Annotated in this window: 208 protein-coding genes, 1 other RNA gene and 4 pseudogenes (2 of these 213 cut by a window edge); 111 read left to right on the top strand and 102 right to left on the bottom strand. The window is 60.5% G+C overall.

Annotated features, from left to right (window positions below):
• Positions 1–735, top strand: partial view of an undecaprenyl-diphosphate phosphatase gene (locus ACWPW0_RS11855; protein ID WP_447591543.1) — the 3' portion only. It extends 99 nt beyond the left edge of the window; 735 of the gene's 834 nt are visible here — the last part of the coding sequence; its start codon lies off the left edge, out of view; the stop codon is at positions 733–735.
• Between the two features lie 13 nt (positions 736–748).
• Complete coding sequence (locus ACWPW0_RS11850; protein ID WP_454255429.1) at positions 749–1,447, top strand: DUF1294 domain-containing protein; 699 nt, start codon at positions 749–751, stop codon at positions 1,445–1,447.
• A 1-nt stretch (position 1,448) separates the two neighbouring features.
• Here the strand turns inward: ACWPW0_RS11850 and ACWPW0_RS11845 are convergent, their stop codons facing one another.
• Positions 1,449–2,357: a LysR substrate-binding domain-containing protein gene (locus ACWPW0_RS11845; protein ID WP_454255428.1), complete on the bottom strand. Its 909-nt coding sequence runs from the start codon at positions 2,355–2,357 to the stop codon at positions 1,449–1,451.
• Positions 2,358–2,479: 122 nt separating this feature from the next.
• Here ACWPW0_RS11845 and ACWPW0_RS11840 point away from each other — a divergent pair, with 122 nt between their 5' ends.
• Both ACWPW0_RS11840 and ACWPW0_RS11835 read left to right on the top strand, forming a co-directional pair.
• Positions 2,480–2,986, top strand: coding sequence for a DUF1993 domain-containing protein (locus ACWPW0_RS11840; RefSeq protein WP_454255427.1), 507 nt, complete (start codon positions 2,480–2,482; stop codon positions 2,984–2,986).
• Positions 2,987–3,137: 151 nt separating this feature from the next.
• Positions 3,138–3,743: an FMN-dependent NADH-azoreductase gene (locus tag ACWPW0_RS11835; protein WP_447591548.1), complete on the top strand. Its 606-nt coding sequence runs from the start codon at positions 3,138–3,140 to the stop codon at positions 3,741–3,743.
• Between the two features lie 57 nt (positions 3,744–3,800).
• On the opposite strand, the gene ACWPW0_RS11830 is transcribed toward ACWPW0_RS11835, so the two are convergent.
• The 4 genes from ACWPW0_RS11830 to ACWPW0_RS11815 all read right to left on the bottom strand — a co-directional run bounded on the left by ACWPW0_RS11830 (position 3,801) and on the right by ACWPW0_RS11815 (position 6,763).
• On the bottom strand, positions 3,801–5,387 hold the full coding sequence (locus ACWPW0_RS11830; protein ID WP_454255426.1) for an ABC-F family ATPase: 1,587 nt from the start codon (positions 5,385–5,387) through the stop codon (positions 3,801–3,803).
• Positions 5,388–5,583: 196 nt separating this feature from the next.
• Positions 5,584–6,072 carry a cysteine hydrolase family protein gene (locus ACWPW0_RS11825; protein ID WP_454255425.1) on the bottom strand — a complete coding sequence of 163 codons (489 nt, stop codon included), beginning with the start codon at positions 6,070–6,072 and terminating at the stop codon, positions 5,584–5,586.
• A 62-nt stretch (positions 6,073–6,134) separates the two neighbouring features.
• Positions 6,135–6,482 (bottom strand): MmcQ/YjbR family DNA-binding protein, encoded by a 348-nt coding sequence (locus ACWPW0_RS11820; protein WP_447591554.1) that lies wholly within the window; start codon positions 6,480–6,482, stop codon positions 6,135–6,137.
• A gap of 2 nt (positions 6,483–6,484) precedes the next feature.
• Positions 6,485–6,763, bottom strand: coding sequence for a peptidylprolyl isomerase (locus ACWPW0_RS11815; protein ID WP_447591556.1), 279 nt, complete (start codon positions 6,761–6,763; stop codon positions 6,485–6,487).
• A gap of 136 nt (positions 6,764–6,899) precedes the next feature.
• Here ACWPW0_RS11815 and ACWPW0_RS11810 point away from each other — a divergent pair, with 136 nt between their 5' ends.
• A complete protein-coding gene (locus ACWPW0_RS11810) occupies positions 6,900–8,117 on the top strand; it encodes a PilT/PilU family type 4a pilus ATPase (protein ID WP_447591557.1) in 1,218 nt (405 codons plus the stop codon).
• 23 nt (positions 8,118–8,140) lie between these two features.
• Here the strand turns inward: ACWPW0_RS11810 and ACWPW0_RS11805 are convergent, their stop codons facing one another.
• The 4 genes from ACWPW0_RS11805 to ACWPW0_RS11790 form a co-directional block, all read right to left on the bottom strand.
• Complete coding sequence (locus ACWPW0_RS11805; protein ID WP_454255424.1) at positions 8,141–8,785, bottom strand: DUF4431 domain-containing protein; 645 nt, start codon at positions 8,783–8,785, stop codon at positions 8,141–8,143.
• A gap of 91 nt (positions 8,786–8,876) precedes the next feature.
• Positions 8,877–9,275 (bottom strand): lysozyme inhibitor LprI family protein, encoded by a 399-nt coding sequence (locus tag ACWPW0_RS11800; RefSeq protein WP_447591561.1) that lies wholly within the window; start codon positions 9,273–9,275, stop codon positions 8,877–8,879.
• 147 nt (positions 9,276–9,422) lie between these two features.
• Complete coding sequence (locus ACWPW0_RS11795) at positions 9,423–11,378, bottom strand: acetoacetate--CoA ligase (protein ID WP_454255423.1); 1,956 nt, start codon at positions 11,376–11,378, stop codon at positions 9,423–9,425.
• A gap of 41 nt (positions 11,379–11,419) precedes the next feature.
• A complete protein-coding gene (locus tag ACWPW0_RS11790; RefSeq protein WP_454255422.1) occupies positions 11,420–12,190 on the bottom strand; it encodes a 3-hydroxybutyrate dehydrogenase in 771 nt (256 codons plus the stop codon).
• Positions 12,191–12,521: 331 nt separating this feature from the next.
• Here ACWPW0_RS11790 and ACWPW0_RS11785 point away from each other — a divergent pair, with 331 nt between their 5' ends.
• Positions 12,522–14,420 (top strand): sigma-54-dependent Fis family transcriptional regulator, encoded by a 1,899-nt coding sequence (locus ACWPW0_RS11785; protein WP_454255421.1) that lies wholly within the window; start codon positions 12,522–12,524, stop codon positions 14,418–14,420.
• 41 nt (positions 14,421–14,461) lie between these two features.
• Here the strand turns inward: ACWPW0_RS11785 and ACWPW0_RS11780 are convergent, their stop codons facing one another.
• Positions 14,462–15,955: an aldehyde dehydrogenase family protein gene (locus tag ACWPW0_RS11780; protein ID WP_447591568.1), complete on the bottom strand. Its 1,494-nt coding sequence runs from the start codon at positions 15,953–15,955 to the stop codon at positions 14,462–14,464.
• A 414-nt stretch (positions 15,956–16,369) separates the two neighbouring features.
• On the opposite strand from ACWPW0_RS11780, the gene ACWPW0_RS11775 reads away from it, so the two are divergent.
• The 3 genes from ACWPW0_RS11775 (at position 16,370) to ACWPW0_RS11765 (ending at position 21,331) form a co-directional block, all read left to right on the top strand.
• On the top strand, positions 16,370–17,269 hold the full coding sequence (locus tag ACWPW0_RS11775) for a transporter (RefSeq protein ID WP_447591570.1): 900 nt from the start codon (positions 16,370–16,372) through the stop codon (positions 17,267–17,269).
• Between the two features lie 122 nt (positions 17,270–17,391).
• On the top strand, positions 17,392–19,431 hold the full coding sequence (locus ACWPW0_RS11770; protein WP_447595640.1) for a PQQ-dependent dehydrogenase, methanol/ethanol family: 2,040 nt from the start codon (positions 17,392–17,394) through the stop codon (positions 19,429–19,431).
• A gap of 199 nt (positions 19,432–19,630) precedes the next feature.
• Entirely contained in the window at positions 19,631–21,331 is a 1,701-nt protein-coding gene (locus tag ACWPW0_RS11765) for an AMP-binding protein (protein WP_454255420.1), read from the top strand.
• Positions 21,332–21,397: 66 nt separating this feature from the next.
• On the opposite strand, the gene ACWPW0_RS11760 is transcribed toward ACWPW0_RS11765, so the two are convergent.
• Positions 21,398–22,330: a LysR family transcriptional regulator gene (locus tag ACWPW0_RS11760; protein ID WP_447591574.1), complete on the bottom strand. Its 933-nt coding sequence runs from the start codon at positions 22,328–22,330 to the stop codon at positions 21,398–21,400.
• 163 nt (positions 22,331–22,493) lie between these two features.
• Here ACWPW0_RS11760 and ACWPW0_RS11755 point away from each other — a divergent pair, with 163 nt between their 5' ends.
• Positions 22,494–23,723 (top strand): acyl-CoA dehydrogenase, encoded by a 1,230-nt coding sequence (locus tag ACWPW0_RS11755; RefSeq protein ID WP_447591575.1) that lies wholly within the window; start codon positions 22,494–22,496, stop codon positions 23,721–23,723.
• A gap of 226 nt (positions 23,724–23,949) precedes the next feature.
• On the opposite strand, the gene gltA is transcribed toward ACWPW0_RS11755, so the two are convergent.
• A complete protein-coding gene (gene gltA / locus ACWPW0_RS11750) occupies positions 23,950–25,239 on the bottom strand; it encodes a citrate synthase (RefSeq protein ID WP_447591577.1) in 1,290 nt (429 codons plus the stop codon).
• A 347-nt stretch (positions 25,240–25,586) separates the two neighbouring features.
• Between gltA and sdhC the strand changes: the two genes are divergently transcribed.
• The 23 genes and pseudogenes from sdhC (at position 25,587) to ACWPW0_RS11635 (ending at position 53,535) form a co-directional block, all read left to right on the top strand.
• Positions 25,587–25,973 carry a succinate dehydrogenase, cytochrome b556 subunit gene (gene sdhC / locus ACWPW0_RS11745; RefSeq protein ID WP_447591579.1) on the top strand — a complete coding sequence of 129 codons (387 nt, stop codon included), beginning with the start codon at positions 25,587–25,589 and terminating at the stop codon, positions 25,971–25,973.
• Entirely contained in the window at positions 25,967–26,335 is a 369-nt protein-coding gene (gene sdhD / locus ACWPW0_RS11740) for a succinate dehydrogenase, hydrophobic membrane anchor protein (RefSeq protein ID WP_447591580.1), read from the top strand. The genes sdhC and sdhD overlap by 7 nt, the downstream gene beginning before the upstream one ends.
• Positions 26,336–26,338: 3 nt before the next feature.
• Positions 26,339–28,114 carry a succinate dehydrogenase flavoprotein subunit gene (gene sdhA, locus ACWPW0_RS11735; protein WP_447591582.1) on the top strand — a complete coding sequence of 592 codons (1,776 nt, stop codon included), beginning with the start codon at positions 26,339–26,341 and terminating at the stop codon, positions 28,112–28,114.
• An 11-nt stretch (positions 28,115–28,125) separates the two neighbouring features.
• Positions 28,126–28,845: a succinate dehydrogenase iron-sulfur subunit gene (locus ACWPW0_RS11730; RefSeq protein ID WP_447591584.1), complete on the top strand. Its 720-nt coding sequence runs from the start codon at positions 28,126–28,128 to the stop codon at positions 28,843–28,845.
• A 243-nt stretch (positions 28,846–29,088) separates the two neighbouring features.
• Positions 29,089–31,920, top strand: coding sequence for a 2-oxoglutarate dehydrogenase E1 component (locus tag ACWPW0_RS11725; protein WP_447591586.1), 2,832 nt, complete (start codon positions 29,089–29,091; stop codon positions 31,918–31,920).
• A gap of 42 nt (positions 31,921–31,962) precedes the next feature.
• On the top strand, positions 31,963–33,186 hold the full coding sequence (gene odhB / locus ACWPW0_RS11720; protein WP_454255419.1) for a 2-oxoglutarate dehydrogenase complex dihydrolipoyllysine-residue succinyltransferase: 1,224 nt from the start codon (positions 31,963–31,965) through the stop codon (positions 33,184–33,186).
• 66 nt (positions 33,187–33,252) lie between these two features.
• Complete coding sequence (lpdA, locus tag ACWPW0_RS11715; RefSeq protein ID WP_454255418.1) at positions 33,253–34,689, top strand: dihydrolipoyl dehydrogenase; 1,437 nt, start codon at positions 33,253–33,255, stop codon at positions 34,687–34,689.
• Positions 34,690–34,883: 194 nt separating this feature from the next.
• Positions 34,884–36,050: an ADP-forming succinate--CoA ligase subunit beta gene (sucC, locus tag ACWPW0_RS11710; protein WP_022643107.1), complete on the top strand. Its 1,167-nt coding sequence runs from the start codon at positions 34,884–34,886 to the stop codon at positions 36,048–36,050.
• Positions 36,050–36,937, top strand: a complete 888-nt coding sequence (gene sucD, locus ACWPW0_RS11705) for a succinate--CoA ligase subunit alpha (protein ID WP_454255417.1) — start codon at positions 36,050–36,052, stop codon at positions 36,935–36,937. Before sucC ends, sucD begins: the two co-directional genes overlap by 1 nt.
• Before the next feature lie 102 nt (positions 36,938–37,039).
• Positions 37,040–38,197: pseudogene (locus ACWPW0_RS11700) on the top strand (HAMP domain-containing protein); the annotation flags it as partial.
• A 132-nt stretch (positions 38,198–38,329) separates the two neighbouring features.
• Positions 38,330–39,055, top strand: a complete 726-nt coding sequence (locus ACWPW0_RS11695; protein WP_454256731.1) for a methyl-accepting chemotaxis protein — start codon at positions 38,330–38,332, stop codon at positions 39,053–39,055.
• 162 nt (positions 39,056–39,217) lie between these two features.
• Positions 39,218–40,024 (top strand): alpha/beta fold hydrolase, encoded by an 807-nt coding sequence (locus ACWPW0_RS11690; protein ID WP_454255416.1) that lies wholly within the window; start codon positions 39,218–39,220, stop codon positions 40,022–40,024.
• On the top strand, positions 40,021–40,884 hold the full coding sequence (locus tag ACWPW0_RS11685) for an alpha/beta fold hydrolase (protein ID WP_454255415.1): 864 nt from the start codon (positions 40,021–40,023) through the stop codon (positions 40,882–40,884). Before ACWPW0_RS11690 ends, ACWPW0_RS11685 begins: the two co-directional genes overlap by 4 nt.
• A 102-nt stretch (positions 40,885–40,986) precedes the next feature.
• A complete protein-coding gene (locus ACWPW0_RS11680) occupies positions 40,987–41,646 on the top strand; it encodes a glutathione S-transferase family protein (RefSeq protein WP_454255414.1) in 660 nt (219 codons plus the stop codon).
• Positions 41,647–41,654: 8 nt separating this feature from the next.
• Positions 41,655–42,446 (top strand): DUF4892 domain-containing protein, encoded by a 792-nt coding sequence (locus ACWPW0_RS11675; RefSeq protein WP_454255413.1) that lies wholly within the window; start codon positions 41,655–41,657, stop codon positions 42,444–42,446.
• A gap of 235 nt (positions 42,447–42,681) precedes the next feature.
• Positions 42,682–43,761, top strand: a complete 1,080-nt coding sequence (locus ACWPW0_RS11670) for an AI-2E family transporter (RefSeq protein WP_454255412.1) — start codon at positions 42,682–42,684, stop codon at positions 43,759–43,761.
• Between the two features lie 205 nt (positions 43,762–43,966).
• On the top strand, positions 43,967–45,466 hold the full coding sequence (locus tag ACWPW0_RS11665; protein WP_454255411.1) for a YdgA family protein: 1,500 nt from the start codon (positions 43,967–43,969) through the stop codon (positions 45,464–45,466).
• Between the two features lie 232 nt (positions 45,467–45,698).
• Entirely contained in the window at positions 45,699–45,788 is a 90-nt protein-coding gene (locus ACWPW0_RS11660) for a K(+)-transporting ATPase subunit F (protein WP_447591605.1), read from the top strand.
• 8 nt (positions 45,789–45,796) lie between these two features.
• Positions 45,797–47,497, top strand: a complete 1,701-nt coding sequence (gene kdpA, locus ACWPW0_RS11655) for a potassium-transporting ATPase subunit KdpA (RefSeq protein ID WP_454255410.1) — start codon at positions 45,797–45,799, stop codon at positions 47,495–47,497.
• A gap of 11 nt (positions 47,498–47,508) precedes the next feature.
• Positions 47,509–49,566, top strand: coding sequence for a potassium-transporting ATPase subunit KdpB (gene kdpB / locus ACWPW0_RS11650; protein ID WP_454255409.1), 2,058 nt, complete (start codon positions 47,509–47,511; stop codon positions 49,564–49,566).
• Positions 49,567–49,617: 51 nt separating this feature from the next.
• Positions 49,618–50,169 carry a potassium-transporting ATPase subunit KdpC gene (kdpC, locus tag ACWPW0_RS11645; RefSeq protein ID WP_454255408.1) on the top strand — a complete coding sequence of 184 codons (552 nt, stop codon included), beginning with the start codon at positions 49,618–49,620 and terminating at the stop codon, positions 50,167–50,169.
• Positions 50,166–52,814, top strand: a complete 2,649-nt coding sequence (locus ACWPW0_RS11640; protein ID WP_454255407.1) for a DUF4118 domain-containing protein — start codon at positions 50,166–50,168, stop codon at positions 52,812–52,814. The genes kdpC and ACWPW0_RS11640 overlap by 4 nt, the downstream gene beginning before the upstream one ends.
• Before the next feature lie 28 nt (positions 52,815–52,842).
• Positions 52,843–53,535 (top strand): response regulator, encoded by a 693-nt coding sequence (locus ACWPW0_RS11635; RefSeq protein ID WP_454255406.1) that lies wholly within the window; start codon positions 52,843–52,845, stop codon positions 53,533–53,535.
• A gap of 84 nt (positions 53,536–53,619) precedes the next feature.
• Here ACWPW0_RS11635 and ACWPW0_RS11630 read toward each other — a convergent pair whose 3' ends face one another.
• Positions 53,620–54,630 carry a patatin-like phospholipase family protein gene (locus ACWPW0_RS11630; protein WP_454255405.1) on the bottom strand — a complete coding sequence of 337 codons (1,011 nt, stop codon included), beginning with the start codon at positions 54,628–54,630 and terminating at the stop codon, positions 53,620–53,622.
• A 184-nt stretch (positions 54,631–54,814) separates the two neighbouring features.
• Here ACWPW0_RS11630 and ACWPW0_RS11625 point away from each other — a divergent pair, with 184 nt between their 5' ends.
• The 7 genes from ACWPW0_RS11625 to ACWPW0_RS11595 all read left to right on the top strand — a co-directional run bounded on the left by ACWPW0_RS11625 (position 54,815) and on the right by ACWPW0_RS11595 (position 61,361).
• Positions 54,815–55,093 carry a hypothetical protein gene (locus ACWPW0_RS11625; RefSeq protein ID WP_454255404.1) on the top strand — a complete coding sequence of 93 codons (279 nt, stop codon included), beginning with the start codon at positions 54,815–54,817 and terminating at the stop codon, positions 55,091–55,093.
• A gap of 24 nt (positions 55,094–55,117) precedes the next feature.
• Complete coding sequence (locus ACWPW0_RS11620; RefSeq protein WP_454255403.1) at positions 55,118–55,726, top strand: flavin reductase family protein; 609 nt, start codon at positions 55,118–55,120, stop codon at positions 55,724–55,726.
• A 107-nt stretch (positions 55,727–55,833) separates the two neighbouring features.
• On the top strand, positions 55,834–56,751 hold the full coding sequence (locus ACWPW0_RS11615; RefSeq protein ID WP_447591623.1) for an AAA family ATPase: 918 nt from the start codon (positions 55,834–55,836) through the stop codon (positions 56,749–56,751).
• Between the two features lie 8 nt (positions 56,752–56,759).
• Positions 56,760–57,707, top strand: coding sequence for a DUF58 domain-containing protein (locus ACWPW0_RS11610; RefSeq protein WP_454255402.1), 948 nt, complete (start codon positions 56,760–56,762; stop codon positions 57,705–57,707).
• A complete protein-coding gene (locus ACWPW0_RS11605; protein WP_454255401.1) occupies positions 57,704–59,707 on the top strand; it encodes a transglutaminase TgpA family protein in 2,004 nt (667 codons plus the stop codon). Before ACWPW0_RS11610 ends, ACWPW0_RS11605 begins: the two co-directional genes overlap by 4 nt.
• Positions 59,708–59,710: 3 nt before the next feature.
• Complete coding sequence (locus ACWPW0_RS11600; RefSeq protein ID WP_454255400.1) at positions 59,711–60,490, top strand: CHAD domain-containing protein; 780 nt, start codon at positions 59,711–59,713, stop codon at positions 60,488–60,490.
• Positions 60,491–60,563: 73 nt separating this feature from the next.
• Positions 60,564–61,361 carry an acyl-CoA thioesterase gene (locus ACWPW0_RS11595; RefSeq protein WP_454255399.1) on the top strand — a complete coding sequence of 266 codons (798 nt, stop codon included), beginning with the start codon at positions 60,564–60,566 and terminating at the stop codon, positions 61,359–61,361.
• Here the strand turns inward: ACWPW0_RS11595 and ACWPW0_RS11590 are convergent, their stop codons facing one another.
• Positions 61,362–62,174 (bottom strand): TatD family hydrolase, encoded by an 813-nt coding sequence (locus ACWPW0_RS11590; protein ID WP_454255398.1) that lies wholly within the window; start codon positions 62,172–62,174, stop codon positions 61,362–61,364.
• A 187-nt stretch (positions 62,175–62,361) separates the two neighbouring features.
• Here ACWPW0_RS11590 and ACWPW0_RS11585 point away from each other — a divergent pair, with 187 nt between their 5' ends.
• A complete protein-coding gene (locus ACWPW0_RS11585; protein WP_454255397.1) occupies positions 62,362–63,777 on the top strand; it encodes a transglycosylase SLT domain-containing protein in 1,416 nt (471 codons plus the stop codon).
• Positions 63,778–63,886: 109 nt separating this feature from the next.
• Positions 63,887–64,321 (top strand): DoxX family protein, encoded by a 435-nt coding sequence (locus tag ACWPW0_RS11580; protein WP_454255396.1) that lies wholly within the window; start codon positions 63,887–63,889, stop codon positions 64,319–64,321.
• 42 nt (positions 64,322–64,363) lie between these two features.
• Here ACWPW0_RS11580 and ACWPW0_RS11575 read toward each other — a convergent pair whose 3' ends face one another.
• Complete coding sequence (locus ACWPW0_RS11575; RefSeq protein WP_447591639.1) at positions 64,364–65,467, bottom strand: lipase secretion chaperone; 1,104 nt, start codon at positions 65,465–65,467, stop codon at positions 64,364–64,366.
• A 27-nt stretch (positions 65,468–65,494) separates the two neighbouring features.
• Positions 65,495–66,436, bottom strand: a complete 942-nt coding sequence (locus ACWPW0_RS11570; RefSeq protein WP_447591641.1) for an alpha/beta fold hydrolase — start codon at positions 66,434–66,436, stop codon at positions 65,495–65,497.
• 423 nt (positions 66,437–66,859) lie between these two features.
• Between ACWPW0_RS11570 and ACWPW0_RS11565 the strand changes: the two genes are divergently transcribed.
• Positions 66,860–67,168 carry a class I SAM-dependent methyltransferase gene (locus ACWPW0_RS11565; protein WP_447591643.1) on the top strand — a complete coding sequence of 103 codons (309 nt, stop codon included), beginning with the start codon at positions 66,860–66,862 and terminating at the stop codon, positions 67,166–67,168.
• Between the two features lie 15 nt (positions 67,169–67,183).
• Here ACWPW0_RS11565 and ACWPW0_RS11560 read toward each other — a convergent pair whose 3' ends face one another.
• Both ACWPW0_RS11560 and ACWPW0_RS11555 read right to left on the bottom strand, forming a co-directional pair.
• On the bottom strand, positions 67,184–67,513 hold the full coding sequence (locus ACWPW0_RS11560) for a DMT family transporter (protein WP_454256730.1): 330 nt from the start codon (positions 67,511–67,513) through the stop codon (positions 67,184–67,186).
• Between the two features lie 11 nt (positions 67,514–67,524).
• Positions 67,525–68,094: a TetR/AcrR family transcriptional regulator gene (locus ACWPW0_RS11555; protein ID WP_454255395.1), complete on the bottom strand. Its 570-nt coding sequence runs from the start codon at positions 68,092–68,094 to the stop codon at positions 67,525–67,527.
• Positions 68,095–68,250: 156 nt separating this feature from the next.
• On the opposite strand from ACWPW0_RS11555, the gene greB reads away from it, so the two are divergent.
• Positions 68,251–68,724 carry a transcription elongation factor GreB gene (gene greB, locus ACWPW0_RS11550; protein WP_454255394.1) on the top strand — a complete coding sequence of 158 codons (474 nt, stop codon included), beginning with the start codon at positions 68,251–68,253 and terminating at the stop codon, positions 68,722–68,724.
• A 43-nt stretch (positions 68,725–68,767) separates the two neighbouring features.
• Here the strand turns inward: greB and ACWPW0_RS11545 are convergent, their stop codons facing one another.
• Both ACWPW0_RS11545 and ACWPW0_RS11540 read right to left on the bottom strand, forming a co-directional pair.
• Entirely contained in the window at positions 68,768–71,272 is a 2,505-nt protein-coding gene (locus ACWPW0_RS11545; RefSeq protein ID WP_454255393.1) for an ABC transporter permease, read from the bottom strand.
• Complete coding sequence (locus tag ACWPW0_RS11540) at positions 71,272–71,955, bottom strand: ABC transporter ATP-binding protein (RefSeq protein WP_454255392.1); 684 nt, start codon at positions 71,953–71,955, stop codon at positions 71,272–71,274. Before ACWPW0_RS11540 ends, ACWPW0_RS11545 begins: the two co-directional genes overlap by 1 nt.
• A gap of 11 nt (positions 71,956–71,966) precedes the next feature.
• On the opposite strand from ACWPW0_RS11540, the gene ACWPW0_RS11535 reads away from it, so the two are divergent.
• The 3 genes from ACWPW0_RS11535 (at position 71,967) to ACWPW0_RS11525 (ending at position 73,945) form a co-directional block, all read left to right on the top strand.
• Positions 71,967–72,572: an arylesterase gene (locus ACWPW0_RS11535; RefSeq protein ID WP_454255391.1), complete on the top strand. Its 606-nt coding sequence runs from the start codon at positions 71,967–71,969 to the stop codon at positions 72,570–72,572.
• 56 nt (positions 72,573–72,628) lie between these two features.
• Positions 72,629–72,910 (top strand): hypothetical protein, encoded by a 282-nt coding sequence (locus tag ACWPW0_RS11530; protein ID WP_447591655.1) that lies wholly within the window; start codon positions 72,629–72,631, stop codon positions 72,908–72,910.
• A 72-nt stretch (positions 72,911–72,982) separates the two neighbouring features.
• Complete coding sequence (locus ACWPW0_RS11525; protein ID WP_447591657.1) at positions 72,983–73,945, top strand: L,D-transpeptidase family protein; 963 nt, start codon at positions 72,983–72,985, stop codon at positions 73,943–73,945.
• Between the two features lie 132 nt (positions 73,946–74,077).
• Here ACWPW0_RS11525 and oprI read toward each other — a convergent pair whose 3' ends face one another.
• Positions 74,078–74,329 carry an outer membrane lipoprotei OprI gene (oprI, locus tag ACWPW0_RS11520; protein ID WP_313513640.1) on the bottom strand — a complete coding sequence of 84 codons (252 nt, stop codon included), beginning with the start codon at positions 74,327–74,329 and terminating at the stop codon, positions 74,078–74,080.
• Between the two features lie 287 nt (positions 74,330–74,616).
• Between oprI and ACWPW0_RS11515 the strand changes: the two genes are divergently transcribed.
• Both ACWPW0_RS11515 and ACWPW0_RS11510 read left to right on the top strand, forming a co-directional pair.
• Positions 74,617–75,879 (top strand): hypothetical protein, encoded by a 1,263-nt coding sequence (locus ACWPW0_RS11515; RefSeq protein ID WP_454255390.1) that lies wholly within the window; start codon positions 74,617–74,619, stop codon positions 75,877–75,879.
• A gap of 19 nt (positions 75,880–75,898) precedes the next feature.
• Complete coding sequence (locus ACWPW0_RS11510) at positions 75,899–76,171, top strand: GNAT family N-acetyltransferase (protein WP_454255389.1); 273 nt, start codon at positions 75,899–75,901, stop codon at positions 76,169–76,171.
• Positions 76,172–76,231: 60 nt separating this feature from the next.
• On the opposite strand, the gene ACWPW0_RS11505 is transcribed toward ACWPW0_RS11510, so the two are convergent.
• Complete coding sequence (locus ACWPW0_RS11505) at positions 76,232–77,308, bottom strand: 3-deoxy-7-phosphoheptulonate synthase (protein WP_447591663.1); 1,077 nt, start codon at positions 77,306–77,308, stop codon at positions 76,232–76,234.
• Between the two features lie 240 nt (positions 77,309–77,548).
• Here ACWPW0_RS11505 and ACWPW0_RS11500 point away from each other — a divergent pair, with 240 nt between their 5' ends.
• The 3 genes from ACWPW0_RS11500 (at position 77,549) to cysB (ending at position 79,629) form a co-directional block, all read left to right on the top strand.
• Positions 77,549–77,935 carry a thioredoxin gene (locus ACWPW0_RS11500; RefSeq protein ID WP_454255388.1) on the top strand — a complete coding sequence of 129 codons (387 nt, stop codon included), beginning with the start codon at positions 77,549–77,551 and terminating at the stop codon, positions 77,933–77,935.
• 95 nt (positions 77,936–78,030) lie between these two features.
• On the top strand, positions 78,031–78,519 hold the full coding sequence (locus tag ACWPW0_RS11495; protein WP_454255387.1) for a universal stress protein: 489 nt from the start codon (positions 78,031–78,033) through the stop codon (positions 78,517–78,519).
• Between the two features lie 135 nt (positions 78,520–78,654).
• Positions 78,655–79,629 carry an HTH-type transcriptional regulator CysB gene (gene cysB / locus ACWPW0_RS11490; protein ID WP_447591669.1) on the top strand — a complete coding sequence of 325 codons (975 nt, stop codon included), beginning with the start codon at positions 78,655–78,657 and terminating at the stop codon, positions 79,627–79,629.
• Positions 79,630–79,730: 101 nt separating this feature from the next.
• Here cysB and ACWPW0_RS11485 read toward each other — a convergent pair whose 3' ends face one another.
• Positions 79,731–80,447, bottom strand: a complete 717-nt coding sequence (locus ACWPW0_RS11485) for an SDR family NAD(P)-dependent oxidoreductase (RefSeq protein WP_447591671.1) — start codon at positions 80,445–80,447, stop codon at positions 79,731–79,733.
• Positions 80,448–80,572: 125 nt separating this feature from the next.
• Positions 80,573–81,193 (bottom strand): phosphoadenosine phosphosulfate reductase domain-containing protein, encoded by a 621-nt coding sequence (locus ACWPW0_RS11480; RefSeq protein ID WP_447591673.1) that lies wholly within the window; start codon positions 81,191–81,193, stop codon positions 80,573–80,575.
• A 157-nt stretch (positions 81,194–81,350) separates the two neighbouring features.
• Between ACWPW0_RS11480 and thrH the strand changes: the two genes are divergently transcribed.
• A complete protein-coding gene (gene thrH, locus ACWPW0_RS11475) occupies positions 81,351–81,968 on the top strand; it encodes a bifunctional phosphoserine phosphatase/homoserine phosphotransferase ThrH (RefSeq protein WP_447591675.1) in 618 nt (205 codons plus the stop codon).
• A gap of 48 nt (positions 81,969–82,016) precedes the next feature.
• Here the strand turns inward: thrH and pabB are convergent, their stop codons facing one another.
• The 4 genes from pabB to rloA form a co-directional block, all read right to left on the bottom strand.
• On the bottom strand, positions 82,017–83,360 hold the full coding sequence (pabB, locus tag ACWPW0_RS11470) for an aminodeoxychorismate synthase component I (protein WP_454255386.1): 1,344 nt from the start codon (positions 83,358–83,360) through the stop codon (positions 82,017–82,019).
• 100 nt (positions 83,361–83,460) lie between these two features.
• Positions 83,461–84,444 carry an alpha-L-glutamate ligase-like protein gene (locus ACWPW0_RS11465; RefSeq protein WP_454256729.1) on the bottom strand — a complete coding sequence of 328 codons (984 nt, stop codon included), beginning with the start codon at positions 84,442–84,444 and terminating at the stop codon, positions 83,461–83,463.
• 6 nt (positions 84,445–84,450) lie between these two features.
• On the bottom strand, positions 84,451–85,977 hold the full coding sequence (gene rloB, locus ACWPW0_RS11460; protein WP_447591681.1) for an osmotic stress tolerance membrane protein RloB: 1,527 nt from the start codon (positions 85,975–85,977) through the stop codon (positions 84,451–84,453).
• Between the two features lie 5 nt (positions 85,978–85,982).
• Positions 85,983–86,519: a retropepsin-like aspartic peptidase RloA gene (rloA, locus tag ACWPW0_RS11455; RefSeq protein WP_447591683.1), complete on the bottom strand. Its 537-nt coding sequence runs from the start codon at positions 86,517–86,519 to the stop codon at positions 85,983–85,985.
• Positions 86,520–86,791: 272 nt separating this feature from the next.
• Between rloA and ACWPW0_RS11450 the strand changes: the two genes are divergently transcribed.
• The 5 genes from ACWPW0_RS11450 to prpF all read left to right on the top strand — a co-directional run bounded on the left by ACWPW0_RS11450 (position 86,792) and on the right by prpF (position 93,636).
• The gene (locus tag ACWPW0_RS11450) at positions 86,792–87,520 is read left to right on the top strand and encodes a GntR family transcriptional regulator (RefSeq protein ID WP_454255385.1); all 729 of its coding nucleotides are present in this window, start codon (positions 86,792–86,794) and stop codon (positions 87,518–87,520) included.
• A complete protein-coding gene (prpB, locus tag ACWPW0_RS11445) occupies positions 87,517–88,401 on the top strand; it encodes a methylisocitrate lyase (protein ID WP_447591686.1) in 885 nt (294 codons plus the stop codon). The genes ACWPW0_RS11450 and prpB overlap by 4 nt, the downstream gene beginning before the upstream one ends.
• A gap of 110 nt (positions 88,402–88,511) precedes the next feature.
• Entirely contained in the window at positions 88,512–89,672 is a 1,161-nt protein-coding gene (prpC, locus tag ACWPW0_RS11440) for a bifunctional 2-methylcitrate synthase/citrate synthase (protein ID WP_447591688.1), read from the top strand.
• Between the two features lie 14 nt (positions 89,673–89,686).
• Positions 89,687–92,296 carry a Fe/S-dependent 2-methylisocitrate dehydratase AcnD gene (acnD, locus tag ACWPW0_RS11435; RefSeq protein WP_454256728.1) on the top strand — a complete coding sequence of 870 codons (2,610 nt, stop codon included), beginning with the start codon at positions 89,687–89,689 and terminating at the stop codon, positions 92,294–92,296.
• Between the two features lie 152 nt (positions 92,297–92,448).
• Positions 92,449–93,636, top strand: a complete 1,188-nt coding sequence (gene prpF, locus ACWPW0_RS11430; RefSeq protein ID WP_454255384.1) for a 2-methylaconitate cis-trans isomerase PrpF — start codon at positions 92,449–92,451, stop codon at positions 93,634–93,636.
• A 67-nt stretch (positions 93,637–93,703) separates the two neighbouring features.
• Here prpF and ppsR read toward each other — a convergent pair whose 3' ends face one another.
• The gene (ppsR, locus tag ACWPW0_RS11425) at positions 93,704–94,522 is read right to left on the bottom strand and encodes a posphoenolpyruvate synthetase regulatory kinase/phosphorylase PpsR (RefSeq protein WP_447591691.1); all 819 of its coding nucleotides are present in this window, start codon (positions 94,520–94,522) and stop codon (positions 93,704–93,706) included.
• A gap of 155 nt (positions 94,523–94,677) precedes the next feature.
• Between ppsR and ppsA the strand changes: the two genes are divergently transcribed.
• The 10 genes from ppsA to galU all read left to right on the top strand — a co-directional run bounded on the left by ppsA (position 94,678) and on the right by galU (position 105,047).
• Positions 94,678–97,050 (top strand): phosphoenolpyruvate synthase, encoded by a 2,373-nt coding sequence (ppsA, locus tag ACWPW0_RS11420; RefSeq protein WP_447591693.1) that lies wholly within the window; start codon positions 94,678–94,680, stop codon positions 97,048–97,050.
• Between the two features lie 62 nt (positions 97,051–97,112).
• The gene (locus tag ACWPW0_RS11415; protein WP_454255383.1) at positions 97,113–98,108 is read left to right on the top strand and encodes an alpha/beta fold hydrolase; all 996 of its coding nucleotides are present in this window, start codon (positions 97,113–97,115) and stop codon (positions 98,106–98,108) included.
• A 123-nt stretch (positions 98,109–98,231) separates the two neighbouring features.
• The gene (gene rraA, locus ACWPW0_RS11410) at positions 98,232–98,720 is read left to right on the top strand and encodes a ribonuclease E activity regulator RraA (protein ID WP_454255382.1); all 489 of its coding nucleotides are present in this window, start codon (positions 98,232–98,234) and stop codon (positions 98,718–98,720) included.
• Positions 98,721–98,777: 57 nt separating this feature from the next.
• Positions 98,778–99,773: a CorA family divalent cation transporter gene (locus tag ACWPW0_RS11405; protein ID WP_454255381.1), complete on the top strand. Its 996-nt coding sequence runs from the start codon at positions 98,778–98,780 to the stop codon at positions 99,771–99,773.
• A gap of 55 nt (positions 99,774–99,828) precedes the next feature.
• Positions 99,829–100,071 (top strand): CrfX protein, encoded by a 243-nt coding sequence (locus ACWPW0_RS11400; RefSeq protein ID WP_454255380.1) that lies wholly within the window; start codon positions 99,829–99,831, stop codon positions 100,069–100,071.
• Position 100,072: 1 nt separating this feature from the next.
• Positions 100,073–100,897, top strand: coding sequence for a mechanosensitive ion channel family protein (locus tag ACWPW0_RS11395; RefSeq protein WP_447591701.1), 825 nt, complete (start codon positions 100,073–100,075; stop codon positions 100,895–100,897).
• An 85-nt stretch (positions 100,898–100,982) separates the two neighbouring features.
• A complete protein-coding gene (sigX, locus tag ACWPW0_RS11390) occupies positions 100,983–101,573 on the top strand; it encodes an RNA polymerase sigma factor SigX (RefSeq protein ID WP_447591703.1) in 591 nt (196 codons plus the stop codon).
• A gap of 115 nt (positions 101,574–101,688) precedes the next feature.
• Positions 101,689–102,654 carry an OmpA family protein gene (locus ACWPW0_RS11385; RefSeq protein ID WP_447591705.1) on the top strand — a complete coding sequence of 322 codons (966 nt, stop codon included), beginning with the start codon at positions 101,689–101,691 and terminating at the stop codon, positions 102,652–102,654.
• A 147-nt stretch (positions 102,655–102,801) separates the two neighbouring features.
• Positions 102,802–104,163, top strand: coding sequence for a UDP-glucose dehydrogenase family protein (locus tag ACWPW0_RS11380; RefSeq protein ID WP_454255379.1), 1,362 nt, complete (start codon positions 102,802–102,804; stop codon positions 104,161–104,163).
• A gap of 44 nt (positions 104,164–104,207) precedes the next feature.
• Positions 104,208–105,047 (top strand): UTP--glucose-1-phosphate uridylyltransferase GalU, encoded by an 840-nt coding sequence (galU, locus tag ACWPW0_RS11375; protein ID WP_447591709.1) that lies wholly within the window; start codon positions 104,208–104,210, stop codon positions 105,045–105,047.
• A 48-nt stretch (positions 105,048–105,095) separates the two neighbouring features.
• Here galU and ACWPW0_RS11370 read toward each other — a convergent pair whose 3' ends face one another.
• Entirely contained in the window at positions 105,096–105,518 is a 423-nt protein-coding gene (locus ACWPW0_RS11370; RefSeq protein WP_454255378.1) for a VOC family protein, read from the bottom strand.
• A 73-nt stretch (positions 105,519–105,591) separates the two neighbouring features.
• Here ACWPW0_RS11370 and gorA point away from each other — a divergent pair, with 73 nt between their 5' ends.
• The 4 genes from gorA (at position 105,592) to ACWPW0_RS11350 (ending at position 109,315) form a co-directional block, all read left to right on the top strand.
• Positions 105,592–106,950: a glutathione-disulfide reductase gene (gene gorA / locus ACWPW0_RS11365; protein ID WP_454255377.1), complete on the top strand. Its 1,359-nt coding sequence runs from the start codon at positions 105,592–105,594 to the stop codon at positions 106,948–106,950.
• A gap of 51 nt (positions 106,951–107,001) precedes the next feature.
• Positions 107,002–107,679, top strand: coding sequence for a paraquat-inducible protein A (locus tag ACWPW0_RS11360; RefSeq protein WP_447591713.1), 678 nt, complete (start codon positions 107,002–107,004; stop codon positions 107,677–107,679).
• Positions 107,666–108,289, top strand: a complete 624-nt coding sequence (locus ACWPW0_RS11355) for a paraquat-inducible protein A (protein WP_454255376.1) — start codon at positions 107,666–107,668, stop codon at positions 108,287–108,289. The genes ACWPW0_RS11360 and ACWPW0_RS11355 overlap by 14 nt, the downstream gene beginning before the upstream one ends.
• A 63-nt stretch (positions 108,290–108,352) precedes the next feature.
• A complete protein-coding gene (locus ACWPW0_RS11350; protein ID WP_454255375.1) occupies positions 108,353–109,315 on the top strand; it encodes a GNAT family N-acetyltransferase in 963 nt (320 codons plus the stop codon).
• Between the two features lie 244 nt (positions 109,316–109,559).
• On the opposite strand, the gene ACWPW0_RS11345 is transcribed toward ACWPW0_RS11350, so the two are convergent.
• Complete coding sequence (locus ACWPW0_RS11345; protein WP_447591719.1) at positions 109,560–110,573, bottom strand: zinc-dependent alcohol dehydrogenase family protein; 1,014 nt, start codon at positions 110,571–110,573, stop codon at positions 109,560–109,562.
• Positions 110,574–110,790: 217 nt separating this feature from the next.
• Here ACWPW0_RS11345 and ACWPW0_RS11340 point away from each other — a divergent pair, with 217 nt between their 5' ends.
• The 6 genes from ACWPW0_RS11340 to ACWPW0_RS11315 all read left to right on the top strand — a co-directional run bounded on the left by ACWPW0_RS11340 (position 110,791) and on the right by ACWPW0_RS11315 (position 120,000).
• Positions 110,791–111,708: a LysR family transcriptional regulator gene (locus tag ACWPW0_RS11340; protein WP_447591721.1), complete on the top strand. Its 918-nt coding sequence runs from the start codon at positions 110,791–110,793 to the stop codon at positions 111,706–111,708.
• Between the two features lie 141 nt (positions 111,709–111,849).
• On the top strand, positions 111,850–113,091 hold the full coding sequence (gene mexE / locus ACWPW0_RS11335) for a multidrug efflux RND transporter periplasmic adaptor subunit MexE (RefSeq protein ID WP_454255374.1): 1,242 nt from the start codon (positions 111,850–111,852) through the stop codon (positions 113,089–113,091).
• A gap of 11 nt (positions 113,092–113,102) precedes the next feature.
• Positions 113,103–116,291: an efflux RND transporter permease subunit gene (locus tag ACWPW0_RS11330; RefSeq protein WP_447591724.1), complete on the top strand. Its 3,189-nt coding sequence runs from the start codon at positions 113,103–113,105 to the stop codon at positions 116,289–116,291.
• Positions 116,288–117,682 carry an efflux transporter outer membrane subunit gene (locus ACWPW0_RS11325; RefSeq protein ID WP_454255373.1) on the top strand — a complete coding sequence of 465 codons (1,395 nt, stop codon included), beginning with the start codon at positions 116,288–116,290 and terminating at the stop codon, positions 117,680–117,682. The genes ACWPW0_RS11330 and ACWPW0_RS11325 overlap by 4 nt, the downstream gene beginning before the upstream one ends.
• 409 nt (positions 117,683–118,091) lie before the next feature.
• The gene (locus ACWPW0_RS11320; RefSeq protein ID WP_454255372.1) at positions 118,092–118,601 is read left to right on the top strand and encodes a disulfide bond formation protein B; all 510 of its coding nucleotides are present in this window, start codon (positions 118,092–118,094) and stop codon (positions 118,599–118,601) included.
• Between the two features lie 100 nt (positions 118,602–118,701).
• Complete coding sequence (locus tag ACWPW0_RS11315; RefSeq protein ID WP_454255371.1) at positions 118,702–120,000, top strand: glycosyltransferase; 1,299 nt, start codon at positions 118,702–118,704, stop codon at positions 119,998–120,000.
• A 15-nt stretch (positions 120,001–120,015) separates the two neighbouring features.
• On the opposite strand, the gene ACWPW0_RS11310 is transcribed toward ACWPW0_RS11315, so the two are convergent.
• Positions 120,016–120,459 (bottom strand): PACE efflux transporter, encoded by a 444-nt coding sequence (locus ACWPW0_RS11310; RefSeq protein WP_454255370.1) that lies wholly within the window; start codon positions 120,457–120,459, stop codon positions 120,016–120,018.
• A gap of 106 nt (positions 120,460–120,565) precedes the next feature.
• Here ACWPW0_RS11310 and ACWPW0_RS11305 point away from each other — a divergent pair, with 106 nt between their 5' ends.
• The 3 genes and pseudogenes from ACWPW0_RS11305 to ACWPW0_RS11295 all read left to right on the top strand — a co-directional run bounded on the left by ACWPW0_RS11305 (position 120,566) and on the right by ACWPW0_RS11295 (position 123,053).
• The gene (locus ACWPW0_RS11305) at positions 120,566–121,459 is read left to right on the top strand and encodes a LysR substrate-binding domain-containing protein (RefSeq protein WP_454255369.1); all 894 of its coding nucleotides are present in this window, start codon (positions 120,566–120,568) and stop codon (positions 121,457–121,459) included.
• A gap of 119 nt (positions 121,460–121,578) precedes the next feature.
• Positions 121,579–121,821: a helix-turn-helix domain-containing protein gene (locus tag ACWPW0_RS11300; RefSeq protein WP_447591734.1), complete on the top strand. Its 243-nt coding sequence runs from the start codon at positions 121,579–121,581 to the stop codon at positions 121,819–121,821.
• Positions 121,818–123,053, top strand: a pseudogene (locus ACWPW0_RS11295) (HipA domain-containing protein). Before ACWPW0_RS11300 ends, ACWPW0_RS11295 begins: the two are co-directional and overlap by 4 nt.
• 8 nt (positions 123,054–123,061) lie before the next feature.
• Here ACWPW0_RS11295 and ACWPW0_RS11290 read toward each other — a convergent pair.
• The 8 genes from ACWPW0_RS11290 to ACWPW0_RS11255 all read right to left on the bottom strand — a co-directional run bounded on the left by ACWPW0_RS11290 (position 123,062) and on the right by ACWPW0_RS11255 (position 138,961).
• A complete protein-coding gene (locus ACWPW0_RS11290) occupies positions 123,062–124,564 on the bottom strand; it encodes an efflux transporter outer membrane subunit (protein WP_454255368.1) in 1,503 nt (500 codons plus the stop codon).
• Positions 124,561–127,665 (bottom strand): efflux RND transporter permease subunit, encoded by a 3,105-nt coding sequence (locus ACWPW0_RS11285; RefSeq protein ID WP_447591739.1) that lies wholly within the window; start codon positions 127,663–127,665, stop codon positions 124,561–124,563. The genes ACWPW0_RS11290 and ACWPW0_RS11285 overlap by 4 nt, the downstream gene beginning before the upstream one ends.
• A gap of 85 nt (positions 127,666–127,750) precedes the next feature.
• On the bottom strand, positions 127,751–130,843 hold the full coding sequence (locus ACWPW0_RS11280) for an MdtB/MuxB family multidrug efflux RND transporter permease subunit (RefSeq protein ID WP_454255367.1): 3,093 nt from the start codon (positions 130,841–130,843) through the stop codon (positions 127,751–127,753).
• The gene (locus tag ACWPW0_RS11275) at positions 130,840–132,042 is read right to left on the bottom strand and encodes an MdtA/MuxA family multidrug efflux RND transporter periplasmic adaptor subunit (protein WP_454255366.1); all 1,203 of its coding nucleotides are present in this window, start codon (positions 132,040–132,042) and stop codon (positions 130,840–130,842) included. Before ACWPW0_RS11275 ends, ACWPW0_RS11280 begins: the two co-directional genes overlap by 4 nt.
• 213 nt (positions 132,043–132,255) lie before the next feature.
• A complete protein-coding gene (tpx, locus tag ACWPW0_RS11270) occupies positions 132,256–132,756 on the bottom strand; it encodes a thiol peroxidase (protein ID WP_454255365.1) in 501 nt (166 codons plus the stop codon).
• Between the two features lie 117 nt (positions 132,757–132,873).
• Positions 132,874–136,524, bottom strand: a complete 3,651-nt coding sequence (locus ACWPW0_RS11265) for a translocation/assembly module TamB domain-containing protein (protein WP_454255364.1) — start codon at positions 136,522–136,524, stop codon at positions 132,874–132,876.
• Positions 136,521–138,251, bottom strand: coding sequence for an autotransporter assembly complex protein TamA (locus ACWPW0_RS11260; RefSeq protein WP_454255363.1), 1,731 nt, complete (start codon positions 138,249–138,251; stop codon positions 136,521–136,523). Before ACWPW0_RS11260 ends, ACWPW0_RS11265 begins: the two co-directional genes overlap by 4 nt.
• 68 nt (positions 138,252–138,319) lie before the next feature.
• Entirely contained in the window at positions 138,320–138,961 is a 642-nt protein-coding gene (locus tag ACWPW0_RS11255; protein WP_447591750.1) for a GNAT family N-acetyltransferase, read from the bottom strand.
• Positions 138,962–139,238: 277 nt separating this feature from the next.
• Here ACWPW0_RS11255 and xthA point away from each other — a divergent pair, with 277 nt between their 5' ends.
• The 4 genes from xthA to ACWPW0_RS11235 all read left to right on the top strand — a co-directional run bounded on the left by xthA (position 139,239) and on the right by ACWPW0_RS11235 (position 142,947).
• The gene (gene xthA / locus ACWPW0_RS11250; protein ID WP_454255362.1) at positions 139,239–140,051 is read left to right on the top strand and encodes an exodeoxyribonuclease III; all 813 of its coding nucleotides are present in this window, start codon (positions 139,239–139,241) and stop codon (positions 140,049–140,051) included.
• 121 nt (positions 140,052–140,172) lie between these two features.
• Positions 140,173–141,549, top strand: a complete 1,377-nt coding sequence (locus tag ACWPW0_RS11245; protein WP_447591754.1) for a substrate-binding domain-containing protein — start codon at positions 140,173–140,175, stop codon at positions 141,547–141,549.
• Positions 141,550–141,789: 240 nt separating this feature from the next.
• Positions 141,790–142,788, top strand: a complete 999-nt coding sequence (locus tag ACWPW0_RS11240) for a TerC family protein (RefSeq protein ID WP_447591756.1) — start codon at positions 141,790–141,792, stop codon at positions 142,786–142,788.
• Positions 142,789–142,947 carry a hypothetical protein gene (locus tag ACWPW0_RS11235; protein WP_447591758.1) on the top strand — a complete coding sequence of 53 codons (159 nt, stop codon included), beginning with the start codon at positions 142,789–142,791 and terminating at the stop codon, positions 142,945–142,947. It abuts the gene before it with no gap.
• 226 nt (positions 142,948–143,173) lie between these two features.
• On the opposite strand, the gene ACWPW0_RS11230 is transcribed toward ACWPW0_RS11235, so the two are convergent.
• Both ACWPW0_RS11230 and ACWPW0_RS11225 read right to left on the bottom strand, forming a co-directional pair.
• A complete protein-coding gene (locus ACWPW0_RS11230; protein WP_447591760.1) occupies positions 143,174–143,785 on the bottom strand; it encodes an START domain-containing protein in 612 nt (203 codons plus the stop codon).
• A gap of 59 nt (positions 143,786–143,844) precedes the next feature.
• Positions 143,845–144,099, bottom strand: coding sequence for a YkgJ family cysteine cluster protein (locus ACWPW0_RS11225; protein ID WP_447591762.1), 255 nt, complete (start codon positions 144,097–144,099; stop codon positions 143,845–143,847).
• A gap of 259 nt (positions 144,100–144,358) precedes the next feature.
• Here ACWPW0_RS11225 and ACWPW0_RS11220 point away from each other — a divergent pair.
• Positions 144,359–144,436: pseudogene (locus tag ACWPW0_RS11220) on the top strand (DMT family protein); the annotation flags it as partial.
• A 12-nt stretch (positions 144,437–144,448) separates the two neighbouring features.
• On the opposite strand, the gene ACWPW0_RS11215 reads toward ACWPW0_RS11220, so the two are convergent.
• Positions 144,449–145,327, bottom strand: a complete 879-nt coding sequence (locus tag ACWPW0_RS11215; RefSeq protein ID WP_447591764.1) for an NAD(P)-dependent oxidoreductase — start codon at positions 145,325–145,327, stop codon at positions 144,449–144,451.
• A 97-nt stretch (positions 145,328–145,424) separates the two neighbouring features.
• On the opposite strand from ACWPW0_RS11215, the gene ACWPW0_RS11210 reads away from it, so the two are divergent.
• The 3 genes from ACWPW0_RS11210 to rhtA all read left to right on the top strand — a co-directional run bounded on the left by ACWPW0_RS11210 (position 145,425) and on the right by rhtA (position 147,329).
• Entirely contained in the window at positions 145,425–145,967 is a 543-nt protein-coding gene (locus tag ACWPW0_RS11210; RefSeq protein WP_454255361.1) for an exonuclease domain-containing protein, read from the top strand.
• A 123-nt stretch (positions 145,968–146,090) separates the two neighbouring features.
• Positions 146,091–146,372: a pyrimidine/purine nucleoside phosphorylase gene (gene ppnP / locus ACWPW0_RS11205; protein ID WP_447591768.1), complete on the top strand. Its 282-nt coding sequence runs from the start codon at positions 146,091–146,093 to the stop codon at positions 146,370–146,372.
• Positions 146,373–146,456: 84 nt separating this feature from the next.
• Positions 146,457–147,329, top strand: a complete 873-nt coding sequence (gene rhtA, locus ACWPW0_RS11200; protein ID WP_454255360.1) for a threonine/homoserine exporter RhtA — start codon at positions 146,457–146,459, stop codon at positions 147,327–147,329.
• Between the two features lie 2 nt (positions 147,330–147,331).
• On the opposite strand, the gene ACWPW0_RS11195 is transcribed toward rhtA, so the two are convergent.
• Together ACWPW0_RS11195 and ACWPW0_RS11190 are read right to left on the bottom strand one after the other, a co-directional pair.
• Entirely contained in the window at positions 147,332–148,435 is a 1,104-nt protein-coding gene (locus ACWPW0_RS11195; RefSeq protein ID WP_454255359.1) for a saccharopine dehydrogenase family protein, read from the bottom strand.
• Positions 148,432–150,210, bottom strand: coding sequence for an ABC transporter transmembrane domain-containing protein (locus tag ACWPW0_RS11190; protein ID WP_454255358.1), 1,779 nt, complete (start codon positions 150,208–150,210; stop codon positions 148,432–148,434). Before ACWPW0_RS11190 ends, ACWPW0_RS11195 begins: the two co-directional genes overlap by 4 nt.
• 187 nt (positions 150,211–150,397) lie before the next feature.
• On the opposite strand from ACWPW0_RS11190, the gene ACWPW0_RS11185 reads away from it, so the two are divergent.
• The gene (locus ACWPW0_RS11185) at positions 150,398–150,790 is read left to right on the top strand and encodes a GFA family protein (protein WP_454255357.1); all 393 of its coding nucleotides are present in this window, start codon (positions 150,398–150,400) and stop codon (positions 150,788–150,790) included.
• A 276-nt stretch (positions 150,791–151,066) separates the two neighbouring features.
• On the opposite strand, the gene ACWPW0_RS11180 is transcribed toward ACWPW0_RS11185, so the two are convergent.
• The 3 genes from ACWPW0_RS11180 to pdxB all read right to left on the bottom strand — a co-directional run bounded on the left by ACWPW0_RS11180 (position 151,067) and on the right by pdxB (position 154,016).
• Positions 151,067–151,633 carry a DUF1287 domain-containing protein gene (locus ACWPW0_RS11180; RefSeq protein ID WP_454255356.1) on the bottom strand — a complete coding sequence of 189 codons (567 nt, stop codon included), beginning with the start codon at positions 151,631–151,633 and terminating at the stop codon, positions 151,067–151,069.
• A gap of 102 nt (positions 151,634–151,735) precedes the next feature.
• Positions 151,736–152,857 carry an ATP-NAD kinase family protein gene (locus ACWPW0_RS11175; protein ID WP_454255355.1) on the bottom strand — a complete coding sequence of 374 codons (1,122 nt, stop codon included), beginning with the start codon at positions 152,855–152,857 and terminating at the stop codon, positions 151,736–151,738.
• Between the two features lie 28 nt (positions 152,858–152,885).
• On the bottom strand, positions 152,886–154,016 hold the full coding sequence (pdxB, locus tag ACWPW0_RS11170) for a 4-phosphoerythronate dehydrogenase PdxB (protein WP_454255354.1): 1,131 nt from the start codon (positions 154,014–154,016) through the stop codon (positions 152,886–152,888).
• Positions 154,017–154,148: 132 nt separating this feature from the next.
• On the opposite strand from pdxB, the gene ACWPW0_RS11165 reads away from it, so the two are divergent.
• Positions 154,149–155,525, top strand: a complete 1,377-nt coding sequence (locus tag ACWPW0_RS11165; protein WP_454255353.1) for an MATE family efflux transporter — start codon at positions 154,149–154,151, stop codon at positions 155,523–155,525.
• A gap of 113 nt (positions 155,526–155,638) precedes the next feature.
• Here ACWPW0_RS11165 and tusA read toward each other — a convergent pair whose 3' ends face one another.
• Both tusA and rlmM read right to left on the bottom strand, forming a co-directional pair.
• On the bottom strand, positions 155,639–155,878 hold the full coding sequence (tusA, locus tag ACWPW0_RS11160; protein WP_447591786.1) for a sulfurtransferase TusA: 240 nt from the start codon (positions 155,876–155,878) through the stop codon (positions 155,639–155,641).
• A gap of 47 nt (positions 155,879–155,925) precedes the next feature.
• Positions 155,926–156,978: a 23S rRNA (cytidine(2498)-2'-O)-methyltransferase RlmM gene (gene rlmM, locus ACWPW0_RS11155; RefSeq protein WP_454255352.1), complete on the bottom strand. Its 1,053-nt coding sequence runs from the start codon at positions 156,976–156,978 to the stop codon at positions 155,926–155,928.
• 143 nt (positions 156,979–157,121) lie between these two features.
• Here rlmM and acnA point away from each other — a divergent pair, with 143 nt between their 5' ends.
• The gene (acnA, locus tag ACWPW0_RS11150) at positions 157,122–159,863 is read left to right on the top strand and encodes an aconitate hydratase AcnA (RefSeq protein ID WP_454255351.1); all 2,742 of its coding nucleotides are present in this window, start codon (positions 157,122–157,124) and stop codon (positions 159,861–159,863) included.
• A gap of 531 nt (positions 159,864–160,394) precedes the next feature.
• Positions 160,395–161,960 (top strand): methyl-accepting chemotaxis protein, encoded by a 1,566-nt coding sequence (locus ACWPW0_RS11145; RefSeq protein WP_447591791.1) that lies wholly within the window; start codon positions 160,395–160,397, stop codon positions 161,958–161,960.
• 300 nt (positions 161,961–162,260) lie between these two features.
• Here ACWPW0_RS11145 and ACWPW0_RS11140 read toward each other — a convergent pair whose 3' ends face one another.
• Complete coding sequence (locus ACWPW0_RS11140; protein WP_454255350.1) at positions 162,261–162,932, bottom strand: alpha/beta fold hydrolase; 672 nt, start codon at positions 162,930–162,932, stop codon at positions 162,261–162,263.
• Between the two features lie 42 nt (positions 162,933–162,974).
• On the opposite strand from ACWPW0_RS11140, the gene ccoN (ACWPW0_RS11135) reads away from it, so the two are divergent.
• The 13 genes from ccoN (ACWPW0_RS11135) (at position 162,975) to hemN (ending at position 176,552) form a co-directional block, all read left to right on the top strand.
• On the top strand, positions 162,975–164,411 hold the full coding sequence (ccoN, locus tag ACWPW0_RS11135) for a cytochrome-c oxidase, cbb3-type subunit I (protein ID WP_447591793.1): 1,437 nt from the start codon (positions 162,975–162,977) through the stop codon (positions 164,409–164,411).
• On the top strand, positions 164,411–165,025 hold the full coding sequence (gene ccoO / locus ACWPW0_RS11130; protein WP_454255349.1) for a cytochrome-c oxidase, cbb3-type subunit II: 615 nt from the start codon (positions 164,411–164,413) through the stop codon (positions 165,023–165,025). The genes ccoN (ACWPW0_RS11135) and ccoO (ACWPW0_RS11130) overlap by 1 nt, the downstream gene beginning before the upstream one ends.
• A 50-nt stretch (positions 165,026–165,075) precedes the next feature.
• Positions 165,076–166,014, top strand: a complete 939-nt coding sequence (gene ccoP / locus ACWPW0_RS11125) for a cytochrome-c oxidase, cbb3-type subunit III (protein WP_454255348.1) — start codon at positions 165,076–165,078, stop codon at positions 166,012–166,014.
• Positions 166,015–166,376: 362 nt separating this feature from the next.
• A complete protein-coding gene (ccoN, locus tag ACWPW0_RS11120; RefSeq protein WP_447591799.1) occupies positions 166,377–167,819 on the top strand; it encodes a cytochrome-c oxidase, cbb3-type subunit I in 1,443 nt (480 codons plus the stop codon).
• On the top strand, positions 167,819–168,430 hold the full coding sequence (gene ccoO / locus ACWPW0_RS11115; RefSeq protein WP_447591801.1) for a cytochrome-c oxidase, cbb3-type subunit II: 612 nt from the start codon (positions 167,819–167,821) through the stop codon (positions 168,428–168,430). Before ccoN (ACWPW0_RS11120) ends, ccoO (ACWPW0_RS11115) begins: the two co-directional genes overlap by 1 nt.
• A 6-nt stretch (positions 168,431–168,436) precedes the next feature.
• Complete coding sequence (locus ACWPW0_RS11110; RefSeq protein ID WP_447591803.1) at positions 168,437–168,622, top strand: cbb3-type cytochrome oxidase subunit 3; 186 nt, start codon at positions 168,437–168,439, stop codon at positions 168,620–168,622.
• On the top strand, positions 168,619–169,584 hold the full coding sequence (gene ccoP / locus ACWPW0_RS11105; RefSeq protein ID WP_447591804.1) for a cytochrome-c oxidase, cbb3-type subunit III: 966 nt from the start codon (positions 168,619–168,621) through the stop codon (positions 169,582–169,584). The genes ACWPW0_RS11110 and ccoP (ACWPW0_RS11105) overlap by 4 nt, the downstream gene beginning before the upstream one ends.
• A gap of 136 nt (positions 169,585–169,720) precedes the next feature.
• Complete coding sequence (ccoG, locus tag ACWPW0_RS11100) at positions 169,721–171,133, top strand: cytochrome c oxidase accessory protein CcoG (RefSeq protein ID WP_447591806.1); 1,413 nt, start codon at positions 169,721–169,723, stop codon at positions 171,131–171,133.
• A gap of 14 nt (positions 171,134–171,147) precedes the next feature.
• Positions 171,148–171,648 carry a FixH family protein gene (locus ACWPW0_RS11095; RefSeq protein WP_454255347.1) on the top strand — a complete coding sequence of 167 codons (501 nt, stop codon included), beginning with the start codon at positions 171,148–171,150 and terminating at the stop codon, positions 171,646–171,648.
• A gap of 12 nt (positions 171,649–171,660) precedes the next feature.
• Entirely contained in the window at positions 171,661–174,060 is a 2,400-nt protein-coding gene (locus ACWPW0_RS11090) for a heavy metal translocating P-type ATPase (RefSeq protein ID WP_454255346.1), read from the top strand.
• Between the two features lie 102 nt (positions 174,061–174,162).
• Complete coding sequence (gene ccoS, locus ACWPW0_RS11085) at positions 174,163–174,369, top strand: cbb3-type cytochrome oxidase assembly protein CcoS (RefSeq protein WP_447591811.1); 207 nt, start codon at positions 174,163–174,165, stop codon at positions 174,367–174,369.
• A complete protein-coding gene (locus ACWPW0_RS11080) occupies positions 174,362–175,045 on the top strand; it encodes a sulfite exporter TauE/SafE family protein (protein ID WP_447591813.1) in 684 nt (227 codons plus the stop codon). Before ccoS ends, ACWPW0_RS11080 begins: the two co-directional genes overlap by 8 nt.
• A gap of 124 nt (positions 175,046–175,169) precedes the next feature.
• Positions 175,170–176,552, top strand: a complete 1,383-nt coding sequence (gene hemN, locus ACWPW0_RS11075; protein WP_454255345.1) for an oxygen-independent coproporphyrinogen III oxidase — start codon at positions 175,170–175,172, stop codon at positions 176,550–176,552.
• 10 nt (positions 176,553–176,562) lie between these two features.
• Here the strand turns inward: hemN and ACWPW0_RS11070 are convergent, their stop codons facing one another.
• A complete protein-coding gene (locus ACWPW0_RS11070) occupies positions 176,563–176,994 on the bottom strand; it encodes a hypothetical protein (protein ID WP_447591817.1) in 432 nt (143 codons plus the stop codon).
• Between the two features lie 173 nt (positions 176,995–177,167).
• Between ACWPW0_RS11070 and fnr the strand changes: the two genes are divergently transcribed.
• Positions 177,168–177,902 (top strand): fumarate/nitrate reduction transcriptional regulator Fnr, encoded by a 735-nt coding sequence (gene fnr, locus ACWPW0_RS11065; protein WP_447591818.1) that lies wholly within the window; start codon positions 177,168–177,170, stop codon positions 177,900–177,902.
• Positions 177,903–177,935: 33 nt separating this feature from the next.
• Positions 177,936–178,481 (top strand): adenine phosphoribosyltransferase, encoded by a 546-nt coding sequence (locus ACWPW0_RS11060; protein ID WP_447591820.1) that lies wholly within the window; start codon positions 177,936–177,938, stop codon positions 178,479–178,481.
• Positions 178,482–178,489: 8 nt separating this feature from the next.
• Here ACWPW0_RS11060 and ACWPW0_RS11055 read toward each other — a convergent pair whose 3' ends face one another.
• From ACWPW0_RS11055 to ACWPW0_RS11025, 7 genes and pseudogenes are all read right to left on the bottom strand, one after another.
• Positions 178,490–179,638, bottom strand: a complete 1,149-nt coding sequence (locus ACWPW0_RS11055) for an acyl-CoA dehydrogenase family protein (protein WP_447591821.1) — start codon at positions 179,636–179,638, stop codon at positions 178,490–178,492.
• A 131-nt stretch (positions 179,639–179,769) separates the two neighbouring features.
• On the bottom strand, positions 179,770–180,369 hold the full coding sequence (gene recR / locus ACWPW0_RS11050; protein ID WP_454255344.1) for a recombination mediator RecR: 600 nt from the start codon (positions 180,367–180,369) through the stop codon (positions 179,770–179,772).
• Between the two features lie 176 nt (positions 180,370–180,545).
• Positions 180,546–180,872 (bottom strand): YbaB/EbfC family nucleoid-associated protein, encoded by a 327-nt coding sequence (locus ACWPW0_RS11045; protein ID WP_074940389.1) that lies wholly within the window; start codon positions 180,870–180,872, stop codon positions 180,546–180,548.
• 10 nt (positions 180,873–180,882) lie between these two features.
• Complete coding sequence (gene dnaX, locus ACWPW0_RS11040) at positions 180,883–182,991, bottom strand: DNA polymerase III subunit gamma/tau (RefSeq protein ID WP_454255343.1); 2,109 nt, start codon at positions 182,989–182,991, stop codon at positions 180,883–180,885.
• A gap of 191 nt (positions 182,992–183,182) precedes the next feature.
• Positions 183,183–183,279: signal recognition particle sRNA small type (gene ffs / locus ACWPW0_RS11035), an RNA gene on the bottom strand.
• Positions 183,280–183,370: 91 nt separating this feature from the next.
• Entirely contained in the window at positions 183,371–184,150 is a 780-nt protein-coding gene (locus ACWPW0_RS11030; RefSeq protein WP_454256727.1) for a methyl-accepting chemotaxis protein, read from the bottom strand.
• A 78-nt stretch (positions 184,151–184,228) separates the two neighbouring features.
• Positions 184,229–185,005: pseudogene (locus ACWPW0_RS11025) on the bottom strand (MCP four helix bundle domain-containing protein); the annotation flags it as partial.
• Positions 185,006–185,346: 341 nt separating this feature from the next.
• On the opposite strand from ACWPW0_RS11025, the gene ACWPW0_RS11020 reads away from it, so the two are divergent.
• Positions 185,347–185,625 (top strand): HU family DNA-binding protein, encoded by a 279-nt coding sequence (locus tag ACWPW0_RS11020; protein WP_447591830.1) that lies wholly within the window; start codon positions 185,347–185,349, stop codon positions 185,623–185,625.
• 104 nt (positions 185,626–185,729) lie between these two features.
• Here ACWPW0_RS11020 and ligA read toward each other — a convergent pair whose 3' ends face one another.
• The 13 genes from ligA to ccmA form a co-directional block, all read right to left on the bottom strand.
• The gene (gene ligA / locus ACWPW0_RS11015) at positions 185,730–188,096 is read right to left on the bottom strand and encodes an NAD-dependent DNA ligase LigA (protein ID WP_454255342.1); all 2,367 of its coding nucleotides are present in this window, start codon (positions 188,094–188,096) and stop codon (positions 185,730–185,732) included.
• Between the two features lie 241 nt (positions 188,097–188,337).
• Positions 188,338–189,153 carry a cell division protein ZipA gene (zipA, locus tag ACWPW0_RS11010; protein ID WP_447591834.1) on the bottom strand — a complete coding sequence of 272 codons (816 nt, stop codon included), beginning with the start codon at positions 189,151–189,153 and terminating at the stop codon, positions 188,338–188,340.
• A gap of 226 nt (positions 189,154–189,379) precedes the next feature.
• On the bottom strand, positions 189,380–192,868 hold the full coding sequence (smc, locus tag ACWPW0_RS11005) for a chromosome segregation protein SMC (protein ID WP_454255341.1): 3,489 nt from the start codon (positions 192,866–192,868) through the stop codon (positions 189,380–189,382).
• 267 nt (positions 192,869–193,135) lie between these two features.
• Entirely contained in the window at positions 193,136–193,525 is a 390-nt protein-coding gene (locus ACWPW0_RS11000; protein WP_454255340.1) for a hypothetical protein, read from the bottom strand.
• Entirely contained in the window at positions 193,522–194,724 is a 1,203-nt protein-coding gene (ccmI, locus tag ACWPW0_RS10995; protein WP_454255339.1) for a c-type cytochrome biogenesis protein CcmI, read from the bottom strand. The genes ACWPW0_RS11000 and ccmI overlap by 4 nt, the downstream gene beginning before the upstream one ends.
• Complete coding sequence (locus ACWPW0_RS10990) at positions 194,721–195,209, bottom strand: cytochrome c-type biogenesis protein (RefSeq protein ID WP_454255338.1); 489 nt, start codon at positions 195,207–195,209, stop codon at positions 194,721–194,723. Before ACWPW0_RS10990 ends, ccmI begins: the two co-directional genes overlap by 4 nt.
• A complete protein-coding gene (locus tag ACWPW0_RS10985; protein ID WP_447591844.1) occupies positions 195,206–195,739 on the bottom strand; it encodes a DsbE family thiol:disulfide interchange protein in 534 nt (177 codons plus the stop codon). Before ACWPW0_RS10985 ends, ACWPW0_RS10990 begins: the two co-directional genes overlap by 4 nt.
• Complete coding sequence (locus ACWPW0_RS10980; RefSeq protein WP_454256726.1) at positions 195,736–197,709, bottom strand: heme lyase CcmF/NrfE family subunit; 1,974 nt, start codon at positions 197,707–197,709, stop codon at positions 195,736–195,738. The genes ACWPW0_RS10985 and ACWPW0_RS10980 overlap by 4 nt, the downstream gene beginning before the upstream one ends.
• A gap of 17 nt (positions 197,710–197,726) precedes the next feature.
• On the bottom strand, positions 197,727–198,182 hold the full coding sequence (ccmE, locus tag ACWPW0_RS10975) for a cytochrome c maturation protein CcmE (RefSeq protein ID WP_454255337.1): 456 nt from the start codon (positions 198,180–198,182) through the stop codon (positions 197,727–197,729).
• The gene (gene ccmD, locus ACWPW0_RS10970) at positions 198,179–198,355 is read right to left on the bottom strand and encodes a heme exporter protein CcmD (RefSeq protein WP_447591848.1); all 177 of its coding nucleotides are present in this window, start codon (positions 198,353–198,355) and stop codon (positions 198,179–198,181) included. Before ccmD ends, ccmE begins: the two co-directional genes overlap by 4 nt.
• Complete coding sequence (locus ACWPW0_RS10965; RefSeq protein WP_447591850.1) at positions 198,352–199,107, bottom strand: heme ABC transporter permease; 756 nt, start codon at positions 199,105–199,107, stop codon at positions 198,352–198,354. Before ACWPW0_RS10965 ends, ccmD begins: the two co-directional genes overlap by 4 nt.
• Before the next feature lie 27 nt (positions 199,108–199,134).
• Positions 199,135–199,806, bottom strand: a complete 672-nt coding sequence (gene ccmB, locus ACWPW0_RS10960; RefSeq protein ID WP_447591852.1) for a heme exporter protein CcmB — start codon at positions 199,804–199,806, stop codon at positions 199,135–199,137.
• Positions 199,803–200,453, bottom strand: a complete 651-nt coding sequence (ccmA, locus tag ACWPW0_RS10955; protein ID WP_454255336.1) for a cytochrome c biogenesis heme-transporting ATPase CcmA — start codon at positions 200,451–200,453, stop codon at positions 199,803–199,805. Before ccmA ends, ccmB begins: the two co-directional genes overlap by 4 nt.
• Positions 200,454–200,577: 124 nt before the next feature.
• Here ccmA and fliK point away from each other — a divergent pair, with 124 nt between their 5' ends.
• Positions 200,578–202,116, top strand: coding sequence for a flagellar hook-length control protein FliK (gene fliK, locus ACWPW0_RS10950; protein ID WP_454255335.1), 1,539 nt, complete (start codon positions 200,578–200,580; stop codon positions 202,114–202,116).
• Complete coding sequence (locus ACWPW0_RS10945; protein WP_447591856.1) at positions 202,113–202,439, top strand: EscU/YscU/HrcU family type III secretion system export apparatus switch protein; 327 nt, start codon at positions 202,113–202,115, stop codon at positions 202,437–202,439. Before fliK ends, ACWPW0_RS10945 begins: the two co-directional genes overlap by 4 nt.
• 19 nt (positions 202,440–202,458) lie before the next feature.
• On the opposite strand, the gene ACWPW0_RS10940 is transcribed toward ACWPW0_RS10945, so the two are convergent.
• The 30 genes from ACWPW0_RS10940 to fliG all read right to left on the bottom strand — a co-directional run.
• A complete protein-coding gene (locus tag ACWPW0_RS10940) occupies positions 202,459–202,860 on the bottom strand; it encodes a DUF2802 domain-containing protein (RefSeq protein ID WP_447591858.1) in 402 nt (133 codons plus the stop codon).
• A gap of 3 nt (positions 202,861–202,863) precedes the next feature.
• Positions 202,864–203,343, bottom strand: a complete 480-nt coding sequence (locus ACWPW0_RS10935) for a chemotaxis protein CheW (protein ID WP_447591860.1) — start codon at positions 203,341–203,343, stop codon at positions 202,864–202,866.
• A gap of 90 nt (positions 203,344–203,433) precedes the next feature.
• Complete coding sequence (locus tag ACWPW0_RS10930) at positions 203,434–204,282, bottom strand: CheW domain-containing protein (protein WP_454255334.1); 849 nt, start codon at positions 204,280–204,282, stop codon at positions 203,434–203,436.
• A gap of 87 nt (positions 204,283–204,369) precedes the next feature.
• A complete protein-coding gene (locus tag ACWPW0_RS10925; RefSeq protein ID WP_454255333.1) occupies positions 204,370–205,158 on the bottom strand; it encodes a ParA family protein in 789 nt (262 codons plus the stop codon).
• Positions 205,159–205,210: 52 nt separating this feature from the next.
• The gene (gene motD, locus ACWPW0_RS10920) at positions 205,211–206,098 is read right to left on the bottom strand and encodes a flagellar motor protein MotD (RefSeq protein WP_447591865.1); all 888 of its coding nucleotides are present in this window, start codon (positions 206,096–206,098) and stop codon (positions 205,211–205,213) included.
• A gap of 18 nt (positions 206,099–206,116) precedes the next feature.
• Positions 206,117–206,857 (bottom strand): flagellar motor protein, encoded by a 741-nt coding sequence (locus tag ACWPW0_RS10915; RefSeq protein WP_447595651.1) that lies wholly within the window; start codon positions 206,855–206,857, stop codon positions 206,117–206,119.
• The gene (locus tag ACWPW0_RS10910; RefSeq protein WP_454255332.1) at positions 206,857–207,957 is read right to left on the bottom strand and encodes a protein-glutamate methylesterase/protein-glutamine glutaminase; all 1,101 of its coding nucleotides are present in this window, start codon (positions 207,955–207,957) and stop codon (positions 206,857–206,859) included. Before ACWPW0_RS10910 ends, ACWPW0_RS10915 begins: the two co-directional genes overlap by 1 nt.
• Positions 207,958–207,997: 40 nt before the next feature.
• Positions 207,998–210,190, bottom strand: a complete 2,193-nt coding sequence (locus ACWPW0_RS10905) for a chemotaxis protein CheA (protein WP_454255331.1) — start codon at positions 210,188–210,190, stop codon at positions 207,998–208,000.
• A 30-nt stretch (positions 210,191–210,220) separates the two neighbouring features.
• Positions 210,221–211,009 (bottom strand): protein phosphatase CheZ, encoded by a 789-nt coding sequence (locus ACWPW0_RS10900; protein ID WP_447591871.1) that lies wholly within the window; start codon positions 211,007–211,009, stop codon positions 210,221–210,223.
• Positions 211,010–211,028: 19 nt separating this feature from the next.
• Positions 211,029–211,403, bottom strand: coding sequence for a chemotaxis response regulator CheY (locus tag ACWPW0_RS10895; RefSeq protein ID WP_447591872.1), 375 nt, complete (start codon positions 211,401–211,403; stop codon positions 211,029–211,031).
• Positions 211,404–211,484: 81 nt separating this feature from the next.
• The gene (gene fliA, locus ACWPW0_RS10890) at positions 211,485–212,234 is read right to left on the bottom strand and encodes an RNA polymerase sigma factor FliA (RefSeq protein WP_447591874.1); all 750 of its coding nucleotides are present in this window, start codon (positions 212,232–212,234) and stop codon (positions 211,485–211,487) included.
• Positions 212,231–213,073, bottom strand: a complete 843-nt coding sequence (gene fleN / locus ACWPW0_RS10885; RefSeq protein WP_447595653.1) for a flagellar synthesis regulator FleN — start codon at positions 213,071–213,073, stop codon at positions 212,231–212,233. Before fleN ends, fliA begins: the two co-directional genes overlap by 4 nt.
• A gap of 84 nt (positions 213,074–213,157) precedes the next feature.
• Positions 213,158–214,483, bottom strand: a complete 1,326-nt coding sequence (gene flhF, locus ACWPW0_RS10880; protein ID WP_447591876.1) for a flagellar biosynthesis protein FlhF — start codon at positions 214,481–214,483, stop codon at positions 213,158–213,160.
• Positions 214,484–214,495: 12 nt separating this feature from the next.
• Entirely contained in the window at positions 214,496–216,580 is a 2,085-nt protein-coding gene (gene flhA, locus ACWPW0_RS10875; protein ID WP_447595654.1) for a flagellar biosynthesis protein FlhA, read from the bottom strand.
• Between the two features lie 140 nt (positions 216,581–216,720).
• Positions 216,721–217,857, bottom strand: coding sequence for a flagellar biosynthesis protein FlhB (gene flhB, locus ACWPW0_RS10870; protein WP_454255330.1), 1,137 nt, complete (start codon positions 217,855–217,857; stop codon positions 216,721–216,723).
• 9 nt (positions 217,858–217,866) lie between these two features.
• Positions 217,867–218,643, bottom strand: coding sequence for a flagellar biosynthetic protein FliR (gene fliR / locus ACWPW0_RS10865; RefSeq protein WP_447591880.1), 777 nt, complete (start codon positions 218,641–218,643; stop codon positions 217,867–217,869).
• Positions 218,643–218,912 carry a flagellar biosynthesis protein FliQ gene (gene fliQ, locus ACWPW0_RS10860; RefSeq protein WP_447591882.1) on the bottom strand — a complete coding sequence of 90 codons (270 nt, stop codon included), beginning with the start codon at positions 218,910–218,912 and terminating at the stop codon, positions 218,643–218,645. Before fliQ ends, fliR begins: the two co-directional genes overlap by 1 nt.
• A 10-nt stretch (positions 218,913–218,922) precedes the next feature.
• Positions 218,923–219,678 carry a flagellar type III secretion system pore protein FliP gene (gene fliP / locus ACWPW0_RS10855; protein ID WP_447591884.1) on the bottom strand — a complete coding sequence of 252 codons (756 nt, stop codon included), beginning with the start codon at positions 219,676–219,678 and terminating at the stop codon, positions 218,923–218,925.
• Entirely contained in the window at positions 219,675–220,106 is a 432-nt protein-coding gene (gene fliO, locus ACWPW0_RS10850) for a flagellar biosynthetic protein FliO (RefSeq protein WP_454255329.1), read from the bottom strand. Before fliO ends, fliP begins: the two co-directional genes overlap by 4 nt.
• A 7-nt stretch (positions 220,107–220,113) precedes the next feature.
• Positions 220,114–220,587: a flagellar motor switch protein FliN gene (fliN, locus tag ACWPW0_RS10845; protein ID WP_447591887.1), complete on the bottom strand. Its 474-nt coding sequence runs from the start codon at positions 220,585–220,587 to the stop codon at positions 220,114–220,116.
• Between the two features lie 42 nt (positions 220,588–220,629).
• A complete protein-coding gene (gene fliM, locus ACWPW0_RS10840) occupies positions 220,630–221,601 on the bottom strand; it encodes a flagellar motor switch protein FliM (RefSeq protein ID WP_454255328.1) in 972 nt (323 codons plus the stop codon).
• A gap of 14 nt (positions 221,602–221,615) precedes the next feature.
• Positions 221,616–222,158, bottom strand: a complete 543-nt coding sequence (fliL, locus tag ACWPW0_RS10835) for a flagellar basal body-associated protein FliL (RefSeq protein ID WP_447591890.1) — start codon at positions 222,156–222,158, stop codon at positions 221,616–221,618.
• A gap of 211 nt (positions 222,159–222,369) precedes the next feature.
• Positions 222,370–223,653 (bottom strand): flagellar hook-length control protein FliK, encoded by a 1,284-nt coding sequence (locus ACWPW0_RS10830; protein WP_454255327.1) that lies wholly within the window; start codon positions 223,651–223,653, stop codon positions 222,370–222,372.
• Between the two features lie 98 nt (positions 223,654–223,751).
• Entirely contained in the window at positions 223,752–224,102 is a 351-nt protein-coding gene (locus tag ACWPW0_RS10825; RefSeq protein WP_447591894.1) for an Hpt domain-containing protein, read from the bottom strand.
• Between the two features lie 29 nt (positions 224,103–224,131).
• Entirely contained in the window at positions 224,132–225,826 is a 1,695-nt protein-coding gene (locus tag ACWPW0_RS10820) for a fused response regulator/phosphatase (protein ID WP_454255326.1), read from the bottom strand.
• 5 nt (positions 225,827–225,831) lie between these two features.
• Complete coding sequence (locus ACWPW0_RS10815) at positions 225,832–226,137, bottom strand: STAS domain-containing protein (RefSeq protein ID WP_447591898.1); 306 nt, start codon at positions 226,135–226,137, stop codon at positions 225,832–225,834.
• 76 nt (positions 226,138–226,213) lie between these two features.
• The gene (gene fliJ, locus ACWPW0_RS10810) at positions 226,214–226,666 is read right to left on the bottom strand and encodes a flagellar export protein FliJ (RefSeq protein WP_447591900.1); all 453 of its coding nucleotides are present in this window, start codon (positions 226,664–226,666) and stop codon (positions 226,214–226,216) included.
• A gap of 6 nt (positions 226,667–226,672) precedes the next feature.
• Positions 226,673–228,034: a flagellar protein export ATPase FliI gene (gene fliI / locus ACWPW0_RS10805; RefSeq protein WP_454255325.1), complete on the bottom strand. Its 1,362-nt coding sequence runs from the start codon at positions 228,032–228,034 to the stop codon at positions 226,673–226,675.
• On the bottom strand, positions 228,024–228,812 hold the full coding sequence (gene fliH / locus ACWPW0_RS10800) for a flagellar assembly protein FliH (protein ID WP_447591904.1): 789 nt from the start codon (positions 228,810–228,812) through the stop codon (positions 228,024–228,026). The genes fliI and fliH overlap by 11 nt, the downstream gene beginning before the upstream one ends.
• Positions 228,813–228,828: 16 nt before the next feature.
• Positions 228,829–229,139 carry the end of a flagellar motor switch protein FliG gene (fliG, locus tag ACWPW0_RS10795; protein ID WP_447591906.1) on the bottom strand. Its footprint extends 706 nt past the window's final position, so the window shows 311 of its 1,017 coding nt (coding positions 707–1,017); its start codon lies beyond the right edge, outside the window; its stop codon occupies positions 228,829–228,831.

Raw genomic sequence — 229,139 nt, 5'->3', positions numbered from 1 at the left:
GCCGACTTGATGGGGTTCGGTGGGCAACGGGCCATTGTGTTCAACATCATTATTCAGTTGGGTGCCATTCTCGCCGTCGTCTGGGAGTTTCGGCGCAAGATCATCGATGTAGTGATCAATGTGCCGCATCAGCCTCAAGCTCAGCGTTTCACCTTCAACCTGATCATCGCTGTATTGCCTGCCGTCGTGCTGGGCGTGTTGTTCTCCGAACAGATCCACCATTACCTGTTTAACGCCTTCACCGTAGCGACGGCATTGATCGTGGGTGGCGTCATCATGCTCTGGGCCGAACGACGTGAGCATGAAATCCGGGTCGAGGAGGTCGATGACATGACCTGGAAGGACGCTCTGAAGATCGGTTGCGCACAGTGCCTGGCAATGATTCCAGGCACCTCACGTTCTGGCTCGACCATCATTGGCGGTTTGCTCTTCGGATTGTCACGTCGTGCTGCCACCGAGTTCTCGTTCTTCCTGGCGATGCCGACGATGGTCGGTGCGGCCCTCTATTCGGGCTATGAGTACCGTGATTTTTTCCTGCCGGAAGATTTGCCGATATTTGCCATTGGCTTCGTGGTGTCATTCATTTTCGCGATGATCGCTGTGCGCGCTTTGCTCGCGTTCATTTCTCGCCATAGCTATGCGGTGTTCGCCTGGTATCGCATCGCCTTCGGCTTGCTGATCCTGGCCACCTGGCAATTCGGTCTGATTGATTGGACCACGGTACAGATTGACTGAGGTATTTACGCAAATGGAATTGCGGGGTGTTTTGCGCAGTTGGAATGACGACAAAGGCTTCGGGTTTATCCGCCCGGAGCGGGGCGGTGACGATGTGTTCGTGCATATCTCTGCCATGCGTGGGGATCGACGGCCCGAGGTTGGCCAGGCTGTGTTGTATGTCGCCGGCAAGGATGAGCGAGGTCGACCGCGTGCCGAGCACATGCGTGGTGAAGCCCTGAGCCTGGATCGCCCGGCCATCCGCCGTAAACCTCAGCCCGCACGACCGGTGAAATCGGCGAAGCGTACAGTCGAGCGACGTTCAGTGGATGGCTCGATTAAGGCGCTGCCCATGAAGCTCATCCTGTTCATCGCCTTGTGTGCCTTGCCAGTGGTGGGAGCGTTGAAGATGTTGCTTGGCGCTGGTTTCATCTGGCCGGCTGCCATTTACCCCGTGCTCAGCGTTGTCAGCTTTCTGCAGTACTGGGGCGACAAGAACAGTGCTCAGAGTGGTCGTTGGCGCACGCCTGAAAATACCCTGCATGCCACCGAGTTGCTGGGTGGCTGGCCAGGTGCGCTGGTGGCGCAGCAGGTATTTCGACACAAGACGCGCAAGGTCGAATTCCAGTTGGTGTTCTGGTTCATCGTTTTGCTGCACCAGGGGTTCTGGTTCGACTGGTTGTCCGGTGGACGCCTGTTGGGCGGGGTCCTGCGCGGCGTAATTCCTTACTAGCTCACAACGGGCGAAAGTCGCTGCTGTTGATCGCCTCAGTCATGTGTTCGATCCAGGCCCGTACAGCCGGGAGCATGCCGCGTCGATGCGTGTACACCATCTGCAAGTGCCCGCCAGGTAATTCCCAGCCCGGTAGCAGGCGCACCAGGCGACCGTCATCCAGCTCATCCTGGCAGATAGTCTGTGGCAGCATGGTAATGCCCAGCCCTTGCAGGGCGGCCTGCTTGCGTACATCGAAGTCCTCGATGCTCAGGCGTGCTTCCAGGGCGATATCCCGTTTGTTGCCATGTGCATCACGTAGCAGAAAGTGCACGCGGCGGTCATGTTCCACTGCGCCGAGCACGGGCAGCTTGCCGAGATCATCTGGCGTTGCGATGAGCGCATCCTCGAGCAGGGCGGGCGCGGCAACCAGATAAGCCCTGGCGGGCGTCAACTGACGGCAGATCAGGGACGGGTCTTCATCATCGTGCTCACGCACGCGCAAGGCCACATCGATACCTTCATCACGCAGGTCGATACGGCGGTTGCTGAGGATGATCTCCAGCTGCACCTTGGGATAACGCGCGATGAAACCGGGAATGGCCTGACTGATGCTGGTGCGAGTGAAGCCGGTGGGGCAGGAGACGCGTAGCCGACCGCGGGGTTCGCTGGTCAGACTGGCAACGGTTTCATCGGCCTGTTCGGCCTCGAGCAGCATCGCCTGGCAGTGGCGAAGGTAGCGTTCCCCAACATCGGTCAATACCAGTTTACGGGTGGTGCGCTGCAGCAGGCGTACGCCTAGTCGTTCCTCCAACTGCACGACTCGGCGTGAAAGTCGGGATTTGGGAATGCCCAGCAGGCGGCTGGCGGCAGCAAAACTGCCTTGCTCGACCACTTTGGCGAAGTAGAACAGGTCGTTGAGGTCTTGCATGGGGCCATCCTCGATAGGGCGCGAGCCAAGTATGTGCCATCGCTTTGCGGCGTTGCTGCGGTGTATTGTGGCGCGCGATAGCGCACCTGCGCATCGAACCCATCCCCGCCTGGAGTCGCACTATGTCTCTGTCCATGTACGAGGCTTCCATTCCTGTTTTTACCCGCATGTTGAACAACCTGTCCGCCATTCTCGACAAGGCCCAGGCACATGCCGACGCTAACGCGATTGATCCGGCCAGTCTGGTGGAGGCGCGCCTGGCGCCGGACATGTTCCCGCTGGCGAAGCAGATCCAGATTGCCAGTGATGCGGTCAAAGGTGGTGCAGCACGCCTGGCGCAGGTTGATATTCCTGGCTTCGCCGATACCGAGAGCAGCTTTGCCGAACTGAAAGCGCGCATCGAAAGAACGCTGGCATTCATCAGCACTATCAGCGCCGATCAGGTCAATGGCAGTGAGGAGCGGATCGTCAGCATCAAACTGCCAAGCGGCGAGTTGCGCCTTGCCGGGCAGACGTTCTTGCTCAATTTCGTGCTGCCAAACCTGTATTTCCATATCACCACCACCTACGCCATCCTTCGGCATAACGGTGTGGCATTGGGCAAACTGGACTATCTCGGCGGTTATTGAAGCGCGTGAAGTGTACGGCGAACGCCTAATTGGATCCATCAGCAGGACGATCAATCGCATTCGTGCTGGCTAATCGACGTTTGGCTTCATGGGTAGTCTGTCTCTCATTCGATCTTCAGTCAGGAAGGTCGCCATTTGAGGGGGATTACCCATGAAACTGTTGCACCTCGATTCGAGCATCCTTGGTGATGCTTCCGCCTCCCGGCAATTGACCGCTCGCGTGGTGGCGGCCTGGAAGAACGTCGATCCTTCTCTCCAGGTTACCTACCGTGATCTGGCCGATGGCGTGGGTCATTTCTCTTCGGCCACCCTGGCAGCTGGTGCTACCCCAGCCGAGCAGCGTAATGCATCACAGCAGCAGGAAGTTCAGCTCGCCGAAGCGATACTCGGGGAGTTTCTGACGGCTGATGCCATTGTGATTGGCGCACCGATGTACAACTTCACCCTGTCATCGCAACTCAAGGCCTGGATCGACCGGGTTTGCGTGGCTGGCAAGACATTCGCCTACGACGAAAACGGCCCCAAAGGCCTGGCGGGTGGCAAGAAGGTGGTGATCGTCTCGACTGCGGGTGGTATCCACGCAGGCCAGGCAAGCGGCCAGGCGCATGAGGATTATCTGGTGCGCGTGTTGAATTTCCTCGGCATCACGGACATCGAGATCGTACGGGCCGAAGGCCTGGCTTACGGTGAAGAGCCGCGTGCCAATGCCATCCAGGGCGCGAATGTTCAGATTGGCGAGCTATTCGCCGTAGCTTGATTCTCGATCCATGAAAAAGCCCGCTGAGTGCGGGCTTTTTCATGGGGGACTATCGACTCAGACGATTACGCCCTGGCTACGCAGGTAGTCGTCGTAAGTACCGCTGAAGTCGGTCACGCCGTTATCCGACAGCTCGATGATGCGAGTAGCCAGAGAGCCGACGAACTCGCGGTCATGGCTGACGAAAATCAGCGTGCCCGGGTAGTTCTCCAGCGCCAGGTTGAGCGCCTCGATGGACTCCATGTCCAGGTGGTTGGTCGGTTCGTCCATTACCAGCACGTTGGGCTTTTGCAGGATCAGCTTGCCGAACAACATGCGGCCTTGCTCACCACCGGAGATGACCTTCACCGACTTGAGGATCTCGTCGTTGGAGAACAGCATGCGCCCGAGGGTCCCGCGAATCATCTGCTCGCCCTGTGTCCACTGGCCCATCCAGTCGAACAGGCTGACGTCGTCTTCGAAGTCATGGGCATGATCCTGGGCGTAGTAACCCAGCTCGGCGCTTTCGGTCCATTTCACCGCGCCGGCATCTGGAGCAAGTTCGCCGACCAGGGTGCGCAGCAGCGTGGTCTTGCCAATGCCGTTGGGGCCGATGATCGCGACGCGCTCGCCGGCTTCGACGGTGAAGCTGAAGTTCTTGAACAGCACTTTGTCGTCGAAGGCCTTGGACAGTTTCTCGATGGTCACGGCCTGGCGGTGCAGCTTCTTGGTCTGCTCGAAACGGATGAACGGGCTGATCCGGCTCGATGGCTTGACCTCGGCCAGCTGGATCTTGTCGATCTGCTTGGCGCGGCTGGTGGCCTGTTTGGCTTTCGAGGCGTTGGCCGAGAAGCGGCTGACGAAGCTTTGCAGTTCGGAAATCTGCGCCTTCTTCTTGGCGTTGTCCGACAGCAACTGCTCGCGCGACTGGGTCGCGGCGGTCATGTACTCGTCGTAGTTGCCGGGGAACAGGCGCAGTTCGCCGTAGTCCAGGTCAGCCATATGGGTGCAGACCGAGTTCAGGAAGTGACGGTCGTGGGAAATGATGATCATGGTGCTGTTGCGCGCCGTGAGGATGGTTTCCAGCCAGCGGATGGTGTTGATATCCAGGTGGTTGGTCGGCTCGTCGAGCAGTAGCACGTCCGGGTCGGAGAACAGCGCCTGGGCCAGCAGTACGCGCAGCTTCCAGCCGGGGGCGACTTCGCTCATCGGGCCGAAGTGCTGTTCCAGCGGAATACCCAGGCCAAGCAGCAGCTCACCTGCACGGGATTCGGCGGTGTAGCCATCCATCTCGGCAAACTCACCTTCGAGCTCGCCGACCTTCATGCCGTCTTCTTCGCTCATTTCCGGCAGCGAGTAGATACGGTCACGTTCGGCCTTGACCTTCCACAGCTCTTCGTGGCCCATGATCACGGTGTCGATCACGTTGAATTCTTCGTAGGCGAACTGATCCTGGCGCAGCTTGCCCAGGCGTACGTTCGGCTCGAGCATCACCTGGCCACCGGAGGGCTCCAGGTCGCCACCGAGGATTTTCATGAAGGTCGACTTGCCGCAGCCATTGGCGCCGATCAGACCGTAGCGGTTGCCGTTGTTGAACTTAACGGACACGTTCTCGAACAGCGGCTTGGCGCCGAACTGCATGGTGATATTGGCGGTGGAGATCAAGGGACTTACCTGTGAATTGAGTGGTTGCTGGCCTAGCAGGGGCAATGCCGTAGCATTTCAGGGCAAGCAGGGTTGAACGAGTCTGCGCGCAGACAGGCGCTGGACGTAGTGCGACTGGAGTATCGGGGCGCGATCATGTCGAAAATCGCGCGCATTGTCGCATAGGCACGGCTATAGGGGGTATGCAGGCTCTTATCTACTTATCAAGCAGCTTCAAGGTCCCCAGAAGCTCATCGGCTGTGGTGGTATGCCTGAAATGATGTTTCCACAGCTGCACCCCGAGTTGACCCGTGCGGTCTAGTGAAGAGCCTACACTAAGGTCGGTAATCAGTGTGGGGGTCAGGCCCGCATCAAAAAGCATGAACCCTGCGGCCAGAACGCAGGTGTCGGTCTGAATACCGCAAACCAGTACACGGTCTGGATTGAACTGTTTCAGGTGTTCAATTGTTTCCGCTGATGGGCTGTAACCGTGTTTGATGAAGACCATATCGGCATCAACCAGGCACTGATCGGTCGTTGCAGGTTTCCAGCCGAGTTGGCGGGAGAAAGGCGTACGCTGTTCATCGTGCAGCTCAACGGTCGCAACCGATGGCAGCAGACTCAGCAGCGGACGTATGCCAGCAACTAGCCAGTCTGGTGGGTTGAAGGTTGTTTGGACATCCACGATCAGAAGGACCTGATGCATTTTTTCGGATACCTGATCGGTTTTTTTGGTCTGAGCGTTCGCGCCAGCTTTAATGCTTGGCGCTAGAGCAACAGGCCAGGCTGCAAGCGTTTGGGCAGTCTTTTGACCACCAACTGGTGGGAGCGGGTGAGCAGTTCCTGCAGTTCGGCAGTGCCGAGGCTGGTAGAGTGTTCCAGGCTGACCCAGTGGGCGCGGGCGAGGTAGGGCGCCGGGCGGATGCCGGGGCGGTCGCAGAAACCGAGGAACAGATCGTCATCGACCTTGAAGGCCAGCCCATCACGGCTGGCCAGGTGGAGCAGGGCGAACATCTTGGTCTGGGCCACAGAGAACACGCGCACACCACCCCATTTGATGTCCTCACGGGCACCGGGGAGGCTCAGGCAGAAGGTAGCGACTTGTTCGGGTGTCATGGTCAGTCCCGGTAGAAAACCTGCACCAGATGGTAGCCGAACTGGCTTTTTATCGGGCCGTGGACGGTACGCAATTCCTTCTTGAAGATCACCTGGTCGATGGCGCGCACCATCTGGCCAGGACGGACCTCGCCCAAGTCACCGCCTTTCTTGCCGGACGGGCAGGTGGAATGCTTGCGGGCCAGCACATCGAAGGCCTCGCCAGCTGCGATGCGTTTTTTCAGGGCGGCCGCTTCCGCTTCGGTCTTGACCAGGATGTGGCGGGCCATTGCCTTTGCCATGACGGGCTCCTCATTTTTTCTGGGGCGCTATTGTGCCAGCATTTGCTGCGCCATCAGAATGGCGCCAGCTTTCAGGCTGGATGCGTGCCGCAATCATGCTGCTCCAGGCCTGTTCCTTGACGCTCTGGAGTGCTCGATGGACCTCTCTGCAATGCTGAAAATCCTGGCCAGCCAGGACGGCTCGGACCTGTACCTGTCCACCGGCGCACCGCCTTGTGCCAAGTTCAACGGGGTGCTCAAGCCGCTTAGTGCAGAGCCACTTCGGGCTGGCGATGTCGCAGCTATCGCCGCCGGGATCATGGATAACCAGCAGAAGGCCGAGTTCGACAACGAGCTGGAAATGAACCTGGCGATCTCGCTGCCCAACATCGGCCGTTTCCGCATCAACATCTTCAAGCAGCGTAACGAGGTGTCCATCGTTGCGCGCAACATCAAGATGGAAATCCCCAGGTTCGAAGACCTCAAATTGCCTGAGGTTCTGCTCAAGACGGTGATGGAGAAACGTGGCCTGGTGTTGTTCGTCGGCGGCACCGGCTCCGGTAAGTCCACGTCACTGGCGGCGCTGATCGATTACCGCAACCGTAACAGCGGCGGACACATCATCACCATCGAGGACCCGGTGGAATACGTGCATCGGCACAAGAAGTCGATCATCAACCAGCGCGAAGTGGGCGTGGACACCCGCAGTTTTCACGCAGCGCTGAAGAACACCCTGCGCCAGGCGCCGGACGTGATTCTGATCGGTGAGATCCGCGACCGCGAGACCATGGAGCATGCCCTGGCCTTTGCCGATACCGGTCACCTGGCCATCTCTACATTGCATGCCAACAACGCCAACCAGGCGCTGGATCGCATCATCAACTTCTTCCCGGAAGAGCGTCGTCCGCAACTGCTCAACGACCTGGGCAACAACCTCAAGGCCTTCGTGTCCCAGCGGCTGGTCAAGACGCAAGATGGCAAGCGCCGTGCGGCGGTGGAGGTGCTGCTGGGTACGCCCACCATTCGTGACCTGATCAAGCGCAACGAGTTTTCCGAGATCAAGGAGATCATGGAGAAGTCGAAGAACCTTGGCATGCAGACGTTCGACCAGGCCTTGATCGACCTGGTGCATGAAGGTGTGATCGATGAAGAGGAAGCGGTGAAGAACGCCGATTCGGCGAACAACGTGCGACTCAAGCTCAAACTCTACAAGGACACGCCGGCCGCCGCGCAGGCTGCACCGGTGGCTGCGCCCGTGCCCGTCGCTGCAGCGCCGGCTCCCGCCGCCGAGCCGGCCAGTTGGAGCATGGAATTGAAGCTGGAAGAGATCGAGGTCGAGGCGCCGTCGGAGGACCCGGGGCGCCACGGGATCTGAATAGCGGCGGCAGGTACTTCCAGTTATTCCAGGGTGTCGAACTCGCGTAGCACTTCGCGCAGGGCCGGATCTTCTGCATAGCGTGTGCGCAGGTCGTGCAACTGCTGGTCGATTCCTGTGCAGGTTTCGCTCACTGCTTCGTTGAGGAATGCTCGGCGTTCCTCGTCGTAGGGTTCTTCGCCGATGAAGTGCTCGCAGGATTCGTGGCGCGCCTTGAATGTGCGGATATCTTCCGGCAACGCCGCTTCGTTCTTTTCCTCGCCGTCAGGGCCTGCTTGCAGAGTGCCAGCGTCGAGCGTCTCGACCTGGGCCAGCAGCAGGGGCGCAAAGTGGTACGCGGAATGCGCGGACATCAACTGGCCCGTAAGCGCTACCTGTTGTTCCAGTCGGGATTCCAACCGTCGCGAGCCGTCCTGGTCCAATGCCAACTGCACCAGGCTGACGTCGGCAACCGGGTCATCGTCTTCCGTGCCTTCGATACAGATGGACTTGTTCAGCTGCAGATAAAAACCTGTGCTGGGTTTTTCGTTCGGCCCAATGTGGGTCTGGGATACCAGGCGTCCTTCGAGCTGTGCAGCATGCGGCGCGAATGACAAACAGGCATCGGCCAGGGCAACACTCGGCACGCTAAGGGACAGACAGAGCAGGGTGCGGGTAAACAGGGTCATTGAAGTTTCCGTGAATGGCGTCGAACTTGAGGGACGATGGCTGATAACGGTGGCAAAGATCGCTCGCTCCATGCCTGGGGCGCGTTAAATGCTAAAGATCCAGTTGCGCCAAGGAATCGAGTTGATCTGCGCGCGTCTTGGTCATTTCCAGGAAACAGGACGCTCTGTTGATGCCGTCCATGCTGCCACCGGTCAGGCTACCTTGCAGGCCGCACTCGGCGTCGCGGTACTGGATCCACAGACGTTGTGCGCCGCGCAGTTGGGGCAGCAGCCTTTTCAAGGTCTGAGTGGCCGCCCGATAGTTCTGGTTCAAGCGTGCGTCTTGCAGCTTCGTCTCACTGGCAATGCAATCGAGCATCTCCACCGTGATACCGCCGCTGGCCTTCATGCACTGGCTGTAGGTGCTGCTGTAGCCTTGCTCGTCGGCCTGGGCAAGCAGGGCGAAGCTGCTCAGCGTGAGAAGGGCGAGGCATTGTCGAACGGGGTGCATACAGGAGCTTCCTCTGCTGGGAGATCAAAAGACGCTGCATGATTCGACATTTCGCGCGCGTGGGCCAGCCCTGCGGTGCGTAATGGGTTGCTGTGTCACGCGGGCAGGCTATTCGATTCGAAATTGAAGCGAATAGCCTGCGTCGCATCAGCTCTTCAGCTCTGGTAGATCTCTGAAAAGCTCCAGTGCTTGGGGGTTGGCCAGGGCGTCGGTGTTCTTCACTGGTTTACCGTGCACCATGTTGCGGACCGCCAGTTCGACGATCTTGCCGCTGATGGTGCGGGGGATGTCGTTGACGGCAATGATCTTGGTCGGCACGTGGCGCGGAGTGGTATTGGCGCGGATCACCTGGCGGATCTGTGTTTGCAGCGCGTCATCCAGCGTCACGCCCTCACGCAGGCGCACGAACAGCACGACGCGCACATCGCTGTCCCAGTCCTGGCCAATGGCAATGGACTCCAGCACCTGCTCGACCTTTTCCACCTGGCGGTAGATTTCTGCGGTGCCAATGCGTACGCCGCCGGGGTTGAGCACGGCATCCGAGCGGCCATGGATGATCAAGCTACCCTGCTCGGTCTCCTCGGCGTAATCGCCATGGGCCCAGACACCAGGGAAGGTGTCGAAGTAGGCCGCATGGAATTTGGCACCGTCGGCATCGTTCCAGAATCCGACAGGCATGGCCGTGAAGTGCTGGGCACAGACCAGTTCGCCTTTCTCGCCGATGACGGCCTGGCCAGCGTCGTTCCATACCTGAACATCCATGCCCAGACCCTTGCATTGCAGTTCCCCGCGGCGCACTGGCAATACAGGGTTGCCCAGCGCGAAGCAGGAGACGATATCGGTGCCGCCCGAAATGGAGGACAGGCAGACATCGGTCTTGATGTCGCGGTAGACGTAGTCGAAGCTCTCGTGGGCCAGCGGCGAGCCGGTCGAGAGAATCGCTTTGAGCTGGCCCAGCTTGTGGCTTTCACGAGGTTTGGCGCCAGCCTTTTCCAGAGCAGCGATGAACTTGGCGCTGGTACCGAAGATGCTGATGTTTTCTGCATCGATCAGGTCGATCAGTCGCTCTGCACCTGGGTGGAACGGCGAGCCGTCGAACAGTACCAGGGTCGCGCCGAGAGCCAGGCCGGAGACCAGCCAGTTCCACATCATCCAGCCGCAGGTAGTGTAGTAGAACAGTGTGTCATCAGCCGATAGATCGCTGTGCAGGCCGAGTTCCTTTACGTGCTGCAGCAATGTGCCGCCGACACCATGGACGATGCATTTGGGCACGCCGGTGGTGCCGCTGGAATAGAGGATGTACAGCGGTTGCTCGAATGGTACGGCGGTGAATTGCGGCTCGCCGCCGGGCTGGTAGAAATCCTGCCAGAGCGTGATTGCAGCCACTGACGTGTAATCAGTGGGTTTGGCCTCTGCCCGCGAATAGGGCACCACCACCAACTGCTTCAAGGTCGGCAGATGACCGAGGATCTCGTTGAGCTTGTCGGTCAGGTCGAGGTTCTTGCCGGCATAGCGGTAGCCGGCGCAGGCGATCAGCACGGTCGGTTCGATCTGGCCGAAGCGGTCGATCACGCCCTGGGTGCCGAAGTCCGGCGAGCAGCTCGACCAGGTGGCGCCGAGGCTGGCGGTGGCGAGCATGCCGACCAGGGTTTGCCAGGTGTTGGGCATGAACGCGGCGACGCGATCACCAATACCAATGCCTGCTTCACGCAGGCTGCGCTGCAGGCCGGCGACATGGGTAGCCAGCTCGGCGTAACTCAGTTGCTCGCGGCTACCGTCTTCGCCGATGGCCACGATGGCTGGGTGATCATCACGGCGGCGCAGCAGGTGCTCGGCGAAGTTCAGCGTTGCGCCTGGGAACCAGTGTGCACTGGGCATGGCTGGGCCTTCTTCCAGCACGCTGCCGGGCTGCTGGTCGAAGCGCACTTCGAAGAAGTCGACAATCGCCTGCCAGAACGCTTCACGCGCGCCCACGCTCCACTGGTGCAGCGCCGGGTAGTCGCTGAGTTGCAAGCCGTGGCGCTGGTTGATGAAGCGGCGGAATGCATCCATGCGGGTCGCTGCGATGCGTTCACTGGAGGGGGACCAGAGTGGTGGGTTCATGGGCAAATCCTGAACATCATGATGAGAGTGGAGGAGGGCGTTCACTGCGCCAGCCAGCCGCCGTCCACGTTCCAGGCGGCACCCCGGACCTGGTTTGCGGCATCGCTACAAAGAAACAGAACCAGCTCGCCAAGCTGCTCGGGGGTGACAAAATCTTGCGAGGGCTGTTTCTCGGCGAGTAGCTCGCGGCGCGCGCGGTCGAGGTCGCCGTCGAGTTGGGCGCGGGTATCTATCTGTTGCTGCACCAGCGGTGTCAGTACCCAACCCGGGCAGAGGGCATTGCAGGTGATGGCGCTTTGTGCGGTTTCCAGTGCCACGACCTTGGTCAGGCCGATGACGCCATGCTTGGCCGCGACATACGCGGCCTTGTTCACCGAACCGACCAGCCCGTGCACCGAGGCGATGTTGACGATGCGTCCCCAGCCACGTTCACGCATCCCTGGCAGTGCCAGGCGCGTGGCATGGAAGACTGAGGAAAGATTGGTCGCGAGGATGGCGTCCCAGCGTTCGGCCGGGAATACCTCCAGCGGCGCCACGTGTTGAATGCCAGCGTTATTGACCAGAATATCGAGTGCGCCGAATTCACTCTGGGTGTAGGCAATCATCACCTCGATATCTTCAGCCCTGGAAACATCTGCCGGGTGATGACGAGCCTGGGCACCTGCAGCCTCGACAGCGGCTATGGCTGCTGCCACATCACCGAAACCATTCAACACCACATTGGCGCCGGCCTTGGCGAGCGTTAGGGCGATGCCCAGTCCGATACCGCTGGTCGAGCCAGTGACGAGAGCGGTCTTGCCTTTGAGGTCCATGTCTTCTCCAGCGGTTGCAGCGGGTTGTTCATCTTGCTCAGTTGCGCGGTGAGCGTCGAGGCATTGGTGCAGTGAGCTGATTGGCTGCAGTGAGCCGATTGAATGTGAAACGTTTGCGCTTTCGGGTGGTTTCAATTTGCACGGTATATTACCTTTACGTTAACGTAAAGATGCCCGTGCGATGTATCAATTATCTTGTGGTGGATTGAGCACGCTCATCGAACGCCTCTTTACGGAAGCAGAGCTGCGGTGTAGACATTTGCGTTGTGATGCCATTTCTCCAGCGCCGAGCGATTCGGTCGGTGCTGGCAGTAATCCGCTGGAGTGACAGATGGCCCAGATAACAACAAGAAACCCCGATGTATTTCACGAGACTCAGCAGATCCGCCGCCAACTCCTGGTAGAGGGTTGCCTGCCTCAGGGCGTGCTGCGTGAGGAAATCGATGCGTCCTGGCGGCGTAGCCTCGAGCACGGCCTGGACTGCCAGGGCGAAGAGGGCATGGCGGGTAGCCAGGAGGCGGACCTCGAGCTGCTGTTTGCCAACAACCGGTTGCTGATCGATGCGGCGACGCCTGAGCTGGACTATCTGATCAGGCAGCAAGGCAAGGAGCGGCTGATCATCCTCGGCAACGCACATGCCCAGGTTCTGGCAGTCGAAGGGCTCACCGACGCGCTGAAAAGCACAGGATTGCGTGACCTTCGGCCGGGCAGTTGCTGGAGCGAATCACTGCGCGGCACCAACGCTATCGGCACTGCGCTGATCGAGGCGCGCCCGACGCTGATCAACCATGGCGAGCATTATCTGGATCGGCTCAGCCATTTTTCCTGCACCTCGGTGCCGATCAAGGACCCGCAGGGCCAGGTCGCAGGCGTGCTCGACCTGACCCGTGAAGGTGTGCTCAGCGAGCCACGCGACAGTTTCGCCACGCTGATGCTGGCTGCCAGCAATATCGAGAGCCGGCTGTTCACCGGAACCTATCCGGACGAGCTGGTGCTGGCCTTTCATACCCGCCGCCAATACCTCGGTTCCTCCTGGCATGGCCTGCTGGCGCTGAGCCTGGACGGCGAGGTGCTCGCCGCCAATGACCAGGCCTGCAGCCTGTTGCAGATCCCGCGGCATATGCTGTTGGGGTGCAAGAGCAGCCATCTGCTGGGGAGTGGTTCGCCGGCATTCATCGAGCGTCTGCTGCAAGGCGGCGTGAACAACATACAGACCATCAAGGGCGAGTTTTTCGTACGCACGTTGCAGGTGCCACGCCATGCCCGGCACGGGAAGGTGGTGTCGGTCAGGCGTGAGCCGGTCGCCAAACGACAGGAGCTGGAGGCGTTGGCCGCCGGTGACGCACGTTTTGCTCGTGCCCTACGCATGGCCCACCAGGGGCTTGGCAACGGCTTGCCCGTGTTGCTGGCGGGCGAAACCGGTACGGGCAAAGAGGTCGTAGCGCGTGCGCTGCATCAATCCAGTGCGCGGGCCGGGAAGGCTTTCGTTGCGGTCAACTGCGCGGCAATTCCTGAAGGCCTCATCGAGTCCGAACTGTTCGGTTATCGCGAGGGCGCGTTCACCGGTTCGCGCAAGGGCGGCATGGTCGGGCGCCTCATGCAGGCCCATGGCGGTACTCTGTTCCTCGATGAAATCGGCGACATGCCGTTGAGCCTGCAGGCGCGTCTGCTTCGGGTATTGCAGGAGCGCAAGGTGGCGCCGCTTGGGGCTGCCGAGGAGCAGGATATCGACGTGGCGGTCATCTGCGCGACCCACCGCGATCTCAAGCAGGAGGTGCAGGAAAAGCGCTTTCGCGAGGACCTCTACTACCGCATCAATGGCATCTGCCTGCGTTTACCGGCCCTGCGTGAACGCGAGGATATGGCCGGCATGATCAGGCATATCCTCGTCCGCCTTGGCGGCGAGGCCGTGACCCTCGACAGGCACTTGAACGAATTGCTGCTCGCCTATGACTGGCCAGGCAATATTCGTCAGCTGGAAATGGTGCTGCGCGCGGCATTGGCGATGCGCGAGGAGGGCGAGATGGAGTTAGGACTCGATCACCTGACCGATAGCTTGCTCGATGAGTTGACGGCATCTGTCAGGCAACCCGCCAGCATTCGCGAGAATGAACTCGAACTGATGCGCAATGCGCTGGAGCGTCACCAGGGCAATGTGTCAGCCGCGGCCGATTCGCTGGGTGTGAGCCGCGCGACCCTGTACCGCAAGATCAAGCAGTTGCGGACATGAGAGCACTCGCCCGGTAGCGGGGTACCGGGCGAGGCCGTTGCTCAGAGCTTGATCATTACCGACTTGAGCTCGGTGTAATGCTCGATGGCCGCCGCGCCCATCTCGCGACCAACGCCCGACAGCTTGTAGCCGCCGAAGGGCAGGCTCGGGTCCAGCGCACTGTGGCAGTTGACCCATACCGAGCCCGACTTGATCCGCGGAATGGCCTTGTGCACCGCCGCCATGTCATTGGACCAGAGGCTGGCGCCCAGGCCATAAGGGTTGTCGTTGGCCATGCGGATGACCTCGTCGATGTCGTCGAACGGCATGGCGACCAGCACCGGGCCGAAGATTTCCTCCTGCACCAGCGGGTGTTTCTGGTCGACATCGACAATCACCGTCGGCTTGACGAAGTAGCCCGGGCCAAAGCTCTCGCCACCGCAGGCGATGGTCGCACCACGCTCGCGGCCGAGTTCGATATAGCCTGCGACGCGCGCCTGTTGCTTGGCGGAAATCAGCGGGCCCATGTCGATACTTGGGTCCAGCCCGTTGCCCAGTTTCATGCCATTGGCGATGCCGGCGATATCGGCGACCACGTTGTCGAAGTGTTTGCGTTGCACGTACAGGCGCGAACCGGCGCTGCAGACCTGGCCATGGTTGAAGAAGATCGCGCTGGCGGCGCCGGCAGCGGCCTGTTGCAGGTCGGCGTCACCGAGGACGATGGTGGGCGACTTGCCGCCCAGTTCCAGGGTCACACGGGTCATGTTGTCCATGGCGGTCTTGCCGATCACCTTGCCCACCTCGGTGGAGCCGGTAAAGGTCAGCTTGTCCACGCCTGGGTGAGCCGTCAGCGCGCTGCCAGCTTGCAAACCAGTACCGGTGACGACGTTGAGCACGCCGGCCGGGTAGCCGGCTTCGAGGGCCAGTTCGCCCAGGCGCAGGGCGCTCAGCGGGGTTTCATCGGCGGGCTTGAGTACCACTGTACAGCCGGTGGCCAGCGCCGGGCCGATTTTCCAGCAGGCCAGCAGCAGCGGGAAGTTCCAGGCGACGATGGCGCCGACTACACCGACCGCTTCGCGGCGCACGAAGGCATGGAAGTGTTCGTCGGGCATCAATGGCAGGGAGGGCTCCACGGTCTGCCCGGTGATTTTGGTCGCCCAGCCGGCCATGTAGCGCAGGAAGTCGATAGCCAGTTGTACGTCCATGGCTTGGGCCACGACAGCGCTCTTGCCGTTATTCACGCATTCCAGTTCGGCCAGGTGGCGGGCGTCACGCTCCAGCAGGTCGGCGAAGCGCCACAGCAGGTTCTGCCTGTCGCGAGGGCGCATCCGGCTCCAGGCCGAATCATCGAATGCCTGGCGAGCAGCGCTCACGGCGCGGTCGATATCTTCCTTGCCGGCAGCCGGGACGTTGCCGAGAATTTCGCCGGTGGCCGGATTGCGAATGCTCATGGTCTCGCCACTGACGGCGTCCTGCCATTGCCCATTGATGAGCATTTGCTGGCGGCGCTCCAGGAAGCGCTGGGTCTGGGGGAGGAGGGAGAATGCGCTGGTCATGGTGCAACTCTTTTTATTGGAGTGGAAACCCCTCTACGCAACGCCTGTGCCAATCCAGTGTTTCGATATAAATCCTAATTAATTCAATTATTTATGATAATTAACGACTGTTTGGGTTGGTTGTGTTCGTGTCTCATTTTGAGATTGAGATGCGTCGCATGAGACGACAGGTGTGTCATCCCCGCAAAGCCCGTGAAATCAGGCCTTGCAGGGTGCCGCGACCTGTTTGGCGATTTCCATGAGCTGCCTTTTGCTTTTTCATCTTATTGAATTTAAAGGATATTTTTGTTGGTACGCGATTTGCTATGAGCCATCTGCCGGTTGTCATGTGTCTGCGTGCTGGATACCGATGGCCGAGGGATTCATCCCGACAATAAAAACAATTCAGGTGAGACCATGATGAAAGAACATGTAATGCGCACAGGGAATTCGCGACCGTCCTACGCTGGCATGGCCAGCGGCCTTGCCATGGCCCTTTGTCTGGGGCTGGCTTCGCAGGCACAGGCGGTCGATGTCGATGCCGGTGACTACACCGCTCTGCCTGAAGGCACCAGCCTGGGCATGGTGTACCTGCAGCATGCCGAGCGCCGTTCGCTGTATAGCGATGGCCACAAGCAACCCGTGCGTGCGGGGCTCAATTCCGATATCGGCATTCTGCGCGGCGTGCATTTCATGAAGCTCGGCCGCTTCACCATCGACCCGCAATTCCTCCTGCCTTTCGGGCGCCTGGAGGGCAAGCGCGATACTTCCGGCCTCGGCAAGAGCGATGGCATCGGTGACCTGATCCTGGCCTCGACCATCTGGCTGGTGGAGGAGCCCGAGCAGCGTCGCTACTTCGGCATCACGCCGTTCCTCTATGTCCCGACCGGGGAATACGACCGTAAGGACGCACTCAATATCGGCGAGAACCGCTGGAAAGCCGCCCTGCAGGCGGGCTATATCCAGGGGCTGGGTGATCGCTGGTGGCTGGACCTGGTTGCCGATGCCACCTGGTTCGGCAAGAACGACGACGCCACTGCGGCTGGTCTGACCTTGCGTCAGTCCGTGCTGTACCAGGGCCAGGCCTTCCTGCGCTACCAGGTGACGCCGACGCTTGACCTGCGTGTGGGTTACTCGCAATTGTGGGGCGGTGAAACCCGTCTGGACGGCACCCGCCAGGACGACGAGGCGAAGACCCGCAAGTTCACCGCCGGGGCGGCCTGGTTCGTCGCGCCCAAGACCCAGCTGATGGTCAATTACGGGCGCGACCTCTCGGTGGAAAACGGCTTTCGCGAGGGCGACCGGATCAACTTGCGCGTGATGCAAGTGTTCTAGCTCGTGCCATGGCCAGCCTGGCTGGCCTATCGCCTGACCCGTATTCACCGAGGAAGTTGACGATGATGAAATCTCTGTCGTGGCCTGCGCACAGCCTGCGCACGCCCTTGTTGTTCCTGTGCATGTCGCTGTCGGCGCATGCGCTTTGCGCTCCTGTCGATGGCGCTGCCATCCGCGCCACCGAGAAGGCTGGCGAGTCATGGCTCAGCCATGGCCGCACGTATGCCGAGCAGCGCTTCAGCCCGCTCGAGCAGATCAATGACGGCAACGTCGCCAAGCTCGGCCTGTCCTGGTTCATCGATCTGGACAACACCCGTGGCCTGGAATCCACGCCCCTGGTGCACGAGGGCGTGCTGTATACCTCGCTGTCGTGGAGCCGGGTCATTGCGGTGGACGCGGTCACGGGCAAGCAGCTCTGGAGTTTCGACCCTGTTGTGCCGCGTGATTACGCCCGTAACGCCTGTTGCGACGCGGTGAACCGCGGTGTTGCCCTGTGGGGCGACAAGGTGTTCGTCGGTACGCTCGATGGTCGTCTGATCGCCCTCGATGCGAAGTCCGGTAAGGAAGTCTGGAGCCGGCAGACCACCGACCCCGAGAAACCCTACAGCATCACTGGCGCACCGCGCGTGGTGAAGGGCAAGGTGCTGATCGGTAATGGTGGTGCCGAGTACGGCGTGCGCGGCTTCGTCTCCGCCTATGATGCCGAGACCGGCGACATGGCCTGGCGCTTCTATACCGTGCCGGGTGATCCGGCCAAGCCTTACGAGCATCCGGAACTGGCCGAGGCGGCCAAGACCTGGAAAGGCGACCAGTACTGGAAACTGGGCGGCGGCGGGACCGTATGGGACAGCATGGCCTATGACCCGGAGCTGGACCTGCTCTATGTCGGCACCGGTAATGGTTCGCCGTGGAACCGCGAGCTGCGCAGTCCGGGCGGTGGTGACAACCTGTACCTGTCTTCGATCCTGGCGATCCGTCCGGACACCGGACGGCTGGTGTGGCACTACCAGGTGACGCCGGGCGACAGCTGGGACTTCACCGCGACCCAGCAGATCACCCTGGCCGAGCTGGAAATCGGCGGCAAGCCACGCAAGGTATTGATGCAGGCGCCGAAGAACGGCTTCTTCTATGTGCTCGACCGGGAAACCGGCAAGCTGATCTCGGCGGAAAAATTCGGCAAGGTCACCTGGGCTGAGCGTATCGACATGACCACCGGGCGTCCGGTCGAGGCGCCTGGCGTGCGCTACGAGAAGGAGCCCATCGTTATGTGGCCGAGCCCGTTCGGCGCGCATAACTGGCACTCGATGTCGTTCAACCCGAAAACCGGCCTCGTCTACATTCCCTACCAGGAAGTGCCGGGTGTGTACCGCAACGAAGGCAAGGACTTCGCGCCGATCAAGGCCTTCAACACCGGTGCCGGTTTCTCCGACACCACCGACGTACCCAGCGAAGTGGTCAGCGGCGCATTGCTCGCCTGGGACCCGGTGCGTCAGCGTGAGGCCTGGCGTGTGCCATACCCGACTCACTGGAATGGCGGCACGCTGAGCACGGGTGGCAATCTGGTGTTCCAGGGCACGGCGACCGGTGAAATGCGCGCCTACAGCGCCGACAAGGGCAAGCTGCTGTGGCAGTACACCACCCAGAGCGGCATCGTGGCCGCGCCGATGACCTACTCGGTAGGTGGCAAGCAGTACGTGGCCATCATGGCCGGCTGGGGCGGCGTAGCCGTGTTGGTTGGCGGGCAGGCGGTCAATGCGCCGGGCATGGTCAACCGCAGCCGCTTGCTGGTGTTTGCCCTCGATGGGCAGCAGCAACTGCCGGCGCCTGCGGCCAAGGCTGCGGCGGTGACGCGCACGCCAGTGGCGGTCGATGCGCCTGAGGCCGATGTCGCCGTGGGTAAGCAACTGTATGCCCAGTACTGCAGCGTCTGCCACGGTGTCGGGGTTATCAGCGGTGGGCTGACGCCGGATCTGCGCTACTCCAATGAGGGCAAGCGTGAGCACTTCAGCGCCATCGTGCTCGACGGCATTCTGAGGCCGCTGGGCATGCCGGCATTCAGCGATTCGTTGAGTGCGCAGGAGGTGGAGAAGATCAAGCTCTATGTGTTGTCGCGCGAATACGAGAGCCATGTCGCGGAACAGGGTGCTGCCAAGGCGCCTTGAACATACGCATGCCCAGGCAGGCCGATACCGCTTTCCGGTGTCGGCCTGCCATTCGGGCGGCTTTCGTGCGGTTTCCTGAACAGGCTGCTGGCTGCATGGCGATTACCGCCATGTGGCGGGTGGCACGTGCGCCGGAACGGGGCACCCTCAGGTTGGCTGCGAATCAACTGTTGCAGACATATAGCAAAGGGCTGCTGTTATGACTCATTCCTACACCACAGGCGGGCAGGGCAAGAGCCTGCTGGCCATGACCCTGGGCCAGGCCTTCGATGACACGGTGGCGCGCTTTGCGTCACGCGAAGCGCTGGTGGTTCGCCACCAGGGGCTGCGCTACACCTGGGCCGAGTTGGCGGCTGCGGTCGACCAACAGGCGCGCGCCTTGATGGCGCTGGGTATCAAGGCCGGCGATCGCCTGGGGATCTGGGCACCCAATTGCGCACAGTGGTGCATCACCCAGTTTGCCAGCGCGAAGATCGGCGCCATTCTGGTCAACATCAACCCGGCCTATCGCACCAGCGAGCTGGAGTACGCCCTGAGGCAGTCCGGCTGCCGCTGGGTGATCTGCGCCGACGCCTTCAAGACGTCGGACTACCACGCCATGCTGTTCGAGTTGATCCCCGACCTGGCGCAGAGTCGGCCGGGCGGGCTGAACAGCACCGTGCTGCCAGATCTGAAAGGCGTAATCAGCCTGTGCTCCTCACCACCTCAGGGGCTGCTGGGCTGGGATGCTTTGCAGGGCAAGGCGGCAACGATCACGGGCGATGCGCTGCGGGCGCGCCAGGCTAGCCTGCAGTTCGATGATCCGATCAACATTCAGTACACCTCGGGCACCACGGGTTTCCCCAAGGGCGCGACCCTCAGCCATTACAACATTCTCAACAACGGCTACATGGTCGGCGAAAGCCTGGGCCTGACCGAGCATGACCGGGTGATGATCCCGGTGCCGCTGTATCACTGCTTCGGCATGGTCATGGGCAACTTGGGCTGCCTAACCCACGGCTCGACCATGATCTACCCGAGCGACGCCTTCGATCCGCTGACCACGCTGACGGCGGTGGCAGAAGAAAAGGCAACGATTCTCTACGGCGTGCCGACCATGTTCATTGCCGAACTGGATCACCCGCTGCGCGAGACGTTCGACCTGTCCAGCTTGCGCAGCGGCATCATGGCGGGCGCCACCTGTCCGATCGAGGTGATGCGCCAGGTCATCCGGGACATGCACATGAGTGAGGTGCAGATCGCCTACGGCATGACCGAGACCAGTCCTGTATCCCTGCAGACGGGTGCCGATGATGAACTGGAGCTACGGGTTACCACCGTTGGCCGCACCCAGCCGCACCTGGAAAGCAAGATCGTCGACAGCGAAGGCCGCATCGTGCCGCGTGGGCAGATCGGCGAGCTGTGTACGCGTGGGTACAGCGTGATGCTGGGCTACTGGCAGAACCCCCAAGCCACCCGCGAGGCCATCGATGCCGGGCGTTGGATGCACACCGGCGACCTGGCCAGCATGGATGAGAACGGCTACGTCAGCATCGTCGGGCGCAGCAAGGACATGATCATTCGCGGCGGGGAAAACATCTATCCGCGTGAGCTGGAGGAGTTCTTCTTCACCCATTCGGCGGTTTCCGACATTCAGGTGATCGGGATTCCGGACAGCAAGTACGGCGAAGAGATCGCGGCCTGGATCAAGCTGCATCCTGGCCACCAGGTTACCGAGGACGAACTGCGCAGTTGGGCCAAGGCGCGGATCGCTCACTTCAAGGTGCCCCGTTACATGCGCTTCGTCGATGATTTCCCGATGACGGTGACGGGCAAGATCCAGAAGTTCCGCATGCGGGAAATCTGTATCGAGGATCTGGCCGCACAACGCGCGGAGCAAGCAAGGACCGCTGCCCGCTAGGCCCCCTTGCCGTGGGTTGTATGCCAGACGGCTCCGCCTGAGTCATCTGGCACAACCATGAGCGGCTCAGGCGGAGGCCTTCTCCGCCTTTTTTTCCTGCGCGCTAACTTGCTGCGCAATCTCGATGATCTGTTCACGCATCCAGCGGTTGGCCGGGTCCTGGTCGGTGCTTTCGTGCCAATAAAGGTGGGTTTCCAGCGAAGGCACATCATTGACCGGCAGCTGCACGTAATGCAGGCCATGGCGCTTGGCGAAGCGCTCGGGGACGGTCATCACCATGTCGGTGTTCTGCAGCACGGTGGACGCCATCAGGTAATGCTGCGAGCGCAGGGCGACCTTGCGTTGCAGGCCCATTTTGCCCAATGCCAGATCGACATAACCCAAGCCGCTGCGACGACTGGAGATCTGGATGTGGGTCAGCGACAGGTATTCATCCAGGTTGATCTTGTCCTTGGCCATCGGGTGCGCAGTGCGCATGGCGCAGACGTAGCGGTCCTCCATCAGTTTGACGTGGCGCACTTGAGGGTCAGTATTGAGGGGCGCATCGACGGCGAAGTCCAGGCGACCGGCTGCCAATTCCTTGGTGGTTTCGCGGCGTTTGGAGAGAAAGCTCTCGATCTGCACCGCCGGTGCCATGCGGCGCAGGCGCTGGAACAGCGGCGACAGAATTACCGTTTCGGTGAGGTCGGTCATGCTGATGCGGTACGTCTTGTTCGCCTGCAGCGGATTGAAGCTGCGGCTTTCCTGTACCGATACGCGCAGCAACTGCAATGCATTGCGCACCGGGCCGATGATGTTCTGCGCCATGGGGGTGGGCACCATGCCCTGGGCGGTACGTACGAACAGTGGATCGTTGAAGGTTTCGCGCAGGCGGGCGAGGGCGTTGGAAACGGCGGGTTGGGTGATACCGACGATCTGCCCCGCACGGGTCAGGTTGGCTTCGGTATAGATCGCGTCGAAGACGATGAAGAGATTGAGGTCGACCTTGGTCAGATTCATGCTGTGCTCCCGTCGTGGCGACCCGAAAAACCCGCGGATCACATATCGGTGATGAATGTTTATAAGCCATGAAAATAGGCTAGGTAAATCCAGGTCGCTGTTCTAGCATCATTTTCAGATTGAAACCACACCCATGCCATATGTACTCAAAAGGTAGCCGCCCATGGATTTCGCCTACTCCCCCAAAGTCCAGGAATTGCGTGAACGCGTCACAGCATTCATGGAGAAGCATGTTTACCCGGCTGAAGCCGTTTTCCATGAGCAAGTAAGCCAAGGCGACCGCTGGCAGCCGACTGCCATCATCGAAGAACTCAAGACCAAGGCCAAGGCCGAAGGCTTGTGGAACCTGTTCCTGCCGGACTCCGAGCTGGGCGCCGGGCTGACCAACACCGAATATGCGCCGCTGGCGGAAATCATGGGTCGCTCGCTGATCGGCCCGGAGCCGTTCAACTGCGCCGCGCCGGACACCGGCAACATGGAAGTCCTGGTGCGCTACGCCAACGAAGCGCAGAAGGAACAATGGCTCAAGCCTCTGCTGGCTGGCGACATTCGCTCCGCGTTCGCCATGACCGAGCCTGGCGTGGCCTCCTCGGACGCCACCAATATGGAAGCCAATGCCCGTCGTGAAGGTGACGAGTGGGTCATCAACGGCCGCAAATGGTGGACATCGGGCGCTTGCGACCCGCGTTGCAAGATCATGATCTTCATGGGCCTGACCAACCCGGATGCGCCGCGCCACCAGCAACACTCGATGATTCTGGTGCCGATGGACGCCCCGGGCGTCAAGGTACTGCGCCCGCTGCCGGTCTTCGGCTACGACGATGCGCCGCATGGCCATGCCGAGGTGCTGTTCGAGAACGTACGCGTTCCTTACGAAAACGTGTTGCTGGGTGAGGGTCGTGGTTTCGAGATCGCTCAAGGTCGTCTCGGCCCAGGCCGTATCCACCACTGCATGCGTTCGATCGGCATGGCTGAGCGCGCGCTGGAACTGATGTGCAAGCGTGCTGCGACCCGTACCGCCTTCGGCAAGCCGCTGGCGCGTCTGGGCGGCAACATCGACCACATTGCCGATTCGCGTATCGAGATCAATCAGGCTCGCCTGTTGACCCTGAACGCGGCCTACATGATGGACACCGTGGGCAACAAGGTCGCCGCCAGCGAGATCGCCCAGATCAAGGTTGTGGCGCCAAACGTGGCGCTGCGGGTCATCGACCGTGCCATCCAGATCCATGGTGGCGCAGGCGTGTCCAACGACTTCCCGCTGGCCTACTGGTACGCCATGCAGCGCACCCTGCGCCTGGCTGACGGTCCGGACGAAGTACACCGCATGGCCATCGGCAAGTTCGAGATCGGCAAGTACGTGCCCAGAGAGATGCTGAAAAGCGGTCACTGATCCCGCGTAATACCGAAAAAGGCCCGCATGAGCGGGCCTTTTTCATTTCCGGGGCTTGGTGTCACGGCTGGTGTGCTGGACTGTGATTTTTGCGAGCAAAGCTAGGCGTGCGGTCTTGCCTGATCTAGGTATATACGCGCCCTGAAATGCAAAACGCCCGATGCAGTGCACCGGGCGTTTTGATATCCGCTGCCTGGCGCGCAGACCAGGGCAGGGGAGGTGTTGCTTACTTGCGTGATTCCAGCGGAGAGATATCGCGCTGGGTGTAGCCGGTGTACAGCTGACGTGGGCGGCCAATCTTGTACGGGCTGGAGAGCATTTCCTTCCAGTGGGAGATCCAGCCGACGGTGCGTGCCAGGGCGAAGATCACCGTGAACATGCTGGTCGGGATGCCGATCGCCTTGAGGATGATGCCCGAATAGAAGTCGACGTTCGGGTACAGGTTACGCTCTTTGAAGTACGGATCGGTCAGGGCGATCTCTTCCAGGCGCATGGCCAGTTCCAGCTGCGGATCGTTGGTGATGCCCAGCTCGCTCAGGACTTCATCGCAAGTCTGCTTCATCACGGTGGCGCGCGGGTCGCGGTTCTTGTAAACGCGGTGACCGAAGCCCATCAGCTTGAACGGATCGTTCTTGTCCTTGGCCTTGGCGATGAAGGTGTCGATGTTATCGACGCTGCCAATCTCGTCCAGCATGCTCAGTACAGCTTCGTTGGCGCCGCCGTGAGCCGGGCCCCACAGCGCGGCGATGCCGGCGGCGATACAGGCGAACGGGTTGGCACCGGACGAACCGGCCAGGCGCACGGTAGAAGTAGAGGCGTTCTGTTCATGGTCGGCGTGCAGGACGAAGATACGGTCCATTGCCTTGGCCAGCACAGGGCTGATCGGTTTGACCTCTGCAGGGGTGTTGAACATCATGTGCAGGAAGTTTTCTGCATAGTTCAGGTCATTGCGCGGGTACATCATGGGCTGGCCCATGGAGTACTTGTAGGTCATGGCGGCGATGGTTGGCATCTTGGCAACCAGGCGCATGGCTGAAATTTCACGATGGCGCGGGTTATTGATGTCCAGCGAGTCGTGGTAGAAGGCGGAGAGGGCGCCGACTACGCCACACATGATGGCCATCGGGTGGGCATCACGGCGGAAGCCGTTGAAGAAGCTCTTCAACTGCTCGTGAACCATGGTGTGGTTCTTGATGGTGCTGACGAAAGTGGCTTTTTGTTCGACGGTAGGCAGTTCGCCATTGAGCAGCAGGTAGCAGGTTTCCAGGTAGTCGGATTTCTCTGCCAGTTGCTCGATCGGGTAGCCGCGGTGCAGCAGGATGCCCTTATCGCCGTCGATATAGGTGATTTTCGACTCGCAAGAGGCGGTCGACATAAAGCCAGGATCAAAGGTGAAGTGCCCTGTGGCGGTAAGGCTCCGCACGTCAACTACATCGGGACCCAGTGTGCCGGTCAGAACGGGCAGCTCTACGGGGGCATTGCCCTCGATGATCAACTGCGCTTTTTTGTCAGCCATGTTCGGCCTCCTGTTTATGCTTGAAATCATCAGAAGCCCCCCACGCAGGGCCCGCAACACTATAGAGACATAAATGCGAAAGTCAATTTGCGCGAACCCAGATGGCAGAGGGGTTTCAGCCCTTTTTCAGGGCATTTTGCCGCAGCTAATACGTGATTTTGTCAAGGCGCGCAATCCGCTTTTAGCGAGGGTCTTTGCGTTGTCATTAGTTACCTAACTGTCTATACTCTGCGCCCGGCCGCCAGGGGCTTTAGGGCCTGCGTTTTGGCGGTTGGCACTCCCTTGGTGAGGGGTACCTGACCAGTGCACTTCCCGACAACTTGCCCTGCTTGTTAGGGGCCTCTAGTGTGAAAAAAGCCGTGAATAGCCAACGACCTGTAAACCTAGATCTCAGGACTATCAAACTCCCGATCACTGCTTATACGTCCATTCTGCACCGTATTTCCGGTGTCATTCTCTTTGTCGGCCTTGTCCTCGTGCTCTTCGCACTCGACAAGTCGCTGAGCTCGGAGGAAGGCTTCGCAGAAGTGAAGGCGTGTCTGACCAGCCCGCTGGCCAAGCTGATTATCTGGGGTCTGTTGTCCGCCCTGCTGTATCACCTGGTGGCAGGTATTCGCCACCTCATCATGGACACGGGTGTCGGTGAGTCGCTGGAAGGCGGCAAGCTGGGCTCGAAAATCGTCATCGTCGTTTCCGTGGTGGTGATCGTGCTTGCGGGGGTGTGGATATGGTAACCAACGTTACGAACTTCTCGCGTTCGGGCCTCTATGACTGGATGGCACAGCGTGTTTCTGCGGTCGTTCTCGCGGCTTATTTCCTGTTTCTGATCGGTTTTGTAGTGAGCCATCCAGGCCTCACTTATGCCGACTGGCATGGATTGTTCTCCCACACAGCGATGCGCATCTTCAGCCTGCTGGCGCTGGTTGCGCTCATCGTTCACGCCTGGGTCGGCATGTGGACCATCACTACCGACTATCTGACGCCCATGGCCATCGGCCGCTGGGCAACGGGTGTGCGTTTCCTCGTCCAGGCTGTTTGCGGCGTGCTTCAGTTCGTCGTCTTCGTCTGGGGTGTGCAGATTCTGTGGGGTTTCTGATTCATGGCTAGCATCCGTACTCTTTCTTATGACGCCATCATCGTTGGTGGTGGTGGTGCAGGCATGCGTGCCGCGCTGCAACTGGCTCAGGGTGGTCACAAGACTGCCGTGGTGACCAAGGTCTTCCCGACCCGTTCGCACACCGTTTCCGCCCAGGGCGGCATTACTTGCGCCATCGCTTCGGCCGACCCGAACGACGATTGGCGCTGGCACATGTACGACACTGTCAAGGGCTCCGACTATATCGGTGACCAGGACGCGATCGAATACATGTGTTCCGTCGGCCCCGAGGCCGTGTTCGAACTCGAGCACATGGGCCTGCCGTTCTCCCGTACCGAGCAAGGCCGCATCTATCAGCGTCCGTTCGGTGGTCAATCCAAGGGCCCGGATAATCCATCTGTCCAGGCTGCCCGCACCTGCGCCGCTGCTGACCGTACTGGTCACGCGCTGCTGCACACCCTGTACCAGGGCAACCTCAAGGCCGGCACCTCGTTCCTCAACGAATGGTATGCCGTGGACTTGGTGAAGAACCAGGACGGCGCAGTGGTCGGCATCATTGCCATCTGCATCGAAACCGGTGAAACCGTCTATATCCGTTCCAAAGCCGTGGTTCTGGCCACTGGCGGTGCTGGCCGTATCTACTCGTCCACCACCAATGCCCTGATCAATACCGGTGACGGCGTGGGCATGGCCCTGCGTGCTGGCGTACCGGTCCAGGACATCGAAATGTGGCAGTTCCACCCGACCGGCATCGCTGGCGCGGGCGTACTGGTCACCGAAGGTTGCCGTGGTGAAGGTGGTTACCTGATCAACGCCCACGGTGAGCGCTTCATGGAGCGTTACGCGCCGAACGCCAAAGACCTGGCGGGCCGCGACGTGGTTGCGCGCTCCATGGTCAAGGAAGTCATCGCCGGTAATGGCTGTGGCCCGGACAAGGATCACGTACTGCTGAAGCTCGACCACCTGGGCGAGGAAGTGCTGCACAGCCGCCTGCCAGGTATCTGCGAACTGTCGAAGACCTTCGCTCACGTCGACCCGGTCGTTGCGCCAGTTCCGGTTATCCCGACCTGCCACTACATGATGGGCGGCGTTGCCACCAACATTCATGGCCAGGCCATCACTCAGGACGCCAACGGCAACGACAGGATCATCGACGGTCTGTTTGCCGTAGGTGAAGTTGCCTGCGTATCGGTACACGGTGCCAACCGTCTGGGCGGCAACTCGCTGCTCGACCTGGTGGTCTTCGGCCGTGCCGCTGGTCTGCACCTGGAAAAAGCGCTGAAAGAAGGCGTGGAAGTCCGTGGCGCCAGCGAGACTGATATCGAGCAATCGCTCAAGCGTCTGTCCGGCGTCAATGAGCGCAGCACGGGCGAAGACGTGGCACCGCTGCGTAAAGAGCTGCAGGCCTGCATGCAGAATTACTTCGGTGTATTCCGTACCGGCGAATACATGAAGAAAGGTATCGCCCAACTGGCCGATCTGCGCGAGCGTATCGCCACCGTCAAGATCGCCGACAAGAGCCAGGCCTTCAACACCGCGCGTATCGAAGCGCTTGAGTTGCAGAACCTGCTCGAAGTGGCCGAGGCTACTGCGATTGCCGCTGACACCCGTACCGAGTCCCGTGGCGCTCACGCCCGCGAAGACTTCGAGGATCGCGACGACACCAACTGGCTGTGCCACTCCCTGTACTTCCCGGGTGAGAAACGTGTTTCCAAGCGCGCTGTCAACTTCGCGCCGAAGACCGTTCCTGCTTTTGAACCCAAAGTACGTACTTATTAAGGGTAGCCATCATGTCTCTTGGCAAAACTTTGCAAGTCAGCGTTTATCGCTACAACCCGGAAAAGGACGCCACACCGTTCATGCAGGACTTCGACGTCACTATCGACGGCAAAGACCTGATGGTGCTGGACGTACTGGCCCTGATCAAGGAACAGGACGAAGGCTTCTCCTATCGTCGTTCCTGCCGTGAGGGTGTTTGCGGCTCCGATGGCATGAACATCAGTGGCAAGAACGGCCTGGCGTGCATCACCCCGATCTCCACGGTGGTGAAGGGCAACAAACTGGTGATCCGTCCGCTGCCCGGTCTGCCGGTCATTCGTGACTTGGTCGTCGATATGAGCATCTTCTACAAGCAATACGAGAAGGTGCAGCCTTTCCTGCAGAACGACACGCCTGCCCCGGCGATCGAGCGTCTGCAGACTCCGGAAGAGCGTGAAAAGCTGGACGGTCTGTACGAGTGCATCCTGTGCGCATGCTGCTCGACGTCCTGCCCATCCTTCTGGTGGAACCCAGACAAGTTCCTCGGTCCGGCCGCACTGCTGCAAGCCTATCGTTTCCTGGCTGACAGCCGTGATACCAAGACCGCAGAACGCCTGGCTTCGCTTGATGATCCGTTCAGCGTGTTCCGCTGCCGTGGCATCATGAACTGCGTGAACGTTTGCCCGAAAGGTCTTAACCCGACCAAGGCAATCGGCCACGTACGTAACATGTTGCTGCAAAGCGGTACCTGATTCAGCGTTTGCTTTGCCCGTAACACCTGTGACATCGGCACGAAGCTGGTGTCACAGTAAACCAGGACCGCAGCTCACAAAGCCGTGGTCCTTACTGAAAGAAATGACGACCAGCAGGGGCATCCGGGCTGGTGCCCGGACTATCTGCGGGACCCGTAGTGGCTATCAGGTCGCTGCTTCAGGACTTGATCCACAACTACGGCCTCCACGCCGGTGGTGTCCCCTTACCGAGGGTGACCAAGCATGCAAGAAAGCGTGATGCAGCGCATGTGGGACAGTGCCCACCTATCCGGTGGTAATGCTGCCTATGTGGAAGAGCTCTATGAGCTCTACCTGCACGATCCCAACGCTGTGCCCGAAGAGTGGCGCACCTATTTTCAGAAATTGCCGGCTGACGGCAATGCCGCCACCGACGTTTCGCACTCGACCATCCGCGATCATTTCGTGCTGCTGGCGCAGAATCAGCGCCGTGCGCAACCGGTTTCCGCCGGTAGCGTAAGCAGCGAGCACGAGAAGAAGCAGGTTGAAGTCCTGCGTTTGATCCAGGCTTATCGCATGCGTGGCCATCAGGCCGCTACGCTGGACCCGCTCGGGCTCTGGCAGCGTCCTGCGCCTGCTGATCTGTCGATCAACCACTATGGTCTGACCGACGCCGATCTCGATACCACCTTCCGTACCGGTGAGCTGTACCTCGGTAAAGAGGAGGCGACCCTACGTGAAATTCATGCCGCGTTGCAGCAGACATATTGCCGCACCATTGGCGCAGAGTTCACGCACATCGTCGATTCCGAGCAACGCAAGTGGTTCCAGCAGCGCCTGGAAAGCGTGCGCGGCCGTCCGGCATTTTCCGCTGAAGTGCAAGGGCACCTGCTCGAGCGCCTGACTGCAGCCGAGGGCCTGGAGAAGTACCTGGGCACCAAGTACCCGGGCACCAAGCGTTTCGGTCTGGAAGGCGGCGAGAGCCTGATTCCGTTGCTGGACGAGATCATCCAGCGTTCCGGCGCCTACGGCACCCAGGAAATCGTCATCGGCATGGCCCACCGTGGCCGTCTGAACGTACTGGTCAACACCTTCGGCAAGAACCCGCGCGACCTGTTCGACGAGTTCGAGGGCAAGAAGGTCGAGGGGCTGAGTTCCGGTGACGTGAAATACCACCAGGGCTTCTCGTCCAACGTGATGACTGCTGGCGGCGAAGTGCACCTGGCGTTGGCTTTCAACCCGTCTCACCTGGAAATCGTCTCTCCGGTAGTGGAAGGTTCCGTACGTGCCCGTCAGGACCGCCGCAACGATGCGAGCGGTGACAAGGTACTGCCAATTTCCATGCACGGCGACGCGGCTTTCGCGGGCCAGGGCGTGGTCATGGAAACCTTCCAGATGTCGCAGACCCGTGGCTACAAGACGGGCGGCACCATCCACATCGTCATCAACAACCAGGTGGGCTTCACCACCAGTCGTCCGGAAGACTCGCGTTCCACCGAGTACTGCACCGACGTGGCGAAGATGATCCAGGCACCGATCCTCCATGTGAATGGCGATGATCCGGAAGCCGTGCTGTTCGTCACTCAGCTGGCTGTCGATTACCGCATGCAGTTCAAGCGTGACGTGGTCATCGACCTGGTCTGCTATCGCCGTCGCGGCCACAACGAGGCCGACGAGCCAAGTGGTACTCAGCCGCTGATGTATCAGCAGATCGCCAAGCAGCGCACCACCCGTGAGCTGTATGCCGACAACCTGACCCAGTCCGGTCGTTTCGACGCCGAACGCATCCAGGCCAAGGTCGACGAGTACCGCAGCGCGCTGGACAATGGCCAGCACGTGGTCAAGAGCCTGGTGAAGGAGCCGAACAAGGAACTGTTCGTCGACTGGCGTCCGTATCTGGGCCATGCCTGGACCGCCCGTCACGACACCCGCTTCGAGCTGAAAACCCTTCAGGAACTGGCCAACAAGCTGTTGGAAACTCCGGACGGCTTCGTTCTGCAGCGTCAGGTCGCCAAAGTGATGGAAGACCGCGCCAAGATGACCGCCGGCGGCATGCCGATCAACTGGGGCTATGCCGAGAACCTGGCCTACGCGACCCTGTTGTTCGAAGGCCACCCGGTACGCATGACCGGTCAGGACGTTGGCCGCGGGACCTTCTCGCACCGCCACGCGCAACTGCACAACCAGAAGGACTCCGGTACCTATCTGCCACTGCAGCACCTTTATGCCGGTCAACCAGCCTTCTCGCTATACGACTCGTTCCTGTCGGAAGAAGCGGTCCTGGCGTTCGAATACGGCTACTCGACCACCATGCCCAACAGCCTGGTGATCTGGGAGGCCCAGTTCGGCGACTTCGCCAACGGCGCACAAGTGGTCTTCGACCAGTTCATTTCCAGTGGTGAGCACAAGTGGGGTCGCCTGTGTGGTCTGACCATGCTGCTGCCGCACGGTTATGAAGGGCAGGGCCCGGAGCACAGTTCGGCGCGTCTGGAGCGTTACCTGCAACTGTGTGCCGAGCACAACATGCAGGTTGCGGTACCGACCACGCCGGCGCAGATCTACCATCTGCTGCGCCGTCAGGTGATTCGCCCGCTGCGCAAGCCTTTGGTCGTACTGACGCCCAAGTCGCTGCTGCGTCATCCTCTGGCCATCTCGACCCTGGAAGATCTGGCAGAAGGTTCGTTCCAGACCGTCATTGGCGAAATCGATCCAATCGAGCCGAAGAAGGTCGAACGCCTGGTGCTGTGCAGCGGCAAGGTCTACTACGACCTGCTGGCCAAGCGCCGTGCCGAGGGTCGCGAGGACATAGCCATCGTACGTCTCGAACAGCTCTATCCGTTCCCGGAAGACGATCTGGCCGAAGCGCTGGCGCCGTACAAGAACCTCAAGCACATCGTCTGGTGTCAGGAAGAGCCGATGAACCAGGGCGCCTGGTATTGCAGTCAGCACCACATGCGTCGTGTTGCCAGCGCACACAAGAAGACCCTGGTCCTCGAGTACGCCGGTCGTGAAGCGTCTGCGGCGCCTGCATGTGGCTATGCCTCGTTGCACGCCGAACAGCAGGAAAAACTCCTGCAAGACGCCTTTACTGTTTAACGCCTTCGCCCAGAAGAAACCGAATTTAAGGAACAACACACAATGGCTATCGAGATCAAAGCCCCGACTTTCCCCGAATCGGTTGCCGACGGTACCGTCGCAACCTGGCACAAAAAGCCGGGTGACGCTGTCAAGCGCGATGAGCTGATCGTCGACATCGAAACCGACAAGGTAGTACTGGAAGTTCTTGCCGAGGCTGACGGCGTGCTCGCCGAAATCGTCAAGAACGAAGGCGACACCGTGCTCAGCGGCGAACTGCTGGGCAAACTGGGCGCGCCAGGCGCCGCCGCTGCAGCACCTGCCGCTGCCGCCGCTCCGGCTGCTGCCCCGGCCTCTGCACCTGCCGCCTCGGCTGGTGACGACGCCATCCTGTCGCCTGCTGCGCGCAAGATCGCCGAAGAAAACGGCATCGATCCGAACAGCGTCGCCGGTACTGGCAAAGGCGGTCGCGTGACCAAGGAAGACGTGGTCGCTGCCGTTGAAGCGAAGAAATCCGCTCCAGCAGCCCCGGCTGCCAAACCAGCAGCTCCTGCTGCTGAAACACCAGTTTTTGCTGCTGGCGATCGCGTCGAGAAGCGCGTACCGATGACCCGCCTGCGTGCCAAGGTTGCCGAGCGTCTGGTTGAAGCCCAGTCGAACATGGCGATGCTGACCACCTTCAACGAAGTCGACATGACCGAAGTCATGGCCCTGCGTTCGAAGTACAAGGACCTGTTCGAGAAGAGCCACAACGGCGTGCGCCTGGGCTTCATGTCGTTCTTCGTCAAAGCATCCGTAGAGGCGCTGAAACGCTTCCCGGCGGTCAATGCCTCGATCGACGGCACCGACATCGTCTACCACGGCTACCAGGACATCGGTGTCGCCGTGTCCAGCGACCGCGGCCTGGTGGTTCCGGTTCTGCGCAATGCCGAGTTCATGAGTCTGGCTGAAATCGAAGGCGGCATCGCCACCTTCGGCAAGAAGGCCCGTGACGGCAAACTGTCGATCGAAGAGATGACTGGTGGCACCTTCACCATCACCAACGGCGGTACCTTCGGCTCGATGATGTCGACCCCGATCGTCAACCCGCCGCAAGCCGCCATCCTGGGCATGCACAACATCCTTCAGCGTCCGATGGCCATCAACGGGCAGGTGGTCATTCGTCCGATGATGTACCTGGCACTGTCCTACGACCACCGTCTGATCGACGGCAAGGAAGCGGTCAGTTTCCTGGTGACCATCAAGAATCTGCTGGAAGACCCGGCTCGTCTGCTGCTGGACATCTGATTCCGCAGCTGTACACGCGGCAGCCCTCACGAGGGGCTGCCCGGTTTACCCGAAAAGGAACGACTTATGACCCAGAAATTCGATGTGGTAGTGATTGGCGCCGGCCCAGGGGGCTATGTGGCCGCCATCAAGGCCGCTCAGCTTGGTCTGAAGACCGCCTGTATCGAGAAGTATCAGGACAAGGACGGCAAGGTCGCCCTCGGCGGTACCTGCCTGAACGTGGGTTGCATCCCGTCCAAGGCGCTGCTGGACAGCTCCTACAAGTACCATGAGGCCCACGAAGGCTTCAAAATCCATGGCATCGAAGCCAAGGGCGTCACCATCGACGTGCCAGCCATGGTTGCGCGCAAGAACACCATCATCAAGAACCTGACCGGCGGCGTTGCTGGCCTGTTCAAGTCCAACGGTGTGACCCTGCTGGAAGGCCACGGCAAGCTGCTGGCTGGCAAGAAGGTCGAAGTCACTGGTCTGGACGGCAAGACTCAGATCGTCGAAGCCAGCAACGTGATCTTGGCTTCGGGCTCGCGTCCGGTCGACATCCCGCCGGCTCCGGTCGACCAGGATGTGATCGTCGATTCCACTGGTGCCCTGGAATTCCAGAGCGTACCGAAGAAGCTGGGCGTCATCGGTGCTGGTGTAATCGGCCTCGAACTGGGTTCCGTCTGGGCCCGCCTGGGCGCTGAAGTCACCGTACTGGAAGCCCTGGACAAGTTCCTCCCGGCTGCCGACGATCAGGTTTCCAAGGAAGCCATGAAGATCCTCACCAAGCAGGGTCTGAACATTCGTCTCGGCGCGCGCGTCACTGGTAGCGAAGTGAAGAAGAAACAGGTCACTGTGACTTTCACTGACGCTCAGGGCGAGCAGAAGCAAGTATTCGACAAGCTGATCGTGGCTGTTGGCCGTCGCCCGGTGACCACCGAGCTGCTGGCTGCCGATAGCGGTGTGAACCTGGACGAGCGTGGCTTCATCTTCGTCGACGATTACTGCGAAACCAGCGTCCCGGGCGTATACGCCATCGGTGACGTGGTGCGTGGCGCCATGCTGGCTCACAAAGCCTCGGAAGAGGGCATTGTGGTTGCCGAGCGTATCGCCGGGCACAAGGCGCAGATGAACTACGACCTGATCCCGTCCGTGATCTACACCCATCCGGAAATCGCGTGGGTCGGCAAGACCGAGCAGGCGCTGAAAGGCGAGGGCGTTGAAATCAACGTCGGCACCTTCCCGTTCGCGGCCAGCGGCCGTGCCATGGCTGCCAACGATACCGCTGGTTTCGTCAAGGTCATCGCCGATGCCAAGACCGATCGCGTACTGGGCGTTCATGTGATTGGCCCAAGCGCTGCGGAACTGGTCCAGCAGGGTGCCATTGGCATGGAGTTCGGCACCAGTGCCGAAGACCTGGGCATGATGGTGTTCTCGCACCCGACCCTGTCCGAAGCGTTGCATGAAGCAGCACTGGCAGTGAATGGCCACGCCATCCACATTGCCAACCGCAAGAAACGTTAAGCCGCGATAAGAATGGGGGCTTGCTTCGGTAAGCCCTCCCTCCGCAGGAATAACCACGACGAACGGCCCGCGAAGCCTTCTGGGCGATCGCAGGAATGTGCGTCGGGACTGCTAACCAGAGCAGTCAAAGGTGGTGCGGCGCCTGGAGCGCAGCATCGTATGCGCAATACCTAAACGAAGAACGGTAGATAAGCATGAATCTTCACGAGTATCAGGGTAAGCAGCTGTTCGCTGAGTACGGCCTGCCCGTATCCAAAGGCTACGCGGTAGACACCCCGGAAGAAGCGGCAGAAGCCTGCGACAAGATCGGTGGTTCGGAGTGGGTGGTCAAAGCCCAGGTCCACGCCGGTGGTCGCGGTAAAGCGGGCGGCGTAAAGCTGGTTCGCAACAAAGAAGACGCTAAAGCATTCGCTCAGCAGTGGTTGGGCAAGCGTCTGGTGACGTATCAGACTGATGCCAATGGCCAGCCTGTCACCAAGATCCTGGTTGAATCGTGCACTGATATCGCTAAAGAGCTGTACCTGGGCGCTGTTGTTGACCGTTCGAGCCGCCGCATCGTGTTCATGGCGTCCACCGAAGGTGGCGTGGACATCGAGAAAATCGCTCACGACACGCCTGAGAAAATCCTCAAGGCCACTATCGATCCGCTGGTCGGCGCTCAGCCGTTCCAGGGTCGCGAGCTGGCTTTCCAGTTGGGTCTGGAAGGCAAGCAAGTTGCTCAGTTCGCCAAGATCTTCGTGGGTCTGGCCAAGCTGTTCCAGGATCACGATCTGGCCCTGCTGGAAGTGAACCCGCTGGTGATCAAGGCTGATGGCGATCTGCACTGCCTGGACGCCAAGATCAACATCGACGCCAACGCCATGTACCGTCAACCCAAGCTGAAAACCTTCCACGATCCGTCGCAAGACGATCCGCGCGAAGCCCACGCTGCCAAGTTCGAACTGAACTACGTAGCGCTGGACGGCAACATCGGCTGCATGGTCAACGGTGCCGGCCTGGCCATGGGCACCATGGACATCGTCAACCTGCACGGTGGCAAGCCAGCCAACTTCCTCGACGTGGGTGGCGGCGCGACCAAAGAGCGCGTGACCGAAGCCTTCAAGATCATCCTGTCCGACGCCAATGTCGCTGCAGTTCTGGTCAACATCTTCGGCGGCATCGTTCGTTGCGACATGATTGCCGAAGGCATCATCGGCGCGGTGAAAGAAGTCGGCGTGAAAATCCCGGTTGTTGTGCGCCTGGAAGGTAACAACGCTGAACTGGGCGCTAAAGTACTGGCAGAAAGCGGCCTGAACATCATCGCTGCTACCAGCCTGACCGACGCTGCTCAACAAGTTGTCAAAGCTGCGGAGGGCAAATAATGAGCGTCCTGATCAACAAAGACACCAAAGTTATCTGCCAGGGTATTACCGGTTCGCAAGGTAGTTTCCACACCCAGCAGGCCATCGAGTACGGCACTCAGATGGTTGGCGGCGTAACACCGGGCAAAGGCGGCACCGAGCACCTGGGCCTGCCAGTGTTCAACACCGTTAAAGACGCTGTAGCTGCTACTGGCGCAACTGCCAGCGTGATCTACGTTCCGGCTCCTTTCTGCAAAGACTCGATCCTGGAAGCGGCTTTCGGCGGCATCAAACTGATCGTCTGCATCACCGAAGGCATTCCTACCCTGGACATGCTGGACGCCAAAGTTAAGTGCGACGAGCTGGGTGTTACCCTGATCGGCCCGAACTGCCCAGGCGTGATCACCCCCGGCGAGTGCAAGATCGGCATCATGCCCGGTCACATTCACCTGCCAGGCAAGGTTGGTATCGTGTCGCGCTCCGGCACCCTGACCTACGAAGCCGTCAAGCAGACCACTGACGCCGGTTTCGGTCAGTCCACCTGTGTCGGCATCGGTGGTGACCCGATCCCGGGCTCCAACTTCATCGACATCCTGAAACTGTTCCAGGAAGACCCGAAGACCGAAGCGATCGTCATGATCGGTGAGATCGGCGGTTCCGCTGAAGAAGAAGCTGCTGCCTTCATCAAGGCCAACGTGACCAAGCCAGTGGTGTCCTACATTGCTGGTGTGACTGCCCCTCCGGGCAAGCGCATGGGCCACGCCGGCGCCATCATCTCTGGTGGTAAAGGTACTGCGGACGAGAAGTTCGCCGCCCTGCAGGACGCGGGTGTGAAAACCGTGCGTTCGCTGGCTGACATCGGCAAGGCCCTGGCCGAGCTGACCGGCTGGGAAGTCAAGAAAGCCTGAGGCTGACTTGATTTGAAAAGGCCACCTTCGGGTGGCCTTTTTATTGCAATACGTTCAAGCATCGCGGCCGGGCAGCCGATAAGGGTTGTACTTCCTGCCAGGATGGCGGGCCCGTTCCATGCAGCCGCCGACGCTTGCCTGAACAGGAAACACACGATGCAGTGGTTTGCCGATCTACGTATTGCCTACAAAGTCTCTATCGTTCCCGTCGTGCTCTGCACCTTGCTGGTGGTGCTGGGCGTAGTGTCCAGCCTGTCCCTGCGTGGCATTGCCAGTGGCGTGCAAGTGGTGACCCAGGACCTGGGGCCGAGCATGGACCATCTCGCCCAGCTCACGGACGGTATGGCGCGCTTGCAACTGGTGGTGCGCCACTATGCACGCACCGGCGATGCTTCAGCCGAAGAACAGTTCGCCAACCTTGATCAGAATCTCTCGCGCCTACAGGCGCAGACCGCGGCTCGCCTGCATGACCCGGACCGGCAGCGCCTGCTGGGCGAGATCGAACGCCTGCACCGCGAATACAGTGGCCTGTTTCGTGAGCAACTGGTTCCCCTCAGCCGGCAATTGCAGGACGTTACCGGCAAGGAATTGAGCGAGCATGGTCCTGCGATTGAAAAAGCCCTGAGCACGGTTCTGGAAAACGCGCAGCAAGACTTCAACCTCGATGCAGTGTTCTATTCCAGTGCAGCCATGCGCCACCTGCTGCTTGGCAGCCAATACCTCTACCAATACCTTCAGGAGAACAAGCCCGAGCAGGCCAAGGCTTTTCAGCGCGAGCTGGGTTTCGCCCAGAGCAGCATGACCGTGCTGCGCGATCGCAGCAGCAGTGAAAGCACGAAGAATCGCTTGAATGCGGCCCTCGGGAGCCTGGAACTGTACAAGTCGTCTGCCGAGAAAGTGGTTGGGCTGGTCGAGCAGCGTAATGCCAGCCTGCAGGCAATGGACCGCATCGATCCACAGATTGCCGACCTCGCCAGCCAGTTGCAGCAGAGCATCATGGCGGCCATGGATGAAGCGGCCAGTGCGGCGGATGACACCGTCATACAGGTCAACCAACTGCTGTGGGGGCTGGTGCTGGCCGCGCTGCTGTTCGGTGGTCTGGTGGCGGTGGGAGTGGGCAGGGCGCTGGTGGGCTCGCTTGGGCGAATCAACCGCATGCTCAAGGACATCGCCGAAGGCGAGGGTGACCTAACCCGACGCCTGCCGGTGCAAGGGCGCGATGAGCTTGGGCGGCTGGCATCCAGCTTCAATACCTTTGTCGAGAAGATCCGCCTGACTGTCAGTGAAGTGGCCCGCGCGTCTCATACCCTGGAGCAATCAGCCAATGGCCTGCAGGCCTCGGCCGAATCGGCACGTCGCGATGTCGAGCAGCAGCGTGATGAAAGTGGCCAGATGGCCTCGGCCATGACCGAGATGGCAGCCAGTGCCCAGGAAATGGCCCGCAGCGCGGGGCAGGGCGAGCAGCTATCGCGCCAGACGTTGGCCACGGCACAACGTGGCCAGGCCCGGGTTGAAAGCAACCTCACTGCCATGCAGAACCTGGCGAACAAGGTTGATCGCCTGGCGGGTGTGATTACCTCATTGCGCAGTGACAGCGAACAGATTGGCTCGGTATTGGAGGTGATCCGTTCGATTGCCGAGCAAACCAATCTGTTGGCCCTCAATGCGGCTATCGAAGCGGCGCGTGCGGGTGAGCAGGGCCGTGGCTTTGCCGTGGTGGCCGATGAGGTACGTTCGCTGGCCCAACGCACGCAACAGTCCACGGCAGAGATTCAGACAATCATCCAGGCGCTGCAACAGAGCAGCCAGACGTCTATCGACATGATGAGCGAAAGCCAGCAAGCCGTGGCGGCGGCTAGCCGGGGAGCGGAGGAGGCCAATCAGTCGCTGCTGGAGATCGATGCTGCGGTTACGGCTATCGATCAGACCATTCAGCAGATAGCGGCGGCGGCGGGGGAGCAGGCCAAGGTGGCCGATGAGGTTGGCGCTGGCGTTGTACGTGCCAACGACATCAGCGTGCGCACGTTTGCCACGGTCGAGCAGACGCGCAGCGCATCGGCCAGCATTCAGCAACTGGAGGGGCAGTTGAGTCGGTTGATCGAGCAGTTCCGTATCTGACCCTGCGCGGATGCTCTGCGGCGTGCATCTGCGAGGGATTCATGCCTGTGATGGCCGCTTTGGCATGTCACTGCGGCTTTTTGGCTGATCTGCCCCGGCTTGTCGATTGCTGCGAGCTGGGGACTGCCGGACAATCCTCTGGAACCCCTGCAGTAAGCCACCATGTCATCTCTGATCTTTTTTGCCCATGCCAACGGTTTTCCCTCGGCCACCTACGGCAAGCTGTTCGCTGCGCTGGCACCTGACTATCGGGTCACGCATCTGGAGCAGCACGGCCATGACCCGCGCTTTCCCGTGGATGACAACTGGAACAACCTGGTCGACGAGCTGATTCTGCACGTTGCGCAGCAGGAACAACCTGTCCTGGGGGTCGGCCATTCTCTTGGCGGTGTCCTGCACTATCACGCGGCCCTGCGGCGTCCGGAGCTGTATCGCGGTGTGGTGCTGCTGGATTCGCCCTTGCTGACCGGGCTCGATCGTATGGTCATTCGCGCCGCCAAGCGCTTTGGCTTCATTGACCGCATCACCCCGGCCGCACGCACGGTCGGGCGTCGTGAGGCGTTCGGCGATATGGCCGAGGCCCGTGACTATTTTGCCGGCAAGGCGCTGTTCAGCCGCTTTGATCCGGAATGCCTGGATGCCTACGTGCAGCACGGTCTGCGCATTGAAGGGCAGGGGCTGCGACTGCGCTTCAATCCAGCCACTGAAATCGATATCTACCGCAGTGTGCCGCACACCTCGCCGGGGCGCCCGCAACAGTTGCAGGTGCCTCTGGCCGTGGTGCGTGGCCGACATAGCCGCGTGGTGCTGCCGCATCATGCACGCCAGGCGGGCCGTGCCCCGCGTGGGGAATACCTGACTTTACCTGGCGGACACATGTTTCCGCTGGAGCGCCCGGACGAAACGGCAACCCTGCTCAGGACCGTGTTCGCTCGCTGGCAAGCAATCAATGGAGAACGATCGGCATGAGTGTTGTTGTTGAAGAAGTCCGTTTCAGCCTGCCGCATATAGAGTTGGCGGCCCATGTGTTCGGGCCTGAAGACGGTCAGCCGGTGCTGGCCCTGCATGGCTGGCTGGATAACGCCATGACTTACGCTCGCCTGGCGCCAAAGCTGGAAGGCCTGCGTATCGTTGCGCTGGACTTTGCCGGACATGGGCACTCGGGGCATTACGCTCCCGGCTCCAGCTACAGCCTGTGGGAGCTGGCCGAAGATGTGCTGCTGGTGGCTGAACAACTGGGCTGGGAGCGTTTCTCCCTGCTGGGTCACTCCCTCGGCGCGATTGTTTCTATTCTGGTGGCAGCCAGCCTGCCTGAGCGTATCGAGCGCCTGGCCCTGATTGATGGGCTGCTGCCTTACACCGGTGAGGCGGAAAGTGCCCCGCAACGCCTGGGTGAAGCCCTCAAGGCCCGCCTGGGTGTGCGCGAGAAGCGCAAGCCGGTGTACAACGATGTCGACCGTGCAGTGGAAGCGCGCATGCGAGGTGTGGTCGCGGTCAGTCGTGAGGCAGCCGAGTTGCTGGCCCAGCGTGGGCTGGAGCCTGTGCCCGGTGGTTACACCTGGCGTACGGATATTCGTCTGACCTTGCCATCACTCATTCGCCTGACCAAGGCCCAGGCTGAACAGTTCGTGAAAAGCGTGCGTTGCCCGACCACCTTGGCTCTGGCCAACGATGGCTACATCGCGGCGGAATCGAGCGTTACCTCGCTGCTGGCCGAGCTGCCCTTCGACATTCAGTACTTCCCGGGTGGTCACCACCTGCACCTGAATGACGAGGAGGGCGCACGGCTCGTCGCAGACTGTTTCAATCGTTTCTTCTCCGCGGCTTGACTTGCTCCTGACAACTGTCGAGGCTGGGCGGATGTTAAAACCCGCTCGCCCGCAGCTTCCCGACGGCAGGTGATCCGGGTTTCACCGGAGAAACCACCTGCCATGATCGACCTGTACACCGCCGCGACCCCGAATGGGCACAAGGCCTCCATCGCGCTTGAGGAACTGGGCCTGGATTACCAGGTTCATGCCTTGTCGTTCGACAAGCAGGAGCAAAAGGCCCCGGCCTTCCTGCGTATCAATCCCAACGGCCGTATTCCTGCCATCGTCGATCGCGAGTACGACGACTTCGCCGTGTTCGAGTCCGGGGCGATCCTTATCTACCTGGCGGAAAAAACCGGCCAACTGCTGCCCAGCGATGTGAAAGGTCGCTCGCAAGTGATGCAGTGGCTGATGTTCCAGATGGGCGGCGTAGGACCGATGCAGGGCCAGGCCAACGTGTTCTTCCGTTATTTCCCCGAAAAACTGCCGGGTGCGATCAGCCGCTACCAGAACGAGACGCGGCGTCTTTATGAAGTGCTCGATGGCCGGCTGGGCGAGGTGCAGTACCTGGCGGGCGATTACAGCATTGCCGATATCGCGACCTATCCCTGGGTTCGCGTGCATGACTGGGCGGGTGTTTCCGTCGAGGGCTTGCCCCATCTGCAACGCTGGATGGGTGAGCTCGATGCACGACCGGCAGTAAAGCGCGGCTTGCAGGTTCCCCTGCGCGCGCAAGACGAAGCGGTGGTCAAGACCGCACAAACCATGCTGACACGCTGAGGGATCGGATGCGTTCAATTGCTTTCTGTTGTTTGCTGCTGAGCAGTACCCCATTGCTGGCAGATGATCTGCCGGGCAGCCAGGATCTTGAGTCAGTCGCACGACCGACTCATGCCGAAATCGTCGACTACCGTGATGTGGCCAGTCTGGAGCGCCGCTACCCGCAGGAGCCGGTGCAGCGCATCAGTGGCCAGATACGCCTGAATGAAGTGGTGTTGAGCGAAGGGCGCCTGCGTGCGGTGACCTACCAACTGGCGTCGCAGCACTCGCCCGTGGAGGCGGCCCGTGCTGCAGGCAAGGCCTTGCAGGATAACGGTGCGCAGTTGCTCTACTGGTGCGAGGGCCGGGAGTGCGGCTCCAGTAACCTGTGGGCCAATAATGTGTTCGACAATGCCAAGCTCTATGGCCCGGAAGAACGGCAGATCTACCTGTTGCTGCGTCAACAGGACAGCCTGTTGGCGCTGTATGGCATCACCCGTGGCAATCGTCGTGCGTACCTGCATGTCGAACAGCTGGATGCGGCATCAGCCTTGAGTGATGTAATGCCGACCGCGGCGACACTGCTGCGCCAGTTGCAGAGCGAAGGCAAACTGTCCCTGATGCACCTGCCAGCAGAACCTGATGACGCCTGGGTAACCTTGTTGTCGCGTACCTTCAAGATCGACAGCACTGTGCGTGTCGGCGTGAGTGGTGAGCATGCCGAGGCGTGGCGCAGCGCTTTACTGGCCAAGGGCGTGCGGGAAAACCGTTTGCAACTGGGGAATGTCTCCGGCGACTTGCGGTTGGAGAAGCTGCCTTAGGGCGATATCTTTGAGCCCCTTCATGGCACAGATGCACTCTTCCGGGTACATCTGTGCCATAGGTTCTGCCTTCACCGCCCTTGAACGTTTCACTCCGTGTCCCTGAAGCCTTCTGGTACCTGAGTGGGGCGTGGCGTAGTAGTTCTTCTCTCCGAATCGAAAAGATGCGCGGCTGCTTCTAAGCTGCGCCTATGTCTGTGATCATCGTTCCCTATCTTTCCTGGAATCCTCTGCGATGTTTAACAACGATCGCCTGTTGGTGCAGATCCTGCTGCTGGCCTTGCTGGGTGCCTGCTTCTGGGTGTTGATGCCGTTCTTCTCCGCACTGTTCTGGGCGGCGGTTCTGGCCTTTGCCAGTTGGCCGCTGATGCGCCTGCTGACCCAATGGCTGAACGGACGTGAGTCCCTGGCGGCAGCGGTGTTGACGGGCGTGTGGATGGTGGTGGTCGCGGTGCCGCTGGTGTGGCTGGGCTTCAACCTGGCGGATCACCTGCGTGATGCAACGATCCTGTTCAAGGACATGCAAGCGGGTGGCTTACCTCATCCACCGGCCTGGTTGAGCGGCTTGCCGTTTCTTGGCCCACGCCTGGTGGACATATGGGAGCAGATCAACCGGGAGGGTTCCGAACTGTTCGCCAGCATGAGTCCTTATTTCGGCCAGGTTGGCAACTGGGTTCTGGCACGTAGCGCGCAGATTGGCGGCGGCATGCTGGAGCTGGCCCTGAGCCTGGTGCTGGTGTTCTTTTTCTACCGGGACGGCCCCCGCATGGCGGCCTTCGTCCAGCGGCTGTTGCATCGGCTGATCGGTGAGCGTGCCGGGCATTACATCAATCTGGTCGCCGGCACCGTGCAGCGCGTGGTCAATGGTGTAATCGGTACTGCCGCGGCACAAGGCCTGCTGGCCCTGGTGGGTTTCTGGATTGCCGGTATACCGGGTGCCCTGGTGCTGGGATTCCTCACCTTCCTTCTCAGCCTGATCCCCATGGGGCCGCCTCTGGTCTGGGTGCCTGCAACCGCCTGGCTGGTGAGCAAGAGCGAGTACGGCATGGCGATCTTCCTCGGGATCTGGGGCACCTTCATCATCAGTGGCGTGGACAACGTACTGAAGCCCTACCTGATCAGCCGTGGCGGCAACCTGCCCTTGGTGGTCGTATTGCTGGGGGTGTTCGGCGGCATTCTGGCTTTCGGCTTCATGGGGCTGTTTCTTGGCCCGACGCTGCTCGCGGTGGCCTACAGCCTGCTCGGTGACTGGGTCCGTGATGCGCCCTTGGTCACGGAGCAGACCGAGAAGCAGAGTCAGACACCTGACACCTGACACCTGAGTCCTCGGCGATTGGTAGGCGGCTGAAACGACCAGTGGTAGCCTTGCACGGCTTTCTGCGAGCGCGGTGAGATAAGCCGTGGTTACCACGGCTTACTCGCCTGCAGCGAAACGCCTGATGGACTGGCACACCGGTGGTGAGTCAGGTCGGTCACGGTGCAGGGAAGACAAACAACATATAAATACAATGGACAGACTCATGAAAAAGTCAGCAGGAATCGCTGTAGGCCTCATCGTGGCCGCCGGCGCGTTGACCACAGCCGGGGCGTGGTTCACCGGCAATCAACTGGATGGTGTACTGCGCACCGCTACCGAGGAGGCCAACCAGCAGATGAAGCGAGCGCTGATCGGCTTCGATGGCAGCGTCACGCTGGAGCTGGTCTCGCTGGAGAAAAACCTCTTCACCAGCACGGCACATTACCGTCTGAAGGCCGAGAGCCCAGGCCTTGGCAAGGGCGAGGAAAACCTCGAACTGCTGTTCGTCGACCATATCGAACACGGCCCACTGCCGCTGTCGCGCCTCAAGTCAGGCAAGCTGATGCCGGTCATGGTCACCAGCAACTTTGCGCTCGAAAAGAATGAGTTCACTGAAAAATGGTTTGCGCTAGCCAAGGGTGAGTCGCCGCTCAAGGGACAGGCGAGCCTGGGTTATGACCGTGGGACGACCAGCACCATCGAACTGTTGCCGCTCGATGGCGCGCTGGATGAAACCAGTGCCGTCAAATTCTCGGGCATGAGCATCGATGTGGTTTCCAGTGCTGAGGCAGAGAAGGTTCGTATCGGTGGCAGCATGGCCAGCCTGGCACTGTCCGTCACGGGTGAGAACAAGCAGCCGGTACTGATGGAGCTGCGCGGTTTGACCCTGGACAGCGATCGCTTCAAGGGTGGTTCCGGTTTATACCTGGGCAGCACCGATGTGAACGTCGACAGCGCCGCACTCACCCTCGCTGACCAGTCGCCGTGGCTGCTCAAAGACCTCAATCAGCGTGACACGCTGGAAGAAACTGGCAGCAACCTGGTCGGCCGTGGCAGCTATGACATCGGCATGATCAGCTACAACGGCAAGGACATCGGTGGCGCACAGGTGCTCTGGAGCTTCAACAACCTGGACATCCCGGCATTGCAGTCGCTGATCAGCCTCTACGAGAGCAAATTCCAATCGCAGCAGGCAGTGAGTGCCGATGCGGATGCCTTGAGCGAGGCGGAGAGGGTGCAATTGCTGGCCGACGTCGACAAGTTGCTGGCCGCAAAACCCCATATTGCTCTGGATAAGTTCTTGCTCAAGACGGCCAGCGGCGAAAGCCATTTCGCCTTGTCGCTGGATCTCAACAAGCCCGAGTCGCTCGATCTGCCGACACCGGTGCTGGTCCAGCAATTGATTGGTGAATTGAACGCCAAGCTGGTGGTTTCCAAGCCGATGATCAGTGATGTGATCAGCGTGCAGGCTGCGCTCAACGGCGAGACTGATCAGGTGGCGGTAGCCCAGCAGGCATCCATGGTCAGCGAAATGGCCAGTGGCATGGCGGTAGCTACTCAACTGGCCAAGCTGGAAGGCAGCGACATCGTCTCCACCCTGCGTTACGCCGATGAACAGGTGGACTTCAACGGCCAGAAAATGAGCGTCGAACAGTTCGCCAGCATGGTCATGGCCATGGCCGGCGGCCTGAGTGGTGGTCTGCCAGGACAGGCTGCGGAGTAAAACAATCCATACGGTCTTGCCGGGTAGCCTGAGGGCTCAGTAACCCCGGAACCTGTATGCAACGAAAACGGCTGGCTGTCCCACTTGAGTGGGCAGCCGGCCGTTTTGCATTCAGCAGCCGCTTCTTTACGTTTTCTTTATGCCTTGGGCCCTGCGTCCGTCTCGTTCCTTTACGCCCCTCCTGCCGAAAATGCCTCCAAAGCGGCGCCGTCCGCATCTCGGAGCGACAGTCATGAGCATTCTCGACGGGTTGTCCCTGGCATTGGCCACGGGGCTTTTCATCTACCTGCTGGTCGCGTTGTTGCGCGCCGAGCGCAGCTAGGGGGCGTCATGCACGTACAGGATTACGGCCTGATTCTGGCCTTCTTCATGCTGGTGCTGGTACCGGCCCCCTTTATCGGGCGCTACATCTATCGTGCCATGGAAGGTGAGCGCACCTTACTCACGCCACTCTTCGCTCCGGTGGAGCGCTTCTGCTACCGCATTGCGGGCGTCGATCAGCACAGTGAGCAGGACTGGAAGACCTACACCGTCGCGCTGCTGGCCTTCAATGCTGCTGGCCTGGTGCTGCTGTTCGCGATCCTCATGCTACAAGGCGTGCTGCCGCTGAACCCGCAAAAGCTGCCGGGGCTGGAATGGACCCTGGCCTTCAACACGGCGGTGAGCTTTGTCGCCAACACCAACTGGCAGGCGTACAGCGGCGAGGCGAGCCTGAGCTACTTCAGCCAGATGGTTGGCCTTGGCGTGCAGAACTTCGTCAGCGCCGCCGTCGGCCTCTGCGTGCTGGTAGCCCTGGCGCGTGGCATCGTCCGCCGCAGCACCAGCACCTTGGGCAACTTTTGGGTCGACCTGACTCGCGGCACCCTCTATGCGCTGTTGCCATTGTGCGTGTTACTGGCGCTGTTCCTGATCTGGCAGGGCGTACCGCAAACCTTCATCGACTACGTCAGCGCCCATACCCTGGGCGGGACCGACCAGGTGATCCCATTGGGCCCTGCGGCCAGTCAGATCGCGATCAAGCAGCTCGGCACCAACGGCGGTGGCTTCTTCGGCGTCAACTCGGCGCACCCCTTCGAGAACCCCAGCGCATGGAGCAACCTGCTGGAAATGGCCTCGATTATCCTGATCCCGGCAGCGCTGGTGTTCACCTTCGGTCACTACGTGAAGGACCTGCGCCAGAGCCGTGCGCTACTGGCGACCATGCTGATCCTGTTCGTCATTGGCCTGGGTGTAACCCTCTACAGCGAGTACCAGCCGAACCCGGCCCTTGCTGCGCTACCCATCGAGCAGGTGGGTTCCCTGGAGGGCAAGGAGAGCCGCTTCGGCATCGCCGCGTCATCGCTCTGGGCGGTGACGACTACGGCCGCGTCCAACGGCTCGGTCAACGCCATGCATGACAGCTTCAGCGCCATCGGCGGGATGGTTCCGATGTTCAACATGATGCTTGGCGAGGTGATCTTCGGCGGTGTCGGCGCAGGGCTCTACGGCATGCTGCTGTTCGTGCTGATTGCGGTATTCCTCGCCGGCCTGATGATCGGCCGCACCCCTGAATACCTCGGCAAGAAACTCGAAGCCCGCGAAGTACGGCTGCTGGTGGCGACCCTGCTGGTGATGCCGGTGGGTGTGCTGGTGTTCTGCGCCCTGGCGGTGAGCCTGCCAGGCCCGGCGGCGTCCATCAGCAATCCCGGCGCCCACGGTTTCAGCCAGGCGCTCTATGCCTATACCTCGGGCACCGCCAACAACGGCTCGGCCTTCGCCGGCTTCGGTGCCAACACAGCGTTCCACAACATCATGATCGGCCTGGCGATGCTCCTCGGGCGCTTTGGCTACATCCTTCCGGTGCTGGCTATCGCCGGCAGCCTGGCGGCGAAGAAACGCGCACCACTGGGTGGTAACAGCTTCCCCACCCACGGCCCGCTGTTCGTCACGCTGTTGACCCTGACCATCCTCCTGGTGGGTGGTCTGACCTTCCTGCCGGCACTGGCCCTGGGGCCGATTGCCGAACACCTTGCGCTGATCCAGGGCCTCTAAGGGAGAACCATATGAACGCCCCCATCCCGGCGCTGAAGAACAGCGCCAAGCCACAACCACCACGTACCGCCTTCGCTGCCTTGTGGCAGCCGGCGCTGCTGCAGGCCTTCGCCAAGCTCGATCCGCGCCAGCTGAAGCGCTCGCCGGTGATGCTGGTGGTCGAACTGACTGCCGTGGTCACCACCGTGCTGTGCTTTATCCCTAACCCGGCAGTGTCGGTCGGGTTGGCGCTGCAGATCGCCCTCTGGCTGTGGTTCACCGTGCTCTTCGCCAACTTCGCCGAAGCCCTGGCCGAAGGCCGTGGCAAGGCTCGCGCCGACAGCCTCAAGGCGGGCAGCCAAGGCCTCAGCGCACGCCGCCGCACTGCCACCGGGCAGTTCGAGACGGTGGCCGCCAGTAGCTTGCGGCGTGGCGACAGGGTGCGGGTCGAGGTCGGTGAGTTGATCCCCGGTGATGGCGAAGTGATCGAAGGCATCGCCGCGGTCAACGAGGCGGCCATCACCGGCGAGTCCGCGCCGGTAATCCGCGAGTCTGGTGGCGACCGCTCGGCCGTCACCGGCAACACCCGGGTGGTATCCGACTGGCTGCTGGTGAAGATCACCGCCAACCCGGGTGAGTCGACCCTGGACCGGATGATTGCCCTGGTCGAAGGTGCCAAGCGCCAGAAGACGCCCAACGAAGTGGCGCTGGATATCCTGCTGATCGGCCTGACGCTGATCTTCCTGCTGGTGGTGGCCACGTTGCAGCCCTTTGCCCGGTACGCCGGCGGTGACCTGCCGCTGGTGTACCTGGTGGCGCTGCTGGTGACCCTGATTCCCACCACCATTGGCGGGCTGCTCTCGGCCATCGGTATCGCCGGCATGGACCGCCTGGTACGCCTCAACGTCATCGCCAAATCCGGCCGTGCGGTGGAAGCGGCGGGGGACGTGCACGTACTGCTGCTGGACAAGACCGGCACCATCACCTTCGGCAATCGCCGCTGCAGCGCGCTGGTCAAGGCGCCGGGCGTCAGCGGCAAGGAGTTGTCCGACGCTGCGCTGCTGGCCTCCCTGGCCGACGATACGCCCGAAGGCAAGTCCATCGTCGAGTACCTGCGCGCCCTCAGCGTCATGGTTGAGCCGGCTCGCAACGAGGTGACCGCCATCGCCTTCAGCGCCGAGACGCGCCTATCCGGTGTCGACTGGAACGGTCACCGTTACCGCAAGGGTGCAGTGGACGCGGTGCTGGCCTGGGTTGGCATCAGCCGTGCCGAGATGCCCGAGCACCTGTCCCGCGAGATCGACAAGATCGCCCAGAGCGGTGGCACACCGTTGCTGGTGGCGGCCGACGGCAAGCTGTTGGGCGGCATCCATCTCAAGGACGTGGTCAAGCCCGGCATCCGTGAGCGCTTCGCCGAGCTGCGGCAGATGGGCATTCGCACCGTGATGGTTACCGGCGACAACCCGCTGACTGCCGCGGCCATTGCCGCCGAGGCGGGCGTGGATGACGTGATTGCCGAAGCCACGCCAGAGAAGAAGCTGGCGCGCATCCGCCAGGAGCAAGGCGAGGGCAAGATGGTCGCCATGTGCGGTGACGGTGCCAACGACGCGCCGGCACTGGCCCAGGCCGACGTTGGCCTGGCGATGAACGACGGTACCCAGGCAGCCCGCGAGGCGGCCAACCTGGTGGACCTGGACTCAGACCCGACCAAGCTGCTGGACGTGGTGCAGGTGGGTAAGGAGTTGTTGGTAACCCGAGGTGCGCTGACCACCTTCTCGGTGGCCAACGATATCGCCAAGTACTTCGCCATCCTTCCGGCGCTGTTCGCTGGCATCTACCCGCAGTTGGGTGTGCTCAACCTGATGCACCTGCACAGCCCGCAGAGCGCCATTCTCTCGGCCATCGTATTCAACGCGTTGATCATCATCGTGTTGATTCCCCTGGCCCTGCGCGGCGTACGCGTGCAGGCCGCCGACGCTGCCAGCCTGCTGCGCCGCAACCTGCTGATCTACGGACTGGGCGGCATCGTCGCGCCTTTTATCGGCATCAAGCTGATCGACCTGTTGCTGACTGCTTTGCACCTGGTGTGACGCGCTCTCACCCCTCTCCACGGGGAGGGGATTTAATTCGAGGAACTGCATATGCTTACGCAACTCCGTCCCGCCCTGAGTCTGCTGGCCCTGATGACCCTGATCACTGGCGTTGCCTACCCGCTGACCGTTACCGGTATCGCCCAACTGGCCTTCCCCGAACAGGCCAATGGCAGCCTGGTGCGCGATGCCAACGGTGAGGTGCGTGGCAGCCTGCTGCTGGCGCAGAAGCTGGAAGGTCCGCAATGGTTTCAGCCACGTCCATCCGCTGCCGATTTCGCCACGGTCTCGAGTGGCGCGAGCAACCTGGCACCGAGCAACCCGGCATTGGCCGAGCGCATCGCCAAGGACGCCGCCAACTTGGCCAGCGCAGGGCAGGGGCCGGTACCCATGGCACTGGTCACCACGTCCGGCAGTGGTCTCGACCCGCATCTGCCACTGGCTGCTGCGCGCTACCAGATCCCGCGTATCGCCGAAGCACGCGGGATTCCTGCTGCCACATTGGAGCGACTGGTGGAACAACAGGCCGAGCGCCCGTTGGTTGGCCCCGCAGTGGTCAATGTTTTTGCCCTCAACCTGCAGTTGCACAGGATGCCTGAATGAGCGATGCCGGCCGTGCTGATGCATTGTTGGCCGAGTTGCCGCGCGCTGGGCGAGGCCGGCTGAAGGTCTTCCTCGGTGCCGCGCCCGGGGTGGGCAAGACCTTCGCCATGCTGCAGGCGGCGCAGGCGCAGTTGCGCCAGGGCGTTGACCTGCGTGTCGGCGTGGTCGAGACCCACGGCCGCGCCGAGACCGAGGCGATGCTTGCCGGCCTGCCGCAGCAACCGTTGCGACGCCTGGAGTACCGAGGCGTGCCGCTGACCGAGATGGACCTCGACGGCATTCTTGCCGCACCGCCGAAGCTGGTGCTGGTGGACGAGCTGGCCCATAGCAATGCCCCGGACAGCCGCCACGCCAAGCGCTGGCAAGACGTGCAGGAACTGCTCGCTGCCGGTATCGACGTCTACACCACGGTCAACGTCCAGCACCTCGAAGCACTCAATGACCAGGTACTCGACATCACCGGCGTGCAAGTGCGCGAAACCCTGCCGGACTGGGTGCTGCAAGAGTCCGATGAAATCCTCCTGATCGACCTGCCGCCGCGCGAATTGCTCGAGCGTCTGCGCGAAGGCAAGGTCTACGTGCCCGAGCAGGCGCGCGCGGCCATCGACGCTTTTTTCTCCCAGACCAACCTCACTGCACTGCGCGAGCTGGCCATGCAGACCGCCGCTGCGCGGGTCGATGCCGACCTCAACCGTCGCTATCGCCAGCAGGGGCAGGAGGCTCCCACCGTGCGTGGCCGCTTGCTGGTGGGCGTGGACGGCAGTGAGCAGGCCGAGCGTCTGGTGCGTCACGCCTGCCGGGTGGCCGAACGCCGTCACCTGCCCTGGAGCCTGGTGTACGTGGATACCGGAGGCGTGCTCGGTGAAGAAGCGCGCGCGCGCCTGCAAGCTGCCCAGCAACTGGCCGAGCGCCTGGGTGGCGAAGTGGTCACGCTGCGCGCCGAGGGCGTCGCCAGCACCCTGATCGAACATGCCCGTGAGCGCCGTGCCAGTGTGCTGCTGGTAGGGCGCAGCCGGCAGCGTCTGCGGCGTCGCTGGCTGGGGCGTGGAGTGGCCGAGCGCCTGCTGCGGCTGGCCGAGGGGCTTGAGGTCAGCGTGTTGGACACCGATGTCGACGCGCGTCCGGCCACCGCGCGTGCACGTCATCCGTTGCCCCTGGGTGACTATGGCTTGGCGCTGGCTGCAGCCTTGACGGCCAGCGCCCTGGCCTGGGGCGCTTACCAGGTGCTGGCGCTGCCGAATATCTCCATGGTGTTTCTCGCCGCCGTGCTGCTGGTCGCGGTGCGTAGCAGCCTGGGTCCGGCACTGCTCTGCGCTGGGCTGTCGTTCCTGGCCTATGACTTCCTGTTCATTCCACCGAACTTCTCCCTCACCATCGCCCGCCAGGAGGACGTGCTGACCCTGCTGTTCTTCCTGCTGATGGCCGGCCTTACCGGCAACCTGGCCTCGCGCCAGCGGCGGCAACTCCAGGCCCTGCGCGCTACCCAGGCCGAGACCACGGCGTTGCTCGATCTGTCGCGCAAACTCACCGCCGCTACCGATCGCCAGGCGGTGCTGAGCGTAGCGGCCCAGCAATTCGGTACGTGGAGTGACATCGAAGTGTGTGTGTTGGCGCGCAGCCGTGACGGCGTATGGAAGGTCGAGGCCGGGGTGCAACGTCTGCTGGCCGATCAGGAGCGTGCGGCGGCGGACTGGTCCTGGCAGCACGACCAGCCGGCCGGTCTGGGCACCGATACATTGCCCAGCGGGCGTTGGTGGTGGTTGCCATTGTCTGGCGAAGAAGGGCCGCTGGCACTGTTGGGCGTCAGCCCGCGCGACGGCACCCCCTTGCCCGGCGAACGGCGGCGCCTGCTGTCCGCTCTCGGCCAGCCGCTGGCCCAGGCCCTGGCCCGCGCGCAACTGGCCGAGGAACTGGAGGCTGCGCGCCTGCATGGCGAGACCGAGCAGTTACGTACTGCGTTGCTGGCCTCCGTCTCACACGACTTGCGCACGCCATTGACCGCCATGCGCGGTTCCATCGACAGCCTGTTGTCGCTCGGTGAGGTGATCCCGCCGGAGGACCGTCGCGATCTACTGGAGGGGACGCGCGACGAAGCCGAGCGCCTCGATCGCTATATCCAGAACCTGCTGGACATGACGCGCCTTGGTCACGGAGGCCTCAAGCTGGCCCGCGACTGGGTGGCGCCGGTGGACATAGTCGCCAGCGCCCTGCAGCGTCTGCGACCGGTATTGGCCCCATTGAAGGTGCAAACCGATCTACCCGCCGAGCTACCGCTGCTCTATGTCCACGCGGCGCTGATCGAACAGGCCTTGGTCAATGTGCTGGAAAATGCTGCACGTTTCTCACCCCGTCACGGCCGCCTGCGCGTGGCGGTGAGTGCTGATGTCGAAGAGCTGCGCTTTGCCGTCAGTGACCAGGGGCCGGGGATTCCAGCCGGCGAGCGCGAAAAGATTTTCGATATGTTCTACACCGCCGCCCGCGGCGACCGGGGCGGGCAGGGGACCGGTCTGGGCCTGGCCATCTGCCAGGGCATGGTCGGTGCTCATGGTGGCCGCGTGACGGTGGGCGAAGGGCTGGATGGGAAGGGCACGACCCTGACGCTGCATCTACCCTTGCATCCACAGCCACAATTCGAGGAAGACTGAGATCTTCTTTATTTGAACGAAGGACAGCATGACGACCAACCAACCGACCCTTCTGGTCATCGACGACGAAGCGCAGATCCGCAAGTTCCTGCGCATCAGCCTCGTCGCTCAAGGCTACAAGGTGCTGGAAGCGGCCAATGGGACCGAGGGGCTGGCTCAGGCAGCATTGGCCCGGCCGGACCTGGTGGTGCTCGATCTCGGCCTGCCGGACATGGATGGCCAGCAGGTGCTGCGCGAATTACGCGAGTGGTCGCAGGTGCCGGTACTGGTGCTGTCGGTGCGCGCCAGCGAGGGCGAGAAAGTGCTCGCCCTGGATGGCGGCGCAAATGACTACGTGACCAAGCCGTTCGGTATTCAGGAGTTTCTTGCCCGGGTGCGGGTGCTGTTGCGCCAGGCCAGTGGTGGCGAACGCCTGGAAGCGCAGGTTACCAGCGGGGCACTACGCGTCGATTTCGCTTATCGCCGGGTCAGCCTGGATGAGGTCGAGATCAGCCTAACCCGCAAGGAGTTCGCCGTGCTGGGCACGCTCGCCCGCCATCTGGGGCGTGTGGTAACCCAGCAGCAACTGCTCAAGGACATCTGGGGACCGAGCCATGTCGACGATACTCACTACCTGCGCGTGGTGGTCGGGCATCTGCGGCAGAAGCTGGGTGACGATCCGGCGGCACCGCGCTTCATCGTCACCGAAGCTGGAATCGGCTATCGCCTGCTGGCGATCTAGAGCGTTTTTTACGGTTTGTCATCTAGGGCGCGCGGCGCGCACCGAGAATGATCGCGGAGCGCAGCCGGTACGACATACAACGGTCTACGAATGGTCCTGTTCGTACCTGTCCAGGGTATCGCTGGCGATCTGTCGGCCCAGTTGAATCAGCTCCGGTGCCTTGTGGAACTCGAAGAAGCGGCAGACGCGACGGGGTACGTTGATCAGGATGTCCGGTGGGTAGCCGGCAATCTTGTACTGCGCCAGAGAGGTCTGCATGACTTCGAAACTCTGGTTGACCAGTTCCAGCAGCGAGGCAGGCCCGACAGCGCTGACCACCTTGGAGTCGGTGGCAGAGTTGGGCACCGCGTCGTCTGCGACTTTTTTTGCCGGAGCCGTGCTTTCCAGCCAGGGATTATCACCTTCCTCTTCTTCATGCTCATGCAGCAGGGCTTCGGCACTTTCCCGTTTCAGGAAGGGCAGGCGTGAGCTGAGGGAGCCCATCAATTGGTCGACACGGCCCTTGAAGGCAGCGGGGCGCTCGATCACCGGCAACTGATACTGTTTCTGGTTGAGGGCATTGAGGTTGACCGCAACGATCAAATCACAGTGGCTGGCCACTACCGGCACGATCGGCAAGGGGTTGAGCAGGCCGCCATCAACCAGCATGCGGTTGCCCTGGATAACCGGAGTGAACAGACTCGGAATGGCTGCCGAGGCGCGCATGGCCTTGTGCAGGCAACCTTCCTGGAACCAGATTTCCTGCTGATTGGTGAGATCGGTGGCAACGGCGGTGTAGGGAATTCGCAGGTTTTCGATATCGATCTCACCGAGAATTTCGTGGATCTTGCCGAAGACCTTTTCGCCTCGAATGGCACCCAGGCGAAAGCTGACATCGAGCAGGCGCAGCACATCGAGGTAGTCCAGGCTTTCTGTCCATTCGCGGTACTGTTCGAGCTTGCCGGCGGCGTATATGCCCCCGACCACAGCCCCCATGGAGCAGCCGGCTACACAGCCAATTTCATAACCTCGCGCTTCCAGTTCTTCGATAACGCCGATATGCGCATAACCACGCGCACCACCCGAGCCCAGGACCAGGGCCACTCTCTTGCTCATGCACACTCTCCCGATTGGTTTGCAGACCATACGCGCGGTCATGCCACACGCCAAGGCGGGCTTTGCTAGAATTCTTCAGGCACCTCTGTTGTTGCACATCAAAGGCCTTGGCTTTTTGTGCTGCCGGCACTTTTATGCCTGGCTGGCATCCATATCGGACATTGCCGCCTTGGAGTTCCCCACCATGAACAAAATGATTGCCCTGACCCTGTTGGCGCTGGTCATTTCCGGCTGTGCCGGGAAAACGTCATACCGCACCAGTTGTGGCAACCAGTTGGATGCCGCCTGGCGTGAACTGGATATCGCCAAGGCCGAAGGCTTTGCCGGCACGGTGAGCTACTCCAAGGCGCTTTCCCTGCTGACGGGCGCCAAGACCCAGCAGCAATTCGAGGCCTTCGAGGGGTGCACCAGCAAGGCTGAGAAAGCCCGTTTCTATATTCGCGAGTCACGCGCCGGACGTTGATCCGCCGCTTTGGAGAGAGGCTGCATGCAGCTCGATTTCAGCAGTTTGAGTGCAGCGCAGGCTTATCGCTGGCTGGCATCCACGGTCACCCCCAGGCCAATCGCCTGGGTATCCAGTCGCTCGCCAGAGGGCGTCGATAACCTGGCTCCGTTCAGTTTCTTTCAGGTCATCAGTGATGATCCGGCGACACTGATGATCAACGTCAGCAACCGTGACGATGGTGGCCTCAAGGATACCTTGCGCAATGTGCGCGACACCGGCGAGCTGGTCGTGCAACTGGTCTCTTTCGAGTTTGCCGAGGCGATGAATGCCAGTGCTGCGGTGCTGGCGCCAGAGGTCAGCGAGTTTGCCCAGTGCGGCATCGCGACAACGCCTTCTGTGCGAGTAAGCCCGCTGCGGGTTGCCGGGGCTCCGGTGGCATTCGAATGTCGCCTGCTGGAGATCCAGCCATTTCCGCGGGCCACGCCCAATTGCCACCTGATCTTTGCCGAAGTGCTGCTTGCCCATATCGATGACGCGGTCCTGACTGAAACGAGTCGTATCGACCCACAGCGCCTGGATCTGGTCGGGCGTCTCAGCGGCAGTGACTACACCCGCACCCTGCAGACCTTCAGCATGAAACGTCCCGAGTAGTGCGCTGATCCACGGTTTGTCGTCTGAATCGTCAACAAAGTTTTCCATGAGCTATGCCGTTGGCTGGCCGCGCAGTAGCATCGGGCGCCTGACTGAAGGAGAGGCCCATGCGCACCAAGCTGGATGCGGTACTGAACGCGGTGAATCAGATTCTGCTGGGCAAGGAGCCACAGGTTCGCCTGGCGCTGACCTGCCTGCTGGCGCGGGGGCATTTGCTGATCGAAGACTTGCCTGGCATGGGCAAGACCACCTTGAGCCATGCCTTGGCGCGCATTCTCGGGCTGAGTTATCAACGCATCCAGTTCACCTCTGATCTGCTCCCTGGCGACATTCTCGGCACCTCGGTCTTCGACAAGGACAGCGGGCAGTTCACTTTCCATCCCGGGCCGATCTTTGCCGAGCTGGTCCTGGCGGACGAGATCAATCGGGCCACGCCGAAAAGCCAGAGTGCCTTACTCGAGGCGATGGAGGAGGGGCAGGTGACCATCGAAGGGGCAACCCGACCGCTACCGGAACCCTTCTTCGTCATTGCTACGCAGAACCCGGTCAGCCAGGGCGGTACCTTCGCCTTGCCGGAGTCGCAGCTTGACCGTTTCCTGATGCGCCTGTCACTGGGCTACCCGGCCCAGGCTGCAGAGCGCGCCTTGCTACTGGGCGAAGCACGACGTGACCTGCTGCCCAGGCTTCAGCCTTTGCTCGGGCATGCCGAGTTGGCCGAGATCCAGGCGCTGATCCCACAGATACGGGCCAGCGATGCGCTGGTCGATTACGTGCTGCGCCTGGTCGAGGCCACTCGTAGCCAGCCACAGTTCGCCTGGGGCCTGTCGCCACGCGCCAGCCTGGCCTTGCTGGCTGCGGCACGGGCGTGGGCATTCCTGGCCAATCGTGATTACGTGATTCCCGAGGACGTACAGGCTGTGCTGCCCTCGGTGGTTGGCCATCGTCTGCGCGAGCGCGCCGATCCCGCCGGGCACGGCGGCGGTTCGCTGGTGCAGTGGCTGCTGCGTGAGGTGCCCGCAGTTTGACCCGCGGCGTGATTCGTTCCCGCTGGGCACGCTGGCTGGCACGTCGTATTCCGGCAGCAACCCGGGTGCAACTGAACCAGCGCCGCATCTTCATCATGCCCAACCGGGTCGGCGCGGCGTTTTCCGTGATGCTGATATTGCTGCTGCTGGCCGCAATCAACTACGAGAACAGCCTGGCCTACGGGCTGACCTTTCTGCTCGCCTCGGTGTTCGTCGTGGCGATCCTGCATACCTATCGCAATTTCACCGGGTTGATCCTCAAAGCAGGCATCAGCGGTGCTGTGTTCGTTGGCGAGCAGGCGCGTTTTCGCGTGCGCCTGGAAAGCGATGGCCGTGCCCACCAAGCCGTGGCGCTGGGGTGGTCACCTGCATCACTGCAGATGGTCGATGTGCCGGCCAACGGACAATCCGAGTGCGAGCTGGACATGCCCGCGCAGCAACGTGGCTGGCTGCGCCCACAGCGCCTGCGCGTGGAGAGTCGTTTCCCCCTGGGTATCCTGGTGGCCTGGAGTTGGGTCGATCTCGATCAGGCCGTGCTGGTCTATCCACGGCCACTGGCCGGCGATTTGCCTCTGGCCAGCGGCGGCAGTCCGGATGAGCAGGATGAAGGCGTACGCGCCACGGGGCAGGGGGCCGATGACTACCAGGGACTGAAAACCTACCAGCCAGGCGACAACCGTCGCCGTTTGCACTGGAAGGCCTATTCGCGCGGCCAGGGGCTGTTGGTCAAGGACTTCGCGGCACTGGCCGGGCGTGACCTGTGGTTGGACTTGCAAGGCGTCGAGGGCGATCTGGAAACGCGCCTGTCCCTGCTGTGCTACTGGGTGCTGCAACTGGATGCCGGCCAACAGGCTTATGGCCTGCGTCTGCCAGGAATGGAGCTGGCGCCGGATTATGGCGAGACGCACCGGGAAGCCTGTCTGCGCGCGTTGGCCCTCTACGGACTCATGCCATGAGCCAGATCCAGACGATTCCACGTATCAGCCTGATCTGGTTGCTGGTGGCGCAGGTCCTGGTGATTTTGCCGCACCTGATGCACCTGCCGCTGTGGATCATTGGCCTGTGGGGCGTCTGCGCCGGCTGGCGAATTCAGGTGTTCCGCATGCGTGCGCGTTTTCCGTCGGCCCTCGAACGGGTAGGGCTGCTGCTGGGTACCTGTGTGGCCGTTTTCTTTTCCCGCGGCAGCCTGATCGGCCTGGACGGCGGGGTTTTGCTGCTGGTGGCGATGTTCACCCTCAAATTGGTGGAGCTGCGCAGCCAGCGCGACGCGTTGGTGTTGATCTTCCTCGGTTTCTTCGTGGTCGTGACTGCCTACCTGTTCGACGACAACCTTTTAGCTGCGTTGTACAGCCTGCTGCCGATCACTGCCTTGCTGGCAGCATTGATTGGCTTGCAGCAAAGCACACTGGCAACACGTCCGCGGGCAACCTTGAAGCTGGCGGGCGTCCTGCTGCTGCAAGCCTTGCCGTTGATGGTGCTGCTGTTCGTTCTGTTTCCCCGCCTGGGCCCGTTGTGGAGCTTGCCGAATCCGAACAAGGCCTTTACCGGGCTTTCCGACAGCATGGCGCCGGCGGATATCGCCGAGCTCAGTCAGTCTGATGCACTGGCGTTTCGCGCCAGCTTTACCGGTGCCGTGCCAGAGCGCCGCGATCTGTACTGGCGTGCCCTGACCCTGGAACATTTCGATGGCCGCCGCTGGTCACAGTCCACAGGCGCGCAATCGTCTTGGGATGGGCGGCCCGGTGATGTGCAGTGGAGCAAGCAGGGCGATACGCTGGACTACAGCATCGTCATGCAACCCAGCGGCAAGCCTTGGTTGTTTGCTTTGGATGTAGGCTTGAGCAGCCAGGACGGCATTCGGCAGATGAACGATTTTCGTCTGGAAAGCCGCAAACCGGTGCTGCAGAACCTGCTGTACCCAGTAACTTCGTGGCCGCAGGCCATACGCCAGGCCACCTTGCCTGACTCAGTCAGACAGCGGGCGCTGCAACTGCCAGGGAATGGTGATCCGCGCACCAGGGCCTGGGCCGAGGAGCTACGCCATAGCAGCGAAGGGCCGGAGCAACTGGTCGCGAACCTGCTTCGCCACTTCAATCAGGAGCCTTATGGCTACACCCTGCGGCCGCCGCCAGTGGGCCAGAACAGCATCGACGAGTTTCTGTTTCGCACCCGTAAGGGCTTCTGCGCACATTATGCGGGTGCCATGACCTTCGTCCTGCGTTCCGCCGGCATCCCAGCACGGGTGGTGGCCGGCTACCAGGGTGGCGAGCTGAATAGCGCTGGCAACTATGTCTCGGTGCATCAGTTCGATGCTCACGCCTGGATTGAATACTGGCTGCCTGACAAGGGCTGGATCAGTGTCGACCCAACCTTCCAGGTGGCGCCGGAGCGTATCGAATACGGCCTTGAACAGGCCGTGGAGGGGGAGCAGAGCTTTCTGCAGAATTCGCCGCTATCCCTGTTGCGCTACCGCAATATCGACTGGATCAATAACCTGCGCATGAGCTGGGACAGCATCAACTATGGCTGGCAGCGCTGGGTGCTCGGCTACAAGGGCGAGCAGCAGCTGCAGATCCTGCAGCGTTGGTTCGGGCAGCTCGACTGGACGCGCATCGCCCTGCTGTTGGTCGGAGGCGGTGCTGCACTGCTGGCCTTGGTGGCACTCTTCATGTTCCGCCCCTGGCATCGCCAGCGGGATGTACAACAACGCCTGTTGCAGCGTTTCGAACGCCTGCTGGCTCGCCAGGGGCTGCGTCGGAACAACGCCGAGGGAGTGTGTGCGTTCGCATCGAGGGCAGCGCAGCAGTTGCCAGGGCAGGCACTGCAGATCAATCACTTTGCCGAGCTGTTCGAAGCCCAGCGCTATGCGGGGGCCGAGCCGGCACCGCAGGCGTTGCGCGTGGCGTTGGCCCATCTGCGTCGCGCCTTGCCTTGGCGTCGACGCATCAAGGAGTAAACCATGTCAGCCGTTCTGAAAACCCTGGGGCATCAGGTTCTGCGGTTACACGTGCGTTTGTATGCATGTCGTGCCCGGCTGGAGGCCCGGACCGATGGTGAGGCGCTGCACGATTTGCGTATTGCCGTACGTACCTTGCGTAGCCTGCTGCGCCCCTTTCGACGTGATGCCGCCTGCGCCCGGTTGGAGCAGGCGGCAGCAGTGATAGGGCGGAGCAGCAGCGGTTTACGCGACCTGGAGGTGCTGATTGCCGAACTGCAGCGTCAGGGTAAGGAGCGACTGTTGCCAGCTCGACAGCAGGCCTTGCAGGAAGGCTATGAGCGTCTGCTCGCCAGCGAGGCCTTGGGCGAGCTGTTCGCGGCGCTGGATGACTGGCCGCGTGATGCCGTCCAGGCGCCTGTGTGGCGCAAGGCGGGCAAGCGCCTGCACAAGCACCTGCTACGCCAGTCGCAGCGGTTGGCGCTCGCCTTGGTCGATCCAGAGAGTGACAAGCATGGCCTGCGCCTGCTGATCAAACGGCTGCGTTATGCCGGTGAAGCCTATCCCGATGTGGCGCGCTTCGCGCCTGCCGTTCACAAGCGCCTGCGGGCAGCGCAATCGGCCACGGGCAATTGGCATGACCTGCTGCAGTGGCTGGCGCGCGTGCCGAACGAGAGTGATCTGCACGAGTGCGCGGCCGACTGGCAACGTCGCCTGCAGGTGGCCGAGCAGGCTGCAGATCAGGCCTTGCTGGTGTTGCGACTGCATTTTCCTGGTTTGCCCGATGGCAATTCCGCCGCGTGATTGGCCGGACTGACGCTCCCTGAACGGTGCGACATGCCTCTAGAATGCGCGAAATAGACACGGAGATTGCCGGATGACCTTTGCTGAACTGATCCAGGCGGTGCATAACCGGCCGCAGCACGTCGTGGTTCCGCCACTCTGGGGGCAGGGGCGCGCCACATTTGGCGGGCTGGTCGCGGCGATGATCTACGAGGCCATTCGAGCCAAGGTGCCGACAGGTCGCCCGGTTCGTTCGCTGTCGATCACCTTCGTCGGGCCGATGCAGATGAATGAACCCGTGGCCTTCGAGGTAGAGGTGCTTCGCGAGGGTAAAGCCGTCAGCCAGATGCTCGGCAAGGCCGTTCAGCAAGGTGCTGTGGTGGCCATCATGCAGGGCAGTTTCGGCGCGTCGCGACCGTCCGTGGTCACTGTTCCGTCGATTCCTGCGCCGGCCATGAAACCGGTGGAAGAGTGCCAGGAGTTGCCATACATCAAGGATGTCACCCCGGAGTTCACTCGTTTCCTGGCCATGCGCTGGGGCTTGGGGGGCTTGCCGTTCACCAACAATCCATCCCGTGAAATGGGCGGTTGGGTGCGGCTGCGTAGCGATGTGTCGCACGACAAGGTTACCGAGGCGCATCTCCTGGCCCTGGTAGACGCCTGGCCACCCGCGGTGCTGTCCCACCTGAAGGCACCGGCACCGGGCAGCTCCCTGACCTGGACCATCGAGTTCGTGCAGCCCGTCGCCAACCTGACGACCCACGACTGGTGTCTCTATGAGGCCAAGATCGAGCATGCACGCGATGGTTACGGGCATGTTTCCGCGGGGCTCTGGTCGCCCAGCGGTGAACTGCTCGCTATCAGCCGGCAGACGGTGACGGTGTTCGCCTGATCAACATTCGGCAAGCACCGGCAGGTTGAAGAAGGCCCGGGCGCTGGCTGTACTGTGCTCAGCCAGCGCCTGTTCGCTTTCACCCCGGTGCAACGCCACCTCCCGCACTACCTCGGTGAGGAACGCCGGCTCGTTGTGGCCACTCTTCGGTTTCGGCCGCAGACTGCGCGGCAGCAGATAGGGCGCATCGCTTTCGAGCATCAGGCGGCCCGCCGGGATATCACGCAACAGCGGGTGAAGGTGAGTGCCGCGACGTTCGTCGCAGACCCAGCCGGTTATGCCGATGTGCAGGTCCATGTCGAGGTAGCGATACAGCGTGCTCTTCTCACCGGTAAAACAGTGCACTACTGCTGCGGGCAGGCGATCGCGGTAATCGCGCAAGATGGCAATCAGCCGCTCGCCAGCCTCACGCTCATGCAGAAACACCGGGAGTTGCAGCTCAACTGCCAGCACCAGTTGTTCTTCCAGAGCTTTTTCCTGTTGCGGGCGAGGGGAAAAGTCCCGGTTGAAGTCGAGCCCGCATTCACCGACAGCGCGCACCTGCGGCTGGCGCAGCAGCTCCCGTAATTGCCGGGAGCTGTCGACACTCCATTGGCTGGCTTCATGGGGATGAACCCCGGCGGTGGAGAACAGGCGCTGCCCGTTGTCGTCGAGTTCCTGACAGAAGCTCAGGGCCTTTTCGCTTTCTTCTAGGCTGGTTCCGGTCAACACCAACTGACAAACACCGGCGGCATGTGCGCGAGCGAGTACCGCGTCACGCTCCCGGGCGAGACTGGGGTGAGTAAGATTGACGCCAATGTCGATGAGTTGCATCGTGCTACCTCGCGATTTCGCTGGGCAGCATAACAGAGCTGGTTAATTGATTATAAAATCAATAATTACAAAGGGTTGTGCATGGTTATTAATGTAGAGAGTCAGTTTTGACTCAATCGATGACGGTCCTGCGGGGCCGTTTCGTTCCTCTGGAGCGGCAAGGCGGTGAACAACAGAGTGCGGCTGAATGACGCGCCTGCTGGTGCTGCTTGCCTGCTTGTTGCTGCCGCTGTCGCTGCAGGCGCGCCTGGCCGGGCCTCCACTGACGGGGCACGAACAACGCCCCGTACGCGACCTCGCCGACGTACGCAAAAGCGGTGAGCTGCGGGTTTTGGTCAACCAGAGCCGTAACAGTTCCGGTGAGGTCAAAGGCCAGATCATCGGAGTCGAATACCATCGGCTACGAGCGTTCGAGCGCTATCTGAACAGCAATGCCCGGGATGGACGCACCTTGCGTCTGAAGATCATCCCGCGAAGCAAGGATCAGTTGCTGGGCGCCTTGCAGCGTGGAGAAGGGGACCTGGTCGCTCCGGGCGAATTGCTCGATACCCGCACGGCCCAGGCCATCAGCGCCAGCGCCGCCATTCGCAACGACGTACCCCTGGTCTTTATCGCCCGCAAAGGCAATCGTCGTTATCAGTCATTCGAACAACTGGCCGGGCGCACCTTGGTGCTACCGGCAGGCAGTGCGGCAGGAGAGGCGCTGGAGCAGTTCAATCAGCAACTGGCGCTGCGCAAGAAGCCACCGATCAACATCGAATGGGCTGACTCCAGCCTGGCGACCGAAGATGTGCTGGAGATGGTTCAGGCGGGCATCTATCCGTTCACGGTGGTTGAACTGCCTATTGCTGAACGCTGGGCGAAGGTCATGCCGAAGCTGCGGGTCGATCGCGACATGGTATTGGCCCAGGAAAGCGACATGAGCTGGTTCGTCCGCCGTGATGCGCCCATGTTACGTGCCAGCATCGACCGCTTTCTGGCGAGCTACCGCAGCCCGGATGACCTGGATAGCACCTTCCAACGTGTCTATCGCCGCTTGTACAAGGTGCACTATCCCCTGAAGCCCGGGGATGTTCAGCGCCTGGAAAGAGTTCGTCCCGTGCTGCAGAAGCACGCGGACGAGCAGGGGTTCGACTGGTTGGCACTGGCCGCCATGGCGTTCAAGGAATCAACGCTCAATCCGGCAGCGCGCGGGTCCGGTGGGGCGACAGGATTGATGCAGATCACCCCAGCCGCAGCGCGCAGCGTCGGGGTAGGCAATATCCAGGGCGTAGAAGGCAACGTGCAGGCATCGGCGCGTTATCTGGCGATGATCCGGCGCAAGTTCTTTGCCAGCAAGCAGCTCAATGAGCGCGAGCGTCTGGCATTCGTCCTGGCTGCCTACAACATGGGCCCGGAGCGGGTTCAAGGGCTGCGGGCCGAGGCGCGCAGGCGTGGACTCAATCCCAATCAGTGGTTCTTTCAGGTCGAACGCGTGGCCATGGAGCAGGTGGGCATGGGTGTCGTCAGCTATGTTAATAGCGTGAACAAGTACTACGTGGCCTATGACCGGGAGCGTGAGCAATTGGAAGCACAGAGACGTGCTATCAGCACACGAAAATAATCTAATTTATCGATGTTTTTAAGCATTTATTAGCGATTTTATTATCGGTAAACGTGAGTAGTATGGCGTTCACTGTTTTGCACGAAGCCACCCTCAAGGAAGCATTGATATGACCACGCTGATCCGAACCGTTCTCTCTACCCATGCCGGTTATGGCATTACCCTGTTGCGCATCATTACCGGGCTCACCTTTGCGGCTCACGGCTCGCAAAAACTGTTTGGCTGGTTTGGCGGCTATGGCCTGGCCAATACGGCTCAGTGGATGGAGAGCATTGGCATCAGCCCCGGCTACCTGATGGCGACACTTGCCGGTAGCGCAGAGTTCTTCGGCGGATTGGCATTGGTAATTGGCCTGCTGGTGCGTCCGGCAGCTCTATCGCTGTTGTTTGCGATGCTGGTCGCGATCGTTACTGTGCATTGGAGCAATGGCTTCTTCATCGGTGCCAATGGCTTTGAATACGCTCTGACACTTGGGGTGATCAGTGCAACCTTGATCATCGAGGGCGCTGGTCGATTCTCGCTGGATCGCCGTATCAGCAACTGAATAGATGCCAATGAAAGAGGCCCGCTAAGCGGGCCTCTTTCATTACTGGGACTGCCTGGCTTTTTCACGGCTGCTTGCCAGTTCCTCGGCAGCCTCGAGACGCAATCGTTCCTGCTTGTCGAAGCGTTCCTCAGCCAGTGCTTGAAGCGCTGCTTGCTTGTCGCTGTCATTCAGCCCGTTGCTGGACTCGATTCGGGCTTTCTCCTGGCGGTACTGATTCAGCCGCTGGCTCCATTGCAGACGGCTTTGGTCCAACGCCTCCAGACGTGCAGTGGCCTCTGCCCCCACCAGTTGCAGGCGCAGCTGCTGGATCTGCGCAGGGCTGGCACCCTCGGCTTTCAGGGCTGCGGTCTGTTGGTTCAGCTCTGTTTGCAGTTGTGGGACTACGGCATCCTGCAATGCTTCGGGCAGGTTGTTACGCAGTTGATCCAGCGCTTCGGCTTTCTGTGTGTCCGTCATGTTCTTGTCATGACGGATCACCAGGCGCTGCATGGTGAACTGGTTGTAGGCCTCTTCATTGGCGAAGAACGCTTGGTGCGCCTCCGCACTGAAGATGGAGGCACGCATTGCCTTGACGGCCTGTTCTCGCTGTAACAAACCCTCGATGTTCGGGACTTGTGGCAGATCCTTTTCCAGCTGGACCAACTGCTTCTTGTAGTCAAGGTATTGGTCGAGCAAGGCCAATGCTTGATCCCGCGCTGGGGCTTGCAGCTGGCTGGCGATGTAGTCGCGCAGGCGTTTGATCGTGGCAGACAGCGGCTCCTCACCCATGGCGCTGAGGAAGTAGTCGAAGATGCGTCGGATATCCTCACTGATGATCAGGTTGCCGGCCTCGTCCACATGGAACTGACCGTCTACCTGAGTACCGGAGAACGAAGGTGGGAGCGGGGCGAGCCCGGCTGCCAATACCGGTGGCTGATCATGATGTGCGCCGGAGCTATCACGCGTGTGTTGCTGATCGTCAGGAACAGCATGAGCGGTGTGGGGCGTTGCAGGCTCTGGGGCTTGCTCGGCAGTGAGATAGAGAGTCAGCGCAATGCTGCCTCCCATCACCAGTGGAATGGCTAGCAGCAGATTTCGATTCACAGCGGTACTCGATGGCAGTTCTATGAAGCGGTGCAAGTCGTGCAGGTGGGGGCGTGTCATGTACACGCCCCAACGTTTGCAGAGTGTTTAGAGTCCAGCCGTTTTCAGGCGGTTGGCATGCTGGCGGTAGATGGTCACCGGGTCGGTTTCGAAGAGGTTGGTCAGGCCGAAGGTCTGGTTCACTTCGTCCAGGTGGTTCATCCGGTAGTCATCACGAATAACCTTGCCCAGGTGCGAGCTGCATTTGCCGACAAGGCCGTCGTTCGGTTCTTTGAACGTCAGCGAGGTGGCGCCGAGCAGCAGGTCGCTGACATCGAACAGGTTGGTCAGCGGGCTGGTCCCGCTCCAGGAGTAATAGCTGACGCCGTTGACCTTGTAGGCCCCTTCACCGCAGGCACTGGTCGGGATGCCTTGTGGGTACTTGGCGTTGAATACCGCAGCCCCTTTGCTGTTCAGCGACTCAAGCGAGCCAAGCGCATTCTGGGGCGCCTTGCTGGAGCTGCCGGAAAGGAAGTTGATCAGACTACCGAGCCCATTGACGATGCCGGCGAGCAGTTTTTCACCAGCCGAACCTGGCGGTACCTGGCGCAGGAAGTCGGCGGTGGCGGACCCTTTGTGCGGACCGCCGACACTGGTGGCCGACGCGACCAGGTCAGGGCGTACGGCGGCGACGTAACGAATGGTTGGACCACCATGGCTGTGGCCGATCAGGTTGACTTTGCCCTTGCCACTGATGGCGGCAATCTCTTCGACCTGCTCGAGCAATTCCTCACCACGCAGCTCGGAGGTGTTCAGTTGGCTGACTTCGGTGACATAGACGCTGGCGCCATCGGAGCGCAGGGCAGAAGGAATGCCGTACCAGTAATCGATGCCCAGGATGCTGTCGAAACCCAACATGCCATGTGCAAGCACTACCGGATACTTGGTTTTGGTGTAGCCAGTGGAGCCGAAGAGGCCGGCTTCGACCTGGCCAGAGAGAAGTATGCTGGTGCCAACACAGAGGGCGAGCAGGGTTTTCTTATTGTTCATATTTTTAGGGCTCTCAACACGTCATTGGGCAGTTTGATCATCCTTGCCGCTAGTCCTACCCGTCCGGGGTATGCACGACAGCTGGTAAGCATTGGCAGGAAATATGCCAATTTAGAGTGAAGGCTCTAAACAGCCGTTTGAGAGATTCAGGCCGGGTAAAGAGAGGCTTGATGAGTGCAGTCAGTGTTACGTGAGGAAACGCAAAGTCCCTTAAGGCCCCAATTTCATGGGGAAAGCAACTGCAGTGCCTTGACAGTTTTACGGGCGATTCCCTAGCATTCCGCCCCATGCGCCGATTTAGTCAGCTACTTGCGGGGCGCGAAGGATTCGACCCAGTCGATTCTGAAATACCGCTAAAGCGCTGGTTCGGTGTCGCCTCTCACCGCTGCCCAGCAGGATCGATGAGGTGGAGCACACGCTGAAATGACCTACGCCCAACCACAGATACGCCTGGCGCCCATCACGTCTGGCCTCTTCGCACGCAATCCCCGAATCCTTCTCGGCGGCAACCATCAGCCGGCACTGCTGCGCTACCTGGATGGCTGGCCCAAACGCTGGGGGCGACCTCGCAGTTTCCTGATCCAGTTCAACCGCGAAGGTGAATCGTTGGCACGCTTTGCCAGCAATAGCTTCGATATGGCAGTCGTTCAGGCGCCGCCTGCCGAGCATATCGAAGAGCTGGTTCGTGAGCTGACGCGCGTCGCCCGTCAGGGCCTGATCACACTGGGCTGACAGCAGCCTCTGCCGTCAGTGTGAAACCGCCTTGGAAAACACATTGACGATCACCACACCCAGCACGATGAAGGACAATCCCACAATCGCCGCGGCATCCAGTTTCTGCTTGAAAACCCATGCGCCAATGATGGATATCAGCACGATCCCCAACCCGCTCCAGATCGCGTAGGCGATGCCAACAGGCATGGTTTTCAGCACGAATGTGAGGAAGTAAAAGGCCCCGCTGTAGCACACCACCGTGACTAGAGAGGGAATGAGGCGAGTGAACTGTTGTGACTGCTGCAGAAAAGAGGTGCCAATGACCTCCAGAATGATGGCGGTCAATAATGCGCCATAGGTCATGAGTGCTGGGCTCATTGGCCAGGCTCCTGGGTCATTTTGATAAGGGCGGTGTAGAGGTTGCTCCGGTCTTCCGGCGACGGGGGACAATCTTGAGTGAACAGGTTGTCCAGCCAGGCACCATCGGCGGCATAACGGACGATCATCAGGGATGGGTGGCTATCCGTATCCTGGTGACGCTGTAGTCGTGCGTTGTTCCATTCTGCCCAGCGCGCGCGCAATTCCGAATCGGTCAATGTGGAGCTCGCCAAGGCAGCCCACAGCTGCTCGTTGGCAGGTTTGCATGGGAGGAAGACCGTTCCGAGGTAGGCGCGTGTATAACGCCCGAAAGCGATGGGGTCCTGATTCATGGCGTGGTCGATCTCGGCATCCAGCACCTTGAGCAGGTCTTCATAAACTGCTTCGATCAAATGGCGCTTGCTGGGGAAATGGTGCAGCAAGCCGCCCTTGGTCACGCCAGCGGCCTGCGCCACAGCGTGCAATGGCAAGCCGGAAACACCATGCTCGATAAGCAATTGAGCGCAGCACTCGAGGAGTTTGCGGCGCACGACTTCGGGTTGTTTTTTAGGGGCGGTAGATTTCATGCGGGAAACATACCTACCAGTTGGTATGTTTTCAAGCAGAAGATAGATGGCCAGTTTTTTAACCGTTCACGGGAAACGACCAAGGCATAATGAGCCATCCAATTGGGGCTAGAAATGGCTGCCCTGCACCGATGATCTACCAGGTAAGGGAACAGGTTGAGTACCAAAATCATTACCAGAGAAGGGCATGATGCCCTCAAGGCAGAGCTCGATCAGCTGTGGCGGGTCACCCGCCCCGACGTTACTCAGAAAGTGACCTGGGCTGCCTCGCTGGGGGACCGCAGCGAGAACGCGGACTACCAGTACAACAAGAAGCTGCTTCGAGAGATTGATCGCCGCGTTCGCTATATCCGCAAGCGCCTGGAAGATATGCGGGTAGTCGATTACTCACCGGAGCAGGAAGGTCGCGTCTTCTTTGGTGCCTGGGTCGAGATCGAAAACGAGGACGGGGAGTGCAAGCGCTTCCGTATTGTTGGTTATGACGAGATCTACAGGCGCAAGGATTACATCTCGATCGACTCTCCGATGGCCCGCGCCCTGCTCAAGAAAGAGGAGGGTGACGAGATCAGCGTGCAGACGCCAACCGGCGAGATGACCTGGTGGGTAAACAAGATCGAGTACAGCCATTAGCTGCGCTGCTGCCGACATGAGTAATCATGTCGGCATTTGCGTATCACGTTTCCCGCAGTACCGAGAGTGGACTGGCATTCAAAGCTCGTCGCGTACCGATGACACCAGCGGTGCCCACCAGCAGGGCCCCCATCAATGGCAGCGTCAGCAACCAGGCATGGGGTTGCCAGGGCAGATCAAGCACGAAGCGATAGAGCAGGAAGCTCACCAGTTCGCAGCCGACTGCCGCAAGCAGGCCACTGGCCGCACCCAGCAAGCCAAATTCCGCACGTCGGGCTCGCATCAACAGGCGACGCTCCGCACCCAGCGCCCGCAGTAGCGCTCCCTGCCGAATGCGCTCGTCCAGGGTCGATTGCAACCCGGCAAACAGCACCGTCAGGCCCGCCGCCAGCACGAACAGCAGGACATATTCCACGGCCAGGCTGACCTGCGCCATGATGCTGCGCAGTTGCTCGAGCAGCGCTTCGACCTCCAGCAGGGTGACGGCCGGGAAAGCCCGTGCCAGCTCGACCAGTTGCCGTTCGCTATGAGGCGGCAAGTAGAAACTGGTCAGATAGGTCGCGGGCAAATCCTGCAGGGTGCCGGGCTCGAAGATCATGTAGAAGTTCGGTTGGAAGCTGTCCCATTCAACCTTGCGCAGGCTGCTGACACGCGCTTGCCGGTCAAGCCCGCCCACGCTGAAGTCAAGCACATCCCCCAGCTTGAGCTGCAGGCTTTTCGCCAGCTCGGCTTCAACGGAAACCCCTGGCAGTTCGCCCTCGATGTGAGTGGTCCACCACTCGCCTGAAAGCAGTTGGTTGCCCTCCGGAAGCTCGGCTGACCAGGTCAGGCTGAGATCACGCCGTACGGCACGGTCACCGGTGCTGTCCTTGCTGACGAGGCGTTTGACCGGCTCTGCGTTGATGGCTGTCAGGCGACCAGCAACGATTGGATAGAGTGGCGCGGGGTGAGGTGACAGCTGTGCCAGGCGTGCAGCAAAGGCATCCTTGTCAGCAGGCAGGACATTCAGCGCAAAGTGATTCGGTGCATCTTCCGGCAACTGGTTCTGCCAAGTATCGAGCAGCTCTCCACGCAGCAGGGCAATCAAGGCCATCGCCAAAAGAATCAGGCCAAATGCCAGTGACTGGCCGGCAGCCGCAAGCGGATGACGCAATAACTGGCCCAAACCGAGGCGCCATGGCAAGGATGCCCGGGAAAGCAGGCGGCGCAGGGTCTGCAGGCCGAGTACCAGCACGCCGCCCAGCAACAGCGTGGCGAGCAGGCCGCCACCGAGCAGTGACAGGGTCAGTTTCAGATCCAGACTCAAGCGCCACATGATCAGCCCGAGAGCCAGCAGCGCGGCGCCGTACACCAGCCAGGAACTGGGCGGCACAGGCAAAAGATCCCGGCGCAAGACCCGTAAGGGCGGAACGCGGCCCAACGCGGCCAGCGGTGGCAGGGAGAATCCGGCAAGTGCAACCAGTCCCGTCGCCACGCCGGCCAATGCAGGCAGCACACCGCCAGGAGGAACACCTGCAGGCAACAATCCCTGTAATAGCTGGAACAGGACCAACTGACCCAGCCAGCCCAGTAGAGCGCCCACTACGCTGGCAAACAACCCGAGCAGAGTCAGTTGCAGGGCGAACAGGTAGAGCGTATCTCGGCGGGAAAGCCCCAGGCAGCGGAGCAGGGCACTGGCATCGTAACGGCGCGCGGCAAATCGAGCCGCAGAAAGCGCTACCGCAACCCCAGCAAGCATGACGGCGGCCAGGCTGGCGAGGTTCAGGTAGCGTTCGGCACGGCCCAGCGCCCCCCCTATCTGCCGGTTGCCGTCACGTGCGTCCTCAATCCGCTGGCTCGCGGCCAATCCGGGTTTGATCTCGCTCCGGTATTGCTGCAATGCCTCACTAGGGCCTCGCCATAGCTCGCGATAACGCACACGGCTGCCAGGCTGCACCACGCCTGTGGCTTCCAGATCCTGCATGTTCATGAGTACACGAGGCGTGAGGCTGTAGAAATCGCCAGCCCGGTCCGGCTCATAGGTCAGCACTCGAGTGAGCCGTAGGGATGAATTGCCGATATCGATCGACTGACCGACTTTCAGATCGAGCGCCGCAAACAGGCGAGCTTCGGCCCAGACTTCTCCTGGCGCTGGCCCTCCACCCGACTGCTCTGCTTGATAAGGCTCGGCCGCACTTTTCAGTTCGCCTCTCAGTGGATAGCTCTGTGTGGCAGCCTTGACGCTGGCAAGCTGGATGCCATCGTCGGTAGCAATAACGCTGGAGAATTCGACGACCTGGGCGTGCTCCAGGCCAAGCCGATTGCCGGCCTCGATTTGTGCAGGATTGGCAGGATCACTGCCGCTGAGGAGGAGATCAGCTCCGAGAAATTCGGTGGCTCGTAGCAGCATGGCTCCGTTCAGGCGTGCACTGAAGTAACCGATGGCTGTGCTGGAGGCGACAGCGATGAGCAGGGCGAAGAACAGCACATGCAGCTCACCGGCACGGGCGTCACGTCGCAACTGGCGGCCGGCCAGGCTCAACAGGCGCATAAAAGACAGTGTGCGCATCAGGGCTCCACGCTATCGACCAGGCGGCCGCCTTCCAGGCGAATCAGGCGTCGGCAACGATGCGCCAATCGTTCGTCGTGGGTCACCAGAACCAGCGTGGTGCCGCGCTCCTTGTTCAGTTCAAAAAGCAGGTCGCTGATGCGCTCGCCGGTATGGCTGTCGAGGTTGCCAGTTGGCTCGTCGGCAAACAGCACAGCGGGTTCAGCGGCAAAGGCACGGGCGATAGCGACGCGCTGTTGTTCTCCGCCGGAAAGCTGGCGAGGGTAATGCGTTGTGCGTGCGCCAAGGCCAACACGCTGCAGCAGTTGGCTGGCGAGTTCACGTGCGTCCGACCGGCCTTTCAGCTCCAGCGGCAACATGACGTTTTCCAGGGCATCGAGGTTGTCCAGCAACTGGAATGACTGGAAGACGAACCCCACCTGCTCGGCGCGAACGCGGGCGCGCTGGTCTTCATCGAGCGTGGCGAGTGCATGGCCGGCCAGGGTTACTTCCCCGCTGCTGGGCTGGTCCAGGCCGGCGAGCAGACCAAGCAGGGTCGATTTGCCCGATCCGGAGCTGCCAACGATCGCCAGGCTGTCGCCGCTGGCAAGATCGAGGTTGAGGTCATGCAGGATACTCAGCTCGCCTTCCGCGCTGGGTACCACTTTGTTAAGGTGCCGTGCAGAAAGAATGCTGGCGTTCATGGAGAATCCGAATGCGTATAGGGTGGGTAAGCAGCGCATTGGCACTGCTGTTGTGGGCGCAGGGAGCGATGGCTGCAAACGTTCTGGTCGTCGGCGATAGTATCAGCGCCGCTTTCGGCCTGGATACCCGGCAAGGCTGGGTGGCCTTGCTTGAAAAACGCATGCAGGAGAGCGGTTTCGAGCACACGCTGGTGAACGCTTCGATAAGCGGCGAAACCAGTGCTGGCGGGCTGGCCAGGTTGCCTGGACTGCTGGCGGAGCACCATCCTCAGCTCGTGATTATCGAGCTGGGAGGCAACGACGGATTGCGGGGCCAGCCCCCTGCACAATTGCAACAGAATCTTGCCAACATGGTCGATTTGTCCCGCGCGGCCGGAGCCAACGTCCTTCTGCTGGGTATGCGCCTGCCACCAAACTACGGAAAGCGCTACACCGATGCTTTCGCCGGCGTATTCAGCGATCTGGCAAGCGAGAAGAAACTGCCCTGGGTGACGTTCTTTCTTGATGGCGTGGGCGGAGTGGAAGGGATGATGCAAGCAGACGGCGTTCATCCAACTGCAGCCGCTCAGCCTCGTCTGCTGGATAACGTCTGGCCAACACTTAAACCCCTGCTCTGAATCTTCCCTGGATGCAGGCTTTCGGCTATCGTTGCGGCCCCGCACCGGAGCACCGAATGCCGCGTCCCGCCTGGTCCCTGCATGCCTATCAAGTAATCGTCCCGGACGAACAGCTCGATCTGTTCGCCTGTCGCGAGGCGCGTGTGCACCTGGTTGCCCGACAACTGGAGCTGAGTGGGTTTGCCGACCGCACGCTGTGTGGTGGATTGCTCCCGGCATTACCTGTCATGCATCCGCTGCTTAAGGCAGGGCTGCGCGATAAGCGTTTGTGCCATGCCTGCAAGGCCGTACTGGATGCCCAGCGTCGAGGCGAGCGGCCTTTGTGGCCTACAGCTTGATGCTCCCGGTATACCAGGCCTGCGGTGTACAATTTATCTTCCCCTTCAGTCATTGATACCAAGGATTTCCGGATGTCGTCGCGCGCTTCTGCTGTCGCTCGTTCCCTGATGTTCGCAGGCCTATGCGTGGCCGGTCCGGCAAGTGCGCTGGAATTACCTTTGCCGGCTCCGGGAGATGACATTGTCGGCCAGGTCCAGGTGATCAAGGCCAAGTATGAAGATACGTTTGCCGATATCGGTACCGCCAACGACCTTGGTTATCTGGAGATGGTGGCTGCCAACCCGGGAATCGATCCGTGGTTGCCGGGGGAGGGAGCGGAAATATTACTGCCTACGCGTTACGTGCTGCCCTCTGGACCGCGTGAAGGTATTGTCATCAACCTCGCCGAGTACCGCCTGTATTACTTCCCCAAGGGCGAGAACGTCGTTCACACCTTCCCGCTTGGGATTGGTCGCGAAGGCTGGGGGTCACCTATTGCCCACACTACGGTGACGGCCAAGACACCGAATCCCGGATGGACGCCCCCACAATCGATTCGTGAGGAGCACGCTGCTGACGGTGATCCGCTGCCTGCGTATGTGCCGCCAGGCCCGGATAATCCCCTCGGACCGTTCAAGTTCACCCTGGGGGTTCCGGGTTACCTGATCCACGGCTCCAACAAGAAATTCGGCATCGGCATGCGCGTGAGCCATGGTTGCTTTCGCATGCTCAATAACAACGTCCTTGAGCTGGCCAAGATGGCACCTGTCGGCACCTCGGTGCGCATCGTCAACGAGCCGTACAAGTTCGGCATGAGCAACGGCAAGGTCTATCTCGAGGCTCACGCGCCACTGGATGACCATGGAGTGCCATCGGTGGTTGATAAGCACACGGCGGTAATCAACGCCTTGCTCAAGCGTGATGACCTGGCTGGCCGCATTCATCTGAACTGGGATGTCGTACGCGAAGTCGTTGCAGCGGAAGATGGCATGCCTATCGAGATTGCCGTCCCGCAGGATGCCGTTGCACATACTCAGGAGTCCTTGGACTTCTGATTGCTGACAACTAGTTAACTAAAGCCTGTCCGGTACGCTCTGCCTGACAGGCTTTTTATTGCCTGCAGAAAATGAAGAGCAATAAAAAAGCCGACCTGTAAACAGGTCGGCTTTTCAAAGCCTTGGCAAGTATTACTTGCGGCTGGCTTTTTCCAGCATGCGCAGAGCGCGCTCGTTGGCTTCGTCAGCAGTCTGCTGAGCTTTCTGAGCAGCGGCCAGGGCGTCGTCAGCTTTGCGATAGGCTTCATCGGCACGAGCTTGAGCACGGGCAGCGGCGTCTTCAGTAGCAGTCAGACGGGCTTCAGTTTCTTTGGTGACGCTGCTGCAACCGGTAGCCAGGACTGCTGCCAGGGCCAGAGCAGAGAATTTCAGAACGTTGTTCATCGTGTTCCCCTTAAGGTGGACTTTCCATAAAGCAATCTCCCAAGCTGGGAAATTAGCCGGGCTACATACTACTCATTAGTTGTAGTAAGTAAACTGACCTGATGCAAGACAAGCAGTTTTTTTTCCGTTCTGCCAGTCGACTTTTAGTTTTGTTTAAAAAACATACAGCGCGTTGCCTGTGATGCCCTAAAAAGAGGCCTGTAGCGTACGGCAGCCATGGTTGCTAAACGGGCGTACTGATAATATTCCGCGCTCGTGTCATGGGAACTTCAAGGAAGGACTGAGGAATGTCGAAAGTTGTTAAGTGGGGCTTTCTTTCTGTTTTAGCTATTGCACTATTTATCAAACTGTCCCTATGGCTATCGGTACGCTCGATCATGAATGATGTGGTCGATCAGCTATCGCCTTTCATGCAGATAAGTTACTCGGGAATCACCTCTTCTTTTGATGGTCGGGTTGGGGTGTCTGGCCTGACCGTCAAGGTGCCGATGCTTAATGATCAATTTTCGGTCGACCATGGCGAGTTGAAATTCAAAAGCCTACTCAGCCTGCTGCGCTTCAAGGAAAGTTTGCGTGAAGGCAAGTTTCCTGAGCAGATGGCTGTCAGCCTCAAGGGCTTCAAAGTTGATGTGCATGGCCCACTCATGGCTCAACTGCGTCAAACGGAAGATCGCTCTCCTTATACGGCTCTGTCACAGGTAGCGTGTGGTCGTAGCAAGACCATAGGAACCAATGAGCTATTGGAGATGGGTTACCGCACATTCGAGACGGATACGGAGTTTTCTTACCTCTACCAGCCTGGAGCGAAGACCTTGGCGTTCAACATGACGGCAGACACGCGAGACATGAGCGATTACCGCATCAGTCTGGCGTTGAGCAACATGTCGGATAACCCAGGGGATCTGCGAATAAATCCGCCAAGGGTGTCGAGCGTTATCATCGAGGTGAACGACAACCAGTATCAGCGCAAGGTAAACAGCTATTGCGCCGGCAAGCTTGGTCAGACTGATGAGCAGTACCAGCAGACGGCTATCGAGAAGTTTGATAGCAACCTTCGCTCGCAACGCATCGCCTTGGCGCCGGAGGTACTGGTTTCCGTGGCCGCTTATCTGAAAGATCCGCAGTCGCTGCGGTTGGAGTTCAACCCGACAGAAGGGATGGCGTGGGATGGTCTGCAGTTCTTTGACGCGCCAGATGTCATCGCCATGCTGAGGCCGGTGCTATTGATCAATCAGCAGGCCGTGAATGATCTGGCGTTTTCATGGGTAGAGCCAAATGCCGCGGCAGTACCGCATGCAACCGAGCTGGTGCAGGCTGCCGAGGTAGAGCAGAAGAGTAAAACGCCTCAATATGACTTCGTGGCTGTAGCCAGCCTGCCCGAGCATGCCGGTAAGCGATTGCAGTTCATCACGTATGATGGCACTTATTATCAAGGCATTTTGCATAAGGTAGAGAACGGCAAGGCCTTTTTGAGTGTCCAGTTTGGTAGTGGCTCGGCGGAAATGTTTCTTCGCCTGGAAAAGATCGATAAGGTAAGGGTTCTGTTCTAGAACCCGCTGAGGAGTAAAAATGAGCGAGGGGCTGTCCATCCACCATGACCAGGCTGGTCACCAGTTTGAGACCATAGTCGATGGTCATCGGGCGTATTTGGCCTATATGGATCTGGGCAAGCAGACGCTGGATATCTACCGTACCTTCGTGCCTAACGCGTTACGGGGGCGGGGTATCGCGGCTGCATTGACCGAGCATGCGTTGGTCTATGCGGAGCGTATGGGCTACTCGGTCATCCCGTCGTGTTCCTACGTCGAACGATATCTGGAGCGCCGCCAGCGTAATCATTGATTACGCTGGTAATAAAAAACGCCGGGCAATGCCCGGCGTTTTTTTGGTACGCAGTGCTCGTCAGCTGCGTTCACGCTTTGGCAGTACATCCTTGAGTTTGGCGTGCATGCTGCGCAATGTTTTTTCGGTGGTCTCCCAGTCGATGCAGGCATCGGTGATGGACACGCCGTACTTGAGGTCGCAAAGATCCTTGGGAATCGACTGGGCGCCCCAACCCAGATGGCTTTCTACCATCAGGCCGACGATCGAGTTGTTGCCTTCGAGAATCTGGTTGGCGACATTCTCCATCACCAGGGGCTGCAGGGCCGGGTCCTTGTTGGAGTTGGCGTGGCTGCAGTCAACCATCACGTTCGGGCGAATCTTCGCCTTGGCCAGTTCCTGCTCGCAAATGGCCACGCTCACCGAGTCATAGTTCGGCTTTCCATTACCGCCACGGAGGACGACATGACCGTATGCGTTGCCTTTGGTGGTAACGATGGATACGCCACCTTCCTGGTTGATGCCCAGGAAACGGTGCGGGCTGGAAACAGATTGCAGAGCGTTGATGGCGACAGTCAGGCCGCCATCGGTACCATTCTTGAAGCCCACTGCTGAAGAAAGGCCTGAGGCCATTTCGCGATGGGTCTGCGATTCAGTAGTACGTGCGCCAATCGCCGACCAACTGATCAGGTCCTGCAGGTACTGCGGGGAGATCGGATCCAGCGCTTCAGTGGCGGTCGGTAGGCCCATTTCAGCCAGGTCGCGCAGCAGCTGGCGGCCAATATGCAGGCCGTCCTGAATCTTGAACGAGTCATCCAGGTACGGGTCGTTGATCAGACCTTTCCAGCCGACGGTGGTGCGTGGCTTCTCGAAATAGACACGCATGATCAGGAACAGGCTGTCGGAAACCTCCGCTGCCAGCACCTTCAGGCGTTCGGCATACTCATGAGCGGCCTTGATGTCATGGATAGAGCACGGGCCTACGACAACAAACAGGCGGTGATCCTTGCCATCAAGGATGTTGCGAACTACTTCGCGGCCGTGGGTCACGGTGCGCTGAGCGGCGGCAGTAAGGGGTATTTCGCGCTTGAGCTGCGCCGGGGTGATCAGGGTTTCGTTGGATGAAACGTTGAGATCGTCGATCGGTAAATCAGCCATCGTGTTACTCATCAGGTCACGGGTGCCGGGCGCCAAAGGCACAGCTTTATTGTGGGCGCAGCGGGAGAGGCGGAACCTTAGCGCGTAAGGACTGGGCTCGACAATGGGCGGGCGACTAAAATCCAGCTGTAAATCGCTAAAGTAGTAGATCAAGCTGACCGGGATATGGCTTTGGGGTACGTGAATCTGATCGCATTTACGTGCACAGCAGGCTCGGTCGGGTGAACAGGGCAAACCTGCTTGGAAGCTAAACATGGAATTGCTGTGACGCCAACACGCCCAAACTCACTCATCGAATCGCTGGAGTTGACCGATTTTGACGCGGACCACCAGCTCCTGGAACTGTCAGGTCTCTCACTGCTGGTATTTACCAGCGCTGGCTGTGCAAGTTGCCGTTGGGCTCGACGTCATCTACCCGAGCTACCGCTAAGCGTGACTCGCATTACCTGGGTAGATGCCGGTGAGAATGGGGGGCTCGTCCAGCGCTATGGCGTTTTTCATTTGCCTGCACTGTTTCTGGTGCTCGATGGGGCGTTTCTAGGCGCTTTATCGAGCCAGCTCAACACCATTGACCTTGAACAAGCCATAGCGGCAGCGCGCTGCAATGAGCCTGAAGAGCTGCCCTGACGTGAGGTCTGTATCCACGCGTTGAGAGCAATCACGACTTCTCCGCGCACTGCTAAGCTCAAATTCTCGGCGTTCTTGGACAGCGGGGAGGCAGTATGGTCCGGACGATCCTTTACGCCACCGACCTCGGCTTGTATGCCCCATACGTGCTGCAGCACGCCTTAAATCTCAGTCGCTCGTTCAAGGCCGAGCTATATGTGGTGCACGCTGTGGCGCCTATGGGCTTGTTTGCGGAGTCGGTACTGCAAACCTATCTGGATGAAGCGACACTGGCCGAATTACGCAATAAAGGCCTGAGTACGGTGATGGCCAGTATCGAGCAGCGAGTGCTCGAAGGCTTTCGCGATGAACTGGGCGATGTGCAGCAGGATGCGCAACTGATCAATAACGTCCGGGTGGTACAGGGCGACCCGTCCCACGTCATTCTCGACGAGGCCCGCAAACTCGCCGTCGATCTATTGGTAATAGGCAGTCATAGCCATGGCGCGGATCAGGAGACGGCGCTGGGGCGCACCGCAGCGCGGGTTCTGCAGCTCTCGGAAATACCCGTCTACCTCGTTCCGATGTTGCAGCATCGGGGTTGAGTCCTTCATGAGCAGACAAATGGCACGCGAACCTGAAAAAACTCGTCTAGATTTATCGTTTTAACCATTAATATGGTTATATAGGGTCGCGTGCTGACAGGGTCAGCGGCGTCTATCTGCTCTCGAGGGATATTTATGAAGCTCCAGCAACTGCGCTACATCTGGGAAGTGGCGCACCACGACCTCAACGTCTCCGCGACAGCCCAGAGTCTCTACACGTCCCAGCCAGGTATCAGTAAACAGATTCGCTTGCTGGAAGATGAGCTTGGCGTCGAAGTCTTTGCCCGCAGTGGTAAGCATCTGACCCGTGTGACGCCGGCTGGCGAACGCATCATCACCACGGCTGGTGAGATCCTGCGCAAGGTCGAGAGCATCAAGCAGATTGCTCAGGAATTCTCCAACGAGAAGAAAGGCACGCTGTCGATCGCCACGACCCACACCCAGGCACGCTATGCGCTGCCGCCGGTGATCAGTTCATTCATCAAGCAGTACCCGGAAGTTTCCCTGCATATGCATCAGGGAACGCCAATGCAGATTGCCGAGATGGCTGCCGATGGTACTGTGGACTTTGCCATCGCCACCGAGGCTCTGGAGTTGTTCGGCGATCTGGTGATGATGCCGTGCTACCGCTGGAACCGTTGCGTGGTAGTGCCTCAAGGCCACCCACTGGCCAAGTTGCCGAAGCTGACGCTCGAGGCGCTGGCTGAACATCCGATCGTGACGTACGTATTCGGTTTTACCGGGCGCTCGAAGCTGGACGAAGCGTTCAGCCATCGTGGCCTCAGCCCCAAAGTCGTGTTCACCGCAGCGGACGCCGACGTGATCAAGACCTATGTAAGGCTTGGGCTGGGTGTTGGTATCGTGGCGCGCATGGCTGTTGACACCAAACTGGATAGCGACCTCGTTGCCCTCGACGCCAGCGACCTGTTCGAGTCCAGTGTCACCAAGATTGGTTTCCGTCGTGGCACCTTCCTGCGCGGGTTCATGTGCGACTTCATCGAGAAGTTCGCCCCTCACCTGACGCGCGACATGATGGCCAAGGCTGTGCAATGCCACACCAAAGCCGAGATAGACGAGTTGTTCGACGGCGTGGAGCTGCCTACGTACTGAGCCAGTTACAGCAGCTGTAATAAGGAACGCGGTGCATCAAACGATGCACCGCGTTTTTGTTTTATGGACAGCGTTGTTTACCGCAAGGTGTTGGGCGGTTACTAAAACCGCTCGTCCTGTATCGCAGGCATGACCAGCTCCCGGACAAAAGACGCGCTGGACAGGTGCAAAAGCGTGCGCACGACAGCCACCACATCGTGCACGGGGATCAGTTGGCCATTGCCATTCGCGGCGGCGACTTCTTGCGGTACAGACAGCGCGTCCTCGGTATTCAAATAGCCCAATTGCAAGGTCGTCACCGCAAGACGACTCTCCCTGAAACCTTCACGCAAAGCATCTGCCATGCCATTGAGGGCGAACTTGGAGGCGCCGAAGGTCACTTCCGGGCGACCGCTCTGGCGTAGCGCCGAGGTGGAGCCGGTCAGAATCAGCTGGGGCTTATGCGCATGCAGCAGTCTTGGAACCAGGCGCTTGAGCAACAGCAAGGTAGCGGTGATATTGGTGTTCACCATGGTGGTAATGACGTCATCCGTATCGTCCAGGAAGGCATAGTCGTCGCTAAATGCCTTTTCTTCCCAGATACCCAGATTACAGATCAGTACGTCCAACTCGGCTGGGGCCTGTTCCGCAATGCGTTGTGCAGCATTGGTGGGATCACTCATGTCTGCTTCGATCCACTGAAGATCGACATCTGCGGGCAATAGCAGATCGCCAGGGCGAGTGCGTGATACGCCGATCAGGGTATCGCCCGGACTGCACGTGCCCTCGGCCAGAGCGCGCCCCAGTCCTTTGCTGGCACCGATGATCATTATTTTCATGATTAGGCGGGCTCCATGGTGGGCAGACGGCGGGTTACCACCGAGGCAGGGATGATCTCGGCCACTTGCGAGTATCTCAGGGGTATTTTTCTGGCTGCCGTCCCTGGCGGCCAAGCAAGATTGCCTTAATGACTCAAGTGCAGACCGCATTCACGGTTTTCTTCGCCCTTGGTCGGGTCGAAGTAGTCGAAGTTGTTTGGCAGGTTATGTGCAGTCAGGTACTGATACAGGTCCTTCGAGCTCCAGTGCAGCAGCGGGGCGACCTTGATCAGTCCATCCGGGTTGATGCTGACAGGCTGCATTTGGGCGCGTACCGCTGTGTCGGTAGCGCGTAGCGCGGTAAACCAGACCTCGGGAGCTGCTTCGCGCAGTGCGCGAGCGAAGGGCTCAAGTTTCACCTCTTCGGTGAACGCCTCGTGGCGCGGGTCGTCGAGCGCCGGTACCGGGCCATCGACAGCCGTGCGGTGCGCACTGGAACGTCTGGGTAGATAGATGTCCAGGTTCAGCTGCAATTGTTTGGTGACCTCATCGGCAAACCGGTAGGTCGCTTCGGTGTTGTAGCCGCTGTCCATCCAGATAACCCGGGTGTCGGGTTTGACCTGGGTGACCATGTGCAGGATTACCGCTTCGAAGGGGCGAAAGTTGGTCGTGCAGATGGCGGTTTTGCCCAGTCCCAGAGCCCACTGCACCAGTTTTTCGGCATCCTGGCCGAGTTCGGCGTTAATGCGGTCAAGATCGAGGGTCATCGCTGGGCTCCTGATTATCTGAATTGAGCGGGTGAGCAAGGCCGTGGATGGTAGCAGTGCATGAAGCCCGGGACCATCCAGGCAACCGCAGGCGGTAGCCTTTGCCGTGCCCGGCTGCTAGAGTGCCGGCCCTCAATTTATCGCTTTGGAGACCTCCGTGGAAATTGCCTGCCTCGACCTCGAAGGCGTTCTGGTTCCGGAAATCTGGATCGCTTTCGCCGAAAAAACCGGTATCGACGCCCTCAAGGCAACGACCCGCGATATTCCTGACTACGACGTGCTGATGAAGCAACGCCTGCGCATCCTGGATGAGCACGGCCTGAAGCTGGCCGACATTCAGGAGGTGATTGCCACCCTGAAGCCGCTGGACGGCGCCGTGGAGTTCGTCGACTGGCTGCGCGAGCGTTTCCAGGTGGTCATTCTTTCGGACACGTTCTACGAGTTCTCCCAGCCGCTGATGCGCCAACTGGGCTTCCCGACGCTGCTGTGCCACAAGCTGATTACCGATGAGACCGACCGCGTCGTCAGCTACCAGCTGCGCCAGAAAGATCCCAAGCGCCAGTCCGTCCTGGCGTTCAAGAGCCTCTACTACCGTGTGATTGCAGCAGGCGACTCGTACAACGACACCACCATGCTCAGCGAGGCCCATGCCGGCATCCTGTTCCATGCACCGGACAATGTCATTCGCGAGTTCCCGCAGTTCCCGGCGGTCCACACCTATGAAGACCTCAAGCGCGAGTTCATCAAGGCGTCGGACCGTGAGCTGAGTCTCTAAGGTATCTGCAGAAAAAAGCCCGCTTCGGCGGGCTTTTTTGTGGCTGCGTCAGAGCGCTTCCAGGGTCTGCAAGAGAAGCCGGACCTTGGTGATCGACTCCTGGTACTCGGCCAGCCAATCCGAGTCAGCAACAATTCCGCCGCCGCCCCAGCAACTGATCTGTCCATCCTTGACCAACAAGCTGCGAATGGCGATGGAGCTGTCCAGTTCGCCACGTACATCCAGGTACAGCAGGGAACCGCAGTACAGGCTGCGCCGGGTTGGCTCCAGTTCGTCGATGATCTGCATGGCCCGAATCTTTGGTGCGCCGGTGATCGAGCCACCGGGAAAGCTGCCGGCAATCAAGTCCAGCGCATCCTTACCCGTTTCCAGCTCTCCGGTTACCGCGCTGACCAGGTGATGCACGTTGGGATAGCTTTCCAGGGCAAACAACTCCGGCACCCGCACGGAGCCGATCCGGCAACTACGACCAAGATCATTGCGCAGCAGATCAACGATCATCAGGTTCTCGGCGCGGTCTTTGCTGCTGGCCAGCAACTGCTGCGCCTGCCGGGCATCCTCCTCTACGTTGATCCCGCGGGGGCGGGTGCCTTTGATCGGCCGTGTCTCGACCTGCCGTTGGCTGACCTGCACGTAACGCTCGGGGGAAAGACTGAGTATCGCGCCACCCTCGGGCAGCGCCTGAAAGCCGGAGAACGGGGTAGGGCAAGCTTTGCGCAGTGCCAAGTAGGCAGTCCACGGCTCGCCTGCGCAGGCCGCCTGGAAGCGTTGTGCGAAGTTCACCTGATAGCAGTCACCGGCCTGGATATAGGCCTGGATACGCTCAATGGCCTGGCGATACTGGTCCTGATCGACAGCCGATCGGAAGGGGTGCAGCAGGTGAAAAGGCGCAGGCTCATTGGCTTGACTGGCGCTGAACAGGTCGAGCAGGCGTTGCTGTTCGGTGCCCGGCAGGATTGGGTGGCAGACGAGTTGAGACGTGTGCTGCTGGTGGTCGCTGATCAATGCCCAGGCATACAGGCCGAGCCTGGCATCCGGTAGGTGCAGGTCATCCGCCGCACAGGCTGGCAGCCGTTCGAGGCGGCGGCCGAAATCATAGGCGAGGTAACCAATCAGCCCGCCGGTAAAAGGCAGTTCGATAGCAGGTGGCGCATCGGCATGACCCAGTTGTGCCAAGCCATTGCGCAGACGCTGGAAGAATTGCTCGCCCGTTTCGTCGGGCTCTGGACTATAGCTCTCTACCGGCCAGGCACTGAGCAGGTCATAGCGCCCACGCTCCGCCTGCGGCCTGCCGGCATCAAGGAGTACCGCCCCGGGGGCATGGCGCACGCGCGCGAAATAGTCAGCCGGATCGGCCTGGTAGGGCAGAGTGAATACGCGGCAGGTTGTCATTCGGCTGAGTCGGCGGGCGGTAAAGCGCGATTGTAGACCGGGGCAATACGTCTGTCCCAAGGAAAAGCCCGGCGCAGGTCCGGGCTTCCAGTGCAGTGCATCAGACCTCTTTGGGGCTGACGTGACCGAACAACTGCTGGGAGAAGCGCATGCGCTCTTCCGGGGTTTCGCTGACGCCCTTGGCAGCCAGTTCGGCAATGCGTGCCTCGACAGCATGGGCCCGGTGCGTCAGGCCGCAGTCGTTGGCGATCTGGATGTTCAGGCCAGGGCGGGCGTTAAGTTCAAGGATCAATGGCCCTTTATCCTGGTCCAGCACCATGTCCACGCCGATGTAGCCCAGGCCACATAGTTCATAGCAGCCGGCCGCGAGCTTCATGAAGCCATCCCAGTTGGGCAGTTGCACGCCATCGACCGCATTGGTGGTGTCCGGGTGCTTGCTGATCTTGTTGTTCAGCCAGGTGCCGCGCAGGGTCACGCCGGTGGCCAGGTCCACACCGACGCCGATGGCGCCCTGGTGCAGGTTGGCCTTGCCGCCCGACTGGCGGGTCGGCAGGCGCAGCATGGCCATTACCGGGTAGCCCATCAGCACAATGATGCGGATATCCGGCACGCCTTCGTAGCTGATGCTTTTGAAAATCTGATCCGGGGTGACGCGGTATTCGATCAGCGCGCGATCACGGTGCCCACCCAGGGAGTAGAGACCGGTCAGGATGCTGGAGATCTGGTGCTCGATCTCCTCGTGGCTGATGATCTTGCCGGAGACGGTCTTGTATTTGTCTTCGAAGCGATCGGCGATCACCAGGATGCCGTCACCGCCAGCACCTTGTGCCGGCTTGACCACGAAGTCCGGGCGCTCACCGATGATCTCGCGCAGCTTGTCGATCCCTTTCTCGGTCTCGATCACGCCATACATTTCCGGCACGTCAATGCCGGCCTCGATGGCGCGTTGCTTGGTGATGATCTTGTCATCGACGATCGGGTACAGGTGCCGTTTGTTGTACTTCAGCACGTAGTCCGCGTTACGCCGATTGATGCCCATGATGCCTTTGGCTTCCAGGGCCTTCCACGTTTTCCAGAGACCGATCATGGCTCAGTCCTTCAGGAAGGCTTTGAAGCGGAACAGTTCGGTCAGGCGATAGCCGCGATAACGACCCATTGCCAGCATGAAACCCACCATGATCAGCAGCACGGCCGGGAAGGTGAAGATGAAGTAGGTCAGCTGCGGCACGGTCATCAGCAGGTGCGCGAGCGTGGCAGCGAACAGAGTACCCACCGCTACCTTGAAGGCATGGCCACCGCCACGCTCTTCCCAGGTGATCGACAGGCGCTCAATGGTCATGGTCAGAATCACCATCGGGAACAGGGCTACCGACAGGCCGCGTTCAAGGCCCAGCTTGTGGCTGAGCAGGCTGATCACGGCAATCAGCACCACCACGAAAGTCAGCACCACGGATAGTCGCGGCAGCATCTGCAACTTCAGGTGTTCGAGGTAGGAGCGTAATGACAAGCCAAGCGCCGTGATGATGGTAAACAGCACGATGCCGAAGCCGAGCTGGGTCTCACGGAAGGCGAGGGCGATCAGAACCGGGGTGAAGGTACCCAGTGTCTGCAGGCCTCCCAGGTTGCGCAGGATCAGGATCACCAGCACGCCGATAGGGATCATGATCATGATCTGGTAGGTCTGCTGGGTTTGCAGCGGCAGGCCGTAGAGCGAGTATTCCAGGAAGTCGACGTCGGTATTCTCGTCGGTCAGCTTGGCCAGGCGGATGGCGTTCATCTCGCTGTTGTTCAAGGTGAAGCTGACCTGGGCCTTCTTGCCGCCATCCAGCGTTACCAGCGGCTCATCGCCAGTCCACCACATCAGGCGGTCGACAGGCAGGCCTTGCTGGCCAGTGTCCGGGCTGAAATACAGCCACTTCTGGCCATTGAAGCTGCGCAGCCACAGCTCGGGCGACTGCTGGATGTCTGCAGCCAGACGGATGGTATGTACGCGCTCCATTGGCACGTGGGCAATCGACAGCAGCAGTTCGATGATCTTGGCTTTGTTCTGAGCGGAGGTGTCACCGCCCATGAGCAGCTTGACGTTGTCATCGTTCGGGTTGTTGACCCGTTTGATGGTCTCGCTGATGAACGTCTCGACGTCTGCAGAGTGCTGGCGGATCGGGGCAAGCAAAGCTTCGGCGGCGATCTTTTCGGGACCGTCGACAGCGATGCTGTCACGGTAGATCGGGCCTTTGGGCTTGGGCTGCTCGCCGCTGTAGCGTTTGGTCAGCACCAGCCGGTAATAGAGCGTCTGGTTGCCGTTGGCGCGTCGGGCGGACCACGTTACCTTGCGGTTGCCGTCGACGCGGTTGATGCTCACCCCATAGTTGTTGGAGATGAAGCTTTCGTTGAGGCTGACGTAGTCCTGATTCAGCGGCGGCACGAACATCTGCAACTTGACCGGATCGCGCGGATTGGCCTGGAACTCGACTTTGGCGTCGATATTCCACAGATCATCGGTCTCGTCTTCGGTCACCGGGATGCCAAGAATGAAGATCTGATAGGCCGTAACCAGAACGCCCACCGTCACCAGCAGGGTGATGAGGACTTTCAGATGCAGGGTCAGGGAGCGCATGAGCTTTACTCGGCAGCAGTGGTAGCGAGACTGCAGGCAGGCTTGCCGGCAGAGTATTTGAGGCTTGGGTCAACCTGGGCATCAAGACGTTTGAGCGCTTCGGATCCGATCAGCAACGGGTATTGGAAGGCACTGCGGTCGGTCAGGTTCACTTCGATGGTGCGGTGAACCTTGCCCATGCACACGCTCAGCTCGATGACTGGGCGTGCAGTGTAGGTCTTGCCTTCGTCAGCATCATAGTCACCGGCACGGCGCTTGATCTTGCTGATTCGCGCCAGGGGGCGCTCGATAGGGTGTTCGTGGGCGTCGTCGATGGCCAGGTAAAAGCGCACCCAGGTTTCCCCATCGCGCTTGAAGCGCTTGATATCGCGGGCACTCAGGGAGGCGGTTTTGGCACCGGTATCGAGCTTGGAGGCGACCTCAAGATCCAGATCGGCCAGGCTGACGTATTCATTAAGACCATAAACAGTCTTTTCGGCGGCCATGTTCAGGCCCGAGAACACGGCGCAACTGAGGAAAAGGGCGAAGGGCTCGAGTCTCATAAATCCTGACGGTGATCATGTCCATGGGCCGTTATCTGCTGGTGCAGTTGCGGCAAGTGCAGCCTTGCGGGCTTCGCCGACGCAGGCGGGTCGCATTCTAGCATGGGCTTTTTCAGACATAACAGGCGGTTGTACGCCGCCATGTTGCTCATGGAGTACACCGAGGGGCGTTGAGGGTCACCCGGGATTGTCGACAATCTATCTTTGTCATTTGACCTGTTATCGATTTAAGGGGTAGATTCGCCTGAATATCGCCACTGGTGTCGACAATAATGTTTGAGTCTCCCGGTTTTGTTCAGGCCGACTCGGAAACCCTCTCCGAGAACGTCTTCCGGCGCATCCAGGCAGCCATCGTGCAAGGCGAGATCGCCCCGGGCAGCAAGATTTCCGAGCCGGAACTGGCCCGTACCTACGGCATCAGCCGTGGTCCTCTGCGTGAGGCGATTCACCGTCTGGAGGGGCAGCGCCTGTTGGTGCGGATTCCACATGTGGGGGCCCGCGTTGTCTCGTTGAGCCATACCGAGCTGATCGAGCTATACGAAATTCGCGAGTCCCTCGAAGGAATGGCATGCCGGCTGGCGGCCGAGCGCATGACCCAGGGCGAGATTGACGAACTGCGTCGCGTGCTCGACCTGCATGAGCGCGATGCGGCTTTTCAGGCCGGCGTTGGCTACTACCAGCAGGAGGGCGACTTCGATTTCCATTACCGGATCATTCAGGGCAGCGGCAACCAGACCTTGAGCAAAATGCTCTGTGGCGAGCTGTATCAACTAGTACGTATGTATCGCCTGCAGTTTTCCGCCACCCCGAACAGGCCCCGCCAAGCCTTCACCGAACACCATCGGATTCTCGATGCCATTGCCGAGCGCGATGGCGAAATGGCCGAGTTGCTGATGCGTCGGCATATCGCAGCTTCCAAACGCAATATCGAACGCCACTTCTCCGCAAGCAGCGGGCAGGGCGTACAAGCCAAGACAGCCAAACCACGAGGTGAGTCATGAGTCAGCTTTCCCCCGGCCAGCGTTTCCGTGATGCCATTGCAGAGGAACATCCGCTGCAGGTGATTGGTGCCATCAACGCCAACCATGCCCTGCTGGCCAAGCGTGCAGGCTTCAAGGCCATCTACTTGTCTGGCGGCGGCGTGGCCGCCGGCTCGCTGGGGTTGCCCGACCTGGGTATCAACACCCTGGACGACGTGCTGACCGACGTGCGCCGCATCACCGATGTCTGCGACCTGCCACTGCTGGTCGATATCGACACGGGCTTCGGCCCCAGTGCCTTCAATATCGAGCGCACCATCAAGAACCTGATCAAGGCCGGTGCGGCAGCCGCGCACATCGAGGATCAGGTCGGTGCCAAACGCTGCGGTCATCGTCCGGGCAAGGAAATTGTGTCTACTGAAGAAATGGCCGATCGCGTGAAGGCGGCAGCCGACGCGAAGACCGACCCGAACTTCTTCCTGATCGCCCGTACCGACGCCATCCAGGCCGAGGGCGTGGACGCTGCTATTGAACGCTGCCAGCGCTATGTCGAGGCGGGTGCCGACGGCATCTTTGCCGAGGCCGCCTATGACCTGCCAACCTACAAGCGCTTCGTCGATGCCCTGAATGTGCCGGTGTTGGCCAATATCACCGAGTTTGGTGCCACACCGCTGTTCAGCCGCGACGAACTGGCCTCGGTGGGCGTGGCCATCCAGCTCTACCCGTTGTCGGCATTCCGGGCCGCCAACAAAGCAGCCGAGACGGTGTACACCGCGATCCGCCAGCAGGGTCATCAGAAAGACGTCATCGAGCTGATGCAGACGCGTACCGAGCTGTACGACCGCATCGGCTACCACGCCTTCGAGCAGAAGCTCGACGCGCTGTTCGCCGCCAAGAAATAGCCAGGCAGAGTGGCAAGGTAGGGTGGGCTTCAGCCCACCAAATCGTTAATGGTGGGCTGAAGCCCACCCTACGCGCCCAGTGACCAGAATAAAAAATTGAGGAGATGACCATGAGCTCGACCGAAACCATCGCCGCCGGCTTCAAGCCGAAGAAATCTGTCGCCTTGAGCGGCACCGCCGCGGGCAACACCGCCCTGTGCACCGTGGGCCGCACCGGCAACGATCTGCACTACCGTGGCTATGACGTGCTCGACTTCGCCAACCGCTGCGAATTCGAAGAAATCGCCCACCTGCTGGTGCACGGCAAGCTCCCCAACGTCGCCGAACTGGCCGGTTACAAGGCCAAACTCAAGGCCCTGCGCGGCATTCCGGCCGCACTCAAGACGTCCCTGGAACAACTGCCACCGTCCGCCCACCCGATGGATGTGATGCGCACCGCCGTGTCCGTACTGGGCTGCGTGTCGCCGGAGAAGGACGACCACAATCATCCTGGCGCCCGCGACATCGCCGACAAGCTGATGGCCTCCCTGGGTTCCGCGCTGCTGTACTGGTACCACTTCAGTCACAACGGCAAGCGCATCGACGTGGAGACCGACGACGACTCCATCGGTGGACACTTCCTGCACCTGCTGCACGGCGAGAAGCCGCGCGCGTCGTGGGTGCGTGCCATGCACACCTCGCTGAACCTGTATGCCGAGCACGAGTTTAACGCCTCGACCTTCACCTCGCGGGTGATCGCCGGCACCGGCTCCGACATGTATTCCTGCATCGCTGGCGCCATCGGCGCACTGCGCGGGCCGAAGCATGGCGGTGCCAACGAGGTGGCCTTCGAGATCCAGAAACGCTACGACAACCCGGACGAAGCCGAGGCTGACATCCGTGCTCGTGTCGAGAAGAAGGAAGTGGTGATTGGCTTCGGCCACCCGGTGTACACCGTGGCCGATCCGCGCAACAAGGTGATCAAGGACGTGGCGCGCGAGCTGTCCAATGAGCAGTCGAACACCAAGATGTACGACATTGCCGAGCGTCTGGAAACCATCATGTGGGACATCAAGAAGATGTTCCCCAACCTCGACTGGTTCAGTGCCGTCAGCTACCACATGATGGGCGTGCCCACTGCCATGTTCACTCCGCTGTTCGTCATCGCCCGCACGTCCGGCTGGTCCAGCCACGTGATCGAGCAACGCATCGACGGCAAGATCATCCGCCCGAGCGCCAACTACACAGGTCCTGAAGACCTGAAGTTCGTGCCGCTCAAGGATCGACCCTAATCATGAGCAGCACGATGAACAGCCAATACCGTAAAAGCCTGCCGGGTACAGTCCTGGACTACTTCGATACGCGCGAAGCAATCGATGCCATCGAGCCCGGCGCTTACGCCAAGCTGCCGTACACCAGCCGGGTGCTGGCCGAACAGTTGGTGCGCCGTTGCGATCCAGCCGCGCTGACCGATTCGCTCAAGCAACTGATCGAGCGCAAGCGCGACCTCGACTTCCCCTGGTACCCGGCCCGCGTGGTCTGCCACGACATCCTCGGCCAGACCGCGCTGGTCGACCTGGCCGGGCTGCGCGATGCCATTGCCGAACAGGGCGGTGATCCGTCCAAGGTCAATCCGGTAGTGCCGACCCAACTGATCGTCGACCACTCGCTGGCCGTTGAATACGCTGGTTTCGACCCGGATGCCTTCGAGAAGAACCGCGCCGTGGAAGAGCGCCGCAACGAAGACCGCTTCCACTTTATCGAGTGGACCAAGACGGCCTTTAAAAACGTCGATGTAATCCCGGCCGGCAACGGCATCATGCACCAGATCAACCTGGAGAAAATGAGCCCGGTGATCCAGGCGCGCGGTGGCGTGGCCTTCCCGGATACCTGCGTGGGCACCGACAGCCACACGCCACACGTCGATGCCCTGGGCGTTATCGCCGTCGGCGTGGGCGGCCTGGAGGCGGAAACCGTGATGCTCGGCCGCGCCTCGATGATGCGTTTGCCCGATATCGTTGGCGTTGAACTCACCGGCAAGCGCCAACCGGGGATCACAGCCACCGATATCGTCCTGGCCTTGACTGAATTTTTGCGCACCGAGCGCGTGGTAGGCGCCTGGGTCGAGTTCTTTGGCGAGGGCGCCGATAGCCTGACCATCGGCGACCGCGCGACCATCTCCAACATGTGCCCGGAATACGGGGCCACGGCGGCGATGTTCTATATCGACCAGCAGACCATCGACTACCTCAAGCTCACCGGTCGCGAGCCGGAGCAGGTGGCCCTGGTCGAGAATTACGCCAAGACCACTGGCCTGTGGAGTGATGCGTTGGTGGGCGCCGAGTACGAGCGCGTGCTGACGTTCGATCTGTCCAGCGTCGTGCGCAACATGGCCGGCCCATCCAACCCGCATCGTCGCCTGCCGACCTCGGCACTGCACGAGCGTGGTATCGCCGACGAGGGGAAACTTGCCTCCGGCAAGGTCGAAGAAGCTGAAGGCCTGATGCCTGATGGCGCAGTGATCATCGCCGCCATCACCAGCTGTACCAACACCTCGAACCCACGCAACGTGGTGGCTGCCGGCCTGCTGGCGAAGAAAGCCAATGCGCTGGGCCTGTTGCGCAAGCCCTGGGTCAAGACGTCCTTCGCACCAGGCTCGAAGGTTGCCAAGCTGTACCTGGAAGACGCAGGCCTGCTGGCCGAACTGGAGCAGCTCGGCTTCGGCATCGTCGCCTACGCCTGCACCACCTGTAACGGCATGTCCGGCGCGCTTGACCCGGTAATCCAGCAGGAAATCATCGACCGCGACCTGTACGCCACGGCGGTGCTGTCCGGCAATCGCAACTTCGACGGGCGCATCCACCCTTACGCCAAGCAGGCCTTCCTGGCCTCGCCGCCGCTGGTGGTGGCCTACGCCATCGCAGGGACCGTGCGCTTCGATATCGAGCAGGACGTGCTCGGTCATGACCAGCAGGGCAACCCGGTTACCCTGAAAGACCTGTGGCCGAGCGACGAAGAAATCGACGCCATCGTCGCAGCTTCAGTGAAGCCTGAGCAGTTCCGCCAGATCTACATCCCGATGTTCGACCTGGGCAGCGTGCAGGAAGCGGAAAGCCCGCTGTACGACTGGCGCCCGCAGTCAACCTACATCCGCCGCCCGCCATACTGGGAGGGCGCGCTGGCCGGCGAGCGTACGCTCACGGGCATGCGTCCGCTGGCGATCCTGCCGGACAACATCACCACCGACCATCTGTCGCCATCCAACGCCATCCTGCTGGATTCGGCCGCGGGCGAATACCTGCACAAAATGGGCTTGCCGGAAGAGGACTTCAACTCCTATGCCACCCACCGTGGTGATCACCTGACCGCGCAACGCGCCACCTTCGCCAACCCGCAATTGGTCAACGAAATGGCGGTGGTCGACGGCCAGGTGAAGAAAGGCTCGCTGGCCCGTGTCGAGCCGGAAGGCAAGGTCCTGCGCATGTGGGAAGCCATCGAAACCTATATGGAGCGCAAGCAGAACCTGATCATCGTTGCTGGCGCTGATTACGGCCAGGGTTCGTCGCGTGACTGGGCGGCCAAGGGTGTACGCCTGGCGGGAGTGGAGGTGATTGCCGCCGAAGGTTTCGAGCGTATCCATCGCACCAACCTGATCGGCATGGGCGTATTGCCGCTTGAGTTCAAAGCGGGCACCACGCGCCTGACTCTGGGCCTGGATGGCACCGAGACCTATGACGTGATCGGTGAACGCAAGCCCCGCGCAGACCTGACCCTGGTCATCAACCGTCGCAGTGGCGAGCGTCTCGAAGTGCCGATGACCTGTCGCCTGGACAGCGACGAAGAAGTGTTGATCTACGAAGCGGGCGGCGTGCTGCAGCGCTTCGCCCAGGACTTCCTCGAAGGTGCCGTAGCCTGACGTGTCGGGCGGGCAGGACGTGGTCCTGTCCGCCTCGCGCATGACCCGTAGGGTGAATGGCGCTTTCTTCCGTTCACCGTTCGTGCCTCTTGGGTAGACCGATAACGTGTGATCCACCCAATGGGGTCCCTCTGTTCCGCCAGGACGAAATCATGGCTTATCAGCCCCAGATCAAAATTCCCGCCACCTACATCCGTGGCGGCACCAGTAAAGGCGTGTTCTTCCGCTTGCAGGACCTGCCCGAGCGCTGCCAGGTGCCAGGCGAGGCCCGTGACAGGCTGTTCATGCGCGTCATTGGCAGTCCCGATCCGTACAGCGCGCACATTGATGGCATGGGGGGCGCGACGTCCAGTACCAGCAAGTGCGTGATCCTGTCGAAGAGCAGCCAGCCCGATCATGATATCGACTACCTGTATGGCCAGGTCTCCATCGACAAGGCCTTCGTCGACTGGAGCGGCAACTGCGGCAACCTGTCGACCGCCGCGGGCGCCTTCGCCTTGCAGGCAGGGTTGGTCGATCCGGCACGTATTCCGCAGAACGGCACCTGTGTGGTACGCATCTGGCAGGCCAATATCCAGAAGACCATCATCGCCCACGTGCCGGTAACCAGCGGTGAGGTCCAGGAAACAGGCGACTTCGAGCTGGACGGCGTGACGTTCCCAGCGGCAGAAATCGTGCTGGAGTTCCTCGATCCGTCCGACGATGGCGAGGAGGGTGGCTCGATGTTCCCCACCGGCAACCTGGTCGACGACCTGGAGGTGCCTGGCATCGGTACCGTCAAGGCGACCATGATCAGCGCTGGCATTCCTACCGTCTTCGTCAACGCCGAGGATATTGGTTATACCGGCACCGAGCTGCGCGAAGCCATCAATGGCGATCCGCAGCAACTGGCGCGCTTCGAGAAATTCCGCATCGCCGGTGCCCTGCGCATGGGCCTGATCAAGACGCCGGAAGAGGCCGCAACCCGCCAGCACACGCCGAAGATCGCCTTCGTCGCGCCAGCCAAGGACTACCTCACGTCCAGCGGCAAGCAGGTGCAAGCAGGGGATATCGATCTACTGGTGCGCGCGCTGTCCATGGGCAAGCTGCACCACGCCATGATGGGCACCGCGGCCGTGGCCATCGGCACAGCGGCAGCGATCCCCGGTACGCTGGTCAATCTAGCCGCAGGCGGTGGGGCGCGCAGCGCCGTGCGCTTTGGTCACCCATCCGGCACGTTGCGCGTGGGTGCTGAGGCGACCCAGATCGACGGCGAGTGGGTGGTGAAGAAAGCCATCATGAGCCGCAGCGCTCGCATCCTGATGGAGGGCTGGGTGCGTGTGCCGGGTGACGCGTTTTAGTTCGCCATAATGAGAAAAGGCTCGAAGTTATCGAGCCTTTTCTTTTTATATCAATGAACTGCGTGGATTACTTAAGGCGTCGTTCAACGCCTTTTTCCACCAGGATCTTCGCCGAGATCTCTTCCACGGAGAAATGCGTGGAGTTGATGAAGGCGATATTTTCCCGACGGAACAGGTTTTCGACCTCGCGCACTTCGAACTCGCACTGGGCGAAGCTGGCATAACGGCTGTTGGGCTTGCGTTCATTGCGAATGGCCGTGAGCCGGTCGGGGTCGATGGTCAGGCCGAACAGCTTGTTCTTGTGCGGTTTGAGGGCGGCCGGCAACTGCAGGCGCTCCATGTCTTCTTCGGTCAAGGGGTAGTTGGCCGCACGAATGCCGAATTGCATGGCCATATACAGGCAGGTTGGGGTTTTGCCACAGCGCGATACGCCCACCAGAATCAGGTCGGCCTTGTCATAATAATGAGTCCGGGCCCCATCGTCGTTGTCCAATGCGAAGTTGACCGCATCGATGCGCTCCATGTAATTGGAGTTGTGCGAGATGGAGTGGGATTTGCCGACGGTGTACGAGGAGTGGGAGGTCAGCTCCTGTTCCAGGGGCGCCAGGAAGGTCGAAAAAATGTCGATCATGAAACCTTCCGACTCGGCCAGGATGTCGCGAATATCCTGGTTGACCAGCGTGTCGAAAATGATCGGCCGGGCGCCGTCTTTCTCGGCAGCCGTATTGATTTGCTGTACCATGGCGCGCGCTTTATCCACGCTGTCTATATAAGGACGCGTGAGCTTGGTGAAGCTGATGGTTTCGAATTGCGCCAGCAGGCTTTGCCCAAGGGTTTCGGCGGTGATACCCGTGCCGTCGGAGATAAAGAAAGCGGTTCGTTTCATTTGCGCCAAAGGCCTTAAGTCAGGAACGATTCTTGGCTATCATTGGGCACCTCTGTCGGGCCCACACCGGTCGGCATTGTGACTTATTTCCTTGCGGCAAAGCCAGAATGCAGCAGTGCTGCACAGGTTTGGCCCAGTAAACTGGAGAGTTCACCTTGGTAGAGTACGTAGTTTCCCTCGATAAGCTCGGCGTCCACGATGTGGAGCATGTAGGGGGCAAAAACGCATCCCTGGGCGAAATGATCAGCAACCTGGCGGGTGCTGGCGTATCCGTTCCAGGCGGCTTTGCCACTACGGCACAGGCCTACCGTGACTTCCTCGAGCAGAGCGGCCTGAACGACCGCATCCATGCTGCTCTCGACGCACTGGATGTCGACGACGTAAACGCCCTGGCCAAAACCGGCGCCCAGATCCGTCAATGGGTCATGGAAGCTGAGTTCCCCGAGCGCCTCAACAGTGAAATTCGCACGGCATTCGCCGCCATGGCTGGCGGCAACGAGAACATGGCCGTAGCCGTTCGCTCTTCCGCTACGGCTGAAGATTTGCCGGATGCCTCCTTCGCTGGCCAGCAGGAAACCTTCCTCAACATTCGCGGCGTGGACAATGTGATCCGCGCAGCCAAGGAAGTTTTCGCCTCCCTGTTCAACGACCGCGCCATCGCCTACCGCGTACACCAGGGCTTCGACCATAAACTGGTCGCCCTGTCTGCTGGTGTTCAGCGCATGGTCCGCTCGGAAACCGGCACCGCCGGTGTGATGTTCACCCTCGATACCGAGTCTGGATTCCGTGACGTGGTGTTCATCACTGGCGCTTACGGCCTGGGTGAAACCGTGGTGCAAGGAGCGGTGAACCCCGATGAGTTCTATGTGCACAAGCACACTCTCGAAGCCGGTCGCCCGGCGATCCTGCGCCGCAACCTCGGCAGCAAGGCGATCAAGATGGTCTACGGCGACGAAGCCAAGGCCGGCAAATCGGTCAAGACTGTCGAGGTCGACCGTGCCGAGCGTGCCCGTTTCTGCCTGAGCGACGCCGAAGTTACCGAACTGGCCAAGCAGGCTCTGATCATCGAGAAGCACTACGGTCGCCCGATGGATATCGAGTGGGCCAAAGATGGTGACGACAATCAGCTGTATATCGTCCAGGCACGCCCGGAAACGGTGAAAAGCCGCACCAGTGCCAACGTCATGGAACGCTACCTGCTGAAAGAGAAGGGCACCGTTCTGGTTGAAGGCCGTGCCATTGGCCAGCGCATTGGCGCGGGCAAGGTCAAGGTCATTCACGACGTGTCCGAAATGGACAAGGTACAGCCGGGTGACGTCCTGGTTTCCGACATGACCGACCCGGACTGGGAGCCGGTCATGAAACGCGCCAGTGCCATCGTCACCAACCGCGGCGGCCGTACCTGCCACGCGGCGATCATCGCTCGCGAGCTGGGTATTCCGGCTGTTGTCGGCTGCGGCAACGCCACTCACGTACTGAAAGATGGCATGGGCGTTACCGTGTCCTGCGCCGAAGGCGACACTGGCTTCATCTTCGAGGGTGAGCTGGGCTTCGATGTACGCAAGAACTCCGTCGACGCCATGCCCGAGCTGCCGTTCAAGATCATGATGAACGTCGGCAACCCGGATCGCGCCTTCGACTTCGCTCAACTGCCTAACGAAGGTGTTGGCCTGGCCCGTCTGGAATTCATCATCAACCGCATGATCGGTGTGCACCCGAAAGCGCTGTTGAACTTCTCCAGCCTGCCGCCAGAGATCAAGGAAAGCGTAGAGAAGCGTATTTCCGGCTACGATGATCCAGTCGGCTTTTATGTCGAGAAGCTGGTCGAGGGTATCAGCACCCTGGCTGCTGCCTTCTGGCCGAAAAAGGTCATCGTGCGCCTGTCGGACTTCAAGTCCAATGAATACGCCAACCTGATCGGCGGCAAGCTCTACGAGCCGGAAGAAGAAAATCCGATGCTGGGCTTCCGTGGCGCCTCGCGCTACATCAGCGAATCCTTCCGTGACTGCTTCGAGCTCGAATGCCGTGCCCTGAAAAAGGTCCGCAACGAGATGGGTCTGAGCAACGTCGAGATCATGGTGCCGTTCGTACGCACCCTGGGCGAGGCCAGCCAGGTCGTTGAGCTGCTTGCCAACAATGGCCTGAAGCGCGGCGAGAATGGCCTCAAGGTCATCATGATGTGCGAGTTGCCGTCCAACGCACTGCTGGCGGACGAATTCCTAGAGTTCTTCGATGGCTTCTCCATCGGCTCCAACGACCTGACCCAGCTGACACTGGGCCTGGACCGTGACTCCGGGATCATTGCTCACCTGTTTGATGAGCGTAACCCGGCGGTGAAGAAGCTACTGTCCAATGCCATTGCGGCCTGCAACAAAGCGGGCAAGTACATCGGCATTTGCGGCCAGGGCCCATCGGATCATCCGGACCTGGCCAAGTGGTTGATGGAGCAGGGCATCGAAAGCGTCTCGCTCAATCCGGACTCGGTACTCGACACCTGGTTCTTCCTCGCCGAAGGTCAGCAAGCCTGAGTTAACCGTCATCTCCAATAAAGGGTGGGAGTAATCTCACCCTTTTTTGTGCAAGAACCACTATGCAAAGCAGCAGTGAGTTGTTTCCCGTCGCCTTGCTCAGCGCCGAGCTTCGTGGCGACCTGAGCGAAGATGTGTATCGCCTGAAACCAGGTAACAGTGCAGACCCGACTGTCGAATTGGCCCTGACCCGACTGGGTCTGGCCACGCAGGAGAACCGTGGTACGCCCGTGATCCTGCTGCACGGCAGCTTCTCCAACCGGCGCTTCTGGTATTCACCGAAGAACCTTGGCCTGGGCCCATTCCTGGCGCGCGCCGGTTTTGACGTGTGGATCGCGGAAATGCGGGGACATGGCTTGTCGCCGCGTAACCAGCACTATTCGCGCAACACCGTCGCCGACTATGCGCGTGATGACCTGCCTGCAATTGCTGCATTCGTGTGTGAACAAACAGGACAGGCTCCTCACTGGATTGGGCATTCCCTGGGTGGCATCACACTGGCTGCGGCGCTAGGCGGGCATTACCTGGATGAGCGCAGTGCCGCCTCAGTGGCACTGTTCGGCAGTCAGATCAGCCGCATCTACTGGCCGCTAAAAGTGCCGCCAGTGGAGTGGGGCAGTCGCCTACTGCTCAAGCGCTTCGCGCACGTGTCCGGCTCACGCTTCAAACGCGGGCCGGAAGATGAGCCTATTGGCATCGCCCTTGAAAGCCTGCGCTGGCATCGCCTGTTCGGTCGCTTCGGTGATGCTGAGCGGGACTGGTGGGCTGGGCTGGCAGAGGTCAAAGTCCCGATCCTGGCCGTCACGGCAGATGGGGATTCTCAAGATCCAGCTTGGTCGTGCCGCAAATTGTTTGAACAGTTCGCTTCCTCGCAGAAAGCGTTTCTCTGCCTGGGCAAGAGCCAGGGTTTCACCACGGATTTCGGACACATCGAAATGCTGGTCAGCAAAGAGGCGCAACGCGAGGTCTGGCCAATTACTGAGCATTGGCTACGCGAGCAGCGTTTACCTGAAGGTCTCGTCGATGATGCAATTACAAACGAGCCTACTTATGGCTAAGATGTGACCCATTCTTGTTTGATGGTCACATTGCAGCGCTTGAGCGTTTTTGAACGTAGCCTCTGATCTCTGGCCAGCACGGCATCCTCAATGCCTGAATGTTCTCAACTAAAGGAGTTTCCCATGCACTACATCACGCCCGACCTGTGCGATGCCTACCCGGAACTGGTGCAGGTAGTCGAGCCCATGTTCAGCAATTTCGGGGGCCGCGACTCCTTCGGCGGCGAGATCGTTACGGTGAAGTGCTTCGAGGACAACTCGCTGGTCAAGGATCAGGTCGACCAACCTGGTAAGGGCAAGGTCCTGGTGGTCGACGGCGGTGCCTCCATGCGCCGGGCATTGCTGGGCGACATGCTGGCTGAGAAGGCGGCACGCAATGGCTGGGAAGGCATCGTGGTCTACGGTTGCGTGCGTGACGTGGATGTCCTTGCACAAACCGAACTGGGCATCCAGGCGCTGGCCAGCCACCCGATGAAAACCGACAAGCGCGGCATCGGCGATCTTAATGTGGCCGTGACCTTTGGCGGCGTCACGTTCCGTCCCGGCGATTATGTGTATGCCGATAACAACGGCATCATCATTTCTCCTGAACCACTGGAAATGCCTGAGTAAGGGCCTTAGAGCCTGGCAACATCCAGGCTCTGTTCATGTCGCCGTAAGGTTCTATCGATGCAGGAACAGGAAAGCGCCCGCAGCGGGCTTTTGCATGCCTTTGTCCTTGATGGGCTGGGCGGGGCACGTGCAATCAGTCGCGAACAGCTGGATGACCTGCAGCTCGAAGAGCAGGAAAGCCTTTGGCTGCATTGGGATCGTAGCCACCCCCTGTCGCAGCGCTGGTTACGCCAGCAAAGTGGGCTGAGTGTCTTCAGTTGCGATCTGCTGCTGGAGGAAAATACGCGTCCGCGCTTGCTGCCTCTGCCGGATGACCAGCTTCTCCTGTTCCTGCGCGGCATCAATCTCAACCCGGACGCCGAGCCTGAAGACATGGTCTCGGTGCGCATATTCGCCCAGGCCCGGCGAACCATTTCGCTGCGTTTGCGGCCACTGCGAGCGACCGAGGAACTGATCGCAAGGCTGCGAAACGGTACGGGGCCCAAGACATCGTCCGAATTGATTCTGCATCTCGCCGACTACCTCACTGACCGGGTTGATGCGCTTATCGGCAATCTGTCCGAGCAAGTCGATGAGCAAGAAGAGCAACTGGATGTGGATGAGCGCTACATGCCCAACCACGATCTGATGCTCCAGGCCCGCCGGCGCGCGGCCAGCTTGCGCCGATTTCTGGCGCCGCAGCGCGATATTTATGCGCAGCTCGCACGCAACGGTTTTTCCTGGTTTGTCGAAAACGACACGGCCAACTGGAACGAGTTGAATAACAGCCTGACGCGCTACCTCGAAGACCTCGAGCTGATTCGAGAGCGGGTAGGCCTGGTGCTGGAATCGGAAAACCGTCGGATGAGCGAAAAAATGAACCGCACCATGTACCGGTTCAGCATTATCACCGGGTTCTTCTTGCCAATGAGCTTTCTTACTGGCTTGTTGGGTATCAATGTCGGTGGCATCCCCTTGTCGGACAGTGGTTACGGGTTCCTCATTGCCTGCGTCCTGATGGGCGGCGTCGCCACATTGCAGTGGTGGATGTTCCGCCGGCTTCGCTGGATCTAGATTGTGACCCTGAACAGAGCGAGCACGTCTAGGCAACATATCTTGCGAGGTTCGTATGCACGATCCGTTTGAAGATTCCCTGCGCGACCTGCTGAAGTCACAAGCGACTGCCCACGATGACAGCGCCATCCTCGGTCGCGTACTGAAAACTGCTAACAGGCAAGTGGGCGTGGGCGATCTGTTCAGCCTGGCCGGCAACTGTTTCAGCGCCCTGATGATTGCCCTGAACAATGGTTCATCGCACATCGCTCCCGTCTCTCGAACTTCTTCCTCTCGCGCAACAGATAAGGCTGACTGATATGGAACTCGATCCCTGGACTCATAGCCTGGTTACGGCAATGACCGCACTATGGACCAAGGTTGCCGGCTTCATCCCCAACCTGTTTGTTGCCCTGATTCTGGTACTGCTGGGCTTTGTCGTGGCCAAGCTGCTGGACACCCTGTTGTCGAAGCTGCTCGCCAAGATCGGGCTGGACCGCCTGATGACTGGAACCGGCCTGACCAAGCTGCTCAGCCGAGCCGGCATTCAAGCCTCGGTATCGACCTTGATCGGCAAGATCGTCTACTGGTTCGTCTTGCTGATTTTCCTGGTGTCTGCGGCCGAATCCCTCGGTTTGGAGCGGGTTTCCGCCACGCTGGACGTACTCGCCTTGTACCTGCCCAAGGTATTCGGTGCCGCGCTGGTTCTGCTGGCCGGCGTGTTGCTGGCCCAGCTTGTCAGTGGACTGGTGCGTGGAGCGGCGGAAGGAGTGGGTCTAGATTATGCCAATGGCCTGGGTCGCGTAGCCCAGGGCTTGGTCATCATCATCAGCATTTCGGTAGCAATCGGCCAGCTCGAGGTGAAAACCGACCTGCTCAACAACGTAATCGCCATCGTGCTGATTTCCGTTGGTTTGGCTGTGGCCCTTGCACTGGGGCTGGGTAGCCGTGATATCGCCGGGCAAATCCTCGCCGGCATTTATGTCAGAGAGCTGTATGACGTCGGGCAACAAGTGCAAGTCGGCGATGTCGAAGGGCAGATCGAAGAGATTGGTACAGTGAAGACAACGTTGCTGACAGAGGAGGGTGATCTGGTCTCGATCGCCAATAAGACCTTGCTCGAGCAGCGTGTCAGCAGCCGCTGAGTCACCATTCCCTGCTAATGTATGCTGCCTCGCCCGGGAACCGGGCGTTGGCTGCCACCTGACCTGACTGCCGGCAACCCCTGTTTTGAACAAAGGCCAACCCCTTCCTACGCGTTACGACCCGCGCGAGCTCTCGGATGAGGAGCTGGTTCAGCGTGCCCACGTAGAGCTTTTTCACGTTACTCGTGCATACGAAGAGCTGATGCGCCGCTATCAGCGTACGTTGTTCAATGTGTGTGCACGCTATCTGGGCAATGACCGTGACGCCGATGATGTTTGTCAGGAAGTCATGCTCAAGGTTTTATATGGCCTTAAGAACTTTGAGGGTAAATCGAAGTTCAAGACATGGCTCTATAGCATCACTTACAACGAATGCATTACCCAATACCGTAAAGAGCGTCGCAAAAGACGCTTATTGGATGCATTGAGTCTTGATCCGTTGGAAGAAGCATCCGACGAGAAGGCTCCAAAGGCAGAGGAGCCGGGAGGCCTGGACCGTTGGCTCGTGCATGTCAATCCCATTGATCGGGAAATACTGGTGCTACGATTTGTCGCAGAACTGGAATTCCAGGAGATTGCCGACATTATGCACATGGGCCTGAGTGCCACGAAGATGCGATACAAAAGGGCCCTGGATCGCCTGCGAGAAAAATTTGCAGGAATTGGCGAAACTTAATCTACTCTGAATAATCAGAAGCAGGACGGCATGCATTTCTGATATACTCGCTGGTAAGTTGTTCCGCATGACCGTTGGGGCAACTCACAGTCATCACATGATGGGGATTTTACGGATGAAACTGAAAAACACCTTGGGCGTAGTTATCGGCTCTCTGGTCGCTGCTACCTCTCTGAACGCTCTGGCCCAAGGCCAAGGCGCCGTTGAACTGGAAGGCTTCTACAAAAAAGAATACTTCGACAGCCAGCGTGACTTCAAAAACGACGGCAACCTGTTCGGTGGCTCGATCGGTTACTTCCTCACTGACGACGTAGAACTGCGTCTGGGCTACGACGAAGTTCACAACGCTCGTGGCAAAGATGGCAAGAACATCAAGGGCTCCAACACCGCCCTCGACGCTCTGTACCACTTCAACAACCCGGGCGACGCCCTGCGTCCTTACGTTTCCGCTGGTTTCTCTGACCAGAGCATCGGCCAGACTGGTCGCGGCGGCCGTAACGGCTCCACCTTCGCCAACCTGGGCGCCGGTGCCAAGTGGTACATCACTGACGTATTCTACGCCCGTGCTGGCGTTGAAGCGCAGTACAACATCGACCAAGGCGACACCGAATGGGCTCCAAGCGTCGGTATCGGTCTGAACTTCGGTGGCGGCAGCAAGCCTGCTCCTGTCGTAGCAGCCGAACCTGCTCCTGAGCCGATTCCTGAGCCGGTCACCGAGCCAGCCCTGGAAACCGTTCGTGTTGAGTTGGACGTCAAGTTCGACTTCGACAAGTCCGTGGTCAAGCAAGACAGCTATGGTGATATCAAAAACCTGGCTGACTTCATGAACCAGTACCCACAGACCACTACCACTGTTGAAGGTCACACTGACTCCGTCGGTACTGATGCCTACAACCAGAAGCTGTCCGAGCGCCGTGCCAACGCCGTTCGCGAAGTACTGGTTAATCAGTACGGCGTAGGTGGTGATCGTGTTAACTCGGTTGGTTACGGCGAGTCCCGCCCGGTAGCTGACAACGCGACCGAAGCTGGCCGCGCTGTTAACCGCCGCGTAGAAGCTGAAGTGGAAGCACAAGCCAAGTAATTGGTTTGCTGCTCTACAAAAAGCCCGGCCTAGCCGGGCTTTTTGTTGTCTGTAATTCTTACCTTGGTCATCGTATGGACTCGCATCTGTCATAGCGCTGCCACCACCTGACGTTAGATTCGCTGAAAACGGGGCAGGGGGTACGAGATGCGACTTTGTGTGATTGGTGGCGGATATGTCGGCCTGGTAACGGCGAGTTGTTTTGCCGAAATGGGCAATCATGTCGTATGCGTGGAGCGCAACCCACATCGTCTCGACCAGTTATCCAAGGGCGTCAGTCCCATTTATGAGCCTGGTCTTGCAAGCATGCTTCAAACCCACCTTGCTAGCGGACAACTCCGCTTCACAAGCCAGTTGTCTAACGGGACTCACCAGGCACAGGTCATATTCATTGCGGTGGGTACACCGACTGGGGAAGAGGGCGCTGCGGATATTTCTCATGTTCTGAGCGTCGCCGACGAACTTGGAAGGACCCTGCATCAGACATGTCTTGTCGTAAACAAGTCCACAGTACCTGTCGGAACAGCTGCTCGGGTCAAGCAGCGCATCCAGAAAGGCTTGGCTTTGCGCAACGTTACATTTCCCGTCCACGTCGCAAGCAATCCCGAGTTCCTCAAGGAAGGTGCTGCCATTGACGATTTCATGCGGCCTGATCGAGTAATTCTTGGTTGTGATAACGCCGATGCGGATGTTCTTCTGCGCCGCCTCTATGCGCCATTCGTGCGGAATCATGAGCGTATTCTGAGCATGGACGTATGCTCGGCAGAGTTCAGTAAATATGCGGCCAATGCCTTTCTAGCAACGAAAATCTCCTTCATGAACGAGATGGCAGGGCTTTGCTCTCGCCTTGGCGTCGATATCGAACATGTACGCCGTGGCATCGGCAGTGATCGCCGCATCGGAACTCATTTCATTTATGCTGGATGCGGTTATGGCGGCTCCTGTTTTCCCAAGGACGTGCGTGCGCTGATCCGCACTGCGGAGTTGGAAGGATTCGAGCCTGGGATCCTGCGCGCCGTCGAGGCACGCAACGCCTTGCAGAAAACCCTGCTATTCCAGGCTGTCCGTGATCATTTCGGCGGACAACTGCAGGGTAGGGTGATTGCCCTCTGGGGGCTCGCATTCAAACCAGGTACCGATGACCTGCGAGAAGCTCCCAGCTTGGTGTTGCTCGAGGCACTGTTGAACGCAGGAGTAAAAGTGCATGCCTGCGATCCTGTGGCCTGTACCGATGTCGCTAGTCGCTACACCGAGGCCTTGGAAAGCGGGCAATTACAACTCACTGAATCCCCCTATATCGCGGCTAAAGGAGCCGATGCGGTGATGTTGGTGACGGAGTGGAAGCAGTTCCGGCAACCGGATTTTCTGCGTATCCGCAGTAGCATGCGCATGCCTGTCATCTTCGATGGAAGGAATATCTACGAGCCTTCGGAACTTGCTGCGCTGGGCTTCATCTATCATGGGGTTGGAAGACCTGTTGCAGGTCATTGTAAGGCTAGCGCCGCCTAATTAGACTGCGCAGAAATCTACTCCGCTACAGCCCTAGGAATCCCATGATCAAGAAATGTCTGTTTCCGGCCGCGGGTTACGGCACCCGTTTTCTGCCCGCGACCAAGGCTATGCCCAAGGAAATGTTGCCCGTAGTGAACAAGCCGTTGATCCAATACGGCGTTGAAGAGGCACTTGAGGCAGGACTCAACGAGATTGCGGTGGTAACTGGGCGGGGCAAGCGGGCTCTGGAAGACCACTTCGATGTCAGCTATGAGCTCGAACATCAGATCCAGGGCACCGATAAAGAGAAATACCTGGTCGGTATCCGTCGACTGATCGAAAGCTGCAGCTTTTCCTATACCCGACAAATTGCCATGAAGGGCTTGGGTCACGCGATTCTCAGTGGTCGTCCCTTGATCGGTGACGAGCCTTTTGCCGTGGTTCTGGCTGACGACCTGTGCTTCAACATCGAAGGGGATGGCGTACTGCAACAGATGGTCAAGCTCTACAACCAGTTCCGTTGCTCTATCGTGGCCATCCAGGAGGTTCCGCCAGAAGAAACCTCCAAATATGGTGTCATCGCAGGCGAGATGATTCGCGATGATATCTACCGGGTGAACCATATGGTTGAAAAACCCAAGCCGGAAGATGCGCCGTCCAATCTGGCGATCATCGGTCGCTATATCCTAACCCCGGATATCTTCAATCTGATCGAGCAAACCGAGCCTGGCAAGGGCGGTGAAATTCAGATCACCGATGCGCTGATGAAGCAGGCCAAAGACGGTTGTGTGATTGCCTACAAATTCAAAGGCAAGCGCTTCGATTGTGGTGGTGCCGAGGGTTATATCGACGCGACCAATTTCTGCTTCGAGCACTTCTACAAAACGGGCAAGGCATACTAAACCTTCGTCGCCGCTCGCTAAAAGCCACCTTCGGGTGGCTTTTGTATTTCAGGCACTCGTGAATGCATCAGAGCCCGGCCCCAGCGGCTGGCCATAACTGAACTCGACGTTATTACCTGCTGGGTCTCGCACACCACAGTAATAGCCAACGGGGTAGGGTTCATCGCGGGGAGCCCAGACTAGGCAGCCTGCTTGTTGAGCCTTGATAGCGATTTCATCAACTTGCTCTCGGCTGGCCAAGGCAAATCCGAAATGGCTGTAATCATCACTTGCCAAGTTACGGACAGTCCCACCCGGCATGAGCACAAAGATCAATCGATGCTCATTGCCCGTCTCAGCAAGCCAGACAATGCGAGAACCCTTACCTGAGCGTTCATGGACGATGTGCATGCCACAGAAATGTTCATAAAAATGCACACATGCATCCAGGTCTGGCACGTGCAGGGCGATATGAGTCAGGGAAGGATGCATGGCGTTACTCCTCACGCTGCTTTTCGAATGAGGCACAAGGTATGCTGATGGCCTATTCAGGAGATCATTATCCATGCCTTATGACTTTGACCTTTTTGTCATCGGTGCCGGTTCCGGCGGCGTACGCGCGGCTCGCTTTGCTGCAGGCTTTGGCGCACGTGTTGGCGTAGCAGAAAGCCGCTACCTGGGTGGCACCTGTGTCAACGTCGGCTGTGTGCCTAAAAAACTTCTGGTGCACGGAGCGCATTACGCCGAAGACTTCGAACAAGCACAGGGGTTCGGGTGGCGCATGGATCACCCCCAATTCGATTGGCGTACCCTGATAGACAATAAAGACCGAGAAATTACCCGTCTCAATGGTATTTACCGCAATCTGCTGCTCAACAGTGGGGTAACGCTACTGGAGGATCATGCGCGTTTGGTGGATAAGCACACCGTAGACGTTGCAGGTAAGCGCTACAGTGCCGCACATGTCCTCATTGCCACAGGCGGCTGGCCGGAAGTCCCTGATATTCCTGGCAAAGAGTTGGCCATCACTTCGAATGAAGCCTTTTTCCTGAAGCAGTTACCCAAACGGGTGCTGGTTGTTGGGGGAGGGTACATCGCTGTCGAATTTGCCTCGATCTTTCATGGTCTGGGTGCCGAGACATCGCTGCTTTATCGCAAAGAGCTGTTCCTGCGCGGATTCGATGGCGCTGTACGCCAGCATTTGAAGGAAGAGCTGACGAAGAAAGGCATGTCTCTACAATTCCAGAGTGATATTGCCCGGATCGACAAGCAGACAGATGGGAGCCTGCTAGCCACCCTCAAGGACGGTCGCAAGCTGCCTGCCGATTGTGTTTTCTATGCAACGGGACGCCGACCGATGCTCGACAACCTGGGGCTGGAAAATACCGGCGTCGAACTGGACGAGCGGGGCTTCATCAAGGTCGACGAGAATTATGTCTCCACTGAACCGTCGATTCTGGCCATCGGCGATGTCATTGGCCGCGTACAGCTCACGCCCGTTGCCCTGGCAGAAGGCATGGCGGTTGCGCGCCGACTGTTCCGTCCGGAGGAGTATCGCAAAGTCGACTACCAGATGATCCCTACTGCGGTATTCAGCTTGCCCAACATCGCTACCGTGGGCCTGAGTGAAGAGCAGGCTCGGGAGAAAGGCTACTCGGTGACTACCTACGAGAGCCGTTTTCGCCCACTGAAATTGACCCTGACGCAAAGCCAGGAACGTACCCTGATGAAGCTGGTGGTCGATGCCAAGACGGATCATGTGCTGGGTTGCCATATGGTTGGGCCCGATGCCGGGGAGATCATTCAGGGCATCGCCATCGCCATCAAGGCAGGCGCAACCAAGCAGACCTTTGATGAGACCATAGGTATCCACCCGACGGCTGCAGAGGAGTTTGTTACCATGCGGACCCCAACCAGTCACTAACGCATACATGCCCAGCTTGCGTACTCATTTATCAGCCACGGAGCGTGGCGCATGACCCTGGAAAGCACATCAGGACAGCAGGTCGCCCAGCAAGAAACATTGCCGCCGCTCGCAGACCTGATTGCCTGCCATGAGTGCGATCTGCTCATGCATCACCCGCATCCCGGCGAGGAACAAAAAGCCTGTTGCCCACGTTGTGGCTACGAGATGATTGTGCACCGGGCGCAAATGCGCAGGCGTTCTCTGGCGCTGGTTTTGACGGCGCTGTTGTTGTTCATCCCTGCCAATTTCCTGCCCATCATGAGCCTCAACCTGCTGGGCCAGAACGCCGTGGATACGGTGTGGAGCGGGGTAGTTGGGCTGTACCATTCCGACATGCAGGGCGTCGCGGTCGTCGTATTTTTGTGCAGCATGCTGATCCCGTTGCTCAAGCTGCTGTGTCAGTTGTTCGTCCTGCTGTGCCTGCCATTCCCGATGTGGCGACCGCTGGGCGTAAGGCTCTATCGCATCTATCACCACCTACGTGAGTGGGGCATGCTTGAGGTCTATCTGTTCGGCATCCTGGTCTCTATGGTCAAGCTGGCCGACATGGCGGAAGTTCACCTAGGTATCGGTATTGTCTGCTTCATTGCCTTGATGATGACGCAAGTCTGGCTGGAACTGACGATGTCTGCGCACCAGGTTTGGGATGCATTGAGTGAACAGGAAGATGGCCATGCGCGCACTTGATGCCGGGATTCTGCTTTGCATCGAATGCCACCAGCTCGAATACCTGCACGAAGGCGAGGTCCAGCATTGTGCACGGTGTGGTGCTCGGCTGCATAAACGCAGGCCCAACAGCATTATCCGCACCTGGGCCTTGCTGATTACTGCGGCAATTCTCTACGTACCTGCCAATCTGCTGCCGATCATGACGGTCAATTTCCTGGGCAGTGGATCACCGTCAACCATCATGGGAGGCGTGCTTGAACTGATACATGCCGGCATGCTGCCAATCGCATTGGTGGTTTTCGTCGCCAGTATCCTGGTGCCCACGTTCAAGTTGGTTGGGATCGCGACGTTGCTGTATTCGGTGCAGCGGCATCAGCCAATGTCAGCTCGACAGCGCATCCTGATGTACCGGTTCATCGAATGGATCGGGCGCTGGTCGATGCTGGATATCTTCGTCATTGCGATACTGGTGGCGCTGGTCAACTTCGGAAACCTGGCGAGCATTCAGGCCAACCTGGGCGCTGCAGCATTTTCCAGTGTGGTGATCCTGACCATGCTTGCCGCAGTGACTTTCGATCCGCGCCTGATCTGGGACGACCTCGCGACACAGAGCGAAGAGGAGGGGTAACAGCGCTCTCTAGTTACTCAGGTTCTTTATGCTTTAAAATAGTCGGTTGCCGAAAGAACCGTCATGGCCATAGCCATGAAGGGCTTTCATCCTTTCCAAATAAGTGTGGTGAAGATGAACAAGCCTTTCATTTCGCTGTGCCCTGAAATTACTCGGGCACACGCGCTGACGCTGATGGAGTGGTTGGAAGACGAGCGCGTCACCTGCTATCTGAGCGATTCGCGTCATGTCTCCCGCTCCATCGAGCAAGTGATCGATCGGACTCAATTGCCGATCCTGACCCATCTATTCAACCAGGGCGGCCGATTCTTCATGGCCTATGACCGGCATGACGCTCCTGTGGGCTTTGTCCGGCTCATCAAGACCGGCTCGAATTGCGAGATAGTCCTGGTCATCGGAGACAGCGACAAATGGGGCCGAAACCTTGGCTCTCGCACGATCCGCGAAGGGATGAAGCTGGCTTTCCTCGACATGCGGGCCGAGAAACTCATCGCCAAGATCCACCCGGACAACACGCGTTCGCTGAAAGCCTTTCTGCGCAGCGGTTTCCTGCTTGAGAAAGAAACGCCGGCATTGAAGTCATTTTCCATGACGGCTGGGCGCTATCTCCAGTTCTTGCGCGAAGGTGCCATCGGCGACTCCACTGGGATATACATCACTGAAATCGACAAGGCCAGGCTCGAAAGCCTGATCGCACTTGAACAAGGCCCGGTCGTTGTTGAGCTCGAACATGAGCTTGAGCGAGCGATTGTCGTCAAGCCGCAGCAGGTGGCGAGCAATGTCGTCACGATGAACTCCAGGGCCTTGCTGCAGCTAGATGACGAAGAGTTTGAAGTGGCCTTGGTTTACCCTGAGGACGCGGACAGTAGCGCCGGGAAGCACTCCGTGTGTTCCGATATCGGCGCCGCCATCCTGGGCTATCAGGAGGGGGACGCCATCGACTGGCGAATTTCTGATCGGACCCGCCGGATTGAGATCAGAAAAGTGCTTTACCAGCCAGAGGCCGCGGGCGATTTTCACCTGTAATTGCACCTTTAGCGCGAAGATCCCCAAGGACGGGGCGACGCTTTTCGTGCTTGCTTAACTGCAGGGGGCTCATCCGGATACTGGGTGGATGCGCTCATGAACATAACCCACGCCATATTTAATTTAACATAATATACATTATGCGAACCTGTATGACTTAAGCTCAGGACCCAGCTTGGCCACATTTTGCTGGTAGAACCTGTGTATTCAGGCCCCACCAGTACTTCGCTGATAACGACTTACGTTAAACGGTGATTACCACACGCCCACGGCTCGGACAGGTTTCCATGTAGCGATGCGCTTCGACCACGTTACTAAAGGTGAATGTCCTATCGATCTGCGTGCGCAACAAGCCATCAGCCGTCAGTTGGTTTACACCCAGCAACGCCCGCGCGACTGCTTCTTTGTCTTGTGGAATACCCAGCTCATCCTTGCCGACGAAGTTGCCGATGCAGTGCACGAAGAACTGGATGTTCTTCTGGAACGCTGCACAGGCCGGGAATGGTGTTTCGTTACCGCCTTGCAAACCGAACAGCAACAATCGCCCGCGCGGTGCCAGGACATCGCCAAGCAGGCACATTTGTGGACCACCGAGAGCATCCATGACGATGTCCACGCCACGGCCGTCGGTGAGCTTGTTCACGCGAGTCACCAGATCCTGCTCTTCGGTGATGATCACCTGATCAGCGCCCAGCTCACGCAGGTAGTCATGATCATCGGCATTCGCCGTGGCGGCGATGACTTTCGCGCCCAGCGCTTTGCCCATCTGTACGATGTATGGCCCCCAGCACTGGCTGGCCGCTGTCACCAGCACGCTTTCGCCGGCTTTCATTCGCGCCAGCTCGACAAAGCCGAACCAGCCGATCAGCGATGGCAGGTAATGAACACTGGCTTGTTCAGGCGTCAGTACATCTGGATAGCGGACCAGGGAGCTGCGCGGGATCAGGACTTCTTCGGCATATGCAGGATATTGATTGACGTTGTGCCCAGGGAAACTGGCGACCTTGTCACCGACCTTCAGGTCATCGACGCCTTTGCCCACGGCAAGCACGACACCGGCCAGCTCCTGTCCCAGGCCCGCCGGCAACTGGGCCGGTGTATGGGCCAGGTTCTGCCGCCACAGCACGTCGTGCCAGCTGACACCAATCGCTTCGGCGCGCACCAGTACTTCACCTGCAGCAGGTTCTGGGCAAGTACGCTGTTCAATGTTGAGGACATCCGCCTCGCCAAACTGATGAAACCGAATGATGCGGGACATCGCAAACCTCGTCGGTTGACCGCTTATGGCCACGGACTTTATCCGGGCTTTACTGGCAATACCACCAGCCGGCGCTGATAGTAACCATGTCTGTCGATGATTCGATCGATTTTATTTAACCTAAATGTGCCGGTGTATTGCCTGTAACCCGACATCCGCATTAGCCTGATTCGCACGACATTCTGCGCAAGCGCCTCCTTTTCATAATGGACATCGGATGAATCGCAACGATCTGCGCCGCGTCGATCTCAATCTGTTGATCGTCTTTGAAACGCTGATGCACGAGCGCAGCGTGACACGAGCAGCGGAAAAGCTTTTCCTCGGCCAACCAGCAATCAGCGCCGCCCTCGCCCGTTTACGTACGCTGTTCGACGATCCTTTATTCGTGCGGACTGGCCGCAGCATGGAACCTTCTGCCCGGGCGATGGAGATCTTCGCCCTGCTCTCTCCCGCCCTGGACTCGATTTCCACCGCGGTGAGCCGCGCTGCCGAGTTCAATCCGGCGACCAGCACGGCCGTGTTCCGGATCGGCCTGTCCGATGATGTCGAGTTCGGCCTGCTGCCCCCGATGCTCAAGCGCCTGCGTGCCGAAGCCCCAGGGGTGGTTCTGGTGATTCGTCGCACCAACTACCTGTTGATGTCCGGCCTGTTGGCCTCGGGCGAGATATCGGTGGGCGTTGGCTACACCGAGGAGCTCCCGGCAAATGCCAAGCGCAAGGTGCTGCGCCGTAGCAAGCCCAAGCTGCTGCGTGCCGATACCATTCCCGGCCCATTGAGCCTCGATGACTTCTGCGCCCGACCGCACGCGCTGGTTTCTTTTGCCGGCGACCTGGGTGGGTTCATCGATGAGGACCTGGAAAAGCTCGGGCGCAAACGTCGGGTGGTCCTGGCTGTCCCGCAATTCAACGGCCTGGGCACCCTCCTCTCCGGCACCGACATCATTGCCACCGTGCCCGATTACACAGCGGCCACATTGACTGCTGCGGGTGGTGTACGTGCCGAAGACCTGCCTTTGCCCCTGCGCTCCTTCGAGCTGCACATGGCCTGGCGTGGCGCACAGGACAACGACCCCGCCGAACGTTGGTTGCGCTCGCGTATCCAGATGTTCTGCGGTGATCCGGACAGCCTGGAATAAGTCATAAGCCGCTCTATTTCGGGTATAACAGGCGCCGTTATCATTCCCGCTGATAATTAGTTTCGTACTATTCGATTCGTTGCATGTGAGCGCCCCGAGCAAACTCCGCCCCATTCCAATACCTGGCTGGCGGAGTCCCTCATGGAACAGTCTAAATCTACACTCTGGCATTTCCCCCTGGCCCTGGCGGCCATCCTGGTGCTCAGCGCCTGCGGCAAGACCGAGGAAACCAGCCAGCACATGCCGGCTGCCAAGGTCAGCGTGGCTGAAGTCATTCAACAACCGATCAACGAATGGGATGAACTGACCGGACGTCTCGAGGCGCCGGAACTGGTCGAGGTTCGCCCACGGGTATCCGGTTATATCGACCGCGTGGCGTTCAGTGAAGGCAGCCTGGTCAAGAAAGGCGATTTGCTGTTCCAGATCGACCCGCGCCCCTTCGAGGCCGAGGTCAAACGCCTGCAGGCGCAGTTGCAACAGGCCCGCGCCAGCCAGAATCGCGCCAGCAATGAGGCGCGCCGTGGCGAACGTCTGCGCCAGAGCAACGCGATTTCCGCGGAACTGGCAGATGCCCGTATCAGTGCGGCCCAGGAGGCCCAGGCAGCTGTAGCCGCGATCCAGGCGGAACTGGATAACGCCACGCTCAACCTGAGTTTCACCCGTATCACCTCACCCATCGATGGCCGGGTCAGCCGCGCGGAAATCACCGAAGGCAACCTGGTCAATGCTGGCCAGTCACTGCTGACCTCGCTGGTGTCCACCGACAAGGTCTATGCCTATTTCGATGCCGATGAGCGTGTGTTCCTCAAGTACGTGGAACTGGCGCGCAAGTCCGGTGGCGATGCGCGTGGGAAAAGCCCGGTGTATCTCGGCCTGTCCAGTGAAGACGGCAACCCGCACCTGGGCCAGCTGGACTTCCTCGACAACCAGGTCAACCCGAAGACCGGCACCATTCGTGGTCGTGCGGTGTTCGACAACCGGGACGGTCAATTCACGCCGGGCTTGTATGCCCGACTGAAACTGGTCGGTAGCAGCACCTACCCCGCTGCGCTGATCAAGGACGAGGCCGTCGGCACCGACCTGGGCAAGAAGTTCGTCCTGGTGTTGGGCAAGGACAACACCGTGGCGTACCGCGCTATCGAGCTCGGCCCGAAAGTCGAAGGCCTGCGCATCGTGCGCAATGGTCTTGCCAAGGGTGAGCAGATCGTCGTCAACGGCCTGCAACGTGCCATGCCCGGAGCCACCGTAGACCCGCAATCCGTACCCATGGCAGACGAGAAAACACTGGCCGCCCTTACCCAGCAGCGCGGCGTGGTGGATAGCCACGAACGGCCGCGTGTTGCCGAACAAACCGTACAACCCAGCAACGCCCCGCGCGGTTGAGGCAAAGGTTCATGAATTTCTCCCAGTTCTTCATTCAGCGGCCGATTTTTGCCGCGGTGCTGTCGCTGCTGATCCTGATCGGCGGCGCTATCTCCCTGTTCCAATTGCCAATCAGCGAATACCCGGAAGTCGTCCCGCCAACCGTGGTGGTACGCGCCAACTTCCCCGGCGCCAACCCCAAGGTTATCGGTGAGACCGTGGCGTCACCGCTGGAGCAGGCCATCGTCGGTGTCGAGGGCATGCTCTACATGTCTTCGCAGTCCACCAACGACGGCAAGCTGACCCTGACCATCACCTTCGCCCTGGGCACCGAGTTGGATAACGCCCAGGTGCAGGTGCAGAACCGTGTCACGCGGACTATGCCCACCCTGCCCACCGAGGTGCAGCGGTTGGGCGTCACCGTGGACAAGGCTTCCCCGGACCTGACCATGGTGGTGCACCTGACGTCGCCGGATAACCGCTACGACATGCTCTACCTGTCCAACTACGCCGCGCTCAACGTCAAGGACGAACTGGCGCGCCTGGATGGCGTGGGTGATGTACAGCTGTTCGGCATGGGCAACTACTCGCTGCGTGTCTGGCTCGACCCGAACAAGGTCGCCTCACGCAACCTCACGGCCACCGATGTGGTCAACGCCATTCGCGAGCAGAACCGCCAGGTTGCCGCCGGTGCGCTCGGCGCGCCACCGTCGGATGCGGGCAACAGCTTCCAGCTGTCGATCAACACGCAGGGCCGCCTGGTTACCGAGGAAGAATTCGAGAACATCATCATCCGTGCCGGCGATGACGGCGAGATCACCCGGCTGAAGGACATTGCCCGTATCGAGCTGGGCTCCAGCCAGTACGCCCTGCGCTCGTTGCTGAACAACCAGCCAGCGGTGGCCATTCCGGTGTTCCAGCGCCCCGGCTCCAATGCCATCGAAATCTCCGATTCGGTGCGTGGACGCATGGCCGAGCTGAAGAAGAGCTTCCCTCAGGGCATGGACTACGAAATCGTCTATGACCCGACCATTTTCGTGCGCGGTTCCATCGAGGCCGTGGTGCACACCCTGCTCGAAGCCATCGTGCTGGTGGTGCTGGTGGTGATCCTGTTCCTGCAGACCTGGCGCGCCTCGATCATTCCACTGGCTGCCGTACCGGTATCGCTGATCGGCACCTTCGCGGTGATGCACCTGTTCGGCTTCTCGCTCAACGCGCTGTCGCTGTTCGGCCTGGTGCTGGCCATCGGTATCGTGGTGGACGACGCCATCGTCGTGGTGGAAAACGTCGAGCGCAACATCGGCCTCGGTAAGTCGCCCATCGATGCGACCCGCCAGGCCATGAAGGAAGTGACCGGCCCCATCGTCGCCACGGCCCTTGTGCTGTGCGCCGTATTCGTGCCGACCGCCTTCATCTCCGGCCTCACCGGGCAGTTCTACCAGCAGTTCGCGCTGACCATCGCCATCTCCACGGTGATCTCGGCGTTCAACTCGCTGACCCTGTCGCCGGCGCTCGCCGCCGTACTGCTGAAGGACCATAACGCGCCCAAGGACCGTTTCTCCAGGGGCCTCGACAAGCTGTTCGGCAGTTGGCTGTTCAATCCCTTCAACCGACTGTTCACGCGGGCCAGCCATGGTTACGTCGGCACCGTCAAACGTGTGCTGCGTGGCAGCTCGATCGCCCTGCTGGTCTATGGCGGCATCCTTGCGCTCGGTTACGCGGGTTTCTCCAGCACCCCAGCCGGTTTCGTACCCGCGCAGGACAAACAGTACCTGGTGGCCTTTGCTCAACTACCCGATGCCGCAACGCTGGACCGCACCGAGGCCGTGATCAAGAAGATGTCGGATATCGCCGGCAAGCACCCGGGTGTCGAAAACACCATTGCCTTCCCTGGCCTGTCGATCAACGGCTTTACCAACAGCCCGAACAGCGGCATCGTTTTCGTCGCGCTGAAAGACTTCAATCAGCGCAAGGGCGAGAACATGTCGGCCGGCGCCATTGCCGCCGAACTTAACGGTCAATTCGCGGATATTCAGGAAGCGTACCTCGCCATCTTCCCGCCACCGCCCGTCCAAGGCCTTGGCACCATCGGCGGCTTCCGCCTGCAACTGGAGGATCGCGGCAGCCTGGGTTACGAGGAGCTGTACACGCAGACCCAGAACATCATCAACAAGGCGCGCCAGTTGCCGGAGCTGAACCCGATGTCGGTGTTCACCAGCTATCAGGTCAACGTGCCGCAAGTGGAAGCCAATATCGACCGCGATAAAGCCAAGACCCATGGCGTGGCGATCAGCGACATCTTCGACACCATGCAGGTCTACTTGGGCTCGTTGTATGCGAACGACTTCAACCGCTTCGGTCGTACCTATCAGGTCAACGTCCAGGCCGACCAGCCGTTCCGCCTCGAGCCCGAGCAGATCGGCCAGTTGAAGGTGCGTAACAACCACGGCGAGATGATTCCGCTCTCCACCTTCGTCAAGGTCGAGAACAGCGCGGGGCCGGATCGGGTCATGCACTACAACGGCTTCATCACCGCCGAAATCAACGGCGCGGCAGCTCCCGGCTACAGCTCTGGCCAGGCCGAAGCGGCGATCGAGAAACTGCTGAAGGAGGAATTGCCCAACGGCATGACCTACGAATGGACCGACCTGACCTACCAGCAGATCCTCGCGGGTAACACGGCCGTGTTCATCTTCCCGCTCTGCGTCCTGCTGGCCTTCCTGGTGTTGGCCGCCCAGTACGAGAGCTGGGGTCTGCCACTGGCGGTAATCCTGATCGTGCCGACCGTGCTGTTCTCGGCCATCGTCGGGGTGATCCTGGCCGGTAGCGACAACAACATCTTCACCCAGATCGGCCTGATCGTACTGGTGGGGCTGGCGTGCAAGAACGCGATCCTCATCGTCGAGTTCGCCAAGGAGAAGCAGGAAGAAGGTCTGGATCGCATTGCCGCAGTACTGGAAGCCTGCCGCCTGCGTCTGCGCCCGATCCTGATGACCTCGATTGCCTTCATCATGGGCGTGGTGCCCCTGGTGCTGTCCTCCGGCGCCGGTGCGGAAATGCGCCATGCCATGGGTGTGGCGGTGTTCTCCGGGATGATCGGCGTGACCTTCTTCGGCCTGCTGCTGACGCCGGTGTTCTATGTGCTGATCCGTGGCTTCACCGAGAAGAACGAAGCCCGCAAGGCGGCGAAAGCCCAGCAACTCAAGGAATTGCATGCATGATCAACAAGGCTTTCACCCCTGCCCTGCTGGCTCTAGCCCTGAGCGCATGTGCCGTGGGCCCCGACTACAAGGCGCCGGAAACGGCGCCGGCCAAGGTCGCCAGCGCCGAGGCCATGGAGCACGACCGCAGCCGATTCGAAACCACCTGGTGGCAGCAGTTCGATGACCCAACTCTGAACCAGTTGGTGCAACAGTCGCTCAAGGAAAACCGTGAGCTGCGTGTGTCCTTTGCTCGTCTGCGTGCTGCACGGGCCATCCGTGATGACGTGGCCAACGACCAATTGCCCACGGTTACAAGCCGCGCCAGTGCCGAAGTTGGCAAGGCACAGCAACCGGGTTTCAGCGACCAACGCAGCAATGCCGAACGCTACGACCTGGGGCTGGACATGGCCTGGGAACTCGACCTGTTCGGCCGCATTCAACGTCAACTGGAAGCCAGTGATGCACAGATCGAAGTAGCTGAGGCGCAGCTCTACCAACTGCAGGTCAGCCTGATCGCCGAGCTGGTGGATGCCTACGGCGACCTGCGTGGTGCCCAGTTGCGCGAGCGTATCGCCCGGGAAAACCTGAAGAACCAGCAGGAGTCGCGTGGCCTGACCGAGCAATTGCGTGATGCTGGTGTCGGCAGCGAGCTCGACGTGTTGCGTTCCGATGCCCGGTTGGCTGCCACTGAAGCCAGCCTGCCGCAATTGCAGGCCGACGGCGCACGGGCACGTAACCGCATCGCCACCCTGCTGGGCCAGCGCCCGGAACAGCTCACCATCGACCTGTCGCCACAACCGCTTCCGGTCATTGCCAAGGCGCTACCGATTGGCGACCCAGCGGAACTGTTGCGTCGCCGCCCGGATATCCGCGCGGCTGAGCGTGAGCTGGCGGCCTCCACCGCCAATATCGGCGTGGCCACGGCAGATCTGTTCCCTCGGGTCAGCCTCAGTGGTTTTCTCGGTTTCACCGCCGGACGCGGCTCGCAACTTGGTGCCGCCGATGCGCGCGCCTGGGGTGTTGCCCCCAGCATTACCTGGGCGGCGTTCGACCTTGGCAGCGTGCGGGCTCGACTGCGCGGCGCCAAGGCCGAAGCGGATGGTGCCCTGGCCAACTACGAACAGCAGGTGCTGCTGGCACTGGAAGAGTCGGAAAACGCCTTCAGCGATTACGCCAAACGCCAGCAACGCCTGTTGGCCCTGGTACGCCAATCGGAGGCCAGCCGTGCTGCGGCGCAGCAGGCAGGCTTCCGCTACCGCGAAGGCACCGTGGACTTTCTCGTATTGCTCGATGCCGAGCGCGAACGCCTGGCAGCCGAAGACGCCCAGGCACAGGCTGAAGTCGATCTGTATCGCGGCATCGTTGCCATCTACAAGGCGCTGGGTGGTGGCTGGCAGCCACAGGCCTGATAGGTTCCTCCTGGGCTGACGCCTCTGCTCCTTGTCAGCCATTGCTCTCCCCACGGTTGCTTGCCGGCCGTGGGGATTTTTTTATCTGGATACTTGGGGGCTGGGCATGGATGGTCGTGTCGAGGCACAAGCGGACACCGCAGTTGGTGGGCTGAAGCGGAGCGTCGCCGGCTCACCCTGCGCGGGGGCCAGGTTCTGTAGGGTGGGCTTCAGCCCACCAATCGGCGCGTCATGAAACGCAAAAGTCGGCTATCCGCGTGTGCCTCGATCCCGCCGCCCATGTCGAAACGTCAACAGCGCTACCGCTCGCCGCCCCGTCAGGCACGTTGATAGCGCTGCTCGTTGCCGTCGTGAAAGGCAACTGGTACAAGCTGCGAGCAGTTTTCTTCCATGCATTCTGGAGATCGCAATGACCCGTCACCCTCTTCCTATCGCCCTGCCCCTGATCATCGCGTTGCTGTGCGCGGCGATGCTTGGCGGGGCGCTGCTCACCCAGTTCTGGATGGGGTGGGAGCCTTGCACCCTGTGCGTGCAGATTCGTCTTTGGCTCTGCGTAGTAGGTTTCAGCGCCTTGTTGCTCAGCTTCGTCGGCTTGGTAAAGCAGAACTGGCTGGCCTTCCTGTTCTGGCCGCCACTGCTGGCGGCGGCCGTCATGGCGGTGATCGACAATGCCCACGTGGTGTTGATCGAGACCGGTGTAATGGAAAGCACCAGTTGCTCGCCCTTCCCCTTCTACTCCGACTACCTGCCATTGCACGAGTACTGGCCGGACGTGTTCATGAGTGGCGGCATCTGTGGGCAGAACCACTACTCGATCTTCGCCATCCCATTCACCGTGTGGACGTTGCTGAGCATCAGCGCCCTGTTCCTGCTGATCCTGTTCACCCTCTGGCGCAGCATTCGTCCCGCCAATCGCTGAGCGTGTGGGAGTCGCCCAGCCCACGGGCTGGCAGACAGGCTTATATGAACAGGATTAAGGGGACGGCTTATAATCGCCGCCCCTAATCCGAGCCCAGCCCATGCACACTGTCCTCATCGTCGGCTATGTCTGGCCGGAGCCGCGTTCGTCGGCTGCCGGCAGCCGCATGATCGAATTGATCGAGCTGTTCATCGCCCAGGGTTGGCAGGTCACGTTCGCCAGCGCCGCGGCGCTGTCCGAGCACCGGGCTGACCTTGCCGTCTATGGCATCCCCGAAGTCGGCATCACCCTCAATTGCGACAGCTTCGATCACTTCGTAGGCGAGTTGCAGCCGGATCTGGTCCTGTTCGATCGGTTCTTCAGCGAGGAGCAGTTTGGCTGGCGTGTAGAAAAAGCCTGCCCCACAGCACTTAGGGTTCTCGATACCAGCGACCTGCATAGCCTGCGCAATGCCCGCCAGCAGTTGCTCAAGCGCGCGCAAAGCGGCTGTGCCAATGAGCAGGAAAAACACCAGCAAGGTGCAGTCGAGGCAACACCGCACGAACTGTTCACGTTGATGGCCGATGACGACATGGCACAGCGCGAGATCGCGGCGATCTATCGCTGCGACCTGACCCTGCTGATATCGGAATTCGAACAGAGCCTGCTACACGAACAGTTCGGTGTACCGGCTGCCCTGCTCCACCACTGCACCTTGATGCTGATCCCACCGGTTCTTGCGCCGCGCCCGTTCGATCAGCGCGAACACTTCATCAGCATCGGCAACTTTCGCCATGCGCCGAACTGGGACTCGGTGCTCTGGCTCAAGCATCAGCTCTGGCCGTTGATTCGCCAGCGCCTGCCGCAGGCGCAGTTGCATATCTATGGCGCCTATCCACCACCCAAGGCCACGGCGTTGCACAATGCCAAGCAGGGTTTCCATGTACTGGGCTGGGCTGCCGATGCCCATGATGTGATGGTGCGCGCCCGTGTCTGCCTGGCACCGCTGCGTTTCGGCGCGGGAATCAAGGGCAAGCTGGCCGATGCCATGGCCTGCGGCACGCCCTCCGTCACCACGGCCATCGGCAGCGAAGGCATGGCCGGTGAACTGCCCTGGGGCGGCTCGGTAGTGGCCGATGCCACGGCTTTCGCCGATGCCGCCGTGGCGTTGTACAGCGATGCGTCCTGTTGGCAGCAGGCGCAAGAAAACGGCTCGAGCATTCTTCGCGAGCGCTTTGATCGGTGCGCATCCGGCGAGGCGCTGGTTGAGCGCCTGCGTTGTACCCATGAGCGTCTGGCCGAACTGCGGCGGCAGAACTTCGTGGGCCTCATGCTGCGTCATCACCAGCACAAGAGTACGCAGTACATGTCGCAATGGATCGCCGCCAAGAATCGTTCAACGCCCTCGACAGAGCATTGATCAGATGAGAGAAACTCATTCTACGCACAGGCTCGGTTGTTCCTTTGCCGAATCCGGCACCCCGAATACCCGATCGAATCCCCACTGAAAGACGAAGGCATAAATCAGGAAGAACAGCAGCAAACCGAGGTCGGCAACGAAGGCCTCGACGAAGCTGATGTGCAGCCACCAGGCCATCAATGGCACGAGCAGAATTGCCAGGCCGCCTTCGAATCCCGCAGCATGCAACAGACGCCTGCGCAGGGTTCGTGAACGCTCGACCTGGCGCGCCTCCCAGCGCTCGAACAGCGCATTGAACAATATGTTCCAGCTCATCGCCGAGAGTGATAGCAACGCCGCCAGGGTTCCCGAGTAAGCCAGGGTCTCGTCAAAGGCATACGCAATCATCGGCGATACGAAGGCCATGCCCACCAACTCGTACAGGATGGCCTGCACCACTTTACGTTTCTTGCCCTGCATAACGGCCTGCTCATCTGTCCAGATTCACGGCAATCTATGCAGCCCAGCGGACCTCGACAAATGACGTATAGTCCATCCAGATGAATTCAGATCATCTGGAGAAACCATGTTTGCCAGCATCCCGCTAACGGCCCTGCGCACCTTCGAGTCGGCGGCTCGCCTGGTCAGTTTCAAAGCAGCGGCAGAAGAACTGAACGTTACCCCAACGGCCGTCTCGCACCAGATACGCGGCCTGGAAGCCTGGCTCGGCTGCCTGCTGTTCGAGCGGCTCGGACGTGGTGTACGCCTGACCGAAAAAGGGGCGCAACTGCAGCACAGCCTGCATGGCGCCTTGATGGATATCAGCCGCAGCGTGGAAGAGTTGCGCCCAGTGGTGCGCAACGACAGCCTCAGCCTGAGCACAACGCCGGCATTTGCTGCGCTCTGGCTGATTCCGCGCCTGGGCGATTTCTACCGTCAACATCCAGGTGTGCGCGTTCGCATCGAGACCAGCAACGCCGTGGCCGATCTGCAACGCGACTCCAGCCTGGACCTGGCCGTGCGCTGCGGTTTTGCCAACTACCCGCAGCTGCTGGAAATTCCCTTGCTGGAAGAGCGCTTCGTGGCTTATGGCACGGCGCAATTGATTGCCCGTCTTCCCGAACAGCCCGTGGAGCTGATCAGCGTTACCTGGCCCAATCCACAACCCGTCCTGCCCGATTGGCAGGATTGGTCCGTGGCGACCGCACAGGACTGGGTCACGCGCTGCACGCTGCGCGACTACCCCGACGAGCATTACGCGCTGCAGGCCGCGGTTTCCGGGCAGGGTCTGGTCCTGGCCAGTTCATTGCTGGCGTCGGATTGCGTCGCCAATGGTCTGTTGGTGCCTTACCGCCCTGACGTCGAACTGCCTGGCGCGCGCTATTTCGTCGTCTGTGTCCCTGGGCGAGAACGACAGCCTGCAGTTCAATCGTTCATGCGCTGGTTGCAGGCGGAGATGCCAGAAAAAACTAAGCTGTAGCTTAGTTTTATTAATAAACCTGCCCGGAAACCATTAAATCTAAGCCACAACTTAGATCCGATTGAAAAATAACCAAGTTACAGCATAATCTAAGCCATAGCTTAGATTTGGAGGCTGCAATGCCCTTGATTCCAATTCACGACACCACCGAGCTTGGTACTGTCGTGCGCCGCCTGCGTCGCCAGCAAGGTGTTCGCCAGGATGATATGGCCGCCATCATTGGCGCCAGTCACGTATTCCTGCGCGATGTGGAGCTTGGCAAGGGCACCGTGCAGTTGGGTAAGGTCCTGCAGTTGCTCGATGAGCTTGGTGTGCGCCTGCATCTGGAAGTACCTGAGCAGGCCGCTGGAGATGACGCATGAGGCAACTCCAGGTGTGGCTCAACGGCCAGCCCGTGGGTCTGCTCTCGGAGCAGGACAATCTCTGGCAGCTCACCTATGCCCCGGAATGGCTGGGTAGCGCAACGAGCTTCGACCTGTCACCGCAATTGCCACGTAGCGCCGGTGACATCCGCGATGGTGGCAGCCAACGGCCGGTGCAGTGGTTCTTCGACAATCTCCTGCCGGAAGAACAGGCCCGCGTGCTGCTGGCGCAGGATGCCCGGGTCGATGTTGCCGATGCCTTTGGCCTGCTCGCTTATTACGGGGCCGGGTCGGCTGGCGCCCTGACACTGCTACCTCCTGGCCAACCACTTCCCGACGGGGCGCTGCAACCGCTCGGCGAACAAGAACTGGCACAACGCATCACTGCCCTGCCCCGCGTATCACTCGGCCAGGCAGCGCCCAAGCGCATGTCACTGGCCGGCGCCCAGCACAAGCTCGCCGTCGTGCTGCACGGTTCAGCACTGCTGGAGCCTGTCGGCCAGGCGCCCTCCACGCACATTCTCAAACCCGACCACCCGGATACGGAGCACTACCCGCACAGCGCTGCCAATGAATGGTTCGTCATGTCCATTGCCGCTGCGGTGAAACTGCCTGTACCTACTGTAGAACTGCGGAGGGTGCCGCAATAGCGTTTCGACCGCAGCGGCTCACCAGGCGATCTGCAACGACGGCATGTGCTGGACGCCTGCCAGTTGCTTTCGATCGACCGGGTCTACAAGTACCACATGGCCACCCTGGAAACCCTGCAGCGTCTGGTGGAGCTATGCCGCAGCAAGGCCTTGAGCCGGCAACTGCTGTTTCGTTGGGCCGTGTTCAATGCCTTGATCGGCAATAACGATGCGCATCTGAAGAACCTGTCGTTCTTTGTCGGTGCCCAGGGCGTCGAGCTGACCCCGCACTACGACCTGCTCAGTACCAGCGTGTATGCCCGTGATAATGCCTGGGGCTCGGCTGAGCTGTCCTGGCCGATGGGTGAGGCACGGCGTTTCGAGGAGTTGCGGCGCACGGATGTGCTGGCATTTGGCGAGGTGCTGGGGTTGCCGAACAGTGTCGGCAACCGCCTGCTGGATGGATTGCTCAGCGCCCTGCCCGCTGCCGCCGACCGGCAACTGGACAAGGCTCTGGCGCAGGGATTGAACGTCGGTGAAATGCGCCTGCTACGCCAGATCCGCCACGGCGTGCTGGCCGATATGCAGCAACAGCTCAGCTGAGAACAGCCCTACTCCTGCTCCACCGACTGCCAACCTCCGCCGAGTGCAGCAATCAATTGCACGCTGGCGGTCAGCCGGTTGCCTTGCAGGGTCAGGCGCGTGCGTTCGTTGGACAGTGCACTGGTCTGCACGCTGACCACATTGTTGAACTCGACGGTGCCAGCCTTGTACTGGTTGAGGATCAGGCGCAACGATTCGCGTGCGGCCTCCAGGGCTTCCTGCTGCACCACGGCTTCACGCTCGAACACCGAGAGTTGCACCAGGTAGTCTTCCACCTCGCGGAACCCTTGCAGCACGGTCTGCCGGTACTCGGCCACGGTCTGGTCATAGCTGGCTTCGGCCTGTTCGACACGAGAGCTGATCAAGCCGCCGTCGAACAGGGTCATGGCGAACTGCGGGCCGATCGACCAGAAACGGTTGGGTGTACTGATCCAGTCATTGAGGCTGCCACTGCGATAACCGCCGCTGGCGGTCAAGGTCAGATCCGGGTAGTAGGCGGCCTTGGCTACGCCAATCGACGCATTGGCCGCCATGACCCGGCGCTCCGCCGCGGCGATATCCGGGCGGCGCTCGAGCAGGGTCGATGGCAGGCTCAGTGGCACCGCCGGCAATTCGGGAACCTGCTGCACCGCGACCAGGCTGAAGTGCGAAGGTGCCACACCCACCAGAACGGCCAGGGCATGCTCAAGCTGCGCACGTTGGTATTCCAGGTCCACGGCGTCGGCTTCAGTACCTTTGAGCTGGCTCAGGGCCTGGGTCACATCGGACTTTGGCACGATGCCGGCGCGGTACTGGTTTTCAGCGATCTTGAACGCTTGCTGGTAGGCCGCAACCGTCTCGTCGAGCAAGCGTTTCTGTTCATCGAGCACCCGTAGTTGCAGGTAGCTCTGCACCAGCTCCGACTGCTGGCTCAAGCGTACGGCTGCGAGGTCGGCAGCGCTGGCCTGCATGCTCGCGCTGTCGGCCTCCAGCTGGCGACGCAGCTTGCCCCAGACGTCCAGTTCCCAGCTCACGCCCAGGTTGGCGTTGTAGCTCTTGGAGATACCGCCAGAGCCGCTGCTGCTGATGGTCGAGCCATCGGCCAGGCGCACGGTGCTGTCACCACCACCTTGTCCGGACCGGGTCACGTTGCTCCCGAGCGTGAGGTCGGGAAAGAAGGCTGCCCGTGCGCCACGCGCCAGGGCGCGTGCCTGACGATACTGTGCTTCGGCGCTGGCCAGGCTCTGGTTATTGGCATTCAGCCGCTCGACCAGTTGATTGAGCTGGGCGTCGCCATACAGCTCCCACCAGTTACCACGCAATTGCGTATCGGCCGGCAGCGCGGCCTTCCAGCCGGCAGCCTGCTTGAACTGCTCCGAAGGTGCCGACTGTGGACGCTGGTAATCCGGGCCGATGGCGCAGGCGCTCAGGGCCAGGCTCAGGACCAGCAGCGTCAGGTTACGGCCTGCAGTGTTGAAACGATTCGACGACGATGATGATGGACAAGCGATATGGGCGGGTACGAAATTCATACGGGGGTATCCAGAGCAGCATCGGTACGCACGCCGCGCCAGCGGTTGACCCGATGGCGCAGGCGGTCGAGGTAGAGGTAGACCACCGGAGTGGTGAACAGCGTCAGCAGTTGGCTGAAGATCAGGCCACCGACGATGGTCAGGCCCAGCGGCTGACGCATCTCGGCACCTTCGGCGGAACCCAGCAACAGCGGCAAGGCACCCAGCATCGCCGCCAGGGTGGTCATCATGATCGGGCGGAAGCGCAGTATGCAGGCACGCCGGATCGCTTCCTTCGGGTCGAGCTTGTCGTGCCGTTCGAACTGCAAGGCCAGGTCGATCATCAAGATGGCGTTCTTCTTCACCACGCCGATCAGCAGGAACAGCCCGAGCAGGGAAATCACGCTGAATTCGCCGCCCGTTAGGATGATCGCAAGCAAAGCACCGACACCGGCCGATGGCAGTGTGGAGAGAATCGTCAATGGATGGATATAGCTCTCGTAGAGGATGCCGAGCACGATATACACCACCAGCAACGCGCTGAGGATCATCAGCGGCTGACCTTGCGCTGCCGTCTGGAAGGCGCCGCCGGTACCGCCCATCAAGCCTTGTACTTCCGTTGGCAGGTTGACCCGTGCCACGGCGCGGGTAATCGCGTCGTTGGCCTGCTCCTGGGTGTAGCCCGGCGCCAGCGAGTAGCCGATGCTCTCCGCCGCGAACTGGCCCTGATGGTTAACCCGGTCGTCCTCCAGGCTGCGCTCCCAGTGCGCAATGGCAGAGAGGGGCACGCGCTGGTCGTTATGGCCAATAACCTGGATCTGGTCCAGCGCTTCCGGGTATTCGGCGTAACGTGGATTGATCTCCATCACCACGCTGTATTGGTTGAGCGTGTCGTAGATGGTGGAAATCTGCCGCTGGCTGAAGGCGTTATTGAGCACCGAGGTCACCATGCTCATGTCGATACCCAGGCGCTGCGCCGCGGCGCGGTCCACCACCAGGCGGATCTGCTGGGCGCCCTCACCCTCCTTGGCGTCGATATCGGTCAGCTCGGGCAAGGCCGCCAGGGCATCACGAACCTTGGGTAGCCAGGCATTGAGTTCTTCCAGATCGCTGCCCAGCAGCACGTATTCGTTGTCCGAGCTGCGGCCCTGGCGGCCGCCGAATTGCAGGTCCTGGTCGGACATCATCATCAAGCGGGCGCCAGGATTTTTTGGCACGGTTCGACGCAGGCGCTCGATCACCTTCTGCGAGGAAATCTTGCGCTCGGCAATCGGCTTGAGGCGAATCACCAGCATGGCGTTGTTGATGCCGCCTGAACCGCCAATGAAGCCTGCCACGCTGTGTACTGCGGGATCGGCCAGCAAGGCGCGGCGGAAGGCTTCCATCTTCGGCTGCATGACCTGGAACGACAGGCCATCGTCACCGCGCACGAAACCGGTCAATTGGCCGGTGTCCTGCTGCGGCATGAAGGTTTTCGGCACTTCGACGAACAGGTAGACGTTGAAACCGATGGTCAGCAACAGGCTGATCAACGTCAGCCGCGAATGGCGCAGTGCCCAATCCAGCGCCTTGCCATAACCCGCGAGCACGCGCTCCTGAATCCGCGCACCATGGCGTTGCAGGGCGTTCGGCTCACGCGCTTCCTCGGGCTTCAGCCAGCGGGCGCAGAGCATGGGCGTCAAGGTCAGCGATACCAGCAGCGAAATGACGATCGCCACCGTCAAGGTGATGGAAAACTCGCGGAACAGGCTGGAGACGATGCCGCCCATGAACAGGATGGACAGGAAAACCGCCACCAGCGACACGTTCATCGACAACAGGGTGAAGCCCACTTCCTTGGAGCCCTTGTAGGCCGCCACCAGGGGAGAGTCACCGGCTTCGATATGCCGGGAGATGTTCTCCAGCACCACGATGGCGTCGTCCACCACCAGGCCGGTTGCGATGATCAATGCCATCAGCGACAGGTTGTTCAGCGAGAAATCCAGCAGGTACATGACCGCGAACGTACCGACCAACGAAACCGGCACGGCCAATGCAGGAATCAGCGAGGCACGCCAGCGCCCGAGGAACAGGAAGACCACCAGAATCACCAGCGCCACGGCGATCAGCAGCGTGCGTTCGGCCTCATGCAGGGTGGCGCGGATCACTGGCGAACGGTCCATGGCCACTTCCAGGTTGACGCTGGCCGGCATGATCGCCTGCAGCGCCGGCAACTGCTCGCGGATGTCGCTGACTGTCTCGATGATATTGGCGCCGGCCTGACGGTTGATCACCAGCAGCACGGCTTCATTGTCGTTGTAAAAGCCGCTGTTGTAGCGGTCTTCCACGGCGTCGCTGACCGTGGCCACATCGCTCAGGCGCACTGGTGCGTTGTTCTGGTAGCGGATGATCAGCGGCCGATAATCCACCGCCTTGTCCAACTGGTCATTGGCCTGCACCTGCCAGTGACGTTCGGCATCTTCGACCGCACCTTTCGGCCGGTCGACGTTGGCCTTGTCGATGGCCGTGCGCACCTCGTCGAGGGCGATGCCGTACTGGTCGAGCAGGCGTGGCTCCAGGGATACCCGCACAGCGGGCAGCGAACTACCCCCGATCTGCACTTCGCCGACACCCGCCACCTGGGACAGTTTCTGCGCCAGGACGGTGGACGCCAGGTCGTACAACTGGCCTTTTTCCAGCACCGACGAGGTCAGCGAGATCACCATGATCGGCGCCTGCGACGGGTTGACCTTGCGGTAGGTCGGCATGTTGCGCATGCCGCTGGGCAGCAGGTTGCGCGAGGCATTGATGGCCGCCTGCACTTCGCGCGCGGCGGCATCCACATCACGCCCGAGATCGAACAGGATGATGATGCGCGTATTGCCCTGGCTGCTGCGGCTGGTCATCTCGCTGATGCCGGCGATGGTGCCGAGCGAACGTTCCAATGGCGTCGCCACGCTGGACGCCATGATCTGCGGGCTCGCGCCCGGCAGGTTGGCGCTGACAACAATCGCTGGGAAGTCCATCTTCGGCAGAGGCGCCACCGGCAACAGACCGAAGCTCAAGGCACCAAGCAGAATGATCGCCACGCTCAGCAACAGCGTGGCCACCGGCCGGCGGATAAAGGGAGCGGACAGGTTCATGACACCGCCCCAGCGGGAGCCCGCGTGCCAGAGTCAAGCACTCCGATGATCAGCTCGCGAGTACGCGCCTTCCTGCACCGGGCTGTCACAGCGCGACTCCTGCGGCACTACGACCAGCAAAACGGCGGGCCTGACGGTCGAACCAGAGGTAAATCACCGGCGTGGTGAACAGGGTCAGCACCTGGCTGAGCAGCAGCCCACCGACCATGACGATACCGAGAGGCTGGCGCAGCTCGGCCCCGGAACCTGACGCGAGCATCAGCGGGATGGCGCCGAACAGCGCCGCCAAAGTGGTCATCAGGATCGGCCGGAAACGCAGCAGCGCCGCCTGGTAGATGGCCTCCTCCGGGCTCATGCCCTGATGCCGTTCGGCCTCCAAGGCGAAGTCGATCATCATGATCGCGTTCTTCTTGACGATGCCGATCAGCAGGATGATGCCGATGATCGCGATCAGACTCAGGTCATTGCCACTGATCAACAGCGCGAGCAAGGCGCCGACCCCGGCCGAAGGCAGCGTGGAAAGGATGGTGATCGGGTGGATGTAGCTCTCGTAGAGCACGCCCAGCACGATGTACATGGTCACCACCGCCGCCAGGATCAGCAGCAAGGTGCTCGACAACGAGGCACGGAACGCCTCGGCAGCACCCTGGAAGCGGCTCTGGATGCCAACCGGCATGCCGATGTCGTGCTGCACCTGCTCGATAACCGCGACCGCCTCGCCCAGCGAGACGCCAGGCTCGAGGTTGAACGACATGGTCACCGCCGGGAACTGGCCGATGTGGTTGATCAGCAGTGCGGCGGCGCGTTCCTCGACGTGTGCAAGTGACACCAGAGGTACCTGGGTGCCGCTGGCGGTGAGTACATGGATCTGCTGCAGCGCCTGTGGCCCGATTCGGCCGCCATCCTGGGTTTCCAGCACCACGCGGTACTGGCTGGCCTGGGTGAAGATGGTGGAGATCTGCCGCTGGCCGAAGGCATCGTACAGCGCGTCGTCGATGGCGCTGATGCTCACCCCCAGGCGCGCGGCGGCATCCCGGTCGATCCTCAGGTACACCTGCAGGCCCTGGTTCTGCAGGTCGTTGGCCACATCACGCAAGGCTGGCTGGGCACTCAGTGCCTCGGTGAGCTTGGGCGTCCACTCTTCCAGCAGCGCGATGTCCGGGGACTCCAGGCTGAACTGGAACTGGGTGCGGCTGACCCGGTCCTCGATGGTCAGGTCCTGCACCGGTTGCAGGTACAGCTGGATACCAGGGACCGCAGCCAGTTCGGGGCGCAGACGCTCGATCACCTCGCTGGCGGTGACATCGCGCTCCCGGTGAGGCTTGAGGTTGATCAGCAGGCGACCGCTGTTCAGCGTCGGGTTGTCGCCGTCGACGCCGATATAGGACGACAGGCTGGCAACCGCCGGATCACGCAGGATCACCGCAGCCAGGCGCTGCTGACGCTCACTCATGGCCTGGAAGGAAATGCTCTGCGGCGCCTCGGAAATACCCTGGATCACACCGGTGTCCTGCACCGGGAAGAAGCCCTTGGGCACCGCCATGTACAGCACCACGGTCAGGCCCAGGGTGGCGATCGCCACCAGCAGGGTCAGCGGTTGATGCTTGAGCACCCATTGCAGACCGACTGCATAGCGGGCGATCAGGTTATCGATGACGGCCCCACTGGCTCGGTAGAAACGCCCCTGCTCTTCGTCCTTTTCCTGCTTGAGCAGGCGCGCGCACATCATCGGCGTGAGCGTCAGCGACACCACCAGCGAAATCAGGATGGCCACCGCCAGGGTGATGGCGAATTCGCGGAACAGACGCCCCACCACATCCGCCATGAACAGCAGCGGGATCAGCACCGCGATCAGCGAGAAGGTCAGCGAAATCAGGGTGAAGCCGATCTGCTTGGCGCCCTTGAGCGCGGCATTCAGCGGCGTCTCGCCCTCCTCCAGATGGCGGGCGATGTTTTCCAGCATGACGATGGCATCGTCGACCACGAAACCGGTGGCGATGGTTAGCGCCATCAACGTCAGGTTGTTGACCGAAAACCCGGCCAGGTACATCACCCCGAAGGTGCCGATCAGCGACAGCGGCACGGCAATCGACGGAATCAGCGTGGCCGACAGCTTGCGCAGGAACAGGAAGGTGACCAGCACCACCAGGGCTATTGCCAGCAGCAGCTCGAACTGCACATCGGTCACCGCCGCGCGGATGGTCTGGGTGCGGTCAGTGAGCACCTTGACCTCGACACTCGCCGGCAATGTACCGGTGATCTGCGGCAACAGGCTCTGGATGCGATCCACCACCTCGATGACGTTCGCCCCTGGCTGACGCTGAATGCTCAGCAGGACCGTCTGGTTGAGATCGGCCCAGGCGGCCAGGCGCTCGTTTTCCGCGCCGTCGATGATGGTCGAGACATCCTTCAGGCGCAGGGCGGCGCCGTTTTCGTACTTGAGGATCAGGTCGAGATAGGCATCGGCCGAGGTCAACTGGTCATTGGCGTCCAGCTGCGAAACGCGCGTCGGCCCGTCGAAGTTGCCTTTGGGCTGGTTGACGTTGGACGCGGTAATCAGTGCACGCACGTCAGCGAGGTTCAGGCCGTGGCTGGCCAAGGCCTCGGGATTGACGCGGATGCGTACCGCCGGGCGCTGGCCGCCCGACAGGCTGACCAGGCCGACACCGCTGATTTGCGCGATCTTCTGCGCCATGCGCGTATCGACCAGATCGTGGACCTGGGTCAGCGGCAAGGTTGGCGAGCTGATCGCCAGGGTCAGGACCGGCGTATCGGCCGGGTTGACCTTGTTGTACACCGGCGGTGCCGGTAGGTCGTTGGGCAACAGGTTGCTGGCTGCGTTGATGGCCGCCTGGACTTCCTGCTCGGCGACATCCAGGTTCACTTCCAGGGTGAAGCGCAAGGTAATCACCGAGGCGCCGCCGGAACTGGTCGAGGACATCTGCTGCAGGCCGGGCATCTGGCCGAACTGGCGCTCCAGCGGCGCGGTCACCGAGCTGGTCATCACCTTCGGGCTCGCGCCCGGGTACAGGGTCAGTACGCGGATGGTCGGATAGTCCACCTCGGGCAGCGCCGACACTGGCAGCAGGCGGTAGGCGATCAACCCGCTGAGGAAGATCGCCACCATGATCAGCGTGGTGGCAACCGGACGCAGGATGAACAGGCGTGAAACGTTCATGCGCCCTTCTTGTCCGCTGCCGCCGGCGTTGTCTGGTTCGATGGTTCACCGATGACTTCCACCGTGCTGCCATCCTTGAGCTTGTCGGTGCCCTCCAGCACCAGATGCTCGCCGACCTTGACGCCATCACTGATCAGCACCTGGGCGCCATCGCTGGCCTCGGCGGTGACGGGGCGCACCTGAACCTTGTTCTCCGCGTCGACCACGTAGACGAAGGTGCCGCGCGACCCGTACTGCAGGGCTGCTGAGGGAATCAGGGTGACACCGTTGCGGGTTTGCACGCGCAGGCGGGCGTTGACGAACTGATTGGGGAACAGGCTTTCGTTGTCATTGGCGAAGCGTGCCTTGAGCTTGACCGTGCCAGTGGCGACGTCGATCTGGTTATCCAGGCTCTGCAACTCGCCGTCGGCCAGCAGGTTCTTCTCGCTGCGGTCCCATGCCTGCACCAGCAGTTTTTCATTGTTGCGCACACGCGCTAGTACCGGTGGCAGGTCATTCTCCGCCAGGGTGAAGTTGACCGAGATCGGCTTGACCTGGGTGATCACCACCAGCGGCGTGGTATCGCCGCTGCTGACCAGGTTACCCACATCCAGCTGACGCAGACCGAGACGGCCGTCGATGGGCGCGCGAATGCGGGTGAAGTCCAACTTCAGGCGGGCATCGGCCACAGCGGCCTGATTATTCTTGACGGTGCCGCGGTACTGGCCAACTAGTGCGTCCTGGGTGTCCAGGGTTTGCTTGGCGATGGAATCCTCGGCAAACAGGCCCTTGTAGCGAGCCAGGTCGATTTCAGCGTTCTTCAATTGCGCCTGGCTCTGCGCCAGGGTGCCTTCGGCCTGCTGCAGGGCAACTTCATAGGTGCGCGGATCGATCTGCGCCAGCAGGTCGCCAGCCTTGACCAGTTGCCCTTCCTCGAACAGTACCTTGACCAGTTCACCATCGACGCGGCTGCGTACGTTCACTGTATTGAGCGCGGTCACCGTGCCCAGGGCCTTGAGCTCGATGTTGAAGTCACCTTCGCTGACGCTGGTCAGGCGCACCGGCACCGGACCACCCCATGGCCCCGGCGCAGCCCCTGCTGGCGCATGCCCTGTCGGCTTGCTCGGCCACAGCCACCAGGCCAGCAGCACGGCAACGAGTACGACGAGAACAATCAACCATTTGCGGGAAAAGCGCGATCTTGAGCGGGTATCAGACATGGTGCGAGGGTCACTTTTCTTGGGAGCGTGAACGATAAGGACTATCGGCAGCCAAGCAAAGGGGCTTTACCGCCCATTTACCGTTCTCTGACATAACCAAGTGTTTGATGCACAAAGGAAATGGATATATCGAAGGCCTTTCGCATGTGCTGCAGGATGTTGCGCAAACAAAAACGGCTTACCGAAATAAGCCGTTGTGTACCCCCTGGGTGCTTACTTGAGCGCGGCGATGGCCGCGTCATAGTCAGGCTCATTGGCAATCTCGGTGACCAGTTCGCTGTGCAGCACCTTGTCGTTTTCGTCCAGCACCACCACGGCACGGGCGGCGACACCAGCCAGCGGACCGTTGGCCAGGGCAACACCATAGTCCTTGAGGAAATTGGCGCCACGCATGGTGGACAGGTTGATCACATTGTCCAGGCCTTCGGCACCGCAGAAGCGCGACTGGGCAAACGGCAGGTCGGCGGAAATGCACAGCACCACGGTGTTGGCCAGCTTGCTCGCTTCAGTATTGAACTTGCGCACGGAGGTGGCGCAGGTCGGTGTGTCGACGCTGGGGAAAATGTTCAGCACTTTGCGCTTGCCAGCCAGGCTGCTCAGGGTCACGTCCGAGAGATCCTTGCCAACCAGGCTGAATGCCGGGGCTTGGCCACCGGCTTGTGGCAGTTGGCCGTCGACCTGGATCGGATTGCCACGCAGGGTTACTTGAGCCATTTGGGTTTCCTTATGAGAGTGTGGTGCACGCATGCCAGGTGCCAGAGCACCCGACAGTAAAATTCAGCGCTGGAAGTGTCCTCCAGCTTCCAGGGGAAATCCAGCGGCCTGCGTCCATCAGAAGTCCCGGCGGTAGAACAGATCCAGCGAGCTGGCCAGGCCACTGGCAGCCTCCAGGTACAAACGTTTGCTCAACTCGTAACGCAACGCCACGACACTGGACGGCTCCAGCACCCCAAGGCCGTAGCGAATGCTCAGGCGGTCCGAGAGGCGGCCACTGGCGCCATCGTCGTCCAGTTGGAAGTCCTTGATGCCCAGGCGCTCGGCGATGTCACTGGTCAGCGGCGCACTGCCGGACAGACCAAGTGCCAACGCGGCCTGCCCCAGGGCATTGCCGTCACCATCACTGTTCATCGGGCGGCCCAGCACCAGATACGACAAGGCCTGCTCCTGGCTCATGGCCGGGGTCGAGAACACTTCGCTACGGGGCGCGTCAGCCCGACCGTTGAGGCGAACACCGGCGGTGACATCACCGACCTTGCGCACCGCTTCCACATCCAGATAAGGCTGATCCACCGGGCCGGCGAACAGCAACCGCGCACGGCGCAGATCCAGGCGCTGGCCATAGGCGCGGTAACGGCCGTTCTTCAGCGTCAGTTCGCCACGGGTAACCAGGTTGTCGCCTACTTGCAGGTGACCGAGCAGATCCGCCGTCAGGCCGAAGCCAGTGAAGCGCAGGCGATCAGCGCCTACCTCGACCTGCACATCCATGGCCAGTTGCAGGCCCTGATCACTCTGGTCCTGCTCGCCCACGATATGGGCATCGGGCGACACCTTGACCGTCTGCGGCGGCAGTTCACGAATGGTGATCTTGCCGCGCGGGACCGCCACCTTACCGCTGATGGACAGCGTGTCTCCCACCAGGGCGATACGCAGGTCCGGATCAGCCTCCAGGTTGGCATAGGGCTCGACGATTATGGGCAGGCTGCTGCCATGTAATGCCAGGTTGACTCGCGTCTCCGCGCCCCAGGCCAGTTCACCGTCGAGGTTGCCTGCGCCCTTGTCGCCACTGCGCCAACCACCGGTAAGACGCATGCTTTCACCGTCGATACGCGCATCGAGCTTGAGTTGCTCGACCGTGGTCGGCAGCTCGCCGCCGGCCAGCTTGCCGTCGCGCAGGCTCAGGTTTCCGCTGATATTGGGCACCTGCAAGGTGCCACTCAGGGTGCCACTGCCTTGCAGATGGCCCTCCAGAGTTTCCAATGCCGTGACAAAAGGCCGGGCAACCGACAGGTCGACGCCACTGAGGTGAAACTGCCCGGTCAATGGCTTGAGACGCGGACGGGGATCGAGTTGTGCACTGGCCTGCAGCTCGCCCAGACGCTCACCGGAGAACGTCAGCTGGCTGTCGATACGTTGCGGACGCAATGTGCTGTCCAGGTGCAAACGCTGATAGGGCAGATCGACCCACTGGCCCTGATCACGAATACGCAGCACCCCGCTGCCGGCATCGATCAGTACCCGACCATTGGGGCCACTGGCTGGCAGGCGAAGGTCGATATCGGCATTGAGTTCACCCTGCCAGGCGAAATCCTGGGGCAACCAGGGCGCCAGGCTGGCAAGAGGAAAATCGCGCAGCTTGTAGTCGATACGGGGATCGGGCAGCAGACGCTGCTCGCCACCACACAGGCTGGCAGGCCCGGACAACCAGCAGTGCGCACCGAACTCCAGGCGGCCATCGGCAAGATACTGCAGGCGCGCGGGCTGTTGTAACTGCCAGGTCTGCCCCCCACCCTGTACCTCGCCGCGGGCCAGCCGGCCGCGCCAGGCGCTGCCATCCCAGTCACCGGCGACGGCCAATCGAACATCCAGCAGGCCGCCGGCCAGGCCCAATGTGGCTTGTTGACGTTGCTCCGTGCCCGAGCCTTCCAAGTGCAGACGACCCAGCTCGGTATCGCCGCTGGCGAGCCCTTGGACATCCACCTGCAGATTGGCACGTTGCTGTGGGTCGAGGCGCGCGCTCACTGCCAGGCTTTGCGCCCGGTTATCGGCGAACGCCAAGCGGTCACCATTCAGCTGCAACGCACCTTGTGGAGCCTTCAGGCTGCCGGCCAGGTCGAGCCGACCGTTCACCCGTCCGCCGAGCTGTGGCCACAACTGGCCCAACCGATCCAGCGCCAGGTCGACCCGCCCCGTGAGGGCGCCGTCGAGTTTGGCTTGTCCCTGAATGCGGTTATCGCCAACGCGCAGCAGCAATTGCTCCAGAATCCAGCGTTGACCTGCTCCAGATGCTGTCGCCTGCAACACGGCGGGCTGGCCGCGAAGGCGACCCTGCAGGTCGAGATTGGCATTGAGGTCGAGCTGCTCGTTCTTGAGTGTGCCCTGGCTGGTGAGTTGTCCGCCCAGGCTGCCGGGCAGCTCCGCCAGCCAGAAGGCCGGGTCGAGGTCACGCAGCTGCAAGGCGGCATCCCAACCAACACCCTCCGCAAACATGACCTGTACATGGCCGTCGGCAGTGCCTTTACCCGCGTGCAGTTTCAGCTCATTCAGGCTCACCTGAGCCAGATCGCCAGTTAACTCGCTGGCAAGGCTGAAAGCGCCGGCTGGCCCATCCAGCTTTGCTTGAAAATTGCCGTCATAACGCTCATCGGCATAGTTCAAGTTGGCGTCCAGACGCCGTAACTGGACTGCGGGTGGCTGCTCCTGTGGCAACAGGCGCTGCCAGGGGAAGTCTTCCCACGCGAGCTGAGTGGTTGCCTTGAAGCCCTGCTGCCAGTCCAGCTGCCCCTGTACCGTCACCTGTTGCTGAGGCGCAGCGGTCAGTTGCAGGCCCTTGATCTCTGCGCCCAAGGCAGTCACTAGCCCGGCCAGGTCCAGCATGACGTCACCACCCTCCCCCGGCAATGTGGCCTTGCCTTGTACGGTGTAGCCCTGCTGCAAGTCCCCATGGGCGTTAAGCGCCAGTTGGTCGAGGCTCAAGGTGGCTGGCAGGTCGGCACTGGCCAGGAAGTGTTCGGCGCGAATATTCAAGCTGGCCGGCACATGATCGGCCAGCGCCTGAACCTTACCGTCGAGACTGGCAACCAGATAACCCTGGCTTGAGCCCTTGAGCTGCAACTGGTCCTGCAACTCACCCGATACCGTAATGTTCAGCTGCCAGGGCTGTGTATCAGGGGCTGGCAGACTCAGCACGGCCTGCGCCTGTAAGGGCCACTTGCCGTCAGGTTGTAGCGTGCCTTGCAAGGTCAGAGCGAGATCATCCATCCGGGCGTGCAGGTGTTCGATATGGATGCCATCCGCCTGCCACTCGGCACGCCCCTCCAGCTCTTGCAGAAGATCACTGCCATCCAGGTTGAAGCGGTCGACCTGCACCTTGCCCAGGCGGATCGTCAGCGGCAGATCAAGTGCGGGAAGCGTGATGGGTTCGGTGCTTGGCGTTTCTTCATCCGATGTTTCCGCCAGATGCAGATCGACCTGGCTGCTGACCAGCTCATCAATGCAAAGCTGACCACGCAGCAGGCAGCTCGGCGACCAGCTCAAGCGCGGCTGCAGCAGGGCGAGGCGCACACCCTCCTGCTCCCACACCAGGCTTTCAGCTTGCCAGTCACCGCCCAGGCGTCCCTGGTAGGCCTCTACACTCAGGCCAGGCACCTGGCTCAGCACCCAGCGGCTGCCTGTTTCGCTCCCAAGCAAGGCGACGAGCAGCAACAGCGTGACCAGCAGCATGCCAAGCAGGCCAGCTATCCCATACTTGAGTGCGCGCCTCACAGTTCCGGCCCCATGGAGAAGTGCAAACGTACGCCGCCGTCATCATCCAGCGCGTGGGCCAGATCGAGGCGAATCGGCCCTACCGGCGACACCCAACGCACACCGAAACCGACCCCGGTACGGCTCGCGCCATCGAGCGAGTCCAGCGCATTACCACGATCGACGAACGCCGCGATACGCCAGCGTTCGGCCACCGGGTACTGATACTCGGCACTGGTGACCATCAGGTAACGCCCACCGACCTTGTTGCCCTGCCGGTCTTCCGGCGACAGGCTTTGGTAGTCGTAACCGCGCACACTCTGGTCACCACCGGCAAAGAAACGCAGGGATGGAGGAATGGCGCTGTAGTTATTGGTGGCGATGCCGCCGAACTGGGCTCGCGCCAGCAGGCGATGCCCTCCCGGCAAGGTATACAGGCCGCGCGCCTGGGCATTGATGCGGGCCATGTCGGCATCCGACAGCAACCCCTCTTTCCCGGCGCTGACTTCTACCTGCAAGCGATAGCCTTTGTTCGGGTCGATGTTCGAGTCACTGCGCAGCAGGTTGTAGCTGATCCCTGGCATCAGGAAACTACTGCGCCCATCCGGGCTGCCATCGCCATAGTCGTAGACTTCCTGCTCCCAGCGCAGGGAAACGATACGTTGCCAGTTGTTGTCCAGCTGTCGCTGCCATAAGGCACCCAGACTCAGTCGTGCACTCTCCACATCGACCAGGTGCTCCTGCTGGTAGGCGCTGTTGAAGCGCAAGCTGTTGGTCAGGGGCGGGTCGAGTGGTATCTGGTACCAGGCGCCGACGTTCTGGCGTACGGCAGACACTTCGCTTTCCAAACCCAAGCTGTGTCCGTAGGCGTTGATCCACGGACGGGTCCAATTGCCCCGCGCACGCGGCCCGACATCCGTGGAATAGCCCAGGCCCACACCAAAACTGTTGGGTTTGACTGCAGCCAGCTCGACCTTTACCGGTATTTCCTGGACGTCCGCGACCGGGACTGCATCAACCCGGACCAGATCGAAGTAGCCGCTTCGCTGCAGGTTTTCACTGAGCTTGGCGACGAGGTCGGAATCATAGGGTGCGCCCTGAGCGAACGGCACGAAGCGCTCGAGCAACTCATCATCGAAAGGCGTGTCGCCCTGAAAGCTGACTGCGCCCAAATGATGGCGCGGGCCGCTGTCATAGATCAGCTCGATATCGGCACTGCCGGCAGGTGGGTCAATGTCGAGTTTCTGGCTGAGAAAACGTCCAGCGAAGAAGCCATAGCGCAGCGCCTGGTTCTCGATCAGTTTCTTGGCATCTTCATAGGTGCCGTGATTGAGCTTGGCGCCTGGTTGTAAACCCTTGCCACCAGGAGTCTTGAAAACGGCCAGGGCGGCAGCCTCACCCTCGATGCGTACAGTGACCTGACGCAGCCGGACCGGTTCTCCGGGGCGTACCTGCAATGTCAGACGGGGTTGGTTGTCACGGCCGAGGTCGACCGCGCCATTGATCTCGGCCTGGTAGTAACCGAGTGCCTGCGCAGCCTTGCTCGCCTGCTCTTCAGCACTGCGGCGGAAGTTGCGCAAGGCGTTCTCATCGCGCTCGCCCAGATCACCGATATAGGCCTCGATGTTGTTCTTGAGCGCACTGTTACTCGGCTCGACCTTGACGACCAGCAGTGCTTTCGCCTGAGCGGCGGAACAGAAACAGAGCAGGACTAGTAGCAGTCCGCGCAATCCATGGCAAAAATTCATGTGCCGGATGCTAACACGCCCACACCGTCGAGCCAGAGCCCTGGAAGCTTATCCGACGACTGCGTCAATCAGGCACGGGCCTGGGTGGTTACTTGTGGGTTGGGATGAAAGAAGACGTGCTCGATGATCGGCCCGACCGCCACTTCACCAATTTCCTCATAGCCCTGCCGCTTGTAGAACTCCAGGTAATGCGGATTGCCGGTATCCAGGACCACGCCCTGCGAGCCGGCATCTTCCGCGCACCAGTTGTGCAAGGCAGCCAGCAGTTGCTCGCCCAGGCTCTGGCCCTGGAACTCCGGGTGCACGCCAAGCAGGGGCAATACGTGATAAGGCCCGGGCGGCAGGCAGGCAAGTACGGCACTGTGGTAGTCGAGATAACGCCGGGTGCAGCGGAAACCCGTGGTCATCAGCATACGCAAACGCCAGGCCCAGCTCTCGGTGATACCCAGGCGCCGCTGAGGGGGGGCAATGAGCGCCACGCCAACCAGGCGATCGGCGATCAGCAGGCCGATGGCAGGCAGGTCTTCCGCAAAATGTTGGTGTACCAGTTCTCGCACGGTGGCGCGTACGCGCTGGTCAAAGCCAGGACGTTCACTTTCGAACAAATAGGCAAACGTCGGATCGTGGCGATAGGCGTGGTACAGCAGAGAGCGTGCTTCGCGGCTGTAGCTGTGTTCGAGCAGACGGACTTCGGCGGTGCGGGTGGGCATCAGGCGACCTCATTTGTCAGTAGCTGATCCGAATCTCTTGATCGTCGGCCATGCTGCGTTGAAATGGAGTCCGGGCTGCTCATTTACAGCTCGTGAACTCCGCGCCCTCGCCCCATTTCGCCTTGACTGGCTCTAGCTCAAGAGATCGGCAACAAACTTTCTTATTGGATTTTGCGGGTCAGCAGCCACGTTAGCACTGCCAACCCGGACCTGCCAGGCGCTGGCCGTCATCCGACACCTGAGCTAGCATCGCGGTTTTCCTCGCTGGTAGCTGCCCATGAAGATCGTTTCCTTCAATATCAACGGCCTGCGCGCCCGTCCTCATCAGTTGGCGGCACTGATCGAAAAACATCAGCCCGATGTGATCGGCCTGCAGGAAACCAAGGTCTCGGATGAACAATTCCCCGAGGCGGAAATTCGCCAGCTCGGCTATCACGTGCATTACCACGGGCAGAAAGGCCACTATGGGGTCGCCCTGCTCTCGCGCCAGGCACCTCTGGAGCTGCACAAAGGCTTCCCGGATGATGGCGAAGAGGCCCAGCGGCGTTTCATCTACGGCACCTTTGCCGACGCCGAGGGCAACCCTGTCACCGTGATGAACGGCTATTTCCCGCAAGGCGAAAGCCGTGATCACCCGGTCAAGTTCCCGGCCAAGCAGCGTTTTTATGCAGACCTGCAAAACCTGCTCACCAGCCGCTTCCAGCCGGATCAACCGCTGGTGGTGATGGGCGATATCAATATTTCCCCGGAAGACTGCGACATCGGCATTGGCGAGCCAAACCGCCTGCGCTGGCTGAAAACCGGCAAGTGCAGCTTTCTCCCGGAAGAACGCGAATGGCTCGCCACGCTGAAAAGCTGGGGCCTGATCGACAGCTTCCGCCACCTGCATCCCGCGGTGAACGACCGCTTCAGCTGGTTCGATTACCGCAGCCGCGGTTTCGAGGACGAACCCAAGCGTGGCCTACGTATCGATGTGATTCTCGCCAGCTCGCCGCTGCAATCCCGGATCAAGGATGCCGGCATCGACTACGACCTGCGCGGCATGGAAAAACCCTCCGATCATGCGCCGATCTGGCTTGAACTGAGCTGACTACATCCCTCTTGCGGAGCCCGCAATGCATGGCTCCGCAAGAAGGCGCTGTAACGTCGCTGCAACCTTACCGACTTAATCTCCCCGACACTTTCACTCCCTCCAAGAAGGTGTCTGCCGCATGTCGCGCGCCCTGTCTGTCAATGATCGACAAACTTCTCATCACGCCTACGCCTGGCTCCTGCTGGGCTTCATCTGCTATGCCCTGCCTTGGTCGATCTTCGCTGCTGATGCCCGTGACGCGGATACCGTGTTGCGCATTCAGGGCTCCAACACCATCGGCGCCAAACTGGGTCCAGCCCTGGTCAAAGGCTTGTTCGAAGAGCAAGGGCTGCGCGCCATTCGCGTCGAGGACACCGAGGTAGAAAACGAACAGCAGGTCGTTGCCGAAACGAAAACTGGCCAGCGCGTTCGCGTCATGGTGGCCGCACACGGCTCGGGAACCGGGTTTACCGCGCTGCAAGACGGCAGCGCCGAGCTGGCCGCTTCCTCACGGCCAATCAAGGACGCCGAAGCCAAGAGCCTGGTCAGCCTGGGTGACATGCACAGCCTTGCGGCCGAGCAAGTCATTGCCATCGACGGCCTGGCAATCATCGTCAATCCGAGCAACCCACTGAATGCCTTGAGCACCGAACAGCTCGCGGCCATCTATGCCGGCGAGATCAAGACCTGGGAGCAGATCGGTGGCCGTGGCGGCGCCATCAACCTGTATGCCCGTGATGACAAATCCGGTACCTATGACACCTTCAAGGAACTGGTGCTGGCCAGTCATGGCAAGGCCCTGGCCGCCAATGCCAAACGCTTCGAATCGAGTGATCGACTCTCCGACAGCGTGAGCAGCGATCCAGGCGGAATCGGCTTTATCGGCCTGCCTTACGTGCGCCAGAGCAAGGCCGTGGCGATTGCCGACGGCCAGTCGCAACCGATGCAGCCGAGCATCACCTTGATCGCCACGGAGGACTACCCCCTCTCCCGCCGTTTGTTCCTCTACCATGCCCCCAGCAACGGCAACCCCTGGGCCAAGGCGTTGATCGAGTTCGCCCACAGCCCGCGCGGGCAAGCCATTGTCGAACAGACAGGCTTCATTGCGCAGACCGTGCAGGCCGTGAAAGTGGCGAGCAGCCCTGAAATGCCCGAGGAGTACCAGGCGCTGACCCAGGGTGCGCAACGGCTGTCGGTGAATTTTCGCTTTCAGGAAAACAGCGCTGTGCTGGATAACAAGGCACAGCGCGATATCGACCGGGTAATCGACTACCTGGTGCAGCACGACAAGCTGCAACACAAGGTCGTGCTGGTCGGTTTCGGTGATCCGAAGAGCGATCCAGCCCGTGCCGCACTCCTGTCCAAGCTGCGCGCGATGGCGGTACGCCGCGAGCTATCCCGCGCCAAGGTGATCTTCCGCGACATTATCGGCCTGGGTGAATTGCTTCCGGTGGCGGCCAACTCGGCCGACGAAGGCCGGATCAAGAACCGCCGGGTCGAAGTGTGGGTGTACTGAGTGCGCTGTAGAAACCAGAAGCACCGCACTGCACGCTCTTCTTTGCCTCCGGGCAATCTCTTGAAACGGCGAAGGGTTGCCAGGCATCGCCTGGCCCATTAGCCTTTATCGGGTGACGCCGGGCCCCTCTGGCGGTGAAATCTCACCGTGATGTCGGAGTCACTTCCCAGGTCCCATGTACAACGGTCGTTCTCAATCGGCCGTTTTTGCATAGGACCCGAACATCACGCCGGAGGGGCCATGACCGAACTGCTCGATCTTCTTCATACACCTTGGCTCGGCACAGCTGCCTGGCTGTGGCTGAGTTTCCTTGCCATCGTTATCGCCCTGCTGGCGTTCGACCTCGGCATTCTGCACCGCGACCAACATGAAATCGGCATGCGCGAGAGCTTGCTGCTTTACAGCGGCTACTTCAGCGTCGGCGTGCTGTTCGGCGCCTGGGTCTGGTGGGAAATCGGCTCTGCACAGGCCCTGGAGTTCTACACCGGGTTTCTGGTCGAACAATCGCTATCGATGGACAACGTGTTCGTCATGGCCATGATCTTCGGCTTCTTTGGTATCCCGCGGCGCTACCAGCACCGGGTGCTGTTCTGGGGCATCATCGGCGTGATCGTACTGCGTGCGCTGATGATCGGCCTTGGTACCGCTCTGGTGAAAGAGTTCGAATGGGTGCTGTATATCTTCGGTGCCTTTCTGCTGTTCACCGGCGTGAAGATGATGTTCAGCAAGCCGGAGCATCAGGCAGACCTGGCCAACAATCCGGTACTGCGCTTTCTACGCAAGCACATCCGCATGACCGATGAGCTGCACGGTGGCAGCTTCTTCGTCCGCCGCCCATCGTCGTCCGGCAAAATGCTGCTCTACGCGACCCCACTATTCCTGGCGCTGGTGCTGATCGAGCTGGCTGATCTGGTCTTCGCCGTGGACAGCGTGCCTGCCGTGTTCTCAATCACCCAGGACCCGTTCATCGTCTACACCTCGAACATATTCGCGATTCTCGGCCTGCGCTCGCTGTACTTCGCCCTGGCTGCGCTGATGCATCGGTTCGTCTACCTCAAATACGCCTTGGCCCTGGTGCTGATCTTCATCGGCGGAAAGATTTTCCTGCACGGTTTCATTGGCAAGATTCCCGCACTGGTTTCTCTTGGCGTAACCTTGGGACTGCTGGTGGGCGGCGTGCTGCTGTCACTGGTAAAAACCCGCAACAGCGTGGTCGAGGACCAGGAGAAATCGGCGTAAATGCAGGATGTGCGCATTGAAACCTTGCAACACAACGGGCGTCAGCTGTGGCGCGTTCGAGTCGGGCGACGCGCCCTCACGTTTCACGAAGAACTCGCCGCACGCACTTTTGCCGCACAGTTGCACCTGCGCCTGGTGTGGTTGAGCCAGCAGGAGTGAGTGCCGGCGGTGAACTGCCGAGGCTCGGCTTTAACGCATCGAATTTAAAACCCTAGGCCTTCTCCTTGAGGCCATTGCGGGCGCCGTAATTGGTGGGCTGAAGCCCTACGCAGTAGACAGGCTCTGTAGGGTGGGCTTTTAGCCCACCAATTGGCGCGTCAAGAAACGTAAAAGTCGAATGCCCGCAATCGCCTCCATCCGCCCTATATCGAAACGTCCACAGGCGCTAGCGCCCTTCGGCTTTGGCCCGTAGATCGTGCAGGGTCTTGAACGGCGCATCGACCACGAAACTGTTGGCCAGCCAGGAGGGCACGCTACCACCAGGCTCGGTGTGCACCTGATAGACGACCTCGACTTCCCCCGCCGCCTTGGGCTCGAAGGTCCAGTACCCCTGCAGGCTGGCCACGCGGACATAATCCTTGTCCGTCGGCAGATAATCCGGCGTGCCTTCCATGCTGCGTTTCACTCCGCCATCGGCGGTTTCGCTGGTGGTCACATGCAGAATGGAGTCACGTGCGGCGACTGGCCAGGGCATCTTGAAACGGCTGTAGACCCAGCTCTGGTTGCCTTCATGCTTGAGCAGACGCTGCTCGGCACAGGCATGAATCCATACGCAGGAGCCTTTCAGATCCTCCTGTAATGCACTCAATGTCGCGATATCGGTCTTGATCGTGGTCACGCCACGGTAGGCCTTGTACTTGGAGCCAGCCACTTCGCTCAGGTACACACGAATACCGTCTTCATCCTTGGCCAGTTGCCAGTCCTCGGCCTGCACAGCACCAGCCAGCGCCATGACACCCAACCCGCATACTGCAATCATCCGGCTCAACGAAACCATAACCAGGCATTCCTTATAGGCAGTAGCCGCCACCATAGGGTGGCGACGGACAATGGAAATCACGACGCGGTTGCCTGCTCCAGCCAGCCAAGCAGGTTGATGGCTTGTTCACGGCTATCGCCACACACAGCCGGGTCGGCTGAAAACCCCACGCATACGGCAGGTCGCTTGGGGTTACCAAACAGGCCACACAGATTTGAGAGCGTGAGATGGATGCAACGTTCCCCTGCCGCCTTGCCGAACGGCATGCCGGGGATCGGGGAGCTTATGGAAGGCGCGATGCAGCAGGCGCCGCAGCCGGCACGGCATTGCATGAAGGGCGATCTCGGGACCAAACGGCGCAAATTCTAGCGGCGCTTTTTTGCAAAAAAAAGCTGAATTTAAGTCATTGGAAGTGGATGCCGTCACCGAAATAATCCGGGGTGCTCGACAACCTTATCCGCGAAATCCACGTTTGGGTTTCACTCATAAATGGCCCTCTGGCTGCCAGGCGTCGCAATGATCAGCCGGGCCAATCTGGCCACCACCTACACCTGATATGGCACCAAATCACAGGGCAACGCCTGGGCAGGAGTCCCCTTCAGCGTGCTGTACATGCAGCAACCGCTGAAGCGGGACTATCGCTGGGCCGGCATCTGCCTGCAGGGCGCTTTCAGAGATCGATCAGCCCTTGCTCACCGGTTTGAGGCGGGCCAACAGGCTCGAGGTGTCCCAACGGCCGCCGCCCATTGCCTGCACATCCGCATAGAACTGGTCGACCAGCGCCGTTACCGGCAATTGCGCGCCATTGCGGCGAGCTTCATCGAGCAGAATCGACAGATCCTTGCGCATCCAGTCCACGGCAAAACCGAAATCGAACTTGCCGTCGAGCATGGTCTGATGACGATTCTCCAGTTGCCAGGACTGTGCCGCGCCCTTGCTGATCACTTCCATCGCGGCGTGTGCGTCGAGCCCGGCACACTGGGCAAAGTGCAGCGCCTCGGCCAGGCCCTGGACCAGCCCGCCGATGCAGATCTGATTGACCATCTTGGTCAGCTGACCACTGCCGACCGGCCCCATCAGCTTGACCATCTTGGCGTAAGCCTCGATCACCGGAGCTGCACGGTCATAGAACGCCTGTTCGCCGCCAACCATGACCGTCAGCATGCCATTTTCGGCACCCGCCTGACCGCCTGAAACCGGGGCATCGAGAAAACCCAGCTCGCGCTCGGCGGCCAGTACGGCCAGCTCGCGAGCCACGTTGGCCGATGCCGTGGTGTGATCGACCAATACGCTGCCCGGTGTCATACCGGCGAACGCACCATCGGCACCCAGCAATACACTGCGCAGGTCATCGTCGTTGCCGACACAGGTCATGACGAACTCGGCATCGCGAGCGGCTTCGCGGGGTGTGGCGGCCGATTCGCCTGCGAATTCATCCTCCCATAATCCGACCTTGGCGGCCGAGCGGTTGTAGACGCACACCTCGTGCCCTTCGCACGCCAGATGCCCTGCCATCGGAAAGCCCATGACGCCCAGCCCGATAAAAGCCACCTTAGCCATCGCACACCTCCGCAATTCGTGTCATCAACAGCCTAACACGCAGTTTGCCGGTGCGAGAAAGCCCTTCCATACTCAGCCCACGACCGCAGGAGGGGCTATGCGCCATTGGCTGGTAATCGACCTGGAAGCCACTACAGAAGAAGGTGGCTGGCCTCTGCAGGAGATGGAAATCATCGAGATTGGCGCCAGCCTGGTGAACGCTCAAGGTCATGAACTCGACCATTTCCAGCGTTTCGTACGTCCCCTGCGTCGCCCCTGCCTGACCAGCTTCTGCCGGGCGCTTACGCATATCAGCCAGGCCAACGTCGATTCGGCTGCAACGCTGGCGACCGTCTGGCCACAGTTCGAGCGCTGGCTGACACCTCATATTCCACACCTGACGGCCTGGGCCAGTTGGGGCGACTATGATCGTCGGCAACTAGAGCAGGAATGGCATCAGCATGGCCTGCACAGCCACCTGCGTGACCTGGAGCATCGCAATCTCAAGCAAGGCTTTGCCCAGGCCCGCCAACTCAAACGTCCGGTGGGGCTGCATACCGCGCTGCAACTGGCCGGCATGAGTTTTCAGGGGCAGCAACACCGCGCTCTGGAAGATGCCCGCAACACCGCACGGTTGCTGCCATTGATCCTCGGCGGCTGATCCAGCCCCCAATGGCCTGGCTGCCGGCAGTCAGACGCTCAGCGTCCCCCCCTGAAAGCGGATGACGCCTTCACGCGCCTTCGGCATACTGGCCCACCTTTTTTAACCCTTGAGGAAACCTGCATGTTCAAGGTCAACGAGTACTTCGACGGCACCGTCAAATCCATCGGCTTCACCATGAGCGAAGGTCCGGCTACGCTGGGTGTGATGGCCCCAGGCGAGTACGAGTTTGGCACCAGCCAACTGGAGATCATGCACGTGGTAGCTGGCGCACTGACCGTCAAGCTGCCAGATAGCGAAAGCTGGGAAACCTTTGCTGCTGGCAGCCAGTTCACCGTACCGGCGAACAGCAAGTTTCAGCTTCAGGTTGCCGTCGACACGGCCTACCTCTGCGAATATCGCTGAGTACGTCGCGGCACCAGAAAACCGGCCCTGGTGGCCGGTTTTTTCTTTGCAGATGAATCACACCCTTACCTGACGGATGTACCCATGCCTCGCCTCACACTGACCAGTTCGGTCATCCTGCCCATCGCCCTGCTTCTGGTCGCGATGACATCCATCCAGGGAGGCGCTTCGCTGGCCAAGAGCCTGTTCCCCCTGGTCGGGGCGGAAGGCACAACTGCCCTGAGGCTCAGTCTGGGTGCGCTGATTCTGGCATTGGTGATGCGCCCGTGGCGGGCGCGTCTTACATTGGGCTCCTGCCGCTCGCTGCTGGCCTACGGCGTTTCTCTGGGCGGCATGAACCTGCTGTTCTACATGTCGCTGAAGACGATTCCGCTGGGGATTGCCGTCGCTCTGGAGTTCACCGGGCCGCTGGCGCTGGCATTGTTCTCATCACGCCGCGTGCTCGATTTTGCCTGGATCATCCTGGCGATTTTCGGTCTATGGCTGCTCTTGCCGACGCAACAATCCAACGAACACCTTGACCCTCTGGGCATGGCCCTGGCGCTCGCTGCAGGCGTGTGCTGGGCAGCCTATATCGTCTTCGGTCAGAAGGCCGGCGCTGAACATGGCAGCCACACAGTCGCACTCGGCACGCTGGTTGCCGCGATTCTGGTGTTCCCGATTGGCCTCTGGGAAGCCGGTAGTGCGTTGTTTTCCGTGGATCTGCTGCCTGTGGCGCTGGCCGTTGCCGTGCTGTCCTCGGCATTACCCTACTCGCTGGAGATGATCGCCCTCACCCGCCTGCCGGCCCGTACCTTCAGTATTCTGATGAGCATGGAGCCGGCCATTGCTGCATTGTCCGGGCTGATTTTCCTCAGCGAGCGCCTGGGCACTCAGCAATGGCTGGCCATCGGTGCGATCATCATGGCCTCTGCTGGTGCCGCAGCCACCATCAAGCCGCGGGCAAACCACGCGTGAGATCAGCGCTCGGCGGTGGTGATCGCCAAGCCCTCTAACTCGCTCAGGTACTCCTGCAGATCGAGCAGACCGATACAGGGCATCGCACCACGTTCAGCCTGCGTGCCAGCTGCCAGTTTGCGGGCCAACGCCACGGCCGCCATGCAGGGGATGTTCGGGCCATCGTTGTTCAATGCTTGCAGCTCCCACACCCGCTGCAGCGCGTTGCCACTCAGGTCCAGCCCCTGCAAACGCACGAACATGCCACTTATGCCATCGCCGAACGGCTCCAGCAGCACAGCGCCCTTGCGCAGGAAAGCCGCCAGCGGTACGGCGCTGCGCAGCAGGCCGCCACGTACCAGCCAGGACAACAGCCAGGTGCCAAACTGGGTAACACGCAAGCCGACCCCGGCCGAGAAGCGCACGCTGCGTACGCCTGGATAACGGACAGGAAACAGCTGCAGATCGGGGATGTCGCAGTTGATCACCCAGCGTTTCCCCTGCGGTGCAGGGAAATCGTGAGCGCTCAGCTCCTGCCAACCATGGACTGTCTGCCAGGCACCCTCGCGCCACTGCCGTATGGGCTTGCCGCAGTAGTCGAGTACACCCGCCAGGGTCGAGACGCCGGGCGTCTTTTCCGAAGAACTGATGCCATGCCAGATGCTGTGCAGTTGGCTGAATTGCGGCAACAGATGATCGACGACGGCCGCGCTCAATGCCGGCACGGAGCTGGCGCCGCTGCACACCAGCACCCCGGCCTTGCGTGCGGCTTCGTCGAGCTCGTCAATCCCGCAGACAAACGCCCGCGCATCCGCCAGGTCGATATAGTGCGCGCCGGCGGCGATAGCGGCCTTCGCCACCCGATAGTCCTGGCGCTGAAAGGGGCCGGCCGTGGAGATCACCAGGTGCGTGCCCAGCTCGCGAAGGCGCTGGCCCAGATCCGTCTGATTGATATCCAGGCGCACTGCCTGGCTGCCCGTCTGTTGCGCCAGCGCTTCGGCCTTGGCCAGATCGCGCCCGGCAACCCAGACACGCATGCCGGCAATGCTGCTCAATCGCTGGACGATCACCTGGCCGAAGTTGCCATAACCGCCCAGCACCACCACCATGAAATCCCTATCGTTCACTCCTCTGCTCCTGCATCGTGGTTGAATTGCAGCTCGGCCAGTCGCGCATAGAGTGGGTTGGAAGCGACCAGTTCACTGTGACTGCCAATGGCGACCAGCCGCCCTTGCTCGATCACCGCGATACGGTCGGCACTCTTCACCGTGGCCAGGCGGTGCGCGATGACCAGCGTGGTCCGGCCCTGCATCAGCGTCGGCAGCGCTTGCTGGATCAGGTGCTCGCTTTCAGCGTCCAGCGCGCTAGTGGCTTCATCCAGCAACAGGATCGGCGCATCCACCAGCAAGGCACGAGCAATGGCCAGACGCTGGCGCTGGCCGCCGGACAGGCCCAGTCCCGCATCACCCAGGTGGGTCTGATAGCCCTGTGGCAGGCGCTGGATAAACGCGTGGGCATGCGCTGCCCGGGCGGCCGCCTCGACTTCGGCCTGGCTGGCGTCAGGTTTGCCATAGCGCAGGTTGTCCTCAACGGTGCCGAAGAACAGCGCGGGATTCTGCGAAACCAGAGCGAAGCAACGACGCAGGTCCGTCGGATCGAGCCGGTTGATGGGGTGTCCTTCAACCAGGATGCGCCCCTGTTGGGGATCGAAGAAACGCAACAGCAGGTCGAACAGGGTCGACTTGCCGGCGCCCGAGGGCCCGACCAGGGCCAGGGTTTCCCCCGGGCGCACCTGCAGGCTGATGCCATCCACGGCGAAATGATCGGGACGTGACGGATAGGCGAAGCGCACGGCATCCAGCTCGATGGCGCCGCTGATGCGCGCTGGCAGCTGGATCAAGCTCTCTTCGGGCGCGACGATGGCATTGCGTGTCTGCAGCAGCTCGGCAATCCGCTCCGCCGCGCCTGCCGCGCTTTGCAGCTCGCCAATGACCTCGCTGATCGAGCCGAAGGCCATGCCGACGATCAGGCTGTAGAACACGAAGGCAGCCAGGTCGCCGCCGGAAATACGCCCGGCGATCACATCCATGCCGCCGACCCAGAGCATCACCCCGACCGCGCCGAGTACCAGCACGATGACCACGGTGATCAGCCAGGCGCGCTGGGTGATGCGCTTGCGCGCGGTGGCGAACGCCGCCTCTACCGTTGCGCCAAAGCGCTGCCGGTCCTGCGCCTGGTGATTGTAGGCCTGCACCGTCTTGATCTGGCCGAGGGTCTCGCCGACATAGCTGCCCACGTCGGCGACCCGGTCCTGGCTCTGCCGCGACAGGCTGCGCACCCGGCGACCGAAGATCAGGATCGGCGCCACCACCAGCGGCAGCGCGACGATGACGATGGCACTGAGCTTGGGGTTGGTGAAGAACAGCAGGCCGATGCCGCCGACCATCATGATGCCGTTGCGCAGCGCCATCGACAGCGAGGAGCCGATCACGGTCTGCAGCAAGGTGGTGTCGGCGGTCAGTCGCGACTGGATTTCCGAAGCCCGGTTGCTCTCGTAGAACCCGGGATGCAGGGCAATCAGGTGGTTGAACACGCGTTTGCGAATATCGGCCACGAAGCGTTCGCCGATCCACGACACCAGATAAAAGCGGGTGAATGTACCGATGGCCAGCGCCACCACCAGCACGAAGAACAGCGCAATCGAGTGATTCAGCGCTTCCTGGGATTGTGTAGCCAGGCCCTGGTCCACCAGCAGGCGAATGCCCTGCCCCATGGACAGCGTGATGGCAGCGGTGAACATCAACGCCAGTAAGGCACCGATCACCCGCCAGCGGTACGGTGCAACGAAGCGCCCGGCCATGCGCACGGCATTGCGCTGACGGGCAGACAGGATCGAAAGCATGTGGCACTCGCAGATGGGCAACCGCCCAGGCAGAAATCAGTCTCGACCGTTAGCAGCCGGCCATGGGGTGCAGCAACACAACAGTCCTGCCCAAGCAGATGGGGGCGATGCGCCACAACATCAAGCGGGCTTGATCGATCGTGACCCGGAGCGCATCGTGAACGCTGAGTCATAGAGGAGATACAGCATGGAGCGATTCACCGGCGGCTGCCTGTGCGGCAACGTACGCTTCGTGGCCTCGGGACAGCCCTATCGGGTAGGGCTTTGCCACTGCCTCGATTGCCGCAAGCACCATGGGGCGCTGTTCCATGCGTCGGCGATTTTTCCCCAGGAGTCGGTGTCGATCATGGGCGAAACCCGCGACTACGCTGGACGATTCTTCTGCCCACGCTGCGGCTCGTCGGTTTTCTCTCGCACCGCTGACGAAATCGAAGTGAACCTGGGGTCCCTCGATGCCCCAGACCAACTGATGCCCACCTACGAAAGCTGGATTGTCCGTCGTGAAGCCTGGCTGCCGCCCTTTTCACTCACGAGGCGTTATCAGCATGACCGTGACAGTGCGGGGCGGTTCGAGGAGTAACGTCGCTCTGGTCTAAACGGCGCTCCGCTTCCGCCCACCTCTGCCGGTGGATAGTGGGCTAGAGCGGAGCGCCGCCCGGCCCACCCTACTCGCTACTCAATGAAACTGCATGCCCCCCGGCCTCACCTTGCTCGCTAGATTCTGTACGAAAAGTGCCTGCGCTCGGTGAGGCTGCGTTAAAAACAGGCCCAGAATGCTCATTTACAGCACGTAAACTCCGCTTCTTCGCCTGTTTTGCCTTGCCTGACCTTCGCTCGACGACTTTTCGTACAGAACCTAGCCCTTGCCGGGAAAGCGGTAGTGGCCGATCACCTTGAAGCGCAGCAGGATGTCCTCCTCGCGGGTTCCGCTGCCGATATTATGCAGGACCAGCGGCACACCGCTCGTCGTTTGCCGGTCGGAGACGATACCGATATGGGTCAGGCCCCGGCCCAGATCCCAGGTGACGATATCCCCGGCACGGTAATCAGTCGCGACCTCCGAGACAGGCTGGGCCATACCCTGGCGACGCAACCAGGTCATCAGATTGGGAACGCGGCGGTGGTCGATATTGCGGTCGGTGCTGCGCAGCCCCCAGTTCTTCGGGTAGACGGAGAAATGCGCGCGCATATCCTCATGTACCGCTTGCTGCAGATCCAACCCCTGGTCGCGCAGAGCGCGGATGACCACGTCGGTGCATACGCCCGTCGACAGCGGTACATCACCGCCGGGGTAATCGAGCTTGCGATAGACCGGGTCATAGCTCAGGGTCACGCCCACCTGTTGGCGGGCCGAGTCAACCAGACGCTGCGCGTCGATACTGGCCCAGCCTGGCGGGGATAGCAGCGCCAGGCAGAGTCCCATCCAGAGAATCGATGCCCTGACCAGCGCGCTGCAGCGAGGAAGCGGAGGATTACGGTACGAAAAACTGCCTGTTTGCATTTCAATATCTCCCTGATTCCAGCGTCAACTACCCCACCCCACCGGGTAAAGCAGTTCTTCCCTGTAGCCGGCCCACACCCGTACGGCATCGGGGAATGTGTCATCCAGCAGAGGGTCACCACTGTCGACCAGCAGCGGCCGCCCTTCCAGCGTACCGAGCTTGCGCTTGCTCGCCACGACGCGTAGATGCTCCAGGCCGATGGCACGCAACACGCGCGGGCTGATCTGCTGATTGCCGCGCCCAATGATGTGGCCCTGGCCGCCGATTGCCGTGACCAGCAGACGCGCAGGATAGCCGTCGACCAGATTGAAGAGCTCGCGCTCGGTCACATCGTGAGCGATCACCTGGCCATTCTCGATGACATCTACACCCAGCAAGGTGGTGTGCAGATTCAGATTGGCGGCCAGCCCGTGCAAGGTCGAGCCCGGCCCGAAGACATAGCGCACCCCTTCTTCCCAGCTATCGCGCAGCCAGTCGGCGAGGTCGACCAGCACCAGCTCTTCCGATTCCATGCCGGCCTGCTTCACATGCTGCATGAAGCCACCCTCCTCCGGCACCGTCAGCTCGCCGTACCAGCGCGCGCTGACCTTGCTTTGGCGCAAGGCCGCCTCGTCAAGATCGCGCACCTCGCCGCTGGTCAGCCGCACCAGGCCGCCTTCGACCAACCGCCGCGTAAGCTCACCCGCCGCTCTCGGGCTGATGGCATAGACCCCGGAGTGGATTTTCACTCCAGCCGGAATACCCAGCACCGGCTGCCCCTCGCGGGCGGCGGTACAGATGTCGCGAGCCGTACCGTCGCCACCCGCGAACAGGATCAGCGCGCAACCGATTTCCTGCAGCAGGTGCATGGCCTGGCGTGTGTCATCGGCGCAGGTCGCCCCATTTTCAAGGCTGCCCAATACCTGATGGGCAAAGCCCAACTGCGCCAGCAGGTCGGCGCCCATGGGGCCGGGAAAGGTCAGGAAGGTCACCCGCTCGGCGACCGGGCGCAGGCATTCGAGAGCGATGCGCGTACGTTCTGCGGCCCGTGGTTCGGCGCCGAGCGCCAGAGCCTCCTGTGCCACGCCATCACTGCCCTTGAGCGCCGCCGTACCACCCAGGCCAGCCAGGGGATTGATGATCAGGCCCAGATGAAACGTGTTCATGCCCTCTCCTTTGTCCTGGGACAGTCGCTCAAAGGCGTGTGGCGCCCAGTGCATCAATTACCTGCTGCAATGCCTCGGACTCCCCTTTAATTGCCACCTTCAATCCATCGATCTCCCGCCGTGGCGGGTAATGCTTGCGCAGCGCGTCGAAGGCGCTGCGGCGCTGGGTTTCGCTGCCCTGCAAGGTGCGCCGAAAATCCGCATCATCACGACGCGGGTCATACACCGCGCGGCAAAGCATGTTCAGTGCCCAATCCGGTGGGGTGACGGCGCTCAGAGTCAGCTGGTCGAGCCAGGCTTCAGGCTGCAGGTCAGCCAGGCTCACGGTCTCGGCCTGCCCGCTTGCCGCACAATAGGCCTGGTAGATCTGCGCAGTACCACGCAGCTTGCCTCCCAGGCTGTAGCCGGCGATATGCGGAGTCGCGAGTTGGCACAAGGAAGCCAGTTCACTGTCGACCAGCGGCTCGCCCTCCCACACATCCAGCGCCACCTGCAGATCAGCCCCTTGCTGCAGGTGTTGGCGCAGTGCGGCGTTGTCCACCACGGCGCCACGGCTGGCATTGATCAGCCAGGTGCCGGGTTGCAGACGTTTCAGCCGTTCGGCATCGATCAGGTGACGGGTGCTCGGATCCAGCGGGGTATGCAGGCTGATCACATCACAATCACGCAACAACGTTTCCAGCTCGACGAAATCACCACCTTCACGCGCCTGCCGAGGGGGATCACTGACTTGCACCGACCAACCCAGCCCGCGCAGTACATGCACCAGACGGCCGCCGACCTGCCCAGCCCCAACCACGCCGTAGCGGCGCTGCGACAAGGGGCTGCCGCTGGTTTCAGCCATGGCCAACAGACAACCCAACACGTAATCGACCACGCCACGCGCGTTACAGCCGGGTGCGCTGGACCAGGCGATACCCGCCTCATGGAAGTAATCGAGATCAAGATGGTCGGTGCCAATGGTGCAGGTGCCGACGAAACGCACCGACGAACCTTCGAGCAAGGCCCGGTCCACCCGAGTTACCGAGCGCACCAGCAGCACTTCGGCATCGCCCAGCACATCGCGGTCGATGGCGCGGCCGGCGCAGCGGCGGATCTCACCGAAGCCGGCAAAGAACGCATCAAGCAGGGGAATGTTTTCGTCAGCGACAATACGCATGAGGTCCTCCGGGATTGAGGCGTCATTCTAGGCGCTGAGGCAGAACCTGGGTATGCCTGTCCGCCGAGGCTTTCCTGACCGATCCGGCAGCGCGTAGAATGCGCCGCCTCGCGCCCTTCCGTTGGTCATTCAATGCTCATCCAAACCCGTACAGCACGCGCCTTCACCGAATTGCGCGCCCTGCTGACATTGGCCATTCCGATCATCATTGCCCAGCTGGCGCATACCGCCATGGGCTTTGTCGATGCAGTGATGGCCGGCCGCGTGAGTCCGCGAGATCTGGCGGCCGTGGCGCTGGGCAACTCGTTGTGGGTTCCGGTGTTTCTGTTGATGACTGGCTTGCTGCTGGCTACGACGCCCAAGGTTGCCCAGCATTTCGGCGCAGGCAACCAGGCGCAAACCGGGCCGTTGGTCCGTCAGGCGCTGTGGCTGGCGCTGGTCATTGGCTGCAGCGCGTCATTCCTACTGTGGAATGCCAAACCGGTGTTGCTGCTGATGGGCGTCGATACGCAACTCGCGGAGCTGTCCATGGGCTATCTGCACGGTATTGCCTTCGGTTTTCCTGCCGTGGCGCTCTACCATGTGCTGCGCTGTTTCAGTGATGGCCTGGGGCATACCCGCCCGAGCATGATCTTCGGTATCGGCGGATTGCTGCTGAACATCCCGCTCAATTACGTCCTGATCTACGGCAAATTCGGTCTGCCCGCACTGGGCGGGGTCGGCTGCGGCTGGGCCAGCGGCATCGTCATGTGGGGCATGTTGTTCGGTTTGTTCTGGTGGGTACGACGTGCGCCCTACTACCAGGCCAGCCAGTTGTTCAGCCGTTTTCAATGGCCCGACTGGCAGATCATCAAGGGGTTGCTGTCCATTGGCGTGCCGATTGGCGTGGCGATCTTCGCCGAGGCCAGCATCTTCTCGGTGATTGCCTTGCTGATCGGCGGCCTGGGGGCGTCGGTTGTCGCCGGGCACCAGATCGCTCTCAACTTCAGCTCGCTGGTCTTCATGATCCCCTACTCGCTGGGCATGGCCGCGACCGTGCGCGTGGGCCATGCACTGGGCCGCGGTGAGCCACGCGAAGCGCGATTTGCCGCCGGCATCAGCATGGGCGCGGCGCTGGGCTATGCCTGCCTGTCGGCCAGTTTGATGCTCGTGCTGCGTGAGGAAATCGCGCGAATCTATACCGATTCGCCAGAGGTCATCGCGCTGGCAGCCAGCCTGCTCGTCTACTCGGCGCTGTTCCAGTTCTCCGATGCCATCCAGGTGACCGCTGCCGGCGCCCTGCGTGGTTATCAGGACACCCGGGTAACGATGATCCTCACGCTGTTCGCTTACTGGGGAATCGGCTTGCCAGTGGGCTACGCTCTGGGGTTGAGCCACTGGTTCGGTGAGCCGTCCGGCCCCAAAGGGTTATGGCAGGGACTGGTGGTCGGCTTGACCTGTGCGGCGGTGATGCTGGTGATCCGCTTGAAACACAGTTCCAAGCGGCGCATTGACTGGGTTGAGGCCTGATAACAGCCTTCTTCTCTCCGGAGAGCTCGCACAGGGTGCGCCATCCCCAGCAACATGCCCTTCAATGTGCACCGGTGTGCGCGGTGAACCCTACGAGGGCGCTCCTCGCCTTGTCAGTCCAGCTTCTTGCGAATCCAGTACTGGTAAGTGCCGTTTTCTTCGTTCTGCTCGACCAGTTCGTGACCCAGGAACAGACAGAACTTGGGAATATCACGACGCGTCGACGGGTCGGTGGCCAGAACCTTGAGCAGGCCGCCCGCAGGCAGCTCGCGTACCTTGTTGTGCAGCATCATCACCGGCTCTGGGCAATTCAGCCCGCAGGCATCGAGTATGGCGTCGGCTTGGTGGGACATCGGGGTACTCCGCAATTCAGTGATCTATTCTCGCCGATGCGACGTGCTCAGGACAGTCGCCGCAGATGGCAGGTTACTTCCTCTCGGTCGTGATAGAGCTGTTTGCAGGCGATCGAGACCTTGATCTTGCGCGCGGCGAAAGCATCTTCGAGACGCAGCAGTAGACGGCGCACCTCGGCGTAGCGTTGCTTCATCGGCAGCTTGAGATTGACCACCGCTTCGCGACACAAGCCTTCGCCGATCCAGGTCTCCAGCAACGCGGCATTGCGCGCCGGCTTCTCGACGATGTCGCACACCATCCAGTCCACCGGCTGCTTGGGCTTCCAGGTGAAACCATCGACCATCAGGTGCTGGACCAGGCCGGTATCCATCAGACTCTCGGCCATTGGCCCGTTGTCGATGGCCGTCACCAGCATGCCGCGCCGCACCAGTTGATAGGTCCAGCCGCCCGGCGAAGCGCCCAGATCGACACCAGTCATCTCGTCCGAGAGCCGGGTTTCCCATTGTTCGCGTGGGATGAACTGGTGCCAGGCTTCTTCCAGCTTCAATGTCGAGCGGCTCGGCGCTTCGCGTGGAAACTTCAGACGGGGAATGCCCATGGGCCACAGCGCCGAATTGTTTGCCGCGGCCAGGCCCAGGAAAACCTCCCGCCCACTACGAAACGTCAGCAACAGGCGAGGCTTGCTCGCATCCTCGCCCAAGCGCCCAGCCTTACTCAGCGCCTTGCGCAACGGTGCCTCGAACTTCTTGCAGAAATTCGACAGCTCCTTGCCATCATTGGTATCGAATACCTCCAGCCACAGGCTGCCGCACACCGGATAGCTCGCCAACTGCTCCAGCAGCACGGCAATGCGATCGGTTTCCGGTAACTGCACGTAATCGCCGCGTGCCCATTGCCGCGGGAAGATCAGCCGGTCGAAGTGCAAGGCATGCATCAACCGCTCACTGCCGCCAGACTCGCTGCAGATGAATTCGGCGTAGGCGCTGCCGGGTTTGCCCTTGGCATAGCCGGGCACCTCCAGGCGCGCGGCATGTTCGCTCAGCTCGGCGCACACTTCCCCCTCAAAGCCAGGGCGGCAATGCAGTAACAAGGTATTCATCGTATTTCTCCTGAAGGCGCGCATGATAGCCGAGACAGGAACCTCCGGTGCGCCTGCCGGGTCAAGTGAAGTGGCGGGCGTGCCAAGCCGGGACTAGCTTCAAGTTTCGATCCGGTCCTCCCGCTCCCAAAAGGAGAAATGCAATGTCTTCCCTGGATAGCCTGAAATGCCGCCGTTCCCTGCAGGTAGGCAACAAGACCTACGACTATTACAGCCTCTCAGAGGCTGCCAAGCACCTCGGCGATATCGCCAAACTGCCCTTGTCATTGAAGGTGCTGCTGGAAAACCTGTTGCGCTGGGAGGATGACCTCAGCGTCACCAGCAAGGACATCCACGCCATGGTCGCCTGGCTGCAGCAGCGCCATTCCGACCACGAGATCCAGTACCGCCCCGCACGCGTCCTGATGCAGGACTTCACCGGCGTACCGGCCGTCGTCGACCTGGCTGCCATGCGTGCGGCCATGGCCAAGGCCGGGGGCGACCCGCAGAAGATCAACCCGTTGTCACCGGTGGACCTGGTCATCGATCACTCGGTGATGGTCGACAAGTACGCGTCGGCCTCGGCCTTTGGCGAAAACGTCGACATCGAGATGCAGCGCAATGGCGAGCGTTATGCGTTTCTGCGCTGGGGTCAGAATGCCTTCGACAACTTCCGGGTGGTACCGCCGGGCACGGGCATCTGCCACCAGGTCAACCTTGAATACCTTGGCCGTACGGTATGGACCAAGGAAGAAGATGGCGTCACCTTCGCCTTTCCCGACACATTGGTCGGTACCGATTCGCACACCACCATGATCAACGGCCTCGGCGTGCTTGGCTGGGGCGTGGGCGGGATCGAAGCGGAAGCCGCCATGCTCGGCCAGCCGGTGTCGATGCTGATTCCCGAGGTGATCGGTTTCAAACTGACCGGCAAGCTCCGCGAAGGCATCACCGCTACCGACCTGGTGCTGACCGTGACCCAGATGCTGCGCAAGAAAGGTGTGGTCGGCAAATTCGTCGAGTTCTACGGCGACGGCCTGGCCGACCTGCCGTTGGCCGACCGCGCGACCATCGCCAACATGGCCCCGGAATATGGCGCCACCTGTGGCTTCTTCCCGGTCGATGCGATCACTCTCGGTTACCTGTGGTTGTCCGGGCGCAGCGAAGAAACCGTGGCGCTGGTCGAGGCGTACTGCAAGACCCAGGGGCTGTGGCGTGAGGACGGCCACGAGCCGGCTTTCAGCGACAGCCTGGAGCTGGACATGAGCAGCGTCGAAGCCAGCCTAGCCGGCCCCAAACGCCCGCAGGATCGCGTACCGCTATCCCAGGTCTCGCAAGCCTTCGAGCAACTGCTCGGCTTGCAACTCAAGCCCGACAGCAAGGAAGAAGGCCGGCTGATCAGCGAAGGTGGCGGCGGCGCGGCCGTGGGCAGCAATGCGGCAACAGGTGAAGTCGACTACGAGTACCAGGGCCAGTCCCAGCGCCTGAAGAACGGCGCGGTGGTGATCGCCGCCATCACCTCCTGCACCAATACCTCCAACCCCAGCGTGATGATGGCCGCCGGCCTGCTGGCCAAGAAAGCGGTGGCCAAGGGACTGCAGCGCAAACCCTGGGTGAAAAGCTCGCTGGCACCCGGCTCCAAGGTGGTGACCGAGTACTTCAATGCCGCCGGGCTGACCCGCTACCTCGATGAACTGGGCTTCGACCTGGTCGGCTATGGCTGTACCACCTGTATCGGCAACTCCGGGCCACTGCTCGAACCTATCGAAAAAGCCATTCAACAGGCCGATCTTACGGTCGCTGCAGTGCTCTCGGGCAACCGTAACTTCGAGGGCCGCGTGCACCCGCTGGTCAAGGCCAACTGGCTGGCATCGCCACCTCTGGTAGTCGCCTATGCCCTGGCCGGCACGGTGCGTATCGACCTTGCCACCGAGCCACTGGGTACCGGCAAGGATGGCCAGCCGGTCTACCTCAAGGATATCTGGCCCAGCCAGACGGAAATCGCCGAGGCCGTGGCCAAGGTCGATACCGCCATGTTCCGCAAGGAGTACGCCGAGGTGTTCAGCGGTGACGCGCAGTGGCAAGCCATCGATGTCCCGCAGGCGGCCACGTATGTCTGGCAGGACGACTCCACCTATATCCAGCACCCGCCGTTCTTCGACCGCATCACTGATGCGCCACCACCCATCGTTGATATTCACAACGCCCGCATTCTCGCGTTGCTCGGCGACTCGGTGACCACCGACCACATCTCCCCAGCCGGCAACATCAAGAAGGACAGCCCGGCCGGGCGCTACCTGAGCGAGCATGGCGTGGACTACCAGGACTTCAACTCCTATGGCTCGCGACGCGGCAACCACGAAGTGATGATGCGCGGCACTTTCGCCAATATTCGCATCCGCAACGAAATGCTCGGTGGCGAGGAAGGTGGCAACACGCTGCACATTCCCAGTGGCGAGAAGCTGGCGATCTATGACGCAGCCATGCGTTATCAGGCCGAAGGAACGCCGCTGGTAATCGTGGCCGGCAAGGAATACGGCACCGGTTCCAGCCGCGACTGGGCCGCCAAGGGCACCAACCTGCTGGGCGTGAAAGCCGTTATCGCGCAGAGCTTCGAGCGCATCCATCGCTCCAACCTGGTCGGCATGGGCGTATTGCCCCTGCAGTTCCAGGACGGCCAGGATCGCCAGACGCTGCGCCTCACCGGCAATGAACGCCTGGCCATTACCGGACTGGATGGGGTCGAGTTGAAACCATCCATGACGCTGACGCTGGAAATCACTGATGACCAGGGGCGCCATGAACGCGTCGAGGTGCTATGCCGCATCGACACCTTGAACGAGGTGGAATACTTCAAGGCCGGTGGCATTCTGCATTACGTACTGCGTCAATTGCTCGCCCGCTAAACCCATGCTGCCAGCGACTACGGTCGCTGGCAGCATGCCGTTACGGCTTGATAGCTTTATTAGCCAAAGAGAGTGAACGATAAACCTGTAAGAGTTGATGCAAACGAAACGAGAGTTGAATCAAGTAAATTACCGGAGTCCTGAACTTCTTCGATATGTGCTGAATATGGGGCAAAGCAGATTTAAAAAGCGGTCATAGTTCCATTAATTATTTTTGCCCGGCGCTTACCACGCCCCGTAAAGCCGATAGCCTGCGGCATGGCACGGGTGTACCAATAAAAAACCAGCACTTTTGAACAATTGACACTCCGCTATTTGCCAGAGTCGATTTCTGCTGCAAAACCACTTTCTTATCCGCCATCATTTGCACTTCGCAAGAATCTCTATAGCCCTGCCTATTTTCACCGGCAGTTTGGCGCCAAAATATTTTTCATCTACTTGCTGCGTTACACTGCAACCAGTTTTTCGGCCTCATCTTTTTGACCTGGCGGCCGATGCCCTTTGTATTCGACACCATAAGAATCCACTGCCATGCGAAACAACCAGCCTGTAACGCAGCGTGAGCGTACGTTTCCCTCCCAGCAACGCCTGATCTCCACCACCGACCTCAAGGGGCAGATCACCTACTGCAACAAAGCCTTTGTCGACATCAGCGGGTTCAGCCACGACGAGCTGATTCGAGCGCCGCACAACCTCGTGCGCCACCCTGACGTGCCATCGGCGGTGTTCCAGCACATGTGGGGCACGCTGCGCAAAGGGCGGCCATGGATGGGCATCGTCAAGAACCGCTGCAAGAACGGCGACCATTACTGGGTCAATGCATACGTCACGCCCGTTCTCGATAATGGCCAGGTTGTCGGGTATGAGTCCGTGCGCATCAAGCCAACGACTGAGCAGGTGCGCCGCGCCGAAGAGCTTTACCAGCGGGTTAACGCTGGCAAGAGCGCCATTCCGGCCGTGGACCGTTGGCTGCCACTGGTACAGGCCTGGCTGCCTTTCATCCTGATCAGCCAGGTCGGCTTCTTCATCGGCAGTCTACTCGGCTCGACTTGGGGCTTCCTGCTCGCCGCTGCGCTCAGCATTCCCTTTGGCATGCTCGGCATTGCCTGGCAGAACCGTGGGCTCAAACGCCTGCTGCACCTCGCCGAACAGGCCACCTCCGACCCGCTGATAGCCCGGATGTATACCGACAGCCGCGGAACCCAGGCACGCCTGGAAATGGCCATGCTCAGCCAGGAAGCACGCCTGAAAACCTGCCTGACCCGCCTGCAGGACACCGCCGAACAACTCACGAACCAGGCCCGCCAGGCCGACCAGCTGGCGCATAACAGCTCTGCCGGTCTAGACCGCCAGCGCATCGAGACGGAACAGGTCGCTACGGCGGTCAACGAAATGGCAGCCACCACACTGGAAGTCGCCAGCAACGTGGCACGCACCGCCATTGCCACCCAGGAGGCCAATCGCCTTACCGGTGAGGGGCGTGATGTGGCGGCGGAAACCCGCGAGGCCATTCAGCGCCTCTCCATCTCCGTGGGCGAAACCGGCGAGACCGTGTCGCGCCTGGCCCAAGACAGCAACGAGATTGGTGGCGTGGTCGATGTGATCAAAGGCATTGCCGACCAGACCAACCTGCTCGCACTCAACGCCGCTATCGAAGCAGCCAGGGCCGGTGAAATGGGCCGAGGCTTTGCCGTGGTTGCCGATGAGGTCCGCTCGCTGGCGCAGCGCACGACCGAGTCCACCGGGCAGATCCACGCACTGATCGCCAATCTGCAACGCACCGCTGAGGCCGCCGTGACCACCATGGCCGTCGGCCGTCGCCATGCCGATGAAGGCGTCGAACGCGTATTGAAAGCCGACCAGGCCCTGATCGGCATCAGTGAGGCTGTGGCCAACATCACCGACATGGCCAACCAGATCGCCGCCGCTGCCGAGGAACAGAGCGCCGTGGCCGAAGAGATCAACCAGAACATCACCACCATCGCCCAGTTGGCCGACCAGACCTCCAGCGAGGCCCACAGCACAGCCGAGCTGAGCGAGGCCCTGACGGCCACCGCGCAGGACCAGTATTCACTGGTCGAGCGTTTCAACCGCTGATGTTCACGCCATAAAAAAGCCGGTTTATACCGGCTTTTTTTACTGCGCCCAGGCCTGGGCTTGCTAAGGGCTGTTTACGTTTCGTTTCAACTCATTGGCCGGATGGAAATACATTTCCAACCCTGCCCTATGCGCGGGCCTCTTTGATGCAATTGCGGATGCCGCAGCCGGTGGGCTGAAGCCCACCCTACAGAGCCTGAACCCTACGTAGGGTGGGCTTCAGCCCACCAATCGGACGGAAAAGTTGAATGCTCGCAACTGTCTCGCTCCGACCATCCATATCGAAATATCGATAGCCCCCTAAACGCATAGCAGAAACTCGGCAATGGCATCTGCAGCACTGATCAGATGCTGTTCATGAGTCCAGCCGGATGACTTCAGCGGCTTCAGGTCATGGTCTGCGGCCACGAGCCAATGAAGCTCGATGGCTGGGGATAGCGTGTAACCACTGACGGTTTCCCGCTTGCCCAGGGCATCACGCTCCCCCTGCACGATCAATGTGCATGTCCGCAGTTCGGCCAGATGCGCCACGCGCGGCTTGTCCAGTTTGCCCGGCGGGTGGAACGGATAGCCCAGGCAGACCAACGCATCGGCCCCCAACTCATCAGCCAGCAGGCTGGCCATGCGCCCGCCCATGGACTTGCCACCAATCGCCACCGGCCCCGTCACCTGCGCACGCACCGCAGCGTACACCTCACGCCAGCAGGCAAGCAGCTGCGTCTGCGGATTGGGCGGCCGCCTGCCACCGTCCTGTCGGCGAGCCGCCATATAAGGAAACTCGAAGCGCACCACCGTAACGCCCCTTGCCGCCAGTAACGCAGCCATTTGCTGCATGAAGCTGCTGTCCATCGGCGCGCCCGCACCATGGGCGAGAATCAGGGTGACCTGCGACATTCCGTCCACCCTGTCCCATAGCCAATCGCCAGCCCCGCATTGATCCCTGTCAATACCGCTCATCACGCCTTTACCCATGCTTGCCATGCTTTTCATAAACCGTGGATGGAAGCCCAACACATGAACACAACCAGCAGCGCCGCCTACAATTATAAGGTGGTCCGCCAGTTCGCCATTATGACGGTGATTTGGGGCATAGTCGGGATGGGGGTCGGCGTATTCATTGCCGCCCAACTGGCCTGGCCGGACCTGAACCTCAACCTGCCGTGGACCAGTTTCGGTCGCCTGCGACCTCTGCACACCAATGCCGTGATCTTCGCATTCGGCGGCTGTGCCCTGTTCGCCACCAGCTATTACTCCCTGCAGCGTACCTGCCAGACCCGTCTGATCTCGGACAAGCTGGCAGCCTTCACCTTCTGGGGTTGGCAACTTGTGATCGTCCTCGCAGCCATCAGCCTGCCCATGGGCTGGACCTCCTCCAAGGAGTACGCCGAGCTGGAGTGGCCGATCGATATCCTGATCACCATCGTCTGGGTCGCGTACGCCATCGTGTTCTTCGGCACACTGGCCAAGCGCAAGACCAAGCATATCTACGTGGGTAACTGGTTCTTCGGTGCGTTCATCCTCACCGTGGCCCTGCTGCACATCGTCAATAACCTGGCCGTGCCGGTTACCTGGAACAAGTCCTACTCGCTGTATGCGGGCGCTACCGATGCGATGGTGCAATGGTGGTACGGTCACAACGCCGTGGGCTTCTTCCTCACCGCGGGCTTCCTGGGGATGATGTACTACTTCGTGCCCAAGCAGGCCGAACGCCCGGTGTACTCCTATCGCCTGTCCATCGTGCACTTCTGGGCGCTGATCACCCTGTACATCTGGGCCGGCCCGCATCACCTGCACTACACCGCCCTGCCGGATTGGGCTCAGTCGCTGGGCATGGTCATGTCCCTGGTCCTGCTCGCACCCAGCTGGGGCGGCATGATCAACGGCATGATGACCCTATCAGGCGCCTGGCATAAGCTGCGCAGCGACCCGATCCTGCGCTTCCTGGTCGTCTCCCTGGCGTTCTACGGCATGTCGACCTTCGAAGGCCCGATGATGGCGATCAAGACCGTCAACGCCCTCTCCCACTACACCGACTGGACCATCGGCCACGTACACGCCGGCGCCCTCGGCTGGGTAGCCATGATCTCCATCGGCGCGCTGTATCACGTGCTGCCCAAGGTCTTTGGCCGCGAGCAGATGTTCAGCACTGCGCTGATCAACACGCACTTCTGGTTGGCGACCATCGGCACCGTGCTGTACATCGCCTCGATGTGGGTCAACGGCATCACCCAGGGCCTGATGTGGCGTGCGGTCAACGAAGACGGCACCCTCACCTACTCCTTCGTAGAAGCCCTGCAAGCCAGCCATACCGGCTTCGTGGTACGCCTGCTCGGCGGCGCGATCTTCTTCGCCGGCATGCTGATCATGGCCTGGAACACCTACCGCACCGTGCGCGCCTCGACTCCTGCCGAATATGACGCCAGCGCCCAGATTGCCGAGGGAGCCCACTGATGAGCAGCAAACACGAAATCCTTGAAAAGAACGTCGGCCTGCTGGCACTGATGATGGTGCTGGCCGTGAGCATCGGCGGCCTGACCCAGATTGTTCCGCTGTTCTTCCAGGACGTGGTCAATGAGCCGGTACAGGGCATGAAGCCCTATACCGCCCTGCAACTGGAAGGTCGCGACATCTATATCCGCGAAGGCTGCGTTGGCTGCCACTCGCAGATGATCCGCCCGTTCCGCGCCGAAACCGAGCGCTATGGCCACTACTCCGTAGCCGGCGAAAGCGTCTGGGATCACCCCTTCCTGTGGGGCTCCAAGCGTACCGGGCCGGACCTGGCCCGCGTGGGCGGCCGCTACTCCGATGACTGGCACCGTGCGCACCTGTACAACCCGCGCAACGTGGTGCCTGAGTCGAAGATGCCGGCGTACCCGTGGCTGGTCGAGAACAAGCTGGACGATACGTCCATCGTCGCCAAGATCGAAGCGCTGCGTTTTCTCGGCGTTCCGTACAGCGATGAAGACCTGACCGGTGCCAAGGCGGCGCTGAGCGGCAAGACCGAGATGGATGCGCTGGTCGCCTACCTGCAAGTCCTTGGCACCAGCCTGAAGAACAAGAGGTAAGTCATGACCATTCAGTACAGCAGCCTGTTCATGTCTTGGAGTACACAACCGTGAGTTCTTTCTGGAGTGTCTACATCACCCTGCTTACGCTGGGCAGCCTGGTTGCCCTGTTCGCCCTGCTTTTCGCCACGCGCCGTGGCGAGAGCCCGGGCACCACGGATAAAACCATGGGGCATGCCTTCGACGGCATCGAGGAGTACGACAACCCGCTGCCCAAGTGGTGGTTCATGTTGTTCCTCGGGACCCTGATCTTCGCCCTGGTCTATCTGGCGCTCTATCCGGGCCTGGGTAACTGGAAAGGCGTACTTCCCGGCTACGAGGATGGCTGGACCCAGGTCAACCAGTGGCAACGCGAAATGGACAAAGCCCATCTGCAATACGGGCCGATCTACGCCAAGTTCGCCGCCATGCCAATCGAGGACGTGGCCAAAGACGAGCAAGCCCTGAAAATGGGCGGTCGCCTGTTCGCTTCCAACTGCTCCGTTTGCCATGGTTCCGATGCCAAGGGTGCCTATGGCTTCCCCAATCTGAGCGACCGCGAGTGGCGCTGGGGTGGCGAGCCGGCCAGCATCAAGACCACCATCCTGGCGGGTCGTACCGGCATCATGCCGCCACAAGGCGCGATGATCGGGGATGAAGGGGTGCGTGATGTAGCTGCCTTCGTATTGACCAAGCTGGCTGGCCGTCCATTGCCGGAAGATGCCGCAGCCAATGTCGATGCGGGCGAGAAGATCTTCTCGACCACCTGTTTCGCCTGTCACGGTGCCGATGGCAAGGGCACCCCGGCGCTGGGTGCCCCGAACCTGACCAACCCGTCGGCCTTCATCTACGGCAGCAGCCTGGCTCAACTGCAGCAGACCATCCGTTATGGCCGTACCGGCCACATGCCAGCCCAGGAGGACTTTCTCGGCAACGACAAAGCTCACCTGCTGGCCGCCTATGTCTACAGCCTGTCGCAACAGGTGGAGGAAGACACCGCCAGTAAATGACGGTTAGCCAGGGCGCCCTATGGCGCCCTGGCATTTTTACCACCGCACCTCGGCACCACCGCCCGAGTTCAAATACGTTATGCGACTCAGTGTCGCACCTGCCGACACGCTGCCTGTTCATGTCTTTGCCATGAACTAAGCTGCCCAGGGATGTATTCCGTAACAAATCCAAGGCTATTACCCTCTTTCGTAGGGTTTTCCTGCGACCAAAGGACCTCGGCACGGGGGCACCCGATATCCCCCGAGCCCCGCTAAAACCTTGATCGCGCAGGCATGTGGCGTTGCAATGGGGGCCTCCTTTCTACATACTTGCCGCCGATTTTTACCCCCTAAGAAAGTCCATTAACCGTGGAACCCCTCGCATGAGCACAGCAATCAGTCAGACTGCTTATAACTACAAGGTGGTCCGCCAGTTCGCCGTTATGACGGTGATCTGGGGAGTCATCGGAATGGGTCTAGGCGTGTTCATCGCCGCACAACTCGTGTGGCCGGAACTCAACCTGGATCTGCCTTGGACCAGCTTCGGCCGTCTGCGCCCGTTGCACACCAACGCGGTGATCTTCGCCTTCGGCGGTTGCGCCCTGTTCGCCACCTCCTACTACGTGGTGCAGCGCACCTGCCAGACCCGCCTGATTTCCGACGGCCTCGCCGCCTTCACCTTCTGGGGCTGGCAAGCGGTCATCGTGCTCGCGGTCATTACCCTGCCGCTGGGCTACACCACCTCGAAAGAGTACGCCGAGCTGGAGTGGCCGATCGCCATCCTGCTGGCCATTGTGTGGGTCACTTATGCGGTGGTGTTCTTCGGCACCATCATCAAGCGCAAGACCAAGCACATCTATGTGGGTAACTGGTTCTACGGCGCCTTCATTCTGGTTACCGCGATGCTGCACATCGTCAACCACATGTCGGTCCCGGTTGAACTGTTCAAGTCCTACTCCATCTACGCCGGCGCCACTGACGCCATGGTGCAGTGGTGGTACGGCCACAACGCGGTAGGCTTCTTCCTGACCACCGGCTTCCTGGGGATGATGTACTACTTCGTTCCGAAGCAAGCCGAGCGCCCGATCTACTCCTATCGCCTGTCCATCGTGCACTTCTGGGCGCTGATCACCCTGTACATCTGGGCCGGTCCGCACCACCTGCACTACACCGCACTGCCAGACTGGGCCCAGTCCCTCGGCATGGCCATGTCGATCATCCTGCTGGCTCCAAGCTGGGGTGGCATGATCAACGGCATGATGAGCCTCTCGGGCGCCTGGCATAAGCTGCGCAGCGACCCCATCCTGCGCTTCCTCGTGGTGTCCCTGGCCTTCTACGGCATGTCCACCTTCGAAGGCCCGATGATGGCGATCAAGACCGTCAACGCCCTCTCCCACTACACCGACTGGACCATCGGCCACGTACACGCCGGTGCCCTCGGCTGGGTAGCGATGATTTCCATCGGCGCGCTGTACCACATGCTGCCTAAAGTGTTCGGCCGCGAGCAGATGCACAGCATCACGCTGATCAACGCCCACTTCTGGCTGGCTACCATCGGTACCGTGCTGTACATCTCCTCGATGTGGGTCAACGGCATCACCCAGGGCCTGATGTGGCGTGCGGTCAACGAAGACGGCACCCTCACCTACTCCTTCGTCGAAGCGCTGGTCGCCAGCCACGAAGGCTTCCTGGTGCGCATGATCGGCGGGGCGTTCTTCCTCACCGGCATGCTGCTGATGGCCTACAACACCTACCGCACCGTGCGTGCTGCCAAGCCGGCTGAATACGAAGCCGCCGCTCGCATCCCTGCCGAGGTCGCTCACTGATGAAAAGCCACGAAATAGTCGAGAAGAACATCGGCCTGCTGGCGTTGTTCATGGTCCTGGCCGTCAGTATTGGCGGCCTGACCCAGATCGTTCCCCTGTTCTTCCAGGACGTCGTCAACGAGCCCGTTGAAGGCATGAAGCCGCGCACCGCGCTGGAGCTGGAAGGTCGTGATATCTACATCCGCGAAGGCTGCGTTGGCTGCCACTCGCAGATGATCCGTCCGTTCCGCGCCGAAACCGAGCGCTATGGCCACTACTCCGTAGCCGGCGAAAGCGTCTGGGACCACCCCTTCCTGTGGGGTTCCAAGCGTACCGGTCCGGACCTGGCCCGCGTTGGCGGCCGCTACTCCGATGACTGGCACCGTGCGCACCTGTACAACCCGCGCAACGTAGTGCCTGAGTCGAAGATGCCGGCGTACCCATGGCTGGTCGAGAACAAGCTGGATGGCAAGAACACCGCCACCAAGCTCTCCGCCCTGCGCTCCTTGGGCGTGCCCTATACCGATGAAGACATTGCCGGCGCCAAAGACGCTGTCAAAGGCAAGACCGAGATGGAAGCCCTCGTGGCCTACCTGCAAGGTCTGGGCACCTCAATCAAGAACAAACGGTAACGCATGATGGATATCGGGATGCTTCGCGGTATTGGCACCGCAGTGGTTTTCATCGCTTTCATAGGCGTAGTGCTCTGGGCATACAGCAGCCGACGCAAAGACAGCTTCGACGAAGCCGCCAACCTGCCCTTTGCTGACGACGCTCCCGCCAAAAAGCGTGACGACCAAGCTTCTGGGAGCAATAAAGAATGACTACCTTCTGGAGTCTGTACATCACCGTTCTGAGCCTGGGCACCATCATTGCCCTGACCGCACTGCTGTTCGGCGTGCGCAAGGGTCAACGCCAGGAAGGAACGGATCAAACCGTCGGCCACGAGTTCGACGGCATTGCCGAATACGACAACCCGCTACCCAAGTGGTGGTTCATGCTGTTTATCGGCACCGTGGTTTTCGCCCTGGGTTACCTGGTGCTCTACCCGGGCCTGGGCACCTGGAAAGGCCTGCTGCCGGGCTACAGCGAAATATCCGAAGGCAAACCGTTCGCCAACGGTGAGCCGGGCTGGACTGGCGTGCACCAGTGGGAAAAGGAAATGGACAAGGCCGACGCCAAGTACGGTCCGATCTATGCCAAATACGCTGCGATGCCGATCGAAGAAGTGGCCAAGGATGAGCAAGCCCTGAAAATGGGTGGCCGCCTGTTCGCCTCCAACTGCTCGGTCTGCCACGGTTCCGATGCCAAGGGTGCCTATGGCTTCCCTAACCTCACCGACAACGAATGGCGTTGGGGTGGTGATCCGGCAACCATCAAGACCACCATCATGGGCGGTCGTACCGGCCTGATGCCGCCGCAAGGCCCGGCGATCCACGAAGATGGCGTCAAGAATGTCGCTGCTTTCGTACTCACCGAACTGGCTGGCCGCACGCTGCCAGAAGGCGTAACTGCTGATATCGAGGCGGGTCGCAAGATCTTCTCGAGCACCTGCTTCGCCTGCCACGGCGCAGACGGCAAGGGCACTGCAGCCATGGGCGCGCCGAACCTGACCAATCCGTCGGCGTTCATCTACGGCAGCAGCTACGCTCAACTGCAGCAGACCATTCGTTATGGTCGCAGTGGCCACATGCCTGCCCAGGAAGCCTTCCTCGGCAACGACAAGGTGCACCTGCTGGCCGCCTATGTGTACAGCCTGTCCCACGGCAATACCGTAGAGCAATAACGTTTAACCGCCCGTGCGCGACCCAAGGTCGCACCCGGGCGGCGCTTGATCAGGCGTACCATAGGGCATCCGTGAACCAATGACTCCAGTCGGCATGTACTGACGGAGCAATTATCCAAGGCCGTGGTACGCACTGATGAGCGAACAGATACCTGTCCACAACATTACTCCTCCCCCTGCCAAAGACAGCAGCGTCGACCTGTACGCTAGCCGCGAAAAGATCTACACCCGCGCCTTCACCGGGCTTTTCCGTAACCTGCGCCTCAGTGGCGGAGCGTTCCTCTTCCTGCTTTATTTCGGGACCGCCTGGCTTAGCTGGAATGACCGGCAAGCGGTCTGGTGGGATCTTCCCGAGCGCAAGTTCTACATCTTTGGCGCCACATTCTGGCCCCAGGATTTTGCCCTGCTGTCCTGGCTATTGATCATTTGCGCATTCGGCCTGTTCTTCATCACGGTCTTTGCTGGCCGCGTCTGGTGCGGTTACACCTGTCCGCAGAGCGTCTGGACCTGGATCTTCATGTGGTGCGAAAAAGTCACCGAGGGTGACCGCAACCAGCGCATGAAATTGGACAAGGCCCCATTCAGTGCCGAAAAGCTGCTGCGCAAGAGCGCCAAGCACGGCATGTGGCTGTTGATCGGCCTAGTAACCGGCTTGACCTTCGTTGGTTATTTCTCGCCGATCCGCGACCTGATTCCGAGCCTGCTCAGTGGCGAGGCCGATGGCTGGGCCTATTTCTGGGTCGGTTTCTTCACCCTGGCGACCTATGGCAACGCCGGCTGGCTACGCGAGCAGGTGTGCATTTACATGTGCCCTTACGCACGCTTCCAGAGCGTGATGTTCGACAAGGACACCCTGATCGTCTCCTACGACCCGCGCCGCGGCGAACACCGTGGTCCGCGCAAGAAAAATGCCGATTACAAGGCAGAGGGGCTGGGTGACTGCATCGACTGCACCATGTGCGTCCAGGTGTGCCCGACTGGTATCGACATTCGCGATGGCCTGCAGATCGAATGCATTGGCTGCGCCGCCTGTATCGATGCTTGCGACAGCATCATGGAAAAGATGAATTACCCGAAAGGGCTGATCAGCTACACCACCGAGCACAACCTGTCCGGGCAGAAGACGCAACTGCTGCGTCCCCGTCTGATTGGTTATGCCATTGCCCTGGTTGGCATGATCCTGCTGTTCGGCTGGACCGTCGCGCACCGCTCGCTGGTCGAGCTCGATGTGCTCAAGGACCGCGTCCTGTTCCGCGAGAACCAGCAAGGCTTCATCGAAAACGTCTACACCCTCAAGCTGATGAACAAGGCGCAGAATGACCTGACGTTCACCATTCGAGCTGACGGTATTGAAGGTCTTGTCCTGCAGGGACGTAACGAAGTCAAAGTCGCCGCCGGCGAAGTGTTGTCGGTACCGATCGAACTGTCGATTTCCCCGGAGAAACTGCCGTCGAGCACCAACACCGTCACGTTCAAGATCCAGGCAATCGAAGATCCAAGCGTCCAGAGTGACACTCATAGCCGCTTCATCGGCCCCAGCGTCCGCTAACCACAGGAAATCACATGCAGTCGGAAATCCAAGCCAAGCCCTGGTACAAAGAATTCTGGGTCTGGTTCATCCTAAGCCTCCTTGGCTCGTCGATCGTCCTTGGCACCTCGTTGCTGATCATCGCCACACGCAATCCCCCTGGTCTGATTTCTGACAACTATTACGATGTTGGCAAAGGCATCAACACCTCGCTGGAACGTGAAAACCTGGCCATCCGCCTGCAGATCAAAGGCGAGTTGCTGCTCGACAATGATGCCGGCACCGCCACCTTGCAGCTGACCGGCCTCAGCCGGCCACAGCAACTGGTGCTCAACCTGGTGTCCCCCACCCAGCCCGAGCGCGACCGCCGCGTCGTCCTGCAACTGCGCGACGATGGCAGCTACTTCGGCCAGATGGTCGATGCCGTTGAAGGTCGCCGCTTCGTCGAGCTGATCGGCCAAGAAGGTGGCAATGATTGGCGCCTGTTCGAGGAAGAAGAGGTCGGCAGCGGCAAGACCGTACTGCTCGGTGACTGATCCAGCCGACTTATGAGCAATCCCCTACCCTGCTACCACTGCGGCTTGCCGGTTCCCGCCGGCAGTCGCTTCGAGGCCCGTGTACTCGGCGAGACACGGGCCTTGTGCTGCCCGGGCTGCCAGGCCGTGGCCGAAGCGATCGTCGCTGGGGGACTGGAGAGCTACTACCGCCACCGCAGCGACAGCGCGATCAATCCCCAGACACTACCCAAGGCCCTGCCCGACGAGCTGGAGCTTTACGACCGGGGGGAGGTGCAGCAAGGCTTCGTGCTGCATGAAGGTGAGCTCAGCGAAACCTGCCTGCTGATCGAGGGCATCAGCTGTGCGGCCTGCGGCTGGCTGATCGAGAAACACCTGCGCGCACTTCCGGGTGTGGCCCAGGCCACGCTCAACCTGTCCAACCAGCGCCTGCAGGTGCGCTGGGCCGACAGTCAGCTCCCCCTGAGCCAGTTGCTCAAGGAGTTGCGCCGCATCGGTTATGCCGGCCATCCCTGGCAGGCCGATGAAGCCAGTACGCGGCTGGCAGAGGAAAACCGCAAGTCGCTGCGCCAGATTGGCGTAGCCGGGCTTCTGTGGATGCAGGTGATGATGGCCACCATGGCCACCTGGCCCGAGTTCAACATCGACCTGTCAGCTGAACTGGATACCATCCTGCGCTGGGTCAGCCTGTTTCTTACCACCCCCATCGTCTTCTACTGCTGTGGCCAGTTCTTCCGTGGCGCCCTGCGCGATTTGCGCACCCGCCACCTGACCATGGATGTGTCCGTCTCCCTGGCCATCGGTGGCGCGTATATCGCGGGCATCTGGTCAACCATCAGCGGCAATGGCGAGCTGTACTTCGATGCAGTCGGCATGTTCGCCCTGTTCCTGCTTGCTGGTCGCTACCTGGAACGGCGTGCCCGCGAGCGCACTGCAGCGGCGACTGCTCAGTTGGTCAACCTGCTGCCGGCCTCCTGCCTGCGCCTGGACAACAACGAGCACAGTGAACGCATTCTGCTGCGCGACCTGCAGGTTGGTGATCGCGTCCTGGTACCGCCAGGCGCCCTGCTGCCAGCGGATGGCCGCGTGCTCGCCGGGCACTCCAGTATCGACGAGTCGCTGCTCACCGGCGAATACCTGCCCCTGCCACGTGGCGCCGGTGATCAAGTCACTGCCGGCACCCTCAATGTCGAAGGGCCATTGACCGTCGAAGTGCAAGCCCTGGGTGCCAACACCCGACTGTCTGCCATCGTCCGCCTGCTGGAGCGGGCGCAGACTGATAAACCGCGCATCGCCGAGCTGGCAGACCGGGTAGCGCAGTGGTTCCTGGTGATCGTGCTTGGTGTGGCGACGCTCGTTGGCCTCGTCTGGTGGCAGATCGACGCCGACCGCGCCTTCTGGATCGTTCTTTCACTGCTGGTTGCCACCTGCCCTTGCGCACTCTCGCTGGCCACGCCGACAGCCCTGACCACGGCGACCGGCAGCCTGCACAAACTCGGCCTGCTACTGACCCGCGGCCATGTACTCGAAGGGTTGCGGCAGATCGATACCGTGATCGTCGACAAGACCGGCACGCTCACCGAAGGCCGCCTGACCCTTACCAACATTCAACCGCTGCGGGCGATCGATGCCGACAGCTGCCTGGCGTTGGCCGCAGCACTCGAACATGGCTCGGAACACCCCATCGCCCGGGCATTCGGCCACTGTGAACAAGGGGCCCAACAGATCACCAGCACACCCGGCCAAGGCCTGCAGGGCCTGATTGATGGCCGCACGCTGCGGATCGGTCAGCCGGCCTATGTCGCCGCCCTGTCGGGCCAGCCCACCCCGATCATTCCTGGTTCGCAAGGCCAGTGGCTGTTGCTCGGCGATGAACAAGGCCCTCTGGCCTGGTTCGTCCTCGATGACCGTCTACGTGAAGATGCTGGTGAACTGATCAGCGCCTGTCGCGCCCAGGGCTGGCAGATCGTGCTGCTCTCTGGTGATACCTCGCCGATGGTCGCCGAAGTGGCACGTCAACTGGGCATTGACGATGCCCGGGGCGGTCTGACGCCTGATGCCAAGCTGGCCGTTCTGCAGCAATTGCACCAGGAGGGCCACCGCGTACTGATGCTCGGTGACGGCGTTAACGATGTGCCGGTGCTCGCCGGCGCCGATATCAGTGTCGCCATGGGCAGTGCCACTGATCTGGCCAAAACCAGCGCCGACGCCATCTTGTTGTCCAACAAGCTCAGCAGTCTGGTCCAGGCCTTCGCCATGGCTCGACGTACACGGCGCATCATCGTCGAGAACCTCGCCTGGGCCAGCCTGTACAATGGACTCGTGCTGCCATTCGCGGCGCTGGGCTGGGTTACGCCACTCTGGGCCGCGTTCGGCATGTCGGTCAGCTCACTGCTGGTGGTACTCAACGCCCTGCGCCTGGCACGTCCGTAGGGTGGATTACGCTCCATTGATCCATCTGCACGCCGCCATGCTGAATGTAAAAGGCGACATCCACCCTACGTCCGTCGCTACTACCCCTATTCTGGAGACCCCATGGCTGCCCTCTACATTCTGATCCCCGTTGCCGTAGGGCTGGTTGCCTTCGCCATCTGGCTGTTCGTCTGGTCGGTGAATAATGGCCAATACGACGACCTCGACGGCCCGGCGCACAGCATCCTGTTCGACGACGAAGATCCTCAGCACAAAGCTGGTATTGCCGAGGCGGACAAACAGAGCGAGCAGGACGAGCCACGTGCTTGAACTGGCGCCTCTGCTGGTCTCGGCACTGATCCTCGGCCTGCTGGGTGGCGGCCATTGCCTGGGCATGTGCGGCGGACTGATGGGCGCATTGACCCTGGCCATACCGGCGGAACAGCGTGCCCGGCGCTTCCGCTTGTTGGTGGCCTACAACATCGGCCGCGTCTGCAGCTATGGCATAGCGGGCTTACTGATCGGACTGGCCGGCTGGGCCGTCGCCAGCAGCCCGGCCGCCATGCTGCTGCGTGTGATCGCCGCCTTGTTGTTGATCGCCATGGGCCTGTACCTGGCCGGCTGGTGGAGCGGCCTGACTCGCATCGAAGGCCTGGGCCGCTACCTGTGGCGCTACCTGCAACCCTATGCCAGTCGCCTGATGCCGGTCAGCAGCATACCCCGCGCACTGTTGCTCGGCGCCATCTGGGGCTGGCTGCCCTGCGGCCTGGTCTACAGCACGCTGCTGTGGACCGCCAGCCAAGGCTCGGCACTCGACAGCGGACTGCTGATGCTGGCGTTCGGCATGGGCACCTGGCCGGTCCTGCTGGCCACCGGCATGGCCGCCGAACGCCTGACCGCCCTGCTGCGCAAACGCGGTGTGCGTGTGGCCGGCGGCCTGCTGGTCATTCTGTTTGGCCTGTGGACGCTGCCCGGTCCGCACCAGCACTGGATGATGGGGCACTGAGGTAGGCCTGCCATACGTCCAAAGTGCTAAAACAGAGCGGCACGCTCCCTGACCCAGGTCAAGATCACCTGCGCAGCTCCGCCCTAGACTCGCCAGCATTGTTTGCCTTCTCAGGGACAACCACATGCTCGACGCCATCCGCTGGGATGCCGATCTGATCCGTCGCTACGATCTGCCCGGCCCACGCTACACCTCGTATCCGACTGCCGTGCAGTTCGATAACAGCATTGGTTCCTTCGACCTGATGCACGCCCTGCGCGACAGCCGCAAGGCAGTCCGCCCCCTGTCGCTCTACGTCCATGTGCCGTTCTGCGCCAATATTTGCTACTACTGCGCCTGCAACAAGGTGGTTACCAAGGACCGTGGTCGAGCGCTGCCCTATCTGGAACGGCTGGAAAAGGAAATCACCAGCATCGCCTGCCACCTGGATCGTCAGCAGGTCGTCGAGCAACTGCATTTCGGCGGTGGCACCCCTACTTTTCTCAGTCATGATGAGTTGCGTCGCCTGATGGGCCATCTGCGCGAGCACTTCACCCTGCTTGACGATGACTCTGGCGACTACGGCATCGAGATAGATCCGCGCGAAGCCGACTGGTCAACCATGGGGCTGTTGCGCGAGCTGGGCTTCAACCGCGTCAGTCTCGGTGTCCAGGATCTGGACCCGGTGGTGCAGCGCGCGGTCAATCGCCTGCAAAGCCTGGACGAAACCCGCGCCATCGTCGAGGCGGCACGCACCCTGCAGTTCCGTTCGGTGAATATCGACCTGATCTACGGCCTACCGAAGCAGAATCCGCAAAGTTTTGCCCGCACCGTGGCCGAAGTCATTGCCTTGCAACCGGACCGGCTCTCGGTGTTCAACTATGCCCATCTGCCGGAACGCTTCATGCCGCAGCGACGAATCAACACCGATGACCTGCCGAGCCCGGTCGAAAAGCTGGCCATGCTCCAGGGCAGCATCGAGCAGCTCACCGCCGCCGGCTACCGCTATATCGGCATGGATCACTTCGCCCTGCCCGATGATGAACTGGCCACCGCCCAGGAAGATGGCACCCTGCAACGCAATTTCCAGGGCTATACCACCCATGGTCACTGTGACCTGATCGGTCTTGGCGTATCGGCCATCAGCCAGATCGGTGACCTGTACTGCCAGAACAGCAGTGACATCAATAACTACCAGCAAAGCCTCGACAACGGCCAACTCGCCACACTGCGCGGGCTCAGTTGCAGCACCGATGACCGCATACGCCGCGCGGTGATCCAACAACTGATCTGTGCTTTCGAGCTGGATTTTTCGAAGATCGAAACTGAATTCGCGATCGACTTCCGCAGCTACTTCTCCAGTCTCTGGCCGCAGCTGCAGCAACTCGCCCGTGATGGGCTGATTGATCTGAGTGAACGCGGAATCAATGTCCGCCCTGCCGGCCGGCTACTGGTGCGTCCGCTGTGCATGCTGTTCGACCGCTACCTAGAGCAACAGAACAACCAGCGTTTTTCCCGAGTCATCTGACTCGGGACATTTAGCCCATGGAAAGCGTGGCGACAGCCTGCATCTGCTCGTCATCCAATCCAGCGTCCTGCATCGCCTTGAGCAAGCTGGAGCTGGCACTGGATAGAGCACCATTCAGTGTGGATACCTGCAATTGCAGGGCCTGAGTCTGTGCCGCACGACTATCAGGACTTAATGAAGCGTCCGCCATAATGGCCTGCAGCTTGGCCATCTGCTCGGCAATCTGCTGACGTAATGCACGGATCATTTTGAGAATGTCCTTGATGGTATCGGGCAAGTCACTCTTGTCGATATCGTCATTTCTGGACGCTTGCTGGGAACGATTACGCCCCACGTCAGAGAGCATGACATGGACGCCTGTATTGACCCGCTCATCAGTTGTCATGACATCACCACTGCGCGCCACCTGACGATGCACACTCTGCGACAGACGATCCATCATGCCTGCAGACTCAACCCGCATGTACTGCACCTCAACCGTATATATGCAAACTTATCGGATATTCAGCGCAAATCTTTAGCCCAGACGAGGCTGCGACCGTACAGCGCTGGCTAGAAGGTCCGGCCATGCGGTACCCTTGCGGTTATTGTGTGTTTATCGCAGGAATTTGCGTGATGTCCGAAACCATCAAGCTCCACACGCCTCACCAGGCACATTGCAAGGATTGCAGTCTGGCTGCGCTGTGCCTGCCGCTTTCGCTGAATCTGGAAGACATGGATGCCCTGGACCAGATCGTCAAACGGGGACGTCCGCTGAAAAAAGGCGAGTTCCTGTTCCGTCAGGGCGATGTCTTCAACTCGGTTTTCGCCGTGCGTGCCGGGGCCCTGAAAACCTTCAGCCTCACCGACAACGGCGAAGAGCAGATTACCGGCTTCCACCTGCCCAGCGAACTGGTCGGCCTGTCCGGCATGGACACCGAGCTGTACCCGGTTTCGGCACAGGCACTGGAAACGACCTCGGTCTGCGAGATCCCCTTCGAACGCCTCGATGAACTGTCCGTGCAACTTCCACAGCTGCGTCGCCAGTTGATGCGAGTGATGAGCCGGGAGATTCGTGATGACCAGCAGATGATGCTGCTGTTATCGAAAAAGACCGCTGACGAGCGCATTGCTACCTTCCTGGTCAACCTCTCTGCCCGTTTCCGGGCTCGCGGCTTCTCGGCGCAGCAGTTCCGCCTGGCCATGTCGCGCAATGAAGTCGGCAATTACCTGGGCCTGGCGGTGGAAACCGTCTCGCGCGTGTTTACCCGCTTCCAGCAGAACGGCCTACTCAGCGCCGAAGGTAAGGAAGTGCAAATCCTTAACCCCATCGATCTCTGTGCGCTGGCGGGCGGTAACCTGGATAGCTGATAATCCAGGCTCTTGCACTCAAGGGGCCTGACGATGATCTTCGATGAATTTGCCATCAAATCCCTGATTCGTCCGGTCGCGGACTTCCCCAAGCCCGGCGTGATATTCCGCGATATCACGCCGCTGTTCCAATCCCCCCGCGCGCTGCGCATGGTGGCCGATAGCTTCATCCAGCGTTACGTGGAAAGCGACTTCAGCCACATTGCCGCCATGGATGCCCGCGGCTTCCTGATCGGCTCGATCATCGCCTATGAGCTCAACAAGCCGCTGATCCTGTTCCGCAAGCAAGGCCGCCTACCCGCCGAGGTGCTCGCCGAGCCCTACCAGACCGAATACGGCGAGGCCTTGCTCGAAGTACATGCCGACACCTTGTGCGAGGGCGATTCGGTGCTGATTTTCGATGATCTCATCGCTACTGGCGGCACGCTGCTGGCCGCTGCACGCCTGGTGCGTCGCATGCGCGCCACGGTCTATGAGGCCGCCGCGATCATCGACCTGCCAGAGCTGGGCGGCTCACAGAAGCTACAGGATATGGGCATCCCGACCTTCTGCCTCACCGCCTTTGCACTCAACGAGTAAGGGAGGCCCTACAGGCCCATCTGCTTGCTGATGATTTCGTTCATCACCTCCCGGGTTCCGCCACCAATGGACAGAATCCGGTTGTCACGATAAAGGCGCTCCACCAGGCTTTCGCGCATGTAGCCCATGCCGCCCATGATCTGCACCGCGTCGTAGGTGATGCGGTCAGCGATATCGGTGGCGAAGTTCTTGGCCATGGAGATTTCCTTCACCACACTCTTGCCGGCATTCATCTTCGCCGCCTGCCGATAGGTGAACTCACGCGAGACCTCGAGCTGGGTCGCCATCTCGGCCAGCCGATGCTTGAGTACCTGGAACTTACCGATAGGCTTGCCGAACGCCTCGCGCTCCGCCGCCCACTTCAATGACTCCTCAAGCGCCAGCTGTGCCGTCATGTTGGCCATCAGCGCCAGGGACAGGCGTTCGCTCTGAAAGTTGGCCATGATGCCGGCGAAGCCCATGTTCTCCACACCAATCAGGTTCCCCACCGGCACCTGGCAATCGTCGAAGAACAACTCGGCCGTATCCGATGCCCACCAACCCATTTTTTTCAGCTGGCGGCCCACGGTAAAACCAGGTGTGCCCTTCTCGATCAGCAACAGGCTCACGCCACCAAACCCTTCGCCACCCGTGCGTACGGCAACCGTGTAGTAATCGGCACGCACACCGCTGGTAATGAAGGTCTTGCTGCCTGTCACCCGGTAGACATCACCATCCCGTACCGCGCGAGTCTTAAGACTGGCCACATCGGAGCCGCCTCCGGGCTCGGTTACCGCCAGCGCCATGATTTTCTCGCCGGCCAGCACCTGCGGCACGATGCGATCACGCAGCTCCGGGCGTGCCCACTTGAGTACAGGTGGCAAACCGATATCCAGCGAGCCGAGCCCGGCTACCAGGCCGCCAGACCCGCTGCGCAGCAACTCTTCGCTGGCCGCAATCTTGGCAAACAGATCGCCCTCATGGCTGCCACCGAACTGCTCGGGATAGCCTATGCCCAGAATCCCGGCGGCGCCGGCCTTCTGGTACAGCTCGCGAGGGAAGGACTCGGCCTCCTCCCACTCGTCGATGTGAGGCAGGATCTCGCGCTCGACAAAACGCCGAACCGAATCGCGGACCAGTTGATGAGACGAATCGAAATATTCCTGGAAAGCGGTCATGGGTAACTCCGACTGAATTACCACGACCTTAACCGAGCGCTTGCTTGGTTTTCAAGGAGAGGGATCGGCCATAACCGAGGCCATTTAGGCTGGCTAGCGTTGTCTACCTGATTACCGAGCTATCGGAAGCCTCAGCCGGCAATAGGTCGCCGGCCGGCCAGGGCATGGGCCAGCGTGCCGCCATCCACCAGCTCCAACTCGCCACCCAGTGGTACCCCGTGGGCAATGCGCGATAGAACAATCGAACGAGGTGCCAGTAATTGAGCGATGTAATGAGCCGTCGCCTCGCCCTCCACCGTCGGGTTGGTAGCGAGGATCACCTCGCTGAAATCAGCCGCCTCGACACGTGCAATCAACTCGGGAATGCCAATGGCATCTGGGCCAAGACCATCGAGAGGAGACAGGTGTCCCTTGAGCACGAAATAGCGCCCGCGATACCCCGTCTGCTCAACGGCGAAGACATCCAGCGGGCCTTCTACGACACACAGCAGCGAATCATCACGGCGCGGATCTGCACACTGAGGGCAGAGTTCATCTTCGCTGAGCGTACGGCACCGTGAGCAATGACCGACCCCCTCCATAGCCGCCGTCAGCGCCTGCGCCAGTCGCAAACCGCCGCTGCGGTCGCGCTCGAGCATCTGCAACGCCATGCGCTGAGCGGTCTTCTGGCCCACTCCGGGCAGGATGCGCAGGGCGTCGACCAGTTGGCGGATCAGCGGGCTGAAGCTCATGGAGGGTTACCGTGAAGTAAGGAAAGCTTTTAATCACCCCCGCTCGGGGCAAGGGGCGATCAGGCGACGTGCAGGGCAAGGCGTGGGGAAGCGTGGGCACCGGAGTTTACTGGTGTAAATGAGGATGCCCGCGCTTCCCCGCAACGCAGTCATGTGCGTTGACTGGACGCCCCGCTTTAGAAGGGCATTTTGAAGCCGGGGGGGAGCTGCATGCCTGCGGTCATGCCCGACATCTTGTCCTGGCTGTTCTGCTCGACCTTGCGCACGGCATCATTGACCGCGGCTGCGATCAGGTCTTCCAGCACTTCCTTGTCTTCCTGCATCAGGCTGTCGTCCAGGGTGATGCGCTTGACGTCGTGACGCCCGGTCATCACCACACTGACCAGGCCGGCGCCGGACTGCCCGGTGACCTCGGCATTGGCCAGCTCTTCCTGCATCTTCTGCATTTTTTCCTGCATCTGCTGGGCCTGCTTCATCAGGCCTGCCATGCCACCTTTCATCATGGTGAACTCCTTAGCTGTTCACGGGTTCGATGGAGTCGGCGCGGATCACCGCGGCGAACTGTTGAATCATTTTTTGTACCAGCGGATCGTCATGGATCGACTGCTCCGCCTCACGCTGCCGCTCCGCGCGCTTACGCGCAGCGGCCTGGGCCGGTGTTTCCTGCTGCGGCAGGATCAGCTCGATACGCAGGTTGATGGTACGCGCCAGGTGCTGGTTCAGTGCGTCGTTGAGACGACGCTGTTGCGTGCTGTTGAACAACGCACTGTGGCCTGGGTCCAGGTGCAACAACCAGTCGTCGCCATTGGCTTCGATCAAGGTGCAGTTGGCGCCGATGCTACCGGTCATGCCGGACACACCGAGGCGCGGAAACAGTTCCAGCCATTCCGCAGCCAGCCCAGTGGCAGGCATCGCGGCCGGCAACGGGTCGGGCCCGGGTACAGACTCAGCCGCTGATACGTCAAAGTTATAGTCGAGGCTATCGGCATCCGCCTCGGCGTAGTCGTAGTCACCCGGTGGCGGCTCGTCGTCATCCCCCTCCTCGGATTCGGCGACCTGTGCCACCACAGGCACAGCTGCGACGGGTTGTGGTGCCAAAGTAGCTGCAACCGGCTCAGGCTGGACAGTGGCCGGCACCGCCGGTTCTGCTGCCTGCTCGACAACTACAGGCGTTTCACTTACCGATTCGGCAGCGATTGCCTCCACAGTGGCCGCTTCGGATGCGGCTGACGTAGCCCAAGGCACATCGACAACCGGTGCAGCGGCTTCGGCAACAGAAGGGACAGAGACTTCGACCTGCACGACAGGTGCGACTGCAGAGGCAACCACGTCGACCGGAGCCACGCGGGCCGGCGCTGGTTCCGGCGTCACGACTGGCACCGGTGCAGGCGCAACCGTCGGCTCAGCAGGTGGTGGAGCAATAACAACAGCCGGCGCAGCAGCAGGGACTGCGCCGGCCACTGGGGTTGGTAAGGAATCAGCCGTGGCCTTGCTGATCCCCAGGTCCTTTAACGGTGACCTGGGCGCTCCGTCGGCATCGGCCGGACGGAAGGCCAGCATCCGCAACAGGACCATCTCGAAGCCGCCGCGCGGGTCTGGTGCCAGGGGCAGGTCGCGACGTCCGATCAACCCCATCTGGTAGTAGAACTGCACATCCTCGGCAGGCAGCGCCTGCGCCAGTGCCAGCACACGATCCCGGTCACCCTGGCCATTATCGACCGCTTCTGGCAGCGCCTGAGCCACCGCGACACGGTGCAGCACATTGAGCACTTCCGACAGCACACCGCTCCAGTCCGGGCCTTGTTCTGCCAGGTGACGCACGGCTTCGAGCACGCCACGGGCATCACCCTCCAGCAACGCATGCAGAACCCCGTATACCTGGCCGTGATCGAGCGTGCCGAGCATCGAGCGCACATCGGTCGCCAGCACCTTGCCTTCACCGAAAGCGATAGCCTGGTCGGTGAGGCTCATGGCGTCGCGCATTGAACCATCGGCCGCGCGACCGAGCAGCCACAGAGCGTCTTCTTCGAACGGAATGCTCTCGGCGGTGAGCACGTGAGTCAGGTGCTCGACCACACGCTCCGGCGGCATGTTCTTCAGGGAGAACTGCAGGCAACGCGAGAGGATGGTCACCGGCAGCTTCTGCGGATCGGTGGTGGCGAGCAGGAATTTGACGTGGGGTGGCGGCTCTTCGAGGGTTTTCAGCAGCGCATTGAACGAGTGCGTGGAGAGCATGTGCACTTCGTCGATCAGGTAGACCTTGTAGCGACCACGACTGGGTGCGTATTGCACGTTCTCGAGTAGTTCGCGGGTGTCCTCGACCTTGGTGCGGCTGGCGGCGTCGACTTCGATCAGATCGACGAAGCGCCCCTCATCGATCTCCCGGCATACCGAGCAGGTACCGCAAGGGGTCGAGCTGATACCGGTCTCGCAGTTCAGGCACTTGGCGATGATGCGGGCAATGGTGGTCTTGCCGACCCCGCGGGTACCGGTGAACAGGTACGCATGGTGCAGCCGCTGGCTGTCCAGCGCATTGATCAGGGCCTTGAGCACATGGGTCTGGCCGACCATTTCGCGGAACGAGCGCGGACGCCATTTACGTGCAAGAACCTGATAACTCATTGAAAACCGTCGCAGCTGGAGGGCGGAAAGGGGTAATCCTAGCGGAGCACCGCGTAAATTGCATCCGCGCGAGGGCGATCATGCACGCCACGGCTCTGAACGAGCGGACACCCGCATATCGACCATAGGCCATGCCCTGTAGGGCGCACTGAGGAAATGGAAGCTGGATACATGAAGCGTTATGGAGGCGGCCCTGCCAGCCACACCCCGGCACACAATGTTCCCGCTGTGGCTGCTCCCTTCCGGGCCTGACCAGGTTAACGGGTAATCGTTGCGGGGGGACCGACAGAGCCACCATAACGAAGCCCGTCAGGCGACGGGCCGCGCCATTGTACTGGTTAAGTGCAAAGTTACAACTGCTTCAAACACATGGAGTTTTTCATACGCGAAAGCGACCAACCAGTTGCGCCAGCCCGGAGGAAAGCTCCGACAGCCGCTGGCTCGCTTGGGTGCTCTGCTCGGAGGTTTGCGCCGCTTCATTGGACAGATCGCGAATATCGCTGATGTTACGGGCGATTTCCTCGGTGACCGCGCTCTGTTCTTCGCATGCAGTGGCGATCTGTGCCGCCATGTCATTGATCCTGGCCACGGAATCTCCAGTGGCCGAAAGCGCATCGTCGACCCCGGCAGCACGCTCGACGCTATCGCGCGCCTTGACGCTGCCAGACTGCATCGCCTTGACGGCGTTCTGCACGCCGCCCTGCAGGCGCTCGATCATATTCTGGATATCTTTGGTCGAGTCCTGGGTCCGGGCAGCCAGGGCCCGTACCTCATCGGCCACCACGGCAAAACCACGCCCCTGCTCGCCCGCCCGCGCCGCCTCGATCGCCGCATTGAGTGCCAGCAGGTTGGTCTGCTCGGCAATGCCCTTGATCACCGCCAGTACCGCACCGATGTTCGCGGTCTCCTGCTCAAGGGTCTGGATGGTGTCAGAGGCGCTTTCCACTTCCTGGGCCAACTGGCGAATGGCATGAATGGTCGCCCCGACCACATGTGCACCTTCGCGCGACTGCACCTCGGCTGTCCGTGCAACGTCTGCGGCATTCTGTGCATTGCGCGCCACTTCGTGCACCGCAGTGCTCATTTCTGTAGCTGCAGTGCTGACCTGATCCACTGCCGCATGCTCGCTATTGATCAGGCGATCATTGGCCGCCGCCATGCCAGCAAGGCTTTTGGCTGAATCGGCAACCTCACCGGTGACCCGACCCACTTCTTTGATCAACGGCTGCAGCTTGTCGAGAAAACGGTTGAAGGCCTCACTGAGGCGCCCCAGTTCGTCACGCGACATCACTTCCAGGCGTACCCGCAAATCCCCGTCACCATCAGCGATTTGCTCGATGCGGTTGAGCAGATTGTGCAGAGGACGTGTGACCAGTACGGGAAAGCCAACCACCAATACCGCGCAGATCAGCAAACCGATGCCGATAATTGCACCTTGCTGCCAGCTCCGCTGCTCGCCCAGGGTGATAGCCGCAACGCCCTCGGCATTCGCGGCCTTGTCCTCAAGCTCCCCCAGTTGATCGATCATGTCGCGAGCAGCCTCGAATTGGGCCTCACTGTCGCCAAAGCTGAGCCTCGATGCTGCATCGGGCTGGCTGGCCGCCAGTTCCAACACCTGAATCGAGGTCGACTTCCACTGCGCGAATCTGCGCTCGAAATCAGCAACCAGGCGCATGGCATCTGCACCGGGTTGCATGGCGGCATATTTCTGCACGCGGTCGAGCGACTGTTGCAGATTCTCGGCGTGCGAAGCTTTCAATGCCTGCACATGATCGGCAGCCCCTTCATCAAGCAGGCTGCGCTCGGCAACGAACGCCTGGTAAAGATCGCGATCGGCATTCAGCAACAGGCTGATGGCGGGTAAATAGCGATTGGTCAGCTTGGTGCTGGAGTCCGCGACCTGGCCAATCCCCTGCATTCCCAGCCCACCCATGAGAACCAGCAGCGCTGCGAGCAAAAAGATCGGCAGCGCTATTTTCCAGCGAAAACCCAGATCAGCGAAAAGTCGCAACATGGTGGCGCTCCAGTTTCTTGTATTGGCATGCCTGTTTATCGGAACGATTAGCCCGTTACTTGAACGCCAAAACGCAAAACACACACGCACGACTCACTTATTCGCCAGCGTTATTTGATCGGCAATCGCCCACGCGCCGCACGTGGATCGAACCCTTAAGTTTCTATTTTCTGACGAGAAAGCAGGGCCGCGGTGGTATTTCGCAAGACGTCAGGAACCGGAACGACATCGAAGCAGACTAAGCCTGAGCAAGAGCGATGGGCAGATCTTTGTGTTAGCTTGCGCTCTGCGTCGCGGCTTACAGCCTCGTCCATATCCTTCAGCCATTCATGGAGTTACCCATGGCCTTGACCAAAGACCAGTTGATCAGCGACCTCGCCGAAGCCGTCGACACCCCGAAAGCCACTATCCGTGCCGTGCTCGACCAGCTTGGCCAGATCGTTGCCGATGCCCTGGAAAACGACGGTGAAATCACCCTTCCGGGTGTTGGCAAGCTCAAGGTCAACGAGCGCCCGGCCCGTACCGGCCGCAACCCGCAGACCGGCAAGAGCATCGAAATCGCTGCGAAAAAAGTCGTCAAGCTGGTGCCTGCCAAGGTTCTGACCGACGCAATCAACTAAGAACCGTTCATGGCCTTGCATCTAATGATGCACTGCAGATCATGCGGCTCTAAGTAGGACTCGGCTGGTACCCTGCCATGGAACCAGCCTTGTTCGCCCTTCAGTCAAAGGCCGTAGTCGCCTAGCAGCGCAACGAACTGCGCTTCATCCAGCACACGCACCCCCAGCTCATTGGCCTTGGCCAATTTGGACCCTGCACCGGGCCCGGCTACCACGCAGGTCGTCTTGGCCGATACCGATCCCGCCACCTTCGCGCCCAGGCCCTCCAGCTTGTCCTTGGCGATATCGCGGCTCATCACCTCGAGGCTGCCAGTCAGCACCCAGGTTTGCCCCGCCAGCGGCAATCCTTCGACCACCTTCTTCTCGCTTTCCCAGTGCATGCCGAACGCACGCAACTGCGCCTCGACCCGACGGGCCTGTTCAGTATTGGCGGGCTGATCAAAAAACTCACGCAGCGAGCGTGCGGCCTTCTCATTGAGGCGCTCGACCTGGCGCAGATCGAGCCAGTCAGCGCCGATGATGCCGTCCAGGGAACCGAAACGAGCCGCCAGCTTCTCCGCGCCTGTGGCGGCGATGAAGGGAATGCCAAGCTTGTCGATGAAGCCGGCAAGCGTGGTGCACGCGGCAAACTCGGCATGAAGCTCGCCCTCCTCCTGCAACTCGATACCACGCGCGAGCAGTTGGTCGATTACCGAGCGGTTGTGAGCATCCTCGAAGAAACTGTGTATCTCATGTGCCACCTCGCCGCCGACATCAGGCAACCAGGTCAGCACCTCCGGCAACGCCTGTTCGATACGGGACAGCGAACCCAACGCGCGCGCCAATAGCTTGGCGGTTTCCTCACCGACATCGGGAATACCCAAGGCGTAGATGAAGCGAGCCAGAGTCGGCTTCTTGCTCTCGGCAATCGCCGCCAACAAATTGCGCGTGGACAGGTCGGCAAAACCCTCCAGGGCCACCACCTGCTCATAGGTCAATACAAACAGATCGGCAGGCGAAGCCACCAGGCCGGTATCGACCAGTTGCTCGACGATCTTGTCGCCAAGCCCCTCGATATCCAGCGCCCGGCGCGAGACGAAATGGATGATCGCCTGCTTCAGCTGTGCCGCGCAGGCCAGCCGGCCGACACAGCGATAGATCGAGCCATCACTGACCGACTCCCGGCCCTTGCTGCGCTTGACCAGCTGCGTGCGCTCGACCGCCGAGCCACAGACCGGGCATTGCTCAGGAACATGCACCGGTTTGGCATCATCAGGCCGGCGCTCGATCACCACCTGCATGACCTGAGGAATCACATCGCCTGCACGGCGGATGATCACCGTATCGCCAATCATCAAGCCCAGCCGTGCCACCTCGTCCATGTTGTGCAGCGTGGCATTGGCCACCATCACTCCCGCGACCTTCACCGGTTTCAGGCGGGCCACAGGCGTCACCGCACCCGTACGGCCGACCTGGAACTCGACATCCAGCAACTCGGTCAGCTCTTCCATCGCGGGAAACTTGTGGGCAATGGCCCAGTGCGGCGTGCGTGCCCGAAAGCCCAGTTGCTGCTGATCTTCGATGGTATTGACCTTGAACACCACACCATCGATGTCATAAGGCAATTCCAGGCGCCGCTCACCAATATCACGGTAATACGCCAGGCATGCCTCGATGCCTCTGGCCAGTTTCAGCTCACGGCTGATCGGAATACCCCAGCTCTTGAGTCGTTCGAGCATGCCGACCTGGGTGGCCGGCAGTTCGCCGCTGACTTGGCCGATGCCGTAGCAGCAGAACTCCAGCGGGCGGCTGGCGGTGATCTTCGGATCGAGCTGACGCAGGCTGCCGGCAGCCGCGTTGCGCGGGTTGGCGAATGTCTTGCCGCCCGCCTCGGCCTGGCGCGCGTTGAGCTCCTCGAAGCCAGCCTTGGGCATGAATACCTCGCCACGCACCTCCAGCAACGCTGGCCAGCCACTGCCCTGCAGCCGCAGCGGTACATTGCGGATGGTGCGCACGTTGCTGCTGATGTCCTCGCCGGTGCTACCGTCACCACGGGTCGCACCGCGCACCAGTTGGCCATTCTCGTACAACAGGCTCACCGCCAGGCCGTCGAGCTTGGGCTCACAGCTGTACTGCACCTCGGCGCCGCCTCCGAACAAATCGCCACCCTGCAGGCCCAGGCCACTTTGCACACTGCGGTCGAAGGCACGCAGATCGTCCTCTTCGAAGGCATTGCCCAGACTGAGCATCGGTACTTCATGACGCACTTCGCCGAATGCACTTAGCGCGGCACCACCCACACGCTGGGTCGGCGAATCCGCTGTCACCAGCTCAGGATGAGCAGCTTCCAGGCTTTGTAGCTCACGAAACAGCCGGTCGTATTCAGCATCGGGAATGCTCGGCTCATCCAGCACGTAATAGCGATAGTTGTGCTGATCCAGCTCGGCGCGCAGTTCAAGAATACGGGCGGCGGGCGGTGCGATATCGGTCATGGTTCAATGGCCTCAGGCAGGCAAGCACAAGCCCTGTAAGAGCCTGTTTACGATCTTTCGAATGCGGGCCAGCCAGTTTGGTTCGCTTTGCCTGCCTTTCGGGCCAGCCTATGGCTGCTCTCCCGTTGGTCGTTGCAGGACGGCATGGCCGGCAGCCAGAAGATCGCAGGCAGGCTCTAAGAACAAAGCCCCAAACCAAGCGCAGGGCTTGTAGCTTGGGGCTTGTCGCTTGCTGCAGTGTTTATCGTTTGTGGGTCAACTGCTTGCGTTCGAATTCGGCAATGCGCTGGCGGTAGTGTTCGATGGTTTGCGCGGTCAGCACGCTGCGCTGATCGTCCTTGAGCTCGCCATTGAGCTCATGGGACAGCTTACGGGCTGCGGCGACCATCACATCGAATGCCTGCTTCGGATGACGCGGCCCCGGCATGCCGAGGAAGAAGCTGACTGCACGGGTGCTGAACAGCTCGATGTCATCGAGATCGAAGGTGCCCGGCTTGACGCCGTTGGCCATGGAGAACAGCACTTCGCCGTTGCCTGCCATGCTCTCGTGGCGGTGGAAGATATCCATCTCACCGAAACGCAGGCCGCTTTCCAGAATGTTCTGCAACAAGGCCGGGCCATTGAAGACCTCGCCTTCGCGGGCGACCACGTTGATCACCAGCACTTCCTCGACAGGCAGTGCGTCTTTTGGCAACTCCGGCTCGATATCCAGCTTCTCGTCGACCGGGTTGAGCAGCGTCGGCACTGGCTCTTCGACATCCAGGTTGAGGTCACCCTGTTGCGGTTCGATGTTGCGGCCACGGCGCCGGTTAAGTTCGCCTGCGCTCATCGTAGGCATGTCTTCGACGATTTCCGGTTCGCGCTTGCGGTCAATAATCCGCGGCTTGCTGAGCAGGTCAGGATCGGAGTCGTCGTCTGGTAGGTTGCTAAAACTGTGGTCGAGCTTGAACTTCAACTTGCCTTTACCACCCCGCATTCTCCGCCAGCCGTCAAAGAGAATGCCGGCGATAACGATGATGCCGATGACGATCAGCCATTCGCGCAGACCGATTTCCATGAATTATTCGAGCCCCTGAACCAGTAAAAATAATGATGAAGAAAGGGCGTCCCGCCCCTGAAAACACAGACAACTGTATGTTCTTACAGGTATTTTCTGTGTGTAAAAAAAGTGACGCCTAAACTAGCACGACGAACGGTAAAAGTGCACCGCCGCAAGGCAATCTTGGTCGTATGGACATGCTGCAAAAAATGTAGCACTTCACCCAGATCACGCCATGTTCCGGTCATGCTTCGACCAGTGACAATGCCTCCTCTACATCCACGGCCACCAGACGCGAGCAACCCGGCTCGTGCATGGTTACGCCCATCAATTGATCCGCCATCTCCATCGCAATCTTGTTGTGCGTGATGTAGATGAACTGCACTGTTTCCGACATCTCCTTGACCAGTCGCGCATAGCGACCGACGTTAGCGTCATCCAGTGGTGCATCCACTTCATCGAGCATGCAGAACGGCGCCGGATTGAGCTTGAAGATGGCAAACACCAGTGCCAGCGCAGTCAGCGCTTTCTCACCACCAGACAGCAGGTGGATGGTGCTGTTCTTCTTGCCCGGCGGCCGCGCCATGATCGCCACCCCTGTATCGAGTAGATCTTCGCCGGTGAGTTCAAGATATGCGTGTCCGCCACCGAAAACTTTCGGAAACAGGGCCTGCAGACCGGTATTGATCTGGTCGAAGGTTTCCTTGAAACGATTGCGCGTTTCCTTGTCGATCTTGCGGATAACGTTTTCCAGGGTGTCCAACGCTTCGACCAGGTCGGCATCCTGGGCATCGAGATAGCGTTTACGCTCGGACTGCTGCTGATACTCGTCGATAGCCGCCAGGTTGATCGGCCCCAGGCGCTGGATACGCGCAGCCAGCCGCTCCAGCTCTTCTTCCCAAGCCTTCTCGCCTGCCTCGGCAGGCAGGGTCGCCAGAACGCCGTGCAGGTCGTAGCCATCCTCCTGCAACTGCTCCTGCAACGCCTTGCGCCTAACGCTGAGACCTTGCCAGTCCATGCGCTGCTGCTCCAACTGACCACGTAGCAACGCTGCCTGCTGTTCGGCCTGGGTGCGGCGCTTCTCCGCATCGCGCAACTCACGGTCGGCATCTTCCAGGGCCAGACGCGCCAGCTTGAGCTCGTCCTCGATACCCATGCGCTTGTCGAGCAGTTCCTCGAGCTTGATACGCAGCTCTTCCAGCGGTGCTTCACCCTCTTCCAGGTTCAGGCTTAGCTGCTCGCGGCGTTCGATGGCTCGCTCGAACTGCAATTCGAGGCGCTCAAGCGCCTGGCGCGTCGACTCGTGCTGAGCCTTGATCGAGCCCAGGCGCACAGCCAGTTGATGGGCGTGATCCTTGTGCTGCCGGGCCTCCTGGCGTACACGATCCAGTCGCTCACGCAAGGCATCGCGCTGGGCCAGCAACTGCTCACGTTGCTCGGTATCGATGGCCATGGCATCCAGGGCGTCCTGCAGGATCAGGCGCGACTCGCCCAATTGCTCTTGCTCCAGCTCGCGCTGCTCAGCCAGCTCAAGCAGTTCGCTGTCGAGACGCTGGCGGCGCAGGGTCAATTGTTCCGCCTTGGCCTGACCAGCAGACAGTTGCGCCTTCAACTCGCCCTGGCGGCGGGCCTGTTCCTGAACCTGGCGACGCTGCTGCTCTCGGGCATCCTCCTGCTGGCGCTGGCTAGCCTGCAGTTGCTGAAGCTGCTCGTCGAGGTCAGCCAGAACCGCTTCGCGCTCCTCGCGCTCAAGCCCGAGGCGCTCCAACTCCTGGCCACGCGCCAGCACACCGCTTTCCGCCTCGCTGGCACGGCGCACGCGCAGAAAATGTCGACCAACCCAATACCCATCACGACTGATCAGGCTCTCGCCATCGGCTAGCCGCCCGCGCTGAGCCAGGGCATCGTCCAGGGTTTCGACCGGGCGCACCCTGGCCAGCCAAGGTGCCAGGTCGAAACTGGCTTCAACCTTGTCGAGCAGGCTCCCGGCAATACGCCCGGCAACAGGCTGGGGCGTCAGCAATCGCAGCTCACCCTGGGTAAATCCAGTCAGGTCGAGCCCGTTGAAATCATCCAGCAGCACAGCCTGCAAGTCCGCGCCAAGCACGGTTTCCACCGCCAGCTCCCAGCCATTCTCAACCCGGAGCCCTTCTGCAAGGCGCGGACGCGTGTGCAGCTGCTGCTCGCGCAGCCACTCCCCCGCCCCCTTGCCCGGATTCAGGGCGGCCTGCTGCAAGGCCTCAAGCGAAGCAAGACGACCATTGAGTCGCTGCAACTCGCCTTGGGCCTGCTGCTGCGCCTGAGCGGCTTGCTGCAACTCGTTGCGCAACTGCTCAAGGCGCTCGACCAGCCCGTCCTCGCCTACCTGCAGTTCCTCCAGGGTCAGTTCGGTGATAGCCAGTTGCTCGGACAGCTCGAGGATGGCCGCATCTTCAGGATCGGTAGATAACTGGGCCAGCTCGTCGGCCAGACGGCGCTGGCGCTCGGCCAGGCGCTCCAGGCTGTTTTCCAATTGCTGGATACGTGACTGCTGAACTTCGGCTTGTCGGCGTGGCTCGGCACTGCGCTGGTTGAAGCCATCCCACTGCTCCTGCCAGCCATGCATGCCCGCCTCCGCCTCCTCCAGAAACGCGGAAGCCTCCTCGGCTGCGGCGCTGGTCAGCTCCTGCTCGGGTTCGAGCATGGCCAGCTCTTCGCCGAGAGTGGCCAGCAAGGTGCGGTCATGCCCGAGGTGGGACTCGGTTTCCAAGCGCGCGCGCTCGGCCTCGTTGAGGTCGTCCTGCAACTGACGCAGACGCTGCTGGCCATGCTGAATGCTCTGTTCGACCCGGGCGATGTCGCCGCCCACCGAATAGAAGCGGCCTTGTACCAGGTTGAAACGTTCCGACAGCTCGTGATGGCCATCGCGCAGGCGTTCGATACTGGCATCGGCACTGCGCTGTTCGGCGATCAGCGCCTCGAAGGCCACTTCCTGATCACCGATCCCGCGCTCACGCTGGCCGACCTGCTCGTTCAGCGCCTGCCAACGCAGGGCCGCCAATTGTGCCTTGAGCTGCCGCTCCTCAGCCTTGTATTCCTGATACTTTTCCGCTGCCTGGGCCTGGCGATGCAAACGCTCGAGCTGACGCTCCAACTCCTCACGCAGATCAGTCAGGCGCGCCAGGTTCTCATGGGTGCGGCGGATACGGCTTTCCGTCTCGCGGCGGCGCTCCTTGTACTTGGAGATGCCAGCCGCCTCCTCGATGAAGTTGCGCAGGTCTTCGGGCTTGGCCTCGATCAGCTTGGAGATCATGCCCTGCTCGATGATCGAATAGCTGCGCGGGCCAAGGCCGGTGCCAAGGAAGATATCCGTGATATCGCGACGCCGGCATTTCACGCCGTTGAGAAAGTAGGTGTTCTGACTGTCTCGGGTTACCCGGCGACGGATGGAGATTTCTGCAAAGGCCGCGTACTCGCCAGTCAGGGTGCCATCGCTATTATCGAAGATCAGCTCGATGCTGGCCTGGGTTACCGGCTTGCGGGTGTTGGAGCCGTTGAAGATGACATCCGTCATCGACTCGCCGCGGAGATTCTTCGCCGAACTCTCGCCCATTACCCAGCGTACGGCATCGATAATGTTGGATTTACCGCAACCATTGGGACCGACTACTGCGGCCATGTTGCTCGGAAAATTGACGGTAGTAGGATCGACGAAAGACTTGAAACCGGCCAGCTTGATGCACTTCAGACGCATACCGGAGCCTCCACGCGATTACGCACGGAGAACTGCAGAACAGGGCTATCCGCTGCCGTGAAGGTCATGCTTTTCCTTGAGATGCGGGGTGCTGAAGGCAAGATCGGCGGAGTTTACCACAGGGTTTTTCCCCGCCAAGACCACTGTATCGCAGCACCTTGCGCTGCCTGCCACCATGCAATCCCGCCGCGCCAAATACCGACGCATCACCCACAAGGTGCTTAATGCGCACCTTGGTAACGGTCAGCAAGGATTAGTACAGAATCACTATTGAGCGTACTTGCGCCCCAGAGCGGCAGGCACACCACTGCTATCAGTAGGTAGCCAGGGGCCACGCTGGCTACTGGCCCAGCTCCAGCCATTGCTCCAGCGGTAATAAGTGCGGTCGCGGTAGTAGAGATTCGCCTCGGTCTTGATCACATACACGCTGAGGTGATTATCCCAGTAACTGTTACCACCCGGCGGCGGAGCAAAACGGGGATGGGTCTGCTGGATCGAGGGCTGTTGCGGTTTTTCCGGCAAGGTCTGCCCTGGCTGCTGGGAAGGCAACTGGGGCTGCTGTGCTGGTGGTGTCGACGGTGGCAACGTGCGGCTGACGCTACAACCGCCAAGCAGCACCAGAAACAGCACAAGTGACAGGCGAACTGAATGGGTCATTTAGCTTGGTCAGCGCTGTCGATGATCAGTTCCTGCTGCTCGGTCGTACTGCTGGCTATCGGCTGTCCGCGACCGATCCACTCACCGGCCGTGGCATTGCCGGCTCGTGAAATACGTGCCACCAATTGAACCTCGGGAAATGCAGACAGCTTCAATTGCGCCATCATCGCATCGCTATCACTCAGTTCGACCTCTGCCGGCAACTGCGCCACGGTCAGGCGCTTGGCCGCTAACGGCATCGGCGGGCCGGAAACGGCACGAGCGAAGATGAACACACTGTCACCCGGCTCGACCTTGCCCTGCAGCGCCTCAGCCAGGCTCACCCGCACTTTGATTGCTGCAGTTGAAGCCGCGACTACCGGCGCTGGTAGAGACTCACCATTGGCCTGTAGCTTCTCGCGAGCACGTTCGATACCGCCTTGAATCGACTGACGAGACGGGTCTTCTGCCGGCATCAATGCGACCAGGCGCTGCCAGTAATCGATGGCCTCGGCATAGCGCTCGTCTTCGAATGCGGCGATACCCAGCAGGCCCAGGCTGGTTACTTCCTGAGGATCAGCCTTGAGCGCCTCATCGGTCAGGTTCTGCACCTGCTCCGACCATTTCTTGCCATTGGCGAAATACACAGCCTGCGCCCATTGCCCCAACAGTTCAGGTACTCGTCCCGCCGCTTTAACCGCTTGCTCATAGGCATGAGCCGCCTCGGGCGCACGGTTCTGCGCCATATAGATACGGCCTAGGAAATACCAGGACTCTGCAGCATCCGGCTGGGCTTTCACCGACGCTTCCAGGCGCGCAGTCATTTCCTCGACCGACAGTTCGCGCTGTTCACTCATCGCTGTCAGTTGTTGGCTTGCGCCCCAGTGCAGGTACAAACCGCCCGCGACGACCGGAACCAGAATGGCGGCAAGCAACGGCAGCGCCTTACCCAGGCGGGAAACACGCGCTGCGGCAGCGCCTTCGGTATCGGCCAGCAGCTCACGGCCCGCTTCAGCTTGCCCAGCCTGCAACTGCTCCTCGGTGAGCACGCCCGCTGCACGCTGGCCCTGCAATTCGGCGATACGCTCCTGATACAGAGCAACATTCAGCGCGGTGCGATCCTCCTCGGCTTGGGCCTTGCGCCCACGCAATACGGGAATCAGCAGGAAAGCCAGGCCCACCAGCAACAGCAGGCCGGCGGCAAGCCAGAATTCGATCATGGGTCTTTAGGTTCCTGGGAGTTTTTCTGGAGCAACGTGTTTAGTTGCTCAGCTTCGAGACGTGAAAGCGCGGCCTGTTCTGGAGAGTTTTCCACGCGCCGGCGGCGTATCACCAGCACGCCGAGCAACACCAGGCCACCCAGCAAAAGAGCGCCTGGACCGAACCAGAGCAGATAAGTACGTGCATCGACCGGTGGCTTGTAGCGCACGAAATCGCCGTAACGCATTACCAGGTAATCGACGATATCGCCGTTGCTCTTGCCCTCCTCCAGCATGCGGTAGATTTCCCGCCGCAAGTCAGTGGCAATCGGTGCGTTGGAGTCGGCGATGTTCTGATTCTGGCACTTGGGACAGCGCAGCTCTTCGGTCAGGGTACGGAAGCGCTCGCGCTCGGTTTCGTCCCTGAACTCGTAGGTATCGATGGCGGCACGCGCCACGCCGACCAGGCTCAGGCCCAGCAGGCAGGCGATCAGCAGGCGCTTCACTGTTTTTCCTCCAGCAGGGCCTGGTAGCGTGGTGCCAACTCCTGGCGCCAAACGCGCTCATCAATAGCGCCGACGTATTTATGGCGGATGATGCCCTGTGCATCGATAAGGAAGGTCTCCGGCGCGCCATAGACGCCAAGGTTGATACCGAGCGAACCTTGCGGATCGGCCACATTGACCTTGTAGGGATCCAGGTAGTCCTTCAGCCACTTGCGCGCGGCCTCGCTATCGTCCTTGTAGTTGACCCCATGAATCACCACGCCGGCCTCGGCCAGGCGATTGAGCATCTGATGCTCCGCCTTGCAGGTCGGGCACCAGGTAGCCCAGACGTTGACCAGTGCAGGCCCCTTGAGATCCTTCTCGGTGATCATGCGCTGCTCATCCTTCAGGTCCGGCAGGCTGAAGGCAGGCAGTGGCTTGTCGATCAGAGCAGACGGCAGCTCGGATGGATCGAGAAACAGGCCGCGGTAAAGAATCACGGCCATGCCAAGAAACAGCACCAGCGGAACCAGCAGGATCAGACGCTTCATGCAACGACTCCATTGAGGCCTAGTGCATCACGTACACGGGTTTTGACCTTGACCCGATAGCGCTTGTCGAACGCGGCCAGCAAGCCGCCAAAGCCCATCAGCATTCCGCCCAACCAGATCCAGCGCACGAACGGCTTGATGTGCACGCGCACGGCCCAGGCGCCATCTTCCAGTGGCTCACCCAGCGCCACATACAGGTCGCGGGTAAAGCCGGGATCGATCCCCGCCTCGGTCATTGGCATCTGCTGCACGGTGTACAGGCGCTTTTCCGGATGCAACACGGCAACCTGCTTGCCGCCATCGAATACCCGTACGGTGCCGCGATCGGAGGTGTAGTTAGGCCCCTCATGGTGCACGGCACCCTCGAAAACGAACCGGTAGCCGCCCAGCTCCAGCGCCTCGCCGGGCGCCAGGCGCAGGTCGCGCTCGCTGCTGCCGAGACTGACCAGCACCACGCCAATGGCGCAGACGGCAATCCCCAGGTGAGCCATTTGCATGCCCCAATAGCTGCTGTTCAGCGCCAGGATGCCTTTGAACAGCCCTTTGGGGCGGGTTTTGTCGAGCAGACCACGCACACCCGCCAGCACCACCCAGGCAGCCAGCAGGAAGACCGCCAACGCCGACCAGTGGAAGTCGTCCATCAGCAGGCTGGCCAGCACACCCAGCGCAACACTACCGAGCAGCACGGGCGTGAGCATGCCGAGCAGCCATTTGACCGGCGTGTCCTTCCAGCGCACCAGTACACCGACGGCCATCACCACCATCAGCACCGCCATCAACGGCACGAACAGCGCATTGAAGTACGGCGGACCGACCGAGAGTTTGGCTCCGCTGATCGCATCCAGCACCAGTGGGTACAGCGTGCCGAGCAGGATCATCGAAGCCGCCACTACCAGCACCAGGTTGTTGACCAGCAGCAACGTCTCACGCGACCACAGGGCAAAGCCAACCTGGCTCTTGACCACTGGCGCACGGATGGCGAACAGGGTCAGCGAACCACCGATCACCAGCAGCAGGAACGCCAGGATGAATACGCCACGCTCGGGATCGGTGGCGAACGCGTGCACCGAGGTCAGTACACCGGAACGAACCAGGAACGTACCGAGCAGGCTCAGCGAGAATGCTGCAATGGCCAGGAGCACGGTCCAGCTCTTGAACACGCCACGTTTCTCGGTCACGGCCAGCGAGTGGATCAGCGCCGTGCCGACCAGCCAGGGCATGAACGAGGCGTTTTCCACCGGGTCCCAGAACCACCAGCCGCCCCAGCCGAGTTCGTAGTAGGCCCACCAGGAGCCCAGGGCGATACCGATGCCAAGGAATGCCCAGGCAACGATGGTCCAGGGCCGCGACCAGCGCGCCCAGGCCGCGTCCAGCTTGCCGCCAAGCAACGCGGCGATGGCGAAGGCGAAGGCCACGGAGAAGCCGACGTAGCCCATGTACAGCATCGGCGGATGCACAATCAGGCCGAAGTCCTGCAGCAATGGATTGAGGTCGCGCCCGTCGGCCGGCACGTTGGGCAGCAGGCGCTCGAATGGGTTGGACGTGACGATGAGGAACAGCAGGAAACCGATGCTGATCATCCCCATCACGGCCAGCACACGAGCCAGCATCACTTCCGGCAACTGCCGGGAGAAGATCGCCACGGCGAAGGTCCAGCCAGCGAGAATCAACGCCCAGAGCAGCAACGAACCTTCGTGGGCGCCCCACACGGCGCTGAACTTGTAATACCAGGGCAACGCGCTGTTGGAGTTGCTGGCCACGTAGGCCACGGAGAAGTCATCCGCCATGAACGACCAGGTCAGGCAGGCGAAGGAGAACAGCAGGAAGGCGAACTGACCCCAGGCTGCTGGCTGCGCCAGGCTCATCCATTGACGGTCACCCCGCCAGGCGCCGATCAACGGCAGGGTTGCCTGCACCACGGCCAAACACAAGGCGATGATCATCGCCAGCTGCCCCAGTTCGGGAATCATCAGTGCCGTGTTCATGCTCAACCCTCCTTCCCGGCAGGCTGCGGCGCCTGACCGCTTTCCTTGAGGGCCTTGGTCACTTCCGGCGGCATGTAGTTCTCATCGTGCTTGGCCAGGACTTCATCGGCGATCAGCACGCCATCGGTATTCAGTTTGCCCAGGGCGACGATGCCCTGCCCTTCACGAAACAGATCGGGCAGGATGCCGCGATAGCGAATGGTCACGCTCTTGGCGAAATCGGTCACCACGAACTCGACGTCCAGCGAGTCGCCGGTACGCTTCAGCGAACCCTCGGCGACCATGCCGCCGGCACGGATGCGCGAATCCACGGGCGCCTCGCCATTGGCAATCTGCGTCGGGGTGTAGAACAGGTTGATGTTCTCCTGCAGGGCGGACAGCGCCAGGCTGACGGCAATGCCGACCCCGGCGAGAATGGCGAGGACGATGTACAGGCGTTTCTTGCGGACCGCATTCACTGATTGCTCTCCCGGCGCAAACGGCGCGCCTCGTCTTGCAGATAACGGCGCCGCGCCAGGATCGGCAGAACGACGTTGAGGGCCAGTACCGCCAGGCTGATGCCATAGGCCGACCAGACATAAGGACCATGCGTGCCCATGGCGAGGAATTCGCCAAACGATGCAAAACTCATCTGCGGCCCTCCACCAGGCGCTGCACTTCAGCCTTCACCCAGGTGCTGCGCGACTCGCGCTTGAGCACTTCCAGACGCATGCGCATCAGCAGCACCACGGCGAAGAAGCAGTACAGTCCGAGAATGGAAATCAACAGCGGCAACCACATCTGCGCACTCATGGTGGCCTTGCCGGTCACGGTGAACGTGGCTGGCTGATGCAGCGTGTTCCACATTTCGACCGAGTACTTGATGATCGGGATGTTCACCGCGCCGACCAGCGCCAGCACGGCACAGGCTTTCGCGGCGCTGTCGCGGTTACTGATCGACTGACCGAGCGCGATGATGCCGAAGTACAGGAACAGCAGGATCAGCATCGAGGTCAGGCGCGCGTCCCACACCCAGTAGGTGCCCCAGGTCGGCTTGCCCCAGATGGCACCAGTCAGCAATGCGATAAAGGTCAGCCAGGCGCCGATGACTGCCGCCTGTTGCAAAGCGACATCCGCCAGTTTCATCTTCCAGATCAGGCCCACGGCACCGGCCACCGCCATCATCAGGTAGCAGGATTGGGCGAGAAAAGCCGCCGGCACGTGGATATAGATGATTCGGTAGCTGTTGCCCTGGTATTTCTCGGGCGGCGCGAAAGCCAGCCCCCAAACCAGGCCAACGACCAGCAGCAATACAGCGGCAATTGCCAACCAAGGCAGCCAGCGACCACTGATTTCATAAAACCACTTGGGCGAACCCAGTTTGTGAAACCACGTCCACTTCATCGTCACGGTAACTCGATCAACTTGTAGTTATTCACCGACGCTGATTTTCAGGCCGGCGGCAATCGCAAACGGTGTCAGGGTGACAGCCAGGGCAGTCAGGCTGGCCAACCACAACAGGTAACCCGCAGCCGGCAATCCTTGCAGAGCAGCTTGCAGAGCACCACTGCCCAGAATGAGCACCGGCACGTACAACGGCAAAATCAGCAGTGCCAGCAACAAACCGCCACGCTTGAGGCCAACGGTAAGCGCGGCGCCCACCGCGCCAAGCAGGCTCAGTATCGGCGTACCGAGCAGCAGCGAGAGCAGCAACACCGGCAGGCACTGCGAGGGCAACCCGAGCATCAGTGCCAGCAGCGGCGACAGTATCACCAGGGCCAGGCCGGAAAAGGCCCAGTGTGCCAGCACCTTGGCCAAAACCAGAAGAGGCAGGGGGTGCGACGAAAGGACCCACTGCTCCAGCGAGCCGTCCTCGAAATCACTGCGAAAAAGGCCGTCCAGCGAGAGCAACACGGCCAGTAACGCCGCAACCCAGACAAGTCCGGGAGACAAACGCTGCAACAGATTGGTTTCCGGACCAACGGCCAGGGGAAACAGCGCAATGACGATGGCAAAGAACACCAGCGGATTGACCAGCTCCGCCGGGCGTCGAAACAGCAGTCGTGCTTCACGGGCAATCAACGGCAGAAATACGCGGCTCATGCGGCGGGTCGTCCGAGATCCAGCTCGCGATAGCCAGCGGGCTTAGTGACAAGCGTGTGGTGAGTGGTCATCACGATGATGCCACCCTGCTCGCAATGGGTGGCCAGATGAGCCTCGAGCTGGGCGACCCCCTGCTTGTCGAGTGCGGTGAATGGTTCATCGAGAATCCACAGCGGCGGTGCATCGAGGTACAGCCGCGCCAGTGCCACGCGACGTTGCTGACCAGCGGACAAGGTGTGACAGGGGACGTCTTCGAAGCCGCGCAGACCGACGGCGGCCAACGCCTGCCATATCGCCTCACGCTCAGCCGGACGGTGCAGTGCACAGAGCCAGGCCAGATTTTCCTCGGCGGTGAGCAAACCCTTGATTCCGGCAGCGTGGCCAATCCAGACCAGGTTACCGCCCAACTCGCCCTGCTGCGCGCTCAGTGCCTTGCCATTGAGCAGCACCTCACCCGCAGTGGGCTGCATCAAGCCGGCGAGCAGGCGCAACAGACTGGTCTTGCCGCTACCATTGGGGCCGCTGACCTGCAGCATGGTGCCCGCCGACAGGCTCAGATCCAGCCCCTCGAACAGCAGGCGCCAATCGCGCTCACAGGCGACGGCTTGGGCTTCTAGGTAAACACTGGTCAACGCATCGCTACCCATCGGGGGTTCAAGTCGGCAATATCCAGGCCGCTATACTGAACAATCAGCCGACCCGAACGGGGCGGCATTATACATGCCGGGCTTGCGCCCCGAAGCCGGCTTTTCGACAGGGTGTAACCTGGCAATGGCAGAAATCAGCAGCCCGCGCCCACTTCCTGCAACACCACCTCCATCGCGCCCCGCACAAGCCGCTGCCGACCTGGCCGTAAAGCTGCTGAAGCCGCTCGAAGGCATGCTAGCTGCTGGCGAAAGCGCCAAGGCGGAAGTGGTTGCAGTCAAGGAAAGCGCTCAGAGCTTTCAACTCTTGCTCAAACTGACGCTGGAGAACGGTCGCCAGACCACGTTGGAAGCCAGCAGTCCTCGCCCTTTTACGCCAGGCGCTGCATTGGCGGTAACGGCCCTGTCGGAAACCCGGCTAAGCCTGACTTTACAGGCGGGGCTCAGCAAAGCGCTTACCAGCCTGGATCTGCAGCAGTTACCGGTCGGTACCGTGCTGCAGGGCAAAGTCGAGGCGAGTGAACAACTGGCACAGAACAAGGCCCAGCAAGTCATCTATAAAGTCCTGGTCGGCCTACTCAACACGCCATTGGCTGGCAGCAAACTCAGCGTGGAAACACCCTTTCCATTACCTGTTGGCAGCCTGCTGACAGCCCAGGTACAGGGCAGTCAGGCGCTGAATTTCCTCCCACTGAGCAGCCGCCTCGATCAACTGGTCTTGGGGCAGCAACTTGCCGCGCAACAAGCCCGGCAAGGCTCCATGGACGGCCTGTTCAAGGCCCTGCAAAGTCTGGGAAACGGGGCGCCGGATGAATTGCGCGGCGGCATCGACAAGCTACTGGGCCTGCTTCCGAGCGCCGATCAACTCAGCACCTCAAAAGGATTGGCCCAAGCCATCGCCAACAGCGGTGCCTTTCTCGAAGGCAAACTGCTCAGCGGTCAGGGCTCTGCCACACAAGACCTCAAAGCCAACCTGCTGCGCCTGGTCGCACAGATGATCCCGAACCTGCCCTCCAGCTCGCCCTTGCAGACGGCAAATGCCAGCTCGCTGCTGGCCCAGGCCCTCCCCGCCCTGCTCCGCGATGCCCTGGGCCGAGTCGGTCAGGCCAACCTGCGGCAGCAGGCGCTCAGCTTCCCCCTGCCCTCGCGCTTGCTGCAGTCGATGGACGAAAGCCCTGACCTCGAAATGCTACTCAAGCTGGCTGCCTCCGCCATCGCGCGCCTGCAAACCCACCAGCTCTCGAGCCTGGCACAAACAGAGACCACCGCTACCGGCAGCCAACTGACCACCTGGCAACTGGAAGTGCCAATGCGCAACCAGAGCGATATCGTCCCGCTGCAGATCAAGCTTCAGCGTGAAGAGGAAAACAGCGGCGGCGAGAAAAAAGATCAGCAGGAGATCCTATGGCGTCTCGACCTGGCTTTCGATCTGGAGCCACTCGGCCCATTGCAGGTGCAGGCGCAATTGCTGCGCGGCAGTTTCTCCAGCCAGCTTTGGGCACAACAAGGCAGAACGGCGGAGCTTATCGAGCAGGAGCTGGGCAACCTGCGTGAGCGATTGCTCAACGCAGGCTTCGAGGTGGGTGAGCTGGCCTGTCGCCAGGGACTGCCTCCCCAAGGCACACGTACGCATCTGGAACAACGCTGGGTGGATGAAACCGCATGAAAAAACCTGCCCCCCGCCAGGCGATCGCCCTCTCCTACGATGGCGCCAACGCGCCAAGCCTCACCGCCAAGGGTGATGACGAACTGGCCGAAGCCATTCTGGCGATTGCCCGAGAGCATGAGGTACCGATCTACGAGAACGCGGAATTGGTCCGGCTGCTTGCCCGCTTGGAGTTGGGCGATGCGATTCCAGAGCCACTCTATCGCAGCATTGCCGAAATCATTGCCTTTGCCTGGTACTTGAAAGGCAAATGCCCGCCAGGTTTCGGGGAGGACCGTGACATCACGCCACCCGCGCTATTGCTTGATGGTCCCAAACGCTAAAGAAGGATGGTGATAGCGCTCACGAGCGCTGTTTCGCCTGCTGCAGCTTGCTCACCAGCTCGGCTTCCGCCTTGCTCAAGCCACAAGCGCTAGTCAGGTCATCGACGCTGGCGCCCATCCCGGCAAGCCGTGCGGCCTGGGTGAAGGAGAAACTGGAAGGATCGCGCTGCTCGATCTGACTGACCTTGTCAGGTAACGGTGCCACGACGCGGCGCAACTCGTGCAACTCTTCGCCCATGCGAATGCTGCCGGTGAGGTAGGTATCCAGACGACGGCTCAGCTCCTTGAGCCGCTGATCACGGACGCGATCTCGCTCCGCCTGCAGTTGAGCCTGCTGACGCAGACTCATCGACAGCCACAGGCAGGTGCCCGCCAGCGCGATGCAGAACAGAGCGAGGATGGCGACCGCGATCTCAAGCATGGATCAGAAGCTCTCCAGTTCGGACCATTCTTCCTCGGACATCATCTTGTCCAGCTCGACCAGAATCAGCAGCTCGCCGTTTTTGTTGCAGACGCCCTGGATGAACTTGGCCGACTCGTCGTTACCGACATTCGGAGCGGTCTCGACCTCGGACTGACGCAGATAAACCACTTCGGCCACACTGTCGACCATAATGCCCACGACCTGTTTGTCCGCTTCGATGATCACGATACGGGTGTTATCGGTCACCGGTGCAGAATCGAGGCCGAAACGCTGGCGGGTATCGATGACCGTTACCACATTGCCGCGCAGGTTGATGATGCCCAGGACATAGGTCGGTGCACCGGGCACTGGAGCAATTTCGGTGTAGCGCAATACCTCCTGGACCTGCATCACATTGATGCCATAAGTCTCGTTATCCAGGCGGAAGGTAACCCACTGCAGAATGGGATCTTCGGCACCTTGCGCAGACGTTTTCTTCATATCCCTAGCCTCGTCGAGAACCGCCCATGGCGGCATACGCGGGTGCACCCCGCTGTCATCACTATAGAGCTGCGCACGAGGCGTAGCCCATCAAATTTGGTGGCCATGGCCACTGCCCTGTTTACGGGTGGCACCGCTGGCGATCAATTCAGCCAGTGACGCCACGTCGACCAGGGCGCACATATGCTCGATCACCGTGCCCGCCAACCAGGGGCGCTGCGCGCGATGACTGCGCCATTTCACTTCTTCCGGCAGCAGGCGAATCGAACGACTGACCTGATGTACCGCCAGCCCCCACTCATAACCCTGGACCGAAATGACGTAGTTCAGGCCATCGCGGAAATCATCACGGTAACGCTCCGGCATCACCCAACGTGCAGTATCGAGCACTTTGAGGTTGCCAGCCTGACACGGCAGGATGCCAAGAAACCAGTCCGGCTGGCCAAATAATGGCGTCAGCTCAGTGCCAGTCAAAGGATAGATCGACCCCAGACACACCAGCGGAACAGCCAGCGTGAGCCCGGCAACATCGAACAACAGACATTCGAAAGGCGCCTCTCCCCAGCTCGGACGTGCGGAAAAATCGAGCGCGGCTGGCACATCGACCGATGCGGCCTGCAAATCGACTACAGGCTCGATGAGCGCCGGAGCTACTACTGTCGGCTCCTCGACCACAGGCGCCTCGGGCATGGGCAAGACGATGGTGGGCAGTACTTCTGCCGTTTCACTGGCGAGGACAGGCAACGGTTTTTCGGCTACCACCATGACCGGCTGCGGCGTCAGACGTGCATCACGGACCTGCTCCTCAAGCACTGCAGCCTCGAACTCATCCAGGCTTACGCTTTCCTCCAGCTCAGCCGCTGCATCTTGTAGCAAGCCGTCCAGATAGGATTGCAGCGCCAGTTGGGAGCGGCTGGCGGTAGCGACGCTACGACTCATGAAGACATTCCGTGCATGGGATCTGTACAGCGTATCGGCCGGATATGTGACTCACTTGAACCTGCGCGCGCAATAGCCAATGACATGTCAGGCCACCTGACTCGAGGGTTGTGCGGCCAACAGGTGCTTGAGCAATGCCCGGTAGGCAATCACTCCACGGCTATTGCGATCGAACTGCGAGGGTACTACGCCGGCACGGCTGGCATCACGCAAGCGCGTATCCACCGGCACATAGGCCTGCCATAGATGCTCCGGATAGGCGGAGCGCAATGTGCGAAGGGTGTTCATCGACGCTTGCGTACGGCGGTCGAACAGGGTGGGCACGATGGCGTAGGGCAAGGCTTGCTTGCGCGACCGATTGATCATGGCCAGGGTACTGACCATGCGCTCCAGCCCCTTCACGGCCAGAAACTCGGTCTGCACCGGGATCACCAGTTGCTGGCTTGCTGCCAAGCCATTGACCATCAGGACGCCCAGCAGTGGCGGACAATCGATGATGGCGTGATCGAAATCCCCCCACAATTGCGCCAGGCTTTTGGCGATCACCAACCCGAGCCCGCTTTGCCCGGGCGACTGACGCTCGAGTGTCGCCAAGGCGGTACTCGAGGGCAGTAGGCTGATTTGCTCGTGGCTGCTCGGCAGCAACAGGCGCGCCGGCAAACCTTGCGGCACATTGCCCTGATGCAGAAACAGGTCGAAACAGCTCTCTTCAAGGCTGTCCGGGTCATGGCCGAAGTAGCTGGTCATCGAGCCATGCGGGTCGAGATCGACCACCACCACGCGCTTGCCGGCATCCGCCAACAGGCCTGCCAGGGCGACGGATGTGGTGGTCTTGCCGACCCCACCTTTTTGATTGGCTACTGCCCAGACTTTCATTATTCCCATCCTCCCGGCACGGCCGAGGCCGCTCCGAGATTTGATAGTTGTTTCATGGCGCGGGCGTCGAAATATTGACGGAAGACGCCGGCGACGCCGCGGATGCAGGTGCTGGTGCAGGTTGTGTGCCAGCACGCCGCAATGCTGCATCAGGCTTTGCGTTGGCACTGCCAACGCCACTGATGCTGCGCCGCACATCCAGATTACGCGAGATCACCAGCACTACACGGCGGTTACGTGCCCGTCCCTCTTCCGAGGCGTTGTCGGCGACCGGCTGAAACTCACCATAGCCCACCGCGGCCATCCGCCCCGGATTGACGCCATCCATTGCCAGCATGCGCACGATGCTCGCAGCACGTGCGGTAGACAGTTCCCAGTTGCTGGGGAATTGGGCTGTGCTGATCGGCCTGTTGTCCGTGAAGCCCTCGACATGGATGGGGTTCTCGTAGGGGGCGAGAATTTTCGCGACTTTTTCGATCAACTGAAAGGCCACATCGTTCGGTACTGCATCGCCACTGGGGAACAACAGGCTGGAGTTCAGCTCGATCTCGACCCACAGCTCATTGCCGCGCACAGTCAGTTGTTCCGAATTGATCAGATCACCAAAAGCATCACGGAAACTGTCGGCAATCTCCACCAGCGGATCAGAACCGGGGGCGTCTATCGTGGGCTGAGTCGCCTTCTCATCGTCGACCAGGGACTTATCGGTTTCGGTGGTTTTCGGCCGCTGATCACCAATCGGTATTGGCTTGATCGCCCGCTCCGGCTCGCTGAACACGCCGACCAGGCTCTCGGACAGCACCTTGTACTTGCCCTCGTTGATCGAGGAGATCGAGTACATCACCACGAAGAATGCGAACAACAGGGTAATGAAGTCCGCGTAGGACACTAGCCAGCGCTCGTGATTCTCATGCTCCTCCTGCCTACGCCGCCGAGCCATGTCGATCCCCTCGCCCGGTCATTCCATGAAGCCTTGCAACTTCAACTCGATGGAGCGCGGATTTTCCCCTTCGGCGATGGATAGGATGCCCTCGAGCAGCATCTCGCGGTAACAGGACTGGCGTGCGGCAATCGCCTTGAGCTTGTTGCCCACCGGGAGCAACAACAGGTTGGCAAGCGCTACACCGTAGATGGTGGCGACAAAGGCCACTGCGATGCCACTGCCGAGCTTGCTCGGATCGGCCAGGTTGCCCATCACATGGATCAACCCCATCACCGCACCGATGATGCCGATGGTTGGCGCATAGCCACCCATACTTTCGAATACCTTGGCGGCTTGGATATCACGGCTTTCCTGGGTGTACAGGTCGACTTCGAGAATGCTGCGAATGGCCTCGGGCTCGGCACCGTCGACCAGCAGTTGCAGGCCTTTGCGGGCATAAGGGTCCGGCTCGCTGTCAGCGATTGGCTCCAGCCCCAGCAACCCTTCCTTGCGCGCGGTCATGCTCCAGCCGACTACACGATTGATACCACCAACCAGGTCGATATGCGGGGGAAAGATAATCCAGCGCAAAATGGTCAAAGAGCGCTTGAACACGTTGACCGGCGCCTGCAGAAAAGCGGCGCCCAAGGTACCGCCTATAACAATCAGCGCGGCGGGGCCGTTCAACAGCGCGCCAAGGTGGCCGCCCTCGAGGTAATTGCCGCCGATGATCGCGACAAAGGCCAGGATGATCCCGATAAGGCTGAGTACATCCATCAGACGCATGCCTCGACCAGATGCCGACCGATGTCTTCGAGGCCATAAACCGCATCAGCCAGGTTGGCCTTCACCACCGCCATAGGCATCCCATAGATAACGCAACTGGCTTCGTCCTGCGCCCACACCTGGCTGCCGCTCTGCTTGAGCAGGCGCGCACCCTCACGGCCATCAGCCCCCATGCCGGTCAGCACCACCGCCAATACCTTGTCATTGAACGACTTGGAGGCAGAGCCGAAGGTGATATCGACACAGGGTTTGTAATTGAGGCGTTCATCGCCTGGCAGGATACGGACCGCGCCACGCGCGTCGATCATCATCTGCTTGCCACCTGGTGCCAGCAGTGCCAGGCCCGGACGCAGCACATCGCCGTCCTCCGCCTCCTTGACCGAAATCCGGCACAACTTGTCGAGGCGCTCGGCAAAGGCCTTGGTGAAAGCCGCCGGCATATGCTGGATCAAGACCAGAGGTGTAGGAAAATTGGCTGGCAGTTGCGTCAGCACACGCTGCAATGCGACCGGCCCGCCGGTGGAGGTGCCGATCGCCACCAGTTTATAGGCCTTCCGCTTTGGGGCTGCGCCCCCCGTAGATCCAGCTGAACTCGCTGGCCGCACCGTGGGCGCTGCAGTGCTTCTGGCTACCGTTGACGCAGTGCTGGATACAGTCGCCGGCACCGGCGGGTTGTAGGCGCTATAGCGGCGGTTACTGCGAGCAATGGTATGGACCTTCTCGCACAGCAAAGCCTTGACCTTGTCCGGATTGCGCGAGATGTCTTCGAAGTTCTTCGGCAGGTAGTCGACGGCACCGGCATCCAGCGCATCGAGGGTTACCCGGGCGCCCTCATGGGTCAGTGACGAAAACATCAGAACGGGCGTGGGGCACCGCTGCATGATGTTTCGGACCGCCGTGATGCCATCCATCATCGGCATCTCGTAATCCATGGTGATCACGTCTGGCTTGAGCGCCAACGCCTGATCGATGGCCTCACGACCATTGGTCGCAGTACCGACCACCTGGATGTTCGGGTCGGCGGAAAGGATTTCCGAGACACGGCGCCTGAAGAAGCCGGAATCGTCCACCACCAGAACCTTGACAGCCATAAACACTCCTGAGCGGTCGGCGATGCCTGACCACGATCAATCAGATGCGACGTGCGTAGCGCTTGAGCATGCTTGGTACGTCGAGGATCAGGGCAATTCGCCCATCGCCGGTAATGGTCGCGCCGGACATGCCTGGCGTGCCCTGCAGCATTTTACCGAGAGGCTTGATTACCACTTCTTCCTGGCCGACCAATTGATCGACGACAAAACCGATGCGCTGGCTGCCCACGGTCAGAATCACGACATGGCCTTCACGCTGCTCTTCATGGTTCGCACCACGTACCAGCCAACGCTTTAGGTAAAAGAGTGGCAGTGCCTTGTCACGCACGATCACCACTTCCTGGCCATCCACAACGTTGGTGCGGGACAGGTCCAGGTGGAAGATTTCGTTGACATTGACCAACGGGAAGGCAAACGCCTGGTTGCCCAGCATCACCATCAGGGTCGGCATGATCGCCAGCGTCAACGGCACCTTGATGACGATCTTCGAGCCCTGCCCCTTGACCGAGAACACGTTGACGGTGCCGTTGAGCTGGGAAATCTTGGTTTTCACCACATCCATGCCCACGCCACGGCCGGAAACGTCGGAGATCTCCGTCTTGGTGGAGAATCCTGGGGCGAAGATCAGGTTGTAACATTCGAACTCGTTCAGCCGATCAGCCGCATCCTTGTCCAGCAGCCCTTTCTCCACTGCCTTGGCACGCAGCACGTCGGCGTCCATCCCTTTGCCGTCATCGGAAATCGACAACAGGATGTGATCACCTTCCTGCTCGGCCGACAGGATCACGCGACCACCACGAGACTTGCCGGAGGCTTCGCGCTCCTCAGGGGTTTCGATACCGTGGTCAACCGCATTGCGCACCAGGTGCACCAACGGATCGGCGAGGGCCTCGACAAGGTTCTTGTCGAGATCGGTCTCCTCGCCCACCAGCTCAAGGTTGATCTCTTTCTTCAGGTTGCGCGCCAGATCGCGGACCAGCCGAGGGAAGCGGCCGAAGACCTTCTTGATCGGCTGCATGCGGGTCTTCATCACCGAGGTCTGCAGGTCTGCAGTCACCACGTCGAGGTTGGACACCGCCTTGGCCATGGCTTCGTCGCCACTGTTGAGGCCAAGCCGTACCAGTCGATTGCGCACCAGCACCAGCTCACCGACCATATTCATGATCTCGTCCAGGCGAGCGGTGTCCACACGTACCGTGGTTTCCGCTTCACTGGCAGCTGCTGGGGCCTTGTCGGCGGCTGGGGCGGCGGCCTTGACAGGTTCTGGTTTGGCTACAGGTTTTGCAGCAGGCTTAGCGGCCGGTTTGGCTGCGGGTTTGCTGGCAGCCGGCTCGGGCTTGGCCAGAACTGGCGGCTCAACCTTGATGGCTTCTTCGTTGAACTTGCCCTTGCCATGCATCTGGTCGAGCAGCGCTTCGAACTCATCGTCGGTAATCGTATCGCCATTGGCAGCGGCTGGCGCGGCGGCTTGCGGTACCTCCGCTGCCGGTTCGGCGAACTTACCCTTGCCATGCAATTGGTCGAGCAGCGCCTCGAACTCGTCATCGGTGATTTCATCACCTGAAGCGGCAGGCGATTGAGGGGCTGCGGGTGTCGCCGGCGGCGCTTCCTTTGGCTCGACGAACTTGCCCTTGCCATGCAGTTGATCGAGCAGCGCCTCGAATTCGTCATCGGTGATTTCATCACCCGAGGCTGGCACAGCCGCGGTGCTCGGCTTATCTGCTGGCTCGCTGATAGCGTCGAGCAACTGCTCGAACTCACTGTCGGTGATATCACCTGTAGCGGCTTCTTCCTGCGCTGCCGACTCTGGTTCTGGCTCTGCTGCAGGTTCGGTATCGACATAGGAAGGGTCTGCCAGACGCGCCAGGGCGGCCAGCAGCTCAGGCGATGCAGGCGTGGGCTCTACTCGCTCGCGCACTTCGCTGAACATGCCGTTGACGGCATCCAGCGCTTGCAGCACCACGTCCATCAGTTCGGCGGTTACTCGCCGCTCGCCTTTGCGCAGAATGTCGAAGACGTTTTCCGCGATATGGCAGCACTCCACCAGCTCATTCAGCTGCAGGAAGCCGGCACCACCTTTGACCGTGTGGAAACCACGGAAGATCGCGTTGAGCAAATCCATGTCATCCGGGCGGCTTTCCAGCTCGACCAGTTGCTCGGACAGTAACTCAAGAATTTCGCCGGCCTCTACCAGGAAGTCCTGGAGAATCTCCTCATCGGCGTCGAAGCTCATCGATTGCGCTCCAAAGGCTCTGTTAGAGCCCTAAAATCCAAGACTGGACAACAGATCGTCGACATCATCCTGATTGGATGCGACGTCCTCACGCTTATCGGCATGAATCTGCGGACCTTCACCCCTGGAAGGTTCTTTTTGTTGTGCTTGCTCGGTGCGCAATGCGTGATGGTCATGCTCGATGCCGGCAAACCGGTCCACATGACTGGCCATCAACACCAGTTTGAGCAGGTTGCTCTCCACCTCGGTGACCAATTGCGTAACCCGCTTGATCACCTGCCCCGTGAGGTCCTGGTAGTCCTGCGCCAAAAGAATGTCATTCAGATGCGAGGACAGCTTCTGGCTGTCACGTTCGCTATGGGCAAGGAACAGTTCGATGCGCTTGGCCAGTTCGCGGAAGGCATCCGCGCTCAACTCACGGCGCATGAAGCGCCCCCAGTCGGCACTCAATGCCTGCGCCTCACTTCCCAGGTCATTGACCAGGGGAGCGCTTTGCTCCACCAGATCCATCGTGCGATTGGCCGCTTTCTCGGTCATCTGCACGACATAGGACAAGCGCTCGGTAGCATCCGTGATCTGCGAAATTTCGCTGGCGTGCGGCATGCGCGGGTCAATCTGAAAATTGACAATGGCATTGTGCAGCTCGCGGGTGAGCTTACCCACCTCCTGATACAGGCCGCGGTCACGCGTCTGATTCAGCTCGTAGATGACTTGTACAGCCTCACCGAAATTGCCTTTTTCCAGGCTATCCACGAGCTGCCGTGCATGGGTTTTCAGAACCGATTCGAGATCGTCCTGAGAGGATTCATCGTGTGCCATAGCGCCCTCGTGGCGGACATCAGCCATTAACCCGCTCGAAGATTTTTTCGATCTTCTCTTTCAGAACCTGGGCCGTGAACGGCTTGACCACATAGCCATTCACCCCGGCCTGAGCAGCCTCGATGATCTGATCGCGCTTGGCTTCAGCAGTCACCATGAGTACAGGCAAGGTCTTGAGTCGCTCATCGGCGCGCACGGCACGCAACAGGTCGATCCCGGTCATCCCGGGCATGTTCCAGTCGGTTACGAGAAAATCGAAGCTGCCGCTATGCAGCATCGGCAATGCTGTAGTGCCATCGTCAGCCTCGGCGGTATTGGTGAAACCCAAATCGCGCAAGAGGTTCTTGATGATCCGTCGCATCGTCGAAAAGTCGTCAACGATGAGGATTTTCATATTCTTGTCCAAGTCGACCTCCGTACAGTCCTAAACATTACCGGCTCCCGGCAACGTCGCAATCATGAAACCGGTAATTCGTCAGCGTGCGCGCCACTCTCCCAGACGAGCGCGCAAGCGAGCCGCGCACTGACTGTGCAGCTGGCTGACACGCGACTCACTGACGCCCAGGACCTCACCGATTTCCTTGAGATTCAGTTCTTCGTCGTAATACAACGCCAAAACCAGACGTTCACGCTCAGGCAGGTTGGAGATGGCATCGGCCAACGCCGCCTGGAAACGCTCATCTTCCAGTTCGTGCAGAGGTTCTGTCTGGGTGCTACCGGTATCTTCATGCAGTCCGCCGCCATGTTCACCGTCCTGCATGAGGTCGTCGAAACTGAACAAACGGCTGCCCAAAGTGTCGCCAAGAATGCCGTAGTAATCCTCGAGACTCAATTGGAGTTCGGCTGCAACTTCTTGATCTTTAGCATCTCGGCCGGTTCGGGCCTCAATTACCCGGATGGCATCGCTGACCATTCGAGTATTGCGGTGTACCGAACGTGGTGCCCAATCGCCCTTGCGCACCTCATCGAGCATCGCACCACGAATGCGGATACCGGCGTAGGTTTCAAAACTGGCACCCTTGCTGCCATCGTATTTCTTCGAGGCTTCGAGCAGGCCGATCATTCCGGCCTGCGTCAGGTCATCAACCTGAACACTGGCCGGCAGGCGTGCCAGCAGGTGATAGGCGATGCGCTTGACCAGCGGTGCATAGCGCTCGACCAGTTGATGCTGAGAGTCTTGCTCCCGGGCCTTGCTGTACATAAGAAGTCCATTGGCTGCTGTCATACGGCCGAGCCCGCAACCGGTTGCTGCACGAGGCGCTCGACGAAAAACTCCAGATGGCCACGCGGATTGGCCGGCAACGGCCACGTGTCGACTTTCTGGGCTATCGCCTTGAACGCCAGTGCGCACTTCGAGCGCGGGAAGGCTTCGTATACCGCGCGCTGTTTCTGCACGGCCTTGCGGACTGATTCGTCATAGGGCACAGCTCCAACATACTGCAGGGCCACATCGAGAAAACGGTCGGTTACCTTGGTCAGCTTAGCAAACAGGTTGCGGCCTTCCTGAGGGCTGTGGGCCATGTTGGCCAGCACACGGAAACGGCTCATGCCGTAATCCCGGTTGAGCAGTTTGATCAGGGCGTAGGCATCCGTAATCGACGTCGGCTCATCACAGACCACCACGATCACTTCCTGAGCGGCGCGCACGAAGCTGACAACACCATCGCCGATACCCGCTGCGGTATCGACTACCAGGACATCAAGGTTGTCACTGATATCGCTGAACGCCTGGATCAGGCCGGCATGCTGCATGGGCGTCAGTTGCACCATGCTCTGTGTGCCCGAGGCGGCGGGCACGATACGAATGCCGCCGGGGCCCTGAATGAGCACATCCTTGAGATCGCACTCACCGGAAATCACATCCGCCAGGGTGCGCTTGGCGGTCAGGCCGAGCAGTACGTCGACGTTGGCAAGGCCGAGGTCGGCATCCATCAGCATGACCCGTCGACCAAGGTCGGCCAGTGCCAGTGAAAGATTCACCGACACATTGGTCTTGCCGACGCCACCCTTGCCGCCGGTCACTGCGATCACCTGTACGGGATGCCTACTACCCATGGTTTCTATACACCTTGTCTTGCCTGGATTGGGCTGGCCGGAAAATCTCCCGACCCTTCCTCAACACTGGAATACCTTGGACCCTACCACCCACTAGCTCGCATGCCGAGTGGGGTTCTGATAGAGACCGGCGAATACGTCCGCCATGGCTTCCTCGCTCGGATCTTCCGGCGCCTGCAAACTCACTGCCCGGCTAACCAATTGGTGGCTGCGTGGAACCTGCAGGTCATCCGGAATTTTTGGCCCATCAGTGAGATAGGCTACCGGTAGATGCTGGCTGATAGCCAGCCCTAAAACTTCACCCAGACTGGTTGCTTCGTCGAGCTTGCTGATAATGCAGCCGGAAAGGCCGCAACGCTTGTAACTATGATAGGCCGCCTTGAGCACCTGGCTCTGGCTGGTAGCGGCCAATACCAGGTAATTCTTGGCCTTGACGCCTCGTCCGGCAAGGCTTTCCAGCTGCATACGCAGTGCCGGGTCGTTAGCCGGCAAACCTGCCGTGTCGATCAACACGACGCGCTTGCGTGCCAGCGGCGCCAACGCTTGAACCAGCGACTGGCCCGGATCGATCTGCGTCACCGAGACATCGAGAATGCGGCCGAGGGTTTTCAACTGTTCCTGAGCACCGATGCGGAAGCTGTCCATGCTGACCAGCGCGATGCTCTGCGGGCCATATTTGAGTACATAGCGAGCGGCCAGCTTGGCCAGCGTGGTGGTCTTGCCCATGCCGGCCGGGCCCACCAGAGCGATAACACCGCCCTCCTCCAGAGGCTCTTCCTTGGGCGTCTTGATCGTATGCGCCAGGTGCGCCAACAGCATGCGCCAGGCTTGGCGTGGATCACTTTCCTTGCCAACGCGCTCCAGCAATGTCCGAGACAGCTCGGCTGGCAACCCCATGCGTTGCAGGCGGCGCCACAGGTTGGCCTGCTGCGGGCGTTTATTCTGCATCTGCCCCCAGGCAATGGAGCCGAGTTGCACCTCGATCAGCTCACGCAGACCGTGCAGTTCGGAGCGCATGGCATCCAGCGCACGTTGATCGACAGGCGCTGCGCTCACGGCAGCAGGAGTCGGCGGAGCAACCGGACGCTGCGGCTTGACCAGCGAAGCAGGCAGTTCGGGGGCCACTACGGACTCATTGGCAAACAACTGGCGGTCCTTGCGCTCATCGGCAATCAGGCGGCTGGCCAGATCGGCCTCGGCGTTGGCAATCTTTGCCTGGGTCTTGCGCAGCTCTGCTTCCAACGCGGCATTCGGCTGACGCACCGGTTCCACAGGCATCTGATAATCCAGTGCAGCAGTCAATTCCACACCACCGGCCACGCGGCGATTACCGATGATCGCGGCATCGGCGCCCAGCTCATCGCGTACCAGCTTCATGGCCTGACGCATATCGGCGGCGAAGAAACGTTTGACTTGCATGGCTTAGAGCCCTCAGTTCTGTCCCACCGTGGCGACGATGGTGACCTGCTTGTTATCCGGTATTTCCTGGTAGGCCAGAACATGCATGGACGGTACAGCGAGCCGCGCAAAGCGCGAGAGCATCGCCCGGACCGGACCGGCCACCAGCAGGATCACTGGTTTGCCGAGCATTTCCTGGCGCTGCGCCGCATCCACCAGGGAGCGTTGCAGCTTTTCCGCCATACCAGGCTCGAGGAGAATGCCATCCTCGGAGCCCTGACCGGCCTTCTGCAGACTATTGAGCAATATCTGTTCCAACCTTGGGTCCAGAGTGATCACCGGCAGCTCCGGCTCTAGTCCCACAATGCTTTGCACGATTGCACGGGAAAGTGCGATCCGAACTGCCGCCACCATCGCGGCGGGATCTTGACTCTTCGGCGCCGTATTGGCGATGGCTTCGGCAATGGTCCGCACGTCTCGCACCGGCACCTGCTCCTGCAAGAGGCTCTGCAGCACTTTGAGCAAGGTAGACAACGAGACCAGGCCCGGCACCAGCTCCTCGGCCAGCTTGGGCGAGCTCTTGGCCAGCAATTGCATGAGCTGCTGCACTTCCTCATGCCCAATCAGCTCATGGGCATGTTTGTGCAGCACTTGATTAAGGTGCGTGGCAACGACCGTGCTGGCATCCACCACGGTGTAACCAAGCGACTGCGCCTGGTCACGCTGATTTGGGTCGATCCACACCGCCTCCAGACCAAATGCCGGATCTTTGGCGGCGATACCATTGAGCGTGCCAAATACCTGCCCTGAGTTAATGGCAAGCTCGCGCTCCGGATACACCTCGGCCTCGGCCACGCTGACACCCATCAATGTCAAACGGTAGGCATTGGGCTGCAGGTCCAGGTTGTCGCGAATATGCACCGAGGGCATGAGAAAGCCCATCTCCTGCGACAGCTTCTTGCGCACACCTTTGATCCGCGCCAGCAACTGCCCACCTTGGTTGCGGTCGACTAGAGGAATCAGCCGGTAGCCTACCTCCAAGCCGACCATGTCGACGGGCGTTACATCATCCCAGCCCAGTTCCTTGACCTCTTGGGCCTTCTGCGCCGGCAGCAGCTCTTGTTGGCGCTGAACCTCCTGCTCGGCCTCGACCTTAACCTTGTTCTTCTTGTGCCAGATCCAATAGGCCGCGCCAGCTGCGATAGCACCCAGGCCGATGAACGAGACATGTGGCATCCCCGGTACCAAGCCCATGGCAACCAGAATGGCAGCCGATACGGCAAGCGCCTTGGGTGAGGTGAACATTTGTCGATTGACCTGGGCACCCATGTCTTCCGAGCTGGAAACACGGGTCACCATGATCGCTGCGGCGGTCGACAGCAGAAGCGACGGAATCTGGGCGACCAGGCCATCACCGATGGTCAACAGCGAATAGATCTTCCCTGCTTCGCTGAAACTCAGGTTGTGCTGCAGGACACCGATGGCAATCCCGCCGATCAGGTTGATGAACAGGATCAGCAGGCCAGCAATGGCATCACCACGAACGAACTTGCTGGCACCGTCCATGGAACCGTAGAAATCCGCCTCTTGAGCCACCTCGACACGCCGGCGCTTGGCCTCGACCTGATCGATAAGCCCTGAATTGAGGTCCGCATCGATGGCCATCTGCTTGCCCGGCATGGCATCCAGGGTAAAGCGTGCGCTCACCTCGGAGATACGCCCTGCACCTTTGGTAACCACAACGAAGTTGATGATCATCAAGATGGCGAAGACCACCGCACCGACCACATAGTTACCGCCGACCACCACCTCACCGAAAGCCTGAATGACCTTACCGGCCGCGTCATGCCCGTCCTGGCCATGCAGCAGCACGACGCGCGTCGATGCGACGTTCAGGGCCAGACGCAATAGCGTGGCAATCAACAGGATGGTGGGGAACACGGCAAAATCCAGCGGGCGCAGCGCATACACGCAAACCAGCAGGACGACGATGGACAGCGCGATGTTGAAGGTGAAGAAGACATCCAGCAGGAACGGCGGCACCGGCAGCATCATCATGCCGAGCATTACCAGCAACAGGATAGGCACGCCAAAGTTGCCGCGTCCCATGCTGCGCATGTTGCCGATCAGTTGCGCTCTGTCTACTGCCACGTCATATCCCCAGCCGTTCAAACTTTTGACGCGAGATGGCGTCTGGCCAGGCTTATCGCAAGAAGTATTCCAACTTGGCGAAAATGCAGTGCGATCGCCTCAAAGACTCAGCGATCACGCTGCAGGTCAGGCGGAATGGGGAGATCCCGGAGCGGATCGGGACGCTTGGCTTTGCCGGAGCGGAACTGCTTGAGCTGGTAGACGTAAGCCAGCACCTGAGCGACCGCCAGGTAAAGACCGGCAGGAATCTCGTTATCGATCTCGGTGGAGAAATACACCGCTCGCGCCAACGCCGGTGACTCAAGCAACGTGACCTTGTGCTCCTGAGCGATTTCACGAATCTTCAGCGCCAGGAAATCACCACCTTTTGCCAACAACACCGGAGCATTGCCCTTGGTCGGGTCGTATTTGAGCGCCACGGCGAAGTGCGTCGGGTTGGTAATCACCACATCGGCATCCGGGATAGCCTGCATCATCCGACGCTCAGCCATTTCGCGCTGCATCTGGCGAATCTTCGACTTGACCTCGGGTTTGCCCTCACTGTCCTTGTACTCGTCACGCACCTCCTGCTTGGTCATCTTGAGCTTCTGCTTCGAATCCCAGAGCTGGAACGGCACATCGACAGCAGCGATCAGGATCAGCCCGCTGGCCAACCACAAGGCGCTCCAGCCAACAATCTGTGCACTGTGCAAAATAGCTGATTCAAGAGGCTCGTTGGCGATCGCCAGTAGGTCATCCTGATCGGACGAAAGTACAGCCAAAGCCACCAATAGGATGATCACGAACTTGGCCAATGCCTTTAGCAGTTCGACCAAGGCCTTGGGCGAGAACATGCGCTTGAGCCCAGCCAGAGGATTCATCCGGCTGAACTTCGGCTGCATCGCCTCCATGGAGAACAACCAGCCACCCAGCGCAATCGGGCCGAGAATCGCGGCAATCATCAAAATCGTGATGAAGGGTTGCAGCAACTCAGCAGCGGCTTTACCCGCCGCCAGCAAGTGAAGCGACATGGAGCCTTCATCCATCAACACTTCACGTGACAAGGAAAAACTGCCACGCATGATGCCTAGCAACCCGTCCGCCATCTGCCCGCCGTACATAAGCAAGGCGGCTGCACCAGAAAAGGTGATCGCCAGGGTATTGAGTTCGCGGGAGCGGGCGATCTGCCCTTTCTTGCGCGCCTCTTCCTGGCGCTTACTGGTGGGTTCCTCGCTCTTTTCTGCCCCGCTCTCGCTTTCTGCCATACGAGCCTCCTATGGCACCTGCGCCAGTTCGCGCAGCTGTTGCAGAGCCTCGGTCGTCAGCACCTGGAAATGAGCTAGGAAATCGGACAGACCAACCCAGAAGATGAACATCCCAACAACTAATGTCAGGGGAAAACCGATGGAGAAGATGTTCAATTGTGGCGCGGCTCGAGTCATCACACCAAACGCCAGGTTGATCACCAGCAATGCCGTAATGATAGGCAGGGCCAATAATAGCCCCGCCGCCAACACCCAACTCAACTTGCCGGCCAGTACCCAGTAATGATTGGTCAGCAGGCCACCACCTGCTGGCAGGGTAACGAAGCTCTCCGCCAGTACCTCGAACACTACCAGATGGCCATTCATGGCCAGGAACAACAAGGTCACCAACATCAGCAGGAACTGCCCGATCACCGGGACCGATACACCATTGGATGGATCGACCATCGAGGCAAAACCCAGCCCCATCTGCATGGCAATGATCTGTCCCGCGATAGTGAACAGTTGGAAATACAGTTGCAGAACGAAGCCGAACATCACGCCGATCAGCACTTCCTCACCAATCAGCAGCATGGATTGCAGGCTGATCGCATCGACCTGCGGCATCGGCGGCAAGGTCGGAACAAGCAGGGCACTGATGGCCAAGGCGAGATAAAGACGTACTCGCGTGGGCACCAACTGGGTACCAATGATCGGCATAACCATCAACATCGAAGCAATGCGAAACAGTGGCAGAAGGAACTGTCCTATCCAGCCGCCAATCTGTGCTTCGGTCAGCTCCAACATCAGCCAATCAACAGCGGGATGTTCTGGACAAGGTTCTGCGTGTACTCCATGAGTTCACGCACCAGCCACGGCCCCGCCCAGATCAGCGTGAGCAGCATGACCAACAGGCGGGGCACGAAGCTCAACGTCTGTTCGTTAATCTGCGTCGCGGCCTGGAACATTGCAACCAATAGGCCGACTAGCAGGCTTGGCATAACCATCAGGCCGACGATCATGGCAGTCAGCCAAAGCGCCTCACGAAACAGGTCGACAGCGATTTCCGGCGTCATCTGAACCTCGCTAAAGAGTGCCGAAACTGCCGGCCAAGGTACCGATGATCAGTGCCCAGCCATCCACCAGCACGAACAGCATGATCTTGAACGGCAATGAGATGATCAGCGGTGACAGCATCATCATACCCATAGCCATGAGAATACTGGCCACGACCATGTCGATGATCAGAAATGGAATGAAGATCATGAAGCCAATCTGGAACGCGGTCTTCAGCTCCGACGTGACGAACGCCGGAATAAGGATGGTCAACGGCGTCTGCTCTGGCGAGGCAATATCCGTGCGCTTGGAAAGACGCACGAACAGCTCCAGGTCCGACGTTCGTGTCTGCCCCAGCATGAAGTTCTTGATCGGGCCTTCAGCCTTGAGGATCGCCTCTTGTGCCGGCAGTTGATCATTGAGGTACGGCTGTAGCGCTTCACGATTAATCTGGTCGAACACCGGCGCCATGATGAACATTGTCAGAAACAGCGCCATGCCCGTCAGGATCTGGTTCGACGGTGTCTGCTGCAGGCCAAGTGCCTGACGCAGGATCGAAAACACGATGATGATACGGGTGAAGCTGGTCATCAGCATGACGAACGCCGGAATGAAGCTCAGCGCTGTCATGATCAGCAGAATCTGCAGGCTGACCGAGTACTCTTGCTGGCCTTGGGCGTCAGTGCTCAGGGTAATGGCCGGGATCGACAAAGGATTATCGGCACCAAACGCCAACGGAGCCGCCACGACCAGCAACAGCGTCAGAAAAATGCGCCAAGCGCTCATGTCTTGTCCTTATTGTCCTTGCCAAGCAGCTCCATCAGGCGCTGGGCAAACTCTGGCGTGGCAGGCTGGCTATCGGTCGACACAACCGGCTCCTTGAGTACATGCAACGGCGTGATGCGCCCTGCGCTGAGCCCCAGCAGCAGTTGCTCACCACCCACCTCCACCAGCAGCAGTCGATCACGCGGTCCCAGTGCCTGACTGGCTACCAGTTTGATCACCTGGCCACTGCGCGGACCAATCTGCTGCACCCGACGCATGACCCAGGCCAGGACGAAAATCAGGCCAATCACCAGTAACAGGCCCAGCAGCAATTGCACCAGTTGCCCACCAATATTGCTCGTGGCCAAGGGTGTGGCGACCTGCGCCGCCGGAGTATCGGCCAGCACACTCATCGGCGCGGCCAGCAGCAGGCTGAGAAATCTGCGCATGGTTATCTCAACGCAGCTTCTTGATGCGTTCGCTGGGGCTGATCACGTCGGTCAGGCGGATGCCGAACTTCTCGTTGACCACCACCACTTCACCGTGAGCGATCAAGGTACCGTTGACCAGAACATCAAGCGGCTCGCCAGCCAGTCGATCGAGTTCGATCACCGAACCCTGGTTGAGCTGCAGCAGGTTCCGGATGGTGATATCAGTATTACCGACCTCCATGGAGATGGATACCGGGATATCCAGAATCACATCCAGGTTGGGGCCATCCAGGTTGACAGACAGCCCACTGCCTTTCGGTACGCTACCGAATTCTTCCATCGGTGCCCTCGGGGCCAGTGGCTCTGCCGCCCCGCCACTCTGCGCCATCAGCGCATCGATATCGGTCTGCTCCGTGTCACCCGCTTCGGACAGTGCCGCAGCCCACTCATCGGCCAGAGCCTGCTCTTCGGGGGTGGTGTTTTCGTTTTCGTCTGCCATCGTTTGTCCTCGGCTGGCTCTGTAGGGGGTAGCGGTAACGCCTCAGCGTGTCCGCTCGATGGGGTCCAGTACCTGGAAAGCCAGGTTGCCCTTGTGCGCCCCCAGCTTGACCGTGAAAGTGGGTACACCATTGGCGCGCATGACCACGTGCTCCGGCAACTCCACCGGAATCACATCGCCCGGCTGCATATGCAGGATGTCGCGCAAACGCAACTGCCGATGGGCAACGGTAGCGGCCAATGGCACGCTGACATCCAGCACATCCTCGCGCAGCGCCTTGATCCAACGCTCGTCCTGATCGTCGACATCCGATTGGAAACCGGCATCGAGCATTTCGCGAATCGGCTCGATCATCGAATAAGGCATGGTGATGTGCAGGTCGCCACCGCCGCCATCCAGTTCGATATGGAAAGTGGACACGACAATCACTTCGCTGGGGCTGACGATATTGGCCAGCGCCGGGTTCACTTCCGAATTGATGTACTCGAAATTGACATCCATAACCGCGTGCCAGGCCTCCTTGAGGTCGACGAACGCCTGGTCGAGCACCATACGCACCACACGCAACTCGGTCGGGGTGAACTCGCGCCCTTCAATCTTGGCGTGACGGCCGTCGCCACCAAAGAAGTTGTCGACCAGTTTGAACACCAGTTTGGCATCGAGAATGAACAGTCCCGTGCCACGCAGAGGTTTCATCTTCACCAGATTCAGGCTGGTCGGCACATACAGCGAGTGAACGTACTCGCCAAACTTCATCACCTGCACACCGCCCACGGCAACATCGGCCGAGCGGCGCAGCAGGTTGAACATACTGATACGGGTGTAGCGGGCAAAGCGCTCGTTGATCATTTCCAGGGTCGGCATGCGCCCGCGAACGATACGGTCCTGGCTGGTCAGGTCATAGCTCTTGACGCTACCGGGCTCGGCATCGACCTCGGTTTCGACCAGGCCATCGTCCACGCCATGCAACAGCGCGTCGATTTCATCCTGTGACAACAGGTCTTGAACGGCCATGGCTAGCTCCTGCCTTACTGCAACACGAAATTGGTGAACAAGACCTGTTCGACCGCCATCTTACCGGTCTCCTTCTGCGCCAGTTCCTGCACGGTGGCAGTGGCTTGCTGGCGCAGCATTTCCTTGCCGACTGGTGTCATCAGGTTCGCGAAATCCTGCCCGGAAAACAGCATGACCAGGCGATTGCGCAACATAGGCATATGCACTTTCAGGGCAGCCAGCTCGGCCGCGTCACGCGCCATCAGCGCCACACTCACCTGCATATAGCGCTGACGTCCTTGTTGGTTGAAGTTGACAATGAATGCCGGTGCGATCTGCTCATAGATAGCAGGCTTCTTGGCTGCCGCCCCTGCTTCGACCGAACTCTGCGTCGCAGCCTTCTCATCATCGGACGCGTTGCTCTTGCCCAGAAAGAACCAGGTAGCACCAACGGACAGGCTGACAGCAAGCAACAACGCCACCACGATCAGGAGGATGAGCTTGAGCTTGCTTTTACCCTTCGGCGTATCGCCAGGAGCACCCTCGACAGGGGGTTGCGGCGCTTGTTTCTTTGCCATGCCAAAAATCCGTCGCTATTCCAGGTTTTGTCTGCAGTCAAAGGCTTAGAGGCAAGTGTTATGCCACGTTGTAAACAACATAGCTGCTTCCCGTCGCGCAGACACAGCGTGCCGATATACCAAGGCGCAGTCCCGCTGTCACCCGAAAACGACTGCGCCCGGTGCTTTTAACGGCACCGGGCGCACATTTTCCAACGATTACGGCCTGATCCTATGCGTAATAGTCGACCAGACCACGTGACGTCGACGTAGTGCCGGCGCGTATTTCGCTCACGCCAACAAGCTGTTCTTCGTCACCGTCCGAGCGGGCACCATTGCTGCCGTGTGCGTGCTGACGCGCATCATCGCCCCCCTGCCAGCCACGAGACATCGATTGATCACCGACATTCACATTGGGCTGGTCCATACCCTGCTGAATGAACATTTCACGTAAACGGTGGACCTGCCCCTCCAGTTGTTCACGTACGCCCGCATGAGCACTGATGAATGTCACCTGGGTCTGGTCCTGGCGCATATCGATGCGCACCTCCATGCGTCCCAGCTCAGCAGGATCAAGCTGAATCTCCGCCGATTTGAGGTTCTGGCTCGACAGCCACATGACGCGATCCACCACAGCCTCGCTCCAGCCGCCCTGCTGCATGGCCAGCGGCTGCCCTGGAACCAATTGGGTACGAGGCGTGACATTGTTCTGTTGACTGATAGCCTGGCTAAGAGCACTCAGCCTGCTAGCTAATGCATCGGTACGCGCATCAGTCAGGCTTTCTCGGCTTTTGGGCTGTTCAATCTCCAGAGCGCTGGCAAGGCGCTCACCGATAGCGGAATCATCTTTGCCTTCCTTGTTTTCGTCCAACACGCCAGACAAGGCCGCCAGTTTGCTGTTGAAGTCTCCTTCCGTTGGATCTACAGCCTTTTGGGCTGCCAGCGCACCGGGACTTAATGGCTGCTGCCCTTGAGCATTCATTTCCAAGGCCTGACGCATGCCTGGCAAACTCTCAAGGAGATCCAGTTCAGGATCCTGAGTGGTGTCCACTGTGGCACCTGTTAGGCCACTACTGGCTAACAATGCCCCTGCACCACCCGGTAACAGCGCATCAGCCATCTCGATTGGTACTTCCGCTTTGGGTAAACCCGCCTCCTCAACAGGTAGCAGGGGATTCAGCCCAAGCAATAGCAAGGGATCGGTTACGTCGGGCTCTTTGTCCACCTCATCATCCGGCAAGACCTTGCCGCTTTCGGCAACAGCCGGTTTGTCAGCGGCAGCAGCAGTCGGCGCAGCACCCTTCGAGGCAGTTGAGTCACCACTCCCCTTGGCCATCTTGGTGGTGTCATCCTTGCGCTCGGCGGCCTTGCTCTGACGCTCCTTTGCATACACATCAGAAAAGCTCGAAGCCTTGCCCTGCTTGGGCTCCGAGCTATTCGTCGGTGGTTTTGCCGCAGCTGCCTTGGGCCTGGTATCAGGCGCAGACTGCAGCAGGAAATCGGGTGCAACGGACATGGGCTCTCTCCGTTCAGGTTAGGTCCTGAGTGGATATAGCAAGCAGCGGGCCATGTTTTGCTGGCTGGGATTAGGGAGTGAAGCAGCGGCGTCAGGGACTAGCGATAACGTTGACGTTCCGCGCGAAAGAGAATGCGCACGATGGCAAACTCACGCTCAATCTGCTCGATCAGGCTGGCAACCTCAGTGAATTGCTCGCGGCGGGCCACTTCCTCCAGTTGCTTGCACAGTTCTGCCAGCAACGGCGCGCCCATATTGCTGCAACTTCCCTTGAAGCTGTGAGCAGCCAGGCGAAGGACTTGCACATCGGCAACCTTGTGGGCCTCTTGCAGGCTGCGTAGGCGCTCGTCGGAGTCCGAAAGAAAAGTATCGAGCAATACCGGGTATTCGTCTTCCATGACGTCCTGTAACGCAGCAAGCACCGCATCATCGAGGTGGGCTTCAGACACCTGTTCACTCCTTGATCAAGAACGGCTGATTATGCCTGAGCTGACCAACAGAACTCCACGCTTACACCACGCCCGTCCGCAGCCCATTCACAATGTGAGCTCAACTGACGAATCATCTGCAAGCCTCGACCGCTGAGACTTCCCGCTGCTCGCTCAGTGCTCAGGGCGCGGGCGACGTCGAAGCCATTACCGCTGTCCTCGACCCTTACACGCAAGCGTCCCCCTCCGGCCTCGGGCTGCAACTGAAGGTGGAAGCGCACATAACCTTGCTCAAGCTCAGCCAGTCGCTGTCGGCGCTCACGGTAGTACTGGGCGAAGCTTTCAGCATCTCGCTTTAGTCTGGAGTCCAGTCCCAATACGCCATGTTCAAGGGCGTTGGAGTACATCTCCGCCAGCACGCTGTACAGCGCACCGCCCTGCCCCCTCAACCCCTGGACCTCAAGCAATAGCTGCAGCAGGAATGGCAATGGATTGAATCGCCTCAGGGTCTGGGCACGAAACTCGAACTCGGCGGACCAATCCAGCGGGCTGTTCAGTCCACTGTCGGAAAACGCCAGCGGCGGGCGACTGTACAGCTCTTCTTCAAGCAGGCTGACCTCGATCATGCTGACATCATCCTGCGCGGCACCACGAAAGGCGCTCAGGGCGAGTTGAATCTGATCGAAGAGTTGCTCTACCGGATGCAGGGCATCGAACACAGCCTGCAAGCGCCCATCACCAAACAGCTGCCCATCTGCAGCACTGGTTTCCAGCACACCATCGGAGAACAGAAAGATGCGATCACCCGGCTCCAACGCATGCACTTCGTACGCATCATCGAAGGCATCCGGCTCCAATACGCCAAGTGGCAGATGACGTGACACCAGCGGCACCCGCGTCCCATCGCTCCCATGAATCAGATAGCCATCCGGCAGACCACCATTCCACACTTCGACCACACGGCGCTGCGAACTCAGGTTGAGCAAGGTTGTGCAACAGAATACGCCGACCGGCAGAATGCGTTTTAGCTTGGCATTCATCTCCCGCAGGATCTCGGCCATGGAGAAACCCTTGGCAGTCATGCCATAGAACACATCGGCCAACGGCATTGCACCGATGGCTGCCGGCAGTCCATGGCCGGTGAAGTCGCCCAGCAGCACATGCATGCCACCAGAGGGCTTGAAGGCTGCCAGCAGCAAATCACCATTGAACAGGGCAAAGGGGGATTGCAGGTAACGGATGTTCGGAGCATTCAGACAACCGGAGTGCGCCACCTTGTCGAACACAGCCTTGGCCACTCGCTGCTCGGTCATCAGGTGTTCGTTGTGCTTGGCAATCAGGTCACGCTGACGCAACACCGTCCCCTGTAGGCGGCGCAGGCGATCCATGGCGCGAATCTTGGCTTCGAGGATGATTGGGTTGTAAGGTTTGGCAAGAAAGTCGTCACCCACCTCCAAACACCGAGCCAAAGCTTCGCTTTCGGTCAATGAAGTGAGAAAGATGATAGGGACCAGCGTCTCGCCAGACAGCTCTTTGATCCGCCGCGCCGACTCGAAGCCATCCATGACCGGCATCAAGGCATCCATCAGCACCAGTGCGGGACGCTCCTGCTCAAACAACGCCACCGCCTCCAGCCCATTGCTGGCGGTCAGTACGCGATGCCCCTGGCGATTGACGATGGTAGACAACAGCATGCGATCCGCGGCGCTGTCCTCGGCAATCAGGATGGACAGGCGCCCGGGCATGCGAGTCAGCCGATCTGGAACAATTGTTCGAAGTTGGAAATGGACAGGATCTTGCGCACGTCCGGGTTGCAGTTCACCAGGTTGATCCGTGCATGATCGCCACCTGCGTGGTCGCGCAGTAACAACAACATCCCCAGGGCCGAACTATCCAGGTACGTGGCGCCTTTCAGGTCGACCACATAGCGTTTGGGTGTGGCATTCACCCGTTCGTAGGCATCACGAAACTCTTGATGCGCGGAAAAGTCGAAACGCCCCTGGATCTGAATGGTCAGTTCCTGTCCATCTTCCGAAGGCAGCGCGCTGATGGTCATGTAGTACTCCTTGTTATGGATGCGTACCTAGCCCGTCAAGATTTAGCACTCGCCGAGCCTGGCGGCAACATCCTTCCTATCGCTCTCGCACTGGCAACCGTTGCACCAGCTCATCGAGCAGCTTCTGCTCCCGCTTGTCTTCCGCTTGCCGTGCTTCCTCGATGTAGCGCTGAACCAGCTTGCGCAGGCCCTCCAGACGAGCATAGCGCTGTTGCCAGATATCGCGCGCCTTGACCAGATTATCGCGGTGCCATTTGACCGTTTGCAGCTGCTGGCCGATCGCTGTTTCCAACTGGGACAGGAAACGCTGGTAGTTCATCAGCCACTGCCCCGAGACGCCCTGACGGCCCTCAGTAATCCATTGCTGCTGATAGTCACCGCGATAGCGCTCGAGCTCACCAAGCTGCACTTCAGCCTTGTTCAACAGGCCCTGGCAATGACCCAGCTGTCGCGCCGCCTCGCGCTCGGCTCGCTCGGCCATTTCAATGACCGGCGCCAGACGCGCGGCACGGCTGTTCGCACGCGTCATGACTTATCAACCACCCGGAGCCCCTGGATTGAGTAGTTGCGCCAACTGCGCTGCGCTTTCTTCAAGTCCTTCACTTTCATGCAAGCCCTGATGGAGATAGCGCGCCATGGCCGGCTGACGTGCAATGGCCAGGTCCGTATCCGGGTCGCCACCCGGCACATAAGCCCCCACACTGATCAGGTCACGACTCTGCTGGAAGCGCGACCACAACTGCTTGAAACGCTGCGCGTTGCGCATGTGTTCAGGGCTGACGACCTGAGGCATCACGCGGCTGATAGAGGCTTCGATATCGATAGCTGGGTAATGCCCTTCCTCAGCCAGACGCCGGGACAGCACGAAGTGACCATCAAGCACCCCACGTGCCGCATCGGCGATGGGGTCCTGTTGATCATCACCCTCACTGAGTACGGTATAAAACGCGGTGATCGAACCACCACCCGCCTCAGCATTACCGGCCCGCTCGACCAATTTTGGCAAGCGGGCAAACACCGACGGCGGATAGCCCTTTGTCGCCGGCGGCTCACCGATGGCCAAAGCAATTTCACGCTGGGCCTGGGCAAAGCGCGTCAACGAATCCATCAGCAGCAATACATTCTTTCCCTTGTCCCGGAAATACTCGGCGATACGCGTGCAATACATGGCCGCACGCAGCCGCATCAACGGCGCATCATCCGCTGGCGAGGCCACTACGACGGAGCGCTTGATACCCTCTTCGCCAAGGATCTCGTCGATGAACTCCTTGACCTCACGGCCGCGCTCACCGATCAGGCCAACCACGATGATCTCCGCCTCGGTAAAGCGCGTCATCATGCCCAGCAGAACCGATTTACCCACACCGGTACCAGCGAACAGACCAAGGCGCTGGCCACGGCCTACCGTGAGCAGGCCGTTGATTGAGCGGATGCCGACATCCAGTGGCTGACTGATGGGATCGCGATTGAGCGGGTTGATGGTTGGGCCATCCATCGGCACCCAATCTTCGGCCTTCATCCCGCCTTTGCCATCCAGCGCACGGCCAGTGCCATCCAGCACGCGGCCCAGCATGGACATACCCATCGGCAAACGGCCGGTATCCGGCAGCGGCACCACGCGGGCCCCCGGAGCGATGCCCGCCAGGCTGCCAACTGGCATCAGGTAGATCTTCCCCGAGGAAAACCCCATGACCTCGGCCTCGACCTGCACCGGGTGGTAACTGTCATCGTTGATGACCAGGCAGCGGCTGCCGAGTGCGGCTCGCAGCCCCTCTGCTTCCAGGGTCAGCCCGACCATCCGTAACAGGCGACCTTCGACAACGGGCTGACTGGGCAGCTCGACGGCCTCGTTATAGCCCGCCAGGCGTTTGGCAAAACTGAGGCGCTCAAGGCGCATGCGGCGTATCCAGATCAATGCTGATATCGGGCTCGGCCGGCGTAGTGGCATGCTCACGTTGCTGGTCGAAGAGTTGCTTCATGGCCTGGGCCAGTCGCGTTTCGATGCTGGCGTCGATCCGACTGTGTTCAGTCTCGACCCGGCAACCGCCTGGTAACAGAGCCTCATCCTCGAGGATGCGCCAGGTTTCTTCATGACGCTCGCGCAACGCCTTGATTGCAGCGAAATCCTGGGGATTTACATGAATACGGATATTGCTCGCGCCCATCGGTAACAGCTTGAGCGCCTCGCGCAGAACATGGCGGATTTGGCTGGAGTCGGTACTCAGCTCCCGCTGCACCACCTGCCGGGCGATCAGACTGACCAGGTGAACCATACCCTGCTCCAGAGCCTGGTCCTGCTCGGCAATCGGATCAAACAGATGCTGCATGAGCTGTTCGAGGCTTTCTTGCTTGAGCGCCAGAGCCGCGTCGCCTTCCTGCTTGGCCTTCAGTTGTCCAGCCCGGAAGCCGTCCTTCTCGCCAGTAGAAAAACCTTCGTTATAGGCATCCTGGCGAATGGCCTCAACATCATCGAGCGTCAGCGGTTTGACGTCCTCAACCGCTACATCCTCGCTCTGGGCCGCTGCTTCGGGCTCGGCAACAGCGACTTCTTCCTCGCCTGCCTCGGCCTCTGCTACGTGCTCAACCTCAGGGTCAAAACTGGGCAAGGCCCAACGGTCGAAACCACTGATGTCCTTGGCGCGAATGAGTTCGCTGGGCGCTTCCTTGTTGGCCATGCCGGGTACCCGCCGCTTAGATCATCGCTTCGCCGCCGGCACCACCGAGAACAATCTCGCCGGACTCGGCCATGCGACGAGCAATGGTGAGAATTTCCTTCTGCGCGGTTTCGACGTCACTGACACGCACCGGCCCTTTCGCTTCGAGGTCGTCGCGCAGCAGTTCTGCAGCGCGCTTGGACATGTTCTTGAACACCTTGTCCTTGATCGCTTCATCCGAGCCTTTCAAGGCCAGGACCAGCACATCGGACGACACCTCGCGCAGCAGCGCCTGGATGCCACGGTCGTCGACATCGGCCAGATTGTCGAAGACGAACATGAGGTCTT

The sequence above is a fragment of the Pseudomonas sp. Marseille-Q8238 genome, assembly GCF_965111915.1.
This window is presented reverse-complemented; position numbering and strand designations above follow the sequence as displayed.

Excerpts from the sequence above, each read along its gene's own strand:
- ACWPW0_RS11180 (WP_454255356.1), bottom strand. The coding sequence starts at position 151,633 with ATGGGACTCTGCCTGGCGCTGCTATCCCCGCCAGGCTGGGCCAGTATC.
- ACWPW0_RS11290 (WP_454255368.1), bottom strand. The coding sequence starts at position 124,564 with ATGAATTTCGTACCCGCCCATATCGCTTGTCCATCATCATCGTCGTCG.
- ccmA (WP_454255336.1), bottom strand. The coding sequence starts at position 200,453 with ATGGGTAGCGATGCGTTGACCAGTGTTTACCTAGAAGCCCAAGCCGTC.
- fliM (WP_454255328.1), bottom strand. The coding sequence starts at position 221,601 with ATGGCCGTTCAAGACCTGTTGTCACAGGATGAAATCGACGCGCTGTTG.
- ACWPW0_RS11535 (WP_454255391.1), top strand. The coding sequence starts at position 71,967 with ATGCGTATAGGGTGGGTAAGCAGCGCATTGGCACTGCTGTTGTGGGCG.
- ACWPW0_RS11780 (WP_447591568.1), bottom strand. The coding sequence starts at position 15,955 with ATGACCAGCGCATTCTCCCTCCTCCCCCAGACCCAGCGCTTCCTGGAG.
- ACWPW0_RS11165 (WP_454255353.1), top strand. The coding sequence starts at position 154,149 with ATGCTCATCCAAACCCGTACAGCACGCGCCTTCACCGAATTGCGCGCC.
- ACWPW0_RS11090 (WP_454255346.1), top strand. The coding sequence starts at position 171,661 with ATGAGCAATCCCCTACCCTGCTACCACTGCGGCTTGCCGGTTCCCGCC.
- mexE (WP_454255374.1), top strand. The coding sequence starts at position 111,850 with ATGGAACAGTCTAAATCTACACTCTGGCATTTCCCCCTGGCCCTGGCG.
- prpB (WP_447591686.1), top strand. The coding sequence starts at position 87,517 with ATGAGTCAGCTTTCCCCCGGCCAGCGTTTCCGTGATGCCATTGCAGAG.
- ACWPW0_RS11845 (WP_454255428.1), bottom strand. The coding sequence starts at position 2,357 with ATGCAAGACCTCAACGACCTGTTCTACTTCGCCAAAGTGGTCGAGCAA.
- ACWPW0_RS11675 (WP_454255413.1), top strand. The coding sequence starts at position 41,655 with ATGCGTTCAATTGCTTTCTGTTGTTTGCTGCTGAGCAGTACCCCATTG.
- acnD (WP_454256728.1), top strand. The coding sequence starts at position 89,687 with ATGAACAGCCAATACCGTAAAAGCCTGCCGGGTACAGTCCTGGACTAC.
- ACWPW0_RS11545 (WP_454255393.1), bottom strand. The coding sequence starts at position 71,272 with ATGCGCACACTGTCTTTTATGCGCCTGTTGAGCCTGGCCGGCCGCCAG.
- ACWPW0_RS11820 (WP_447591554.1), bottom strand. The coding sequence starts at position 6,482 with ATGACACCCGAACAAGTCGCTACCTTCTGCCTGAGCCTCCCCGGTGCC.
- rhtA (WP_454255360.1), top strand. The coding sequence starts at position 146,457 with ATGCCTCGCCTCACACTGACCAGTTCGGTCATCCTGCCCATCGCCCTG.
- ACWPW0_RS11255 (WP_447591750.1), bottom strand. The coding sequence starts at position 138,961 with ATGCCCACCCGCACCGCCGAAGTCCGTCTGCTCGAACACAGCTACAGC.
- fliO (WP_454255329.1), bottom strand. The coding sequence starts at position 220,106 with ATGCGCAGATTTCTCAGCCTGCTGCTGGCCGCGCCGATGAGTGTGCTG.
- ACWPW0_RS11370 (WP_454255378.1), bottom strand. The coding sequence starts at position 105,518 with ATGCATCCTTCCCTGACTCATATCGCCCTGCACGTGCCAGACCTGGAT.
- ACWPW0_RS11045 (WP_074940389.1), bottom strand. The coding sequence starts at position 180,872 with ATGATGAAAGGTGGCATGGCAGGCCTGATGAAGCAGGCCCAGCAGATG.
- ACWPW0_RS11775 (WP_447591570.1), top strand. The coding sequence starts at position 16,370 with ATGCGCACAGGGAATTCGCGACCGTCCTACGCTGGCATGGCCAGCGGC.
- ACWPW0_RS11800 (WP_447591561.1), bottom strand. The coding sequence starts at position 9,275 with ATGCACCCCGTTCGACAATGCCTCGCCCTTCTCACGCTGAGCAGCTTC.
- rlmM (WP_454255352.1), bottom strand. The coding sequence starts at position 156,978 with ATGAATACCTTGTTACTGCATTGCCGCCCTGGCTTTGAGGGGGAAGTG.
- ACWPW0_RS11575 (WP_447591639.1), bottom strand. The coding sequence starts at position 65,467 with ATGACACGCCCCCACCTGCACGACTTGCACCGCTTCATAGAACTGCCA.
- ccoG (WP_447591806.1), top strand. The coding sequence starts at position 169,721 with ATGAGCGAACAGATACCTGTCCACAACATTACTCCTCCCCCTGCCAAA.
- ACWPW0_RS11310 (WP_454255370.1), bottom strand. The coding sequence starts at position 120,459 with ATGCAGGGCAAGAAACGTAAAGTGGTGCAGGCCATCCTGTACGAGTTG.
- ACWPW0_RS11330 (WP_447591724.1), top strand. The coding sequence starts at position 113,103 with ATGAATTTCTCCCAGTTCTTCATTCAGCGGCCGATTTTTGCCGCGGTG.
- ACWPW0_RS11140 (WP_454255350.1), bottom strand. The coding sequence starts at position 162,932 with ATGGGTAAAGGCGTGATGAGCGGTATTGACAGGGATCAATGCGGGGCT.
- ACWPW0_RS11095 (WP_454255347.1), top strand. The coding sequence starts at position 171,148 with ATGCAGTCGGAAATCCAAGCCAAGCCCTGGTACAAAGAATTCTGGGTC.
- sdhA (WP_447591582.1), top strand. The coding sequence starts at position 26,339 with ATGGCTAGCATCCGTACTCTTTCTTATGACGCCATCATCGTTGGTGGT.
- galU (WP_447591709.1), top strand. The coding sequence starts at position 104,208 with ATGATCAAGAAATGTCTGTTTCCGGCCGCGGGTTACGGCACCCGTTTT.
- ACWPW0_RS11600 (WP_454255400.1), top strand. The coding sequence starts at position 59,711 with ATGTCAGCCGTTCTGAAAACCCTGGGGCATCAGGTTCTGCGGTTACAC.
- ACWPW0_RS11730 (WP_447591584.1), top strand. The coding sequence starts at position 28,126 with ATGTCTCTTGGCAAAACTTTGCAAGTCAGCGTTTATCGCTACAACCCG.
- ACWPW0_RS11760 (WP_447591574.1), bottom strand. The coding sequence starts at position 22,330 with ATGAATCTGACCAAGGTCGACCTCAATCTCTTCATCGTCTTCGACGCG.
- ACWPW0_RS11670 (WP_454255412.1), top strand. The coding sequence starts at position 42,682 with ATGTTTAACAACGATCGCCTGTTGGTGCAGATCCTGCTGCTGGCCTTG.
- ACWPW0_RS11235 (WP_447591758.1), top strand. The coding sequence starts at position 142,789 with ATGCAGGATGTGCGCATTGAAACCTTGCAACACAACGGGCGTCAGCTG.
- gltA (WP_447591577.1), bottom strand. The coding sequence starts at position 25,239 with ATGGCTGACAAAAAAGCGCAGTTGATCATCGAGGGCAATGCCCCCGTA.
- ACWPW0_RS11060 (WP_447591820.1), top strand. The coding sequence starts at position 177,936 with ATGATCTTCGATGAATTTGCCATCAAATCCCTGATTCGTCCGGTCGCG.
- sdhD (WP_447591580.1), top strand. The coding sequence starts at position 25,967 with ATGGTAACCAACGTTACGAACTTCTCGCGTTCGGGCCTCTATGACTGG.
- ACWPW0_RS11285 (WP_447591739.1), bottom strand. The coding sequence starts at position 127,665 with ATGAACCTGTCCGCTCCCTTTATCCGCCGGCCGGTGGCCACGCTGTTG.
- fliJ (WP_447591900.1), bottom strand. The coding sequence starts at position 226,666 with ATGACGCGTGCGAACAGCCGTGCCGCGCGTCTGGCGCCGGTCATTGAA.
- ACWPW0_RS11225 (WP_447591762.1), bottom strand. The coding sequence starts at position 144,099 with ATGCAATGCCGTGCCGGCTGCGGCGCCTGCTGCATCGCGCCTTCCATA.
- ACWPW0_RS11540 (WP_454255392.1), bottom strand. The coding sequence starts at position 71,955 with ATGAACGCCAGCATTCTTTCTGCACGGCACCTTAACAAAGTGGTACCC.
- ACWPW0_RS11570 (WP_447591641.1), bottom strand. The coding sequence starts at position 66,436 with ATGAACAATAAGAAAACCCTGCTCGCCCTCTGTGTTGGCACCAGCATA.
- lpdA (WP_454255418.1), top strand. The coding sequence starts at position 33,253 with ATGACCCAGAAATTCGATGTGGTAGTGATTGGCGCCGGCCCAGGGGGC.
- prpF (WP_454255384.1), top strand. The coding sequence starts at position 92,449 with ATGGCTTATCAGCCCCAGATCAAAATTCCCGCCACCTACATCCGTGGC.
- odhB (WP_454255419.1), top strand. The coding sequence starts at position 31,963 with ATGGCTATCGAGATCAAAGCCCCGACTTTCCCCGAATCGGTTGCCGAC.
- ppsR (WP_447591691.1), bottom strand. The coding sequence starts at position 94,522 with ATGAAACGAACCGCTTTCTTTATCTCCGACGGCACGGGTATCACCGCC.
- ccmB (WP_447591852.1), bottom strand. The coding sequence starts at position 199,806 with ATGAGCCGCGTATTTCTGCCGTTGATTGCCCGTGAAGCACGACTGCTG.
- fliQ (WP_447591882.1), bottom strand. The coding sequence starts at position 218,912 with ATGACGCCGGAAATCGCTGTCGACCTGTTTCGTGAGGCGCTTTGGCTG.
- ACWPW0_RS11635 (WP_454255406.1), top strand. The coding sequence starts at position 52,843 with ATGACGACCAACCAACCGACCCTTCTGGTCATCGACGACGAAGCGCAG.
- ACWPW0_RS11615 (WP_447591623.1), top strand. The coding sequence starts at position 55,834 with ATGCGCACCAAGCTGGATGCGGTACTGAACGCGGTGAATCAGATTCTG.
- ACWPW0_RS11590 (WP_454255398.1), bottom strand. The coding sequence starts at position 62,174 with ATGCAACTCATCGACATTGGCGTCAATCTTACTCACCCCAGTCTCGCC.
- fliA (WP_447591874.1), bottom strand. The coding sequence starts at position 212,234 with ATGACAGCAGCCAATGGACTTCTTATGTACAGCAAGGCCCGGGAGCAA.
- flhF (WP_447591876.1), bottom strand. The coding sequence starts at position 214,483 with ATGCAAGTCAAACGTTTCTTCGCCGCCGATATGCGTCAGGCCATGAAG.
- ACWPW0_RS11145 (WP_447591791.1), top strand. The coding sequence starts at position 160,395 with ATGCGAAACAACCAGCCTGTAACGCAGCGTGAGCGTACGTTTCCCTCC.
- ACWPW0_RS10910 (WP_454255332.1), bottom strand. The coding sequence starts at position 207,957 with ATGGCTGTCAAGGTTCTGGTGGTGGACGATTCCGGCTTCTTCAGGCGC.
- ACWPW0_RS11605 (WP_454255401.1), top strand. The coding sequence starts at position 57,704 with ATGAGCCAGATCCAGACGATTCCACGTATCAGCCTGATCTGGTTGCTG.
- ACWPW0_RS11630 (WP_454255405.1), bottom strand. The coding sequence starts at position 54,630 with ATGAGCAAGAGAGTGGCCCTGGTCCTGGGCTCGGGTGGTGCGCGTGGT.
- ACWPW0_RS10980 (WP_454256726.1), bottom strand. The coding sequence starts at position 197,709 with ATGATTCCCGAACTGGGGCAGCTGGCGATGATCATCGCCTTGTGTTTG.
- kdpA (WP_454255410.1), top strand. The coding sequence starts at position 45,797 with ATGCACGTACAGGATTACGGCCTGATTCTGGCCTTCTTCATGCTGGTG.
- kdpB (WP_454255409.1), top strand. The coding sequence starts at position 47,509 with ATGAACGCCCCCATCCCGGCGCTGAAGAACAGCGCCAAGCCACAACCA.
- fliL (WP_447591890.1), bottom strand. The coding sequence starts at position 222,158 with ATGGCAAAGAAACAAGCGCCGCAACCCCCTGTCGAGGGTGCTCCTGGC.
- ccoN (WP_447591799.1), top strand. The coding sequence starts at position 166,377 with ATGAGCACAGCAATCAGTCAGACTGCTTATAACTACAAGGTGGTCCGC.
- ACWPW0_RS11795 (WP_454255423.1), bottom strand. The coding sequence starts at position 11,378 with ATGAACCCACCACTCTGGTCCCCCTCCAGTGAACGCATCGCAGCGACC.
- ACWPW0_RS11340 (WP_447591721.1), top strand. The coding sequence starts at position 110,791 with ATGAATCGCAACGATCTGCGCCGCGTCGATCTCAATCTGTTGATCGTC.
- ACWPW0_RS11215 (WP_447591764.1), bottom strand. The coding sequence starts at position 145,327 with ATGGCTAAGGTGGCTTTTATCGGGCTGGGCGTCATGGGCTTTCCGATG.
- ACWPW0_RS11000 (WP_454255340.1), bottom strand. The coding sequence starts at position 193,525 with ATGACCCATTCAGTTCGCCTGTCACTTGTGCTGTTTCTGGTGCTGCTT.
- fliR (WP_447591880.1), bottom strand. The coding sequence starts at position 218,643 with ATGTTGGAGCTGACCGAAGCACAGATTGGCGGCTGGATAGGACAGTTC.
- ACWPW0_RS10815 (WP_447591898.1), bottom strand. The coding sequence starts at position 226,137 with ATGACCATCAGCGCGCTGCCTTCGGAAGATGGACAGGAACTGACCATT.
- ACWPW0_RS11305 (WP_454255369.1), top strand. The coding sequence starts at position 120,566 with ATGTTTGCCAGCATCCCGCTAACGGCCCTGCGCACCTTCGAGTCGGCG.
- ACWPW0_RS10905 (WP_454255331.1), bottom strand. The coding sequence starts at position 210,190 with ATGAGCTTCGACGCCGATGAGGAGATTCTCCAGGACTTCCTGGTAGAG.
- ACWPW0_RS11665 (WP_454255411.1), top strand. The coding sequence starts at position 43,967 with ATGAAAAAGTCAGCAGGAATCGCTGTAGGCCTCATCGTGGCCGCCGGC.
- ACWPW0_RS11325 (WP_454255373.1), top strand. The coding sequence starts at position 116,288 with ATGATCAACAAGGCTTTCACCCCTGCCCTGCTGGCTCTAGCCCTGAGC.
- ACWPW0_RS11185 (WP_454255357.1), top strand. The coding sequence starts at position 150,398 with ATGGAGCGATTCACCGGCGGCTGCCTGTGCGGCAACGTACGCTTCGTG.
- ACWPW0_RS11210 (WP_454255361.1), top strand. The coding sequence starts at position 145,425 with ATGCGCCATTGGCTGGTAATCGACCTGGAAGCCACTACAGAAGAAGGT.
- ACWPW0_RS11680 (WP_454255414.1), top strand. The coding sequence starts at position 40,987 with ATGATCGACCTGTACACCGCCGCGACCCCGAATGGGCACAAGGCCTCC.
- fliH (WP_447591904.1), bottom strand. The coding sequence starts at position 228,812 with ATGGCCAACAAGGAAGCGCCCAGCGAACTCATTCGCGCCAAGGACATC.
- ACWPW0_RS11315 (WP_454255371.1), top strand. The coding sequence starts at position 118,702 with ATGCACACTGTCCTCATCGTCGGCTATGTCTGGCCGGAGCCGCGTTCG.
- ACWPW0_RS11530 (WP_447591655.1), top strand. The coding sequence starts at position 72,629 with ATGCCGCGTCCCGCCTGGTCCCTGCATGCCTATCAAGTAATCGTCCCG.
- fliK (WP_454255335.1), top strand. The coding sequence starts at position 200,578 with ATGGCAGAAATCAGCAGCCCGCGCCCACTTCCTGCAACACCACCTCCA.
- ACWPW0_RS10935 (WP_447591860.1), bottom strand. The coding sequence starts at position 203,343 with ATGAAGAAAACGTCTGCGCAAGGTGCCGAAGATCCCATTCTGCAGTGG.
- ACWPW0_RS11620 (WP_454255403.1), top strand. The coding sequence starts at position 55,118 with ATGCAGCTCGATTTCAGCAGTTTGAGTGCAGCGCAGGCTTATCGCTGG.
- sucC (WP_022643107.1), top strand. The coding sequence starts at position 34,884 with ATGAATCTTCACGAGTATCAGGGTAAGCAGCTGTTCGCTGAGTACGGC.
- ACWPW0_RS11725 (WP_447591586.1), top strand. The coding sequence starts at position 29,089 with ATGCAAGAAAGCGTGATGCAGCGCATGTGGGACAGTGCCCACCTATCC.
- ACWPW0_RS11030 (WP_454256727.1), bottom strand. The coding sequence starts at position 184,150 with ATGGCGGCGGCCAATGATCGCCTGATCAATAGCGAGCATGCGGCAGTG.
- tpx (WP_454255365.1), bottom strand. The coding sequence starts at position 132,756 with ATGGCTCAAGTAACCCTGCGTGGCAATCCGATCCAGGTCGACGGCCAA.
- ACWPW0_RS11640 (WP_454255407.1), top strand. The coding sequence starts at position 50,166 with ATGAGCGATGCCGGCCGTGCTGATGCATTGTTGGCCGAGTTGCCGCGC.
- ACWPW0_RS11785 (WP_454255421.1), top strand. The coding sequence starts at position 12,522 with ATGGCCCAGATAACAACAAGAAACCCCGATGTATTTCACGAGACTCAG.
- ACWPW0_RS11495 (WP_454255387.1), top strand. The coding sequence starts at position 78,031 with ATGGTCCGGACGATCCTTTACGCCACCGACCTCGGCTTGTATGCCCCA.
- ACWPW0_RS11825 (WP_454255425.1), bottom strand. The coding sequence starts at position 6,072 with ATGCATCAGGTCCTTCTGATCGTGGATGTCCAAACAACCTTCAACCCA.
- ACWPW0_RS11580 (WP_454255396.1), top strand. The coding sequence starts at position 63,887 with ATGACCACGCTGATCCGAACCGTTCTCTCTACCCATGCCGGTTATGGC.
- fliP (WP_447591884.1), bottom strand. The coding sequence starts at position 219,678 with ATGAGCGCTTGGCGCATTTTTCTGACGCTGTTGCTGGTCGTGGCGGCT.
- ACWPW0_RS10945 (WP_447591856.1), top strand. The coding sequence starts at position 202,113 with ATGAAAAAACCTGCCCCCCGCCAGGCGATCGCCCTCTCCTACGATGGC.
- ACWPW0_RS11805 (WP_454255424.1), bottom strand. The coding sequence starts at position 8,785 with ATGACCCTGTTTACCCGCACCCTGCTCTGTCTGTCCCTTAGCGTGCCG.
- ACWPW0_RS11840 (WP_454255427.1), top strand. The coding sequence starts at position 2,480 with ATGTCTCTGTCCATGTACGAGGCTTCCATTCCTGTTTTTACCCGCATG.
- ACWPW0_RS11380 (WP_454255379.1), top strand. The coding sequence starts at position 102,802 with ATGCGACTTTGTGTGATTGGTGGCGGATATGTCGGCCTGGTAACGGCG.
- ACWPW0_RS11765 (WP_454255420.1), top strand. The coding sequence starts at position 19,631 with ATGACTCATTCCTACACCACAGGCGGGCAGGGCAAGAGCCTGCTGGCC.
- ACWPW0_RS11190 (WP_454255358.1), bottom strand. The coding sequence starts at position 150,210 with ATGCTTTCGATCCTGTCTGCCCGTCAGCGCAATGCCGTGCGCATGGCC.
- sucD (WP_454255417.1), top strand. The coding sequence starts at position 36,050 with ATGAGCGTCCTGATCAACAAAGACACCAAAGTTATCTGCCAGGGTATT.
- ACWPW0_RS11385 (WP_447591705.1), top strand. The coding sequence starts at position 101,689 with ATGAAACTGAAAAACACCTTGGGCGTAGTTATCGGCTCTCTGGTCGCT.
- ACWPW0_RS11355 (WP_454255376.1), top strand. The coding sequence starts at position 107,666 with ATGCGCGCACTTGATGCCGGGATTCTGCTTTGCATCGAATGCCACCAG.
- ACWPW0_RS11770 (WP_447595640.1), top strand. The coding sequence starts at position 17,392 with ATGTCGCTGTCGGCGCATGCGCTTTGCGCTCCTGTCGATGGCGCTGCC.
- gorA (WP_454255377.1), top strand. The coding sequence starts at position 105,592 with ATGCCTTATGACTTTGACCTTTTTGTCATCGGTGCCGGTTCCGGCGGC.
- oprI (WP_313513640.1), bottom strand. The coding sequence starts at position 74,329 with ATGAACAACGTTCTGAAATTCTCTGCTCTGGCCCTGGCAGCAGTCCTG.
- ligA (WP_454255342.1), bottom strand. The coding sequence starts at position 188,096 with ATGACCGATATCGCACCGCCCGCCGCCCGTATTCTTGAACTGCGCGCC.
- rraA (WP_454255382.1), top strand. The coding sequence starts at position 98,232 with ATGCACTACATCACGCCCGACCTGTGCGATGCCTACCCGGAACTGGTG.
- ACWPW0_RS11070 (WP_447591817.1), bottom strand. The coding sequence starts at position 176,994 with ATGATGGATCGTCTGTCGCAGAGTGTGCATCGTCAGGTGGCGCGCAGT.
- ACWPW0_RS11595 (WP_454255399.1), top strand. The coding sequence starts at position 60,564 with ATGACCTTTGCTGAACTGATCCAGGCGGTGCATAACCGGCCGCAGCAC.
- ACWPW0_RS11360 (WP_447591713.1), top strand. The coding sequence starts at position 107,002 with ATGACCCTGGAAAGCACATCAGGACAGCAGGTCGCCCAGCAAGAAACA.
- ACWPW0_RS11480 (WP_447591673.1), bottom strand. The coding sequence starts at position 81,193 with ATGACCCTCGATCTTGACCGCATTAACGCCGAACTCGGCCAGGATGCC.
- ACWPW0_RS11815 (WP_447591556.1), bottom strand. The coding sequence starts at position 6,763 with ATGGCAAAGGCAATGGCCCGCCACATCCTGGTCAAGACCGAAGCGGAA.
- ccoO (WP_454255349.1), top strand. The coding sequence starts at position 164,411 with ATGAGCAGCAAACACGAAATCCTTGAAAAGAACGTCGGCCTGCTGGCA.
- tusA (WP_447591786.1), bottom strand. The coding sequence starts at position 155,878 with ATGTCCCACCAAGCCGACGCCATACTCGATGCCTGCGGGCTGAATTGC.
- zipA (WP_447591834.1), bottom strand. The coding sequence starts at position 189,153 with ATGGAAATCGGTCTGCGCGAATGGCTGATCGTCATCGGCATCATCGTT.
- ACWPW0_RS11505 (WP_447591663.1), bottom strand. The coding sequence starts at position 77,308 with ATGGCTGATTTACCGATCGACGATCTCAACGTTTCATCCAACGAAACC.
- pabB (WP_454255386.1), bottom strand. The coding sequence starts at position 83,360 with ATGACAACCTGCCGCGTATTCACTCTGCCCTACCAGGCCGATCCGGCT.
- ACWPW0_RS11690 (WP_454255416.1), top strand. The coding sequence starts at position 39,218 with ATGTCATCTCTGATCTTTTTTGCCCATGCCAACGGTTTTCCCTCGGCC.
- ppnP (WP_447591768.1), top strand. The coding sequence starts at position 146,091 with ATGTTCAAGGTCAACGAGTACTTCGACGGCACCGTCAAATCCATCGGC.
- fliI (WP_454255325.1), bottom strand. The coding sequence starts at position 228,034 with ATGCGCCTTGAGCGCCTCAGTTTTGCCAAACGCCTGGCGGGCTATAAC.
- ACWPW0_RS11395 (WP_447591701.1), top strand. The coding sequence starts at position 100,073 with ATGGAACTCGATCCCTGGACTCATAGCCTGGTTACGGCAATGACCGCA.
- ACWPW0_RS11790 (WP_454255422.1), bottom strand. The coding sequence starts at position 12,190 with ATGGACCTCAAAGGCAAGACCGCTCTCGTCACTGGCTCGACCAGCGGT.
- cysB (WP_447591669.1), top strand. The coding sequence starts at position 78,655 with ATGAAGCTCCAGCAACTGCGCTACATCTGGGAAGTGGCGCACCACGAC.
- ACWPW0_RS10965 (WP_447591850.1), bottom strand. The coding sequence starts at position 199,107 with ATGAAGTGGACGTGGTTTCACAAACTGGGTTCGCCCAAGTGGTTTTAT.
- ACWPW0_RS10915 (WP_447595651.1), bottom strand. The coding sequence starts at position 206,857 with ATGGATGTACTCAGCCTTATCGGGATCATCCTGGCCTTTGTCGCGATC.
- ACWPW0_RS11230 (WP_447591760.1), bottom strand. The coding sequence starts at position 143,785 with ATGGTTTCGTTGAGCCGGATGATTGCAGTATGCGGGTTGGGTGTCATG.
- ccmD (WP_447591848.1), bottom strand. The coding sequence starts at position 198,355 with ATGAGTTTTGCATCGTTTGGCGAATTCCTCGCCATGGGCACGCATGGT.
- ACWPW0_RS11850 (WP_454255429.1), top strand. The coding sequence starts at position 749 with ATGGAATTGCGGGGTGTTTTGCGCAGTTGGAATGACGACAAAGGCTTC.
- ACWPW0_RS11565 (WP_447591643.1), top strand. The coding sequence starts at position 66,860 with ATGACCTACGCCCAACCACAGATACGCCTGGCGCCCATCACGTCTGGC.
- ACWPW0_RS11485 (WP_447591671.1), bottom strand. The coding sequence starts at position 80,447 with ATGAAAATAATGATCATCGGTGCCAGCAAAGGACTGGGGCGCGCTCTG.
- ACWPW0_RS11755 (WP_447591575.1), top strand. The coding sequence starts at position 22,494 with ATGGATTTCGCCTACTCCCCCAAAGTCCAGGAATTGCGTGAACGCGTC.
- ACWPW0_RS11695 (WP_454256731.1), top strand. The coding sequence starts at position 38,330 with ATGGCCTCGGCCATGACCGAGATGGCAGCCAGTGCCCAGGAAATGGCC.
- ccoO (WP_447591801.1), top strand. The coding sequence starts at position 167,819 with ATGAAAAGCCACGAAATAGTCGAGAAGAACATCGGCCTGCTGGCGTTG.
- fliN (WP_447591887.1), bottom strand. The coding sequence starts at position 220,587 with ATGGCAGACGAAAACGAAAACACCACCCCCGAAGAGCAGGCTCTGGCC.
- ACWPW0_RS10900 (WP_447591871.1), bottom strand. The coding sequence starts at position 211,009 with ATGGCACACGATGAATCCTCTCAGGACGATCTCGAATCGGTTCTGAAA.
- ACWPW0_RS11240 (WP_447591756.1), top strand. The coding sequence starts at position 141,790 with ATGACCGAACTGCTCGATCTTCTTCATACACCTTGGCTCGGCACAGCT.
- ACWPW0_RS11280 (WP_454255367.1), bottom strand. The coding sequence starts at position 130,843 with ATGAACGTTTCACGCCTGTTCATCCTGCGTCCGGTTGCCACCACGCTG.
- ACWPW0_RS11245 (WP_447591754.1), top strand. The coding sequence starts at position 140,173 with ATGTCGCGCGCCCTGTCTGTCAATGATCGACAAACTTCTCATCACGCC.
- ACWPW0_RS10830 (WP_454255327.1), bottom strand. The coding sequence starts at position 223,653 with ATGTCCGTTGCACCCGATTTCCTGCTGCAGTCTGCGCCTGATACCAGG.
- ACWPW0_RS11515 (WP_454255390.1), top strand. The coding sequence starts at position 74,617 with ATGTCGAAAGTTGTTAAGTGGGGCTTTCTTTCTGTTTTAGCTATTGCA.
- ACWPW0_RS11400 (WP_454255380.1), top strand. The coding sequence starts at position 99,829 with ATGCACGATCCGTTTGAAGATTCCCTGCGCGACCTGCTGAAGTCACAA.
- ACWPW0_RS10930 (WP_454255334.1), bottom strand. The coding sequence starts at position 204,282 with ATGAGTCGTAGCGTCGCTACCGCCAGCCGCTCCCAACTGGCGCTGCAA.
- ACWPW0_RS10985 (WP_447591844.1), bottom strand. The coding sequence starts at position 195,739 with ATGAAGCGTCTGATCCTGCTGGTTCCGCTGGTGCTGTTTCTTGGCATG.
- pdxB (WP_454255354.1), bottom strand. The coding sequence starts at position 154,016 with ATGCGTATTGTCGCTGACGAAAACATTCCCCTGCTTGATGCGTTCTTT.
- ccoP (WP_447591804.1), top strand. The coding sequence starts at position 168,619 with ATGACTACCTTCTGGAGTCTGTACATCACCGTTCTGAGCCTGGGCACC.
- motD (WP_447591865.1), bottom strand. The coding sequence starts at position 206,098 with ATGGCTCGGCGGCGTAGGCAGGAGGAGCATGAGAATCACGAGCGCTGG.
- ccoS (WP_447591811.1), top strand. The coding sequence starts at position 174,163 with ATGGCTGCCCTCTACATTCTGATCCCCGTTGCCGTAGGGCTGGTTGCC.
- flhA (WP_447595654.1), bottom strand. The coding sequence starts at position 216,580 with ATGCGCAGCATGGGACGCGGCAACTTTGGCGTGCCTATCCTGTTGCTG.
- ACWPW0_RS10820 (WP_454255326.1), bottom strand. The coding sequence starts at position 225,826 with ATGCCCGGGCGCCTGTCCATCCTGATTGCCGAGGACAGCGCCGCGGAT.
- ACWPW0_RS10895 (WP_447591872.1), bottom strand. The coding sequence starts at position 211,403 with ATGAAAATCCTCATCGTTGACGACTTTTCGACGATGCGACGGATCATC.
- ACWPW0_RS11560 (WP_454256730.1), bottom strand. The coding sequence starts at position 67,513 with ATGACCTATGGCGCATTATTGACCGCCATCATTCTGGAGGTCATTGGC.
- ACWPW0_RS11810 (WP_447591557.1), top strand. The coding sequence starts at position 6,900 with ATGGACCTCTCTGCAATGCTGAAAATCCTGGCCAGCCAGGACGGCTCG.
- ACWPW0_RS11450 (WP_454255385.1), top strand. The coding sequence starts at position 86,792 with ATGTTTGAGTCTCCCGGTTTTGTTCAGGCCGACTCGGAAACCCTCTCC.
- prpC (WP_447591688.1), top strand. The coding sequence starts at position 88,512 with ATGAGCTCGACCGAAACCATCGCCGCCGGCTTCAAGCCGAAGAAATCT.
- ACWPW0_RS11585 (WP_454255397.1), top strand. The coding sequence starts at position 62,362 with ATGACGCGCCTGCTGGTGCTGCTTGCCTGCTTGTTGCTGCCGCTGTCG.
- ACWPW0_RS10940 (WP_447591858.1), bottom strand. The coding sequence starts at position 202,860 with ATGCTTGAGATCGCGGTCGCCATCCTCGCTCTGTTCTGCATCGCGCTG.
- ACWPW0_RS10925 (WP_454255333.1), bottom strand. The coding sequence starts at position 205,158 with ATGAAAGTCTGGGCAGTAGCCAATCAAAAAGGTGGGGTCGGCAAGACC.
- rloB (WP_447591681.1), bottom strand. The coding sequence starts at position 85,977 with ATGCGCTCCCTGACCCTGCATCTGAAAGTCCTCATCACCCTGCTGGTG.
- ACWPW0_RS11555 (WP_454255395.1), bottom strand. The coding sequence starts at position 68,094 with ATGAAATCTACCGCCCCTAAAAAACAACCCGAAGTCGTGCGCCGCAAA.
- ACWPW0_RS11685 (WP_454255415.1), top strand. The coding sequence starts at position 40,021 with ATGAGTGTTGTTGTTGAAGAAGTCCGTTTCAGCCTGCCGCATATAGAG.
- ACWPW0_RS11275 (WP_454255366.1), bottom strand. The coding sequence starts at position 132,042 with ATGTCTGATACCCGCTCAAGATCGCGCTTTTCCCGCAAATGGTTGATT.
- ACWPW0_RS11300 (WP_447591734.1), top strand. The coding sequence starts at position 121,579 with ATGCCCTTGATTCCAATTCACGACACCACCGAGCTTGGTACTGTCGTG.
- ACWPW0_RS11345 (WP_447591719.1), bottom strand. The coding sequence starts at position 110,573 with ATGTCCCGCATCATTCGGTTTCATCAGTTTGGCGAGGCGGATGTCCTC.
- xthA (WP_454255362.1), top strand. The coding sequence starts at position 139,239 with ATGAAGATCGTTTCCTTCAATATCAACGGCCTGCGCGCCCGTCCTCAT.
- fnr (WP_447591818.1), top strand. The coding sequence starts at position 177,168 with ATGTCCGAAACCATCAAGCTCCACACGCCTCACCAGGCACATTGCAAG.
- dnaX (WP_454255343.1), bottom strand. The coding sequence starts at position 182,991 with ATGAGTTATCAGGTTCTTGCACGTAAATGGCGTCCGCGCTCGTTCCGC.
- ACWPW0_RS11835 (WP_447591548.1), top strand. The coding sequence starts at position 3,138 with ATGAAACTGTTGCACCTCGATTCGAGCATCCTTGGTGATGCTTCCGCC.
- ACWPW0_RS11110 (WP_447591803.1), top strand. The coding sequence starts at position 168,437 with ATGGATATCGGGATGCTTCGCGGTATTGGCACCGCAGTGGTTTTCATC.
- ccmI (WP_454255339.1), bottom strand. The coding sequence starts at position 194,724 with ATGATCGAATTCTGGCTTGCCGCCGGCCTGCTGTTGCTGGTGGGCCTG.
- ACWPW0_RS11055 (WP_447591821.1), bottom strand. The coding sequence starts at position 179,638 with ATGACCGCTTTCCAGGAATATTTCGATTCGTCTCATCAACTGGTCCGC.
- kdpC (WP_454255408.1), top strand. The coding sequence starts at position 49,618 with ATGCTTACGCAACTCCGTCCCGCCCTGAGTCTGCTGGCCCTGATGACC.
- ccoN (WP_447591793.1), top strand. The coding sequence starts at position 162,975 with ATGAACACAACCAGCAGCGCCGCCTACAATTATAAGGTGGTCCGCCAG.
- ACWPW0_RS11660 (WP_447591605.1), top strand. The coding sequence starts at position 45,699 with ATGAGCATTCTCGACGGGTTGTCCCTGGCATTGGCCACGGGGCTTTTC.
- smc (WP_454255341.1), bottom strand. The coding sequence starts at position 192,868 with ATGCGTCTGAAGTGCATCAAGCTGGCCGGTTTCAAGTCTTTCGTCGAT.
- ACWPW0_RS11405 (WP_454255381.1), top strand. The coding sequence starts at position 98,778 with ATGCAGGAACAGGAAAGCGCCCGCAGCGGGCTTTTGCATGCCTTTGTC.
- ACWPW0_RS11175 (WP_454255355.1), bottom strand. The coding sequence starts at position 152,857 with ATGAACACGTTTCATCTGGGCCTGATCATCAATCCCCTGGCTGGCCTG.
- ACWPW0_RS11320 (WP_454255372.1), top strand. The coding sequence starts at position 118,092 with ATGACCCGTCACCCTCTTCCTATCGCCCTGCCCCTGATCATCGCGTTG.
- ACWPW0_RS11510 (WP_454255389.1), top strand. The coding sequence starts at position 75,899 with ATGAGCGAGGGGCTGTCCATCCACCATGACCAGGCTGGTCACCAGTTT.
- acnA (WP_454255351.1), top strand. The coding sequence starts at position 157,122 with ATGTCTTCCCTGGATAGCCTGAAATGCCGCCGTTCCCTGCAGGTAGGC.
- recR (WP_454255344.1), bottom strand. The coding sequence starts at position 180,369 with ATGAGCTTCAGCCCGCTGATCCGCCAACTGGTCGACGCCCTGCGCATC.
- ACWPW0_RS11625 (WP_454255404.1), top strand. The coding sequence starts at position 54,815 with ATGAACAAAATGATTGCCCTGACCCTGTTGGCGCTGGTCATTTCCGGC.
- ACWPW0_RS11415 (WP_454255383.1), top strand. The coding sequence starts at position 97,113 with ATGCAAAGCAGCAGTGAGTTGTTTCCCGTCGCCTTGCTCAGCGCCGAG.
- ACWPW0_RS11260 (WP_454255363.1), bottom strand. The coding sequence starts at position 138,251 with ATGAATTTTTGCCATGGATTGCGCGGACTGCTACTAGTCCTGCTCTGT.
- ACWPW0_RS11350 (WP_454255375.1), top strand. The coding sequence starts at position 108,353 with ATGGCCATAGCCATGAAGGGCTTTCATCCTTTCCAAATAAGTGTGGTG.
- ACWPW0_RS11525 (WP_447591657.1), top strand. The coding sequence starts at position 72,983 with ATGTCGTCGCGCGCTTCTGCTGTCGCTCGTTCCCTGATGTTCGCAGGC.
- hemN (WP_454255345.1), top strand. The coding sequence starts at position 175,170 with ATGCTCGACGCCATCCGCTGGGATGCCGATCTGATCCGTCGCTACGAT.
- ACWPW0_RS11020 (WP_447591830.1), top strand. The coding sequence starts at position 185,347 with ATGGCCTTGACCAAAGACCAGTTGATCAGCGACCTCGCCGAAGCCGTC.
- flhB (WP_454255330.1), bottom strand. The coding sequence starts at position 217,857 with ATGGCAGAAAGCGAGAGCGGGGCAGAAAAGAGCGAGGAACCCACCAGT.
- rloA (WP_447591683.1), bottom strand. The coding sequence starts at position 86,519 with ATGAGACTCGAGCCCTTCGCCCTTTTCCTCAGTTGCGCCGTGTTCTCG.